At 39.7% G+C, this 230,686-nt stretch carries 208 protein-coding genes, 5 tRNA genes and 9 pseudogenes (1 of these 222 cut by a window edge); 119 read left to right on the top strand and 103 right to left on the bottom strand.

The annotated features are described in order from the left end of the window. Positions 1 to 604: 604 nt before the first annotated feature. A complete protein-coding gene (brnQ, locus tag HDEF_RS03090) occupies positions 605 to 1,924 on the top strand; it encodes a branched-chain amino acid transport system II carrier protein (RefSeq protein ID WP_015873200.1) in 1,320 nt (439 codons plus the stop codon). A gap of 35 nt (positions 1,925 to 1,959) precedes the next feature. Here brnQ and dapB read toward each other — a convergent pair whose 3' ends face one another. Next, positions 1,960 to 2,781 carry a 4-hydroxy-tetrahydrodipicolinate reductase gene (dapB, locus tag HDEF_RS03085; RefSeq protein ID WP_015873199.1) on the bottom strand — a complete coding sequence of 274 codons (822 nt, stop codon included), beginning with the start codon at positions 2,779 to 2,781 and terminating at the stop codon, positions 1,960 to 1,962. A 424-nt stretch (positions 2,782 to 3,205) separates the two neighbouring features. Here dapB and HDEF_RS03080 point away from each other — a divergent pair, with 424 nt between their 5' ends. Genes HDEF_RS03080 through HDEF_RS03060 form a run of 5 tightly spaced genes read left to right on the top strand, consistent with a single transcriptional unit; the run spans position 3,206 to position 5,953 of the window. Further along, positions 3,206 to 3,616, top strand: a complete 411-nt coding sequence (locus tag HDEF_RS03080; RefSeq protein WP_123875465.1) for a hypothetical protein — start codon at positions 3,206 to 3,208, stop codon at positions 3,614 to 3,616. Further along, on the top strand, positions 3,600 to 4,136 hold the full coding sequence (locus HDEF_RS03075; RefSeq protein ID WP_044612256.1) for a C80 family cysteine peptidase: 537 nt from the start codon (positions 3,600 to 3,602) through the stop codon (positions 4,134 to 4,136). The genes HDEF_RS03080 and HDEF_RS03075 overlap by 17 nt, the downstream gene beginning before the upstream one ends. Then, the gene (locus HDEF_RS03070) at positions 4,130 to 4,921 is read left to right on the top strand and encodes a hypothetical protein (protein ID WP_015873197.1); all 792 of its coding nucleotides are present in this window, start codon (positions 4,130 to 4,132) and stop codon (positions 4,919 to 4,921) included. The genes HDEF_RS03075 and HDEF_RS03070 overlap by 7 nt, the downstream gene beginning before the upstream one ends. Then, positions 4,908 to 5,549, top strand: coding sequence for a hypothetical protein (locus tag HDEF_RS03065; protein ID WP_015873196.1), 642 nt, complete (start codon positions 4,908 to 4,910; stop codon positions 5,547 to 5,549). Before HDEF_RS03070 ends, HDEF_RS03065 begins: the two co-directional genes overlap by 14 nt. Then, the gene (locus tag HDEF_RS03060) at positions 5,546 to 5,953 is read left to right on the top strand and encodes a hypothetical protein (protein WP_015873195.1); all 408 of its coding nucleotides are present in this window, start codon (positions 5,546 to 5,548) and stop codon (positions 5,951 to 5,953) included. The genes HDEF_RS03065 and HDEF_RS03060 overlap by 4 nt, the downstream gene beginning before the upstream one ends. A gap of 804 nt (positions 5,954 to 6,757) precedes the next feature. Here HDEF_RS03060 and HDEF_RS03055 read toward each other — a convergent pair. The 8 genes from HDEF_RS03055 to gmk all read right to left on the bottom strand — a co-directional run bounded on the left by HDEF_RS03055 (position 6,758) and on the right by gmk (position 15,805). After that, the gene (locus HDEF_RS03055; protein ID WP_015873193.1) at positions 6,758 to 7,408 is read right to left on the bottom strand and encodes a hypothetical protein; all 651 of its coding nucleotides are present in this window, start codon (positions 7,406 to 7,408) and stop codon (positions 6,758 to 6,760) included. 9 nt (positions 7,409 to 7,417) lie between these two features. Next, a complete protein-coding gene (locus HDEF_RS03050) occupies positions 7,418 to 7,663 on the bottom strand; it encodes a hypothetical protein (RefSeq protein ID WP_044612255.1) in 246 nt (81 codons plus the stop codon). A 593-nt stretch (positions 7,664 to 8,256) separates the two neighbouring features. After that, complete coding sequence (groL, locus tag HDEF_RS03045) at positions 8,257 to 9,915, bottom strand: chaperonin GroEL (RefSeq protein WP_015873191.1); 1,659 nt, start codon at positions 9,913 to 9,915, stop codon at positions 8,257 to 8,259. A gap of 59 nt (positions 9,916 to 9,974) precedes the next feature. Beyond that, positions 9,975 to 10,280 (bottom strand): co-chaperone GroES, encoded by a 306-nt coding sequence (locus tag HDEF_RS03040; protein ID WP_015873190.1) that lies wholly within the window; start codon positions 10,278 to 10,280, stop codon positions 9,975 to 9,977. A gap of 225 nt (positions 10,281 to 10,505) precedes the next feature. Then, the gene (recG, locus tag HDEF_RS03035; protein WP_044612254.1) at positions 10,506 to 12,587 is read right to left on the bottom strand and encodes an ATP-dependent DNA helicase RecG; all 2,082 of its coding nucleotides are present in this window, start codon (positions 12,585 to 12,587) and stop codon (positions 10,506 to 10,508) included. Positions 12,588 to 12,699: 112 nt separating this feature from the next. Beyond that, positions 12,700 to 14,802 carry a bifunctional GTP diphosphokinase/guanosine-3',5'-bis pyrophosphate 3'-pyrophosphohydrolase gene (spoT, locus tag HDEF_RS03030; protein ID WP_015873188.1) on the bottom strand — a complete coding sequence of 701 codons (2,103 nt, stop codon included), beginning with the start codon at positions 14,800 to 14,802 and terminating at the stop codon, positions 12,700 to 12,702. 8 nt (positions 14,803 to 14,810) lie between these two features. Next, positions 14,811 to 15,083 (bottom strand): DNA-directed RNA polymerase subunit omega, encoded by a 273-nt coding sequence (gene rpoZ, locus HDEF_RS03025; protein ID WP_015873187.1) that lies wholly within the window; start codon positions 15,081 to 15,083, stop codon positions 14,811 to 14,813. A gap of 86 nt (positions 15,084 to 15,169) precedes the next feature. After that, entirely contained in the window at positions 15,170 to 15,805 is a 636-nt protein-coding gene (gmk, locus tag HDEF_RS03020) for a guanylate kinase (protein WP_015873186.1), read from the bottom strand. A gap of 204 nt (positions 15,806 to 16,009) precedes the next feature. Here gmk and HDEF_RS03015 point away from each other — a divergent pair, with 204 nt between their 5' ends. Then, the gene (locus tag HDEF_RS03015) at positions 16,010 to 16,678 is read left to right on the top strand and encodes a riboflavin synthase (protein ID WP_015873185.1); all 669 of its coding nucleotides are present in this window, start codon (positions 16,010 to 16,012) and stop codon (positions 16,676 to 16,678) included. Between the two features lie 26 nt (positions 16,679 to 16,704). On the opposite strand, the gene HDEF_RS03010 is transcribed toward HDEF_RS03015, so the two are convergent. From HDEF_RS03010 to HDEF_RS10865, 5 genes are all read right to left on the bottom strand, one after another. Continuing rightward, positions 16,705 to 17,346 carry a calcium-binding protein gene (locus HDEF_RS03010; protein ID WP_015873184.1) on the bottom strand — a complete coding sequence of 214 codons (642 nt, stop codon included), beginning with the start codon at positions 17,344 to 17,346 and terminating at the stop codon, positions 16,705 to 16,707. After that, entirely contained in the window at positions 17,343 to 19,988 is a 2,646-nt protein-coding gene (locus HDEF_RS03005; RefSeq protein ID WP_171770465.1) for a calcium-binding protein, read from the bottom strand. The genes HDEF_RS03010 and HDEF_RS03005 overlap by 4 nt, the downstream gene beginning before the upstream one ends. Before the next feature lie 4 nt (positions 19,989 to 19,992). Next, a complete protein-coding gene (locus HDEF_RS03000) occupies positions 19,993 to 22,422 on the bottom strand; it encodes a hypothetical protein (protein WP_044612253.1) in 2,430 nt (809 codons plus the stop codon). A gap of 45 nt (positions 22,423 to 22,467) precedes the next feature. After that, the gene (gene ltrA, locus HDEF_RS02995; RefSeq protein WP_012738021.1) at positions 22,468 to 24,150 is read right to left on the bottom strand and encodes a group II intron reverse transcriptase/maturase; all 1,683 of its coding nucleotides are present in this window, start codon (positions 24,148 to 24,150) and stop codon (positions 22,468 to 22,470) included. A gap of 535 nt (positions 24,151 to 24,685) precedes the next feature. Beyond that, positions 24,686 to 30,712 carry a pertactin-like passenger domain-containing protein gene (locus HDEF_RS10865; protein WP_015873181.1) on the bottom strand — a complete coding sequence of 2,009 codons (6,027 nt, stop codon included), beginning with the start codon at positions 30,710 to 30,712 and terminating at the stop codon, positions 24,686 to 24,688. Positions 30,713 to 30,774: 62 nt separating this feature from the next. On the opposite strand from HDEF_RS10865, the gene HDEF_RS02985 reads away from it, so the two are divergent. Both HDEF_RS02985 and HDEF_RS02980 read left to right on the top strand, forming a co-directional pair. Next, positions 30,775 to 31,152, top strand: a complete 378-nt coding sequence (locus tag HDEF_RS02985) for an IS630 transposase-related protein (RefSeq protein ID WP_012737971.1) — start codon at positions 30,775 to 30,777, stop codon at positions 31,150 to 31,152. Continuing rightward, positions 31,064 to 31,597 carry an IS630 family transposase gene (locus HDEF_RS02980; protein WP_086934965.1) on the top strand — a complete coding sequence of 178 codons (534 nt, stop codon included), beginning with the start codon at positions 31,064 to 31,066 and terminating at the stop codon, positions 31,595 to 31,597. Before HDEF_RS02985 ends, HDEF_RS02980 begins: the two co-directional genes overlap by 89 nt. Before the next feature lie 19 nt (positions 31,598 to 31,616). Here HDEF_RS02980 and HDEF_RS02975 read toward each other — a convergent pair whose 3' ends face one another. The 4 genes from HDEF_RS02975 to glyQ all read right to left on the bottom strand — a co-directional run bounded on the left by HDEF_RS02975 (position 31,617) and on the right by glyQ (position 39,534). Continuing rightward, complete coding sequence (locus HDEF_RS02975) at positions 31,617 to 34,829, bottom strand: pertactin-like passenger domain-containing protein (protein ID WP_158533936.1); 3,213 nt, start codon at positions 34,827 to 34,829, stop codon at positions 31,617 to 31,619. A 145-nt stretch (positions 34,830 to 34,974) separates the two neighbouring features. After that, the gene (locus HDEF_RS02970) at positions 34,975 to 35,850 is read right to left on the bottom strand and encodes a hypothetical protein (protein WP_015873179.1); all 876 of its coding nucleotides are present in this window, start codon (positions 35,848 to 35,850) and stop codon (positions 34,975 to 34,977) included. A gap of 676 nt (positions 35,851 to 36,526) precedes the next feature. Further along, positions 36,527 to 38,596 (bottom strand): glycine--tRNA ligase subunit beta, encoded by a 2,070-nt coding sequence (glyS, locus tag HDEF_RS02965; RefSeq protein ID WP_015873177.1) that lies wholly within the window; start codon positions 38,594 to 38,596, stop codon positions 36,527 to 36,529. 23 nt (positions 38,597 to 38,619) lie between these two features. Then, a complete protein-coding gene (glyQ, locus tag HDEF_RS02960) occupies positions 38,620 to 39,534 on the bottom strand; it encodes a glycine--tRNA ligase subunit alpha (protein ID WP_015873176.1) in 915 nt (304 codons plus the stop codon). Between the two features lie 392 nt (positions 39,535 to 39,926). Here glyQ and ppdD point away from each other — a divergent pair, with 392 nt between their 5' ends. The 12 genes from ppdD to aguA all read left to right on the top strand — a co-directional run bounded on the left by ppdD (position 39,927) and on the right by aguA (position 51,416). After that, entirely contained in the window at positions 39,927 to 40,367 is a 441-nt protein-coding gene (gene ppdD, locus HDEF_RS02955) for a prepilin peptidase-dependent pilin (RefSeq protein WP_015873175.1), read from the top strand. Further along, positions 40,367 to 41,956, top strand: a complete 1,590-nt coding sequence (gspE, locus tag HDEF_RS02950; RefSeq protein WP_015873174.1) for a type II secretion system protein GspE — start codon at positions 40,367 to 40,369, stop codon at positions 41,954 to 41,956. The genes ppdD and gspE overlap by 1 nt, the downstream gene beginning before the upstream one ends. Before the next feature lie 14 nt (positions 41,957 to 41,970). After that, positions 41,971 to 43,188, top strand: coding sequence for a protein transport protein HofC (gene hofC, locus HDEF_RS02945; protein WP_015873173.1), 1,218 nt, complete (start codon positions 41,971 to 41,973; stop codon positions 43,186 to 43,188). 18 nt (positions 43,189 to 43,206) lie between these two features. Further along, on the top strand, positions 43,207 to 44,256 hold the full coding sequence (gene thiB / locus HDEF_RS02940) for a thiamine ABC transporter substrate binding subunit (protein WP_015873172.1): 1,050 nt from the start codon (positions 43,207 to 43,209) through the stop codon (positions 44,254 to 44,256). Beyond that, positions 44,232 to 45,860: a thiamine/thiamine pyrophosphate ABC transporter permease ThiP gene (gene thiP, locus HDEF_RS02935; protein WP_015873171.1), complete on the top strand. Its 1,629-nt coding sequence runs from the start codon at positions 44,232 to 44,234 to the stop codon at positions 45,858 to 45,860. Before thiB ends, thiP begins: the two co-directional genes overlap by 25 nt. Next, a complete protein-coding gene (thiQ, locus tag HDEF_RS02930; RefSeq protein WP_015873170.1) occupies positions 45,847 to 46,551 on the top strand; it encodes a thiamine ABC transporter ATP-binding protein ThiQ in 705 nt (234 codons plus the stop codon). The genes thiP and thiQ overlap by 14 nt, the downstream gene beginning before the upstream one ends. Positions 46,552 to 46,567: 16 nt before the next feature. Further along, positions 46,568 to 47,299, top strand: a complete 732-nt coding sequence (rsmE, locus tag HDEF_RS02925; RefSeq protein ID WP_015873169.1) for a 16S rRNA (uracil(1498)-N(3))-methyltransferase — start codon at positions 46,568 to 46,570, stop codon at positions 47,297 to 47,299. A gap of 16 nt (positions 47,300 to 47,315) precedes the next feature. Continuing rightward, the gene (gene gshB, locus HDEF_RS02920) at positions 47,316 to 48,299 is read left to right on the top strand and encodes a glutathione synthase (RefSeq protein ID WP_015873168.1); all 984 of its coding nucleotides are present in this window, start codon (positions 47,316 to 47,318) and stop codon (positions 48,297 to 48,299) included. A 100-nt stretch (positions 48,300 to 48,399) separates the two neighbouring features. Then, complete coding sequence (locus tag HDEF_RS02915; RefSeq protein WP_015873167.1) at positions 48,400 to 48,957, top strand: YqgE/AlgH family protein; 558 nt, start codon at positions 48,400 to 48,402, stop codon at positions 48,955 to 48,957. Beyond that, positions 48,957 to 49,394 carry a Holliday junction resolvase RuvX gene (gene ruvX, locus HDEF_RS02910; protein WP_015873166.1) on the top strand — a complete coding sequence of 146 codons (438 nt, stop codon included), beginning with the start codon at positions 48,957 to 48,959 and terminating at the stop codon, positions 49,392 to 49,394. Before HDEF_RS02915 ends, ruvX begins: the two co-directional genes overlap by 1 nt. 43 nt (positions 49,395 to 49,437) lie before the next feature. Next, positions 49,438 to 50,325, top strand: a complete 888-nt coding sequence (aguB, locus tag HDEF_RS02905; protein ID WP_015873165.1) for an N-carbamoylputrescine amidase — start codon at positions 49,438 to 49,440, stop codon at positions 50,323 to 50,325. Beyond that, positions 50,325 to 51,416, top strand: a complete 1,092-nt coding sequence (gene aguA, locus HDEF_RS02900) for an agmatine deiminase (protein WP_015873164.1) — start codon at positions 50,325 to 50,327, stop codon at positions 51,414 to 51,416. The genes aguB and aguA overlap by 1 nt, the downstream gene beginning before the upstream one ends. Positions 51,417 to 51,477: 61 nt before the next feature. On the opposite strand, the pseudogene HDEF_RS13855 reads toward aguA, so the two are convergent. Continuing rightward, a pseudogene (locus HDEF_RS13855) lies at positions 51,478 to 51,693 on the bottom strand (IS701 family transposase); the annotation flags it as partial. Positions 51,694 to 52,695: 1,002 nt separating this feature from the next. On the opposite strand from HDEF_RS13855, the gene uppS reads away from it, so the two are divergent. The 15 genes from uppS (at position 52,696) to HDEF_RS02820 (ending at position 67,164) form a co-directional block, all read left to right on the top strand. Next, a complete protein-coding gene (uppS, locus tag HDEF_RS02890) occupies positions 52,696 to 53,454 on the top strand; it encodes a polyprenyl diphosphate synthase (RefSeq protein ID WP_015873161.1) in 759 nt (252 codons plus the stop codon). 9 nt (positions 53,455 to 53,463) lie between these two features. After that, positions 53,464 to 54,318 (top strand): phosphatidate cytidylyltransferase, encoded by an 855-nt coding sequence (cdsA, locus tag HDEF_RS02885; protein ID WP_015873160.1) that lies wholly within the window; start codon positions 53,464 to 53,466, stop codon positions 54,316 to 54,318. Between the two features lie 56 nt (positions 54,319 to 54,374). Beyond that, complete coding sequence (gene rseP / locus HDEF_RS02880; RefSeq protein WP_015873159.1) at positions 54,375 to 55,751, top strand: sigma E protease regulator RseP; 1,377 nt, start codon at positions 54,375 to 54,377, stop codon at positions 55,749 to 55,751. 35 nt (positions 55,752 to 55,786) lie between these two features. Beyond that, on the top strand, positions 55,787 to 58,180 hold the full coding sequence (gene bamA, locus HDEF_RS02875) for an outer membrane protein assembly factor BamA (RefSeq protein WP_015873158.1): 2,394 nt from the start codon (positions 55,787 to 55,789) through the stop codon (positions 58,178 to 58,180). Between the two features lie 28 nt (positions 58,181 to 58,208). After that, positions 58,209 to 58,724, top strand: a complete 516-nt coding sequence (locus HDEF_RS02870) for an OmpH/Skp family outer membrane protein (protein ID WP_015873157.1) — start codon at positions 58,209 to 58,211, stop codon at positions 58,722 to 58,724. Positions 58,725 to 58,729: 5 nt separating this feature from the next. Then, the gene (gene lpxD / locus HDEF_RS02865; protein WP_015873156.1) at positions 58,730 to 59,767 is read left to right on the top strand and encodes a UDP-3-O-(3-hydroxymyristoyl)glucosamine N-acyltransferase; all 1,038 of its coding nucleotides are present in this window, start codon (positions 58,730 to 58,732) and stop codon (positions 59,765 to 59,767) included. 218 nt (positions 59,768 to 59,985) lie between these two features. Continuing rightward, positions 59,986 to 60,441, top strand: a complete 456-nt coding sequence (gene fabZ, locus HDEF_RS02860) for a 3-hydroxyacyl-ACP dehydratase FabZ (protein ID WP_040056059.1) — start codon at positions 59,986 to 59,988, stop codon at positions 60,439 to 60,441. Positions 60,442 to 60,444: 3 nt separating this feature from the next. Continuing rightward, positions 60,445 to 61,248 (top strand): acyl-ACP--UDP-N-acetylglucosamine O-acyltransferase, encoded by an 804-nt coding sequence (gene lpxA / locus HDEF_RS02855; RefSeq protein WP_015873154.1) that lies wholly within the window; start codon positions 60,445 to 60,447, stop codon positions 61,246 to 61,248. 1 nt (position 61,249) lies between these two features. Beyond that, positions 61,250 to 62,395, top strand: coding sequence for a lipid-A-disaccharide synthase (gene lpxB, locus HDEF_RS02850; RefSeq protein WP_015873153.1), 1,146 nt, complete (start codon positions 61,250 to 61,252; stop codon positions 62,393 to 62,395). Further along, a complete protein-coding gene (gene rnhB, locus HDEF_RS02845; protein ID WP_015873152.1) occupies positions 62,395 to 62,997 on the top strand; it encodes a ribonuclease HII in 603 nt (200 codons plus the stop codon). The genes lpxB and rnhB overlap by 1 nt, the downstream gene beginning before the upstream one ends. A gap of 172 nt (positions 62,998 to 63,169) precedes the next feature. Continuing rightward, complete coding sequence (rpsF, locus tag HDEF_RS02840) at positions 63,170 to 63,601, top strand: 30S ribosomal protein S6 (protein ID WP_015873151.1); 432 nt, start codon at positions 63,170 to 63,172, stop codon at positions 63,599 to 63,601. Positions 63,602 to 63,603: 2 nt separating this feature from the next. Continuing rightward, positions 63,604 to 63,915, top strand: a complete 312-nt coding sequence (gene priB / locus HDEF_RS02835) for a primosomal replication protein N (protein ID WP_234809443.1) — start codon at positions 63,604 to 63,606, stop codon at positions 63,913 to 63,915. Between the two features lie 4 nt (positions 63,916 to 63,919). Next, entirely contained in the window at positions 63,920 to 64,177 is a 258-nt protein-coding gene (gene rpsR, locus HDEF_RS02830) for a 30S ribosomal protein S18 (RefSeq protein ID WP_015873149.1), read from the top strand. Between the two features lie 545 nt (positions 64,178 to 64,722). Further along, entirely contained in the window at positions 64,723 to 66,405 is a 1,683-nt protein-coding gene (ltrA, locus tag HDEF_RS02825) for a group II intron reverse transcriptase/maturase (RefSeq protein ID WP_015873148.1), read from the top strand. Between the two features lie 45 nt (positions 66,406 to 66,450). Next, positions 66,451 to 67,164 carry an Rpn family recombination-promoting nuclease/putative transposase gene (locus HDEF_RS02820; protein ID WP_425475047.1) on the top strand — a complete coding sequence of 238 codons (714 nt, stop codon included), beginning with the start codon at positions 66,451 to 66,453 and terminating at the stop codon, positions 67,162 to 67,164. Between the two features lie 43 nt (positions 67,165 to 67,207). Here the strand turns inward: HDEF_RS02820 and HDEF_RS11290 are convergent, their stop codons facing one another. Then, positions 67,208 to 67,828, bottom strand: a complete 621-nt coding sequence (locus HDEF_RS11290) for a helix-turn-helix domain-containing protein (protein WP_015873146.1) — start codon at positions 67,826 to 67,828, stop codon at positions 67,208 to 67,210. A 211-nt stretch (positions 67,829 to 68,039) separates the two neighbouring features. On the opposite strand from HDEF_RS11290, the gene HDEF_RS11285 reads away from it, so the two are divergent. The 5 genes from HDEF_RS11285 to HDEF_RS02790 all read left to right on the top strand — a co-directional run bounded on the left by HDEF_RS11285 (position 68,040) and on the right by HDEF_RS02790 (position 70,120). Next, entirely contained in the window at positions 68,040 to 68,204 is a 165-nt protein-coding gene (locus tag HDEF_RS11285; RefSeq protein ID WP_086934975.1) for a Cox family DNA-binding protein, read from the top strand. Between the two features lie 326 nt (positions 68,205 to 68,530). Continuing rightward, positions 68,531 to 68,728, top strand: a complete 198-nt coding sequence (locus tag HDEF_RS02805) for a hypothetical protein (RefSeq protein ID WP_015873145.1) — start codon at positions 68,531 to 68,533, stop codon at positions 68,726 to 68,728. A 49-nt stretch (positions 68,729 to 68,777) separates the two neighbouring features. Beyond that, complete coding sequence (locus HDEF_RS02800; protein WP_015873144.1) at positions 68,778 to 69,065, top strand: hypothetical protein; 288 nt, start codon at positions 68,778 to 68,780, stop codon at positions 69,063 to 69,065. A 140-nt stretch (positions 69,066 to 69,205) separates the two neighbouring features. Then, on the top strand, positions 69,206 to 69,469 hold the full coding sequence (locus tag HDEF_RS13710; RefSeq protein WP_171770495.1) for a YqaJ viral recombinase family protein: 264 nt from the start codon (positions 69,206 to 69,208) through the stop codon (positions 69,467 to 69,469). A gap of 252 nt (positions 69,470 to 69,721) precedes the next feature. Beyond that, complete coding sequence (locus HDEF_RS02790) at positions 69,722 to 70,120, top strand: single-stranded DNA-binding protein (RefSeq protein WP_044612452.1); 399 nt, start codon at positions 69,722 to 69,724, stop codon at positions 70,118 to 70,120. 8 nt (positions 70,121 to 70,128) lie between these two features. Here HDEF_RS02790 and HDEF_RS02785 read toward each other — a convergent pair whose 3' ends face one another. Then, entirely contained in the window at positions 70,129 to 70,449 is a 321-nt protein-coding gene (locus HDEF_RS02785) for a CCDC90 family protein (protein WP_015873142.1), read from the bottom strand. 191 nt (positions 70,450 to 70,640) lie between these two features. On the opposite strand from HDEF_RS02785, the gene HDEF_RS02780 reads away from it, so the two are divergent. Continuing rightward, complete coding sequence (locus tag HDEF_RS02780; RefSeq protein ID WP_015873141.1) at positions 70,641 to 71,273, top strand: site-specific integrase; 633 nt, start codon at positions 70,641 to 70,643, stop codon at positions 71,271 to 71,273. 31 nt (positions 71,274 to 71,304) lie between these two features. On the opposite strand, the gene HDEF_RS02775 is transcribed toward HDEF_RS02780, so the two are convergent. The 3 genes from HDEF_RS02775 to HDEF_RS02765 form a co-directional block, all read right to left on the bottom strand. Continuing rightward, positions 71,305 to 71,380, bottom strand: a tRNA-Lys gene (locus tag HDEF_RS02775). A 15-nt stretch (positions 71,381 to 71,395) separates the two neighbouring features. Then, positions 71,396 to 71,471 (bottom strand) — tRNA-Val (locus tag HDEF_RS02770). 400 nt (positions 71,472 to 71,871) lie between these two features. Then, positions 71,872 to 72,471 carry a hypothetical protein gene (locus tag HDEF_RS02765; RefSeq protein ID WP_234809441.1) on the bottom strand — a complete coding sequence of 200 codons (600 nt, stop codon included), beginning with the start codon at positions 72,469 to 72,471 and terminating at the stop codon, positions 71,872 to 71,874. A gap of 923 nt (positions 72,472 to 73,394) precedes the next feature. On the opposite strand from HDEF_RS02765, the gene HDEF_RS02760 reads away from it, so the two are divergent. The 11 genes and pseudogenes from HDEF_RS02760 to pmbA all read left to right on the top strand — a co-directional run bounded on the left by HDEF_RS02760 (position 73,395) and on the right by pmbA (position 82,334). Continuing rightward, a complete protein-coding gene (locus tag HDEF_RS02760; RefSeq protein WP_015873138.1) occupies positions 73,395 to 73,907 on the top strand; it encodes a hypothetical protein in 513 nt (170 codons plus the stop codon). Between the two features lie 321 nt (positions 73,908 to 74,228). Then, positions 74,229 to 75,179 (top strand): TcfC E-set like domain-containing protein, encoded by a 951-nt coding sequence (locus HDEF_RS10860; RefSeq protein WP_425475046.1) that lies wholly within the window; start codon positions 74,229 to 74,231, stop codon positions 75,177 to 75,179. Beyond that, positions 75,094 to 76,377 carry a fimbria/pilus outer membrane usher protein gene (locus tag HDEF_RS10855; protein WP_171770462.1) on the top strand — a complete coding sequence of 428 codons (1,284 nt, stop codon included), beginning with the start codon at positions 75,094 to 75,096 and terminating at the stop codon, positions 76,375 to 76,377. The genes HDEF_RS10860 and HDEF_RS10855 overlap by 86 nt, the downstream gene beginning before the upstream one ends. Then, positions 76,374 to 77,054: a fimbria/pilus periplasmic chaperone gene (locus HDEF_RS02750; RefSeq protein ID WP_015873136.1), complete on the top strand. Its 681-nt coding sequence runs from the start codon at positions 76,374 to 76,376 to the stop codon at positions 77,052 to 77,054. The genes HDEF_RS10855 and HDEF_RS02750 overlap by 4 nt, the downstream gene beginning before the upstream one ends. Then, positions 77,032 to 77,730 (top strand): hypothetical protein, encoded by a 699-nt coding sequence (locus HDEF_RS02745; RefSeq protein WP_234809440.1) that lies wholly within the window; start codon positions 77,032 to 77,034, stop codon positions 77,728 to 77,730. The genes HDEF_RS02750 and HDEF_RS02745 overlap by 23 nt, the downstream gene beginning before the upstream one ends. Positions 77,731 to 77,764: 34 nt before the next feature. Beyond that, the gene (locus HDEF_RS02740; protein WP_100103949.1) at positions 77,765 to 78,229 is read left to right on the top strand and encodes a hypothetical protein; all 465 of its coding nucleotides are present in this window, start codon (positions 77,765 to 77,767) and stop codon (positions 78,227 to 78,229) included. A 20-nt stretch (positions 78,230 to 78,249) separates the two neighbouring features. Beyond that, the gene (locus tag HDEF_RS02735) at positions 78,250 to 79,317 is read left to right on the top strand and encodes a hypothetical protein (RefSeq protein ID WP_100103877.1); all 1,068 of its coding nucleotides are present in this window, start codon (positions 78,250 to 78,252) and stop codon (positions 79,315 to 79,317) included. A gap of 336 nt (positions 79,318 to 79,653) precedes the next feature. Beyond that, positions 79,654 to 79,986, top strand: a complete 333-nt coding sequence (zapB, locus tag HDEF_RS02730) for a cell division protein ZapB (protein WP_234809439.1) — start codon at positions 79,654 to 79,656, stop codon at positions 79,984 to 79,986. Between the two features lie 236 nt (positions 79,987 to 80,222). Continuing rightward, positions 80,223 to 80,489, top strand: a complete 267-nt coding sequence (sdhE, locus tag HDEF_RS02725; protein ID WP_015873131.1) for an FAD assembly factor SdhE — start codon at positions 80,223 to 80,225, stop codon at positions 80,487 to 80,489. Next, positions 80,470 to 80,901: a protein YgfX gene (locus HDEF_RS02720; protein ID WP_015873130.1), complete on the top strand. Its 432-nt coding sequence runs from the start codon at positions 80,470 to 80,472 to the stop codon at positions 80,899 to 80,901. The genes sdhE and HDEF_RS02720 overlap by 20 nt, the downstream gene beginning before the upstream one ends. A gap of 96 nt (positions 80,902 to 80,997) precedes the next feature. Next, positions 80,998 to 82,334 (top strand): annotated as a pseudogene (gene pmbA, locus HDEF_RS02715) (metalloprotease PmbA). Positions 82,335 to 82,505: 171 nt separating this feature from the next. Here the strand turns inward: pmbA and purB are convergent. From purB to bamD, 4 genes are all read right to left on the bottom strand, one after another. Continuing rightward, positions 82,506 to 83,882, bottom strand: coding sequence for an adenylosuccinate lyase (purB, locus tag HDEF_RS02710; RefSeq protein WP_015873129.1), 1,377 nt, complete (start codon positions 83,880 to 83,882; stop codon positions 82,506 to 82,508). Between the two features lie 111 nt (positions 83,883 to 83,993). After that, positions 83,994 to 85,088 (bottom strand): tRNA 2-thiouridine(34) synthase MnmA, encoded by a 1,095-nt coding sequence (gene mnmA, locus HDEF_RS02705; RefSeq protein WP_015873128.1) that lies wholly within the window; start codon positions 85,086 to 85,088, stop codon positions 83,994 to 83,996. Between the two features lie 55 nt (positions 85,089 to 85,143). Beyond that, entirely contained in the window at positions 85,144 to 85,497 is a 354-nt protein-coding gene (hpf, locus tag HDEF_RS02700) for a ribosome hibernation-promoting factor, HPF/YfiA family (RefSeq protein WP_015873127.1), read from the bottom strand. A 39-nt stretch (positions 85,498 to 85,536) separates the two neighbouring features. After that, positions 85,537 to 86,265 carry an outer membrane protein assembly factor BamD gene (bamD, locus tag HDEF_RS02695; protein WP_015873126.1) on the bottom strand — a complete coding sequence of 243 codons (729 nt, stop codon included), beginning with the start codon at positions 86,263 to 86,265 and terminating at the stop codon, positions 85,537 to 85,539. A 131-nt stretch (positions 86,266 to 86,396) separates the two neighbouring features. Here bamD and rluD point away from each other — a divergent pair, with 131 nt between their 5' ends. Together rluD and pgeF are read left to right on the top strand one after the other, a co-directional pair. Further along, positions 86,397 to 87,374 (top strand): 23S rRNA pseudouridine(1911/1915/1917) synthase RluD, encoded by a 978-nt coding sequence (gene rluD / locus HDEF_RS02690; protein WP_015873125.1) that lies wholly within the window; start codon positions 86,397 to 86,399, stop codon positions 87,372 to 87,374. A 5-nt stretch (positions 87,375 to 87,379) separates the two neighbouring features. Beyond that, a pseudogene (pgeF, locus tag HDEF_RS02685) lies at positions 87,380 to 88,116 on the top strand (peptidoglycan editing factor PgeF). Positions 88,117 to 88,128: 12 nt separating this feature from the next. On the opposite strand, the gene HDEF_RS02680 reads toward pgeF, so the two are convergent. The 4 genes from HDEF_RS02680 to bioH form a co-directional block, all read right to left on the bottom strand. After that, a tRNA-Pro gene (locus tag HDEF_RS02680) sits at positions 88,129 to 88,205 on the bottom strand. Between the two features lie 138 nt (positions 88,206 to 88,343). Then, positions 88,344 to 88,419, bottom strand: a tRNA-His gene (locus tag HDEF_RS02670). A gap of 8 nt (positions 88,420 to 88,427) precedes the next feature. Further along, positions 88,428 to 88,504, bottom strand: a tRNA-Arg gene (locus tag HDEF_RS02665). A gap of 193 nt (positions 88,505 to 88,697) precedes the next feature. Further along, positions 88,698 to 89,477 carry a pimeloyl-ACP methyl ester esterase BioH gene (gene bioH, locus HDEF_RS02660; protein ID WP_015873124.1) on the bottom strand — a complete coding sequence of 260 codons (780 nt, stop codon included), beginning with the start codon at positions 89,475 to 89,477 and terminating at the stop codon, positions 88,698 to 88,700. A gap of 42 nt (positions 89,478 to 89,519) precedes the next feature. On the opposite strand from bioH, the gene gntX reads away from it, so the two are divergent. The 9 genes from gntX (at position 89,520) to HDEF_RS02615 (ending at position 100,497) form a co-directional block, all read left to right on the top strand. Next, positions 89,520 to 90,215 carry a DNA utilization protein GntX gene (gntX, locus tag HDEF_RS02655; protein WP_015873123.1) on the top strand — a complete coding sequence of 232 codons (696 nt, stop codon included), beginning with the start codon at positions 89,520 to 89,522 and terminating at the stop codon, positions 90,213 to 90,215. A 53-nt stretch (positions 90,216 to 90,268) separates the two neighbouring features. Then, complete coding sequence (nfuA, locus tag HDEF_RS02650; RefSeq protein WP_015873122.1) at positions 90,269 to 90,844, top strand: Fe-S biogenesis protein NfuA; 576 nt, start codon at positions 90,269 to 90,271, stop codon at positions 90,842 to 90,844. Positions 90,845 to 91,069: 225 nt separating this feature from the next. After that, entirely contained in the window at positions 91,070 to 91,471 is a 402-nt protein-coding gene (gene mutT, locus HDEF_RS02645) for an 8-oxo-dGTP diphosphatase MutT (protein WP_015873120.1), read from the top strand. A 43-nt stretch (positions 91,472 to 91,514) separates the two neighbouring features. Further along, positions 91,515 to 92,675 (top strand): IscS subfamily cysteine desulfurase, encoded by a 1,161-nt coding sequence (locus tag HDEF_RS02640; RefSeq protein ID WP_015873119.1) that lies wholly within the window; start codon positions 91,515 to 91,517, stop codon positions 92,673 to 92,675. Between the two features lie 42 nt (positions 92,676 to 92,717). Further along, on the top strand, positions 92,718 to 93,854 hold the full coding sequence (gene macA, locus HDEF_RS02635; RefSeq protein ID WP_015873118.1) for a macrolide transporter subunit MacA: 1,137 nt from the start codon (positions 92,718 to 92,720) through the stop codon (positions 93,852 to 93,854). Between the two features lie 601 nt (positions 93,855 to 94,455). Further along, positions 94,456 to 96,138: a group II intron reverse transcriptase/maturase gene (ltrA, locus tag HDEF_RS02630; RefSeq protein WP_012738021.1), complete on the top strand. Its 1,683-nt coding sequence runs from the start codon at positions 94,456 to 94,458 to the stop codon at positions 96,136 to 96,138. An 18-nt stretch (positions 96,139 to 96,156) separates the two neighbouring features. After that, complete coding sequence (macB, locus tag HDEF_RS02625; protein WP_015873117.1) at positions 96,157 to 98,160, top strand: macrolide ABC transporter ATP-binding protein/permease MacB; 2,004 nt, start codon at positions 96,157 to 96,159, stop codon at positions 98,158 to 98,160. Positions 98,161 to 98,348: 188 nt separating this feature from the next. Next, a complete protein-coding gene (locus tag HDEF_RS02620; protein ID WP_015873116.1) occupies positions 98,349 to 99,515 on the top strand; it encodes a nucleotide sugar dehydrogenase in 1,167 nt (388 codons plus the stop codon). Between the two features lie 55 nt (positions 99,516 to 99,570). After that, positions 99,571 to 100,497 carry an LPS O-antigen length regulator gene (locus HDEF_RS02615; RefSeq protein ID WP_015873115.1) on the top strand — a complete coding sequence of 309 codons (927 nt, stop codon included), beginning with the start codon at positions 99,571 to 99,573 and terminating at the stop codon, positions 100,495 to 100,497. On the opposite strand, the pseudogene HDEF_RS02610 reads toward HDEF_RS02615, so the two are convergent. From HDEF_RS02610 to rpoE, 10 genes and pseudogenes are all read right to left on the bottom strand, one after another. Further along, positions 100,494 to 101,218 (bottom strand): annotated as a pseudogene (locus HDEF_RS02610) (oxidative stress defense protein). The gene HDEF_RS02615 and the pseudogene HDEF_RS02610 overlap by 4 nt on opposite strands. A gap of 41 nt (positions 101,219 to 101,259) precedes the next feature. After that, positions 101,260 to 102,111, bottom strand: a complete 852-nt coding sequence (gene mscS, locus HDEF_RS02605; protein ID WP_015873114.1) for a small-conductance mechanosensitive channel MscS — start codon at positions 102,109 to 102,111, stop codon at positions 101,260 to 101,262. A 97-nt stretch (positions 102,112 to 102,208) separates the two neighbouring features. Then, positions 102,209 to 102,913, bottom strand: a complete 705-nt coding sequence (gene recO / locus HDEF_RS02600; protein ID WP_015873113.1) for a DNA repair protein RecO — start codon at positions 102,911 to 102,913, stop codon at positions 102,209 to 102,211. Between the two features lie 12 nt (positions 102,914 to 102,925). Beyond that, on the bottom strand, positions 102,926 to 103,873 hold the full coding sequence (gene era / locus HDEF_RS02595) for a GTPase Era (protein ID WP_015873112.1): 948 nt from the start codon (positions 103,871 to 103,873) through the stop codon (positions 102,926 to 102,928). After that, positions 103,870 to 104,550: a ribonuclease III gene (rnc, locus tag HDEF_RS02590; RefSeq protein ID WP_015873111.1), complete on the bottom strand. Its 681-nt coding sequence runs from the start codon at positions 104,548 to 104,550 to the stop codon at positions 103,870 to 103,872. The genes era and rnc overlap by 4 nt, the downstream gene beginning before the upstream one ends. A gap of 79 nt (positions 104,551 to 104,629) precedes the next feature. Next, positions 104,630 to 105,580, bottom strand: coding sequence for a signal peptidase I (gene lepB, locus HDEF_RS02585; protein WP_015873110.1), 951 nt, complete (start codon positions 105,578 to 105,580; stop codon positions 104,630 to 104,632). A 41-nt stretch (positions 105,581 to 105,621) separates the two neighbouring features. Further along, positions 105,622 to 107,421 carry a translation elongation factor 4 gene (lepA, locus tag HDEF_RS02580; protein WP_015873109.1) on the bottom strand — a complete coding sequence of 600 codons (1,800 nt, stop codon included), beginning with the start codon at positions 107,419 to 107,421 and terminating at the stop codon, positions 105,622 to 105,624. Next, complete coding sequence (locus HDEF_RS02575) at positions 107,418 to 108,371, bottom strand: MucB/RseB C-terminal domain-containing protein (RefSeq protein ID WP_015873108.1); 954 nt, start codon at positions 108,369 to 108,371, stop codon at positions 107,418 to 107,420. The genes lepA and HDEF_RS02575 overlap by 4 nt, the downstream gene beginning before the upstream one ends. Positions 108,372 to 108,394: 23 nt before the next feature. Then, positions 108,395 to 109,000: an RseA family anti-sigma factor gene (locus tag HDEF_RS02570; RefSeq protein ID WP_012738239.1), complete on the bottom strand. Its 606-nt coding sequence runs from the start codon at positions 108,998 to 109,000 to the stop codon at positions 108,395 to 108,397. Between the two features lie 25 nt (positions 109,001 to 109,025). Continuing rightward, complete coding sequence (rpoE, locus tag HDEF_RS02565; RefSeq protein WP_012738238.1) at positions 109,026 to 109,601, bottom strand: RNA polymerase sigma factor RpoE; 576 nt, start codon at positions 109,599 to 109,601, stop codon at positions 109,026 to 109,028. Between the two features lie 164 nt (positions 109,602 to 109,765). Between rpoE and nadB the strand changes: the two genes are divergently transcribed. Beyond that, entirely contained in the window at positions 109,766 to 111,376 is a 1,611-nt protein-coding gene (gene nadB / locus HDEF_RS02560) for an L-aspartate oxidase (RefSeq protein WP_012738237.1), read from the top strand. Positions 111,377 to 111,457: 81 nt separating this feature from the next. Here nadB and bepA read toward each other — a convergent pair whose 3' ends face one another. After that, on the bottom strand, positions 111,458 to 112,921 hold the full coding sequence (bepA, locus tag HDEF_RS02555; RefSeq protein WP_012738236.1) for a beta-barrel assembly-enhancing protease: 1,464 nt from the start codon (positions 112,919 to 112,921) through the stop codon (positions 111,458 to 111,460). A 242-nt stretch (positions 112,922 to 113,163) separates the two neighbouring features. Between bepA and HDEF_RS02550 the strand changes: the two genes are divergently transcribed. Then, on the top strand, positions 113,164 to 114,534 hold the full coding sequence (locus tag HDEF_RS02550; RefSeq protein WP_044612448.1) for an MFS transporter: 1,371 nt from the start codon (positions 113,164 to 113,166) through the stop codon (positions 114,532 to 114,534). A 511-nt stretch (positions 114,535 to 115,045) separates the two neighbouring features. Next, positions 115,046 to 115,273, top strand: a complete 228-nt coding sequence (locus HDEF_RS02545) for a hypothetical protein (protein ID WP_044612250.1) — start codon at positions 115,046 to 115,048, stop codon at positions 115,271 to 115,273. A 373-nt stretch (positions 115,274 to 115,646) separates the two neighbouring features. On the opposite strand, the gene HDEF_RS02540 is transcribed toward HDEF_RS02545, so the two are convergent. The 4 genes from HDEF_RS02540 to tusA all read right to left on the bottom strand — a co-directional run bounded on the left by HDEF_RS02540 (position 115,647) and on the right by tusA (position 117,013). Next, a complete protein-coding gene (locus HDEF_RS02540; RefSeq protein ID WP_012738231.1) occupies positions 115,647 to 115,877 on the bottom strand; it encodes a hypothetical protein in 231 nt (76 codons plus the stop codon). A 257-nt stretch (positions 115,878 to 116,134) separates the two neighbouring features. Beyond that, positions 116,135 to 116,353 carry a hypothetical protein gene (locus HDEF_RS02535; RefSeq protein ID WP_012738230.1) on the bottom strand — a complete coding sequence of 73 codons (219 nt, stop codon included), beginning with the start codon at positions 116,351 to 116,353 and terminating at the stop codon, positions 116,135 to 116,137. A gap of 48 nt (positions 116,354 to 116,401) precedes the next feature. Beyond that, complete coding sequence (locus tag HDEF_RS12395; protein ID WP_012738229.1) at positions 116,402 to 116,575, bottom strand: hypothetical protein; 174 nt, start codon at positions 116,573 to 116,575, stop codon at positions 116,402 to 116,404. 186 nt (positions 116,576 to 116,761) lie between these two features. Continuing rightward, positions 116,762 to 117,013 (bottom strand): sulfurtransferase TusA, encoded by a 252-nt coding sequence (gene tusA, locus HDEF_RS02530; RefSeq protein ID WP_012738228.1) that lies wholly within the window; start codon positions 117,011 to 117,013, stop codon positions 116,762 to 116,764. Between the two features lie 102 nt (positions 117,014 to 117,115). Here tusA and rfaQ point away from each other — a divergent pair, with 102 nt between their 5' ends. Next, a complete protein-coding gene (rfaQ, locus tag HDEF_RS02525) occupies positions 117,116 to 118,204 on the top strand; it encodes a putative lipopolysaccharide heptosyltransferase III (RefSeq protein ID WP_012738227.1) in 1,089 nt (362 codons plus the stop codon). A 28-nt stretch (positions 118,205 to 118,232) separates the two neighbouring features. On the opposite strand, the gene rnd is transcribed toward rfaQ, so the two are convergent. The 3 genes from rnd to tsaB all read right to left on the bottom strand — a co-directional run bounded on the left by rnd (position 118,233) and on the right by tsaB (position 121,680). Then, positions 118,233 to 119,363 carry a ribonuclease D gene (gene rnd, locus HDEF_RS02520; RefSeq protein WP_044612447.1) on the bottom strand — a complete coding sequence of 377 codons (1,131 nt, stop codon included), beginning with the start codon at positions 119,361 to 119,363 and terminating at the stop codon, positions 118,233 to 118,235. A gap of 25 nt (positions 119,364 to 119,388) precedes the next feature. After that, the gene (locus tag HDEF_RS02515) at positions 119,389 to 120,918 is read right to left on the bottom strand and encodes a glycoside hydrolase family 10-like protein (RefSeq protein WP_234809437.1); all 1,530 of its coding nucleotides are present in this window, start codon (positions 120,916 to 120,918) and stop codon (positions 119,389 to 119,391) included. A gap of 72 nt (positions 120,919 to 120,990) precedes the next feature. Further along, on the bottom strand, positions 120,991 to 121,680 hold the full coding sequence (tsaB, locus tag HDEF_RS02510; RefSeq protein WP_012738224.1) for a tRNA (adenosine(37)-N6)-threonylcarbamoyltransferase complex dimerization subunit type 1 TsaB: 690 nt from the start codon (positions 121,678 to 121,680) through the stop codon (positions 120,991 to 120,993). Between the two features lie 164 nt (positions 121,681 to 121,844). Here tsaB and speE point away from each other — a divergent pair, with 164 nt between their 5' ends. Together speE and speD are read left to right on the top strand one after the other, a co-directional pair. Further along, positions 121,845 to 122,717 carry a polyamine aminopropyltransferase gene (gene speE / locus HDEF_RS02505; protein WP_012738223.1) on the top strand — a complete coding sequence of 291 codons (873 nt, stop codon included), beginning with the start codon at positions 121,845 to 121,847 and terminating at the stop codon, positions 122,715 to 122,717. 73 nt (positions 122,718 to 122,790) lie between these two features. Further along, positions 122,791 to 123,585, top strand: a complete 795-nt coding sequence (speD, locus tag HDEF_RS02500; protein ID WP_012738222.1) for an adenosylmethionine decarboxylase — start codon at positions 122,791 to 122,793, stop codon at positions 123,583 to 123,585. 93 nt (positions 123,586 to 123,678) lie between these two features. On the opposite strand, the gene HDEF_RS02495 is transcribed toward speD, so the two are convergent. Next, positions 123,679 to 124,542, bottom strand: a complete 864-nt coding sequence (locus HDEF_RS02495; RefSeq protein ID WP_012738221.1) for a YicC/YloC family endoribonuclease — start codon at positions 124,540 to 124,542, stop codon at positions 123,679 to 123,681. A 136-nt stretch (positions 124,543 to 124,678) separates the two neighbouring features. Here HDEF_RS02495 and rph point away from each other — a divergent pair, with 136 nt between their 5' ends. Next, the gene (gene rph / locus HDEF_RS02490; RefSeq protein ID WP_012738220.1) at positions 124,679 to 125,404 is read left to right on the top strand and encodes a ribonuclease PH; all 726 of its coding nucleotides are present in this window, start codon (positions 124,679 to 124,681) and stop codon (positions 125,402 to 125,404) included. A 34-nt stretch (positions 125,405 to 125,438) separates the two neighbouring features. Next, positions 125,439 to 126,095, top strand: coding sequence for an orotate phosphoribosyltransferase (gene pyrE / locus HDEF_RS02485; protein ID WP_012738219.1), 657 nt, complete (start codon positions 125,439 to 125,441; stop codon positions 126,093 to 126,095). 121 nt (positions 126,096 to 126,216) lie between these two features. On the opposite strand, the gene metK is transcribed toward pyrE, so the two are convergent. From metK to priA, 3 genes are all read right to left on the bottom strand, one after another. Continuing rightward, the gene (gene metK, locus HDEF_RS02480; RefSeq protein ID WP_012738217.1) at positions 126,217 to 127,374 is read right to left on the bottom strand and encodes a methionine adenosyltransferase; all 1,158 of its coding nucleotides are present in this window, start codon (positions 127,372 to 127,374) and stop codon (positions 126,217 to 126,219) included. Between the two features lie 486 nt (positions 127,375 to 127,860). After that, complete coding sequence (gene mscL / locus HDEF_RS02475; protein WP_012738216.1) at positions 127,861 to 128,313, bottom strand: large-conductance mechanosensitive channel protein MscL; 453 nt, start codon at positions 128,311 to 128,313, stop codon at positions 127,861 to 127,863. A 179-nt stretch (positions 128,314 to 128,492) separates the two neighbouring features. Next, a complete protein-coding gene (priA, locus tag HDEF_RS02470; RefSeq protein WP_012738215.1) occupies positions 128,493 to 130,697 on the bottom strand; it encodes a primosomal protein N' in 2,205 nt (734 codons plus the stop codon). 293 nt (positions 130,698 to 130,990) lie between these two features. Here priA and HDEF_RS02465 point away from each other — a divergent pair, with 293 nt between their 5' ends. After that, the gene (locus HDEF_RS02465) at positions 130,991 to 131,224 is read left to right on the top strand and encodes a hypothetical protein (RefSeq protein WP_012738214.1); all 234 of its coding nucleotides are present in this window, start codon (positions 130,991 to 130,993) and stop codon (positions 131,222 to 131,224) included. A 105-nt stretch (positions 131,225 to 131,329) separates the two neighbouring features. Here the strand turns inward: HDEF_RS02465 and nuoN are convergent, their stop codons facing one another. Then, on the bottom strand, positions 131,330 to 132,823 hold the full coding sequence (gene nuoN, locus HDEF_RS02460) for an NADH-quinone oxidoreductase subunit NuoN (RefSeq protein ID WP_012738213.1): 1,494 nt from the start codon (positions 132,821 to 132,823) through the stop codon (positions 131,330 to 131,332). 331 nt (positions 132,824 to 133,154) lie between these two features. Here nuoN and HDEF_RS02455 point away from each other — a divergent pair, with 331 nt between their 5' ends. Together HDEF_RS02455 and rimI are read left to right on the top strand one after the other, a co-directional pair. Further along, complete coding sequence (locus tag HDEF_RS02455; RefSeq protein ID WP_171770494.1) at positions 133,155 to 133,592, top strand: DNA polymerase III subunit psi; 438 nt, start codon at positions 133,155 to 133,157, stop codon at positions 133,590 to 133,592. Further along, positions 133,537 to 133,983 (top strand): ribosomal protein S18-alanine N-acetyltransferase, encoded by a 447-nt coding sequence (gene rimI, locus HDEF_RS02450; RefSeq protein ID WP_086934972.1) that lies wholly within the window; start codon positions 133,537 to 133,539, stop codon positions 133,981 to 133,983. The genes HDEF_RS02455 and rimI overlap by 56 nt, the downstream gene beginning before the upstream one ends. A 50-nt stretch (positions 133,984 to 134,033) precedes the next feature. On the opposite strand, the gene hflC is transcribed toward rimI, so the two are convergent. The 9 genes and pseudogenes from hflC to clpB all read right to left on the bottom strand — a co-directional run bounded on the left by hflC (position 134,034) and on the right by clpB (position 144,349). Continuing rightward, positions 134,034 to 135,023 (bottom strand): protease modulator HflC, encoded by a 990-nt coding sequence (hflC, locus tag HDEF_RS02445; protein ID WP_012738209.1) that lies wholly within the window; start codon positions 135,021 to 135,023, stop codon positions 134,034 to 134,036. A 5-nt stretch (positions 135,024 to 135,028) separates the two neighbouring features. Beyond that, entirely contained in the window at positions 135,029 to 136,261 is a 1,233-nt protein-coding gene (hflK, locus tag HDEF_RS02440) for an FtsH protease activity modulator HflK (RefSeq protein WP_012738208.1), read from the bottom strand. Positions 136,262 to 136,545: 284 nt separating this feature from the next. Beyond that, entirely contained in the window at positions 136,546 to 136,671 is a 126-nt protein-coding gene (locus HDEF_RS13470; protein WP_268802469.1) for a hypothetical protein, read from the bottom strand. Between the two features lie 135 nt (positions 136,672 to 136,806). After that, positions 136,807 to 137,088: an RNA chaperone Hfq gene (gene hfq / locus HDEF_RS02435; RefSeq protein ID WP_012738205.1), complete on the bottom strand. Its 282-nt coding sequence runs from the start codon at positions 137,086 to 137,088 to the stop codon at positions 136,807 to 136,809. A 152-nt stretch (positions 137,089 to 137,240) separates the two neighbouring features. Continuing rightward, the gene (gene miaA, locus HDEF_RS02430; RefSeq protein ID WP_012738204.1) at positions 137,241 to 138,182 is read right to left on the bottom strand and encodes a tRNA (adenosine(37)-N6)-dimethylallyltransferase MiaA; all 942 of its coding nucleotides are present in this window, start codon (positions 138,180 to 138,182) and stop codon (positions 137,241 to 137,243) included. Beyond that, positions 138,169 to 139,950, bottom strand: a complete 1,782-nt coding sequence (mutL, locus tag HDEF_RS02425; protein ID WP_012738203.1) for a DNA mismatch repair endonuclease MutL — start codon at positions 139,948 to 139,950, stop codon at positions 138,169 to 138,171. The genes miaA and mutL overlap by 14 nt, the downstream gene beginning before the upstream one ends. 68 nt (positions 139,951 to 140,018) lie before the next feature. Continuing rightward, positions 140,019 to 140,951: pseudogene (locus HDEF_RS02420) on the bottom strand (N-acetylmuramoyl-L-alanine amidase); the annotation flags it as partial. A 71-nt stretch (positions 140,952 to 141,022) separates the two neighbouring features. Continuing rightward, positions 141,023 to 141,526: a tRNA (adenosine(37)-N6)-threonylcarbamoyltransferase complex ATPase subunit type 1 TsaE gene (gene tsaE, locus HDEF_RS02415; protein ID WP_012738200.1), complete on the bottom strand. Its 504-nt coding sequence runs from the start codon at positions 141,524 to 141,526 to the stop codon at positions 141,023 to 141,025. A gap of 249 nt (positions 141,527 to 141,775) precedes the next feature. Then, positions 141,776 to 144,349 (bottom strand): ATP-dependent chaperone ClpB, encoded by a 2,574-nt coding sequence (gene clpB / locus HDEF_RS02410; RefSeq protein ID WP_012738199.1) that lies wholly within the window; start codon positions 144,347 to 144,349, stop codon positions 141,776 to 141,778. A 155-nt stretch (positions 144,350 to 144,504) separates the two neighbouring features. On the opposite strand from clpB, the gene manA reads away from it, so the two are divergent. The 3 genes from manA to ftnA all read left to right on the top strand — a co-directional run bounded on the left by manA (position 144,505) and on the right by ftnA (position 147,852). Further along, a complete protein-coding gene (gene manA, locus HDEF_RS02405; protein ID WP_012738198.1) occupies positions 144,505 to 145,686 on the top strand; it encodes a mannose-6-phosphate isomerase in 1,182 nt (393 codons plus the stop codon). A 35-nt stretch (positions 145,687 to 145,721) separates the two neighbouring features. Then, positions 145,722 to 147,221, top strand: coding sequence for a YdgA family protein (locus HDEF_RS02400; protein ID WP_048901547.1), 1,500 nt, complete (start codon positions 145,722 to 145,724; stop codon positions 147,219 to 147,221). Between the two features lie 118 nt (positions 147,222 to 147,339). Continuing rightward, on the top strand, positions 147,340 to 147,852 hold the full coding sequence (gene ftnA, locus HDEF_RS02395; RefSeq protein WP_012738195.1) for a non-heme ferritin: 513 nt from the start codon (positions 147,340 to 147,342) through the stop codon (positions 147,850 to 147,852). 421 nt (positions 147,853 to 148,273) lie between these two features. Here ftnA and proC read toward each other — a convergent pair whose 3' ends face one another. Beyond that, complete coding sequence (gene proC, locus HDEF_RS02390) at positions 148,274 to 149,101, bottom strand: pyrroline-5-carboxylate reductase (protein ID WP_012738194.1); 828 nt, start codon at positions 149,099 to 149,101, stop codon at positions 148,274 to 148,276. Beyond that, positions 149,088 to 149,807, bottom strand: a complete 720-nt coding sequence (locus tag HDEF_RS02385) for a YggS family pyridoxal phosphate-dependent enzyme (protein WP_012738193.1) — start codon at positions 149,805 to 149,807, stop codon at positions 149,088 to 149,090. Before HDEF_RS02385 ends, proC begins: the two co-directional genes overlap by 14 nt. A 20-nt stretch (positions 149,808 to 149,827) precedes the next feature. Between HDEF_RS02385 and HDEF_RS02380 the strand changes: the two genes are divergently transcribed. Both HDEF_RS02380 and epmA read left to right on the top strand, forming a co-directional pair. After that, the gene (locus tag HDEF_RS02380) at positions 149,828 to 150,829 is read left to right on the top strand and encodes a type IV pilus twitching motility protein PilT (RefSeq protein WP_012738192.1); all 1,002 of its coding nucleotides are present in this window, start codon (positions 149,828 to 149,830) and stop codon (positions 150,827 to 150,829) included. A 191-nt stretch (positions 150,830 to 151,020) separates the two neighbouring features. Beyond that, complete coding sequence (epmA, locus tag HDEF_RS02375; RefSeq protein WP_012738191.1) at positions 151,021 to 151,998, top strand: elongation factor P--(R)-beta-lysine ligase; 978 nt, start codon at positions 151,021 to 151,023, stop codon at positions 151,996 to 151,998. A 57-nt stretch (positions 151,999 to 152,055) separates the two neighbouring features. Here the strand turns inward: epmA and mscM are convergent, their stop codons facing one another. The 3 genes from mscM to rsgA all read right to left on the bottom strand — a co-directional run bounded on the left by mscM (position 152,056) and on the right by rsgA (position 157,619). After that, positions 152,056 to 155,385 (bottom strand): miniconductance mechanosensitive channel MscM, encoded by a 3,330-nt coding sequence (mscM, locus tag HDEF_RS02370; RefSeq protein WP_407078904.1) that lies wholly within the window; start codon positions 155,383 to 155,385, stop codon positions 152,056 to 152,058. 293 nt (positions 155,386 to 155,678) lie between these two features. Continuing rightward, positions 155,679 to 156,545, bottom strand: a complete 867-nt coding sequence (asd, locus tag HDEF_RS02365) for an archaetidylserine decarboxylase (protein WP_012738189.1) — start codon at positions 156,543 to 156,545, stop codon at positions 155,679 to 155,681. Positions 156,546 to 156,560: 15 nt separating this feature from the next. After that, positions 156,561 to 157,619, bottom strand: a complete 1,059-nt coding sequence (gene rsgA, locus HDEF_RS02360; protein ID WP_012738188.1) for a small ribosomal subunit biogenesis GTPase RsgA — start codon at positions 157,617 to 157,619, stop codon at positions 156,561 to 156,563. A gap of 109 nt (positions 157,620 to 157,728) precedes the next feature. Here rsgA and orn point away from each other — a divergent pair, with 109 nt between their 5' ends. From orn to uspA, 3 genes are all read left to right on the top strand, one after another. Continuing rightward, the gene (orn, locus tag HDEF_RS02355) at positions 157,729 to 158,286 is read left to right on the top strand and encodes an oligoribonuclease (protein WP_012738187.1); all 558 of its coding nucleotides are present in this window, start codon (positions 157,729 to 157,731) and stop codon (positions 158,284 to 158,286) included. A gap of 340 nt (positions 158,287 to 158,626) precedes the next feature. Next, positions 158,627 to 159,442 carry a glutamate racemase gene (gene murI, locus HDEF_RS02345; protein ID WP_012738185.1) on the top strand — a complete coding sequence of 272 codons (816 nt, stop codon included), beginning with the start codon at positions 158,627 to 158,629 and terminating at the stop codon, positions 159,440 to 159,442. A gap of 83 nt (positions 159,443 to 159,525) precedes the next feature. Continuing rightward, positions 159,526 to 159,975 carry a universal stress protein UspA gene (gene uspA / locus HDEF_RS02340; protein WP_012738184.1) on the top strand — a complete coding sequence of 150 codons (450 nt, stop codon included), beginning with the start codon at positions 159,526 to 159,528 and terminating at the stop codon, positions 159,973 to 159,975. 41 nt (positions 159,976 to 160,016) lie between these two features. Here the strand turns inward: uspA and HDEF_RS02335 are convergent, their stop codons facing one another. Beyond that, on the bottom strand, positions 160,017 to 161,150 hold the full coding sequence (locus tag HDEF_RS02335) for a multidrug effflux MFS transporter (protein WP_012738183.1): 1,134 nt from the start codon (positions 161,148 to 161,150) through the stop codon (positions 160,017 to 160,019). Positions 161,151 to 161,206: 56 nt separating this feature from the next. Here HDEF_RS02335 and HDEF_RS02330 point away from each other — a divergent pair, with 56 nt between their 5' ends. After that, positions 161,207 to 161,695 carry a hypothetical protein gene (locus HDEF_RS02330; protein WP_234809435.1) on the top strand — a complete coding sequence of 163 codons (489 nt, stop codon included), beginning with the start codon at positions 161,207 to 161,209 and terminating at the stop codon, positions 161,693 to 161,695. Here HDEF_RS02330 and HDEF_RS12390 read toward each other — a convergent pair. Both HDEF_RS12390 and HDEF_RS02325 read right to left on the bottom strand, forming a co-directional pair. Next, entirely contained in the window at positions 161,687 to 161,848 is a 162-nt protein-coding gene (locus HDEF_RS12390) for a hypothetical protein (protein ID WP_012738181.1), read from the bottom strand. The two genes, HDEF_RS02330 and HDEF_RS12390, sit on opposite strands and share 9 nt — an antisense overlap. Before the next feature lie 117 nt (positions 161,849 to 161,965). Beyond that, positions 161,966 to 163,315 carry a hypothetical protein gene (locus tag HDEF_RS02325; RefSeq protein ID WP_012738180.1) on the bottom strand — a complete coding sequence of 450 codons (1,350 nt, stop codon included), beginning with the start codon at positions 163,313 to 163,315 and terminating at the stop codon, positions 161,966 to 161,968. Between the two features lie 708 nt (positions 163,316 to 164,023). Between HDEF_RS02325 and folB the strand changes: the two genes are divergently transcribed. Further along, positions 164,024 to 164,422 (top strand): dihydroneopterin aldolase, encoded by a 399-nt coding sequence (gene folB / locus HDEF_RS02320; RefSeq protein WP_012738178.1) that lies wholly within the window; start codon positions 164,024 to 164,026, stop codon positions 164,420 to 164,422. On the opposite strand, the gene rplY is transcribed toward folB, so the two are convergent. Further along, a complete protein-coding gene (rplY, locus tag HDEF_RS02315; protein WP_012738177.1) occupies positions 164,384 to 164,683 on the bottom strand; it encodes a 50S ribosomal protein L25 in 300 nt (99 codons plus the stop codon). The two genes, folB and rplY, sit on opposite strands and share 39 nt — an antisense overlap. A 120-nt stretch (positions 164,684 to 164,803) precedes the next feature. Further along, positions 164,804 to 165,256 carry an SRPBCC family protein gene (locus HDEF_RS02310; protein WP_012738176.1) on the bottom strand — a complete coding sequence of 151 codons (453 nt, stop codon included), beginning with the start codon at positions 165,254 to 165,256 and terminating at the stop codon, positions 164,804 to 164,806. A 311-nt stretch (positions 165,257 to 165,567) separates the two neighbouring features. Here HDEF_RS02310 and infA point away from each other — a divergent pair, with 311 nt between their 5' ends. Beyond that, positions 165,568 to 165,786, top strand: coding sequence for a translation initiation factor IF-1 (infA, locus tag HDEF_RS02305; RefSeq protein WP_012738174.1), 219 nt, complete (start codon positions 165,568 to 165,570; stop codon positions 165,784 to 165,786). A 95-nt stretch (positions 165,787 to 165,881) separates the two neighbouring features. Here the strand turns inward: infA and clpA are convergent, their stop codons facing one another. The 3 genes from clpA to mdh form a co-directional block, all read right to left on the bottom strand. Then, positions 165,882 to 168,170 (bottom strand): ATP-dependent Clp protease ATP-binding subunit ClpA, encoded by a 2,289-nt coding sequence (clpA, locus tag HDEF_RS02300; RefSeq protein WP_012738173.1) that lies wholly within the window; start codon positions 168,168 to 168,170, stop codon positions 165,882 to 165,884. 27 nt (positions 168,171 to 168,197) lie between these two features. After that, positions 168,198 to 168,515, bottom strand: coding sequence for an ATP-dependent Clp protease adapter ClpS (gene clpS / locus HDEF_RS02295; RefSeq protein ID WP_012738172.1), 318 nt, complete (start codon positions 168,513 to 168,515; stop codon positions 168,198 to 168,200). 104 nt (positions 168,516 to 168,619) lie between these two features. Further along, complete coding sequence (gene mdh, locus HDEF_RS02290) at positions 168,620 to 169,558, bottom strand: malate dehydrogenase (RefSeq protein WP_012738171.1); 939 nt, start codon at positions 169,556 to 169,558, stop codon at positions 168,620 to 168,622. A 263-nt stretch (positions 169,559 to 169,821) separates the two neighbouring features. Here mdh and aroC point away from each other — a divergent pair, with 263 nt between their 5' ends. Then, positions 169,822 to 170,886: a chorismate synthase gene (gene aroC, locus HDEF_RS02285; protein ID WP_012738170.1), complete on the top strand. Its 1,065-nt coding sequence runs from the start codon at positions 169,822 to 169,824 to the stop codon at positions 170,884 to 170,886. Between the two features lie 76 nt (positions 170,887 to 170,962). Here the strand turns inward: aroC and tsaD are convergent, their stop codons facing one another. Continuing rightward, positions 170,963 to 171,964: a tRNA (adenosine(37)-N6)-threonylcarbamoyltransferase complex transferase subunit TsaD gene (gene tsaD / locus HDEF_RS02280; RefSeq protein WP_012738169.1), complete on the bottom strand. Its 1,002-nt coding sequence runs from the start codon at positions 171,962 to 171,964 to the stop codon at positions 170,963 to 170,965. 222 nt (positions 171,965 to 172,186) lie between these two features. Between tsaD and HDEF_RS02275 the strand changes: the two genes are divergently transcribed. From HDEF_RS02275 to ung, 3 genes are all read left to right on the top strand, one after another. After that, positions 172,187 to 172,897: a Bax inhibitor-1/YccA family protein gene (locus HDEF_RS02275; RefSeq protein ID WP_012738168.1), complete on the top strand. Its 711-nt coding sequence runs from the start codon at positions 172,187 to 172,189 to the stop codon at positions 172,895 to 172,897. Between the two features lie 302 nt (positions 172,898 to 173,199). Continuing rightward, complete coding sequence (srmB, locus tag HDEF_RS02270) at positions 173,200 to 174,564, top strand: ATP-dependent RNA helicase SrmB (RefSeq protein ID WP_012738167.1); 1,365 nt, start codon at positions 173,200 to 173,202, stop codon at positions 174,562 to 174,564. Then, positions 174,536 to 175,207, top strand: coding sequence for a uracil-DNA glycosylase (ung, locus tag HDEF_RS02265; protein ID WP_086934971.1), 672 nt, complete (start codon positions 174,536 to 174,538; stop codon positions 175,205 to 175,207). The genes srmB and ung overlap by 29 nt, the downstream gene beginning before the upstream one ends. Before the next feature lie 255 nt (positions 175,208 to 175,462). Here the strand turns inward: ung and ptsG are convergent, their stop codons facing one another. The 16 genes from ptsG to HDEF_RS02185 all read right to left on the bottom strand — a co-directional run bounded on the left by ptsG (position 175,463) and on the right by HDEF_RS02185 (position 195,542). Continuing rightward, complete coding sequence (gene ptsG / locus HDEF_RS02260; protein WP_012738165.1) at positions 175,463 to 176,896, bottom strand: PTS glucose transporter subunit IIBC; 1,434 nt, start codon at positions 176,894 to 176,896, stop codon at positions 175,463 to 175,465. Between the two features lie 238 nt (positions 176,897 to 177,134). Continuing rightward, positions 177,135 to 177,932, bottom strand: a complete 798-nt coding sequence (locus HDEF_RS02255) for a metal-dependent hydrolase (RefSeq protein ID WP_012738164.1) — start codon at positions 177,930 to 177,932, stop codon at positions 177,135 to 177,137. Positions 177,933 to 177,961: 29 nt separating this feature from the next. Next, the gene (gene holB / locus HDEF_RS02250; protein WP_012738163.1) at positions 177,962 to 178,945 is read right to left on the bottom strand and encodes a DNA polymerase III subunit delta'; all 984 of its coding nucleotides are present in this window, start codon (positions 178,943 to 178,945) and stop codon (positions 177,962 to 177,964) included. Between the two features lie 4 nt (positions 178,946 to 178,949). Next, complete coding sequence (gene tmk, locus HDEF_RS02245; RefSeq protein ID WP_012738162.1) at positions 178,950 to 179,582, bottom strand: dTMP kinase; 633 nt, start codon at positions 179,580 to 179,582, stop codon at positions 178,950 to 178,952. After that, positions 179,572 to 180,597 carry an endolytic transglycosylase MltG gene (gene mltG, locus HDEF_RS02240; RefSeq protein WP_012738161.1) on the bottom strand — a complete coding sequence of 342 codons (1,026 nt, stop codon included), beginning with the start codon at positions 180,595 to 180,597 and terminating at the stop codon, positions 179,572 to 179,574. The genes tmk and mltG overlap by 11 nt, the downstream gene beginning before the upstream one ends. Before the next feature lie 202 nt (positions 180,598 to 180,799). Beyond that, entirely contained in the window at positions 180,800 to 182,041 is a 1,242-nt protein-coding gene (fabF, locus tag HDEF_RS02235; RefSeq protein ID WP_012738160.1) for a beta-ketoacyl-ACP synthase II, read from the bottom strand. 64 nt (positions 182,042 to 182,105) lie between these two features. Continuing rightward, complete coding sequence (gene acpP / locus HDEF_RS02230; RefSeq protein WP_012738159.1) at positions 182,106 to 182,357, bottom strand: acyl carrier protein; 252 nt, start codon at positions 182,355 to 182,357, stop codon at positions 182,106 to 182,108. Between the two features lie 365 nt (positions 182,358 to 182,722). Continuing rightward, positions 182,723 to 183,460 (bottom strand): 3-oxoacyl-ACP reductase FabG, encoded by a 738-nt coding sequence (gene fabG / locus HDEF_RS02225; protein ID WP_012738158.1) that lies wholly within the window; start codon positions 183,458 to 183,460, stop codon positions 182,723 to 182,725. Then, on the bottom strand, positions 183,450 to 184,424 hold the full coding sequence (gene fabD / locus HDEF_RS02220) for an ACP S-malonyltransferase (RefSeq protein ID WP_012738157.1): 975 nt from the start codon (positions 184,422 to 184,424) through the stop codon (positions 183,450 to 183,452). The genes fabG and fabD overlap by 11 nt, the downstream gene beginning before the upstream one ends. A gap of 19 nt (positions 184,425 to 184,443) precedes the next feature. Then, complete coding sequence (locus tag HDEF_RS02215; protein ID WP_012738156.1) at positions 184,444 to 185,388, bottom strand: beta-ketoacyl-ACP synthase III; 945 nt, start codon at positions 185,386 to 185,388, stop codon at positions 184,444 to 184,446. A gap of 219 nt (positions 185,389 to 185,607) precedes the next feature. Then, positions 185,608 to 185,778, bottom strand: a complete 171-nt coding sequence (gene rpmF, locus HDEF_RS02210; protein ID WP_012738155.1) for a 50S ribosomal protein L32 — start codon at positions 185,776 to 185,778, stop codon at positions 185,608 to 185,610. Positions 185,779 to 185,794: 16 nt separating this feature from the next. Then, a complete protein-coding gene (locus HDEF_RS02205; RefSeq protein WP_012738154.1) occupies positions 185,795 to 186,325 on the bottom strand; it encodes a YceD family protein in 531 nt (176 codons plus the stop codon). 69 nt (positions 186,326 to 186,394) lie between these two features. Beyond that, on the bottom strand, positions 186,395 to 187,345 hold the full coding sequence (gene rluC / locus HDEF_RS02200; protein ID WP_086934970.1) for a 23S rRNA pseudouridine(955/2504/2580) synthase RluC: 951 nt from the start codon (positions 187,343 to 187,345) through the stop codon (positions 186,395 to 186,397). Between the two features lie 242 nt (positions 187,346 to 187,587). Then, positions 187,588 to 189,270 (bottom strand): group II intron reverse transcriptase/maturase, encoded by a 1,683-nt coding sequence (ltrA, locus tag HDEF_RS02195; protein ID WP_012738021.1) that lies wholly within the window; start codon positions 189,268 to 189,270, stop codon positions 187,588 to 187,590. A gap of 545 nt (positions 189,271 to 189,815) precedes the next feature. After that, complete coding sequence (locus HDEF_RS12385; RefSeq protein WP_012738152.1) at positions 189,816 to 190,031, bottom strand: hypothetical protein; 216 nt, start codon at positions 190,029 to 190,031, stop codon at positions 189,816 to 189,818. 135 nt (positions 190,032 to 190,166) lie between these two features. Further along, complete coding sequence (locus HDEF_RS02185) at positions 190,167 to 195,542, bottom strand: C80 family cysteine peptidase (protein WP_012738151.1); 5,376 nt, start codon at positions 195,540 to 195,542, stop codon at positions 190,167 to 190,169. Positions 195,543 to 195,781: 239 nt separating this feature from the next. Between HDEF_RS02185 and HDEF_RS02180 the strand changes: the two genes are divergently transcribed. The 10 genes and pseudogenes from HDEF_RS02180 to HDEF_RS02135 all read left to right on the top strand — a co-directional run bounded on the left by HDEF_RS02180 (position 195,782) and on the right by HDEF_RS02135 (position 207,162). Then, entirely contained in the window at positions 195,782 to 199,330 is a 3,549-nt protein-coding gene (locus tag HDEF_RS02180) for a YopT-type cysteine protease domain-containing protein (RefSeq protein ID WP_044612248.1), read from the top strand. 9 nt (positions 199,331 to 199,339) lie between these two features. Continuing rightward, positions 199,340 to 201,658, top strand: a complete 2,319-nt coding sequence (locus HDEF_RS02175) for a calcium-binding protein (protein ID WP_012738149.1) — start codon at positions 199,340 to 199,342, stop codon at positions 201,656 to 201,658. Between the two features lie 513 nt (positions 201,659 to 202,171). After that, positions 202,172 to 202,531, top strand: coding sequence for an IS630 transposase-related protein (locus HDEF_RS02170; RefSeq protein WP_012738147.1), 360 nt, complete (start codon positions 202,172 to 202,174; stop codon positions 202,529 to 202,531). An 81-nt stretch (positions 202,532 to 202,612) separates the two neighbouring features. Beyond that, positions 202,613 to 202,903: pseudogene (locus HDEF_RS12945) on the top strand (transposase); the annotation flags it as partial. Positions 202,904 to 203,317: 414 nt separating this feature from the next. Beyond that, positions 203,318 to 204,421, top strand: coding sequence for a VirB4 family type IV secretion system protein (locus HDEF_RS02160; protein WP_012738145.1), 1,104 nt, complete (start codon positions 203,318 to 203,320; stop codon positions 204,419 to 204,421). Then, entirely contained in the window at positions 204,418 to 205,104 is a 687-nt protein-coding gene (locus HDEF_RS02155) for a TrbJ/VirB5 family protein (RefSeq protein WP_012738144.1), read from the top strand. The genes HDEF_RS02160 and HDEF_RS02155 overlap by 4 nt, the downstream gene beginning before the upstream one ends. A gap of 73 nt (positions 205,105 to 205,177) precedes the next feature. Next, positions 205,178 to 205,408 (top strand): type II toxin-antitoxin system VapB family antitoxin, encoded by a 231-nt coding sequence (vapB, locus tag HDEF_RS02150; protein ID WP_012738143.1) that lies wholly within the window; start codon positions 205,178 to 205,180, stop codon positions 205,406 to 205,408. Then, positions 205,405 to 205,836 carry a type II toxin-antitoxin system VapC family toxin gene (locus HDEF_RS02145; protein ID WP_044612247.1) on the top strand — a complete coding sequence of 144 codons (432 nt, stop codon included), beginning with the start codon at positions 205,405 to 205,407 and terminating at the stop codon, positions 205,834 to 205,836. Before vapB ends, HDEF_RS02145 begins: the two co-directional genes overlap by 4 nt. Next, positions 205,833 to 206,189: a hypothetical protein gene (locus HDEF_RS02140; RefSeq protein WP_012738141.1), complete on the top strand. Its 357-nt coding sequence runs from the start codon at positions 205,833 to 205,835 to the stop codon at positions 206,187 to 206,189. The genes HDEF_RS02145 and HDEF_RS02140 overlap by 4 nt, the downstream gene beginning before the upstream one ends. Before the next feature lie 22 nt (positions 206,190 to 206,211). Next, the gene (locus HDEF_RS02135) at positions 206,212 to 207,162 is read left to right on the top strand and encodes a TrbL/VirB6 family protein (RefSeq protein WP_012738140.1); all 951 of its coding nucleotides are present in this window, start codon (positions 206,212 to 206,214) and stop codon (positions 207,160 to 207,162) included. On the opposite strand, the gene HDEF_RS02130 is transcribed toward HDEF_RS02135, so the two are convergent. The 5 genes from HDEF_RS02130 to HDEF_RS02110 all read right to left on the bottom strand — a co-directional run bounded on the left by HDEF_RS02130 (position 207,163) and on the right by HDEF_RS02110 (position 209,731). Next, positions 207,163 to 207,582 carry a type II toxin-antitoxin system VapC family toxin gene (locus tag HDEF_RS02130; protein WP_012738139.1) on the bottom strand — a complete coding sequence of 140 codons (420 nt, stop codon included), beginning with the start codon at positions 207,580 to 207,582 and terminating at the stop codon, positions 207,163 to 207,165. Beyond that, positions 207,582 to 207,833 (bottom strand): type II toxin-antitoxin system Phd/YefM family antitoxin, encoded by a 252-nt coding sequence (locus HDEF_RS02125; protein WP_012738138.1) that lies wholly within the window; start codon positions 207,831 to 207,833, stop codon positions 207,582 to 207,584. Before HDEF_RS02125 ends, HDEF_RS02130 begins: the two co-directional genes overlap by 1 nt. A gap of 163 nt (positions 207,834 to 207,996) precedes the next feature. Further along, positions 207,997 to 208,596 (bottom strand): hypothetical protein, encoded by a 600-nt coding sequence (locus HDEF_RS02120; protein WP_012738137.1) that lies wholly within the window; start codon positions 208,594 to 208,596, stop codon positions 207,997 to 207,999. Positions 208,597 to 208,608: 12 nt separating this feature from the next. Further along, positions 208,609 to 209,319, bottom strand: coding sequence for a StbB family protein (gene stbB / locus HDEF_RS02115; RefSeq protein ID WP_012738136.1), 711 nt, complete (start codon positions 209,317 to 209,319; stop codon positions 208,609 to 208,611). A 1-nt stretch (position 209,320) separates the two neighbouring features. Beyond that, positions 209,321 to 209,731, bottom strand: coding sequence for a hypothetical protein (locus HDEF_RS02110; RefSeq protein WP_012738135.1), 411 nt, complete (start codon positions 209,729 to 209,731; stop codon positions 209,321 to 209,323). Positions 209,732 to 210,050: 319 nt separating this feature from the next. Here HDEF_RS02110 and HDEF_RS02105 point away from each other — a divergent pair, with 319 nt between their 5' ends. Genes HDEF_RS02105 through HDEF_RS02070 form a run of 8 tightly spaced genes read left to right on the top strand, consistent with a single transcriptional unit; the run spans position 210,051 to position 217,690 of the window. Beyond that, positions 210,051 to 210,401, top strand: a complete 351-nt coding sequence (locus HDEF_RS02105) for a plasmid mobilization protein (protein WP_044612246.1) — start codon at positions 210,051 to 210,053, stop codon at positions 210,399 to 210,401. Continuing rightward, entirely contained in the window at positions 210,391 to 213,507 is a 3,117-nt protein-coding gene (locus HDEF_RS02100; RefSeq protein ID WP_012738132.1) for a VirB8/TrbF family protein, read from the top strand. Before HDEF_RS02105 ends, HDEF_RS02100 begins: the two co-directional genes overlap by 11 nt. A gap of 3 nt (positions 213,508 to 213,510) precedes the next feature. Further along, positions 213,511 to 214,311 carry a TrbG/VirB9 family P-type conjugative transfer protein gene (locus tag HDEF_RS02095; RefSeq protein WP_012738131.1) on the top strand — a complete coding sequence of 267 codons (801 nt, stop codon included), beginning with the start codon at positions 213,511 to 213,513 and terminating at the stop codon, positions 214,309 to 214,311. Continuing rightward, entirely contained in the window at positions 214,298 to 214,957 is a 660-nt protein-coding gene (locus HDEF_RS02090) for a hypothetical protein (RefSeq protein ID WP_012738130.1), read from the top strand. The genes HDEF_RS02095 and HDEF_RS02090 overlap by 14 nt, the downstream gene beginning before the upstream one ends. Continuing rightward, positions 214,954 to 215,619 carry a TrbI/VirB10 family protein gene (locus HDEF_RS02085; RefSeq protein WP_012738129.1) on the top strand — a complete coding sequence of 222 codons (666 nt, stop codon included), beginning with the start codon at positions 214,954 to 214,956 and terminating at the stop codon, positions 215,617 to 215,619. Before HDEF_RS02090 ends, HDEF_RS02085 begins: the two co-directional genes overlap by 4 nt. After that, the gene (gene virB11 / locus HDEF_RS02080; protein WP_012738128.1) at positions 215,609 to 216,634 is read left to right on the top strand and encodes a P-type DNA transfer ATPase VirB11; all 1,026 of its coding nucleotides are present in this window, start codon (positions 215,609 to 215,611) and stop codon (positions 216,632 to 216,634) included. The genes HDEF_RS02085 and virB11 overlap by 11 nt, the downstream gene beginning before the upstream one ends. Before the next feature lie 16 nt (positions 216,635 to 216,650). Beyond that, on the top strand, positions 216,651 to 216,995 hold the full coding sequence (locus tag HDEF_RS02075; protein WP_012738127.1) for a hypothetical protein: 345 nt from the start codon (positions 216,651 to 216,653) through the stop codon (positions 216,993 to 216,995). Further along, positions 216,992 to 217,690 carry a type IV secretory system conjugative DNA transfer family protein gene (locus HDEF_RS02070; protein WP_012738126.1) on the top strand — a complete coding sequence of 233 codons (699 nt, stop codon included), beginning with the start codon at positions 216,992 to 216,994 and terminating at the stop codon, positions 217,688 to 217,690. Before HDEF_RS02075 ends, HDEF_RS02070 begins: the two co-directional genes overlap by 4 nt. Positions 217,691 to 217,709: 19 nt before the next feature. Here HDEF_RS02070 and HDEF_RS02065 read toward each other — a convergent pair whose 3' ends face one another. After that, positions 217,710 to 218,231 (bottom strand): IS630 family transposase, encoded by a 522-nt coding sequence (locus HDEF_RS02065; RefSeq protein WP_302476659.1) that lies wholly within the window; start codon positions 218,229 to 218,231, stop codon positions 217,710 to 217,712. Next, on the bottom strand, positions 218,155 to 218,532 hold the full coding sequence (locus tag HDEF_RS02060; protein ID WP_012737971.1) for an IS630 transposase-related protein: 378 nt from the start codon (positions 218,530 to 218,532) through the stop codon (positions 218,155 to 218,157). The genes HDEF_RS02065 and HDEF_RS02060 overlap by 77 nt, the downstream gene beginning before the upstream one ends. 166 nt (positions 218,533 to 218,698) lie before the next feature. On the opposite strand from HDEF_RS02060, the gene HDEF_RS02055 reads away from it, so the two are divergent. From HDEF_RS02055 to HDEF_RS02025, 8 genes and pseudogenes are all read left to right on the top strand, one after another. Beyond that, positions 218,699 to 219,922 (top strand): metallophosphoesterase, encoded by a 1,224-nt coding sequence (locus HDEF_RS02055; RefSeq protein ID WP_012738125.1) that lies wholly within the window; start codon positions 218,699 to 218,701, stop codon positions 219,920 to 219,922. Positions 219,923 to 220,554: 632 nt separating this feature from the next. Continuing rightward, the gene (locus HDEF_RS02050) at positions 220,555 to 220,893 is read left to right on the top strand and encodes a phage holin family protein (RefSeq protein ID WP_012738124.1); all 339 of its coding nucleotides are present in this window, start codon (positions 220,555 to 220,557) and stop codon (positions 220,891 to 220,893) included. Between the two features lie 84 nt (positions 220,894 to 220,977). Beyond that, positions 220,978 to 221,343, top strand: a complete 366-nt coding sequence (locus tag HDEF_RS02045) for a lysozyme (protein ID WP_012738123.1) — start codon at positions 220,978 to 220,980, stop codon at positions 221,341 to 221,343. A gap of 329 nt (positions 221,344 to 221,672) precedes the next feature. After that, positions 221,673 to 222,359 (top strand): Rha family transcriptional regulator, encoded by a 687-nt coding sequence (locus HDEF_RS02040; protein WP_012738122.1) that lies wholly within the window; start codon positions 221,673 to 221,675, stop codon positions 222,357 to 222,359. Beyond that, positions 222,359 to 222,544: pseudogene (locus HDEF_RS13615) on the top strand (hypothetical protein); the annotation flags it as partial. The gene HDEF_RS02040 and the pseudogene HDEF_RS13615, both read left to right, overlap by 1 nt. Continuing rightward, a pseudogene (locus HDEF_RS13610) lies at positions 222,505 to 222,654 on the top strand (lysis system i-spanin subunit Rz); the annotation flags it as partial. The pseudogenes HDEF_RS13615 and HDEF_RS13610, both read left to right, overlap by 40 nt. A 79-nt stretch (positions 222,655 to 222,733) precedes the next feature. Beyond that, complete coding sequence (locus tag HDEF_RS02030) at positions 222,734 to 225,052, top strand: hypothetical protein (protein ID WP_012738120.1); 2,319 nt, start codon at positions 222,734 to 222,736, stop codon at positions 225,050 to 225,052. A 42-nt stretch (positions 225,053 to 225,094) separates the two neighbouring features. Beyond that, a complete protein-coding gene (locus HDEF_RS02025; protein ID WP_012738119.1) occupies positions 225,095 to 225,652 on the top strand; it encodes a hypothetical protein in 558 nt (185 codons plus the stop codon). Between the two features lie 50 nt (positions 225,653 to 225,702). Here the strand turns inward: HDEF_RS02025 and HDEF_RS13705 are convergent. Further along, positions 225,703 to 225,879 (bottom strand): annotated as a pseudogene (locus HDEF_RS13705) (transposase); the annotation flags it as partial. A gap of 114 nt (positions 225,880 to 225,993) precedes the next feature. On the opposite strand from HDEF_RS13705, the gene HDEF_RS02020 reads away from it, so the two are divergent. From HDEF_RS02020 to proY, 3 genes are all read left to right on the top strand, one after another. Then, positions 225,994 to 227,586 (top strand): ABC-F family ATPase, encoded by a 1,593-nt coding sequence (locus HDEF_RS02020; RefSeq protein ID WP_012738118.1) that lies wholly within the window; start codon positions 225,994 to 225,996, stop codon positions 227,584 to 227,586. Positions 227,587 to 227,666: 80 nt separating this feature from the next. Further along, positions 227,667 to 228,329 (top strand): GTP cyclohydrolase I FolE, encoded by a 663-nt coding sequence (gene folE, locus HDEF_RS02015; RefSeq protein ID WP_012738117.1) that lies wholly within the window; start codon positions 227,667 to 227,669, stop codon positions 228,327 to 228,329. Between the two features lie 6 nt (positions 228,330 to 228,335). Beyond that, complete coding sequence (gene proY / locus HDEF_RS02010; protein ID WP_012738116.1) at positions 228,336 to 229,700, top strand: proline-specific permease ProY; 1,365 nt, start codon at positions 228,336 to 228,338, stop codon at positions 229,698 to 229,700. A 66-nt stretch (positions 229,701 to 229,766) separates the two neighbouring features. On the opposite strand, the gene HDEF_RS02005 is transcribed toward proY, so the two are convergent. After that, positions 229,767 to 230,686, bottom strand: the 3' portion of a protein-coding gene (locus HDEF_RS02005) for a M10 family metallopeptidase C-terminal domain-containing protein (protein WP_425475045.1). It continues 736 nt past the right edge of the window; only the last 920 of its 1,656 coding nucleotides appear in the window; the start codon falls outside the window, past its right edge; its stop codon occupies positions 229,767 to 229,769.

Below are 230,686 nucleotides of genomic sequence, written 5' to 3'. Positions count from 1 at the left end.
AGCCTTAATACGAGGTTATTGAGTCGCCCTATTTTAACAAAAATACTTTACAAAATCATGAATGATATCCTGAACATTGACTTTTTATAAAATTGAGACTCACTTTTTTATGTTAATGAAAATTAATATGATTAAAATTTAAAAAAATAATATTAATATTATAAAATTTATTATCATTCAGAAATGAACATTCCATTTTATAAAATATGAATATATTTTTATTCTTTTAACTAAAACGATTAATTTATTTTTTCATTTAAGTTTGATCTAATGAATAAAAATATTTTACTGATTATTTATATTGATTAATATTTCATCATTTTAATAAAAAATGAGTATATTTTTATTGATTTTTTATTTTAAAATCTCTTTATGCTAAAAATGAATCATATTTATTTATCTGTTTTATTCATTTAAATTTAAATAGATAACAATAATCTATTTTATAAAAATAAAAAACTTTACATATCATAAAAATAATTATATTACTTAAAAAGTTGTTATAAATTTATATCATTTTCAATGAACTGGAAAAATGGCTAATGAAATTTTTCTACCGGATTAATTGACTAAATAACACAATAAATTAGGTGAAAAAATAAATATGAATAATCGCTTATCATTCAGAGATATTTTGGCATTGGGTTTTATGACTTTTGCCTTGTTTGTCGGAGCCGGTAATATCATCTATCCCCCTATAATAGGGTTACAATCCGGCGAACACTTATTGCTTGCAGCAGCAGGATTTTTAATAACATCTGTGGGTTTACCTGTCATTACTGTTGTGGCATTAGCACGTGTTGGAGGGGGAATTGATAGCCTCAGTGCCCCGATAGGTCGAAAAGCAGGTCTGATTTTGGCTACAGCGTGTTATTTATGTGTGGGGCCCTTGTTTGCCACTCCCCGTACTGCCACTGTTTCTTTTGAAGTTGGTATTGCTCCTCTCACCGGCGACGGCGCACTGCCCTTGCTGATTTATAGTATCATTTACTTCGGGTTGGTGGTTTTGATTTCATTATACCCTGGCCGTTTGTTAGACAGTGTTGGGCATATCCTGGCTCCGTTAAAAATCTTGGCTTTGAGCATTCTTGGCATCTCTGCCTGTTTGTGGTCTTCGGGTTCTACGATCCCTGCCAGTGAAATTTATCAGAAAATTCCCTTTTCAACGGGTTTTGTGAATGGCTATTTAACCATGGATACTCTTGGAGCTCTGGTATTTGGGATTGTGATTGTGAATACAGCTCGTTCTCGTGGCATTGTTTCTCCAGCGTTACTAACGCGCTATACCATTTATGCCGGTTTGATTTGTGGTATTGGGCTGACATTAATTTATATGAGTTTGTTTAAATTAGGCTCTGACAGCGGTGTTTTAATTCCAAATGCTCAAAATGGTGCCGTCATTTTACACGCTTATGTTCAACATACCTTTGGTGATTTAGGAAGTATTTTTTTGGCGGGGCTGATTTTCATTGCCTGTATGATCACTGCGATTGGTTTAACCTGCGCCTGTGCTGAATTTTTCAGTCAATTTTTGCCTTTTTCTTATCGCACTTTGATTTTTATATTAGGTCTTTTTTCAATGCTGGTTTCAAATTTGGGATTAAGCCATCTTATTTATTTTTCGGTTCCCGTACTGACAGCCATTTATCCTCCTTGCATTGTATTAGTATTATTAAGTTTCACCTTGAATTGGTGGCGTAATCAAACGATTATCGTTTCTTCAGTGATGCTGATGAGTTTGATTTTTGGTATTTTTGATGGCTTTAAAGCTTCAGTTTTCTCAGATCTCTTACCTTCCTGGATTAAATATTTTCCCTTAACAAAAGAAGGACTCGCTTGGTTACCGCCTTCTATCATCATTTTTCTTATCGTTGCAATCTATGATCGCATTTTTTCTAGAGAGCAAAAAATAGTTTCATCTTAAATATATTCTCCTCGCCTTTTAAAAGGCGAGGAGCTTTAAAATTCATTAAAATCAAGTACGTCATTCATATCAAAAACCCCTTTTTGATTTTTTTTAGCAAGCCAAAGCGCGGCTCTGACAGCCCCATTTGCAAAATTGATTCTACTGGTTGCTTTATGAGTCATTTCAAAACTTTCTCCTACACCGGCAAATAACACGGTATGTTCCCCAACAATATCACCCGCTCGAATAGTAGAAAAATGAATTTTACCTAATGCTCTCTCATTTAAGGAAGCGGTCAGATCAAAAATAGCCTCTTTTTGTAAATCTTTTCCTAACGCTTTTGCAATCTTTTCCCCCATTGCTAAGGCCGTACCAGAGGGAGCATCTTTTTTATAACGATGATGTGCTTCAATAATTTCAATATCTGAATGATCCCCTATCATGGCCGCCGTTTTTTCTAAAAGTTGTAGCATCAGATTGACTCCGATACTAAAGTTTGCTGAAAATACGATCCCTATCTTTTTTGCTGCTTTTTTGATCTCTTCTTTACCGAATTCATCAAAACCTGTCGTGCCAATAATCATGGATTTTTGGTGCTTGCAGCAAAAGGCTAAGTGAGACAGCGTCGCCTGTGGAGAGGTAAAATCAATCATAATGTCAAAAGCATCAGATATGGCTTCTAAATCATCACTAAACACAACCTTGATTGAACCGATACCCGCAAATTCGCCAGCGTCAGTGTTAATAAGTGGAGATTTCTTGCGTACTAAGGCGGCGACAAGGCGTGCTGTTTGAGATTGATGGACCGCCTGAATTAATTGCAAACCCATACGCCCTGAGGCACCCACAATAGCCATCCGCACTTTTTTTGTCATAAGGATCCTTTTTTATTTAAAAAATAAATTCATAACGAAATAGCGAAAAAATTTATGAAAGATATGACAGGATTTTACTTTTTTGTGAATGATTTTTTAAAATTTGAACTGTCAAAGTCTAGGCTTGAGCTGACGTTATGGATCAAATTTCTCAAAAAGCCCAGATAAATATAGTGCTCACATCTTTTAAAGCGCTTTTTCTAATTTGGTTAGAATAGAATAAGCTTCCTCAACATTTTAAAAATGAAGATTCATTAATAAAGAAAAATATTTATTCATTTTTAATCAAAATGAATGTGATTTATAGATTTACTTATAAAAAAGCACGGAGAGTACGAAAAAAATAGATTACACTAAAGACCACGATATTTGTGGCAATATCGAATAATATGTTCGGGCAGACGAACAACAGGTCAATAAATCTTTGCGTTCAGTGACATCCGGCAATATTGACATAAATTTAAAAACTAAATCTGAAACGAATTTTTCTGTTCATGGTTTTTTGAAAGAGATAAAGCAACAACCAGACGCCAGTGAGTTCATCGTATTTAGTACAATCACAGTAACATCATCAGGGTATGAACTACTATCTTCAAAGTGCAGTCGTGTTATCGACCTAGGTGTACAATCTGCTTCTGTTGCACGTAAACACGCCGAAGATTGGCTTTCTGGTTATTTAGAAGCAAACTCAGATATTAACGCTAGGCAAAAAGTCATACTTGTCTTCGATAAAACAGTGCCAAAGTATAACCTCTTTACTGGTCAGCTTCCCTCGCACGTTTTGGTCTCCCCCTCTACAGATCTCACTGTTGCTGGCTATGAAGACTCTGAATGAACGCCATCACCAAACGTTGGGCGACCACCAAGCGCAAGCCTTGTCGAATCACCTCAGCCTGTTGAATAAAAAACTCAAAGCAAGTCATGGCATCGATACGACACCGGACTATATCAGCTTGGTGGGGTGTTCGTTGGCAGACAAGGACGGCGAGGGCTCTAAGAGCTATGTCCAGCAGTTGGGAGAAGCCCTCCATCAGAAAGCAGGGTGGCGTCTGGAGATGGGGGCCCGTCAGCTCCCGGTGAGCGTGAATGAGGAAGGCAGAAAAATGTCGGTCGTGAAGGGAGCCAATCGCCCTGTTTCGGATAAGTCAGATAAAATCGTATTTAATTGGGCGCCTCAGAATGAATTCGTGCCCAAAAACAGTCTCACTGCCCGTGTGAATCGGGTATTGACCCTGATGGACAGTCTGGCCTTGGGTAAGCAAACGATTGGCCGTTCGATGAACAACAACGGCGTGATGCGGCTGATTTTTTCCATCATTCGGACGGTCAGTTCGATTTCATACGTTTCATGTTGACTGTGAAAATGCTCCGGCGCTATCGCGTATGGGCGAATGAGGCCCTTCAATTGCTACAATTGGGTGACGCCCATAGGCAATTAGAGCCCCTCAGTGGCCAGGAGGCGCTGATAAAGAGTCAAGGTGGCATGTCACGCAGTCTGACCTTGGCGAATTGGCAAAATTTGGGCCGCATCCTGCACAATCAACAGTTCAAAATCACATATCAATTCAGCCCCCAGTCGCTGTTTATCGATGATAACAGCGCGTACGCTTCGGAAATGGCGCAAGGCCTGGGTTTTTTTGCTTGGTTGCAAGCGCATCAGTCGAGTGAGGAGGGAACCGCGCGATTTTTTAAAGGGATCCTCACCCAGGCTGTGCTGAATGAAAATCAGGCCATGGGGCCGATATCCGAGCTGGACACCCAGCAGCTGCAGCAATTTCGGGAACATTTTCACAATATCATGATCTCAAACTCTGCCGAGCACCTCGACCTCTTTGAGCCTATCCTATTGATGGAACATTTTGAAGTGGTCGATTATATGATGAAAAAAGGGGGCAAGACATGGATGCTTTCTGTGTGTCAAGAGGCTTCGTCTAGGCAACCGACGGTATATTTGTATGAGCCGAATTTGGAAGAAATCCGTATCAGTGATGACAAGGTCAGGGCCATCAAACACTCTAATCTATCCATCATGTCTGCAGACGATCATTTATCAAGGGCAACGTACCGTATGATAAGCCTGTCAGATTTGTCGACTTCTATGGGCCATCCCCCCCAAGTTTTACCGAGTGAACCTCAGTAAGGCTCAAAACCAGCTTCCTGCGTTGGGGCAGTTTCAAAAATTATTGACAAATTTTGAGCCTGAGGTGGACCGGTTAGCGGCGGTCGGTGACATTCCGTTGGGCAAAGTGGCGCTACCTGCGAAGACATTACATAAGATGGGTGCCAGAGTCGAGGGCAAGCCCTTTTCTATGAAGCATCTTGCAAAAGGCAACTTAGCCCAAATTCTGCGGTTTGATGCCAGCAAATTAGCGCAATATATTCAGAAGGCTGATTACAGTGATGTCATCACGCAACAGGCGGTGCGCTTTTTGAAACAACAACCTGAGTTCAAACGCAATCGCGCTGATTTGCTAGCAGGCGGGGATACGGCGACGCAAAAAGCGGCGGTACATCAACTGAACGCGATTGACCAACATGTCCAACGGATTTCCCCCATGGAATCGACACTGGACATCCAGCCGGCCCTTTGGCGTGAGTTAAAAAGTGTGCCGGTGACAGACCGTTGGGCCGGTCTCAATCGGGTCGGCGGTCGAGTTGGTCTGGGCGGCATGCAAGGATACGTTTATCTTCGGGGTCTGCGTGATATCAAACGCGCTATCGAGCGTCTACAAAAACACGATTTAAGCCAAGAAGAGAAGAAAGAGTGAATGCTGAATTGGATTGGGCCATCGCCTCTTCTGCCTCGCACCTGGCGATTGATGCCGCCCAATATGGGTTAGGTCGATATGCCAGTCGTTTAGCGCAAAAAGGGATGAAAGTGAATTTTAAACTGATACGTTTGGGAGGGCCCTTATTAGGCGGATTATCTTCTGTTTTCGACATACGTCAAGTTTACCAAGCGTTGGTTGACAGTGAGTATGAATACTATCAATCCCATTTTGACAATGATAGAGACGACAAAACCGATGAGGATATCCTGATCACGGAGCCTAACCGACATCACGCTCGCCTGTTGGGTCAATTTGTGGACGAAAACGGAGCACCATTGACAAAGTTTTTTGATGAAGAAAGCCCCAAGCGGCCCTTCCCACAGGGCGCTGGGAGATTTTAACGGCGATGGCCGTCTGGATATCGATTACTTCAACCCAAAGGGATTATTTCTCTTATTGTCGGATGACGCCTTGGTCTGTCACCTTTCGATGAGGTTCAGCACCTACACATCACACATGAGGTTGTTCAGTCCTTTGGTACTCTACTATTGATGTAATATTTTCATCATTATATGTCACTATACTAATAGCTTTAGGAATACTAATGGCTTCATTAATAGAAGATTTCTGTTCATGAGTTTTACTATAAGTTAAGTCCCATTCAGAAAAAGATATTTTTTCTCCTAAATCTAAATAATAAAATGAGTAAACATTTAATTTATTGACACGATTCTCCTTCCAAAAAAGTTCAAACCATTCTTTTATTTTATTCTTCCCTTTTAAAGAAATTCCGTCGGGTTAAATAATGTGACACTCCTCATCTAACGCCGAAAGAAATTGTTCTAAATTATTTTTTTTAAAGCCTTCCATATAATCGTCAAGCAATTTTTTTGCGCCCGATTTATCCATAAAAAATCTCCTTATGACATGATTAAAAAATCAACTAATTGAAACTTGAAAAGTTTAGTAAAAAACTTTGTGATTCAATTAAAACCAAACTCTTTGGTCAGATTTTGTACATTAATTGTAATCAGGATAATAAAATTTAATGTTTGAGTGTAAGATACACAGAAACAATCACTCGCAAAAATGATTCTCTCCGATCATAACGATGACGGAGGTCCAAATCTTGTTTTTGAGTGGCTGCAAGAGAATTAAATTTCAGGGTGCTTTTTTAATTCATTTTTAACCGTTTTTCCAGTGTTTTAAATAGCCCATATAGAGCGAAAATCACTGAGGGTAATCATGTTATTTTCTATACAAAGTTTATCTATTTTTTGATTGATTTCATTATTATACAGTTTTAATAAGGTGGATATTTGAGCATCATTTTGAGGATTACTAATTTCTTCACTAAGTAAATTTTTCATTTTATTAACAAATTTGCCTCCCCTCTTCGAATCAAGAGCTGAATTAAAATCGAATTGAATTTCAATGTTTCTACATTTTTTTTCAATTTCTAAACAAAATTTTTCGCCGGCATTCCAATTGAAATCAGGTCCATTTTCGACATAATCCCTCTTTCCTTCAAAAAAAGTCGAAGCGAATATTGCAGAGACGAGTTCATTTCTAAGATTTACATCAGTTTCTGCTTTATTTATTTTAGAATTTATTTCAGAAAATAAACGACACGCTTGAAGACGGTTAATAATAGAATCTACCCTTCTTATGCTTTGTAAGTTATTTACATAACGAACAGTCGCACCAGTAACACAATTTTTAGAAGATTCTTTATTATTATAATTTTGACGAAATTCCTCGCTTTTCTGTATCGTTTCGTTTTCTGTCAGATTTTTTCTCTCTTTTGTCATATTCTCAAGCTCATGTTTTTCTGCTAATTTTAATAATTTTTTCAAACATTTCGCTTATTTTAAAATTTTCATCACTTGATCTTCAGTGTTTTTTGTTCCTTTACTTAAAAAATTCTCATCTAAAATATTAAATTTTTCTACTAATTTATTACATTGTTTATTAATTTTAGCTGTACTTTTGTTGTTTACTGAAATTAATTCCATATAATATGCTGTTGGTTTAGTAATTATATTTGTTATGTTTTTTATTTTTGTGTTTGTACGATTAATAAAGTTTATGCTGTGCGATAATATTGTCATAAGTATCCTATGTGTCATTCATTTTAAATAACTTCATTTAAATATTTCAAATAAAAATAATTTGATTTAAATCAAAAATTTTTATGACATAAATATATACTTTGTAAAAATAAAAAAATTCAAAAAAACGCTCATTAAATAGTTTTAAGAAACGAACAAATGAAATTTTCAAGACTAATAAAATATACACTACAGCCCTAATTAACTAGGTTGTATTAAATTAATAGGTAGCATCAGCTAAAATGGTGTTTTTTTTATCAAGATGACCGCTCTTTGAGTGGGCTAACTCAGGCAATGAGTGCATTACATCAGTTCATCAGATTTGAAGGGAGTTTAAGAAAGGGAAGTGATTGAAAAATTAAAAAAACACTGAATTTTCTAATTTTAAACAAAACAACAGGTCATAATAAAATTTAGCTGATTGTTAAATAAAATTAAAAATCATTTATATATTTGATATTAAATGAACTATTTTTTTAAACCTCATCTTTTTTTAAAAAATGCGGCTTTTTTCATAAGAAAGGTTATAGCTCAATGAGCTATAACCAAGGCATTCATGCAACAGATTGACTATGTATGTGATGCTTTTTGTATTACATCATACCATTCATTCCGCCCATTCCGCCCATTCCGCCAGAACCCATATCGGAGGCTTTTTCTTCTTTCGGTAAATCAGTGACCATGCATTCAGTCGTTATCATTAATCCTGCGATAGAAGCGGCATATTGCAATGCAGAACGTGTCACTTTGGTAGGATCTAAAATTCCCATCTCAATCATGTCACCATAAGCTTCTGTTTGTGCATTATAGCCGTAATTATCATTTCCTTTGTTTTCTTTGACTTTATTAGCAATCACAGAGGCTTCTTCGCCAGCATTGACCACAATCTGACGCAGAGGAGATTCCATGGCCCGAAGAGCAACACGAATACCCACATTTTGATCTTCGTTATCCCCTTTCAAGCTAGAATTTGCAATTTTAGAAGCGACGCGGATCAAAGCAACACCGCCGCCTGGAACAACCCCTTCTTCTACTGCTGCTCTTGTTGCTTGTAAGGCATCTTCCACACGAGCTTTTTTCTCTTTCATCGCAATTTCAGTCGGAGCGCCCACTTTTATAACAGCGACTCCCCCTGACAATTTAGCAACACGCTCTTGCAGTTTTTCTTTATCATAATCAGAAGTCGCATTTTCAATCTGTTTCCTGATATTTTGAACACGAGCCTCGATCCTGGATTTTTCACCTGCTCCATCAATAATAGTGGTTGCATCTTTAGTAATGACGACACGTTTTGCCTTGCCCAGATTTTCTTGGGTTGCTTTTTCTAAAGAATCCCCTGTTTCTTCTGAAATCACATGACCGTGAGTTAATACTGCAATATCCTGTAGCATCTCTTTGCGGCGATCTCCAAAACCGGGGGCTTTGACAGCAGCTACTTTGACGATGCCTCTCATCGTATTGACCACCAAGGTGGCCAGAGCTTCACCTTCAACGTCTTCTGCGATAATGAGTAATGGTTTTCCTTCTTTTGCCACCACTTCTAATATGGATAACATGTCTCTGATGTTAGAGATTTTTTTATCAACTAATAAGATGTAAGGGTTGTCAAATTCAATAGAGCTGCTTTCTTGCTTGTTAATAAAATAAGGAGAAAGATAACCGCGATCAAACTGCATTCCTTCCACAACGATGAGGCCGTCTTCCAGGCCAGAGGCTTCTTCAACAGTGATCACGCCTTCGTTAGTAACCCTCTTCATTGCGTCTGAAATTAATGTACCTACTTTTTCATCTGCATTGGCAGAGATGGTGCCTACCTGTGCAATTTCTTTAGAATCTTTGCAAGGTTTAGATAACTTTTTCAGTTCTTCAACAGCGGCGTCTACTGCTTTATCAATACCGCGCTTAAGATCCATAGGGTTCATCCCCGCTGCCACTGCTTTTAACCCTTCGGTCACAATAGATTGTGCTAATACGGTTGCTGTAGTGGTACCGTCTCCTGCCGCGTCGTTTGCTTTCGAAGCGACTTCTTTAAGCATTTGAGCACCCATGTTTTCAAATTTATCTTCTAGCTCAATGTCACGGGCTACAGAAACACCGTCTTTAGTAATAGAAGGGGCTCCATAAGATTTATCTAACACCACATTCCGACCTTTGGGGCCTAAAGTCACTTTTACTGCATTAGCGAGAATGTTGACACCCTTTAACATTTTTTTTCGGGCGTCATTACCAAATTTTAAGTCTTTAGCTGCCATTTTTACTTTCCTTAAATTTGTTGTGGTTCTAAAAATTTATTGACGGATGCGTCGGGCATTTATGCCCCAACAATTGCTAGAATGTCGGATTCGGAGAGGATCAAAACCTCTTCATTATCAATTTTTTCTGACTTCACGCCATAGCCATCGTTGAAAATAACAAGGTCGCCTACTTTAACATCCATAGGTTTTACCTGACCGTTCTCAAGGATGCGACCTTTACCCACTGCTATCACTTTGCCACGGCTAGATTTAGTCGCCGCAGAACCAGTTAAAACGATACCCCCAGCGGATTTAGATTCAGCCTCTTCACGTTTGAGAATAACACGGTCATGTAATGGACGAAGCTCTTTACTGTTTGACATTCATAGTTCTCCTGATTGAGACAATTATTATCATATTTAAGATTCATTCTGATCTATTTTAATCGATCAGTACCTCAGTCTAATAAATGGGGGTGTTTTCCTTTACCTTCAAGGGAATTGATAAAAAAATTTATTCAGCGTTGAGAAAACGTTTGTAAAAAATTTTTGGGGTGGGGCTCTTATCTTATTGTAAGAAATAATTCTTATATTTTTCTTATATTTAAATTAAGCATGTCGATAATGTTCTCCTTCAGGCAACCAACGCGCCATTAATACTTTTGCTTGTTTCGGATATTCTTTATGTAAAAAAAGCGCCCACTCACAAATTTGAGATAATAAATCTTGATCTCTGACGATGTCTGCCACTTTAAATTTTAAAGAACCGGTTTGACGGGTACCCAATAACTGACCTGGCCCTCGTATTTCTAAATCTTTTTGTGCTATCACAAAACCATCATGAGTTTCACGCATGATTTGCAAACGCTGCTGGGCGACTTGACTCAACGGGGTTTTATACAACAACACGCAATAGGAGGCGATAGAACCTCTGCCAATTCTCCCTCGTAGTTGATGTAATTGTGCCAATCCAAGACGTTCAGGATTTTCAATGATCATTAAACTGGCATTAGGCACATTGATTCCCACTTCGATGACAGTAGTCGCCACTAATAGCTGTACTTCTCCACGATGAAAAGCTTGCATGATGATGTCTTTTTCAGACTCTTTGACCCTCCCATGTAACAAACCCATTTGAATATCTGGAAGTGCTTTTCTTAGCTCTTCGTAAGTGACTTCAGCGGCCTGCGCTTCTAATAGTTCAGATTCATCAATCAGCGTACAGACCCAGTAAGCTTGTCGACCTTCTGATAAACAGATTTCTTTAATACGATCAATAATCTCAATACGACGAGTATCCGGTATGACCACCGTATGAATAGGAATGCGATCAGAGGGTAATTCATCAATGATAGAAGTATCCAAATTCGCATAGGCACTCATGGTGAGTGTTCGTGGAATAGGGGTCGCTGTCATGATGAGCTGATGTGGGTGAAAGCCTTGTTTTTCTGCTTTAGACCATAATGCTAAACGTTGATGAACACCAAAGCGGTGCTGTTCATCAATGATCACCAAGGCTAAAGCTGAAAATTTTACATGTGCCTGAAAAATGGCCTGTGTCCCTATCACCATCAAGATCTTTCCTGAAGCGATGGCGTTTTGCTGAGCTTGACGTAACTTACCTTTTTGTTTTCCCAAGAGGCATCCTGCAGACAATCCCAAAGGGGTAAACCATTGCTGAAATTGAGTCAGATGTTGCTCTGCCAATATTTCAGTCGGCGCCATCAGGGCGACTTGCTTGCCGTGAGCGATGACTTGCAATGCGGCCAAAGCGGCAACCAATGTTTTACCCGAACCCACATCTCCTTGAATCAGCCGCATCATTGGAGTCGATCTCGCCAGATCACGTTCAATCTCTGAAACCACTCTTTGTTGAGCCGAGGTCATTTTAAAAGTCAAAGAAGATAAAAAGCTTTTTTTTAACGCCTCTTTTTTAGAAAAAGGAAGCGCACGATGATGTTTTGCATTTTCGCGAGCGGTTAATAAACTCAGGTGATAGGCCATTAATTCTTCAAAAATCAGCCGTATACATGCCGGATGTCGCCATTGTGTTAACTTTTCCAGTGAAATATTTTTGGGCGGACGATGTAGTGTTTTGATGGCTTCTGGCAAGCTGATTAATGAAGTCATCAATTGAGAAGGTAAAATCTCAGCAATAGGCGTGGCTTCAAGCAAGGCAAGCGCCTGACCCACTAATTTATTTAAAGTGCTTTGAGAAAGACCTTCTGTTGTGGAATAAATCGGCGTCAGTACAGTGCTCAGAAGCGTTTCATTATTCTTTCCTTGTATTTTGAATTTTGGATGAATCATTTCCAGTCCATAATACCCTTCTTTCACTTCTCCGTAGACCATCACATCTTTACCCACAGATAACGCATTTTGGATGCCTTTATTAAAATGGAAAAAGCGCAGAATTAAGGCGCCTGTGCCATCCTCAATTTGACAAGTGAGTATCCGGCGCCGGCCTGAGCTCATCTCGGCCTGAACTATTCTCCCCTGAACAGCACCAAAAAGGCCATGCTCTAAATTTTCTATGGAATAGAGATGAGTACGATCTTCATAACGTAAAGGCAGGTGTAACAACAAGTCCTGTACATTGTATAAATTTATTCTGGAAAGCTTTGCCAGATGGTTACCACTAACACCAGAAAGGTCACTGAGGGGGATATGATGAAGCAGATCACCTTTCACTGAAGACTCCATTTTTTAATAGACCTATTCCAAAACCTAAGGACGGACTATGACTTCTTTCGTGCGTCTTGAATTTACACCTTCACTATCGCGTTTTATAAAAAGCCCAATATTAATTTCGGTTACGAATGACTTTAATCACATGTGGGATAATACGAATTTTACGCATAATACTGGCAAGGTGGCCGCGATCACGAGTCGTTAAACGAATAAAAGCACTGTAGATACGGCCATCTTTTTCTTCTGTATTTAAACTTTGAATATTAGATTTTGCAGCATTAATCGCCGCCGTTACATTGGCTAATAATCCTTGTTGATTAAACATCTCAACTCTAATCTCTACAATGAACTCTTGCACAATATTGAGATCCCACTCCACAGCCATAAATTTTTCGGGTTCTTTTTGATGACATCTAATATTGCGACAGGACTCATAATGAATCACAAATCCTTTGCCTGGGCTTATATGAGCGATGATGGGATCACCGGGAATAGGGCGACAACATTTTGCAAAGATGATCAATATTCCTTCTGCCCCTTTAATAGGGAGTTTACGGCCGTGACTGACCGTTAAATTTGTGGGATTCCCTTCCAGATTTTTAGCAACCACCACACTCATGATATTGCCCACGCCAATTTCCGCCAAGAGGCTTTCAACTGAAGTGAGTTTCATTCGTTCAAGCTCACGTTGAATATTTTTCTCTGGAATGTCAGACAATGTTTTTTCATTACTGAAAGAATGATTCAGTAAACGGCGACCGAAATTCACAGATTCATCTCTTTTGAAATTTTTCAAAAGCTGCCGAATTTTGGCTCGTGCCTTCGAGCTGACCACAAAATTAATCCAGGCGGCATTAGGTCTGGCACCAGGCGCAGTGATAATTTCAACCGTTTGACCATTCACAAGAGGCTGAGACAGTGGATAAGGAATGCGATCAACTCGCGCTCCAACACAAGCATGACCAATATCGGTGTGAACTTCATAAGCAAAATCAATCGAGGTTGCGCCTGCAGGCAGTTCTACAATACGCCCTTTGGGCGTGAAAACATAAATTTCATCAGGGAATAAATCAGATTTCACACTCTCTATGAATTCAAACGAATTAGCAGCACTTTGCTGTAATTCCAGCAAGCTTTGCATCCAGCGTTGAGCACGAATTTGCGTTGTAGTGCCCAACTCACCTTGTTGTTTATAACTCCAATGTGCTGCTACCCCCATTTCAGCCATTTGATCCATATCTTCCGTACGAATCTGGATTTCTACAGGCACACCATGAGGGCCAATTAATGAAGTATGTAAAGACTGATAACCGTTTGCTTTTGGTATGGCGATGTAATCCTTTACTCTGGAGGGGCGAGGTTTGTAGAGGCAATGAATTTGACCTAATACCCTATAACAGGTATCTACTTCTTTCACTATGACGCGGAAGGCATAAATATCCATGATGGAATCAAATTGCTGCTCTTTGCGGCGCATTTTACAATATATGGAATAAAGGTGTTTTTCTCGGCCACTGACTTTGCAGGAAATACGGGCTTCACGGAGCCTGCCTTTAATTTCAGAGAAGATTTTTTGGATCATTTCCTTGCGATTACCGCGGGCCGTTTTGATAACCTCTTTAATCACACGATAACGGTTAGGATAAAGTACCTGAAACCCCAATTCTTCTAATTCTATTTTTAAATGATGGATCCCTAAACGATGAGCCAGTGGGCTATAAATTTCAAGGGTTTCAAGAGCAATTCGCCGACGTTTGGCAGGATGTAACGACCCTAAAGTACGCATGTTATGGGTGCGGTCAGCCAATTTAATCAAAATAACGCGAATATCGTCGACCATCGCCATGATCATTTTCCGAAAATTTTCGGCTTGAGCTTCTTTTTTATCGCGAAAGTTAAGTTTATCGAGTTTTGAAAGCCCTTCGACTAATTCAGCAACCGTCTTCCCGAATAACAGCTCCATATCTTCATAAGTGGCCGGCGTATCTTCAAGGACATCATGTAATAACGCTGCTATTAAAGTTTCATAATCTAATCGCATTTTTGCCAAAATACAAGAAACAGCGACCGGATGAGTAATATATGGCTCACCGCTGGATCGTACCTGACCGTCGTGAGCATCACGAGCAACAAGATAAGCTTGTCTAAGACGCTTGATCTGCTCCTCTGGCAAGTACTCTTTAATTAACAGGTAAAGATTATCAAATAAATGCAAAATAGAGATTAATCAAAGTCTTGAGTTGAAGAAATGGTTTTCATTTGTACTTTTTTTTGTATCTGATCTTCGTGCTGATTATTTTCTTTTAGAATACTTTCTGTAATTAGACCCTGCTCAATCTCACGAAGGGCAATGACAGTGACTTTATCGTTTTCTTCAGGAACCAATGAATTTTCACGTCCCGATTGCAGCAGACGAGCTCGATGTACTGCCACTAAAATTAACTTAAAGCGATTACCCACTTTTTCTACTGCTGCTTGAACTGTGACACGTGCCATAATATTGCGCCTCATCAATGAAAAGGAATGAAAAAACATCATAAAACAATCATATTGAAACTGAAGTTAAGTCTAAAAATCATTTTCTAGACTTTATGGGGATGTTCTAAAAGAAGCTTGCTGATTAAATTATGATGGCGTTCTTGCTGTTTTTTGAGATGTAACCGTTCACCGTAAATGATATTTTTGATATCCAGCAAAGCCTGTTCAAAATCATCATTTACTATCAAATAATCATATTCTATAAAATGCGCCATTTCCATCACTGCCTGTGCCATACGCTGATCAATGAACTGTTGAGCATCTTGCTGGCGGCTTTGCAAACGATGCATCAATGCCTCTTTTGAAGGTGGCAAAATAAAAATACTGCGCGCTTTTGGCATTTTAGCTCTGATCTGTCGTGCTCCCTGCCAATCAATATCTAAAAAAACGTCACGTCCGTTTGATAAAATCGCTTCGATATATGAACGAGATGTTCCATAGTAATACCCAAAAACTTGTGCGTATTCTAAAAAGGCATCTTCTTTAATGAGTTGGCGAAATTCTTTATCAGAAACAAAAAAATAATGCTCCCCATGTTTTTCAGTTGAGCGTTTAGCACGAGTGGTATATGAAATAGAAACCTTTATCTCGCACGAAGGTGATGTTTTTAAAAAAGCCTGAATAAGGCTCGATTTTCCAGCCCCACTCGGGGCAGAAATAATATAAAGAGTGCCTTCCATATCAATAAAGAGTTCATTAATTAAAATAGATGGTGATGCAAATTTTCAGAATCATTCAAAATGCGCATCAAAAATCAATGATGAGAATCTTTCAAAATAGTAGGTTGTGAAAGGGTCTCACCAAATATCAAGGATAATCATACATCAACTCAACCAGGGATGCAGTAAAATGCGCTTCTGTATTTTTGTAAAAAGGGGGTATTTATGTTTACTGGGATTATTCAAGACAAAGCGACCGTGGTCGATATCCAGGAGGGGCAAAATTTTCGGACTATCACGCTGACATATTCAGAAAAACTCTTGTATCAGCTGAAACCAGGCGCTTCTGTGGCACATGACGGATGTTGTTTAACCGTCACAAAAATAGATGGGGATCAGGTGAGCTTTGACCTCATGCAAGAAACCTTGCGTGTGACTACACTCAATCAGCTTAAAATAGGTTCGAATGTTAATGTGGAGAAAGCGGCACGATTAGGCGATGAAATAGGCGGGCATTTAATGTCAGGACATATTATTTGCACTGCCTGTATTGACGAAATCTGTGTGGCTGAAAACAATCGTCAAATATGGTTTCGAATCACAGATCCGGAGATCATGAAATATATTTTTTATAAAGGATTTATTGGTGTTGATGGTATCAGCCTCACAGTAGGGGAGATGCAAAAAAATCGCTTTTGTAACTATTTAATTCCAGAAACGTTAGCTCGTACCACCTTAGGGCTGAAAAAATCAGGCGATAGAGTAAATATTGAAATTGATCCACAGACTCAAGCAGTAGTAGATACGCTAACGAAAACCTTAGAAAAAATCGCCGTAGACACCCGAAGCATAGGCACGGGTATGCACGTTTCAGAAAATGTCATTTTCGTTTAGAATGAGGTTAATAAATTACCAGTCGACTAACGAGAGGCCAGAGTTTCAGATATTAATTGATTCCGAGATTGAGCGACGCCTTGTGTTAACGGAATGCTCTCGCTTTCATTAAAACCAGACATCAGCATGGTCATTAAATCAGTCGTCATATTTTTATCGTTCGGCGTTTGAATTCTTTCTGATGCTTGTTGCGTCAATTCTTTTTGCTGATCAGCTGAGGTTGTTTGTTTTAATTTTAAATCTGAACGTGTTTGTATTTTTTCTATTTTTTGAGCCGTATTGAGTTTTGCGCCTTTTTTGAGGGTGACAGAAAATGCCTGTTCAAATCCAGGCTTTGACGTTTTCAGTATTCTATCTTCCCCTTCTTCTATTGTATAAACTTCGTCAGTCAGAATGTCATATAAAACCAAAGTATCGTTACCTCCGTTGTCTTCAATCACGGTATGACCATCTTTATAGCTGATTAAATAAATATCATCGCCCAGCCCACCTGAAAGGAAATCATTTCCAATGCCACCGACAATAAAGTTATTGCCTTCATAAACAAATATTTTATCGTTTCCTGAATCGCCATAGAGCACTTTATTGCCTGTACCCGTTGCAATAATGCGGTCATTTCCCTGACCTCCATGAAGAGTATTGTGATGATGGCTATGATCTATGATCACATCATCACCTGCCCCCGCATCGAATTTTTTTCAATAAAAACATCGGCGCCTGTTAAAACAAGGAGATCGTCTTTTTCTGTTGCAACTAACCGAGTCTCATCTTGACCTAAATAAATTTTTCCTGCCTCATCGACCTTTAAATGATAGAATTGCTGTCGGCTATCCATAATATTGATATGTCGATAAGATTGACTTTTCATAAATCCCTTAAAACGTATTTTTAATGGTGAAGTCTGATCTGACGATGTGGGGCCTAATATGAGGTCATCCTCTAACTGAGTGAGGATGTTTATTTGTTCAATCGCGACAGGCAAGATAAGCAGATCATCCTCAGGCTCGGCGGTGTGGTCATAATTATTAATCGATATGATACGTTCATGCTCATAGGGGAGTTCGATGTGATAAATGTCTTTTCCTGGTCCTCCTTCTAATTCATCATCGCCTCTGCGGCTGACGAATAAATTATGTTCAGCATTCCCGATTAATTGATCATTTAAAGGGGTGTCTATCATCATCAATTTAACGGTTTCAGGGAGAATGACTTTTTTGTCACCCACAACAAGGTAATCTTGTTGAGTATTTTTTTGAAATGAGACCTGCGTTTTTTCTTTTGAAAAAGAGGGGATATCAGAGTGATGTTCAATATCATTGAATATATTATATCGTGCATTAAATTGGGGAGAAAAAGGAAAAATCCCCTCAGCATTTTTTTCTATGATCTTGGGCCAATTAGGGAGTAATAAAAAGCCATCTAAAGTAGAAAACAGATATTCGTTATTTAATACTAAATATTTTTTTTCAATATCTCCGTCTTCAAACGAATAAATATCATGTATGACGAATGTGGTTTCTGTCTGATTTTGATTACGAAGCGTTATTTTTAGGGAATAAATCTGATTTTCTTGTTCTAAAATAACGGAGGTGATGTCATTGACTTGATGATGTAAACTGACCAATGAAAAATCATCTTTGGTATCATAAATATGGGCGACAACATTGTTATCGGTGGAATTTTGTAAAAGAATATAATGATCGTTTCCTTCACCGCCATGAATATGGCCTTGTTCAAAAGTGAGCACGTCATTGCCTGAATAGCCCCAAATGTGATCGTTTCCGCCTCTGCCATTAAGATAATTGTTGGCGTCATTGCCTTTGATTTCATCATCGGTGCTAGCATTGCCATAGGCATGTTCAATGTTATTAATATTGGCCCCTAATTTTTTATTTTCTATGGATCCATAGTGAATTTTTCCCTGCATCAAATCAATAAAATAACCGGTTTTGCCGGGCAAAACAGATTCAGCAATGATGATATCGTCCCCCCCTAAACCATTAAAATAACTTGCTTGTGCCAATAAATCGGGCTTTGATAAATAAAAAATATCGGCTTTATCGCCGCCTGTATATTGTTTAGAACCGGCGCTGATTTTAAAAATATTTCTTTTTTGAAGATACCCCACCGCAATATCATCTCCCTCACCGAGATCAAATAAAGCCATCGACTCCTCTTGAGCAATGTCTGAGTCATCCGAAGAGATTTTTTTAACCGTGACATTATTGTCATCATCCTCATTCACGTTAATATGATCATTTACTGCTTTTAAATGAGAGGGCTCAGGATAACGATATTCACTGTCTTTCATCTCTATTTGTTTAAACTGCTGAGCATGATCAGCAATAAATTTTTCTGCTTCTTTAGGCTCCAGTTTATCTTTTTCTATATCTACTAGAGAAAACGTACGGCCAAACATAGGATTGACCCATTTTTTATAAGATAACAATTTATAAGGTTTCATTTCTATCTTAAAATCTTGTTGACTATAAAAATAAACATTAATTTTTTGAGGGGATAAATGTTTTAATGTTTTTTGAGCGTTGTCTTTTAATATTTGATTAAATTGTTGACGAGCCGCATGTTCACTTTTTTGTTTTAACTCTTTATTTTGTAATGCAATAGTGGGTCCTAACCCTACAAATAGACGCGCATAATTTTTCCAAAATTCTTCTGTATTGAGTTCGACATGATTTTGAATTTCTTCTAACCGACGGAAGGCAGAATATAATTGCGAGGTGGCCAGAATGGCGATTCCGCCTATGACCCCTGTCATGCCGCTCATCATAACGAGTTTTGCCGCGGTGGCGCCGCCTAAAAGCGCACTTTTGTATCCAATGATAGCGCTTGCACTGGTCCCCACACCCAGCCCGCCACTGAATAGTGATAGAGAAGCATTGACCATCAAGTCTTGTCGAACTTTTGGATCAGCAGTGTCAGATATTTTTTGAAAATTAAAATAAGCCTGATAAAAATCATAAAAAGAAATCGACAAACCTAAGCCCATGTTGATAAAAGGAAGAAACTGGATCCCCTTGTTGAGACCTATTTGTATAGAAGGAGAATAAAGTTGTAATTGATGCTTGGGTATTCCTGTCAAATTCATGTGTAGTTTATAAAAACCATATTGACTCAGATCTAAGTTGGCACTAAAAAAAAGAGAGGAATAAAGGGCTTTTTGTTGTATTTCTATTATTTTTCTTTCTTGATTAGTTAATGATTTATTTTTTAAAAGATTTTTAATCTTAATGATTTCATATATACCATGAAAGTAATTAGAGATTTGCATAAAAGTATCGATACGATTCATTTTTTTATAAATATTCAAAAAATTTTTTTTTTAAATGAGAAGAAGACACCGGTTTGTCAGGAATAGATTGAATGAGATCGGTGGTCATTTTTTTATCTTCTTTTTCTCCTTCTAAAATAGCACTGATAGAAGGGGTTATTTTGATTTTTTCTTTTAAAAGTGTAATGGCTATTTCTACTTCATGCGCTTGGGTATTTTGATTTAACAAATAATCTTTTAATTTTCTCGCGTTAAAACGAAGACGTGATAATAATTTTTCTGGGGAAGAAAAATTCTCTACAGAAAGTCCTTGTTCACCAAACATGCCCCCCATTTTATAAATTAATGAAGGAGAGAAAGTCAGTTTATTTAAAATAATGTTGGGTAATTCAAAGATGCGTTCTTTATCGGAACGAAAATCAGAGATAAATGTCTCTATATTATTTAATTGATTAAAATCAGTTAACGCATCTTGATGTAATGTGGTGATATTAAAATAATAATGCCCTCGAAATTTTTCAAACCCATATAATTGACCTCGGGTTTGATGATCCAGCACTTTGGAATCAAGATAATCATTAAGAAATTGATCGAATTCGGTATTCTTTTCATCAGATGTCTTGATTTTGATATCTCCAATAATGGGGTCATACAATGTGATTGTATGACCTTGATCGTTTTGAGTGATATCTAAAACCAGGATATGTCCACGATTCGATTGAGTAGCACTTAAAAAATAACGCTTGGGTTTTTTAGGTAAAACGGAATAATGTGATGTGGTTATAAAAATGTTTTTCTGTTTTTGCTTTATGTTTTCTTTTAAAGATTCAAATAGATTCTGAAATTCTTTTAGTTTTTTATGATCAGGGGAATCAGCTTGATCAATATTGATCATAAAATGCGTTGTTAAGAATTTTAAAAAATTGTTATAAGATTCTCTTCCTTTTGTTTTTAAATTTACCCAAATAATGCCTAGTGTGAGGCTGTTATAAGCCTGATTTTCAATATTTGGAATATAAAGGGATTGTGGATAAATATTGGTACGAATTCCGGCGGAATTGTATTTTTTTTTAGAGGAGAGCACGATTAAATCTTTTAAATTTTTTTCTTGTATTACCCGTAAATAATACGCCTTTTCTAAGGCTTCTTGATCGCTGAGTGTATTTAATTCATTTTCAATATTTCCCATAATTAATAATTGCTTGGCTTTTAACATCCAGTTTTTTCTTTTCAACGGATCAAAACAAATTTTGACAAACTCTTTATAATTAAAAACGTGATTTTTATCTTCAAAAAACCCTTTTAATAAAGTCAACATCCCTTTATCTTTCTCAATAAATTCATAATCCAATTTTTTACTGGCAACATCATTAATAATTTTGATAACTTGTTTGACCCGCCCAATTCTATGCTGCGCAGGTTCTAAATTATCTAAAGGATTTTTTGAATATTCATTGATAATAAGATGTCCTTTTTTATCAATTCTGCGTAAGACAGATTCACGTATTTGATTAAAAGAATCATAAGGTAAGGTCACCAACAATTCATTGTTTTTATGATGAACTATTTTAATGGTGATTTGAGTCATTTTATTATCAGCATTTAAAGTGTAAGACACCAATTGACCTTTCACTTTTGGATGAAAATTCACTTGAATTTTTTTTTCAACTAAAGATTTGAGAAAATAGCTTTCTTCCTGTGATTGTGCTTCTTTCCAAACTCCATCGTAACTTGAATTATCGTTTGGCACTAAACGCGTATATTGTATTTTAGTTTTCTCTCCTGCTTCTGGATCTTGAAATTGATATAATTTCTCCCCATTTGAGCGAGTCGTATTAAGAAGACAATTCGTAGTAAATTCACGCCAGGCGGTATATTGATTAAAAGAGTAAGCGCCAAGATTAGCGTCGAAAAAGGTCCAATATCTTTGACCATTTTGATGAATGACGGTGACAGCCATCGCATGGTTTTCTGTATAAAATAAAAAATATTGATTTTGATAAGGGTTTTTTAAAAGATCAAAAAAACTCATCAATCTGGTTTCAGAGCTTGATTGAAAAGGCATGATATATCCAGAATTATTTTTTGTATCTACTTTTAAACTATTTCTTTCGATGGTCTCTGAGTATTCTTCATTAGCGGATGTAAATAAAGAAGAGACTATTGATTTTATCTGTTGAGAATGAGATTTTTTATAAAATAATAAATTTTCACCTGCAATTTCAGTGTTTTGACTACTATCTAATCTGAACATTTTTTCAAGTTCAGTTGAAAGGTATTGATGACGAAGTTGATTTTTTAAAATTTTTTCAATTTGATAGGCATCTTCATTTCCTTTTATTTTTAAATAATTTTTATCATCACTTTCTGTTAAGCTTTTTAACCAAAGCATATAACCTTTACCGCCTCCTGCAGAATGATTAGGTAAGCAGGCCGCAAGTGCCCACTCCCTCAAGAACCGTACGTGCGAGTTACCCCGCATACGGCTCACGCAACTTACTCACTTCAACATTTTTCCTTTTTTGCTATGTAATTGTCTGTGGCAATTAGCATGTAACAATCTTAGATTAGCCAGCTTGTTGTCACCCCCTTCAGCTTTAGGCTGAATATGATGAACATGCAATTGTTCACCATTGTCCAACTCTTGATCACAGAGAGGACAATAACCTTTCTGTCGCTTATAGAGGTTAACTTTGACACCGTAAATAAAAGGCTGTTTACGTGCCTGCCTATTACGCCAATAGTCACGCAATTCCGGATTGTCGGGGGAAGCATTTTTTGGAACTAGCCAATGACGCTGTATTTTTGTCCATGCATGCTTCCAAAGAAATCCACCGGTTGATTTATCCATAAATACTGAATAGTCTTCTCTACCTGGTATCTTGCCTAAGTAGTGTTTTCTTCGCCACCACCAGTGTTTATTGGGATGACGTCGATACAAATATCTACGTTGGCGGATCCACATCCATTGGTCTAATGCACTGAATGTTCTTTTTGAAGCACCAATACGATAGTAATTACACCATCCTATTATCTTGGCATTCAGTTGTCTTATTCCTTCTTGTGTCGGCATACCGATAATACCTTTCCAGGTCATTCTCATTTGCTGTTTGTACCTTTTCATCGACTCCTTTGAGGGCTTCGTTAACAATATATATCCCCGTTTTCTGTGGCGATTGTCATAATGTCGTATATTAAATCCCAGGAAGTCGAATCCTTCCTTCAAGTGTTTGATACTGGTTTTTTCTTCAGAAAGAGCTAACCCTCTCTGAGCTAACCAAATTTGCAACTTTATTTTGGCAGTTTCGCACTCTTCACGGGATTTACCGAATACGACAAAATCATCCGCATAACGAACTACTGCATAAGGTTGCCCTTGTTTTGGCGTGCCGTTTTTCCAGTATTGAATACCCAGTAAGGTCTCCATTCCGTGGAGTGCAATATTGGCCAGTAGTGGACTGATAATCCCGCCTTGCGGAGTACCTGCAACATTGGGTATATAGTTGCCATGTTCCAGCACACCGGCTTGTAACCATTGTTTAATCATGTTTCTTTCGGGGAATCCCCCGATTTTTTTTATGAGAAAATTATGGTCAATGTTGTCAAATGCGCCTTTAATATCTGCATCTAGTACCCAGTGCCGTGTCCCTCGTGCTCTGGCAATACAGAAAATTTTTTGTATTGCGTCATGGGCACTTCGCCCCGGTCTAAATCCGTAGCTGACTGGTTCAAATTTTGCTTCCCAATAAGGTTCCAGCGCCGATTTAACTATCGCTTGTCTACAGCGGTCGAGAATGGTTGGGATCCCAAGAGGGCGTTTTTTTCCATTCTTTTTTGCTATGTAAACTCGTTTTACTGGATAAACCTTTTCTGAAGTTGTTTGGCTTAATAACTTATAAAGATGTTCTCGTCCTTTATGGTCATTAATTACCTGATTATCTACTCCAGCCGTGTGTTTTCCCCGATTGACCTGAGTGACTTTCCTGATAGCCAGAAGATGGTTAGCTCTTGATTTCATCATGAGTTTTTGCAGATTTCTGACTTTCTTTAAGTCACCTGTTGCTGAAGCCCTATATATTCTTTGCCTTAGATTATTAATCATGGCTGTCACAACACGCCAGTTAATAGCATGCCATTCCAGTTGTTGTTCATAGTTTTGATTTATTACGTTTGCCATAGGCATCTAACTCTTCTAAATCAATTCATAACCTTGGTAAAGGATTATATGGGTAAGTCACCCGTTCCACGTCAGCCTCTTTTCAGAGTAAAGTAATTACCTCTATCAATCCTGTTATGATTTCCAGTTGCCTTTCGGCTGATTGCCTTCGCTTTTTGGAACGTCTTATGCCCACTGTCTCTTAGTATTTACATCAACACTAAAAGATTAATGGGGTTACCGTGTTTCACACCATGAAGATACATTGAGTGGGCTGCCTCCTCTATGCCGGGGAACGGGATCCGTCGTAAAGAACGAACACTCTTCTTTACCCGTTTCTAACTGTCGTTAAACTTCCCCATAACACGTCACATCTGATTTCGTGTTTTACTTGCTTACGACATTTTAATAACGGAGATTCACTTTATTCAACCCATTTCAGTTTTGCCTTGCCCCTATTTCTTATTCAGCTTAATACTTTAGTTAGGCTTTCATTCTCGCTTAGCACAAGAGAATTACTCCTCTTGCACCGAGTAAGTGGCAATAAGGTTTCGGATCAACCTTACCCTTTTTCAAGGGACTTCTGTGGTGCAACTTTCACGTCGCACGTATTCATCCAGAACATGCCTATACCGGTACTAGGACCAGTAAGAGTATGTATTGTTATTTTATTAAAACGCGTGTCGTCGATGTGAGACTGAAATTTAATATTTCCTTCATTAATCAAGCTCTTAAAAACAGAATTGCCCGTGGCAAACCAGGTACTTTGGGGGTTAATCAATAAACTTGTTGCGTTCATCACATTCCCGCTTAATTCACTCCCTTTTAACATGACATTGGCCCTGCTGAGCCCACTTTCCTTATAAATATGACCGGGCAGTTTTGTTTGATTGACCATTAAATTGACCTCTCCGGGATGACCCGAATCCGAATTCAGGATATTCAGGGCGTATCCGCTGCCGGGAGAAGAGATGGACACATTGTTGAGAACCACATCCATTTTTCCGCCTTTAGAGGCGATGAGGTCCCCTCTGGCGTCTAGCGACCCGCCTGTGATTTCAGCAAAACTCTTATTTCCTTCGTTTTCTGGGGTAAACCCATAAAGAATCGCTGAATCTGTCCCGGTGGTTTTGATATCAGAATCAGTGATTTTTAATGTGCTTTTTTCAGATAGCAGCGCCGCGTGAGACGATCCTCCGTGGGTTGTTATTTTGCTGCCGTTGTTGATATTGACCGTTGCCCCTCTGTAAGCGATGACACCTGCGCTGTCTTGAGCATTGACCTCGATATTCATGTTATTGCCTGACAGCTGTGACTTCTCTCCGGAAGCCAAAAGACCGACAGAATACTGCCCGTCACCGCTAATGGTGCTGTTGTTGATAGTGGCCGAGGCACCGCTTAAAGCGAGCACACCTATGGTGTCTTGAGCATTGATATTGATGTTATTGCCCGTCAGATTTGATTTCTCTTGAGAGACAAAGAAACTTCTCAAGGATTCTCCTTCGTTCGTAATGCTGCTGTCATCTATAGTGACGCTTGCTCCTTTTTGAGCTTTGACACCGATGGCATCTTCACCCTTTAAGACTATAGTCAGGTTATTGCCGGTCAGATTTGATTTTTTATCAGAGGCAAAAAGACCTCTAAACGCATTCCCTTCGCCGGTAATGCTGCTGTCGTCTACAGTGACGTTTGCCCCATGTTTAGCTGAGACACCTCTGCCTTCTTGACCCTTGACGTTTATATTCAGATTTTTGCCATTGAGAATAGTCTTATCTCCCACAGCCGAAAGGCCGTAAGCATTTTCGCCTGTGGTGACAATAGTGCTGAGACCGATACCGACCTTCGCACCGGCTTCAGATTTGACCCCTTCAGAGTTTTTACCCTTTGTGGTGAGATCAATGGCATTTGCCGTGATCTCGGTACCTGTATCAGAGGCATATAATCCAGGAGAGTGTGCTCCACCTGTTGCCACTGTGATCAATTTATCCTGGGCTCCTTTCAGAGTGACAGTAGACCCCTCAATCACTTTGACCGCAGGGCTGTTTTCACTACTACTGGTGACGGATAAAGCGCCTTGATGATGAACGGTCGTTTTGTTTTTGACTTCTATCCCTTTCTTGTAAAACCCGTTTTCGGTCAAAGTATGGCTTTCACCGTCATCAAAAATCCTTTTTATTGTTGAAAAAACAGCACCACTTTGCGTCACCGCGTTGACTGTGGTTGATGGTGACGGAGAATGAACACCGAATGGTTCATCAGGGTTTGATGCCGACTGAGCGACGAGATTTGTTTGCGGATTGGTGACGGCCGAGGAGGTATCGGGTTTTTCGATCACTGACACCGTTGATGGAGTCATCGCGATAGCTGGTTGGGATTCTGACACCTTCGAAGCGATGATGCCGGATTGAGGTCGCTGCTGATTTTCCTGAGGCAATATAGTTCCACCAGATAGGGGCCTTGAGGCCAAGACTGTCTCGGTTACAGACTCATTAACAGAGGATTGTCGGTGGGATTCCAATCCTGGTTGCGATTTTTCAGCGGGTTGAGGTTGATGAGACACCAGCGACCAGCCGCGCTGTCTGTCATCTAATACCCGATTTCTGTCATCCGGCACCTGCTGGCTGTCATCGGGTACCAGATAATACTGGTACGTCCCGACGTCCACCACGCCACCCTCGTTCGCCAGGGTGAATTTTGCATCACCGCCTCCGGTCTGAATGATTTTCAGGCTATCGTCTGCTCTTGGGCTTTGACCACTGTCCTTCACCATCACCCCAAACTCGCCCTCGGCTTTTCGTCTGACGTTAAGGAAATCCCCCTGGTGTCCCGCAATGTCCGTATTCATCCAGAACATCCCGGTTCCACTCAGATTCTCCAGAGACAAACTTTTATAACCCGGTATGCCTATCGAATTTAAGCTCGTCGCGCTGGGCGATTGAAATTGAATCTTCCCTTCATGATGGAGGTCTTTCAACATAGATGGCCCCGTGACCAACCACGTACTGGCAGGGTCAATCGACACATGGGTCGCATTATTAGCCCAACCGATCAACTCACTCCTGTTTAACGTCACGTTAGCCTTACTGCCTTCAGCAGCAGAAATATTCCCCCGAAGGGTTTGTTTTTTCTCTAGCTCTACCCCTGGCTCTTTGATGTCATTGAGCACCAAATTGACCTCTCCAGTCTGACCCGAGTTAGAATTGAGCACATTCAGGAGATAGCCACTCCCAAGAGAAGAGACAGACACCTGGTTGAGAACCACATCCATGGTTCCCCCTTGAGATAAAATGAGGTCCCCACTCGCTTCTAGCGACCCTCCTGTCATTTCAGCCACACTCTTTTGTTCGCTATTCCCTGGGGCAACATAAAAAGTCGCGGAATTTTTTCCAAGAGTTTTGATAGCAGAATCACTGACGTTTAACCGGCCTTTTTGGGTCAGCTGTATCGCGGGAGAGAAGGCGCCCTCCGTGGTAATCACGCTGCGATTCTGAATATTAACCTGTGCATCTTTGTCAACTTCCACTGTTTTGCTGTTTTTACCCTTCGCGTTCATGGTCAGGTTATTGACTGTCAAAATTGCATGCTCTCCGTAAGCCGAAAGACCGAAAAAATCCGGCCCTGTGCCAATAATTTTGCTGTCATTGAGGATCACATGAGCATTATTTCGAGCCGTAACCCCCCTGCCTCTTTGACCTTCTTTGAGATCTAAAGTGAGATTATTGCCTTCCAGATGAGTCTTATCTCCCGAGGCCCAGAGACCGTAAAAATTATCCCCTGTGCTGGTCATCATGCTGTCTTTAACAGTGACCTCTGCACCATTAACCGCTTTAAGACCTCTGCTGTTTTGACCGTTAGCCGTTATCGTTGTGTTATTGACCGTCAGCTTTGACTGGTCGTCGGAGGCCACAAAACCGACAAAAGCATCCGCATCACCGGTCATCCTGCTGTCCTTAAGACTGACCTGTGCGCCACCAGCAGCGCTAACACCCCCGCCATTTTTGCCCTTGATGTCTATGGTCAGGTTATTTGCTTCAAAATTGGTCTGATTTCCATAGGCCCAAAGACCGAGAAAATCCTTGCCGGTGCCGGTAATTTTGCTGTCATTGCTCAGCGTCACATGGGCATGATCTCGAGCAATAACGCCTCTGCCTTTTTGACCTTCTTTGACCTCTATAGTCACTTTTTTGCCGGTCAGCCTGGCTTTATCTGCCCAAAAACCGTAAGAATTATCCCCAGTGTTCGTAATGGTGCTGTCCTCAATCATCCCTTCTGCCCCAGCGAGAACTTGAAAACCTCTGCTGTTTTGACCGTTTGCTGTTATCGTCGTCTTGTTGACCTCGAGCTTTGACTGATCTGCCGAAGCCAGAAGAGCGTAAAAATTCTTTCCCTGACCGGTGATAGTGCTGTCTTGGAGATCGACTTTGGCCCCCTTTTCAGCTTTGATTCCTTTGCTGTCCTCACCGGTTGTGGTTATCTTCGTCTTATTGACCCTCAGCTTTGATTGATCTGCCGAGGCCAGAAGACCGTAAAAATTCTTTCCGTGACCGGTGATGGTGCTTTCCTGGATATCAACCTCTGCCCCCTTTTCAACTTTGACGCCTTTGCTGTCTTGGCCGTTTGTTGTTATCGTCGTCTTGTTAACGCTCAGCTTTGACTGGCCTTCCGAGGCCACAAGACCGACAAAATTCGCCCCGTCGCTGCTGATCGTGCTGCCTTGAATATTGACTTTCGAATCAAGCGTGGTCACTCCTTTGCTATTTTTACCCTTGACCTTTATCTCCAGGTTCTTGCCTTCCAGATCGGTATGTTCTGCCACGAGACCCAAAAAATCGTCACTTGTGCCCGTGATCGCGCTGTCCTCGATATCGACCTTTTGCGCTTTTCTGCCGGCAACCCCGATTCCTTCTTCACCATGGATGTTTATTTTCAGGTGATTCCCCACCAAATTTGTGTTTTCCCCTTCAGCCAAGAGACCGTAAGCATTCTCTCCGTTGCCCGTGATCGTGCTGTTTTGAATATTGACCGTGGCCCCTTCGTCCGTTTTGATACCTTGAGAACGGTCATCATTTGTGGTGATACCGATTTTATTGGCAGTGACCTGGGTGCCTTTACCTGAGGCATGTACCCCATGAGACTCGGTGCCACGGGTGGTCAATGTCGTCGATTTGTTTTCAGCCCCTTTCAGGGTGACCGTGGACCCTTCACTCACTTTAACCGCACTTTTTGAATCGTGATTGCTGGATACTAACAGCACGCCTTGATTCTGGAGATTCTCGACTGTCGTGCTGTTTTTGACTTCTATCCCCTGAAAGTAAAGACTATCGCGCAATATATGGCTTTTGCCGTCATCAAACAGGGTTTTTTGTGCAGAGGCAATGGCACCTTCAGTCACTTTGTCTACTGTGGGTGGCATTAACGGTGGAGGCGCTGACGTCGACGCAGGGGGAGCGTCTGGCTGGAGTGGCTGATTCATCCCCTCCGTCACAATTTTATCAGCCCCTGTTTCGCTAGAAGACGCAGTCACAGGCGTCGGTAGATTGAGTTCTGTTCCCTTCGTTGCTGTCTTTATTTGGGATTGATGAGACACCAGAGACCAGCCTCGCTTTCTGTCATCCAACACGCGCTTTCTGTCATCCAACACGCGCTGGCTGTCGTCCGGCACGCTATTGCTGTCATCTGCGACCAGATAATATTGGTACGTGCCGACATCGACCACCCCACCTTCGTTGGCCAGGGTAAATTTCGCATCACCGCCTCCCGTCTGAATGATTTTGAGGCTATCGTCTGCTGTCGGGCTTTTACCGCTGTCAGTGACTTTTACCCCAAATTTACCCTCTGCTTTTCCTGTGACGTTAAGAAAATCCCCTCGGTGCCCCGCGATGTCCGTATTCATCCAGAACATCCCTTTTCCACTGAGACTCGCCAGAGACAAGGTTTTATAAACCGGTGTGCCCATGGGATGTGAACTCGTGGCACTGGGCGCTTGAAATTCAATCTTGCCTTCATTTTTGAGCTGTTTCACTGTAGAAGGCCCTGTGATCGACCACTGACTCGTAGGGTCTATCGACATATTGGTCGCTTTGGCCCACCCGATTAAATGGCTGTTGTTTAACGTCACATCGGCTTTGCTGCCTTCGGCGGCAAAAATATTTCCCCGCAGTGTTTTTGTGGGATCTTTTTCTTCTATTGGATTGAACACCGACAAATTGACCTCTCCGGGATAACCTGAATCCGAATTCAGCACATTCAGGAGATAGCCGCTGCCTGGAGGAGAGACTGACACATCGTTAAGCACCACATCCATGGTGCCGCCTTGAGACAAAATCAGGTCCCCCCTCGCTTCTAATGACCCCCCTGTCATTTCAGCCAGGCTCTTTTGTTGGCTCTTCCCTGGAGCCGCATAAAAAATCGCGGAATTTTCCCCGGTGGTTTTGATATGAGAATCACTGATGTGTAATCTACCTTTTTGAGCCAGCTGCATGGCTGGAGAAGAGTCACCCTGAGTGGTAATCACACTGCGGTTCTTGATATTGACCCTTGCATCTTTATCCACTTTAACAGCCTTGCTGTTTTTGCCCTTCGCCTCCATCGTTATAGCTAAGCGATTTAATTTTAGTTACAATATAAAGAACTAATTAGCATGAGGTCACTATGAGTTATTCAGTGGATTTTCGTCAAAAAGTCCTGAGTATTCGAGAGAAAGAAGGACTGAGCATCAGAGCAACGGCGAAGCGTTTTCACGTAGGTACAGATACTCTCAGGCGTTGGCTCAAGCGAATAGAACCGAAACCCTCGGGTCCGCGTCGAGGCAAGATGGATAAAGAGGCGTTTATCAAAGATGTGGCAGAGTATCCAGATAGCTATCAACGGGAACGGGCGGCCCGTTTCGGGGTGTGCCCCAAAGCCATCTGGCAAGCATTGAAAAGATGGGGTCTGACCTATAAAAAAAACTCTGCGTCATCCCAAGGCAAACGAAGAGGCACGACAGGGGTTCCAGGAAAAAATCGCGGGGTATCAAAAGCAGGGTAAATCTCTGGTTTATCTCGATGAGAGCGGCTTTGCTCACGATATGCCCCGCCTCTACGGATACGCTACACGAGGTCAACGCTGTTTTGGGACTCACGATTGGCAGGCTAAGGGCCGCACTAACGTCATTGGTGCCTTATTAGGGGTCACTCTCATCGCGGTGGGCCTCTTTAACTGCTCCATTAACAGCGATGTTTTTTATGCCTGGGTCACTCAGCTGCTCCTACCCGCTCTTCCTCATCCGTGCGTGATGATGATGGATAACGCTTCTTTCCACAAGCGAAAAGATATTCAACACGCCATTCTCAACGCCGGTCATTCTATTGAATATTTGCCTCCTTATTCGCCCGAGTTCAACCCTATTGAGCACACATGGGCTCAAGCTAAAAGAAAAAGAAGAGAACTTCAATGCGACATCAATACCTTGTTTTCAGAACATATTATGTAACTATTCTTATGTCGTTTAGCTATAGATTATTGACTGTCAGGGTTGAATTTTCTCCGTAAGCCGAAAGACCGAGGAAATGCTCTCCTTCACTGCTCATGGTGCTGTTATCGATAATCACGTTTGCCCCATTTTGAACATCAACCGCGATTGCATTTTTATTTTTCAGCGTGAAGTTGATTTTATTGCCCATCAAATGGGTATTTTCTTGATAAGCCGCAAGACCCAAAAATTTTTCCCCTTCGCTGGTTATCGTGCTCTCATCAATACTGACCTGTGCACCGCTGGTCGCGGTGACCCCTTTGCCATTTTTAGCCTGTGACTCTATGGTTGTCTTATTCACCTCCAGCTGAGTATTGTCCTGGTGAGCCGAAAGACCGGTAAAATTCTCTTCTGTGCCAATAATGCTGCTGCCCTCAATAGAGATTTTTGCGTCTTTGTAAACGTTGACCCCTTTGCCGTCTGCACCCGTTACCTTGATATTCAGGTTTTTGCCCTCGAAATTTATGTCGTGATAGGCCAAAACACCCGAAAAATCACCCCCTGCGCCGGTAATGTTACTGTCATTGATGATCATCTTTGCACCACTGGCAATTTTGAGCCCGGTGCCACTTTTACCGTTTGATTCTATCTTCAGGTGATTACCCTCCAGATTTGTCTTTTCTCCCTCCGCTGAAAGACCCAAAAAGTCGCTCTCTGAACCGATTACCTTACTTTTCTCGATCTTGACCTGTGCGCCGCTGACTGCAGAGATCCCTTTGCCATTTGCCCGATTTAAATTTATCGTCAGATTCTTGCCCTCCAGATTTGTGTTCTCTTGGTGTGCTACAAGACCGAAAAAATTCTCTCCTTCGCCGGTAACTTTACTGTCATTAATAACGACTTTTGCCTCGTTTTGGGCTAAAACACCGGTGCCACCTTCAGCATTGACTTTTATCTTCATGTTATTGCCCGTCAGATTTGTTTTATCTCCTTCGGCCAAAATACCCAAAAAATCGTTGCCTGTACCGGTAATGGTACTGTGCTTAATGTCAATTTCTGCCCCATCGACCGCTTTGAGCCCTCTACTATTTTGATTGCTTATCTCTATTTCCACTTTATCGCCTGTCAGACTTGTGTTGTTCCCCTCGACTAACAGGCCCACAAAATCGTCCTCCTCGCCTTCGCCGATAATTTTACTTTCCTCGATAACGACCTCTGCCTGATTGGAGGCTTGAACCCCCCTGCCGTTTTTATCCTTAACCTTTATGGTTGTTTTATTGGTCTTCAGATGGCTTTGATCTCCCTCGGCCAAGAGACCCACAAAATTCTCTGCGTCGCCACTAATGGTATCCTCCTCGACAGTGACCTGCGCCCCGTTTGAAACTTGAACCCCCCTGCCGTTTTTATCCTTAACCTTTATGGTCGTTTTATTGGACTTCAGATTCGTTTTCTCTTTTTCGGCGAAAAGACCGATAAAATCTTCCCCTTCGCCGATAATACTACTACCGTCCTTGATCGTGATCTGTGCCCCTGTGCCAGTAGCGACCCCTCTGCCATTTTTACCCTTTGACTCTATGTGGATGTTAGAACCCGTCAAATTTGTTTTGTCTTGATAAGCTGACAAACCTAAAAAATTGTCTTCTTGACCGTTAATATGGCTGCCCGTCATATCGACCGTAGCGCCTCTGTACGCTTTGACCCCGGTGGCGTTTTTATCATTTAACGTGATCGTAATATTTTTGCCTTCCAAATGAGTTTTCTCTCCATGCGCCCAGATACCAGAGAAATGCTCACCCGTGCCGGTGACGGTACTGTCCTGGAGATTGACCTGTGCGCCTCTGGAAGCCTTAATCCCTCTGCCGTCTTTACCATTTGACTCTACCGTCAGGTTATTGCCCCGCAAATTTGCGTCTCCTTCGCTCAAAAGACCGGAAAAACCATCCCCTTTGCCGCTTATTTTGCTGCCGGTAACAATGACCGTTGCCCCATCTTCAGATTTGAGACCTTCAGAATCTCCCCCATTTGTGGTGACATGAATTTTATCTGCCGTCATTTCTGTGCCTGTACCCGAGGCAACTAAACCAGGAGAGGTATTTCCACTGGTTGTCACTGTAACGAGTTTATCTTGAGCGCCCTTCAAAATCAGCGTGGCTCCGTCACTCACTGTTACCGCAGGGCTGTTTTGATTGCGGGTGGTCACCGATAGAGCGCCTTTATTCTCGACTGCATTTTGACCTGTGACTTCTATCCCTTCATTGTAAATTTCTTTTTCTAAATTCTGTTTTTCTTTATGCTCAATCGCTTCTGTCAAAGCTTCTGCCACTGGAACTGGTTTCTCATCGAGGCTGTGTGGTTCAGGTTGTGGAGTCATCTCTCGTGTCAAAATTTCGCCGGATACTGGCGTACCTGTCGCGATCTCAGAGGCGGTTAACGTATTAGCGTTAACAAACAATGTTGAATTTGAATTGGGTTCTAATGATGATGAAGCAGGATGGGGAATATTAGGTTGGAGTTGTTCAGTGTTGACTGCTGCTGTTGGTGATAGTGTAGAACTGACGGGGGTTTGTGGATTGGGTTCTGATTCCGGTTGCGATTTTGGGGAGGGTTGAGGTTGATGAGATACCAGTGACCAGCTTCGCTGTCTGTCATCTAGCACCCGCTCCCTCTCATCCGGAACCTGATTGCGGTCATCGGGGATCAGATAATACTGGTACGTCCCCACATCAACCAACCCTCCTTCATTCGCCAGGGTGAATTTCGCATCACCTCCTCCAGTCTGAATGATTTTCAGGCTATCTTCTGGTTGGGGGCTTTTACCGCTGTCATTCACCCTCACTCCAAAATCGCCTTTGGCTTTTCCTGTGACGTCAATAAAATCCCCTTGGTGCCCCGCGATGTCGGTATTCATCCAGAACATCCCTGTTCCACTGAGACTCCCCAGAGACAAGGTGGTATAACCCGATGTGCCCGTTGCATTTGAGCTCGTGGCGCCAGGCGATTGAAATTCAACCTTCCCTTCATTTTTAAGGTGTTTCAACGTAGAAGGCCCGGTCACCGACCACGTACTGTCAGGGTCAACGGACAGATGGGTCGCGTTGGCCCAGCCGATTAACCCACTCTTGTTTAACGTCACGTTAGCCTTGTTTCCAGGGGCTGCAAAAATATTGCCCCGCAGTGTTTTTGCTTTTTTTGGCGCTTTTTCTTGATTGATCACCAAATTGACCTCTCCGGGATAAGCCACATCCGAATTCAAGACCTTAAGAAGGTACCCACTTCCGGGAGAATGCGTGAACACATTGTTAAGAAAAACGTCGGTGACCCCGCCGTCAGATAAAATAAGGTCTCCACTGGCTTCTAGAGAGCCCCCTGTGATTTCAACCCTGTTTTTCCTTTTTTTGTTATTTTTTGGGGGGGTCGATATAAAGAATGGCTGAATCGGCTCCCGTGGTTTTCAGATGAGAATCGCTGATGTTTAACGTGGCTTTATCGAACAACATCGCGGCATGAGAAAATGCCCCATGGGTTCTAATCACGCTGTTGTTCTGGATATTGACCGTTGCCTCTCTGTAAGCTCTGACACCGTGACCCTCTTGACCCTTGACCTCTACCGTCAGATTATTGCCCTCCACATTGGTATTTTTGTCAGAAGCCAAGATACCGTTCACATCCTCCCCTTCGCCGCGGATGACGCTGCCATTGATCATGACCGAGGCACCGCTTTGAGCGCTGACCCCTCTGGCCTCTTTACCCTTGACTTTGATTTTGAGATAATTGCCGATGAGATTTGACTGCTTTCCTGTGGCCCAAACACCTTTACTAAAACCTTCGCCTTCGCTGGTGATTTTACTCTCATTGATGATGATACCGGCATCGTATTCCGCTTTAACCCCGCCAGAACCTTCGCCTTTTGTGTTGATATCCATTTTATTGGCCGTGATCTCTGTGCCTGACCCAGAGGCAAGCAACCCAAAAGATTTTTTTTCACTTGTGGTCACGTTAATCCATTTATTGTCAGCCCCTTTCAAAGTCAGGGTTGACCCTTCATTCACTTTGATTGCAGGCGTTTTTTTACTTCTGGTGCTGACGGATAAAGCGCCCTGATTCTCGACTGTACTTTGGCCTTTGATGTCTATCCCTTCATTGTAAGTTTCCTTATCTAAAATATAATTTTTTTTATTTTCGATAGTCTCTATTGAAAAAACGGGTTCAGTTTGCATCAAAAAGGCAAGAGCAAAACGCCTAATGATTTGTTTTGCTATTTTTTGATATTGCATGGCTTTTAACTCCGTTTTATTGCTCGTTGTTTCCGCTCCGTATTCCGTATGTAGAGCAATGGGAGGGTGGCGAGCCTAAGATTTATTAAGGGATAACCACTTCATCAGATTGCGTGACGTTCCAGGTATGAGCTGAATTCCGGTTCAAACTGTCTGTAATAAACCAACCTCTGAATCGGTCGTCTTCGTCTTTTGATATTTGGGGTCTATTACTCGACTAGATTGTTCAAGTGCTTGAGGGCCATTTCCTCTGACGGAAAACTGCAGGCGTTAAGAATTTTTAAGATAATGAAATAAAAATTAAGAGATGTGTATGGAGGGAACCTCCGTTTTTGAAAAAATCACAAAAAAAATGCATAAGCCGCTTTATGATGATTAAACTTAAAATTAATCACAGTTCATGAGATTTAAAGAGGGTAGGTAGTTCAAAATCGGTGTTTTAGCTAGATCAAAGACTGGGTACAAAAAAAGGAGGGGACCTCCTAATGAGAAACGCATTAGCGCCCACGTTTTGGTTGGGAGAGATGGAATGGAATATAAAAGCAATAAGGAATATAGAACGAATAGAAAAAGGTAAATAAAAAGAGCATATTGCCAGGGCCCGATTTTTTCGCATGCCCTACCTACACTAGGAGATCATCGCTTTCAGTGATTTTAAAAAGCCAAATCAGACTTCTCACTGCAAAAAAGAAATATCCGCGACTCGTAAAAACAGAGCCCTAAGTTTGTTCAACAACGCTAACCGGTTTAAACGCAGATCTTGATCTGGCACCATCACCATCACTTGTTTAAAAAATATGTCTAAAGGTTCTCTTAAAGCAACAAGTTCTAATAAAGCGTCTTTATAAAGACCTGCAACAAAAAAAGGGGCTAATTTTTTTTCTAATTCTAAAATATTTTGAGCCAATTCTATTTCAGCAGGTTCTTTCAACAACCCTGTGTCGATAGAATTTTTTGGAATATCAAGCGATTGAGACAAAATATTAGAGACGCGTTTATTAGAAGCACAGAGCGCCCTGGCTTCATTCATGGTACGGAAATAGGTGACAGCCTGTATGCGTGCATTAAAATCAGCGGGTTTGGTAGGGCGGCGCGCGAGCACAGCTTGAATGCTGTCAATTCCATGGCCTGCTTCTTGATACCAAGAGCGAAAACGTCCTAACATGAATTCAATGATTTGATCGATCAGATTCGAATTTTTTAATTTATTGCCATATAAACGCACAGCCTCGCTGATTAAAGTCTGTAAATCCAACGGCAAATTTTTTTCAACAATAATACGCAAAACACCTAAGGCTGCTCGCCTTAATCCAAACGGATCTTTATCTCCCTTGGGCAATTGATTGATACCAAATATCCCTGTTAATGTATCCATTTTGTCCGCAATGGCCACTGAGCAGGCCACCAAAGTAGAAGGCAAATTGTCGCCAGAAAAACGAGGCTGATACTGTTCATAAATAGCGCGTGCAACTTCATCAGGTTCGTGATGATAACGAGCATAATGCATCCCCATAATGCCCTGTGTTTCAGGGAATTCGCATACCATGTTTGTCATCAGATCAGATTTTGATAATAACCCCGCTTTGATTGAATATTCAACATTCGCCCCTATTTGAGAGGCAATCCAGCCCGATAATGCTTGAACACGCTGAACCTTTTCATAAAGTGTTCCCAGTTCTTTCTGAAATAAAATTGTTTTTAAAGAAGGCAAACGTTCTTCTAACGATTGCTTAAGATCGGTTTCAAAGAAAAATTGCGCATCAGCAAAACGAGGGCGAATGACTTTTTCATTTCCAAAGATGAGCTGTGGCGGATCCTGAGAGAGAATGTTAGCGACAAAGATAAAATAAGGCATTAACTGCCCGCTTTTGTTGTACACCGGAAAATATTTCTGATCATTTTTCATGGTGTGAACCAGTGCTTCTGAAGGAACCTCTAAAAATTTCTTTTCAAATTGAGCTGTATGTACCACAGGCCATTCAACCAATGACGTGACCTCTTCTAGTAAATTGTCACTGATATCTGCGATGGCGCCTATCTTTTCAGCTGCTTTTTCAATATCTGTTTTAATCTGCGTCTTTCTTAGAAAGAAGTCGGCCATGACTTTGCCTTTTTCAAGCAAAATTTGAGGATATTGATCGGCATGTTCGATAATAAATGAAGGCTCGCCCATAAATCGGTGACCTAGTATCTTACGATTAGAATTCACCCCAAAAATAATTCCAGAAATTAATTCATCACCTAATAATAGAGTGACCGTATGCACAGGGCGGACAAATTTGGCTTCATGAATACCCCAGCTCATTAATTTTGAAATAGGTAATTGACTTAGTGCTATTTTGACTTTCTCTGCCAAAAGACTGCTGGCTGATTTTCCTGGTAGCACCCAAGAATAGAGTAGCCATTCGCCTTTATCCGTGACCAAAGACTTTGCTTGATCCAGGCTGATGCCACAAGATCGTGCCCAAGCTGTTGCCGCTTTCGTCGGATTCCCGTCAACGTCATAAGCCTGAGCTATAGCTGGCCCCCGTTTTTCTATTTTTTGATCTTTTTGAATGGTACTCAAGCAAGCGACTTTCACTGCCAAACGACGGGGTGTGGCAAACCAAGTCACTTCACCATGATCTAAATGAGCTTTATTGAGCTCCTGAGTTAAATAAAAGGCAAACGATTCAACCAGGGAACGAAGAGATTTAGGTGGCAGCTCTTCTGTCCCTATTTCCACTAAAAAAGTTTGATGTGTCATCAATGTCTACTTCCTTTCGTTTTTTATTTTTTATTCATTCGGATCATAGGAAATCCTAAGGCCTCACGAGAGGCATAATAAGCTTTGGCGACCATATGAGTGAGCGTGCGAATCCGTAAAATATAGTGTTGACGTTCAGTCACGGAAATGGCTTTACGGGCATCAAGTAGATTAAAAATGTGGCTCGCTTTTAGAATGCGTTCGTAGGCTGGTAAAGGTAACGGTTTTTTTAGGGACAATAACGTTTGGGCTTCTTTTTCATACTGTGAAAAACAGAAAAACAGAAAATCGACATCTGCATATTCAAAGTTATAGAACGATTGTTCTACTTCATTTTGATGGTAGATATCTGAATAGTATATTGGACCAAATAGACTTTTTGACCAAAGCACATCATATACAGTGTCGACACCTTGTAGATACATCGCAAGACGCTCTAGACCATAAGTTATCTCCCCCGTGACAGGTTTACATTCGAGCCCGCCTACCTGTTGAAAATAGGTGAATTGGGTAACTTCCATACCATTAAGCCAGACTTCCCAACCTAATCCCCAAGCACCTAATGTCGGATTTTCCCAATTATCCTCAACAAAGCGGATATCGTGGACACTAGAATCTAATCCCAGCTCTTGGAGAGAATTTAAATAAAGTTCCTGCATATTGTCAGGGGAAGGTTTGATGATCACCTGAAACTGGTAATAATGCTGAAGTCGGTTGGGATTTTCTCCATAACGGCCATCAGTCGGGCGCCGTGAAGGTTGGACGTACGCCGCCGCGATGGGCTCCGGGCCAATCGCTCTCAGAAAGGTCATGGGATGAGAGGTCCCTGCGCCGACTTCTATATCTAAAGGTTGAACAAGGGTGCATCCTTGATCTGCCCAGTAATTTTGCAATCTAAAAATAAGATTTTGAAAGGTATTATCTTTAAGTTTTTTCATATTAAATTGATACACAAAGCAGACGAATTAAAATGAAGGCACTAACTAACTATATCTATTATGAGATTAACAGACTGTATTTATCATTTCTTATCAGTAGGCCTTCTTTTGAAGTATGTTATCTACAGACCTTTTGGAATGCGAGCAAAAAAATTAAATTACTTCGTATATGCGATCTCCTTCACATAAATTTTGTCACTTTGTATCAAAAGAAAAATTTTTTGTGATACTCATCACAGATCTCGTCAATAGCCATTTCGATAACAAAAAAAAATGTGCATTCTACATTTCCTCTTTTTCATGATGCGTAAAATCAAAAAAACCGAAATTTATTTGATTGTATTCGGTTGAAATTGATTTCAAATATTTACAATTAAAAAGGGATATTAAGAATGAACCATCGACATGGTTTTACTTTGATTGAGTTAATGGTGACAGTGGCTATTATTGCCATCCTCAGTAGTATTGGTATACCTTCTTATCAAAAATATATTAAAAAAGCGGCCGTAACCGACATGCTGCAAGCAACAGTGCCCTATAAAATGGCAGTAGAGCTTTGTGTTTTAGAACAAGGGGATTTAACAAAATGTAATGCGGGGAGTCAAGGTGTGCCTACTGGCGAAAGCACACGCTATATTAAGAGCATCACGGTCGTCAAAGGAGTGATTACATTAGTTGGAGAGAAAACCTTAACAGGATTAACTGTAGTGATGACTGCCACAAAAAATAGCAACGGGCGCTTAAATTGGAATGGGGTATGTACCAGCGCTGATTTAAGCATTTCAGAATCCTGCAAAAGTCTTTTTGGATTTACTGATGTGGGAGATGGTTAATGAAACATCAACTCATTTCTTCTCAAAAAATAGATAAAAAATTGATTGATCAAAAACAAGGAGAAACTGAAACCGAAACACAAGAAATTATAAGCAATGAATTGCATCTTTTATGCCAACGACATCATGCAATTGCATTAAATATTGATTCAGAAACGCTTACAATTGCAATTGCTGAAAATTTATCACATCCGAGTGAAGAATTATTAATGAATTTACGTTTTTGTTGTGGACGCAAAATCAATGTAAAGCAATGGCCAAAAGCTAAAATTGAGAAAATACTTCATCAATTTTCTTTTGAAGATATTTCAAGTCGCGAAAATTTATCAAACACTTTCAATAATGACATCACATTAAGGCCAGCCGCAAATTCAACGTCCTTAGAAAGAATCACTTCAGTCGATCATCTTGAAATTCAAACATCAAATTTTAATGAAAAAAATGACGCACCTGTCATACAGTTTATTCACCAAACGTTAAGTGCCGCCATTGAAAAAAGAGCTTCTGATATTCATTTTGAACCCTACCAACACTGTTATCGTATTCGGATTCGAGTAGATGGCGTATTGCAAGAGATTAGCTCACCTGAGTTTGAATTAACACCTCGAATAAATGGGTGTTTGAAGGTCATGGCTCAATTAAATATTGCGGAAAAAAGATTGCCTCAAGATGGAAAATTTACATTGAGGTTAAATAATATCTGCTACTCAATGCGTATTGCTACCTTGCCTACTCAATATGGTGAAAAAATAGTATTGCGTATTTTACATGCCGAGCAGAAAGCGACATTAGATGAATTGGGGCTAGCTCAGCAGGCATTGGCGCAGTTTATCAAAACCCTATCTCTCCCTGAAGGGTTAATATTAGTGACAGGCCCAACAGGGAGTGGAAAAACAATGACCTTATACAGCAGTTTATTACACTTAAACCAACATCAAAAAAATATTTGTAGCATCGAAGATCCCGTCGAAATACCTATCAAAGGAATCAATCAAACTCAAATTAATCATAAAATTGGCCTGGATTTTTCTTCTGTTTTGCGAACATTACTGCGCCAAGATCCGGATATCATTATGGTTGGTGAAATTAGGGATAATGAGACTGCCGAAATTTCATTAAAAGCGGCACATACCGGCCATCTTGTTTTATCTACCTTGCATACAAACTCTACCACTGAGACTTTAGCACGCTTAACTCAAATGAATATTCCAGGCTATTTACTTGCATCCTGTTTAAAATTAATTATTGCTCAAAGATTAATGCGTAGACTTTGCTTACATTGTAAGAAGCCCGCGCTAGCCGCAATAAATTATCCTGAAGATATTTGGCCAAAACCTTTGCATCATTGGATTTCCGAAGGATGTGAACAATGTTGTGATGGATATTATGGTCGTATTGGCATTTATGAAATGCTGGTAATAAACACTGAAATAAAACAGGCTCTTATTGATAATGCTGACACATTAAAATTAGAGCAAATACTCAAAAAACAAGGGAATATTACATTATTAAAAGCAGGTTTATCACTGGTTGAACAAGGTATATCGAGCGTTGATGAGATTTATCGTGTTTTTGGTTGTGTAAATTAAAATGGAATGATTCCATGAAAGATCATCGACTATATAAATGGAAAGCAATTAATAAAAACGGTTCATTAGAAGAAGGTATTTCTTTAGAGACACAAACTCATCTCGTTTACGAAAATATTATCCAAAGTGGACTACAGCCTGTAAGTGTCAAATTATATAGAAGCATGACTCAAAGTTATCGGCAAAAAGAATATTTAATTAACTTTACGCGTCAGTTAGCCACTCTTTTACAAGCAGGTTTACCTTTAGTGAACAGTCTTCAGCTTTTGGCTAAAGATATGAATATTCCTATCTGGCGCTGCATTTTACAAAACATCAGCCAAGAAGTGAGTCGAGGTGAGCCTTTTTCTGATGCTATTCGCCACTACCCGAAAATATTTTCAAAACTTTATTGTGAATTAGTGGCAATAGGGGAATTAACCGGTCATTTAGATCACTCTTTTTTTCTATTAGCTCAACAACAAGAGCAGCAAAAACAATTACAAAAAAAAGTAGCTAAAGCGTTGAGATATCCTTTTCTGGTATGCATAGTCACCTTATTTGTCAGTCTTATCATGTTAATTCTAGTATTACCTGAATTTGCAAAAATATATGCTTCTTTTGATGCCACGTTACCTTGGTTCACCCGTGCACTTTTATTTTTATCGAATAAATTAATAAATTATGGACTATATATCGCTTCAATTCTGATTTTATTAGGGATTGTGTATTGTCAAATACTGAGAAAAAAAATGAATTGGCAACAGAGAGAACAGGCTTTTTTATTTCGATTACCTTTTTTTTCTAAATTAATTCGTGGTCATTGTTTGACTCAAATATTTCGTACACTTGCTATCACACAACTTGCAGGATTAAGTTTGGCTTCAGGACTGAAAGTCTCTGAACTATCATCTAATAATTTATTTTATCAAAAGGCCGTGAACAAAATTTATGAAAAAATAAAGCAAGGCCTTACTTTTTCTGATGCCTTATCGCAACAAAATGAATTATCTTCCTATCGATTATTCCCTGTTTTATGTCAACAGTTCATTCGAGTAGGAGAAGAATCTGGATCATTGGATATTTTATTGGAAAAACTAGCAACTTGGTATCAAAAACACACACAAGAATTAGCGGAGAATTTCACACAAATGATTGAGCCTATTTTAATGCTGGTGGTGGGTGTTATTGTTGGCATTCTTATTATCGCAATGTATTTACCTGTTTTTCAATTAAGTCATGTCATTAAATGATTATTTTTGGAGCTGTTTATGTTTTTTAATATTTTATTATTTTTCTTTTCTCCTTTTTTTAAATCTATTTTTGGTAGACCCCAAAAATTTCTACTTCTATTTTTATGTATTCCAAGCATAATTGAAGCTCAACCAAAAAAAACGGTTTTAGTTATTTATACTTATGATTCTTTTATAGCCGATTGGGGAGCTGGCCCAGGCATTAAAAAATCTTTTGAAAAAAATTGTGACTGTCAATTGAAATGGGTCTCTTTCAAAGATGGCGTTTCTTTATTAAATCGTTTAAGGATGGGAAACACGAATCATTCCGCAGATATAGTATTAGGGTTGGATAATAATCTACTCATCTCTGCTGAAAAAACAGGTTTATTTGTGGAAAGTAAAATAGACACTAGTCGCATGCATTTACCAAAAAATTGGGAGAGTAAAATTTTTATTCCTTATGATTTTGGTTATTTTTCTTTTGTATACAACAAAAATAAATTAAAAGATCCCCCGAAAAGTTTATATGAATTACTCAATAGTAATAAAACTTGGAAATTGATTTATCAGGATCCACGCACCAGTACTCCTGGTTTAGGTTTATTATTGTTTATACAAAAAGTATATGGTGCTGAGGCCCCGAAAATTTGGACAAAATTAGCCGCAAAAACAGTGACCGTCACCAAAAGCTGGGGTGAAGCCTACGGATTATTTTTGAAAGGGGAATCTGATTTTGTCTGGAGCTACACCACATCGCCCGCTTATCACATAATAGAAGAAAAAAATCATCAATACGCGGCCATGAACTTCAGCGAAGGTCATTATCTACAAATAGAAACTGTTGCTCAATTGGCTGCAAGTCAAAACCCCAAATTGGCGCAGCGTTTTATGGAATTTGTTTTAACCTCTGAGTTTCAAAAACATATAGCGACCGGGAATTGGATGTATCCGGTGATAAAAATTACCCTACCAAAAGGGTTTGATGAATTAATCCAGCCTCAAAAAGTACTGCATTATTCCTCTAAAGAGGCTGCAGAAAATCGCAATAAATGGATAAATTTATGGCAAACCACCGTCAGTCTTTGAATCTTCATTCATTAATTTCAGGTGTTGTAATAGCAGGTCTATTGATTCTTTTAAGTTTATCGGTTGTCCTTAGTATTTTACGTTATAGCTGTTTAACTGAAATAAAAACTCTATGGCAGGATCAGTATTTATGGCATGTGATTCGGTTCACCTTCTGGCAAGCGCTATTATCAACACTATTGTCTATATTACCCGCTATTTTTGTTGCAAGAGCTCTTTATCGAAGGCAATTTTTGGGAAAACAACTTTTTTTAAGGCTCTGTGCGATGACATTAGTCTTACCTGTTTTAGTCGCCGTGTTTGGAATACTAAGTGTTTATGGGCGAGAAGGTTGGCTATCCCAGCTATTTTCTATTTTAGGTATGAAATACACTTTTTCGCCTTATGGTTTAACAGGCATCCTCTTAGGACATATTTTTTTTAATTTGCCTTTAGCGACCCTGTTATTGCTACAGGCACTAAAGAACATTCCGATTGAACAAAAAAAGCTGTCGGCTCAACTTGGCATGAACGGTTTTCAGCATTTTCGTTGGGTTGAGTGGCCTTATTTAAGGCGTCAAATTTTGCCTACAGGGGCACTAATCTTCATGCTTTGCTTTGCCAGCTTTGCTATTGTTCTTTCTCTTGGTGGTGGACCAAAAGCAACAACGATAGAATTGGCTATCTATCAGGCATTACACTATGACTATAATTTAAGCCGAGCGGCTCTATTATCATTGATACAAATGGTGTTTTGTCTTGGACTGTTTTTTTTAAGTGAAAAACTAAACGGCGTCTTGGCGGTTAATAATCATTATGAATATTTATGGATCCAATCAAAAAATAATCTATGGGAATTAATAGTTGATATATTGATCATAAGTGGAGTATTGCTCTTGTTGTTACCACCATTACTGTCTGTCATTATTAATGGCTGCCATCACGGTTTATTGCAAGCACTAAAGCAAGACGCACTTTGGCAGGCCACCTTCACTTCATTAAAAGTGTCAATCAGTTCGGGAATACTTTGTCTTATACTCACCATGATGCTTTTATGGAGTCATCGTGAACTGAAAACCCACGGTTTTACAGGTTATGCCAATATACTTACAATGAGCGGAATGCTGATACTGGTTATTCCTAGCATTGTTCTGGCGACTGGAATTTTTTTATTGTTACAAGATAATACAGGGTTACCTGAATCTCCTTATGGATTAATTATTCTGACCAATGCCTTGATGGCGATGCCATATACATTAAAGGTGTTGGAAAATCCAATGCAAGATTTAGCTGAGCGTTATCATCAATTATGTTTATCTTTGAATGTAATAGGTATGAGACGATTACGGTGGATAGAATTACTCGCCTTAAAACACCCGTTAGCACAATCATTAGCTTTTGCATGCGTCTTATCTATGGGAGATTTTGGCATCGTCGCCGTATTTGGCGGGGGAAATTCACCAAACAATGATGAACCTTTTCGGACTCTTCCTTTTTATTTATATCAGCAAATAGGAGCCTATCGTATTAATGATGCAGCAGTGACAGCTTTACTTCTCTTATTATTGTGCTTTTTCATCTTTATTTTTATTGAAAAATTACCAGGGCGCCATGTTAATTCTTGAAGATGTGATCTATTTATATGATGGGTTGCATATGCATTTTAATTTTCAAATAAAGCAAAATGAAAGAGTCGCTATTCTTGGTCCCAGTGGTGCAGGTAAAAGCACTTTATTAAGCCTCATTTCTGGTTTTTTAACAGCAGATAAAGGGCTCATTTTTTTAAATAATCAAAACCACACATCCACCACCATAGATAAAAGACCAATATCCATATTATTTCAGGAAAATAATTTATTTTCTCATCTTACCATTGAGCAAAATATCGGATTAGGATTGAATCCGAGTTTAAAATTAACGCCAAGTCAAAAAATATCTCAGGTAGAAATCGCTAAAAAAATGGGAATAGAAAATTATTTACAGCGTCTTCCAGCACAGCTTTCCGGGGGGCAACGTCAACGAGCGGCGTTGGCTCGTTGTTTTTTACGAAGTCAACCTATTTTATTATTAGATGAGCCTTTTTCGTCATTAGATCCGGCACTACGCCATGAAATATTGCAATTACTAGATGAAATTTGTACAGAGCGCCAAATCACTTTGTTAATGGTGTCCCATAATTTAGCAGATGCTGCCCGTATTGCTAAACGTACATTATTAATTGTAGAGGGTAAAATTTATTACGATGGCTCTACTCACGATCTGCTGACAGGAAATACACCAGAAGCCAGTGTTCTTGGTATTCACCCCATTTTTTAAAATAGTTTAAAAGTATATGCGCATTCCTCGTATTTATCACCCATATCCTTTCTTTGCTCACACACAAATTGAGTTGAGCGAGGAAGCCGCTCATCATGTCATAAGGGTTTTACGTATGAAGCCAGGGCAGAGCTTGTATTTATTTCATGATAGTAATGATATTATTCAGGCAAATATTATTCGTATAGATAAAAAAAAAGTGTATGTTCAGCTGAAAGAAGCCATACTAAAAAATAATGAATCTCCGTTGTATTTACATTTAGGCCAAGTGATTTGTCGCTCTGAAAAAATGGAATACACACTTCAAAAATCGGTGGAATTAGGTGTGCATTCGGTCACTCCGTTGTTTTCGGAACGCTGTGGTGTCAAAATAGATGGAGAGCGTTTACAAAAAAAAATTCAGCAATGGAAAAAAATCGCGATTTCAGCGTGTGAACAATGCGGACGTAATAAAATTCCAAAAATCTATAATGCGCTTCCACTTCATAACTGGTGTGCACACCAGGATAATAGCTTAAAGTTAAATTTTGTTCCTAAAGCAAATAACCGCATTAACACTTTAATTCCTCCTGTCAGCCGTGTCCGAATTTTGATTGGTCCGGAAGGAGGGCTCTCCAACGACGAGATTGCAATGGCCGCCGATTATGAGTTTTTGCCCATTTCATTAGGTCCTCGGGTCTTACGTACGGAAACCACCGCTTTGACTGCAATCACAGCGCTACAAGTTCGTTTTGGTGATTTAGGCTAACGGGGAGGGACAAAAAATGATAAAAAAAATGGGTATCGTGATGGATCCAATATCTTCCATTAACATTAAAAAAGACACCAGTTTCGCTATTTTGTTAGAAGCGCAAAATAGGGGATGGGAATTACATTATATGGAAATGGGTGATCTTGCTTTACGAGATGGAGATGCTATGGCGAGGACCCGTTTGCTGAGTGTGAAGCAGGATGAAAAAAATTGGTATTATTTTACAGAACACGGGGAAACCGCAAATTTACCCTTAGAGCAACTTGATGTGATTTTGATGCGTAAAGATCCGCCATTTGACATGGCGTTTATCTATGCGACCTATATTCTAGAGCGAGCAGAAACCAAAGGTACACTGGTCGTTAATAAACCACAAAGTTTGCGAGATTGTAATGAAAAATTATTTACTTCTTGGTTTTCTGAATTCACACCAGCCACTTTGGTCAGCAGTAACATGGACAAGCTTCGTGGATTTCATAAAGAACAAAAAGATATTATTCTAAAACCTCTTGATGGTATGGGTGGTGAATCCATTTTCCGGATCACAAAAGAGGATACTAATCTTTCTGTTATTCTAGAAACGCTCACAAAAAATGGGCATCAATTATGTATGGCGCAAAAATTTTTACCGGAGATTACAGAAGGTGATAAGCGCGTTTTAGTCGTAGATGGTGATCCCGTTCCTTATTGCTTGGCACGCATTCCCGCCCAAGGCGAAACTCGGGGCAATTTAGCTGCTGGGGGTAAAGGTGAAGTGCGCCCTTTGACTAACAGTGATTGGAAGATTGCTAATAGTATTGGGCCAGTGTTAAAAGAAAGAGGATTATTATTTGTTGGCCTGGATATTATTGGCCACCATTTAACTGAAATTAATGTCACTAGCCCTACTTGTGCTCGTGAAATTGAAACAGAGTGCCATATTTCTATTACGGCTATGCTGATGAATGCCATTGAAAAAAATTTATTTCAAAATAAAGATCATTATAAACAAGAGTGATTTTTATTTTAATAGTTAGCTCTCATAATAATTTGAAATAGGTTAATCTACAACTCACCTAAATAATTTTTATCTTTATACATTAATTTTGAAAAATACAATGAATTTACAGCATCATTTTCTTATCGCTATGCCTCTACTCCAAAATACTTATTTTGAACGCAGTGTGATTTATGTCTGTGAACATAATGAAAATGGAGCGATGGGTTTGATGATCAATCAACCGGTTGCTCGTTTTACCTTGGAAAGGTTATTAAAAAAGTTAAATATCTCGTCGGTGCATGATGCAGGACATTTAAATAAACCTGTGATGAGCGGAGGCCCCCTGTCAGATGATCGAGGTTTTATTTTACATTCTCCACAATCAGGATTTAATTCTAGTATTCATGTTTCAGATGACACTATGATTACTACCTCAAAAGATATTTTGAAAACACTCGGTACAAAAAAACAACCTAAAAATATCATGGTCGCTGTAGGATATACCGGTTGGCAAAAAGGTCAGTTAGAGCAGGAATTAATAGACAATGTCTGGCTAACCACAAAAGCAGATACAGAAATTTTATTTAATACCCTAATACCTAATCGCTGGTATGAAGCTGCCAGTAAACTAGGAATTAATATTTTTCATATTGCGCAACAAGCAGGGCATGCTTAATGCGATGGACCAATATTATTGCTTTTGATTTTGGTACAAAAAGTATTGGTGTTGCTATCGGTCAAAATATCACAGAAACCGCCAGACCATTAACGGCCTGCAAATCAAAAAATGGCACTCCGGATTGGATCAAAATCGAAAGATTATTATCAGAATGGTATCCTGATTTAGTGGTGGTAGGATTTCCCTTAAATATGGATGGTACAGAACAACCGATCACTGAAAGTGCCCGTCAATTTGGTCATGCTTTATATCGACGTTTTGGTATCAAAGTCGTCTTTCACGATGAAAGACTCAGCACAGCAGAAGCTCGTGCTTACCTGTTTGATAAAGGGGGATATCAGGCACTCAACAAAAGTAGTGTCGATGCCACTTCTGCCGTCATCATCTTGGAAAGCTGGTTTTCTTCAAACAAAGCACAAGATCGTGCCTTATGAAACAAAAAAGAAAGCCGCCTACTTTTTACATTGAGAGTTTTTTATGACACAGGTCAAAGTGGCAGCAACTCAAATGTCTTGTTCTTGGAATTTGCCTAAAAATATTGAGAAAGCCGAAAAATTAATACGAAAAGCACATGCTCAAGGTGCTCAGATTATCTTAATTCAGGAGCTCTTCGCCACTCCTTATTTTTGTATTGATCAAAACCCCGCACATTATAGCTTGGCTGAAAATGTCGAAAGCAGTGTTCTGATTAAGTATTTTTCTGCTTTGGCCGCTGAATTAGCCGTTGTATTGCCGCTGAGTTTTTTTGAATCTGCCCACAATGTTTATTATAACTCTCTGGTGGTCATTAATGCAGATGGCACTGTATTAAATCTTTACCGAAAGACACATATTCCTAATGGCCCAGGGTATCAGGAAAAGCATTTTTTTACGCCCGGAGATACCGGGTTTCAAGTATGGGACACCTCGTATGCCAAAATAGGTGTGGGAATTTGTTGGGATCAATGGTTTCCAGAAACGGCCCGTTGCCTTGCGTTAAAAGGTGCGGAGATTATTTTTTATCCTACTGCTATTGGCTCTGAGCCAAATTTTCCTGAAATCAACAGCCAGCCCCATTGGACCTTTGTGCAACAAGGTCATGCTGCAGCAAATATGGTACCTATTGTCGTTTCCAATCGAATTGGCAAAGAACTCAGTCGATATGTTGAGGGATTAGAAATCACTTTTTATGGCTCTTCTTTTATTACAAACCATATCGGAGAGATAGTTGCTGAGGCCACTCAAACAGAAGAAGCAGTTTTAGTGTATGAATTTGATTTGAAAAAAATTGCTGTTCAACGGTCATCATGGGGTCTATTTCGCGACCGCAGACCCGAAATGTACGAAACCCTGAATACCAGTGATGCCCAAACAAGGAGGCGATAATGTCTTTTCCTTTATGTTACCTACCTAACACACCTCAAAAAGACGGATTTTATATGCCTGCGGAGTGGGCGGCTCATCAAGCTATATGGATGCTGTGGCCCTATCGCCACGATAACTGGCGTGATCATGCTCTTCCAGTACAAAAAACCTTTGCTCAGATTGCGGAAGCAATATCACAAACCACTCCTGTTTATATGGGTGTGCCGGCTATTTTTATGTCACAGGCAAAAAAAATCATGTCGTCTCAGATTAATTTGGTAGAAATGAACAGCGACGATGCCTGGGTGCGCGATACGGGTCCTACGATGGTTACAAATGGGTCAGAAATTCGGGCGGTTCATTGGAAATTCAACGCTTGGGGAGGGGCATTGGGAGGGCTGTATGATGACTGGCGGAAGGATGAAAAAGTAGCCCAAAAAATCAGTCAGTTCCATAATTATTCGCTTTATAAAGCGCCCATTATATTAGAAGGGGGCTCTATCCATACTGACGGAGAGGGCACTTTACTGACCACATCAGAATGCTTGCTTCACAAGAATCGTAATCCAGATTTAACACAATCAAACATTGAAAAAGTCCTTGTTGAATATTTAGGGGTTACTCATTTTATATGGTTGCCTGAGGGATTATGTAATGATGAAACAGATGGTCATATCGACAATATATGTTGTTTTGTTAGGCCAGGAGAGGTTGCCCTGCATTGGACAGAGGATGTAAAGGATACACAATACGCGCGGTCACTTTCGGCTTATGAAACGCTATCGCAAGCGAAAGATGCGCGAGGTCGATCCTTGAAAATATGGAAAATTCCAGCGCCATCGCCTCTTTATAGGAAGAAAAAGGAAAAAATCGGTATTCTTGCGAATGGTTCTTCTCGTCAACCAGGGGAACGATTGGCGGGATCTTACATCAATTTTTTAAATACTAATCAGCAAATTGTTTTTCCATTACTTAATGATCCTCATGATACAGAGGCCGGTGAGATATTTAAAAAAATATTTCCTGATTATCAAATCACAGGTATTCCTGCTCGAGAAGTCTTGCTGGGTGGAGGAAATATTCACTGTGTTACTCAGCAAGTTCCAAAATAAAAATGAGTTCTTTAATTAAGCGTCAATTGTGATTATATGATGTTAGGCAGCTCTAAAGATTTTAAAGTTCAGTAAGAGCTTGCTGAATCGGTTTAACGAACAATTTGGTAGGCAGTGCAAAGTGATAAAGCTTGTGCTTTATTTTCAAAAATTCCAGTTTGAATACAGAGTAGATGAACGTGAATACGTGGGTGCTTTGTGTTTGAATCCGGCGGGTAGGTTATTTCGCGAGTGAGGCATTTGATTTTAAGAATTGATGAAACCTTTCCACTGTCCACCAGATTGAATCAGCCCGCGCTGCCGTGTCTTTGTTTGTAAATACCCTGAAATCAGAAGAACTTCTTTTTTAAAGCCTTTAAGCCAGCCTCACTCATTCTTGTTGCTCTGATAATTTCAGTGAACCAATACGGACGAAATGCCCCTGCTTCCTATCTTCTTTCACTCAACACCCCAGACGGTTCTATTTCAGAGAAGCGATAAAATCCCTCTTTTTTGCACAATAAATTCGATATTTTCTTGATTTGAATTTTAACTGATTAATCACGCAGTTTTATATCATCACGTGCATTTGTTCATTCTCCCCCCCCCCTCACTGGCGGGTGGCAATATCACAAAATCAAATCGGTTTTTTTGACTACTTCAAATGCCACGGGTATGGATACGCAATCAGAATGATACAACGCATTGAGCAGATTCACTCCTTTAACAGAGAGATTTTTACTGGGGTCATAATGCCCCCCAGCACATGATGTCATTCTAATCTCTCCCCGCTTTTTCTATAATTGTATCGTCAAAAATAAGGCACCCCTCTTCACGTTTAATTTCATGAACACTGGCTTTGCCTCCTGCCATAACTCTTTCGATCTGTACTCTCGTTTGGATAAAAAACGGGTTATCTGCTCGTGACTCATCGCCTGCCCCAGGGCCTTAGACAACCCTGTCGCCCTTGTTTGCCCAGAGCTTGTTATAAAAAATCAGTGTAGAATTCAAATTCTTTAGATTTCATTGTGCAACTTTCTCTATTTCATGGCTGATGGATCATGTTCAGTATTATCTGATCCTTCAAGAACGCTTCGTAATATCGATGATGTAATCAATTCGTTTAATTTGTTCCTAAAAAATTAAAATGCTATAGTTTTAAAAATTTTAATACATTAAAAATTAAGGAATGAATAGATAATGAATACGAAAAACCACAATGACGTTTTTCAACATCATCACCACATATTCATTGTTCATATCAGAGAAAAATTTTTTTATCTAGAAGCTGCTTCACCTCATGCCATATAAAAAATTTCAGATGGATAGTTTGCGTTCTCATTGGCCTCGCCATGTTGCTATTATTATGGATGGCAATGGTCGATGGGCTGAAAAAAAAGGTAAATTAAGAATACTTGGACATAAAGAAGGTGCAAGATCCGTACGTAATGTGGTTAACTTTGCGGTGAATCATCGTTTACCTTCCCTCACGCTTTATGCGTTTAGCAGTGAGAATTGGCATCGCCCAGAAAAAGAAGTGACCGCCTTGATGAGGCTTTTTATGCAAACTTTGGGAAATGAAGTCAAAAATTTGCATAAAAATAATGTTTGCTTTCAAATTATTGGTGATATAAGCCGCTTTACTCCACGTTTACAAAACCGTATTCGTAGCGCCGAAGAGCTCACAGAAAATAATAATGGTTTAAAACTTAACATTGCTGCTAATTATGGTGGTCGTTGGGACATCATAAAAAGTGTGCAATCTTTAGCAGCACTCGTTAAAATAGGGCAACTGGAGCCTTCCCAAATTAATGAAGAATTAATGAATTCTTATCTTAGCCTTAAAGAACAACCTGATGTAGATTTGATGATCAGAACGGGCGGGGAATATCGTGTGAGTAATTTTTTATTGTGGCAAATCGCTTATACGGAATTTTATTTTACTGATGTGCTCTGGCCTGATTTTGATGAATTCATTTTTGAAAGTGCATTAAATGCGTTTGCCAAACGTGAGCGTCGTTTCGGCAGGACAGTACCTATTGATGTTGATATATCCTAAGGAAAACTTTTGCTAAAGCATCGTTTCATCACCGCTTTAATCTTACTTCCGATTGTTATCAGTGCAGTGTTTTTATCATCAACATTATGCTTTGCGATTGTGACCCTGGTGATTTGCCTTTTAGCAGCATGGGAGTGGGGAAGATTAGCGGGATTGACTGTGTTCTCTCAAAGGATTGGTTTAATAATTTTTTTTAGTATTTTTTTAATATCACTATTGTTAAATTTTTTAACTGATCAATCCTCCATTCATTTCTTACCCTTTGGCTTTAGTCTGCTTATTTGGTTATCTTTAGGATGGTGGATTATTGCGTTAATCCTAGTATTAACCTATCCGAATTCCGCGGTTTTTTGGCAGCACTCCTCTTTTTTACGTATCATTTTTGGAATATTAACGATTATCCCTTTTTTTTGTGGGATGTTGGCCCTGCGTCAATACGCCTATGAACAAGATCATAAAATTGGCATTGTCTGGCTTTTTTACCTAATGCTGTTGGTGTGGGGAGCTGATTCTGGAGCTTATATCTTTGGTAAAAGATTTGGTAAGCATCAATTAGCACCAAAAATATCACCAGGTAAAACTTGGGAAGGATTAATAGGCGGCCTGTTGGTCTCTACCCTCATATCTTTATTATTTGCTTATTATTTTCCCTTAGGGATCACGTATCAAAAGCTTTTCATTTGCTCAGTTATTTCTGTGTTTGCTTCGATCTTGGGTGACCTCACTGAAAGCATGTTCAAACGTCAAGTAAGGATCAAAGATAGTGGCTATTTGATTCCAGGCCATGGTGGGATATTGGATCGTATTGATAGTTTGACTGCAGCAGTACCTGTTTTTGCCTGTTTTATGTTATTCATATTTTAGTTTTTTAAAGAAAATATGAATAATATCCACATATGTAGGTGGGAATTATCATGATTATGATCGATCTACTTTGGAATATGCTCACCTTTATCATTTCACTGACTACTTTAGTTGCAGTGCATGAATTTGGCCATTTTTGGGTGGCGCGTCGTTGTGGGGTTTATGTAGAACGTTTTTCAATTGGTTTCGGAAAACGGCTGTGGTCAACTAAGGACGCTAAGGGTACTGAATACATCATTGCTCTCATTCCATTGGGCGGATACGTTAAAATGTTAGATGAACGTATTCAGACGGTTCCTTTACATCTAAAAAATCAAGCTTTCAATAATAAAACCATTCTACAGCGTACCGCTATTATCAGTGCAGGTCCACTGGCTAATTTTCTTTTTGCCTTGCTGGCCTGGATGTGCGCTTTTATGATAGGTGTAGGTGATGTACGTTCTTTAATCATTGACGTAATACCAAACTCTATTGCTGAAAAATCAGGGATGATCATAGGTATGGAGTTAAAATCGGTTGATGGTGTTAAAACTCCTTGTTGGAATTCAGCTCGTTTGGAGCTTCTCAAAAAAGTCGCGCAGCAGCAGGTTCCAGTAGAAGTAGTTATGACAAAATCTGGTCAATTAGAAAAAAAAATACTGGATCTAAGAGACTGGGATTTAGGGAATAAAAGTCAGGATCAACTATTTAATTTAGGCATCATGCCTTGTTGTTATCAATTTACCTCTGTATTATCTCACATTGCGCCGAATTCCCCTGCGGAAAAAGCAGGATTACGTATAGGTGATAAGATCGTTAGAGTGAATCATGATCTCCTGGATAGCTGGCTATCTTTTTTGACTCTGATACGAAAAAATCCAAATCAATCTTTGATATTAGAAATTGAAAGGCAAGGCGCACCGGTGACTTTAACATTAAAATTAGGTGAAAAATGGGTCAATATTGGTCGAAGTGGAAATAGGATCCAGGAAGGATTTGCTGGAATTATGCCAGAGATGCTTCCTCTCAAAGATATAGAAAGATACGAAGTTACTTGCCGATATAATCTATATTTGGCATTTTCTCATGCTGCCCAAAAAGTTTGGGAAACAATTTCTTTAACTGTGAGTACGTTAACAAAATTAATTTTGGGTAAAATACCCCTTAATTATCTAGGGGGTCCGATTTCTATTGCAATAGGTGCGGGCGCTTCAGCTAATAATGGCTTCGTTTATTACTTAATATTTCTAGCATTAATCAGTATCAACTTAGGTATAGTTAATTTACTTCCATTACCCATTTTAGACGGTGGGCATCTTCTTTTTTTAGCGATGGAAAAATGTAGAGGAAGGCCGATTTCTGAAAAAATACAGAATTTAAGTTATCGGATTGGGTTGATTTTTTTGCTGTTATTAATAGTTATTGCACTTTATAATGATTTTTCTCGCTTTTAACGGATCGAAGCTGACTAGGAAAACGTATAACGACGATGGTAATGAAAAAATTATTCATAGCATCGCTGCTTCTTGGCAGCGCCACAGTACATGGTTCAGATAAATTTAAGGTAGAATCTATTCATTTCGAAGGTTTGCAAAGAGTATCTCCTGGAGCAGCTCTTCTCAGTATTCCTTTTCACATTGGTGATGAAGTAAATGATGCTGATTCCGCTTCTGCTGAAATTATTCGTTCACTATTTGCGACTGAGAATTTTGAGAAGGTTGATGTTGCTCATGATGGCGGCAAATTGATCATCAAAGTCAAAGAACGCCCTACCATTGCTAATATTACGTTCTCTGGTAATAAATCAATGCAAGATGAGGTGCTTAAACAAAATCTTAAGTCATCTGGAATTAGAGTAGGTGAAGCATTAGATGCTACTACTTTATCTCACATTGAAAAAGGATTGGAAAATTTTTATTACAGTGTGGGTAAATATAGCGCTTCGGTGAAAGCGATTGCGACACGTCTGCCACGCAATCGTGTTGACTTGAAACTCGTTTTCATTGAAGGGGTCTCTGCAAAAATTCAGCAAATTAATATTATAGGTAACCATGCATTCAGCAGTGAGACTCTGCTTTCACGTTTTCAATTACGTGATGAGGTACCTTGGTGGAATTTAATGGGTGATCTTAAATACCAAAAACAAAAATTAGTAGGAGATCTTGAAACTCTACGGAGTTTTTATCTTGATCGTGGTTATGCAGGTTTTAAAATTGATTCCACTCAAGTCAGTTTAACTCCAAATAAAAAAAGTATTTATGTGACAATTAATATTACTGAAGGGAGCCAGTATAAACTTCAAGATATTACTGTTAGTGGAAATATGGCCGATTATATTTCTCAAGCAAAAAAAATAGCCAAAATTAAACCTGGTGAACTCTATAACTTCAGCAAAGTCACTCAAATTGCAGATAACATTAAAAAAATGTTGAGCAGTTATGGCTATGCTTATCCAGATTTACAGATTCACCCTAAAGTAAACGAAAAAGATAAAACAGTAAAATTAGAGATTGAAGTAGATTGTGGAAAGCGGTTTTACGTTCATCATGTTGTTTTTTCAGGTAACACCACGACAAAAGATATTGTTTTACGGCGTGAGTTACGTCAAATGGAAGGCGCATGGTTAAACAACGATCAAGTTCAACTAGGTAAAGACCGGCTCAATCGTTCGGGATATTTTGAAACTGTTGAAGTACAAACTCAACGTGTTCCCAATACTTATGACCAAGTAGATATCATCTATAAAGTTAAGGAACGTAACACCGGTATCATGAACTTTGGTGTTACCTATGGCACAGGGGGAGGGCTTGGATTTCAGGCAGGCGTTGATCAAGATAATTGGTTAGGTACAGGCAATAAGGTCAGTATTAACGGAACTAAGAACAGTTACCAAACTTATGCTGAATTTTCTTTAACCGATCCTTATTTTACTGTAGATGGCGTGAGCTTAGGTGGGCGAGTTTTTTACAATAATTTTAAGGCAGATAAAGCGCAACTTTCGAGTTATAAAAACAGCAGCTATGGTATCGAGAGTAATATCGGCTTACCCATCAATGAAAATAATTCATTCAGCCTGGGTTTAGGATATGTATATAATAGCCCTTCTGATATGTCACCTCAGCTTGCAATGTGGCGCTATCTTAAATCTTTAGGTAAAAATCTAAACTATACTGATCGTCTTAATTTTAAGACTCACGATTATATGTTCAATACAGGTTGGATTTTTGATAATCTGGATCGTGGATATTTTCCAACATCTGGAATAAAATCTTCCATCACTGGTAAAGTAACTATCCCAGGTTCAAACAATGAATTTTATAAACTTATCTTCGATACTTCTGCTTATTATCCATTAAACGAAAATCGCTCCTGGATCATGTTATTCAGGGGTCGTATCGGATACGGTAGTGGCTTCAGTCATAAAGAAATGCCATTTTATGAAAATTTTTATGCTGGAGGAGCAGGCAGCCTCAGAGGTTTTCAATCAAATAATATAGGCCCTAAAGCTGTATATTATATAGATAATGGCAATAAAATAAAAAATTCTACGGATGCTATTGGAGGAAACGCACTCGCCGTAGGTAGTCTAGAGTTAATTACTCCGACTCCTTTGATTAGTGAAAAATATACGAACTCTGTCCGCACTTCTGTTTTTATTGATTTCGGTACAGTATGGGACACAAATTGGGAAGATACAGAACAAACACGAGCAGCGGGGGTTTCAAATTATAGCAACATGGATAATATTCGTGTTTCAGCTGGCGTCGCTTTGCAATGGATATCACCATTAGGCCCATTAACATTTTCTTATGCTACTCCAATTAAAAAGTATGAAGGCGATCAATCAGAACAGTTTCAATTTAATATCGGCAAAACTTGGTAAATTATTTTTAAAAATATAGGAAATAAATATGAAAAAATTTTTAGTGATACTCAGTATTTTTTTAGGATTATCTCTTACACTGCTTGCTCAAGCTGCAAGTCATATTGCTGTTGTTGACATGCAAACCATTGTTCAAAACTCACCTGAAAAAAAAGAAGCAGATAAAAATTTCGAGATTAAATTTAAAGAACGCGAAACAAAGCTGAAAATAGAAAAAGTTGATTTAGAAGATAAAATAAAGAACTTTGAGAAAAATTCTCCAACAATGAAACAAACGGAACGTAAAAAACTTCAAAAAGAAATTGACGACAAACGTGACATCTTTATAAAAAATATGAAATCATTTCAAAATGATACTTCTAAATTTCAAGCAGAAGAAAGTACAAAAATTTTTCGCAATATTAAAAGTATTGTCAAGTCAGTTGCCTCTAAAAAGGGATATGAAACCGTGATTGACTTTAATACTGTGATTTATAATAAAAATGATAAAAGCGACATCACTAATGATGTTTTAAGAGAAATGCTTAATAAAGCTAAAAAATAAAACCGATGAGACCTCATTTTTTATTATCTGATTTAGCGAATCAATTAAATGCGAAATTGCAAGGGGACGGTAATATGATCATTACCAGTATTGCGCCTTTGCAATCTGCCCAAAAAAATCAAATCACCTTTTTAACCAGCAAACCTTACAAAAAGTACCTTTCTGATTCTCAAGCCGCTGCAATTATACTAACGGAATCTGATTTACCGTTTTGTAATACGTCCGCCTTAGTGGTGAAAGATCCTTATTTGGCCTATGCCCTTTTATCTAAGATAATGGATACTACCCCTGCACCAGCAGAAAATATTGAGCCACAGGCAGTGATTTCGCCGACGGCTCGTTTGGGGAAAAACGTCTGTATCGGAGCAAATACTGTTATTGAATCAGGTGTTGTTTTAGAAGATGGAGTAGTGATTGGTGCAGGCTGCTTTATTGGCAAAAATGTTCATATTGGGTCAGGTACTCGTTTATGGGCGAATGTGTCTATTTATCATGATGTTGAAATTGGAGAAAGATGCTTGGTTCAATCAGGAGCGGTCATTGGTTCGGATGGTTTCGGTTATGCAAACAACAAAGGGAAGTGGGTTAAAATAGCTCAACTTGGCTCAATAAAAATTGGTCACGAAGTAGAAATTGGTGCATCTACCAGTATTGATCGAGGAACACTTGGAGATACTATTATTGGGAATGGTGTTATCATCGACAATCAATGTCAAATTGCACATAACGTGACGATTGGAGACTACACCGCCATTGCTGGTGGTGTTGTGATGGCAGGGAGTCTTAAAATTGGGCGCTATTGCCAAATTGGAGGCGCCAGTGTCATCAATGGCCATATGGAAATTGCAGATAAAGTCGTGATTACCGGCATGGCAATGGTGATGAGGCCCATTACTGAGCCAGGCATTTATTCTTCAGGTATTCCATTACAATCTAATAAGGCTTGGCGCAAAACAGCGGCGTTGGTGATGCAGATTGATAGTATGAATAAACGCCTAAAATCTTTAAAGCGTAAAATAGATAGGCAATCTATAACAGATTAATCAATAAAGGTACATTGAGAGGATTTATCCTACCCTTGTAGTCATAACATAACTCGTTACCGATTGTGGTGGAGTGAATTTCAGACAAAATTAATATGTTTGTTTAATCTTTAATAAAAAATTATGAATTTTAAATTTGCGGCCTGCCTAAAATCTTTTTCATGATCATCTCGGGCTGTGTTGTTGATAATCTCAGTTTCCAGAGAAGGAAGAGTACTTTGACAACTGATACTGATATTTTAGATATTAGAGAAATTTTAGATTTATTGCCGCATCGTTACCCCTTTTTATTGGTAGATCGTGTGATAGATTTAAAAAAAAATAAATCCTTACGTGCCATAAAAAATATTTCTTTTAATGAGCCCTTTTTTCAAGGACATTTTCCCAAAAAACCTATTTTTCCTGGCGTGTTAATCTTAGAAGCCATGGCCCAAGCTACAGGAATTTTAGCCTTTAAAAGCAAAGGTAAATTGCAATCTGGTGAAATTTATTATTTTGCGTGCATTGAGAAGGCCCGCTTTAAACGTCCAGTGCACCCAGGAGATCAGATGATATTAGAAGTCAATTTTCTTAATGAGAGGCTAGGCTGTGCCCGCTTTACTGGTGTTGCTAAAGTGGATGAAGAGCTTGTCTGTGAGGCTACGATGATGTGCGCTCGCAGTCGAGAGGTATAATAAATGATTCAAAAAAAAACTTTTATTCATCCAACCAGTATTGTTGAAAAAGGTGCGATTGTTCATGAGGGCGCTCATATTGGTCCCTTCTGTTATATTGGATCACAGGTAGAAATCGGCTCTGGTACAGAATTAAAATCTCATATTGTGATTAATGGTATAACTAAAATAGGAAAAAACAATGTCATTTATCAATTTTGTTCTATTGGTGAAGTGAATCAAGACTTAAAATATAAAGGTGAATTCACAAGGGTTGAAATTGGTGACTCGAATTTAATTCGAGAAAGTGTATCTATTCATCGGGGCACTGAACAGGGAGAGGGTGTAACCTGTGTTGGCAATCATAATTTATTGATGTTTAACACGCATGTTGCGCACGACTGTCTCATTGGTCACCACTGTATTTTAGCTAATAGTACAACCTTGGGGGGGCACGTTGAAATACACGATCATGCGGTTATTGGTGGCCTTTCGGCTGTGCACCAATTTTGCAAGGTAGGCAGCTATGCAATGTTGGCGGGTTGCTCTGCGGTTGTAAAACACATTCCGCCTTTTATACTGGCTCAAGGTAATCATGCCTCTCTTGTTGGTCCTAACACTGTAGGACTAAAACGCCATTTTTCTGAAGCAAAATACAAAGCCATCCTTAGAGCCTATCAGCTGCTATATAAGCAGGGTAAAAGTTTAGAGGATGCAAAACTCGAACTCGCTAAGTTAGCGGAGTTACATCCTGTCGTTATATTACTTTTGAATTTTTTAAATCAAATCGATCTTAATTCTGATAAAAACCGTGGAATTGTTCGTTAAAATGCAAAATCGTTCATTCACGATTGGATTGGTTGCAGGTGAAGCTTCAGGCGATATTTTAGCAGCAGGATTGATACGAGCACTGAAAGCTCAGTTTCCCAATGTATCTTTTGTCGGGGTTGCTGGCCCCTTAATGCAGGCTGAGGGCTGTGAAGTATGGTATGAAATGGAAAAGCTTTCCGTCATGGGCATACTTGAGGTGTTGCATCACTTACCTCGTTTAATTCATATTCGAAGAGATTTAACTCGTCGTTTTATGATGCTTCGTCCCGATATATTTATTGGTATTGATGCCCCTGATTTTAATATCAGGCTTGAAAAAAAATTAAAACAAAAAGGGATTCGCACTCTTCATTATGTGAGTCCTTCTGTTTGGGCCTGGCGTCAAAATCGTCTCTTTAGTCTTGCTCAAGCGACCGACATGGTATTGGCGCTGTTTCCCTTTGAAAAACAATTTTACGATCGTTTTAATATCCCCTGTTATTTTGTTGGTCATATGATGGCCGATGAAATCCCTTTAATACCAGACAAATCAGCAGCAAGAATGGCTTTGGGAATTGATCAAAACAGCTTATGTTTGGCTTTGCTTCCCGGTAGTCGGCAGGCAGAGTTGGCTTTGCTGGGCGCTGATTTTATTCGCACGGCGATGCTTTTGCATCAACAACTGCCTCAATTAAAAGTGCTGGTGCCGCTTTCCAACAATCAACGGCGAAAACAGTTTGAACGTATTCAAGCGAAAATAGCTCCCCACTTTTCTATGCATCTTTTTAATGGCCAAGCCAGGTTAGTGCTAGAGGCCAGTAATGCAGCGCTATTGGCATCAGGGACAGTTACTCTGGAATCAATGTTGGCAAAATGCCCTATGGTTGTCAGTTACCGCTTAAAATATTTGACCTATTGGATTGCAAAACTGCTTGTCAAAACTCCTTATTTTTCACTACCCAATTTATTGGTGGGAGAAAGATTAGTGCCAGAATTATTACAAAAAAACTGTGATCCTCAAAAATTAAGCAATGAATTACTACCTTTACTGAAGGGAGGGAAAAACGTCCAAATGTTAAAAGAACGTTTTTTAGTTTTACATCAAAGTCTCCGTTGTGGAGCAAATCAAAAAGCGGCGCAAGCTGTTCTGGCTCTCATCAAATGATGACATCTGATTTTATTTATCCTGAAGCTCAATCGATTGCAGGTGTCGATGAAGTAGGCAGGGGTCCATTGGCGGGACCGGTTGTCACTGCAGCGGTCATCCTGGATCCTAAAAATCCGATTATCGGTTTGGCTGATTCAAAAACATTGAGTAAAAAAAAGCGGATGGCATTATATGAAGAGATCACGCACAAAGCTTTGGCTTGGAGTCTGGGTCGTGCTGAGTCAAAAGAAATTGATGAAATCAATATTTTTCATGCCACCTTACTGGCCATGCAAAGGGCAGTCAACGCTCTTGGCATCAAAACTGATCATGTATTAATTGATGGTCATATTTGCCCGATTTTGTCCATACCGTCATCCTCTATCGTTAAGGGAGACAGCAAGGTTCCAGAGATCAGCGCGGCTTCTATTTTAGCCAAAGTGACACGTGATAGAGAAATGGAGGCCTTAGATAAGGTGTTTCCTGGTTATGGATTTGCTCAACATAAAGGTTATCCCACGGCTTTTCATTTAGAAAAATTGGCGCTTCTTGGTCCAACAGAACAACATAGACGAAGTTTTCGTCCGGTCAGGCGTGCTCTTATTTCATTAACAGGTTAATAAAGCAAACATCGACTTCTTTTCAAATAAATTGATTCCATTCTTGAATTTATGCATACCGGCAAGTATAGTGGTGCGCTATTTTCAGCCACCCATCAACAAAGTTCCTTGCCTCTATGAACAGCGGTTGGTTTTTTAGCAAGAGGCTTAATAATCCAAAAGGGGCAACACCATGCGTCATTACGAAATTGTATTTATGGTTCATCCGGATCAAAGTGATCAAGTGCCCGGAATGATACAACGTTATAGTACAGTGATCACTCAATCAGGGGGGCAGATTCATCGTATTGAAGACTGGGGCCGGCGACAGTTAGCCTATGCGATTAATAAATTACATAAAGCACACTATGTTTTATTAAACGTTGAAGCCCCTCAAAACGCCATCAATGAATTGGAAACCAATTTTCGTTTCAATGATGCAGTGATGCGTAATCTTATAAAACGTATGAACCATGCGGTGACTGAAGAATCGCCTATCATAAAAATGAAAGACGAACGTCGTGAAGTCGTTGAGTTAACAACATCAGGATCTGAGGACAACCAAAAGGATCACCATAAAGAGGATCTTGATAAGAAAACAGATGAATTTTCTGAAGAAAATTGACCTTGTTGACGACAAACAAGTGGCTCTTGTCTGGTACTGTATGTAAAGCTCCGATACAAAAAGTCAGCCCTTCTGGCATTCCTCATTGTCAGTTTTTGCTTGAGCATCGTTCTCAACAAAAGGAAGCGGGATTATACCGACAAACATGGTGTCGTATTCCTGTTGTGGCGAGTGGTCATGAGTTAAAAAAACACACTCAGAACATCAGGTTTGGTACTCAACTAACTATAGAAGGCTTTGTCAGCTGCCATCAAATCCGTGATAAATTGGTGCTGCATGCTGAAAAAATAAAGTTCATAAATTTTGGAGAATAGCCTCATGGCACGTTATTTTCGCCGCAGAAAATTCTGTCGTTTTACCGCAGAAGGCGTAAAGCAAATTGATTATAAAGATATTATCATGTTGAAAAATTACATCACTGAAAGTGGCAAAATTGTTCCCAGTCGTATCACAGGTACTTGCTCTAAATATCAGCGCCAGCTTGCACAAGCCATCAAGGTTGCACGTTACCTATCTTTGTTGCCTTATACTGATGAACATGTGCGACGTGAAAGTTGCACCACAGAAGTCCCTTGAAAAAGGGTAAGGTTGATCCGAAACCTTATTGCCACTTACTCGGTGCAAGAGGAGTAATTCTCTTGTGCTAAGCGAGAATGAAAGCCTAACTAAAGTATTAAGCTGAATAAGAAATAGGGGCAAGGCAAAACTGAAATGGGTTGAATAAAGTGAATCTCCGTTATTAAAATGTCGTAAGCAAGTAAAACACGAAATCAGATGTGACGTGTTATGGGGAAGTTTAACGACAGTTAGAAACGGGTAAAGAAGAGTGTTCGTTCTTTACGACGGATCCCGTTCCCCGGCATAGAGGAGGCAGCCCACTCAATGTATCTTCATGGTGTGAAACACGGTAACCCCATTAATCTTTTAGTGTTGATGTAAATACTAAGAGACAGTGGGCATAAGACGTTCCAAAAAGCGAAGGCAATCAGCCGAAAGGCAACTGGAAATCATAACAGGATTGATAGAGGTAATTACTTTACTCTGAAAAGAGGCTGACGTGGAACGGGTGACTTACCCATATAATCCTTTACCAAGGTTATGAATTGATTTAGAAGAGTTAGATGCCTATGGCAAACGTAATAAATCAAAACTATGAACAACAACTGGAATGGCATGCTATTAACTGGCGTGTTGTGACAGCCATGATTAATAATCTAAGGCAAAGAATATATAGGGCTTCAGCAACAGGTGACTTAAAGAAAGTCAGAAATCTGCAAAAACTCATGATGAAATCAAGAGCTAACCATCTTCTGGCTATCAGGAAAGCCACTCAGGTCAATCGGGGAAAACACACGGCTGGAGTAGATAATCAGGTAATTAATGACCATAAAGGACGAGAACATCTTTATAAGTTATTAAGCCAAACAACTTCAGAAAAGGTTTATCCAGTAAAACGAGTTTACATAGCAAAAAAGAATGGAAAAAAACGCCCTCTTGGGATCCCAACCATTCTCGACCGCTGTAGACAAGCGATAGTTAAATCGGCGCTGGAACCTTATTGGGAAGCAAAATTTGAACCAGTCAGCTACGGATTTAGACCGGGGCGAAGTGCCCATGACGCAATACAAAAAATTTTCTGTATTGCCAGAGCACGAGGGACACGGCACTGGGTACTAGATGCAGATATTAAAGGCGCATTTGACAACATTGACCATAATTTTCTCATAAAAAAAATCGGGGGATTCCCCGAAAGAAACATGATTAAACAATGGTTACAAGCCGGTGTGCTGGAACATGGCAACTATATACCCAATGTTGCAGGTACTCCGCAAGGCGGGATTATCAGTCCACTACTGGCCAATATTGCACTCCACGGAATGGAGACCTTACTGGGTATTCAATACTGGAAAAACGGCACGCCAAAACAAGGGCAACCTTATGCAGTAGTTCGTTATGCGGATGATTTTGTCGTATTCGGTAAATCCCGTGAAGAGTGCGAAACTGCCAAAATAAAGTTGCAAATTTGGTTAGCTCAGAGAGGGTTAGCTCTTTCTGAAGAAAAAACCAGTATCAAACACTTGAAGGAAGGATTCGACTTCCTGGGATTTAATATACGACATTATGACAATCGCCACAGAAAACGGGGATATATATTGTTAACGAAGCCCTCAAAGGAGTCGATGAAAAGGTACAAACAGCAAATGAGAATGACCTGGAAAGGTATTATCGGTATGCCGACACAAGAAGGAATAAGACAACTGAATGCCAAGATAATAGGATGGTGTAATTACTATCGTATTGGTGCTTCAAAAAGAACATTCAGTGCATTAGACCAATGGATGTGGATCCGCCAACGTAGATATTTGTATCGACGTCATCCCAATAAACACTGGTGGTGGCGAAGAAAACACTACTTAGGCAAGATACCAGGTAGAGAAGACTATTCAGTATTTATGGATAAATCAACCGGTGGATTTCTTTGGAAGCATGCATGGACAAAAATACAGCGTCATTGGCTAGTTCCAAAAAATGCTTCCCCCGACAATCCGGAATTGCGTGACTATTGGCGTAATAGGCAGGCACGTAAACAGCCTTTTATTTACGGTGTCAAAGTTAACCTCTATAAGCGACAGAAAGGTTATTGTCCTCTCTGTGATCAAGAGTTGGACAATGGTGAACAATTGCATGTTCATCATATTCAGCCTAAAGCTGAAGGGGGTGACAACAAGCTGGCTAATCTAAGATTGTTACATGCTAATTGCCACAGACAATTACATAGCAAAAAAGGAAAAATGTTGAAGTGAGTAAGTTGCGTGAGCCGTATGCGGGGTAACTCGCACGTACGGTTCTTGAGGGAGTGGGCACTTGCGGCCTGCTTACCTAATCAGAGCAGACCAGAAAAGCTAATGGCCTTTCGTTTGATGCGTTATGCGGTGGCCGCCATGCAGCGCCATTTAGAGCAAGGTAACGACACATTGCCGGTAGTCATCCCCCTCCTGTTTTACCATGGCACAACGTCGCACTATCCTTATAGCACTAAATGGTTAGACTGTTTCTGTGAGCCAGAATTGGCAGCTACGGTATATCAGCAAGCATTCCCGCTGGTTGATATTACCACGATACCGGATGAGGAGATCCTGACACACCGCCGAGTAGCACTCCTGCAACTGGTACAAAAGCACATCCGAACGCGAGATATGTTGGAACTTGCCGTAGAATTAGCTAATCTAATAGAAAGATGGCAGTATTCTAAAGAACAATGCAAGAGTTTATTATATTATATAGCTCAGGTAGGAAATACGATTGACGGCGAGGGATTTATCCGAACCCTTGCGGAAAAGGCACCGACTTACCGGGAGGATTTTATGACGATTGCAGAACAGTTAGAAGCTAAGGGTGAAGCCAGAGGTGAGGCTAGAGGCTATCAGCTAGGCCGACAGGATGGCGTTAAAGAAGCTACTCGCCAACTGGCAAGACAGCTTCTATCTGATGGTGTAGCACGAGAAAATATTAAACGCTATACCTATCTTTCAGATAGTGAACTAGATAAACTATTAGCTTAATATAACTCCCATCTCCAGATAATTACCCGAAGATGGGGATATGTTAACCAGCTGTTTTTTTTGTAAATACATTTATCTCTTCTTGAGGTAAAGCTGTATTTCCCTCAATTTTGAATAAAATCTCTCTGAACTGCTCCTCGCCCATAGATTCTAGTCGCAGGGCTGCCCGCTTTTTCTTTTCTGGTAAATTCAAAAGTGATTGATTACCTGGGTCTAGTAACTCCAGCAAAAGCATAGATCCTCTTCGAGAAAGCACCTTGGCAAGTTGGTTTAGTTCATCATTATCAAGGTTTTCTATGCAACTTATTATTAGTTGCATATTAGGTTTTTGTGATGATATCTGGTCAACGACCTCTTCTGTTTGTCTTGATAGCTTGCCGTCTTTTTTTACTTTATCTGCTTTAATTTCTGGAAGATCTAGCGCAATTTGGCCGTATTCTACGGCTGTAGAGTTAGTCATTAGCCATAGCGTATATTTACTAAATTTTGGATGATTTGTTACTTTATCTAAAATAACCAAACCTACACCTCTTATACCTGACTCATAGTTTTTGATTGTCCCTAATCCAATGCCAAGTACATGAGCAAATTCAATTTGTGTCATACCCTCATTCAGTCTTACTGCTTTAAGTTTTTTACCGTGATCTATTGAAAAGGTATTCATTAGAAGTCTATTCTCTACTATAAGTCACTTATAAGTGACTTCTGGGTTCAGGGTTAACTATCGAATCAAGTAAGCCCTCTATAAAGATGATTAAAAATCCACGTGAAACTAGATAATTTTCAACAAATGCCACCATCAAGAAGAATACCAGATTTTATTCTTTAAGTGACTTAGAGCGACCTAGAAGCACTTTGAAGTAGATGGGGATCGGATGATTAAGAATGACTACGAAGTTAAATATCCGCTTGAAGCAGCTGCGACGCGTGTTGGTGAACGCTGGGTAGTCATCTCAGAATTCAACCGCATAGTACGAGAAGCCTACTTTAACCGTCCTGCAGAAGAGCGAGACGCTTGGCTTAAATGGCTTGGATTGTAAACCAGGCAAGAACTTTGAACACAAGTTCATAAACAAATTGAACTGGCGTACACCGATAAGGTGTGCAGGTAATTATTTTAACATAGTCGAACGGCGCGACTTTAAACCCTGCGTCGGGTGCTCGGCGGGCTAAGGATGGGCGGCAATGATGCACAATAAAATATTTATAACCAATGCACTTCGTACAGAGGTGCATTCATTACAAATGTTTTATACACCAATTCAAAGGTTCAATGATGGAAACATGAACAAAAAACCCGATATTTAATGCTGTAGATGAATTAACGGTAAAAGAAAAAGAAATCTGTATCGAAGATGCAAAAGATTTGTATGAATCTTTGTGTGACGGTGATGTTGCCAGGTGGCTTACTCAAAAAACCGCAGGCTGTCGATATCGAGCATGGAAATTGGCATTAGAAAAATACCCCCATCTTGCATTATTGCCATTCGACTTGGTGAATATGGCGGCCCAATACGAATATGTCATGCGAAATGAAGACATCAGCTACAAAGTAGCTGAATAAGGCATGTAACCCAGGATTAACAACCGCTATCGCCGAAGAAGGAAGCAGTATGGACATTCAAACTGAAAATGAAATTCTTCGCGCGATGAAACACTTAACAATCGAGGAAGTAGAGGCATGTATACCAGAGGGGGAATACTTATACGAGCGCTTGACTAATCCCTATATTGCTCAACTATTTTCTGGTTCAAAGTCAGGTGAAAAATATGATGCTTTACTGCTGGCACTGGAAACGACTGATAGCTTTAATGACGCGCTCTATGACGTTATGCAGACAGCGGCGCAAATTCTGTATCTGATGCGATGCCAGGATGCTGACAACGAGGGGCCAGAGTGATGATTTGGCATGACGTCGCGCAAAATACCGAGGTGTGGAACGAATTGAGAAGCGGAAAAGTGACGGCGTCTCAATTTGGCTGTGTTATGGCAAATAGGTGAAAAGCGTTTGGTGAACCGGCAAAGCGATATGCACTACAAATTGCCCTTGAGATTATCAAAGGTAAAAAATCCGAATTCAGTTTCACTAATGAGCACCTGCAGCGCGGTCATGAACAAGAGCCGATGGCTAGAATGCTCTATGAGATTGAGAGGAATGTTGATGTCACCCATTGCGAATTTTTCGACCTCGGTGATTATGGCGATAGTCCAGACGGCCTTGTAGAACGCGATGGTGTGATAGAAATCAAGTCAGTGACTGGCCCCCCCCGTGCATTTTGCTACTTTGCAACGTGGCTCTTTTGACCCGTCCTACAAATGGCAACTTATCGGACATCTTGACTGTACGGGTAGGAATTGGGTTGATTTTGTCAGCTATTGCAGCGACTTTCCTGAGCATCGGCAATTAATCTCGCATAGGTTGTATCGCAAAGATTACGAAGAAGAGACTAATCAACTTCGAGCAAGAAGAAAAGTGTTTCTTAACCTAGTTGCCACTACCTGTGATGTCATAGAAAAAAGTTGATTGACATCATCAATCATAAGCGAGACAACATAATGACAATAAACACCGTGATATTCTCCGGCAATCTTGGCGGCGACTGTACGACTCGTAGCACCGCAAACGGTAAACTGATTGCCACATTCTCTTTACCTGTCAAGCAAGGATACGGTGAGCATGAGAAAATCTCTTGGGTGCAGTGTCGGATGTTTGGTGTCAAAGCTGAAAAGTTGCCCATTTATCTGACTAGAGGAACCAAAGTGACCGTGATTGGGCAATTTTTGCTCGAAAGCTGGACTGGCAAAGACGGCATAGAAAAAACAACCGCTGTTGTTCTAGTTAACGAGATGGATTTTTCCAGTAAGCAGGAAAATAAACTTCAGCAAAATCAACCGTTAGCAAGTCAAACAGAAAGTGCGACATCACATCAATTGGACGATGACATCCCTTTTTGAGGGTTAATTTAGAGGACAAGTTTGAGAATAGCTGTAAGCGCACCTACTGCGAGTATTAACATACCACCTAATCTGACTGTTAATTGTAACCCCAGTTTGTCAAACCGATTTTCCATGTCCTTACGAACTTCTGCAATCTCAGCAGATAAATCCTTACGCATGTCTTCTAAATCGCGTTTTACCTCAGCGATATCGGTCTTCGTCGCTACATCCGCCACTTCGTGTGACTTGCGAACAGCGATAGAAATCGCTCTGGCCTGCTCTTTCGGCAACCCTGCGTTTTCAAGGGTTTCGACGAATTCTTGAGTATCAAATGCAACCTGGCCCATTGTTGCATCTCCTTTTTAAGTCGAGTTTAAACGCTTCAGGGTCAACAAGCAAAATTGTACCCCGTCAACACCTTTCAACAAAATTCATTTAATTTCTTTGCAATTCAACCTGCATCATACCTGGCTCACTATATGCTCACTTAGCTTTTATTCGTGCTTTACTGAAAATAGCTACAAATGAATGGAGATGGTTGAAAAATGCACCATATATAAAAGCGTTACCCCCTAGACAATCTAGAATTCAGTGGCTTACAAAAGAGCAAGCTCATGCCTTAATTGATAATGCAGCTGATTATCTCAAGCCAGTAATAACATTTGCTCTGGCTACTGGTTTGCGAAGATCCAACATTCTGGAATTAGAATGGTCACAGGTTGCTTTGGTTCGTAAGGTAGCTTGGATTAACCCTGACCAGTCAAAAAATTTTCGAGCAATTGGCGTTTCGCTCAATGATACAGCTTGTCAAATTATTCATGCTCAGATAGGTAGACATAGGCAGTATGTTTTTGTCAGAGAGCGAAAATTAAACGGCGTGATTGATATGATACCAATGAGAACTGATGCTAACAAAGCATTTAAGTCTGCCATGATGAAAGCAGGGATCGAAGGATTTCGATTTCATGATCTGAGGCATACTTGGGCAAGTTGGTTAATCCAGTCTGGTGTCCCTCTATCAGCATTGCAAGAAATGGGAGGATGGGAAAGCATACAAATGGTGAAAAGGTATGCTCATTTATCCCCTGCACACTTGCAAAAACACGCTAAAAACATTGATGGGATACTCGGGTTTGATGTCACTAATATGACACTTAAGAAAGTTACATAAGATGTAATCAACTGTAACTCATTGTTTTAATTGGTGGGTCGTGCTGGATTCGAACCAGCGACCAATTGATTAAAAGTCAACTGCTCTACCGACTGAGCTAACGACCCAAATAATTTAAGAAGTGGTGGGCGATACCAGATTCGAACTGATGACCCCCTCCTTGTAAGGGAGATGCTCTACCAGCTGAGCTAATCGCCCACTTTTTTGAGATAAAAATCGCAATTGAACATATTACAAAGGGATACTGCAGGCTTCTGAAGAATCAGATCAAGAACGCTGAATCTAACTTGCTCTAACGAAACACAAGAGTATATTTTCAGTAGATGAGATTGATACAATACTAGTATGCAAAGCACTGAGAAACCAAAACTCGCCTTTAGAGTCACTTTTTTAATATGTTTACTAAATCGATTCTGTGCCGCATTATATGTATACTTCTAAATGAGTCAACGCTTTTTCAAAAACCCGCCCTCAAACTCAACTCAATATTTCAAAGGTTAAGCTCGGTATTCAGCAGAGAAAGCACGATAAAGTGGTTCACCTTGCTGAAAGTTGGTCATTCATAAATGTGCTGATTTAGGTTGTTGGCTTACCAATGTTAGAGGTGTTTTTCAAAAAAAGGTCGAGCATCTGTCGCTTCCGATAAATTACGCTTTTCAATAATTTTATTTGCATAATAAGCCGAATAACGTCCACAATCATTACCATTAAATACGGATTGGTGACCATGATATTCGGTATTGATGGCAAAATTTTTTGTTAAACTGAGATTTTTATCTGCCAATAACTGTTTTTTTAAATGTTTTGCGCCACGATAAACCGTATCAAGTAAGCCACCTTTAGAATCATGGATTTTGGCCGATTGACACTTACCTTCCTGCATATCGACTTCAAGTAAGACAAAATGTCCTCTTTTTTCACTAAACCCAAATTTATTGCTTTGCGCAACAGGAATTAAGATTTTGACTTCATCATTGGGATAGGTATTTTTGATTTCACTGAGCATTTGTGCAGCATTGCGACCCCCTGATAAGACATGTTGCTGAGTGTCAGGGTTACTCAAATCATGGCATGGCGCAGAGACAATATAGATAACACCCTCTATTTGTTTGCTCCGGTAGCCAACTTGGTTAGTTCCACCATATTCAAAGTGACCTTTATGTACCCATCCATTTTCTGGGCTGAAAATATCATTCAAAGCAGAATTTAATTTTGAGCAACTCAATTTCTCACCGAAAGTTCCGGTTAAATAGTTAAGTAAATTACGTACCCATGAACAAAAACCAGACTCTTGAGGGGAAGGCGGTTGCCTACACCCAGTTGAGATGCTGGATTCAGTCGCTGACAAATCGCTCCAATCATTCATTGAAGGCATCTGTGTCGAACAGTGTGAAGTATTTATTGTCATAATTGTATGAATCTCTTAATTATAAAAAAACAATAATTTGATTGTTGTGCTATTTCAAAATATCAATGATTTTCTATTATTATCTGAAAAAAGTTTAAGTTCTGACATGATTTTCTCAGAAAAAGTGATTTATTGTTATCAGTATAAAACCTTATTATTTATATAGATTATATTTATGACACCGTTAAAAAAGACATTTTTCCGAAATCCGTAAAAGGAGGTTCGAGAACAACCCATTGTCGCGCCATATTTTAAAGCGCATGCCAATCGTACGTTAATGAACATAAAAATCAGGCACCATCACACCAGCCGGTTCTAAAAGCAGCTGATTTACAGAACAATCAACACATTAAATGCATGGTCTACAGTCATCGCACCCCATCGATTTTGAAAGAGATCTATTGAGTGTAAAAGTGTTTGCTCCTCAATTTTTTTGAAATACTTATTTCATACATTTTTATATTGCTAAAAATAAATTCATTGAGTGTACAAACTCATCTTTTATTTCAAATAAAATAAATTAAATTAATTGTTTTTTATATAACAAAAATCATTTTAAAAAATGAATTGGTTTTTTCAAATTCTACTTGAAATAAAAAATATTTATAATATAGTTTTCGATTATTAAAATATAAAAAATGGAGACGTGTGTTTTATATTTTAATTATTTCAATTAATCTATTTATTTATTAAATCATATTACAGGATCGAATGTGAAAAAATTAACGATGTTTTGCTTTGCATTAAATATTTTATTAAATACCACTTTTGTTCAAGCAACCGCTCTTCGAACTCAGGCTAAAGAACAAAAAATTACATTCAAGGCAAGTATTAAACCTGTGCTGGATATGAAAATAGCACGCGCCGGTTCATCTGCATTAATAGAAAATCTCAGTTTAACACCCAGCCTGGAAACTCCTCTTCTTTATGAAACTTCTCAAGCAGCCACCATATCCACCTTGGGTTACGATTCTGGCCATAGATTTAAAATTTCTCTTTCTAAAGAGTTAGTTTTAGAATTAACTAAAAAGGGACAAAAGGATGAAATTAGAGATGCGCGGGTTTTATTTAAAGGTCAAGATCTCACTGTAAATAATCCTATCGAATTCACACCTGATAATAATAAAATTGAAGGTTTATTAAAGATAATAGCTAAAGTCACTGAAAATCAAAAAGTAGGGGTTTATTCAGGTGAGTTGATCTTAAAAGTTGAAGAAGTGGCTTAATGATGTAAATCATTCTTATCTTGATTTTTATTTCATTAAATTTATATTACTACATTTTTTATCATTAAAAAAGCATCTAATATATAAAAGCAGGCGTTGGTATTGTCTGCTTTTTCAGTCATTATTTTTGAAAGCGAGTTATTCTGGAAATAAAAAAGGATGAATTCCTATAATAAAAAAAACAGGGAGAAGAATAAAAAAATTTTATATATTAAAAAAGCACTTTATATTTTTTTATTATTTATATTTTCGGAGCACACAAAATCAGAGATTAAAATTGAATATTTAGTCCCTAAAGGGTTTTCGCCTTTTGAACAAGAAATGAATATGGAATTTTTAGGCATTTTGAATGCCGAGATTTTGCCCGGTAAATTTTATTTTTCAAAAGCATCGCAAAAACTGATTTTTGATAAAAAACAATTTCAAGAAAATGGATTAAACGATTCAACCATCAAAATTTTAGAAAAGGTTCTATTTCAACTGCCCTATCACAAATGCGCTCATGGCTGTGAGACTCTATTGATGGGATATCGAGTCATCTTCGATAAATTGAATCAATCTTTAAGCATCACTCACCATCAAAAGACGGTGATGCCTGAAACAACTTGGGGGCTGGTGCATAACCAGTCGTTTGATATCAGTGCGGCCAGTAATCATTACCGGGCTCTTTCCGCTGAAGGCCAAGGATATTTTGGCTTGCCAGGCCAATCTTTTGGTTATATCAACTGGTTTTATCATCAATGGCACAGAAAAAACCATGCCGATAGCCATCAAGGTTTTGGGAGCTGGTATTTACAAAAAAATTTTCCGAAAACGTATTTACGTTTCGGGCAAAAAAATAATTTAGATGCCTCCGCTGGAAGTATTCAGACCCTTACCAATCCTTGGTTAGATCAATTTATGACTTTTGGAAGCCAGCATTATTTATCACACCAGATCGATTCAGAAGACTCTTTGGTTCTTTATGCCAGCAGCCCAGGGCATTATGAGATTTATAGGGATAATCGCTTGATTAGGCAAATTCCGGCGCAGATAGGCCGAAATAGCATTAGTTACAATCAATTGCCGTCAGGTTATTACAGTGCAGATGTTCGTTTGGTTGATAATACGGGGCGAGAAATCACTAAAGAGAAGGTGACCATCAGTAACATTGATTATCAGGCTGCAAAAGGCTGGTTTGTGACGCTTGGCAAAACAAAAAAATTTAGTGCAATTAAGCCTAAGTCAACCGAAATTTGGGTTTCAATTCAATGGAACCGTATTGGGAGATGATCACCACCAATGGGGTGCGGAAGGCAATATATCGCGTTCTACCCAGATGAACGGAATAAAGATCAACACCACATTAGGTGTTATGGGAGGAGAAAAAGGTTTTGGGCATTATACACGTCTGAATGTGGGTAACAGCGTCATCGGTTATATCAGCCTCTCTTATTATCAACATCCCTATATTTCCGTTTATGCGCCAAGGCAACAGAGCCAATATCTGTCATACAGCCGGCATTTGGGTGATGTACAAATCACCTATCATTGGCAAGGTTCAAGCAGACAGAGCCAGCATCAAATACAGAGTTATTGGCAATGGAATTGCCAAAAATTTAATATGAGTCTTGCTGTAGATGTTGAAAAATCTCGTTCCAATAAAAGATCAGCAGGACAGGCAGACAATCATATAAGCTTATTTATCAATACTGTTCTGACGTTGACTCAAAGTCATGCCAATATTGATATCGGCTATCGAGATCGAGAATGGATGTTGAGTGCTCACTATCAAAAGGAAATTGAGCATGCGTATGGAAAAAGTACCTTTGGGATCACAGGCACTCAGCTTGGAAAAAGACCGAATTTTTCCGGCTATGTCCAGCATCATGGTACTCGAGGCAACTCATCGCTCAGCGCGGGGATAGATGACAAAATATATCATGCTCGCTTTCATTATGACGGCATGTTTGCAATGAATCAGAGCGGCATCGCGTTTGGACAAAGAAGCACCAGTGGCGTTGCGCTCTTGGTTAAAGCCCCCTCTGTGCCAGACACACCTTATCGCTTAAAGGTCGAGGGTTCGCCTATTTGGGGAGGTCATCTTTATGCCATTCCCATCTCAAAATATCGAGACGCGCTCTTTGCTCGTGCACAAAATGAGAATACGGATATGGATATGGATATTCAATTACCTGTTCGTATTACGCGTGCTCATCCTGGTCAAGTTTTTTCAGCTGAAGCAAAGGTCAGATTAAGCTTGCTGTACAACGGTTTTTTGATCGATGAACAAAAAAAACCGATCAGCGGTACAATTAAAGAAACAGGAGATCTGGTTTATCCAAATGGGTTATTTTCTATTCACTCTGATGTATTTCTAAAAGATCTTCAGGTTCAAAGTCATGAATTTGATTATTTGTGTGATCTCAAAACTCATACAGAACATTATTACCAATGTCAGAAAACGACGAATCATAAGGAAAATTTATGAATATAAAATGGAAGCCGCTTATTTTTTTATCCTGTTTTATAAATGCTCATTCAAACGCACAATTGATAGCCATTCCGAGTAGAATCAACCTAGAAGCCTTAGAGAAAGGTCAAACCGTTAAAGTCTTTAATAAAGGTGATGCCTCACTTTATTTAGAAGCAAAACTGTATCGTGTAGAAAACCCGGGCCATACCCCTGAATCACAAACCCTTATCGGGGAAATACCCCATCCTCAAATGATGTTTAATCCTGCTCGCATGAGTTTGGGGCCCAAACAAGAGCGTGATATTCATTTGATCCCTTTAAAATCGCCAGAGCAAGAGACGCTATATCGACTTTATATTACTCCTGTGACACAAACTAGGATCACAGGCACCAGAGATGAAAAAAAAGAGATGGCATTGACTGTCGGGATTGCTTATGGCGTTTTAATCCATTATTTGCCTGAAAAATCACTACAGAAAAGAGGATGGGAATATCAATGCCTAAAAGGGAAAGGGATTCAATTGACCACAACCGGAACAGTACAAAGCCCATTTCGTCATTTAAAGTCTCATCATAAAGAGCATATTTCTGAGACACAAAACGTTTATCCAGGAACCCCGGTTACTTTGCCTCGGATTAAAAAATTGACAGGGAAAGTTTTTAATGAAGATGTTCAAATTGACTGCTCTTAAGTATCAATATCAAAGATTATTTTTTTTGATGACATTTTCTATCAATAGTGCAGCAGTAATAGAGTTACAACCTCATATTTTAGAAATAAAAAACGAGCAGAGTTTTTTTGAAGTCATTAATAAAAGCCCTCATGTCGAATATGTTTTGGTGGAACTTTATTATTTAAATAATCCAGGTGTATTAGAAGAATCTCTAACGCCAATAGGTTTAATAAATTCGCCTTTATTATATGCGGCGCCCTTAAAATTCACTTTAGGTCCGCAACAGGTTGGCAAAATTTATTTAAAAACATTAAAAGCACCAGAAAAAGAACAGCTTTATCGATTAGCTGTAATACCAAAAACCTCTATGAAATTGCGTAGTTCGGAAATGAATGCGGTACTCAGTGTGAAACTGAGTTATATGGGATTAATTCGGCATTTACCAAAAAAAATCAAGCCTGATTGGAAGCATCGTTGTACGACAAATGGCGTAGAATTAAAAAACACAGGTAATATTCGACTCAGTTGGACTGATATTCAAAATGGAAATCAAAAAGTCAGACTGAATAATATTCATTTATATCCTGATCAAATTCATTTCATATCAGCGAGCGATCAAAAAAATATTTCACTGAAAGGGAAAGTCAATCATGAAAATTTTTATTTATTTTGCAAAAATAAGGATTCACTTTAGTTTTATTTTTTTGATTTTATTTTTTTCTCAAACCTTGGCAATCGAAACTGTAGAATTAGGTGAAGTTCATTTATCATTACAGGTCACCACAAGCCCGAAAATTTTTATAAAAAAATTAAACAACCTTGTCAGTACTGATTTAGAACTTAAAAATCATCCTCAGAACATATTCGAATATCAAATCACAGAGCCTTTTTTAGTTAAATTGACAAACAGCTCTGAGTATCAATTAAAACTTAAAACACCTTTAATTTTGGAAAAGCAAATAATATCTGGTTCTTCATCTGCTCAAGATTTTCTTAAAGCTGAAGTTCGATGGGGGAAAAAAAGAGATCATTTAAAAACACTTACTCAAGATCCTTTATTTTTTAAACAAGAAAATTCGTTGAATAATATTTCTGAAGAAACTTATTTTTTAAATATATCAACACAAGCAAATAAATCGATTTATGGAAAATATCAAGGGTCATTAATATTAATTTTTGAGCCCATGGCATAATAATAAAAATGAGAGTAAAAATGAAAATCAAAAAATTATTTTGGTTAGGATTGATTTTTTCGTCTATAACTCAAGCACAAGAAGACTTTTCTTTTTTTCCTTTAAGTCAACACTATTCTTCTTGTCAAATGAGATTATTGGCCGATCAAAGTATTCAAATTTCTTTTTCTGTCAATTTTAAAAAAAATTTATTTGATTTAAAAAATATCGACACCCATCGTTTTATGAAGATATCTCCTTCTAAATTGTCGCTTTATCTTTTTTTTTATCATCTTGATGGAAGCCCTGATCATCATATTAATCTCAGTGGGATACAAAATATTTCTTTTAATGGAATGACAGAGTTTTATATAACGCCGTATATTAATAATATGTATCAAGTGATATTGAAAAAAAATCCGGAATTTTCAAGTGAACAATATCATGTTCAATTGACTTTATTACCCAATACTTTAAAAAGACTCTCCGTAGGAATTGCAATCGGTGCGATATTGAAAGATTCGCACCAAAAAAAATGGCATTTAATCGATCATCAAGGGATTTCTTTTGGTGCATCAGGTCAATCTTGCGAACCTTTTTATCCTAAAAATCCACAGGTCCCTGTTCCTTTAAAAATAGATCCTAAATTTAAATTAAGTTCCACTTTATGGAAATTAAAAAAAGTGAATCTCGATAAGCTGAGAGAAAAAACCGATTCAGGTACCGGGCTCAAAGCTGAATTCATGAATACGACTCAAAATAAATTTTGCGTAAATTATGTGTCTTTAGGAACGGTGGCGAGAAAATATAGGGTGAGCGCTCGAAACCAAAATGGCTTGGATATAACTGGGCAGTTTTTTCAGTTAAAAGAGGAGAAAGAAAATCAATTGATTCATTATAAAATGGATTTTTATCATGAAGGCCCCACAAAAAATGATTTCTCGTTACCTAACGGTCATCAACAGATTCATTTAAAAAAGAATGACGAAAATCCTATCACCCAAATGTGCTGGGCTCCCGATATCACTTTGTTTAGTAGCGAGAGTACCGATCAAGGAAATTACTCGGATGTGCTACATTTTGTTATTACGCCTTATCTTGAAGAATAAGGAGTTTTGAAGAGGAGTCAACAGAGCAGATTCCCATGAATGGAGGTACAATCATCGATGAAAATATATGTCGGCATTTTAATTACCTCCGTATCAAATGATAAGTATGGAGTGCATCATGTTTGGGAGCTAATAAAAAACCAAAATTCTTATTATATATTTGAAATATATTGATATTTAATTATTTCCGATTAAAAATAGGATTAAACTGTTTACTTTAAATGTATTCATATCCATGTAATACTATCGAATATGAATAAATTCATCAGAGTAGGTGACGCCTACGAAAGCAGTCTGTGTGTCACTCAATAGTATATAGACACTCGCAGAATGGTGATGAATATCATCAGCCATTTTTTATTAATAAAGTTAGAACTATTTCCTTTATTAATAAATTTCATGGGCCTTAATCATAAAAAGGGGAAAGATATGTCATTGGAAGCTTTGGACCAATTGCAAGAAAAAGTTCAGAAAATGCTTGAAGCAAATGCCTTGTTACAAATGGAAATAGAAGAATTTAAAGAAAAGAATATTGTCTTAGAAGAAAAAATAAATGCTATTTCAGCTCAACAAAAAGATTTAGTAGATCAAAATAATGAGCTAAAACAAGAAAAAACCGTTTGGCAAAATCGTTTGAATTCGCTTTTAGGTAAGATGGATGATATTTAATCATTTGTATCTATAGAAAAAGTAGATCGCCGCTGATTCAGCGATATGATAGATATCTGCAAATCTTTTCAATTTAATATCGAAATAAAAAAAACTTTTTTTGAGATCTTCTTCACAAAATAAAAGAAAATATCTAAAACCTTCACTAAAAAATGGACTAATAGGTTTAGTCGTATAAAACTACATCAAAAAGAAGAAGACATTCTTTATATATCTAGATAAAAACTGAGCAAAAAATGAGAATTAACGACAAAGCCCATATTCGATGGGCCTGCAGACGCGGTATTCTCGAGTTAGATATTTCTATCATGCCATTTTTTGAATATGAATATGACAGCTTAAGTGATAAAGAAAAAAATTTATTTATCCGTTTGTTGGTTTGTGATGATGCCGATTTGCTTGATTGGTTAATGAACAAAAAGAAGCCTCAAGATAAAGAGTTAAGAAAAATAGTCCAGATTATTAGAAGGAAAAATAAAATCCGTGGGGCAATTTCAGTGTAAATTACAGGTTTCGCCTTTTACAAAATTATTTTCTTTTATTGTCTATACTCTGCTTGCATTAATAACTTTACTTGCACCATCTGGGCCAAAAGACTTTATTCCTTTTTACCTGATCATCATCATTTTTTTGGTTTTTGAATGTGTTTTAAGCCAGAAAAAAATAAGATCATATCAGGGTAAAATCATTTTTATGGCAGATAATAGGCTTCACTGGCTTGAACAGAATTGGCTTTTGATTAAAAAGCCATGGGCGCTTAGCCGTTATGGCCTCTTGCTTTTTTTAAAGCAAGAAGACACCAATGCCCAAAAAAATTTATGGCTGCTCTATGACAATATGTCTGAACCAGAATGGCGGCAGTTGCATCAATTTGTTTTTTTATTCGATGCCCGCTCATCTTGTTTATCAATATGAATTGACTGATTTTTTATTCGAATGATATTCACAAGAGGATGAAGAATATGGTAGTGAAAATTTTTAATAAACCCCTCTATTTATTGCGGCGGATCCATGCAAGTGACTCAAATAATAGAACAGCGTGACATACTCGAAAAAGCAGTTTCACAAGCCTTAGAACGGGCAATAGCTAAAGGGGCTTCTGCGGAGGTCTCAGTAACAAAAACAACAGGGATCAGTATCAGTACTCGTTTTTGTGAAGTAGAAAACCTGGAATTTAATAGTGATGGTGCTTTAGCCATCACTGTTTATGATAAGCAACGTAAAGGTAGTGCTTCTACAACGGATTTAAATCCCAAGGCGATTGATCAAACAGTGCAAGCGGCCCTGGACATCGCACATTATACTTCCTCCGATCCTTATTCTGGAATAGCTGAGGCTTCTTTACTGGCTTATCAAATAAAAGATTTAGATTTATTGTACCCTTCTGATTTAGATCCCGAAGCCGCCATTGCTCTTGCCTCAAGAGCAGAACAGGCCGCGTTGGCAGTGGATAAGCGTGTTACTAATACAGAAGGAGCAAATTTTAATAGCCACTGTAGCATCAAGGTTTTTGGCAGCACTCATGGGATGTTGCAAAGTTATTGTGGGAGCCGTCATTCTCTTTCCACTAGTGTGATTGCAGAATGTGATGGCCGTATGGAAAGGGATTATGCTTATACGCTAAGCCGTCGGATACAGGATCTGGCTAGCCCTGAGTGGGTTGGCAAAGAATCTGCCCGAAGAGCCCTTGCACGTTTATCACCAAAAAAATTATCCACAATTGAAGCCCCGGTCCTATTCGCAGCAGAAGCTGCCATAGGGTTATTTAAAAATCTGGTATCTGCTATCAGCGGCGGAAATATTTATCGCAAATCCAGCTTTTTATTGAATAAATTGAATCAGCAAATTTTACCGAATTGGTTCAATATTCTAGAATGCCCCCATACTTTAGGAGGCCTTGCTTCTGCGCCCTTTGATTCGGAGGGAGTCTGTACTTCTGAAAGAGAGATTGTGACAAAAGGGCGATTAAACACGTATCTTTTAGCGAGTTATTCAGCTCGAAAATTAGGCTATCAAAGCACGGGGCATGCGGAGGCATTCATAACTGGTATATCGAAGGCCAAGGAGAGAACTTTACACAAATGCTTCAAAAAATGAGCAAAGGTTTAGTTGTCACGCAATTGATGGGTCAAGGTGTCAATATTGTAACGGGTGATTATTCACGTGGGGCCTCGGGCTTTTGGGTTGAAGATGGGGTGATTCAATATCCAGTGAGTGGTATTACCATCGCTGGAAATTTAAAAGAGATGTTTTTAAATATGGTTAGCATAGGGAGTGACATTGAAACCCGAAATACTATTCAATGCGGTTCAGTTCTTCTTTCTGACATGAAGATAGCAGGTGAATGATTTAGTGGTGAGAATAATAAAAAATTATTCAATACTCTGTAAAACTTGCTCTTAATCTGCGATCTGAATGCGACGTATCCAGATCAGCTTATTGTAAAAAAATAACATCGATATAAAAGCAAAACTGGACTTTATTCTGAAGACTTAAAGAAAAAAGCCAAACGTGGATTTTTAATGATCTAACATTTCTTTCGTCAATAAAAGCGCCAAGCCGAGATAGTTCTGTGGCGTCATGTTTTTTAAGCGTTTTTTTTCTTCTGCTGGTAAAGCTAGAGTATCAATAAAAGAATGTAACTTCGCCTCATCAATTTTTTTTCCGTGAGTCAATGCCTTAAGCCTTTCATAAGGTTCAGGAACACCATAACGACGCATCACAGTTTGAATAGGTTCTGCTAATACTTCCCAAGTATCTGATAATTCTTCTAACAAATGAATTTGGTTGATCTCTAGCTTACTGAGCCCTTTTAGGGTCGCATCATACGCAATCAGAGAATAGGCCAATCCGACGCCTAAATTACGCAACACAGTAGAATCTGTAAGATCTCTCTGCCAACGTGATATCGGTAATTTTCTAGCCAGATGATTTAATAACGCATTCGCTAAACCAAGGTTACCTTCGGAATTTTCAAAATTAATAGGATTCACTTTATGCGGCATGGTAGAAGAACCAATTTCTCCCTCCGCGGTTTTTTGTTTGAAATGACCTAAAGCAATATAACCCCAGATGTCACGGTCAAAATCAATTAAAATAATGTTAAATCGAGAGATACAATCAAAAAGTTCCGCAATATAATCATGCGGTTCAATTTGAGTCGTATAGGGATTCCAATCAATACCCAAAGATTTTACCAAGTCTTTGCTCAATGCTGGCCAATCTATTTTTGGATAAGCGGCAATATGGGCGTTGTAATTTCCTACTGCTCCATTTATTTTTCCTAAAATTTTTATTTGTGACAATTGTTGAAACTGTCGTTCCATCCGAAAAACCACATTCGCAAACTCCTTTCCCATAGTTGAGGGTGTCGCAGGCTGTCCATGTGTGCGTGACAGTAAGGGTATGCTTGAGTATTGGGCCGCTTTTTCTTTTATCGTGTCAATGATTTTTCGCCAAGCAGGTAAAATGCTTTGCTCTCGAGCGGTTTTTAACATTAATGCATGTGATAAATTGTTGATATCCTCAGAAGTACAGGCAAAATGAATGAATTCAGAAACCTCCTTTAGTGCTGGTATGACTCTCATTTTTTCTTTTAAAAAATATTCCACAGCTTTGACGTCATGTTGAGTTATCTTTTCTATTTCTTTGATGCAAAAAGCGTCTTTTTCATCAAATTCATCAACAATTTTATCCAAAAAAATTTGGGTCTCCTCGTTAAAAGGAGGCACTTCTTGTATCCCTTCAGCATCAGATAATGCTTTAAACCAAGCTATTTCAACTTGTACCCGACATTTTAAAAGACCAAATTCACTAAAAATATTTTCTAAATTTTTAATTTGATTTCGGTACCGCCCATCAATAGGTGATATTGCTGTTAAAACAGATAATTCCATTGTGACTCCTGAAGCGTCGATCATGAGACTATGATTTTTTTGCTTATGTTCATAAAGAGATGACAAAACAATATGAATTGTAAACGCTGTTCTGCCAAATAATGGTTCGTGTCAGAGACGCTTTTCAATAATGCCTCCACCAAGGCAAAGTTCATTTTGATAAAACACGACGGATTGACCAGGAGTTACGGATGAAACAGGATGTTCAAAACGCACAACAGATTGATCCTGCTCCACTATGATCTCGGCCCGGATGTCTTCTTGGCGATAACGTGTCTTGAGCACGCATCTATAAGGTGATTTAGTTGGAGGTGAATTGACCCAATGTAATTGTTGAGCTATCAGGCCTTTCGACATCAGTAGAGGGTGCAGAGGATTTTGAGCTACCAATAAAATATTGTTTTTAATATCTTTATCCACGACATACCAAGGGGCTTCACCTTCTCCTTTTGTTCCACCTATTCCTAGACCTTTACGCTGACCTAAAGTGTGATACATCAACCCCTGATGCTGGCCGATATGTTTTCCATCTACGGTCATGATAGAGCCTTTTTGACCAGATAAATATTGGCTAAGAAAATCACGAAATTTACGCTCTCCAACAAAACAAATCCCCGTGGAATCTTTTTTCTGTGCATTGACCAGATTCAGCTTTTTAGCGATATCTCGCACTTCGGATTTTTTTAATCCGCCGATAGGAAAAAGGCAATTAGCCAACTGTTGTTGACCAATCGTATAGAGAAAATAACTTTGATCTTTATTTTCGTCGATTCCCCGTAACAAAAAGTGCTGCCCGTTATTGCTTTGATGACGTACATAATGGCCTGTAGCAATATAATCCGCTCCCAGATCTTGTAAAGCGAATTCAAGAAAAGCTTTAAACTTGATTTCTTTATTACACAAAATGTCAGGATTAGGCGTCCTGCCTGCTCGATATTCCGCTAAAAAAAGCGTAAAAACCTGATTCCAATATTCAGCCGAAAAATTAACGGTATGTAATTCAATATTGAGTTTATCGCACACAGCTTGTGTATCTGACAAATCAACGGCAGCGGCACAATACAGTTCATTGTCATCTTCTTCCCAATTTTTCATAAACAAGCCACAAACCTGATAGCCTTGTTCTAAGAGCAAGTAGGCCGCCACGGAAGAATCTACGCCGCCAGACATTCCCACAACGACTTTTTTGCTATTTTTATTTGACATGATTTTTTGTTTTTTAATAAAAAATAAATCTGTTCTAAAGGGTAAAAACTTCTATTTATTCTTCTCCTTCTTCTTTTCCTCCCTCCCCTTCGTATTCAATATCTTTAACATTTTTAATGTTGCGACGGGATTCTTCTTTATGTTGTATTTTATTTAACTGACGTTCAAGCTTATTGAAAACCTCATTAATGGCAGCATACATATCGGGATCTTCGGCACTGGCAAATAAAGATCGATGAGGAACCCCTATTGTGACATCTACCTTAAAGCCATTTCGGGCTTTATTCATCACAACACGTGCATGAATCAGTTGCGCTTTCCATTTATCAAGTTTTTTAAAACGTTCATTAATACGTTCACTTATGGAAGGAGTAATATCGATATCTTTACCAGTAATGTTCACGATCATAAGGCTTAACCTCTTATTTTTTAGAAGGATATGAAAGAATTATGATTTAATATCAATGAGTTTAGCCACTTTATCGGCCTGTTCGTGAAGCTGTAATTTTCGATATGCCTGTTCCATCAAAGGCAGTGCCGTTCGAGTCGCTTGAGTATCGGGATAATTTTTAAGCATTTCTTCTACGCGATTGATGACTGCCACGTATGCTTCACGTTTAATGTAATATTGAACGACAGCTAATTCATGCGTGGCCAAACGATCTTTTAAAAAAATCAATCGTTTTTGAGCATCTGCTAAATATGTGCTGTTTGGATGATATTGAATTAACTGTTGGAAATCACGGAAAGCCCTTAGGGCGTGCTCTGGGTCTCGATCCGAACGGTCTACCCCAAAAAAATTCTGGAGTTGATTTTCGTCCAGACCCATTTCAGTTAAGCCTCTCAAATATAGTACGTAGTCAATATTGGGGCTAGTGGGATTAAGACGAATAAAACGGTCTATAGAAGCTTGAGCTAAGGCAAGTTGATCTGATTTATAATAAGCATAAATGAGATCAAGTTGTACTTGTTGCGAGTACCCGCCGAAAGGAAAGCGCGTATCCAATGCCTCGAGTTGCGTAATCGCTTCTCTAAAATTTCCTTCCGATAATGCTTTTTGAGCGACTGCATACAGCTCAGAGGCAGGTTGATCCGGCACAATCCGTTTATTTTTGCTACAAGCAGAGAGAGTCAAAGCAAAAATCGAGGGGATCACTAAATGTTTAATAAATTTCATGACGTTTTGATTATCCTCAAAATGTTATTTAGTAAAGGATCGATTAGGTTCCGGAAAGATATGTCATTAAAATGATAGGTTACATTAAACAGCCCAACCGTCACAACCCAAGGTGAACAAAGAAGCGATCTATGACACAAAAAATACAACTCAATACGACAGTGTGTGAATCACAACTGGGCCAACGATTAGATCGGGCTTTGGCTGAACTTTTCCCCACGTATTCACGATCTCGCATCAAAGAATGGATTTTGGCCCATCAGGTTACTGTCAATGGGATAACAAAGAGTATCCCTAAAGAAAAAGTATTAGGTGGAGAACACATCGAAATTCATACTTATATTGAGGAGAATAAACGATGGATGCCACAAAAAATCCCTTTAAATATTATTTATGAAGATACGGATATTTTAGTGATTAATAAACCCTCAGGCTTGGTGGTTCATCCAGGTGCAGGAAATCCTGATCACACCATATTGAATGCGCTTTTGGATTATTACCCTGATATTACTCATGTTCCAAGAGCCGGCATAGTTCATCGTTTAGATAAAGATACGACAGGCTTGATGGTGATAGCAAAAACACTTCGCGCGCAGACCAGTTTGGTCGATGCCTTGCAAGCGCGTTTAGTCACGCGTGAGTATGAAGCGATTGCAGTCGGTCATATCACAGCAGGGGGCAGCATTAATGAACCTATCGCTCGACATAAAAGTAAGCGTACTCATATGGCTGTCCATCCGCTAGGGAAATCTGCGGTCACACATTATCGTATTTTGCAACATTTTCGAGCTCATACCCGATTGCGGTTGCGTTTAGAAACAGGGCGTACGCATCAAATTCGGGTTCATTTTTCTTATATTCATCATCCTTTAGTCGGCGATCCGTTGTATGGCCGACGTTTGCGTCAGCCAAAAGGTGCTTTAGAGAAGCTCATTGAAACTTTAAGCGCTTTTAAGCGGCAAGCACTTCATGCCACTATGTTGCGTTTACATCACCCTATTACTCAGATTGAAATGGAGTGGCATGCTGATTTACCTCAAGATATGCTTGATTTGATCAGTGCTCTCAACGCAGATCAAGAGGCCTTTTGCCAAAAAGAGGAACAATAAAAAAGATGTTACTCATTCCTGATTGGCCCGCCTCCATTAACGTCAGATCCTACAGCACGACACGTCAGGGAGGTGTGAGTTTGCCACCTTATCATTCCTTCAATTTGTCAACTCATGTGGGTGATAATCGTGATCACGTAGAAAAAAATCGCCAGAAATTGTTTCTAGAGGCTGATCTACCTCACATGCCTATTTGGTTAAATCAGGTACACGGTCATACGGTTTTAAATCTAGAGGGAAGATCGCGAACTCAGGAAGTACAGGCAGACGCCGTTTATACGCGTCTGCCAGGTCAAGTGTGCTCCGTGATGACGGCTGATTGTTTGCCTGTACTCCTAACCAGTTTCGCATCAAATGAAGTCGCTGCGGTTCATGCGGGTTGGAGGGGTCTTGGCAGGGGTATCCTAGAAAAAACGGTGGCTCACAATTTTGTGCTCAGCCTTCTACCATTATGGCATGGCTCGGCCCGGCAATCGGGCCAAAAAATTTCATAGTAGGCGAGGAGGTGCGCACGCTTTTTATCCTTAAAGATAAAAAGTCCGCTTTCGCTTTTACAGCCTTGGATGATGGTCGTTATTTGGCAGATATTTATTGTCTGGCTCGGTTATGTTTGCGAGCGCTTGGGGTTGATGCCATTTATGGTGGGAATGATTGTACGGTCGAAAATCCAGAAAAATTTTTTTCTTATCGGGCTTCCCAAGGGGTGACTGGACGCATGGTGAGTTTAATTTGGTTCGGCTGAATATGATCAATTTGGTCGGCGAGAGAGGATTCGAACCTCCGACCCACTGGTCCCAAACCAGTTGCGCTACCAGGCTGCGCTACTCGCCGCTTTTTATTTTATTTTTTTGTGGTGCGAAGGGAGGGAGTTGAACCCTCACATCCTGAAGATACTAGCACCTGAAGCCAGCGCGTCTACCAATTCCGCCACCATCGAATCTTAATTTATTTATTTGGCATGAATTACTTTGGGGTGGCTAATGGGACTCGAACCCACGACAACTGGAATCACAATCCAGGGCTCTACCAACTGAGCTATAGCCACCATAAAAATGGTGCGCCCGACAGGATTCGAACCTGAGGCCTCTGCCTTCGGAGGGCAGCGCTCTATCCAGCTGAGCTACGGGCGCTCTCGCGCCTTTGCGGGGGGGGATACTACGGTTTTCAGGCACATATGTCTAGTTATTTTGAAAAGAAATAGCCGACCAGAAAATTTATAGTGGTGCTTCCGTTAGGTAAAGTAATTTGTAAAATTGAACGATTAACTGACAAAGAGTTTACTGATCACATAAAACCTGGGTATTCCAGTAAAATTATTGCAGCCTAATGAGAAAAATATTTCTGATAAAAATACAGTATCACTTCTAAAAAATCATCTGTATGAGAAATAAAAGGCACATGAGCAGACTGATGCATGATAACAGATTCAGTGTGAGGCCAAGCCTCATCCAATAATTCAGCTATCTTACAGGGCACTAACGCATCTAACTTACCATAAATACGCAAAAACGGCACAGAAATAGCATTTAGGCTGTCACGCATGTCGGTATACCGTAATATTTTCAAACCCGCTTTAAGTACTTCTTTTTTTGGTAAAGGTCGACTGAATAAAAAAGATTTTAAAGATGTTGTATCTCGCTGACTGTTGAGCGTGCCTAATGTTTGAAGCAATAAAAATTGCTCTAGCGTATTCTGTAAATGATCCTCTAATTTTTGTTCAAAACACGACAAAACCTGCCATGATATTCTAGGCCATTGATGTTGAGAAACAAAACAAGGAGAACTGCAAACCGTGATTAAAGCAAGAACACGTTCAGGATACCTCAGAGCAATCTCACTGGCGATGCATCCGCCCATTGACCAACCTAGCCATATTGCCTGTGGCGGCGCTTTTTTTAAAACCGTTTCTGATATTTCAGGAAGGGTAAAACTCTCTTCACTCTGACTGAAGCCATAGCCAGGGAGGTCAAATAAATGCAATCGGAAATGCGAACCGAATCTGTTTATAATGTAACGCCATGCATTCGAATTCATTCCCCATCCGTGCAACATCACAAAATCGAGTTTTCCTTCGCCGCAGCTGTATCTATATAGGTTTTTCATCCGTATATTATACAGATTATTGGTCAAAAAGATTTTATGCTTATGTTAAACCTTATTAGCCATTGTTGGATATGTCAGATGCCATTGTATTTATCTCATCATGGGCTTTGCTCTGTTTGTACGCGCCATTTGCCTAAGCTATGCTCCTGTTGTCTACAATGTGGTTTGCCTTCAACAAATCCTTCTTTAGCTTGCGGACGTTGCTTAATTGCACCTCCCTTGTGGAATAGCATTACCTTTGTCAGTTTTTACGAACCACCTTTAAGCGTGTTAATTCAAAAAATGAAATTTCAAGGCATGACATCCTTAGCGTTAGTGTTGGCTCGTTTATTATTACTACGATGGCGAGATCTCTGGCGTGATGGCAACATAAAAAAACCCAGTCGCATTATCAGCGTGCCTTTGCATGTCAGACGTTGCTGGCGGCGCGGATTTAATCAAAGCGATCTATTAGCCCGCCCGTTAGCTCGTTGGTTAAATTGTGATTATCAATCGGATTGTTTGACTCGTTTACGTCCCACTCCATCACAACGACATTTAAACGCATCCAAGAGAAAAAAAAATTTAAGAGGGGCATTTCAATCTCATTTATCTCTAAAAGGCCAGAGTGTCGCTTTAGTAGACGACGTCGTCACCACAGGTAGCACCATTAATGAAATCTCAGAGCTGCTTATAAAAGAAGGAGTGGCTTCATTACAAATTTTATGTATTTGCCGCACCTTGTCGTTCGGGCATTGATACGCGTATCATAAAAAAGAAAATGTAAAACAATTAAATTGAGTTCACATATGATGATTACCATAACAGAAGCTGCACAAAACCACTTTGTTAAACTTTTATCCAGCCAACCTGAAGGAACGCAAATTCGCGTTTTCGTTGCCAATCCTGGTAAGCCGACAGCCGAATGTGGCGTGTCTTATTGCCCGGCCGACAGCGTTGAAAGTGCTGACACTCATCTCAAATTCAACCTGTTTTCTGTTTTCGTTGATCCAATTAGTGCACCCTATTTAAATGAAGCGGCGATTGATTTTGTGACTGACGAGCTGGGTTCTCAACTCACTTTAAAGGCGCCGAATGCTAAAGTGCGTAAAGTGGCTGATGATGCTCCTTTAATCGAACGAGTCGATTATGTTCTGCAATCACAAATTAATCCCCAATTAGCAAATCATGGAGGTCGCGTGACCTTAATGGAAATTACAGATGATGCTTTTGCTGTTTTACAATTTGGAGGGGGTTGTAATGGTTGCTCAATGGTAGATGTCACTTTAAAAGAAGGAATTGAAAAGGAATTATTGCAACAATTCCCTGAGCTCAAAGGCGTCAAAGATCTGACAGAGCATCAGCGTGGGGAACATTCCTTTTATTAAATTATTCAGTCTCAGCAAATCAGATAGTCTCTCACGGTAATCGTATTTAATTGGTGAATCCGGGAGTCAAAAGCCGTAGAAAAGATAGAAAAGATAATCATTACTTTAACAACCGCGCTGAGCCGCCCAGTTTTTATCAACACTGAGTGAATTCTGTTTACTCAGACAGTGATGTTAAGTGATCACAAGATACCCCATTAATTTTACTGTTTTATAAGAGGGCCCATGAAAGAGGTAAAAAAGATTGATGTCGCGATAGGGATTATTCAGGATACACAAAAAAAAATATTTATTACTCAACGACATAAAAACGTACATTTTGCAGGTTTTTGGGAATTTCCCGGAGGGAAAATTGAAAAAAACGAAACCCCTGATATCGCATTAGCAAGGGAATTGTTTGAAGAAACTCGTATTACTGTACGAAGTGCTTCTCTGCTTCAAATGAAAAAAGAGATTCACGATGATCTCATCATCTGTCTTTATTTTTATTTAGTGGAAGAATGGGAAGGTGAGCCCTGTGGTTATGAAGGTCAGAAAGGCAAATGGGTCAATAAATCCGAACTATCAGCACTACGCTTCCCTCCTGCAAACGACTCCGTTATTACAACATTGTTATTGCAAAAATAATAAAATATCTGCGTTATTCTCGGTTAGAAATAAAGGTATTTTCATGAAACGCCCGATTTACCTGGATTATTGTGCGACGACACCGGTTGATAAACGAGTAGCCGATAAAATGATGTCGTTTTTAACCATAGAGGGCACCTTTGGAAATCCTGCTTCCAGATCTCATTTTTTTGGCTGGCAGGCAGAAGAGGCTGTGGATATTGCGCGTAACCAAATTGCTTCATTACTGGGTGCGGATGCGCGCGAAATTATTTTCACCTCTGGTGCAACAGAATCTAATAATCTTGCCATTAAAGGGACGGCACATTTTTATAAAAAAAAAGGGAAACATATTGTGACCTGCCAAACAGAACACAAATCTGTTTTGGATAGCTGTGCACAACTTGAAAGGGAAGGCTTTTCGGTGACTTATTTGTCACCCAAAAGTAATGGTTTAATCGATTTAGAAAAATTTGAATCCGCGCTCAAAAAAAATACGATTTTAGTGTCTGTTATGCACGTAAACAATGAAACTGGCGTGATACAAAATATTGCGCATATAGGTCGAATTTGTCGCGAAAAAGGGATCTTTTTTCATGTGGATGCGGCTCAAAGCGCAGGGAAATTGCCTATCAATTTATCTCAGTTATCTGTTGATTTCATGTCTATTTCGGCTCATAAAATGTATGGCCCTATGGGAATTGGTGCCCTATTTGTCCGTCGAAAACCCGCTGTGCATCTTGAGCCTCTTCAACATGGCGGTGGGCATGAGAGAGGCCTGAGATCAGGCACTTTACCTGTTCATCAAATTGTCGGGATGGGAGAAGCGTGCCGTATTGCTGAGGCAGAAATGTCCGCACAATCAGATAAAATGAACATTTTAGGTGATCAATTATGGTATGGCCTTCAGCATCTTGATCACATTTATCTGAATGGCGATCTCAAAAATAAAGTTCCTCACATTTTTAACATCAGCTTTGGAGGAATCAATGGAGAGGCTTTGATCCTTTCTTTAAAAGATTTGGCGGTTTCTTCTGGTTCCGCATGTATCTCAAGCACTGTAACGTCTTCTTATGTACTCCGTGCATTGGAGGTCAGTGATGAATTGGCCCAAAGTACCATTCGTTTTTCTTTTGGTCGATTTACCACCCAAAAAGAAATAGAATACGCTATTGAATTAATACCTCAATATGTTCTTGGCTTACGAAAAGTGTTAAGTCAATGATAAAAAGATATAAATAAACGACAGATAAAAAAAGAGAAACGAATGAATCTGATTTGGCTCAAAAAACTCAATAAAAAAGTGATAGTTATCCCTCTCATTTTACTGATGTCGGGTTTTTTTGTCATACGTTTTCAAATGAAACCGGCTGAAATTCAATATAAAACGGTCTCCGTGACCCAGGGTGATATCGTACAAAGCGTTCTCGCAACAGGTAAGCTCGATGCATTGCGAAAAGTTGACGTCGGTGCTCAGGTCAGTGGTCAACTTCAGCACCTGTATGTCAAAATTGGAGATAAGGTAAAGCAGGGGCAATTATTGGGAATGATAGATCCTCAAAAGGCAAAAAATCAAATCAAAGAAGTGGCTGCCGCTTTAGAGGATCTGAATGCACAATCGGCACAGGCGGAAGCAGAAAAAAAATTAACTCTATTAACTTTAAATCGTCAAAAAAATCTGGCCAGACTAAAGCTGATTTCACCGCAAGATATCGATCAAACCGAAACGGATTTAGCGGTGAGAAAGGCAAAAATAGAGATGATTAAAGCTCAAATTAATAGAACCAGAATCAGCCTGGATACTGCCAATTTAAATTTAGAATACACCAAAATCTCTGCGCCCATGAGCGGTGAAGTGGTGCAAATTACTACCCTGGAGGGGCAAACAGTCATTGCCACTCAGCAGGTTCCTAACATCCTGACTTTGGCTGATATGAGCACGATGTTAGTCAATACTCAAGTGTCTGAAGCCGATATCATTCATTTAAAACCTGGATTAAAAATCTCATTTACTATATTGGGGGATCCCAATAAACATTTTGAGGGGGTATTAAAAGATATTCAGCCGACCCCTGAAAGCATCAATGATGCCATTTTTTATTCTGCACGTTTTGAAGTCCCTAATTCTAAAGGTTTATTACGTTTAAAAATGACAGCTCAGGTATCTATTCAATTGGCGGAAGCTCGAAAGGCTATGCTGATGCCATTATCTGCGTTGGGCAATCAAATAGATGGTAACCGCTATCAGGTCTCTGTCTTAGTTAAGGATAAAGACAATAAAAATCAAGAAGAGACGCGTGAAGTCACGATTGGCATTCGTAATAATCTGAATGTACAAATCCTTTCTGGCCTAAAGCTGGGTGAAAAAGTGATCATCAGCCGTTTTAATTCTGAGGATATATAATGTCCTTATTACTTGAACTTGTGCGACGTGAAAGTTGCACCACAGAAGTCCCTTGAAAAAGGGTAAGGTTGATCCGAAACCTTATTGCCACTTACTCGGTGCAAGAGGAGTAATTCTCTTGTGCTAAGCGAGAATGAAAGCCTAACTAAAGTATTAAGCTGAATAAGAAATAGGGGCAAGGCAAAACTGAAATGGGTTGAATAAAGTGAATCTCCGTTATTAAAATGTCGTAAGCAAGTAAAACACGAAATCAGATGTGACGTGTTATGGGGAAGTTTAACGACAGTTAGAAACGGGTAAAGAAGAGTGTTCGTTCTTTACGACGGATCCCGTTCCCCGGCATAGAGGAGGCAGCCCACTCAATGTATCTTCATGGTGTGAAACACGGTAACCCCATTAATCTTTTAGTGTTGATGTAAATACTAAGAGACAGTGGGCATAAGACGTTCCAAAAAGCGAAGGCAATCAGCCGAAAGGCAACTGGAAATCATAACAGGATTGATAGAGGTAATTACTTTACTCTGAAAAGAGGCTGACGTGGAACGGGTGACTTACCCATATAATCCTTTACCAAGGTTATGAATTGATTTAGAAGAGTTAGATGCCTATGGCAAACGTAATAAATCAAAACTATGAACAACAACTGGAATGGCATGCTATTAACTGGCGTGTTGTGACAGCCATGATTAATAATCTAAGGCAAAGAATATATAGGGCTTCAGCAACAGGTGACTTAAAGAAAGTCAGAAATCTGCAAAAACTCATGATGAAATCAAGAGCTAACCATCTTCTGGCTATCAGGAAAGTCACTCAGGTCAATCGGGGAAAACACACGGCTGGAGTAGATAATCAGGTAATTAATGACCATAAAGGACGAGAACATCTTTATAAGTTATTAAGCCAAACAACTTCAGAAAAGGTTTATCCAGTAAAACGAGTTTACATAGCAAAAAAGAATGGAAAAAAACGCCCTCTTGGGATCCCAACCATTCTCGACCGCTGTAGACAAGCGATAGTTAAATCGGCGCTGGAACCTTATTGGGAAGCAAAATTTGAACCAGTCAGCTACGGATTTAGACCGGGGCGAAGTGCCCATGACGCAATACAAAAAATTTTCTGTATTGCCAGAGCACGAGGGACACGGCACTGGGTACTAGATGCAGATATTAAAGGCGCATTTGACAACATTGACCATAATTTTCTCATAAAAAAAATCGGGGGATTCCCCGAAAGAAACATGATTAAACAATGGTTACAAGCCGGTGTGCTGGAACATGGCAACTATATACCCAATGTTGCAGGTACTCCGCAAGGCGGGATTATCAGTCCACTACTGGCCAATATTGCACTCCACGGAATGGAGACCTTACTGGGTATTCAATACTGGAAAAACGGCACGCCAAAACAAGGGCAACCTTATGCAGTAGTTCGTTATGCGGATGATTTTGTCGTATTCGGTAAATCCCGTGAAGAGTGCGAAACTGCCAAAATAAAGTTGCAAATTTGGTTAGCTCAGAGAGGGTTAGCTCTTTCTGAAGAAAAAACCAGTATCAAACACTTGAAGGAAGGATTCGACTTCCTGGGATTTAATATACGACATTATGACAATCGCCACAGAAAACGGGGATATATATTGTTAACGAAGCCCTCAAAGGAGTCGATGAAAAGGTACAAACAGCAAATGAGAATGACCTGGAAAGGTATTATCGGTATGCCGACACAAGAAGGAATAAGACAACTGAATGCCAAGATAATAGGATGGTGTAATTACTATCGTATTGGTGCTTCAAAAAGAACATTCAGTGCATTAGACCAATGGATGTGGATCCGCCAACGTAGATATTTGTATCGACGTCATCCCAATAAACACTGGTGGTGGCGAAGAAAACACTACTTAGGCAAGATACCAGGTAGAGAAGACTATTCAGTATTTATGGATAAATCAACCGGTGGATTTCTTTGGAAGCATGCATGGACAAAAATACAGCGTCATTGGCTAGTTCCAAAAAATGCTTCCCCCGACAATCCGGAATTGCGTGACTATTGGCGTAATAGGCAGGCACGTAAACAGCCTTTTATTTACGGTGTCAAAGTTAACCTCTATAAGCGACAGAAAGGTTATTGTCCTCTCTGTGATCAAGAGTTGGACAATGGTGAACAATTGCATGTTCATCATATTCAGCCTAAAGCTGAAGGGGGTGACAACAAGCTGGCTAATCTAAGATTGTTACATGCTAATTGCCACAGACAATTACATAGCAAAAAAGGAAAAATGTTGAAGTGAGTAAGTTGCGTGAGCCGTATGCGGGGTAACTCGCACGTACGGTTCTTGAGGGAGTGGGCACTTGCGGCCTGCTTACCTAATCAATCTGTAAGACGAAGCTATCAGTCAGGAGAAGAAAGCCTTGATGTACTAAAAAATATTTCTTTAAAAATTTATTCAGGGGAACTGGTGGCGATCATAGGGGCTTCAGGCTGGGGTAAATCCACTTTAATGAACATATTAGGCTACCTGGATCAAGCCACTAGTGGGACCTACTATATTGCTGGGCAAAATGTTGTAGATCTCAACAATGATGATTTGGCAATATTACGGCGTGAATATTTTGGTTTTATTTTTCAGCGATATCATCTACTCCCGCATCTGAGTGCAGCCCATAACGTTGAAATACCCGCTATCTATGCAGGATCTCCTAAAAATGAGCGCAAAAAAAGAGCCGTCACGCTGCTGACCCGTCTTGGATTAGGCGAACGCATTAACTATCGACCAAATCAGCTTTATCAGCTTTCAGGAGGGCAACAACAACGAGTCAGTATCGCGCGAGCATTGATGAACGGCGGGCAAATTATCCTGGCTGATGAACCTACAGGCGCGCTTGACAGTCATTCCAGTGTTGAAGTCATGAATATTCTCAAACAGCTTCAACAAAAAGGTCATACCGTCATTGTGGTGACACATAACCCTGAAGTGGCAAATCAAGCTGATCGTACTATTGAAATTAAAGACGGCGAGATAATTTCCGATTCAGGATATCAACCCACACAAGAACTTAAAAAAGCACCTGAGCCCTCAAGCCCGTCAGTTGAACAGGCTTCCTGTCAGCAATGGGTAGGCCGCCTTCATGAAGCATTGCTGATGGCCTGGCGTGCCATGCTATCCAATAAAATGCGAACCGCATTAACCATGCTGGGGATCATTATTGGTATTGCGTCAGTGGTCTCAATTTTGGTGGTAGGGGATGCTGCTCAGCAAAAAGTTTTAGCGAATATCAGAGCGATAGGGACTAACACTATTAGTATTTACCCTGGTAGGGACTACGGAGATGATGATCCCAGTAATCGACAGGCATTAATTTATGAGGATATTGCAGCGCTACAGGCACAATCCTATATCAGTGCTATTTCTCCTATTATCTCAGGCAACATACGCCTTCGTTCAGGAAATATAGATGTTGCGAGCACAATTTTAGGGGTTGGAGGCCAATACTTTAAGGCTTACGGCATCAAGATCCAAAATGGAGAAAGGATTTTAGAAAGACAGGTGAGAGACCAAAGCCAGGTGGTGGTCATCGATAAAAATACTCAAAGGCGTTTATTTCCTCGGACGAAAGATGTGATAGGAAAAGAAATATTAGTGGGGAATATCCCAATGACCGTTGTTGGGATTGCTAAAGAAAAACAATCTATGTATGGAAACAACAATGCTTTAAGAATCTGGATACCTTACAGTACTATGACAAACCTCTTCACCGGCCGCTCTTATTTTGATGCGATTACAGTTCGTATCAAGGAGGGTTATAACAATAATGAAGCAGAGCAACAATTAATACGATTATTGACTTTACGCCATGGTAAAAAAGACATTTACACGTTTAACGTAAACACAGTATTGAAAACAGCTGAAAAAACTACCCGTACCATGCAACTCTTTTTGTCTTTAGTAGCAGCTATTTCTTTAGTCGTAGGGGGTATTGGTGTGATGAACATCATGTTGGTTTCGGTCACAGAGCGGACTCGTGAAATTGGCATCCGCATGGCAGTAGGCGCTCGATCGAGTGACGTGCTTCAACAATTTTTAATTGAAGCGGTTTTAGTCTGTTTAGTAGGGGGAACCATCGGTATTCTGCTCTCTTTCTGTATTGGGTTTGCGGTTGAATTTTTTTTACCGACCTGGTCATTGACCTTTTCTTCAATCGCTTTATTCATCGCCTTTTTCTGCTCTACTATGATTGGTATTGTATTTGGTTATCTACCTGCTCGTCACGCCTCTCGTCTCAATCCCATAGATGCCCTGGCACCTGAATAAATTTTAAACTACCCGTTGAAATGCCAAGAGCAAGCTGCCACACATTAAAGTGGGGAAACTTTTGCTCAAAAAGAAGTGAATGTCATGGATAATTTGATATGAACTTCTCATATGAAGATTGATTATAATTTGTATATAAATAATCAATATTATTAAATATATAGACTTAAAGAATTTAGGAAATTTGAATGAAAATTGCGGTCGTTGGCACAGGTTATGTTGGACTCTCTAATGCTATTTTATTGTCTCAACATAATGAAGTGGTAACGCTTGATCTCGTGCCAGAAAAGGTTGATTTGATTAATGCAAAACAATCACCCATCGCGGATGGGGATATTGAACACTTTCTGAAACATAAAACGCTCAATTTAAGGGCCACTTTGAATAAAGAAGAGGCTTACAAAGCGGCCGATTTTGTCATAATAGCCACCCCGACTGATTATGATGCAAAGACCTACTGCTTTAACACTGAGTCGGTGGAAGAGGTCATTGATGATGTGAGTCGTTGTTATCCTAAGGCAGTGATGGTGATTAAATCCACCGTTCCTGTTGGTTTCACATCTAAAATAAAAGCGCAATTTGCCTGCGATAATATTATTTTTTGTCCTGAATTTTTGCGTGAGGGAAAGGCCCTACATGATAATCTATACCCTTCACGGGTTATAGTGGGCGAGCGTTCTCGACGAGCTGAAATTTTTGCAAATTTACTCAAACAAGGGGCTGTCAAGAAAGACATTGAGACTCTCTTTACCGATGCCACTGAAGCTGAAGCGATTAAACTTTTTGCCAATACCTATTTGGCGATGAGGGTGGCGTATTTTAATGAGTTGGACACCTATGCGGCCAGCCATAGGCTAAATACGAGACAAATTATTGAAGGGGTGAGTTTAGATCCCCGTATTGGGCATCATTATAATAATCCCTCATTTGGTTATGGCGGATATTGCCTCCCTAAAGACACTAAACAGTTGCTAGCGAATTACCAGGACGTGCCTCAGCATTTAATTCAGGCCATCGTTGACTCGAATCGTACTCGTAAAGATTTTATTGCGGATGCCATTCTTCAAAAAAAGCCTAAAGTAGTGGGGATTTATCGTTTGATTATGAAAAGTGGCTCAGATAATTTCCGCACTTCTTCTGTTCAAGGGATTATGAAGCGCATTCATGCGAAAGGTATTGAGATCGTCGTTTATGAGCCAGTTTTAAAAGAAAAGACGTTTTTTGGGTGCCAAGTAATAGAGGACCTGGTCAGGTTTAAAAATAAATCAGATGTAATTATTGCAAATCGCCCTACATATCATTTGAACGATGTATCAAAAAAAGTGTTTACTCGTGATCTATTTGGGCACGATTAACCTTTTAAAAAGTTTTCTGTTAACAATAAATTCATCTTAAAATTCGGAGCGGTTAATGAGTGATCAAAAAATACAAAATGTTCTTTGTCATCAAAAAAAGCATTCTAATATGTCTGAAAACACATTAGATCTAAAACCTTCAACAGATGAAATTGATTTAATTGATTTGCTTGCAATTTTTTTTAAAAATAAAGTAAAAATTTTTTTCATCACTATTTTTTTTGTGATTGTGAGTGCTCTGATATGTTATAAATTGCCAGAAAAATGGACCAGTAAGGCTATAATTACTTATATCGATGACAATCAACTGCAACCTTTCGAACTGTTATCTTATAAATTAAAATTATTTGATATTTCTTTAAATTTTGATCAAAAAAATTTACTTTCCCTTTTTATTCAATTATTTAACTCAAATGTTCTTAAAGAGAAATATTTAGTTAATACGAGTTATTTTCAAAAATTAATAAAAGATCATCCAGAAAATAGAAATCAATTCATGCTTGATATTATTAAAAATATTCATATCGAATATTCAAAATCAAATAAAGAAAATGACTTTAAAGGTTACGTATTTTATACCTTATCCTATAGTGCTGATACTGCTAAAGATGCTCAAAATTTATTAAACGGATATATCAATTATATATCTGCTATTTTTGACGAAAAACTTAATAACAAGATTACAAATAAAATAAACATAAAAAAAAGTGTACTTTCCTTTATTATTGATAATAAAGGAATGTCAATTAATGATGATGTAAATTTACCTATGGCCAAATTACAGTTAGAGAAATTACAGTCCATAAAATTATCAGATATCAAAATCATCCCCTTCGAATATCTGCAAAAACCTAACGAACCCGTGAAAAAAGATTCACCTCAATCTGCCTTTATTATTTTGTTATCGGGTATGGCAGGCCTTATGGTTTCTATGTTTTATGTTTTAGTTCAACATTATTTATCGCAGCGAAACAAACCTTAATGTTTTTTTTCAAGCTCAAATACAACATCAACCTGATCTGTAAATTGAATCCTTTGTTTTTGATAAGTCAAAGCGGTATCAGATGAAATGCTGTTTTCTGTCTTGTAGGTGCTCAGAAGGGGCTTAGGCTGATAAGCAGCCTCTCCATGATATCGGACACTGTAAATGGGCCCCAATATAGACTGAAAACTTTGGGCTAAAAGTTGCGCCTGTTGTTTGGCGTTTTCGATGGCTTTTTGCTGTGCTTTTTTACGATAAAGATCTGGATCTGCGACACTGAATTTGAGTGCTCGAATTTCATTTAATCCCAATTTTAAGGCCTGATCGAGCAGTGTATTGAGTTATCCATTTGGCGTAATTGCACCTTTACTTCACGTATGGCTCGATAGCCTTTTAATAAAGTTTTCCCTTCTTTTTGATAATCGTATTCCGGCTCTGTGATCAGATTAGCCGCATGAATGTCTTTTTGATCTACTTGATTTTTTTCTAAAAAATCAAAGTACTGGTTAACACGATGATCGACCTGTTTTTTAGCATCAGCCGCATCTTTAGCCAATATATTCACGTTAATAATGAGGTTGGCGATATCAGGAATCGCCTCTACATTTGCGATCCCTGAAGTGGCAACATAAGGCCCAGAGGGCCATTGATCTGCTTTTGACATGATAGGAAAGAGACTAAATAAAACGATGAATGAATGAATAAGCTGATGTAATTTCATTTTGTTTCCTCAATATAAGCAGATTATTGTAATCGAAAAATTTATTTTTTGATTTGGTGAAGATGGACATCCATTTGTGGATAAGGAATACCGATCTGGTGTGTATCTAATGCTCGTTTAAAATTTTCCATTAAATCCCAGTAAACTGGCCAAGCATCAGCGTTGAGAGTCCAAACCCGAACCACAAAATTTAATGAAGACGCCGCCATTTCGTGTAAACGTACGATGACTTCTTTATCCGCTAAAATACGTTGATCAGCGGCAATAACCTCTCCCAGGACTTTTTTAACGACATCTATATCCGCATCGTAAGAGACACCAACGATGATTTCAGTCCGGCGTTCAGGTTCACGCGTGATGTTGATAATATTACCTGCGATAATTTTTCCGTTAGGAACGACGATGATTTTTGCATCAGGAGAACGTAAGGTCGTTGAAAACAGTTGCACGTGTAATACAGTGCCAGAAACGCTGCCTAGGTCAACGAATTCGCCTTCCCGGAAAGGAGGACGAAAAGCCACCAGTAATACGCCTGCAGCAAAGTTCGACAGAGAACCCTGTAGTGCCAAGCCCACTGCCAAGCCCGCAGCACCTATGACTGCAATGACGGAGGCAGTTTGTACCCCAAGCCGTCCTAGCACGGCAATAATGGTAAAGGCCAGAATGCTGTAACGCACCATGGTTGATAAAAAATCAGAGACCGTGGCGTCGATACTTCGATTTTTCATCATCTTGTTAAGCGTCTTCGAAACTACTCGCGCCACAATTGAGCCCGTTATCATGATCAGAACAACAGCCACTATATTGATGGCATATTCAATTAATAAATCACGATTATCGATCACCCAACTTCCGGCGTTATGAATGCGATTGACTACATCAAGTTCTTCCATTTTTTTATCCCAAATTGAAAAATTGAGGCACATAAATCTGTGGTTGATTTTTAAAAGTAAAGCGTAAAACGCAAATTTATTCTACGTGAATTTTTTTCTAAAGGTTAAATTTTCTAAATAATGAGCGGCTGTTTAAAGGCCGATGTCCAAGATGAGGTTTTAATGCGATTCGAGTAAAACGTTTGGCGGCTTTCAGTGTCTCTTGATCATAAAATGCACCTTTGGCTAGTGATTGTAATTGATGGCCGGTAAAACCAAGAGAGTCGTCCTCCGGGCTTCTGATAAAGCCGATTTCATGTTGATAACGATAAGTCATTTGAGCGACCACAGGTTCGCCCGTTTCTACACAATGAAGAAAATCAACACCGTAGCCTAGATGCGTTAATAGTGCTAATTCAAAACGGCGTAGTGCCCGTTCCGATGTATCTTGAGCACTGGCTAATGCCTCCAAACAGTCGAGATAATCAAAAAAAAGCGCACGATAATCAATATTTGGTAGCAACAGGCGAGATAAAAGCTCATTAACATATAAACCGCTGTACAGGAAAATGCCAGTTAAAGGCACGGCAATAGAAATGGGTTCCGCACCACATAAGGTTTTTATCGCTGATTTTCCGCTCCAACGCAAAAGTAAGGGCGTAAAAGGTTGTAAATAGCCTTTTAATGCAGATCGAGGGCGAAGTGCTCCTTTTGCGATCAGAGATATCCGCCCTTCGTTTTCAGTCAATAAATCCAGTATTAAACTGGTTTCACTATAAGAGCGGCGATGAAGAATAAACGATCGATGCCAGTGATGATGCATAAAATGAACGGGTTATCTTAGGTCGTCTCTGTAACCGAGGCTACGCAATGCACGTTCATCATCGGCCCAACCTGATTTTACTTTTACCCAGAGCTCAAGGTGAACTTTAGTGCCAAAGAGTTGTTGCATATTTTGGCGCGCCTCAATTCCCATCGTTTTGATTTTAGACCCTCGATGACCTATCACAATTTTTTTTTGTCCTTCTCGCTCGACAATAATAAGGCCATGAATGTGATAAGCCCCTCGAACATTCACTTCAAATTTTTCAATTTCAACCGTGACAGAATAAGGTAATTCTTCACCTAAAAATCGCATCAATTTTTCACGAATGATTTCTGACGCCATAAAACGTTCAGAGCGATCTGTGATGTGGTCTTCAGAAAAATGGTGAGGCGCTTCAGGGAGGTGTTGACGTACAATTTGCTCAATACGATCAATTTGTATTCGTTTTTTTGCAGAGATAGGGACCAAATCAAAAAAGCGGACGTCCAAAAAGCTCAGTTTTCGCTTTAAAAAAGCAATATGAGGCAATAATATTGATTTATCTGTGACATGATCGATTTTGTTGACCGCCAATAAAACGGGACATGTCACTCCTCTGAGCTTATTGACTATCATCTCATCGTCGGGAAACCAATGTGTCCCCTCCACCATAAAAATAATCAGCTCTACATTTCCAATCGCACTACGAGCGGCGCGATTCATAAAACGATTAATAGTCCGTTTTTCTTCAATATGTAATCCCGGCGTATCGATATAAATCGCTTGATAAGACCCTTGAGTATGAATACCCATGATGCGATGACGGGTAGTTTGAGCTTTAGAAGAGGTGATGGAAATTTTTTGCCCGAGAAGTTGATTAAGCAGTGTTGATTTTCCCACATTTGGACGACCTAAAATGGAAATAAATCCACAATAGGTGTTTTCTGTTTTTTTTTGTTCATCTTGTATTAACTTCATTCAAATTCCAGCTTTTTCAACGTTTTTTCTGCTGCTTCCTGTTCAGCTTTGCGGCGATTAGAGCCCTTTCCTACAACCAGTTCCTCTAATCCACTGACTTGGCAATGAATAGTAAACTCTTGATCATGTGCTTCACCACAAACCTGAGCGAGCAGATAAAAAGGCAACGGCAGTTGGTGGCTTTGCATATATTCCTGCAAACGTGTTTTTGGATCTTTTTGATGATGGGTTGGATTAATCTGTTCTAAACGTTTGTGGTACCAACGCAAAATGGTTTTTTCTACTGTTTGAATATCACTGTCTAAAAAAATAGCGCCAATAATGGCTTCGATGCTATCTGCTAAAATAGATTCACGTTGAGCCCCACCCGTTTTGAGTTCGCCTTGCCCGAGTTGTAAGTAGGCTCCAATATCAAACTCACGAGCGATTTCAGTTAAAGTATCCCCTCTGACTAAAGTGGCCCTCATGCGGCTCATATTCCCTTCATTAATTTCAGGAAAGCGATGATATAACTGATTTGCAATCACAAAGCTTAATATAGAATCCCCTAAAAATTCTAAACGTTCATTGTGTTGCGTGTGTAAACTACGATGAGTCAGAGCTTGTAGAAGAAGCGATCTTTCTTTAAAAGAATATCTCAATTTAAGTTCTAGACTGTTGATATTAATAGAATTCATTGTTATTTATAATCGGTTAATATACATAAAGACATTACGTTAAAATGCCTTTTTTCAATAGTCAGAAAGTCAAATAAGTTTAATCAATAGACCCAATCCTACTCAAACGTACTCCTGTCGGCCATTCATTTTCTTGTTTTTCAAAACTCATCCATATTGCAGTGGCTTTGCCAACCAGGTTACGTTCAGGGACAAACCCCCAAAAACGGCTGTCTGCACTATTATCACGGTTATCCCCCATCATAAAATATTCCCCATGAGGGACCACCCAAGAGCCAATAGGCTGCCCCTGTTGCCTATAATAGGAACGCATTTGATCTGCTGTGCCTGGCAGTATCAAAATAGGGTGACTTACAGAGCCCGCAGTCTCAATGCGCTCATTCTGGCGAATGCCATTGTCTGGTACAGATTGTTGAAGGGGTATCTGAAGGAAAGCAGTTGAGGTATTTTTATCTCGGTTGAAAACAAATGTTTGTACAAAATTACTCGGTTGAGCAGTGCTATAGGTCATCACCTGATGATCACAATCATTATCAGGTTGGCAAGAAGGCTGAACATGGACCTCTTTTCGTACAGGATCATAGCGGACATGATCACCCGGTAATCCAATCACGCGCTTAATAAAGTCTACCTTTTTATCTAAAGGATATTTAAATACAACGACATCCCCTCTTTTTGGGTGGCCTGTCGGTATCAGTGTTGTTTGAGTGATGGGATCTTTAATACCATAGGCATATTTTTCAACCAAAATAAAATCGCCTATCAGTAACGTTGGCATCATAGAACCAGAAGGGATTTGATAAGGCTCGTATACAAATGAGCGAACACAAAATACTATTAATAATACAGGGAAAATGGAGACAGCGGTTTCTATCCAACACGGTTGTTGAATGACGTCACTTGCTGTTTCAGTAGAAATGGCCACGTTTTTTTTTTGGCGCGCAGGGGCCCATATAAAGCGCTCGATACACCAGATGATACCAGTCAACAAGGTGGCAAGCGCTAGAATCAAGGTGAAGGTGTTGGCCATTGAGGTGAAAGTGTTAGGCATATTTATTGATTCCTGATTTTCTATTTACTCTCTTTTCCAATATGCAAAATAGCGAGAAAAGCGTCTTGTGGTAATTCAACATTACCGACTCGCTTCATGCGCTTTTTACCTTCTTTTTGTTTTTGCAAAAGCTTCTTTTTGCGGCTGACATCGCCGCCATAACATTTTGCTAACACATTTTTTCTTAATTGCTTTACCGTGGCCCGAGCAATAATGTGGTGACCAATTGCCGCCTGGATGGCGATGTCAAACTGCTGCCTTGGGATGAAGTCTTTCATTTTTTCTACCAGTTCTCGGCCACGAGAAGCGGCATTATCACGATGTGTGATTAAAGCCAGTGCATCGACTCGCTCAGTGTTGAGCAAGATATCCACTCGCACCATATCAGAAGCTTGAAAACGTTTAAAATTGTAATCCAAAGAAGCATAACCTCTGGAGGTGGATTTTAAACGATCAAAAAAATCCAGTACGACTTCTGCCATCGGAATGTGATAGGTCAAAGCCACTTGATGACCGTGATACACCATATTCACTTGAACCCCTCGTTTTGCCACACACAGGGTCATAACATTGCCTAAGTACTCTTGTGGTAGCAGAATGTGGCATTCTGCAATAGGTTCACGTAACTCTTCGATCTCACTTAATGCGGGTAACTTAGAGGGGCTATCCACATAGAGTATTTCTTTTTTTACAGTTTTTACTTCATAGACAACAGTAGGGGCCGTGGTAATCAGGTCTAGATGATATTCTCGCTCAAGACGTTCTTGAACAATTTCCATATGCAGTAAACCTAGAAAACCGCAGCGAAAACCAAAGCCCAAAGCGCCTGAATTTTCTGGCTCAAAAAACAAAGAGGCATCGTTCAGGCTTAACTTAGCTAAGGCATCACGGAAGGATTCATAATCATCAGAGCTGATGGGAAATAAGCCCGCATACACTTGGGGTTTGACTTTTTTAAAGCCAGGCAAAGGCTTTTCAGCGGGATGCCGGCTTAATGTTAAGGTGTCTCCCACTGGCGCGCCTAAAATATCTTTAATCGCACACACTAACCAACCTACTTCACCACAATTGAGTATGTCTGTATCAAAACGTTTCGGAGTAAAAATACCAAGGCGCTCTACATTATAAATTTGCCCCGTGCTCATGACTTTAACTTTATCACCTTTACGTAAAGTCCCATTTTTTAAGCGAATTAAAGAAACTACCCCTAAGTAGTTGTCAAACCATGAGTCAATAATCAGAGCCTGTAATGTGCCTTTGGGATCCCCTTTCGGAGCAGGGATGTCTCGCACTAAGCGTTCTAAAACATCGGCGATGCCTATACCTGTTTTGGCAGAGCAACGTACGGCATCTGTCGCATCAATACCGACAATGTCTTCAATTTCTTCTGCAATTCGATCTGGGTCTGATGCCGGTAAATCTATTTTATTGAGGACAGGAACCACTTCCAGATTCATCTCAAGGGCGGTATAGCAATTTGCCAAAGTTTGTGCTTCAACTCCTTGAGCTGCATCTACGACCAGTAAAGCGCCTTCACAGGCTGCCAGAGAACGCGACACTTCGTAAGAGAAATCGACATGGCCAGGAGTATCAATAAAGTTAAGTTGATAGGTATTACCGTCTTGAGCTTGATAATACAAAGTCACACTCTGGGCCTTGATAGTAATGCCGCGTTCACGCTCCAAATCCATAGAATCGAGCACTTGTGAAGCCATTTCACGTTCTGTTAATCCACCACAAAGCTGGATGATACGATCAGATAAAGTAGATTTTCCGTGATCAATATGGGCAATAATAGAAAAATTTCTTTTATAGTTCATTTATTTATTTTTAAAATTAAGTTATCTGCAATACGCTTAGCGGTCGAAAGAGGAATTTCGCCAACGACGGTCATCTGAATATGATCACGCACCTGAGTTTGAATTGTACGACGACTTTGTTGAAAATGACTTTCGGTATTATTTTTTTTATTCACAGGGGAGACAGTAATCAAAAAACTAAACAGGCCGTCCGTATAAAAACGAGAGGCCAAGAATTTTTTCTTATGCATCAGTTGATGTTCATTAGGAGGAATATCAACAAAGCCTGCAGGCAGCCACTTTGGAAACCAATCAAAATTGACGGTTTCTTCCTCAGGAAGCTTCATTAAAGGAGGCACAGGCGCTTTTAAATTTTGCACAAAAGAAGTCAGGTTATCGTCCATATTCAATGAAATAACCTTGAATTGCTCTAATGTTTGACCATTCAGATTCAGTAAATTGATTTGCATAGGCAATTTGGTGACTTCGTCTAACCAAATAAAGTAGCTGTATCTATTATTTTCTTTCGGAAGCACTCGAATGATTTGACATATACGATCAGCGATACGCATTTTCCCTACAAAAATATAGTGATAATACTGTGAAAGCATTGAAAAATCAGAAAAAACAACAGAAGGAAATGCATCTACTATGTGAGTGCCTAGCAATGTGAAAGGTGTTAAGTCAGATTGAAAATAACTGATTTGATCATTGTTTTGACGTACTTCAACTCGAAGTTGATCCATACGCAGTAACTGAGCGAATGTTTTTCCGTTTAAGATAACATGACGATAGCGTAAAGAATCAATATCTTGCTCATCAGCCTGAATGTAATTAAATTCATAGTTAAGTGATCGAATGGCGGTGCTCATTTCTTGCAACATCATACCGGCGTTCGGTTGCTCAGAACCCGCCGAATTAGGAGAAAGAGCAGCAATCAATAAAATCACGAAAAGCAAAAATGGATGCATTACGACTACTTTTTTTTTAAAGATCAATTGTATGACTCTGGCAAAGGAGGATGAGGCTCTAATGGCAAGGAGGTGCGCCGCTTTAATTCAAATTTGTGTAATAAATTAAACTCCTCAGAAGCGTTTTGCTCTTCTTCTGATGGTTTTTTCATATGATGACTTTTTCCTGCATGAGTCCCCACATTAGAATGAAGCCCAAAACTGACTGGAGCCGGTTTTAACTCTATCATAGGACTAATATTAAACGTGGGTAATTCAGATTGATCAGATGATTGATAGTGACCACTGAGAACGACCACCAGAGATACCGAAGCCGCAACGGCAATTTGAGTCAATTGACTGACCCAAGGCCGAATTTTTTGCCAAAAAGGAATATCATCAGTATCACGACTGGTTTCAATCGCAGGTGCAGATGTATTAATACATATAGGATCGTTTTTAATGACTTCTAAAATACGATCAGACATATCCAGGCAGAGAGGATTAGCTAAATCATGGCGTAAAGCGTCGCCAATCAAATGATAATTCTGCCAACTTTTCTGAAGCACTTTATCTTTTGATAAAAGATGTAATAGCTCATCATCTAAAATTTCATCATCGATTAAAGCGGAAAGTTTTTCTTTCTGCATATAAAATACCTTTTTTGATGGTTATTCATCGTTGAATCAGTGGCTGAATTTTATTATCAATCGCGTCCCTGGCTCGAAAGATACGTGAACGAACTGTACCTACAGGACAATTCATAATATTGGCTATTTCTTCATAACTCAAACCTTCTAGTTCACGCAAAGTAATTGTGACTCGTAAATCTTCGGGGAGTAGTTCTAAAGCATTAAAGATAGCCTGTCGCAGCTCTTCAGACAATAATAAGCTTTCAGGGTTCGATATTTCTTTTAGCGCAGTGATATTTTCGTCATTTTTGATATCATCGGCATCAACATCATTGGCTGGTGGGTGACGCCCTTGAGCAATGAGATGATTTTTTGCTGTATTAATCACAATACGATATAACCAGGTATAAAAAGCACTTTCACCACGAAATAATTTTAAAGCACGATAAGCTTTAATAAAAGATTCTTGTACCACATCCGGAACATCCGAAGAAGGGATATACCGAGATGCTATCTTTGCAACTTTATGCTGATAACGAATAACCAACAAGTTAAAAGATTGTTGATCTCCTGATTGAACTCGTTCAACCAACGCTTGATCTGTTAACCGTTCGGTCATTCAGGATACATTCTCCACAATTGATTTTATTAAAAAATGTCATACCCACTGCTTTATTTTGTTTATATTCTAGAAAAAAATCACAAAAACGAATAACCGCAGCTTTTGTTGAGCGGCATAAGCTACCATGAAATTCATTTTCATTCTTCAAACATCATATTTTTATGAAAAAATTATCTGAACAAATGACCGATGTATTAATCATTGGCAGTGGTGCTGCAGGTTTATCATTAGCGTTACGTCTTGCTCCACATTGTCGCATCACCCTTCTCAGTAAGGAATTATTAAACGAAGGGGCCACCTTTTATGCTCAGGGAGGTATCGCGGCAGTTTTTGATGAAGCAGATAGTATCAGCTCACATGTGCAGGATACCGTGATCAGCGGTTCAGGGCTGTGCGATCAAGAGATTGTCGAATTTGTCGCCAGTCATGCCTCTCAATGTATACAATGGCTGGTTCATCAGGGTGTTCTATTTGATACTGAAATAAATTCGATCGGCCAAGAGCGCTATCATTTAGCTCGTGAAGGAGGTCATACACATCGGCGTATTTTACACAGTGCCGATGCGACGGGCAAAGAAGTAGAAAATACTTTAATCAAAAAAGTCTTGGATCACCCCAATATTTGTATACGAGAACGCCATAACGCGGTGGATCTCATTACTTCAGGCAAAATGGGCAATACTGAAAATCAACGAATTGTTGGCGCTTATGTTTGGAATAGAGATAGCAAGCAGGTAGAAACCTTTCGCTCGAAAATAGTTGTACTAGCGACAGGGGGAGCCGCCAAGGTTTATCAATATACCACCAATCCTGAAATTTCTTCTGGTGATGGAATTGCCATGGCTTGGCGTGCAGGATGCAGAGTGGCTAATCTAGAATTTAATCAATTTCACCCTACCTGTTTGTTTCATCCTAAAGCCCCTAATTTTTTATTAACGGAAGCCTTGCGGGGTGAAGGGGCTTATTTAAAGCGACCTGATGGTAGTAGATTGATGCCTGATTTTGATGCGCGCCTTGAATTAGCCCCCAGGGATATTGTGGCTCGAGCCATTGATCATGAAATGAAAAGGCTTGGAGCAGATTGCATGTATCTCGATATCAGCCATAAATCTAGTGAATTTATTGTTCAACATTTTCCTATGATTTATCAAAAATTGCTTTCATTAGGAATTAATTTAACGAAAGAACCCATCCCGGTTGTGCCTGCTGCACATTATACTTGTGGAGGAGTTATGGTGAATCGCCAGGGACGTACAGATCTGGAAGGCTTATATGCCATCGGTGAAGTCAGTTATACGGGTTTGCATGGAGCCAACCGTATGGCCTCTAATTCGTTACTGGAATGTTTGGTGTATGCTTGGTCAGCCGCCGAGGATATTTTGGCTCATTTACCTCAATCACATCTGAGCGATGTACTACCTGATTGGGATGAAAGCAGGGTTCATAATTCTGATGAGCAAGTGGTCATCCAACATAACTGGCATGAATTACGCTTATTTATGTGGGATTATATGGGAATTGTTCGTACCACTAAAAGATTGGAACGGGCGTTGCGTCGTATTAATACTTTAAAGCAGGAAGTGAACGAATATTACACTCATTTCCGTATCTCTAATCATTTGCTGGAATTGCGTAATTTATTACAAACCGCAGAACTGATGGTTCGTTGTGCCATGATGCGAAAGGAGAGCAGAGGTTTACATTACACGTTGGACTACCCCAATCAACTACAAAAACCGCAATTGAGTATTCTTTCTCCTTTAAAAGGGTAGACATTTTTTGCTCATCTGGGAGTCAAAAAAATGCTCCAGCAGCATCCCGAAAACTGACTTAAGACACAAAATAAAAAACCTTTATTTTTGATATTTTTTAAAACGCTGCTCTAGTTGTCTGAGTTGATCAATACGAGCATCATAGCGCGCCTGTTGCAGGCTCCCCAGAGGAACCAGATTACTGGCATCACTTAGTAATCCTATGGCTTGAGAAAAATCTCCTTTCAAGGCGGCATTTTCTGCATGAGCCGCGAGGGCTTGATCCCGCCATCTTTTAGCCAGAGCGGCCTTAATCAGTAAATCCCAACCATTCATATCATTGGGATGTTCAAAGGTGTAACGGCGTAATAAAGAAACCGCCTGCGCAGACTCACCTGCCTTGATGTAGGCATTCGCCAGATTAAGCTGCCATATGAGCTGATGTTGCTTCGCCACCCTGGCTTTTTTTAATCGAGTGATCGCCTGAGCCGCTTTATTTTGAGATAAATCAATATCGGTCATTAAATCAAGAAACCAGATATTATCTGGGTACGTTACTGATAGTGTTTGTAAAATCTGGCGGGCTTTATCGTATTTTTTATTTTGATACCATAAAATCGCTTGCCCATATTCTGCCGCTAATCGTTCAGAAGCGGTGCCTTTTTTCAAGGGTTTGAGAAATTCGTTAAAATTTTTCTTTAATTCAAACAGGCCATGTAAACGCACTTTTGCGAAAAGATAATCCTGCGAAGAAACCACAGGGTGCCTGGATATTTGGTTGGCACGATTATAAATATCAACAAGCCGACTTTCTGGTAAAGGATGAGTTAATAACATTTCGGGAGGTTTACTGGTGTAACGTGATTCATCGGCCAGTTTTTCTAAAAAATCAGTCATGGCGTGCGCATTAAAACCCGATGCCTGTAATAATTTTAGCCCAATACGATCAGCTTCCTGTTCATTCGATTGACTGAGGCTGAGTATGTCTTGCTGTGCTAATGCCAAAGAAGAATTCCATGCCACCACACCGGCTTTTGGATTTGCCAAAAACAATAAAAGAGATCCCAATTTGCTGGTTAAGGTTAGTTGAGACAGACGTTGATTGTTTTCTATAGCACGAGCAAGGTGCCGCTGAGTAATATGCGAAATTTCATGGGCCAAAACAGAAGCCAGTTCGCTTTCATTATCGGTATAAAAAAATAATCCCGAATTCACCACCACATTTCCGCCCAAAAAAGCAGAAGCATTGATTTGATTATTGTTAAGTAAATAAAAATGGAAAGGTGTTTTAACAGACTGCGCATGATCCACCAATTTCTTACCCAGGGAATGGATGTACTGATTTAATAGAGGATCATAGATGAATGGTGCATGAGAATGCATTTCACGAAGATAAAAATCTCCTATTTCTATTTCTTGAGCAATACTGAGTGTCGCTCCAGCGGTTGTACCCATATCAGGGAGTGAATCTTCTGCTGTTGGCTTTGGACTGACTGACATAGGCCAAAAAAGCGCTCCTGCTAAAAAAATCACCGACATTTTAAAGGGGTATGTTGTGAATATCATGATGATCTGGCCTTGATTAAAATTCTGTTTTCAATTTTATTCGTCTTTTTTATTTTATTCATTATACAAACAAAGAAAGACTTGCTCTGGCATTTCTGCCCTCATTGAGATGATGGGCTTGTCGTTTTTTTATCAAAGAATGATATTCTTCTCAAAAGCAAGAAGCCACAGGAAAGCGTTAAAATCAGGCTTAATATTTCCTGACTGAAGGCCGATATTTAGGGCACACCGGAAAAAATATGATAAACGATAATAAAATGACCGCCTCTGAACTGAGAGGAACCTGGGGTCTAGGCACGGTTTTTTCACTGCGAATGCTCGGTATGTTTATGGTATTGCCCGTGATGACGACCTACGGTATGACACTGCCTGACGCTACTTCAACCCTGGTCGGGGTGGCCATCGGCATTTACGGCTTGACCCAAGCGTTTTTCCAAATTCCATTTGGACTGATTTCTGATCGCATCGGAAGAAAATTCATGATTGTCGGGGGATTGATTTTATTTTCTCTGGGCAGTCTGTTGGCCGCTTTCAGTCAGTCTATTTGGGGGATCATCATTGGGCGAGCTTTACAAGGCTCAGGCGCGATTGCGTCATCTATTATGGCGTTACTGTCTGATTTAACACGAGAGCAACACCGCACCAAAGCCATGGCCTGTATCGGTGTGAGTTTTGGAATAAGCTTTGCGATTGCGATGATACTGGGCCCGATGATCACTCATGCGTTTGGTCTACATTTTCTTTTTGGAATTATTGCATTTTTATCGTTATTAGGAATTGTGATTACATTGACGGTTGTTCCTTCTACGGACAGACATGTATTGAATAGGGAATCAGGAATGGTTAAAAGCAGTATCACTAAAGTGCTGAATAATCGCCGACTGCTAAAGCTCAATTTTGGGATTATGTGTTTACACATGTTATTAATGCTGACCTTTGTTGCGTTACCATCCGCTTTAGAACGCGCTGGATTACCAGCCGTAAATCATTGGATACTCTATCTGGTCACCATGTTAATTTCTTTTGCGGCAGTGCTACCTATCATCCTTTATGCTGAAATGAAACGTCGTATCAGATCGGTTCTGATTCTTTGTGTCACCGTTTTATTGATAGCAGAAGTTATTTTATGGAGCTCAAATAAACATTTATGGAGCATCATCTCGGGTGTTCAGTGCTTTTTTGTGGTGTTTAATGTCATGGAAGCACTTTTACCTTCGTTAATCAGCAAGGAAGCCCCAGCCGGTTATAAAGGGACCGCGATGGGTGTTTACGCTACCAGTCAGTTTATCGGTGTCGCTATAGGTGGGTGTCTGGGAGGCTGGCTGTTTGATATGAAGGGGACCAGTGCGGTCTTTGCTGCCTGTGCTCTGGTTGCTTTTATTTGGTTGATTGTCAGCACTACAATGCGGGAGCCCTCTTATGTCAGCAGTTTACGCATTCTTCTTTCCAGGAGGGTACTGGAAGATTCAGATTTACTTAATCGAATAAAAGCTCAAGCAGGAGTCACCGAGGTTTTACTGGTCAAAGAGGAACAAAGCGCTTACATCAAGGTGGACACCAAAAAAACCAATCGCCGGCAATTAGAAGAACTCATTCATTTAGGGAAGAGTTGACGTATGCCATCAAAATAAACCGCTTTAAACCCTTTGTGCCTAGGTTTCGGCACTTTCTCTAAAAAAACAAAAAATATTCCTGAAATGACCAATGGCTAACTCAACGCCAGTGGGGGGCCTCATTGTGTCTAAAGGCGCGGAAATCAAGGCGTTGTTTTGAACAATTTGGGGCCCTTCTTTTTCCCTGAAGTGAATACATCTTAAAGTGATTTAGCCATAAAACATCAAAGAAGAAGTCAATAAAATAAAAAAGTAATAACACTATTTATTACGCATATAATTGATATACTGCTAACTAAATAACATGTTTTCTGGAATCAAACTGATACAGTCAAACCCATAAAAATGTTACGAAAAAAGTCAATTCGTCATCCAAAATCAGGAAAGATTATCCACGATAGAAAAAGTTTTATCTTCTGCAGGTTAAAAAATCACTTCATCACTTTCGCTCAAATTTTTACCTTTAACACGCACAACAAATCGATATATACATTTTAGAAAGGAATTGTTGATGAAGAAGTTTTTACAATTTATTACACCGGGATTTTTTTTATGTCTGTCTTTTTCTATTCATGCCTCGTCTCTGGCGAGCCCAGAAAAAATCACTAGAGATGATCCACTGTTATGCGAAAAATGTTGCAAAGTCACAAAATATCCACAGACATTTCCGCTTTGCGTTGAAGACGTAGAAGACACTAAGAATTGGTGTGTCGATTTTTTGAATTATGAATTACCCTAAAATTAAAAATAAGCGTCATACCTCTTTAAGAGTGATGGCGACTTTGTTGAATAAATCAGACTGGGGAATCCGATCCACATTAAATGTGCTTAACGTTGGACATAAACACTGTTAGGAACCCCCAGTCACTCATTCTGGTTAAGATTCTTAACCGTTACCTGGGTTGTGTCGTGTTAAGGGTAAAAATTTGAGCGAAAGTGGCGGGAGTTTTCTCATCTTCCATGGAAATAACCCTTTTTTGTATGGCATTGTTGCATAAATGAATTAAGGTCTTAATTTTTCTGTTGGGTTAATTTTAAGTGATAAAATTATTTATAACCTGACTTGATTTGAGCGATATTATGTGTAAATAAAGAGTCAGTATGTTGGTTAATCAATTGTTTTTTTGATCAGCACTATCAAAAGAAGAGAGGGCTGTTTTAAGGAGGTCATCTAAAAAATATTTTTCCTCCCTGGTAAATATTTTTTCTTCAGGAGCCGCAACTCCCTTTTTCATTTTAATAGAAAAAGTTTGGCTAAAATGAGTATCGGTCAGAGTGAGATAAATGTCTTCCCGGACTTCCCTGAAAAGCAATTCATCAAAGCCAATATCATACAAAACCAAAATGTCTGTTCCACCGCTGTTTTCTATCGTTGTATGCCCGTCTAAGCGGAAGATCAGGCGCCAGCGTTAAATTATCGAAGGAGTTAGCCGTCTCCTTGTTAAGAACTCAATGTTCATTATCGTCGGTACGACGCAAAATGGCTGTCTGCAGTTCATCAAGACCACCAAAGGGGGTATCCAGGGTTATCGGATCAGAATAATTCTCTTTAATACCACGCGCATTGAAGTGATATTCCCTGCTGAATTTAAGGTATAGCTCAAAAAGCGCGCCGAGACGTTTTTATTGAGAAAGAACGCTCTTTTTTCTTCATTAAAGTATCAACAACAAAAACCTTTTCTCGCTGTCGAGAATTTTTCCATGTTTCCTCATAACCTTCCGTATCGACTTCAGAAAAACGCGTATATTCTATAGATTCGTTTTCTTTTATTTCAGACTCAAAAAAGTAGTTATCCATAAAAGATTTCAATTGATCCACAGGATCATCATTTTGAGAAAGAGATTTCAGCCATGAAATATAATTTGTTCATCCAAAAGGCCCATGTTGACGCTGTTCAATAAGATATTGGACAGATAAGCCTGGATTTAACTGATGATTTTGATCATGTTGAGTATGAATTTTTTTAACGTTTTTATAGAGCCGGTCGTTTAAGAGAAGATTTTGAGAAAAACTCATATGGCGAGTTTGAGGAGTTGTCATATCTTTACATCCATTTAATAGAAAGACGATTTTTATGTAGAAAAAAGTGACATTTTTAATCAGATGATGACGATAGCACGAGTGAAGCCTGTCTCCATAAATAAAACCGCTGGAAAAAGTTTTAAAATAAACTCAAACTAAATTCAGTTCAAACAATTTGGAACGACGGCATCGTGATGAGCAAGATTATTCGAGACAACCTATAACTATCAGGTATTGGTAAGGTATTCTGTCTGCTTTTTTTGCTGATAAATGATGACCCATAAAACGACAAAAAGCAGGGATGTCGCTCAGTGTGGAAGGATCGTCTGAAATCATCAGTAACGTTTGGCCGATTGTTAAATCCCGAGCCGTTTTTCGCAACATCATGAGCGGTTCAGGGCAGCGCAAACCTAAAGTATCCAGGAAGTGATCATAATGATTTAAAGGGTCTTTCATTTCTATATGGTAGATATCGTTATAAAAAGACAATAAATATCTTTATTTAAAAAATTCGACTAAAAACCCTCATTTTTAAAAAATGAGGGATGTTGATTTATTATGGTGAATATGGTGGTAAAAAAAAACAACTTTGAACGAATTTTAGTCATTAAATTGCGTCATTTCGGAGATGTTTTACTCATCACACCTTTACTGACAACCTTACAGCAACATGCGCCTAATGCAAAAATTGATGTGTTGTTGTATTCAGGAACAGAAAAGATTTTATCGAAATATAAAACCCTTCATCATATTTGGACAATCGATCGTCAATTGAAACATGCAGGGATCAAAGCTCAAATATTAGGGGAATGGGCTTTATTTCAATCGTTAAAAAAACAAAATTATTCTTTGATTCTTAATTTATCAGATCAATGGCGGTCTGCCTTTTATTGCCGCTTTTTAAAGCCTGAGCTCAGTATCGGTTTCCATTATGCAAAGCGTGATAATGCGCTTTGGTGCTCTTGTTATGATCATCTGGTGCCTGTTTCAAATCACGTCAAACAACATACTGTCATCAATAATTTATCTATATTAAATCCCTTAAAATTATCGAAAATCATTACCCAGGTCAGTATGTCCTATGGGTCTGATGATATTTTTTATGTAGAAAAAATTTTACATGAAAGATCATTGAGTGATTATATTTTGATTCATCCTTTTGCGCGTTGGCACTTTAAAACTTGGCAGGCATCTTGTTTTTCTAAATTAATAAATTATTTAACCGCACAAAAAGAGAAAATAGTGATCACAGGGGGGCCCGAAAAAACAGAGCAGGATTACGTTCTTAATGTGATCGAAGATTGCAGTCAAAAAGAGGATATCGTGAATCTTGTGGGCCTTCTGAGTTTCTCTCAGTTAGCGGTGTTGATTGAACGAGCTCAAATTTTTATTGGTGTCGATTCTGTTGCTATGCATATGGCTGCGGCTTTAAAAACACCTTCAGTCGTATTATTCGGACCGAGTAACTTGAAACAATGGTCCCCTTGGGAAGCACCTCATACTTTATTGTGGGCAGGAGACCATCGAAAGTTACCTCTTCCAGAAGAGGTAGATACCCGCACTTGCGATCGTTATCTGGATGCAATCCCATTGAAAAAAGTCATAGATGCGGTGGATTTTTGGCGAACTCAACGCAAGGTAAGGTAGCTTTTGAAAAAGCGCTATGGCTTATTTTTCAGATCATCATAGGATGACGATCAAGTATTTTGGTTAATTCTAGAGATAACACTTGAGCTCGCCATCCTGTCAATAATAAAGGGCGTTTTTCTTTTGGGATCAAACCGAAATGCCAGTTTAATAGCTGATTAATATGTTTTCGTGATCCGATCAACTCATGACTTAATCCAATAAGAGCACCTATAGACTGGATCAGATCTTTGATCTCTTTAAATATCTTTTTATAAACAGGCTCATGGTTTAAATAAGCTATCACAAGTGAAGGATCCTCTTTTGTTTTTTGACTTTCTGTCACTAATCCCAGAAGGGTTAAACCATGTTGACGAATGGTCCGACGGTCCAAGCCTAAATGGAACAACTCCGATAAAGAAGTCGGCTGATAACGCGCCACTTTCCATAAATAAGATTCTTGTATCACAAAATTGATCGCGACATTTTTTTTACGGGCGTAAACTAAACGCCAGGAAGCCAGCTTTTTTAAGCAAATGAGTTGTCCAGGGTTGAGTTGAGAAGCATTCCCGATATCACGGTAAGCCATTTCAGGATCTTGAATTTGGCTACGGCGTTGACAAAGCAATTCACATTCTTCTTTGACTGCCTCCATCCAACCGGAGGTCTCTATTTTTTTCATCAAAGCATTTGCCAGAGGCAAAAGATAAAACACATCCTCAGCCGCATAATCACATTGTTTTTGACTCAATGGACGAGCCAGCCAGTCTGTTCTGGATTCGGCTTTATTTAAAACAATCCCTTGAAATTCTTTCACTAAGATAGAAAAACCACAAGAAACAGGTCGGCCTGTGAATGCCGCTAAAATTTGGCTATCTATTAAAGGTTCAGGGAGTGTTTTAAAAAAATGAAAAAATATTTCAATATCCTCTCCTGCTGAATGCAAAAATTTGACGATTTTTTTATTTTTCAACAAGCAATAAAAAGGGGCCCATTCTGTTATCAAAAAAGGATCAATAAGGGATACACGATGACCGTCATACAGTTGAATTAAACCCAATTCGGCATAATAGGTTTTTGTTCTCACAAATTCAGTGTCTAATGCTACTGCTTTACGCAAAACAGCCAGCTCACAAATATGATGTAAGTCTTCATTGGTGGTAATCAAACGATAATTCAAGATATGGCTCTCGATAAGTTTTTTATTAGTCAAAAATTCGCCCTAAGCTTTCATTATGATTTCTGTTAAGCGCACTAATGATATAAACATCACTTTTATGACTGAAAGGCGATGGATCCAACCAGGTTTCATAGAGACCTGTTTTACGAACCGTTTTTAATAATTGATAGTGAGACAATAATCCCCAAGTATTTTTACTCCGTTTATAGATAGCATAATAAAGGGTTAAGTTTTGATGAGATTTATCTCCTGGCTTATCTCCTGCTTTCCAAGTCAGCTCAATACCTTTGCTCGTGATGATTTTTTTTATTTTTATGGGGCTTTCAGGAGGAACAGAAGAGCCTTTCCAAGGCATCGAAGGAATCAACACAGGCATTGACCAGAGCGGATTTTTTATCATGTTGGCGGCGTTTTTTTTCAGAGGATCGTTCAAAGATAAGTGTCGAAATAAAATGCTGCCTTTAATTCCAGACGTGTTTTCATTAAAATGCAATTGCCTTTCTATTTCAAGGGCACCGCCATTCTCAGCCCAACTGGGTTCTAATTCAGAAGGGACTCCGGCCTTATAAAAAGCGTTCCCTATATAAAGGTGAGTGTTTTTGTTTTCTAAAAGATAGGCCCACCATGATGCGATTACATCATACCTTGCAACCTTTCGGTCAAAACTCCAATAAACCTGTGGAACAATATAATCAATCAACTTTTCTTTTACCCAAAGAACCGTATCAGAAAAATTCTGATCATAATGAGTCGATAACACACCGGTTTCTGAACCTAAAGGATCTTGTTTTTTATTTCGCCAAACCCCAGTTGGGCTAATGCCAAATTTCACCTGGGGTTTAAGTCGATGAATTTCCTCTGAGAGGCTCTTGATTAAAAGATAAGTGTTCTTTCTACGCCAATCTGCTTTATTGTTAAAATTATTGAAATATTGTAGATAAGTTTCATGATCATTCAATTTTGACGTAGGTGTTTCATAATAAAAATAATCGTCTAAATGAATGGCATCAATATCATACCGAATCACAATTTCTTTAATAATATTTTTTATCCAGTCTCGTACTTCGGGTATGCCAGGATCTAATACAAAACGGTCGTAAGCGATACGAATCCATTCAGGGTGACTTTTATAAACACTTTTTTTTCTGTCAGGGAGAAGTCTATTTAATTGATCGATAGTATTTTTTGCTGTATTCATTGAGACGCGATAAGGATTAATCCAAGCATGTAACTCAAGGTTTCTTTTATGCGCTTCTTGTACTGCAAATGCCAGTGGATCGTAGCCAGGGTTTTTACCTAAGGTGCCGGTTAAATAAGAAGACCAAGGGAGAATATCTGAAGCATATAAGGCATCCGCTTCGGGCTTTACCTGAAGAATAATTGCATTCATTCTCATTTTGACGGCTTGATCAAGTATTTGAATCAATTCTTTTTTTTGAACCAGGATGCGCTCTTGTTCAGAAAAAATTTCCGTGGATGTTTTAGATGGCCAATCTAAATTTATGACACTGGCAACCCAACTGGCACGAAAATGACGATTTTTTTCACTTCCCACTTTTTTTAAATTTGAGCAAGCGGTGATCAAAAAGATAAAAACAAAAAGCCACCAGTGACACCATTTCATATTTTATCTCGCTTTTTGTGCCACATTATTACGTAAATAGACAGGCTCTGCCTGCTCAACAGGGACAGCCACCCCGGCTTGCCATAATTTTAATGCCAAAGGCAACATATCTTCTGCCTGTGGTAAAAGCAGATCAGCCTGTGTTAAAACCTCCGAATTCACTTTCAATAAATCAGGATAGATAGTCCAGGCATTCCCCGCATAGGCCCACTTCCCTTTTAACAACCGGATCTGGCGTTCGGCCTGTTTTGGTGTTTTCAACATTTCCTTTTCTACGCTTTGCCATTGACTGGCACTTTTTTGAATAAAAGCACCCCAATAAATCTCTCCCATCCGTGCATCCATCGCTACTAGTACTTGTTTTAGGCCGGTTTGACGACATGCTCCTTGCGCTAACATTTCTAAAGTGGAAATGCCAATCATCGGCAAATCAGCCCCTAATGCCAAACCTTGGCTGACACCAATCCCGAGCCGCACGCCCGTGAAACTCCCTGGGCCACGGGCAAACGCCAAAACATCCAATTGATGAAGGGAAAGAGAAGAGGCGCCCAAAATCTGTTGTACCATAGGTAAAATACGTTGAGTTTGATTTCTTGGGCAGATTTCAGATAAAGAAGAGATTTCCCCATGATTCAAAAGGGCCACAGAGCAGGCGTCTGTGGTTGTATCTATGGCTAATATTTTGGGGGGCATAAAAAACTCAAATCGCAGATGAATAAAAAATGATAAGGCGAGAATTCTAGCATAAGTATGATGAAGATTTTTTTAAAAAACACTTGACACTTTATGGTCGCAACCAAAGCTGGAGTTCGGTATGATACGCCCCATTTTTGTAGTGATAGCTCAGAAGGTAGGATATGTCACAAAAACAGCTTTGGTATGAGAAATTACATTCCTCTTTCGGCCAATATTTTTCCATCAAAGAAGTGTTGTACCGCGATAAAACGGATCATCAGGATTTGATTATCTTCGACACTGAAGAGTTTGGCCGGGTGATGGCCTTAAATCATGTGGTGCAAACAACAGAGCGTGATGAATTTATTTATCATGAGATGATGACACACGTCCCTTTACTGGCTCACGGTGATGCTAAAAAAGTCTTAATCATAGGGGGAGGAGACGGGGGGATTTTACGTGAAGTGTGCCGCCATGCCGGTGTTAAAGAAATTATCATGGTCGAAATTGATCAAGATGTGGTCAATTTATGCCAAGAATATTTTCCTCACCATCATGCAGGGGCTTATGATGATCCGCGATTTCAGTTGAAAATTGATGATGGCGCGCATTTTGTCGAGCAAACAAATCATCGCTTTGATCTGATCATTTCGGATAGCACCGATCCGATAGGGCCAGGTGAACATTTATTTAAGTCTTCGTTTTATCAAGCATGCCGTCGTATCTTGAATGCAGGGGGTCTCTTTGTAGCTCAAAATGGCGTGTGTTTTTTACAACAAACAGAAGTCATCAATACGTATCAACGCCTGATGCCTTATTTTTCTGATGTGAGTTTTTACCAAGCCGCTATTCCTACTTATTACGGGGGAATCATGACATTCGCCTGGGCTTCAGAAAATGCAAATTTACGTCGAATTGGGCTGAATGATTTAGAATCCCGCTTTGCTGATTCAGGCCTAAAAAGTTGTCGTTACTATAATCCTTTTGTACACTTTGCCAGTTTTGCCCTTCCTCAATATTTAATAGAAGCATTGGCGAAAAAAGCGCCTAAATGATAAAAATGGGTTTCATGAGCACAGAGGCCTTGTCACATTGCATTTGAATTTTTCTTTTTGAAGGTGAGATAAATTGAACAAACTGAAACTACATGGTTTCAATAATTTAACCAAAAGCCTGGGATTTTGTATTTATGATATTTGTTATGCTCAAACGTTTGCTGACCGTGATGGCTATATTGCTTATATCGATGACGAATATAATGCCGATCGTTTAACCGAAATATTAAGGGAGACCTGCTCCATTATAGGTGCAAATATTTTAAATATCGCTCGCCAGGATTACAATCCGCAAGGGGCCAGTGTCACTATTTTAATCAGCGAAGAAGCGATTGATCCACGTGATGTCGATACTTCCGAACACCCGGGGCCTTTGCCCGATTCTATTGTGGCTCATTTAGATAAAAGCCATATTTGTGTGCATACCTATCCAGAAAGTCATCCAACCGAGGGGTTATGTACCTTTCGGGCCGATATTGAAGTGTCGACCTGCGGGATTATTTCGCCTTTGAATGCATTAAATTATTTAATCCACCAGCTTGAATCAGATATTGTGACCATAGATTACCGTGTGAGGGGGTTTACTCGTGATGTGAATGGGGTCAAGCATTATATCGATCACCAAATTAACTCCATCCAGAATTTTATGTGTAAAGATATACAATCGCTTTACCATATGATGGATGTCAATGTTTATCAAGAAAACATATTTCACACAAAGATGATGTTGAAGGACTTTGATCTCAAGCATTATCTCTTTAATTCACATCCAGAGCAGCTGAGCGTTCAAGAAAAAGATCTCATCACAAAGAGGCTATATAAAGAAATGCAGGAAATTTACTATGGACGAAATGTGGTGGAAGTGTAGCAAGATGAAGTCGTTTTTTAAGGCAAGAATCAACGCTGATCATCATTGAAACTTAATCACAGCGTCAATCTTTGGCTCTCTAAATATGCAAAATTACTCAATATTTTGAACCTGCTCGCGTATTTGCTCGATTAACACTTTAAGCTCAACAGCAGAACTGGTAACTTCAATATTAATCGATTTAGAGGCCAGAGTATTGGATTCTCGGTGACATTCCTGCACCATAAAATCAAGGCGGCGCCCGACAACGTCTTGATGATTCAAAATATTTTCAATTTCTTTTATGTGTAGCTCTAAACGATCAAGTTCTTCTGTTGTATCCATTCGTTGGGCGACCAACATCAATTCTTGTTCTAATCGGTTAGGGTCGAGCTGAATTTTTAATTCTTCAAATTTATTTTGTAAGCGCTCACGTTCCGATTCTACAATAGAAGGCATATGGTCTCGTATTTTAACAATTTCAGCGCTCATTGCTTTTAAACGTTGTTTAATAAATTCTTTTAAACCCGCTCCTTCTTTTTCACGCGAAACCATAAAATCATTTAAAACATGTTCTAATCCTGCGAGTAATTCATAGCTGATGTCTTCTAAAGGAAGGTCTTCTGATATCATCACACCGGGCCATTGAAGAAGATCAAAAGCATTGAATGTGGTTATTTTAGACTGCTCTTTGACCCAAGAAAGCACATTGATGAGTTGTTTTGCGAGAGCACGATTGAGTCTGAGTTCATTTTGGGTGTTTTCATTAGCTTTAAAAGAGAGATGGCACTCTATTTTACCGCGGGTCACACGCGAGCGAATTTTTTCACGAAAAACCGATTCTAATCTTCGAAATGTGTCTGGCAAGCGAATATAGATGTCTAAATAACGATGATTAACCGCCCGTAGCTCCCAAACTAAATCACCATATTCACTTTTGTGATCATATCGAGCATAAGCCGTCATACTACGTATCATGAGCAGATTCCCTATGAGATTGTTATAAATTAAATAGATTTCAGTATACAGAGCGGCTGTCTTAATGACGATAGGCATGCACTGACTTAAGCTCTATAATGAAATTTTTTATATTGATTTTACAGGAGAAAAACAGATGCGACCTTCAGGCAGAACCGCGCAACAATTACGCCCTTTAACATTCACTCGACATTATACCAAGTATGCTGAAGGCGCAGTGTTGGTAGAATTTGGGGAAACCAGGGTTTTATGTACGGCCACAGTGGAAGAGGGGGTTCCTCGATTTCTCAAGGGCCAAAATAAAGGCTGGATCACCGCTGAATATAGTATGTTGCCCCGTTCGACTCATCAACGTCATGCACGTGAATCCGTTAAGGGAAAGCAAGGAGGGCGTACCTTGGAAATCCAGCGATTGATTGCACGCGCATTACGCGCGGCAGTTGATTTGACAAAATTGGGTGAGTTTACCATCAAACTCGATTGTGACGTGTTGCAGGCAGATGGGGGCACTCGCACTGCTGCTATTACGGGGGCCTGTGTGGCACTCCAAGATGCCTTACAAAAAATGAGGGTTGAGGGAAAATTAAAAAGCAATCCTATGAAAGGCTTGGTCGCCGCGGTATCGGTTGGGGTTGTTGGGGGTGAATCTATTTGTGACCTGGAATATATAGAAGATGCCATAGCCGAGACAGATATGAATGTCGTCATGATCGAAGAAGGCGCTGGGAGGAAAATTATTGAAATTCAAGGCACCGCAGAAGGCGCGCCTTTTAGCCATCAACAATTATTAGAATTATTAGCCTTAGCTGACGATGGAATAAAAACCATTTTTCAGGCACAAAAAAAAGTTTTAGAAAAATAGACTTTGGGTCGAATCAATAAAAGAAATGGAATCAATGAAAAAATATAAAGCTCAATTTATTGAATTTATGCTTGATAGAAAGATTTTAACCTTCGGTGAATTTATTCTGAAATCTGGGCGAGTCAGTCCCTATTTTTTTAATGCCGGGCTGTTTAACAAGGGGAGTGATTTAATCAAACTAGGGCGTTTTTATGCTGACGCTTTGATAGATTCTGGTATTGAATGCGATCTGTTATTTGGCCCCGCTTATAAAGGCATTCCGATTACCATCACAACCGCTATGGCGCTTTATGCGAATCATCATCTCGATCTGACTTACTGTTTTAATAGAAAAGAAATCAAAGATCATGGAGAGGGCGGCGGTTTGGTAGGGGGGGCATTACAAGGCAAAGTGCTTTTAGTGGATGACGTGATCACGGCGGGGACGGCTATTCGTGAATCTGTAGAAATAATCCATGCTCATTCGGCCTCTTTAGCAGGAATATTAGTTGCTTTAGATCGTCAAGAACGAGGTAATGGCACGCTTTCAGCCATTGAGGAAATTGAACAAAAATATCAGTCTAAGGTGATTTCAATCGTGACTTTAGAGGACATGATCCATTTTTTAAAAAATGAAAAAACTATGATTGAGGCTTTTTCAGCATTAAATAAATATGCCGAACAATATGGCGTCTTAAGAAAAAATTTATGACACACTTAAACTCACTGACTTTTCTGTTGTCGATAACTGCCCCAAACATAGGGCTTTTTCTGATGATTTATTTAATCGCTGAAAAATCAAAGCCTCAATCCGTGGTCAGTTTTGAATAAATCTATTGATTTAAACCCGCTTGTTCTCTAAGCAACTCAGCCTTATCGGTCGCTTCCCAAGGAAAAACATCACGCCCAAAGTGACCATATGCGGCAGTCGCACGATAAATAGGCTTTAGTAGATCTAACATTTTGATCAAACCATAGGGTCTGAGATCAAAATGTTGGTGTATTAAACTCATGATCTTTTGAATGGTTATTTTTTCGGTGCCAAAGGTTTCGAGCATAATAGAAGTAGGATTTGCGACACCAATCGCGTAAGAAATTTGAATTTCACAGCGATCGGCCAATCCTGCTGCGACGATATTTTTTGCAACATAACGTGCTGCATAAGCGGCAGAACGATCCACTTTAGAGGGATCTTTTCCAGAAAATGCACCGCCCCCATGGCGAGCCATGCCGCCATAAGTATCGACAATAATTTTGCGACCGGTTAAACCACAATCTCCCATAGGGCCCCCTATCACAAAACGACCGGTTGGATTAATAAAATATTTTGTACTGCTTGAAAGCCATTGAGTCGGTATCACGGGTTTAATGATTTCCTCCATCACAGCTTCTTCTAATTGTTTTTGAGTGACATCTTCCTCATGCTGAGTAGAGAACACAATAGTATCGATCGCTACAGCATAGCCTTTATCATATTTAAACGTGATCTGACTTTTTGCATCTGGACGCAACCAAGGCAACTGACCTATTTTTCGCATCTCAGATTGACGCTTCACCAAACGATGTGAATAAGTAATGGGCGCAGGCATTAAAACATCGGTTTCATTGGTCGCGTAGCCAAACATCATTCCTTGATCTCCTGCACCTTGATCCAGCGGATCTATACGGTCAACCCCTTGATTGATGTCGGGTGACTGTTTTCCAATGGCGCTGAGCACAGCACAAGAATGCGCATCAAAACCCATATCAGAATGAACATAACCAATTTCAGCAAGGGTACAACGCGTGATCTCTTCAATATCCACCCAGGCAGAAGTGGTTATTTCTCCACCTACAATGACCATACCGGTTTTAACATAGGTTTCACAGGCCACACGGGCTTTAGGATCTTGAATTAAAATAGCGTCTAATACGGCGTCAGAAATTTGATCCGCGATTTTGTCTGGGTGTCCTTCAGAAACAGATTCAGAAGTAAATAGCTGATGGGGCATTTTTTTACCTTAAATAACAAAAATAAGTATACAAAACAAAGACAAATAAAATTTCGACAATAGTAGAAATCCGTATTTAAAAAAATAATAAATGGGATGGATCAACATCTAGACGGCTATTTTAGATCGTATCTTATGCGAATGGCTATTCTTTTTTATTTTTATCATAAGCGGATTTTGAATGAACCTGTTTCAAGGCTCACTACGGACTACTGTCCATTCTGAGTTGTATATAGATTAATTAAATAAATTTAAAAAAATATTAAAAATAAGTATATTTTACTTTTATTTTTTGTTATGATCGAGGCTTCCCTGGTGTCAGCCATATATTGGCACCCCCTTTTCAAGTCACGCTTGCAAATGGGGGTTTTTTTATGAAGTGTAGGTAAGGCCAGACATTCATATTATATAGAATATAGAATATAGAATGGATATGTTGAGACATGAGGGGGAATGAAAGACAGTTTTAAATATAACGAATTCATATTATTTTTTAGTTGACTTTTTTAACAAATCACGAATTTCCATTAATAATATTTCTTGAGGTGCGGGCGGTTCTACCTGCGTACCAACTTCTGTTTTTTCTTTATTGATCTCCGCTCGAGATTCTAATATTCCTTCTAACTCACGACGGAGCTTATTCATAAATTTGATTACAGAAAAAATAGCGAGCGTGACAATAATACAATCAACCAAACTTTGTAAAAAAGAACCATAATTCATGATGACAGCAGGAACATCATTACGAGCTTCCCTTAGAACAAAACTAAACTGTTTCAAATCAACTCCTCCTATTAATAACCCTATTGGAGGCATGATAATATCAGCCACAAGTGAAGAAACCACTTTGCCAAATGCTGAACCAATAATAACTCCAATAGCCAAATCAGCCACATTGCCACGCATCGCAAACTCACGAAATTCTTTAATGAAACTCATGCTTTTCTCCTTTTTCAACGATTTTAAAAGCTGATCAAAAGTGGTTTTTGCTACGCTAAATGATGCAATATAAATATATATTTTAAATCATAAAAATGAATATAGAGATGCACCACTCAAACTATAGAATAGTTTTATGTATTTATGATTCGAATAAAAAATATTTTTGTTTTGATGATTCAACTTTCTGTTGGATCAACATCCAAAGACCATCTTATTTTTTGATTGAGTGCTAAAGAAAGCAGCAGTGGATTGCATCTGTTGACAAGCTGTTGTAATTGTTTCCGGGAAGGATGTTGCAATAATAATTGCCACTGAAAACGCCCATTGCGTTTAGAAAAAAGAGCAGGAACCGGCCCCATTACCCAAAGATCTGTGTCTTTTAATGAGTCTGATTCGAATATATCACGTACCCGTTGCAAAAAAATAGGCGCTTGCTCGTTATCATTGTCCTGACTTCGGATAATAATGTGATAAGTATAAGGAGGTAATAATGCTTTTTTTCTTTCTTCCAAGGCTTCTTTAGCGAACGCGTCGTAACCTTTTCCCAGTAACGTTTGCAGTAAAGGATGTTCAGGGTGATGCGTCTGTAAAAATATTTCCCCTGCTTTTTTAGCGCGCCCTGCGCGCCCTGCCACTTGAATATAAAGTTGAGAAAAACGTTCTGCTGCACGGAAGTCAGATGAAAATAAAGCCCCATCGACATCCAACAAACCCACCAATGTCACATCAGAAAAATGATGGCCCTTTGATAACATTTGAGTCCCAATCAGAATGCGAGCCCCTCCTTCATGAATATGGGACAAATATTTTTCCAATACGCCTTTTTTTCTCGTGGTATCACGATCAATCCGCGTAATCGGGACATTAGGAAAAAGAGAAAGCAATGTGCTCTCTAGCTGCTCCGTACCCACTCCGACAGGCATAAGATGCGTAGAATCACAGCGGGGACATTGTGATAACAACTGACTCTGCCTATTACAATGATGACAACGTAGCTTCTGTGAATTCTGATGTAGGGTATAATAATGATCACAGTGTAAACATTCAGCAATCCAGCCACATTCATGGCACAGTAAAACGGGGGCATAACCACGACGGTTTAAAAACAGCATCACCTGATTATTTGCCTGTAAATGTTGTTGCATCTTTTTTAGTAAAGGCTGACATAAACCCGAGGTCAGAGGTAATCCTTTGATATCAATGAATTTCTGTTTGACAAGTTGAGTCTGAACGGCTTTTTGAGATAAGACCAATTTTTGATATTTTCCAAGCTCAACATTACGCAGCGTTTCTAAAGCAGGCGTTGCCGATCCCATCACTATCGGGATATTTTCTTTCTTTGCACGAAATACCGCCAAATCACGAGCCTGATAACACCAACCTTCCTGTTGCTTATATGAACCGTCGTGCTCTTCATCAATAACAATGATGCCAAGCTGTGCAAAAGGTGTAAACAACGCGGAACGTGTCCCAATCACTATGGCGACTTCACCACTACGGGCCTTCAGCCAGACCGAGAGTCGTTGCTTATGATTCAAACCCGAATGTAGAACATCAATAGGGACATCAAAGCGTTCACGGAAACGGTCAACGATCTGCGGTGTTAAACCAATTTCTGGTACCAAAACAAGCGCTTGTCGGCCTTCAATCAGAAGATTTTCTAATACACGCAGATAGACTTCTGTTTTCCCTGACCCCGTCACTCCCGCTAAAAGCCATACCACAAATTGCTTATTTTGATGATGAATACGTTTTATCGCTTCAATTTGTTCAGAATTGAGTTGTAAACGATTTTCTCCCTTCATCTTTTTAATTTTGCTCCTCCAATCAGAAGATTGGATTTCTTGAGCACAAAGTAAACTCAATCCCTTCTTTTGCAAAGCTTGAAAAGTATTTTGAGTAAAACCTAAGGAATTCACTTCATGATGATAGATAGGGCCTTGTAATAATTGATTCATCGCTTTTTGTTGTTTGGGCGCTTTATGTAAAGCATCGATTGAAATAGTTTGGCCCTTTTCGGTCGCCACCCAATGTAATACAGGTTCAAATTTTGCTTGTTTTCCTTCCCTTAACAACAAAGGAATCGCATGAAAAAGAACTTCACCGATAGAATAATGGTAGTACTGAGATGCCCAATACAGCGTCTGCCAAAGGCTGTCTGAAAATAAACTTTGATCATCTAAAATTGCCTCAATATTTTTCAATTTTTCCAGAGAAACAGCGCTGCTTTGACTCAAACTGGTCACAATACCTATCGCTTTTCTATGACCGAAAGGCACTTTGACACGTGCACCTATGGCAGGATGAGGCATGTTCATCGCTAAACAATAATCAAATGTACGATTTAAAGGGATAGGAAGAGCAATTTTTACAATTAACATCAAAAAATGATTCCATCCTTAAGATATTGCTTGAAGTGAATATGTGCGTGATGAGTCTGAGCTTTTCAATTTAGAGAAAAGGCACATTTGAGAAGTGCTCTATGCTCAGCATGATATCGATTTTTATGCTACCATGCGCTTTTATAAATTTAATAAGTTATCCACAATACGCCAGATAAGGAAAATTTTTGAGCATTTTTTTATAATTCAAGATGTTATCTTTTCCCCCATTTTTGGTTCTGTTTTTAACTCATCAAAACATTTCATCAGCCCACTTCCAATAAGGATAAAAAATGAAAAAAGTGTCCGTCATTGCTCAATGTTTAATCAATGAAAAAAGTTTTAATGAAATGTCTGAGGCTGAGTCTCGGATAAAGCAAATTTTCGGTTTGCAGTATGCTGATCATTCATTTGATGAGTGGAATACAGAAGTCTCATTATTAAGTGCTAAAAGGTTTATTTCTGTTGTCGCCAACTCTTCTAAAGTTAGGATCAGGGCTCTCATTCAAGAATTATGGCATTATTAACCGTAAACGACTCGCCAGTAAATCAGTCAACTTTTAAGATAAAACTGTGGTGAAAAAGTCATCTGTCATTTTATCTGTTTTAAAAAACACTCGTTTGAGAAAACCTTAAGATAAGGCGTTGAAGCCTTTGATAAAAGAAATCAAAGGTTGAGGATAAATGCCAAATACCAACACCAATAGCGCCGATATCCATACCACAATCCCTCCGGCTGTGAATGCCCAATCTTTAGGGGTGTCTCGTTGCAATGTTTCTGGTGGACTTAAAAATAAACTGACCGTAATACGTAGGTAGTAATACAAAGCTATTGCACTTCCAATCACCACAGTCGCCGTCAATACCCATAAATGCGTATTGACCGCTGTGAGTAAAAGAAAAAATTTAGCGATAAACCCAAGCGTCATGGGGATTCCTGCCAGCGATAACAGCATGATAGTCATAACCGCTGCTAATATAGGCCGATGCCAAAATAAACCACGATAAGAGAATAAGGCTTCCGCATCTGCCCCCTTATAAGGACTAGACATTAAACTCACCACTCCGAGTACACCTAAGCTGCTGAATAGATAAGCCACGATATACACAGCCACTCTTTCTAATACCATGGGATCCTGATGCAAGGCGATCAACCCTATCATCAAGTATCCAAAATGCGCGATAGAAGAATATCCTAGTAAACGTTTGATGTTATTTTGAGTGAGTGCCATGAGGTTGCCAAAAAATATAGAAGCCACCGCCATAAATGATAATGCCGTGTTCAAACCCGGAACGTTAAACGTAGGCACATACAAAAAGAAGCGCATGACCCCGGCTAACAGGGCAATTTTACCAACGGTTCCCAAAAAAGTCGTCACAGGCGCAGGCGCACCTTGATAGACATCTGGGGTCCAGAGTTGAAAGGGCACCAGAGAGAGTTTGAAACCAAACCCTACAAGTATCATTCCCATCCCTGCCAAAATGAGCGGCTTAGAGAAGACATGTTCGTTGAATACATTGCCCAGAGAGGTAAAAGATAACCCGCCTGTTTGTGCATACAACATCGCCATGCCGAATAATAGAAAAGAAGAAGCGGCGGCCGAAAGTACAAAATATTTGATACTGGCTTCCAGCGAACGATTTTGCTGGTAAGCGTATCCCAATAGGCCAAAAAGCGGCAGTGCAATCAGTTCAATGCCTAAAAAGACTGCGGCTAAATGTTGAGCACTGACCAAGACTAAAGCGCCCAAGGTAGAGATGAGTAGCAAAAGATAAAACTCTTCACGGTTATCTGGATAGCCCTGTAACCAAGGATATGCAAAGGTGCAGGTTGCTAAGCTCGCCAATATCACCAAGCCACTGTAAAAAATCGAATAACCATTAATACGTAATAAAGGTGTGACGTTAATTGCATCATGTTGGGAAAAATGAAATAAACCCCAGACTGTATAAAGTGAAAATAAAGCACAATTGAGGCCAATGACGGTGAGGCTGCCGTTAAAAAAATGATGACGTCGCCAGGCAATCGAAAGCATGAGGAGAACGACCGTACCAGCGACGATCAATATCGGCAACATTGCCATTAACATTTCACCGGAAAGAGCAGATTGCGAACTTGTTATCATGGCAAAAGGTGACCTTATCAGTGTGAAGTTATTTTTTTGAAAAAATAATTAAAAAAATATATCAATTAAATTTAGATTAAAAATAGAGAAAAAAGACGATTTTTAAATGCTGATTGAATCACATGACCTGTTGGTGATGGCCTGTGATAACTTTTAAAATAAGAGGTAGTATCACACAATCCGTCTGTTTTTTATACTTGATTTATTGATCCTCAGACCCAAAAAAAACATGAATATTCAGCATAATTTGCTTGATGTGGTTTACTGATCTGTCTGAATTAAAAATACGAGTTATCATGAAATAATCAAGACTTTAATGAAAGGATCGGGCCTGATGTCAAACCGAGATCGATTATTACAACAGCTTGGAATCACACAATGGGTATTAAAACACCCCTCTGTGTTTCAAGGTGAAATGTTTCTTCAGTTAACGGAAAATATCCGTTTTATCATTGTAGGAGATCCTCTTCCTGCTTATGATAATGATTTAATCAAAGATGTATTGCAGGCGTTACGTTTAGAACCCAATCAAGTGTATTTTTTAATGCCTTTTCAGTTAAAAATGTTTCCTAAAAATACTCGTTGCCATAGCTGGCGATTAGGGGTAAGAGAATCTCTATCTTTGATAGGGGTTCAATTATACAGCCCAAAATGGGATGATTTTTATCAAAATGGGAAAGCCAAACACGCTCTTTGGAAGCAAATTTGTGATCATGAAACAGATTTCTATTTTAACTGCGGTAGATCTGCCGATGGCATATCAAATTGAGAAAAGAAGTCATACTTTTCCTTGGAGTGAACACATTTTTACCAGTAGCCAAGGTAAACTTTATTTCAATATTAAATTACATATTCAAAAAGAGATGCTGGGTTTTGCCATCACCCAAATTGTTTTGGATGAAGCCACTTTATTTAATCTGGCTGTCGATCCTTTTTATCAGCGCCAAGGCTGTGGTTCATTTTTAATGGAATATTTGATCGATTATTTAAGGGGATTTGAGGTAAAGAACCTTTGGCTTGAAGTCCGAATTTCTAATCTGAAAGCTATTCGATTATATGAAAAATTCGGCTTTAATGAAGTTTCAATCAAAAAAGAGTATTACCCCAAAAATAATGGAAGAGAAGATGCATTAATCATGGCCTTGCCACTCCTTTTATAAGATCAAAAAAGGCCCCAAGGGGGCCTTAAAAATAGCAGACATACTGTTTTTTAATTTTTTGGCGCTTTCATATAGCGGAAAAAGTCACTATCAGGGTTAAGGATCATGACATCCGTACTATTAAAGCTGTTTTCATAAGCCCTTAAGCTTCGGATGAAAGAGTAAAAATCAGGATCTTTACTAAACGCATCTGCAAAAAGCCTGGCAGCTGTAGCATCACCTTCACCGCGAGTAATGCGTGCTTGACGCTCAGCTTCAGCTAAAGTACGAGTGACCTCATAATCTGCTGTGGCTCGTAATTTTTCTGCTTCTTCTTGCCCTTGTGAACGATGACGTCGTGCCACCGCTTCACGCTCTGCGCGCATGCGCTGAAAAATCGCGTCAGAGACTTCTGTTGGTAAGTTAATTTGTTTAATACGAACATCCACCACAGCAATCCCTAATGCGGCCATACTATTGGGGTTTACAGTGACCTTTTGTTTCCCTTGGGTTTCTTTCTCAACCAGTGCTGCTGCAGAAGCAATCGCATCATCTGCACTGGTTTTAGCTGTTTCATCATCGGTTGTCCCTGTATTTAACGCATGACGTACATCAGAGGTCAGCTTACCACGCGAGTCGGTGACAATATCCTTGACATCTAAACGACCAATTTCAGAACGTAGCCGGTCACTAAATTTACGTTTTAATAAAACTTCCGCTTGAGAAACATCTCCGCCACCCGTCGCCAGGTAGTAACGGCTAAAATCACTGATACGCCATTTTAAATAAGAATCCACAATCAGATCTTTTTTCTCTTTAGTGACAAACCGATCCGCTTGGTTATCCATGGTTTGAATACGAGCATCGAGCGTTTTTACTTTTTCAATCAGTGGGATTTTGAGATGTAATCCTGGTACATAAACCAAAGGCTTTTTATCAGCATCACGTAGCACTTTACCAAAGCGGAGTACTATCCCACGCTGACCTTCCTGAACAACAAACACTGAGGCAAAAAACAGGATCAAGGCCCCAAAAATCATAAATAAAAAAGAGTTGCGCATTGGTATTATCTCCCTACCCGAACGGGGCTATAACGCTTGGCGTTTTCCATACGTTGCTCAGCCACATTCTCTGTACCAGAATTGGTACTGTTCTTTTTCAGACTATTTTTGCTAGAAGAGGATGAATGTAAATTATTCAAATTTCTGATTTGATTGATATTTTTTTTATCTGGTGTGATTTGCCCTTTTAATATTTGATCTAATGGCAATACCATCAAATGATTCCCTTTATCATTAACCAGAATTTTTTTGGTATGACTTAACACGTTTTCCATCGTATCAATGTATAAACGTTCACGTGTAATTTGAGGCGCAGATTTATATTCAGGTAGCAATTTTGCAAAACCCGCCACTTCACCTTGTGCTTCTAAAACCGTGCGATCTTTGTAAGCTTTTGCATCTTCTAAAAGACGCTGAGCCTTACCGTTAGCACGGGGCTGTACTTCGTTAGCATACGCCTCAGCTTCACGAATATACTGTTGTTCATTTTCACGGGCGGCGATAGCATCATCAAAAGCCGCTTTCACTTCTTCCGGTGGGCGAGCTGCCTGAAAGTTAACATCTAACAGGGTAATTCCCATTTTGTAGGGGCGAATGGTTTCTTCCAGTACACGCTGGGTATCGCTCCGTACTATGGTTCGACCTTCAGTCAAAATTTTATCCATAGTGTATTTTCCGATAACGCCTCTGACTGCGCTGTCCGTTGCTTGACGCAAGCTGTCATCCGGATGGGTAACACTAAAAAGATAAGCCGCAGGATCAGTGACACGATACTGAACGTTCATCTCTATCCGAACGACATTTTCATCAGAGGTTAACATTACACCAGAAGCCGCCAGTTCACGCACAGATTCGACATTAACCGGAGTAACCTTATCGATAAAAGTAGGGCTCCAGTTTAAACCTGGCTGTACAGTATGATTAAGTTTACCTAAACGGGTGACAACGCCTCGTTCTGCTTCTTTGACAGTATAAAAACCACTGGCAGACCAACCCACAATGACTGCAAGCAGCACGATAATAAAAAAGCGCGGATTAAGTTTTGAATTTTTTGACTCCTTATTGTTATTGCTGTTTCCTTTAGCTATTGTATTTAACTTTTGACTCAACTGACGCAACAGATCATTAAGATCGATTGAACTTTTGCCTCGCCCATTTTGTTTATTGCTACCTTTATCGCCGCCGCTCCCCCACGGGTCGCGGTCCTGTCCGTTATTTCCGGGCTGATTCCACGCCATGCTTTAACTCCGTTGCTGTAATGTAAATTTTTAAAAATCAAGATTGAGCTTCAAGACGCATTCAAAATCTCTCTATTGTTCTCTGATATCTCGCAAAAAAATGAACTGACAGTGAATTTACTCTGTAAATTCGATTTTTTCAGTTCTTTTTTTTGGTGTTTGAGCCGGGTTCAGAATCATTTTGAACAATTTCAAGAAGCCTGGTTTGGATGCTATAAAACCTAATCCAACATATTATCACTAGTGTCAGATAATACCACGAGTCGATCAGGCCCTGTTTATACTTACAAATGACGACGACATTCAATCATCAGCATTCGTGTCTTGTCATGATACCCGTGTTTCGTCTTTTCATGACCATTATTTTCAATCGCCTGCAGCGGATGCAAACGACATCGAAGACGGCCCATTAGGTCATGATCTTCAATTCATCACGATTAACAAAGGCTTAACCTCTTTAAATAAAAAAAGGTAATAAAAAAGGGCAATAGGGAAGATGATTTTTTAAAAAATTTGTTGTGCAAACCCTATATTATAAAAAACCATTAACTGCCATCATCTTCGGGTTTTTGAAGCGGGGGAGCGTGATGAGGTGAAGAAGATACAGCACGAGAAGGAACAACCGTCGAAACAGCATGTTTATAAATGACCTGACAGATCGTATTTTTTAAAGAAGGGGAGGTACTTTTTAATAAAATGACAAATTGATCAAACGACTCAATCTGGCCTTGCAATTTAATGCCATTGATTAAATATATAGAAACGGGGATCCTTTCTTTACGTAATGCATTTAAAAAAGGATCTTGCAAAGATTGCCCCTTAGCCATTTTTTTATTCCTTAATTTGTTTGTTGTTTTAAAAAAAATTACGAGGGAAAAACTGCGTCAATTGTACACAATCATGAAATCTATGCACTACTAATAGCTTAAATTATTCCTTTCGATAATTTCTGAAAATTAATTTCAACCACTTTTACTTTTTATCTCTTTAACAGCGTTTTAAATTTTTTTAAAAATGCTTCAGGCTGATCGCTGTCTAGCCAGTATAAATTTTTCCATTGACGTAACCAAGTCATTTGCCGTTTTGCTAATTGACGTGTTGCACAAACACCACGATAAATCATCTCGTTATAATCGATTTCCCCCGAAAGATAAGACCACATTTGTCGATAACCTACAGCACGAATCGAAGGTAAATCAGCAGATAGATCGTCCCGAATAAATAAGCTTGAGACTTCTTCAAGAAAACCTGCTGAAATCATTTTCTGAAAACGCCGCTCGATGCGGTGGTGTAACTGTGCTCTAGAACTTGGGATCAGACCAAAAGGATAGACTTTGTAAGGCAAGCGACTACCTGAAATCTTAGTGAGCTCCGTTAACGTTTTACCTGAAATGAAAAAAACTTCCAGTGCTCTGATCACTCTTTGTATGTCATTGAAATGAATACGTTCAGCCGCAACAGGATCGATCACAGATAATTGTTCATATAAAAAAGTATTTCCATATTTTAATGCTTGATTTTGAATGTCTTGACGAATGTTGGGATCAGAAGACGGTAAAGGGGATAACCCCTGTAAAAGCGCCTTGAAATAGAGCATTGTGCCCCCCACCAGCAATGGGATTCGCCCTGCCAGGGTGATTTCAGACATGAGTTTAAGTGCATCTTTCTGAAAACAAGCCGCTGAATAACTTTCAGAAGGATCACGTATGTCAATTAAATGATGTGGTGTTTTTCTGAGCTCTTCGTCAGTTGGCTTCGCCGTACCGATATCCATACCACGGTAAATTAACGCTGAATCAACACTGATTAGTTCGACAGGAAGGTATTGAGATAAATCCATCGCCAGAGCGGTTTTGCCTGCGGTCGTTGGCCCCATAATAAAAATAGCAGGGGGTAAGGTGATTGGTTCAGTTTTTTCCATGGGTTAACATAGCCAATGCAGGCTGCATATCTATCAATTGTAAAAGTTTTTCAGAGGGATCTTTAATCGATTCAACACAAAAACGTTCAAAATCTGTTAACAATTGGATTGCTTGTGAGACAGTCCATTCATGATGTAAAGCGTCAAATTGGGAAGCCAGCCAATCGGCAAGATGCTCCGGCAAGAGGGTTTCATGCTTCGACAAATAGGCCAATAATTCGGGAATGAGCTTTTGCAAATTATGAGTACGTAATTCTAAAGAAATACCCCGTAGCAGGGCTGAATTTTTTTCTATGACTAGCTCAACGCCCATTAAAGTCAGTAAATTTTGATGGCGCTCCCAAGCCATGATTTCTGTTTTCTCTAATTTAAATTTGAGAGGGATGAGCATAGGCTGTATTCGTGATCTTTCCGATGGGGGCGTCAAAAATGCTTTTTTTAGCAAGCGTTCCGCTTCAGGTAACGATAATAAAGCAATGTTATTGCGATATTCTATGAGTGCATAGCAGGATGAAAAAATACTAAGCACTCGCCCAAAATAATTCGGATTCTCATCCCTTACAATCTCTTTTTTAAAAGGGGTCTTCTCCTGCTCGGTTTGAGCAGCCTCATAAAATGACAAAGAAGCTTCACAAGCCTGTTTTGTTAAAATCCGATTTTTATTCAATGCCCTATCAGATTCAGCATAATGATTGCTCCCTGCTGCTGAACGATTTTGTTTGGGTATTGGGGCAATTTTTTCTATATCAGCAGGGGGGGCAAAAAATGAAGATGTTGAATGATTTAAAGCCGTTGTAATGGCTTGATAAATAAAATCATGAACTAGCCTCGTTTGATGAAAACGAACTTCCTGTTTTGCCGGATGAACATTCACATCGACTTGACGAGGATCCATATCGAGATAAAGAACGTAACTCGGGGTATTAGACCCTGTTGAAATCGTTTCATAGGCTTGACGAACGGCATGATTCACCACTCGATCACGAACAATACGACGATTGATATAAAAATACTGAATATCATTTATTTTAGGGCTGTGAGGATCCGCTATCCAGCCTTTTACACTTAAGCCGGTGCTTTCCAAAGAAAGCGTGAGCGCATGTTGTAAAAATGAAGCGCCACATAAACGGAGAAGACGCCGTTCCTTTTGTAATTCTGATTGGGCCACGCCGTATTGACGTAATAATTTTCCATTATGCGAAAGATCGATGGCCACATCAAACCTGGATAAAGCCAGGCGCCTGACCACCTCATCAATATGTTGCCATTCTGTTTTCTCTGTTCGCAAAAATTTTCGTCGAGCGGGCGTATTATAAAATAAATTTAAAACCTCGATTGTAGTGCCCACAGGGTGGGAAGCCGGCTTTATCGCGACATGCATTTCACGTCCCTCTGTATAGGCCTGCCAGGCTTCTTTTTGTTCCAATGTGCGTGAAGTTAACTTTAAACGAGAAACAGAGCTGATGCTCGCAAGGGCTTCTCCCCGAAACCCCATACTCAGAATGCTCTGTAAATCTTCCAGAGAAAAAATTTTATTGGTAGCATGTCGCGCCAGTGCTAAGGGGAGCTCATCTTTACTGATCCCGACGCCGTTATCATAGATCCGAATCCGTTCGATTCCTCCACGATGAATGTCAATCTCCATTTTTGTGGCACCGGCATCCAAACTGTTTTCAACCAATTCTTTCACTACAGATGAGGGACGTTCTACTACTTCACCTGCGGCGATTTGATTGGCTAGTTCACGCGATAAAATTTTAATAGGCATAGACAATTCTCTGTTTAATATCCCCTACTTGCTTATAAAACCAAGGCTTAGGGTGCCTTCGATAAAATAGGGATTTTCAGTGTTTTGCCGATGGGAATTACATCAAATTTCATCTGATTGGCCTTTTTTATGTCAGAAATAGACACTTTGTATTTTGAAGCAAGGCCAAACAAGGTCTCTCCTTTTTTGACTTTATGATGCATCACCGAATGTGATGCTTTATTCTGGGGAGCAATTTGTAGGGAATGGGTCAAAAAATAATGTCTTATCCCTTTGTAAAGGGCTTGAGCTATTTTTTTTTGATGTCTGGGTGTAGCCAGCAGTTTTTCCTCAGATAGGTGGCTAATAAAGCCCGTTTCTACTAAAAGTGACGGGATATCAGGCGACCTTAAAACGCCCAAACTGGCGTTTTCTGGCTTGGATTTATTTATAAACCCTATTTTCTTTAATTCTTTTAATAAATCTAACGCAACCTTGTAGCTTACTCTTTGTGAGTGAGAAAACTGTAAATCGAGCACTGTGGTACTCAAGTAAGGATTTACCTTTTTATTCGACAGCACACGGCCTGCGCCACCTAGCAATTCAGACTGTTTTTCATGTTGCTCAAGCCAACGGCCCATTTCAGTTTCAGCTCGGCGATAAGATAATAGCCAAACCGAGGCGCCTCTCACCTTACGATTAGGGGCGGCATCAGCATGTATGGAGATCAATAAATTGACTTTGTGTTCACGGGCAATATCCGAACGCGCCATCACCGAAATAAAATCATCTCCATTACGTGTCAAAATGGCTTTAAACATGGGATCTTTATTCAGCAAAAGCGCCAGCTGACGCGCTATGTTCAGAGTCACCTGTTTTTCCTGAAGACCATGCTGACCTGTAGCACCAGGATCTTGGCCTCCGTGTCCTGCATCAATAGCAATGACCACAGGATTAAATATTTTTGCAGCGGTTTTTTTTATTTTTGTCTTTGCACAAACAGAGTTAAATGAAAGTATGATGAAAATCAAAAAGATAGTCATATTGAATAAGACAGAAAAAAAAACAGATCTGAGCGTCTGAATGACTAATGTCATCTCAATATTCCGGTAACATCATTTTTAGGGTTTTGCAAGAGATCTATGAAATGCTTTAGTGAATCTACGCCTTGGTCAGAGAGGGCGACGAGCTGCACATCTCGTTTTTGCCCCTGATAAATAAAATGCAGTTCAAGATCGGCTTTAGGCAAAACAGAAATCCCTTTATCTGGCCATTCTATTAAGCAAATCGCTTGCTCGTTAAAATAATCGCGTATTCCTATCCATTCTAATTCTTGCGGATCCGAGACACGATAGAGATCAAAATGATGAATCGTTTTGGGAAATAATAAATAAGATTCCACTAAGGTATAAGTGGGGCTTTTGACTTTGCCTGTATAACCTGAAGCTTGAATAAATCCACGGCTAAAAGTTGTTTTTCCTGCCCCTAAATCTCCAGATAAAGCGATCACAATCGCGTGATGACAAGCAGCAGACAACGTAGCCCCTAATTTTATAGTGGCTCTCTCATCTCTTAAAGATAAAAAATGTTCTTTCATTTTGAGTCGTGACTCAGATTGGTTGATAATCGTAGAATATAAACTCAACAAACCGGGGTTGCCCCCAAAAATGCGTTTTCAGAATCAAAATACTCCGTGATTAAATCGTCACGAATTTGATATTTCCATGTTAAATCACCGAATTTTCTCGCTTATTCAAGATGATCTAAAGGCATACTATCCTATCCGATTTGTGCCTTCAAATTAACACTTTATCGAATATTTTGAACATATACCATTAAATCCCTTTTACTGCCTTGCAAGGATGTGTCCTTCATTCAGATCTAAAACAATAGGCATACCAGGTATTAACTGGCCTGATAATATTTGCTGTGCCAAAGGATTTTCAATTTCTTGTTGAATAGCACGTTTTAAAGGTCGGGCACCATAAACAGGGTCGTATCCTTCTTTTGTTAAAAAGCCCAAAGCGCTTGGAGTGATTCCCGCTGTGTAGCCTTTTTCTTCGAGGCGTTGATATAACTGCTTGAGCTGAATTTGCGCGATAGACTCAAGATGCTGTGCTTCTAATGGATGAAATACCACGACTTCATCAATCCTGTTAATAAATTCAGGACGAAAGTAACGCCGGACCACCTCCATCACCGATTTTTTCATGTCGCTATAATCGGCTTGAGAAAAGCGTTCCTGAATCAGATCGGAGCCTAGATTTGAAGTCATGATGATGACCGTGTTTCTAAAATCGACTGTTCTACCTTGACCATCTGTTAATCGTCCATCATCTAATACTTGTAATAAAATATTAAACACGTCCTGATGGGCTTTCTCTACTTCATCGAGCAATACTACAGAATAAGGGCGGCGACGAACGGCTTCGGTTAAATACCCCCCTTGTTCATATCCCACATATCCTGGGGGTGCACCCAACAAGCGCGATACCGTGTGTTTTTCCATAAATTCCGACATATCGATACGCACCATGGCGTCTTTGCTGGAAAATAAAAAATACGCTAACGCTTTGCATAGTTCTGTTTTCCCTACGCCCGTCGGGCCCAAAAATAAAAACGAACCGATCGGACGGTTAGGATCCGATAAACCCGCCCGACTACGTCGTAACGCATTCGACACCGCAATGACCGCTTCATTTTGGCCTATCACCTGTTGATGTAAATTTTCTTCCATCCTTAATAATTTTTCACGCTCGCTTTCTAACATTCGATCAACGGGGATCCCTGTCCAACGTGCCAGCACCTCGGCAATTTCAATATCGGTCACTCGATTGCGTAATAATTTCATGCTACTCATTTCTTTCTCGGTCGCCGCCTGCAACTGCTTCTCCAGGGCGGGGATTTTGCCATATTGCATCTCCGACATTTTTGCTAAATCTGACACCCGTCTCGCTTGCTCCAGTGTAATTTTTGCTTCTTCGAGTTGTGCCTTAATATTTTGAGTTCCCGTCAAAGAGGCTTTTTCAGCCTTCCATTCTTCTTCCAGTTCAGAATATTGTCGTTCTTTTTTTTCTAGTTCATCATTAAGCATTTTGAGTCGTTTTTTACTGGCTTCATCCTGCTCTTTATTTAGTGCTTGCTGTTCCAGTTTTAATTGAATAATACGACGCTCTAATTTATCCAATGCTTCAGGTTTTGAATCTATTTGCATACGAATGCTTGCCGCCGCTTCATCAATCAAATCGATGGCTTTATCCGGTAATTGACGATCTGCGATATAGCGTTGAGACAAGCTCGCAGCGGCCACAATCGCAGGATCGGTAATCTGGACATGATGATGTAATTCATAACGCTCTTTCAGACCTCGCAAAATGGCAATCGTGTCTTCTACCGTCGGCTCAGCCACATACACTTTTTGAAAGCGGCGCTCTAGGGCCGGATCTTTTTCGATATATTGCCGATATTCGTCTAAGGTTGTTGCCCCAACACAATGTAATTCTCCTCTTGCCAAAGCGGGTTTTAACATATTGCCTGCATCCATCGCGCCTTCTGCTTTACCCGCCCCAACCATAGTGTGCAATTCATCGATAAACAAAATCACGCTTCCCCCTTGTTTCGATAAATCTTTAAGCACACCCTTGAGCCGTTCTTCAAACTCCCCCCGATATTTCGCCCCTGCCAATAATGCCCCCATATCAAGCGACAATACTCGCTTTTTTTTGAGCCCTTCGGGCACTTCTCCATTGACGATCCTCTGGGCCAACCCTTCTACTATGGCGGTTTTCCCGACACCAGGCGCGCCTATCAACACGGGATTATTTTTTGTACGCCGTTGTAAAACCTGAATGGCCCGACGAATTTCTTCATCCCGACCAATCACCGGATCCAGCTTGCTTTGTTCTGCCCGCTCAGTGAGGTCAATCGTAAATTTTTTTAAAGCCTGGCGATGATCTTCGGCACCTTGATCATTGACGTTATCCCCTGAGCGTAAGCGCTCAATTTCTTGTTTCACGGGTTGTTCTGAAATCCCACAAGATTTCATAATTTCCTTTAAAGCCCCTCGCTCTTGGAGGGCAGCAAGAATAAACCATTCTGAGGAAATATATTTATCTCCTCTTTGTTGAGCCAACTTGTTACAAATATTCAAGATGCGTATAGAAGCATTCGATAATCGCACATCACCCCCGATGCCTTCGACAACAGGTAAATCGGATAAGGCTTTATCAAGCTCTGCATTTAACCGGTTGATATCAACACCTGTTGCGACCAGCAATGGCCGAACCGTTCCAGTGTCTTGATTTAGCAAGGCTTTCATCATGTGCACAGGCTCAATAAACTGCTGATTCTTACCCAGTGCTAAAGATTGCGCCTCCGAAAAAGCGGATTGAAACTGATTGGTAAAATTATCCAAATTCATAATATCCTCTCCATGATGATAAAAAGATGAGTGATAAATATCATGTATGATGAAGTAAAGCCAAGCTTTCAATTTTCAAGGTATATTAAAAAAATTTATTCTCTCCATGGACTTTTAATAGGTCAGTTTTTTAATTAAGAGCAGGACTCATCATCATGCAAAAAATGATCAATTCAGTACAAAATTATGCCTGGGGTAGCCGGGATGCTTTAACCCGTTTGTATGGTATTCCTAATAATCAGGGGCTGCCTATGGCGGAACTCTGGATGGGCGCGCATCCACAAAACAGTTCGCAATTAATCAATGATCAGAAAGAAAGACAGGCTTTGTGCGATTTAATTCAACAAAATCCCGCCGCTTATTTGGGGCCACAGGCTCAAAAGGGGGATCAATTACCTTTTCTTTTTAAAGTCCTTTGTGCGGCTCAACCGCTCTCACTTCAAGTACATCCTGATAAACAAGCAGCACAGAAAGGGTTTGCAAAAGAAAATGCCAGGAGGATCCCGATCACGGCCAAAGAGCGTCTCTATAAAGACGACAACCATAAACCTGAATTGCTTTATGCCTTAACGCCTTTTAAAGCGATGAATGGTTTTCGTACCATAGAAGATCTTCAAAGACTATTCACACCTCTTGTCGAAGCACATCCCGATATTCATTTATTTGTAGAAAAGCCCAGTCTAAAGCATTTATCAAACGTCTTTTTGAGTCTTCTGACTATGACAGACGAGACAAAAAAACGGGCGCTCGCCGTATTACAATCGGTAGTGGCGGGTAGATCAGACGAGCCCTGGAGTACCATTCAACATATCGCTTCATCTTATCCAGAAGATCCTGGCTTATTTGCGCCTGTATTCCTGAATGTGATCACGTTAAAACCAAGAGAAGCCATGTTTTTAGAAGCGCAGACGCCGCATGCTTATATCGAAGGGGTCGCATTAGAGGTCATGGCAAATTCGGATAATGTGTTGCGTGCCGGCTTAACAGAAAAATGGATTGACGTACCTGAGCTCATGGCTAACGTACGCTTTGTTCCTAAACCTGCTTCAAATTTATTGACCCTGCCCCTTCAAAGAGAAAATCGACAGATCTTTCCTGTCCCTGTCTCAGATTTTGCATTTTCTGTTTATCAGTTAAAATCCGATGGACAACTTTTAACACCGAATATAATCTCTATTATTTTTTGCATGGAAGGCAACGCTCGATTAGATCAAAAAGGCAAAAAACTGGAGCTTATCCCTGGTGAATCTTGTTTTTGCTCTGCTGGCGAATCCTCTATCAGGGTCTATGGGAAAGGCAAAATTGCTTATGTCTCTCATCCTCCCATTAATATATAAACCCGCTCATTTATAAAAAATAAAGGAATCATAAAATGATGAAAAAATCATCCCTCACCATCAGCATGTTCGCTCTATTAGGCGCTGCCTGGACAGGCGCTTCCTGGTATACAGGGAAAATAATAGAAGAAAAAATGCCGGCATTAACGGATAATATTAATCATAAAATTTCGAGTTATTTACCGAGACAAGATATCAAATTCACTTATCAAGATTATCACCGCGGTATTTTTAGTACTAAAGTACGCTATGTCTTGCAACTGAATCAAGATAAGACCGCCGAAAAAATTATTTTTATTGAAACCATCGACCATGGGCCTTTCCCAATATCGCAAATAAAAAAAGGCTATCTATTACCTGTTATGGCTTCAGTACATTCTACTTTAGAAAACACGCCCATTTTAGAAAAAATATTTACAGCCAACCAGGGAGAATCTCCTCTTAGTGCGGATTCACGCGTTTCTTATCTTGGTAATCACACATCTGTGATCCACTTTTCTCCTATAAATTATGAATATCAAGATACTCGCTTAACATTTTCTGGGGGCATGATGACAGCCCATCTTTCAAATGATATGAATAATGCGGATTTCACAGCGCAAAGTGATGCCTTCACTTTCATCACTCAAAACGACTTAAAACAAACTGAAACACTGAATTTAAAAGGTTTAACGCTCAGCAGCGTCAATCATATGGGGAAATTTGGTGTCTTTCTTGGTGAAGAAAAAATCGCTTTTAAAGAAATTCTTTTTAATGTGAATGATAAAAACAATATAAATCTCAATGGAATTGAGTTCTATCATAAAACGAATGAATTAGATCATGCGTTAAATACGGAATTAAATTATTCATTAGATGATCTCAACATTGACGGAAATGATTTTGGTTCCGGAAAATTATTTGTTTCTCTAGAGAGTATAGACGGCCAAACGATCAAACATTTTATGGAAATGATCAAAAATAAAACCATCAAAAGCTTGAAGGCTGAAAATAATGATGAGTTTTTAAATACAGATCAAAAAGATATCATAAAAAATATATGGCAAGCTGCATTGAAAGGAAATGCAGTTTTAAAAATTGAGCCTTTGAGTTGGAAAAACAGCCAAGGCGAAGGTACTTTTAATTTACAGGCGCAGATGAAAATACCTGAATCTACAACGACCGATCCTCAAAATCTTTCTTTGGCAAGCGGAATTAAAAAGATAGATGCTCGTTTAAATATACCGGTTGTGATGCTAAAAGAGCTGATGACACAGATTTCCATCTTACAGGGAAATAGTCAGGAAGAATCTCAAAAATTGGCAGATCAGCAAGTGCAAAGCTTGGCAAAATTGGGTAAACTGTTGAAGTTCACTACTCTGGAAAATGACATCATCGGTAGTCAATTTTATTTTGAAAATCATCAAATAGATTTAAATGGTCAAAAATTTTCATCACAATCGTTTTCTGAATTATTTAATATGGCCGGTTTATTGAATTCAGAACAACAAACGGCACCAGAAATCCCGTCAACAATCACACCTGCTAATCCATAAGAGGTGCTGTATGGTTGTTTTTCGCACAAATTTGAAATACCTCTCATGATATTAATTGTAAATGCTACTAATATCAGGGAGAGAGAAACAGTTGAAATAATGAGATGAGGAAAAAATAATGATCAAAGACAGCATGGTGAAAAAATTGAATCAACAAATGAACCTGGAATTTGATTCAGCCAGTCTTTATTTACAAATGAGTGCCTGGTGTAGTTACAAAGGTTTTGAAGGAGCCGCCATTTTTTTAAAACGACATTCTCAGGAAGAAATGCAACACATGCAGCGCATTTTTGACTATCTATGTGATATTGGTCAGCAACCTATTGTTGATTCTGTTAAAAAACCTCAAAATAACTTTGAATCATTGATCGACCTCTTTGAAAAAACCTATAACAATGAAAAAATTGTTAGCATGGAAATCAATAATTTATGCGACCTTGCATTGACTGAAAAAGATTTTCCTACCTTTGAGTTTTTGCAATGGTATGTTTCAGAACAACATGAAGAAGAGAAATTATTTAAATCTATCTTGGATAAACTGAATTTAGTAGGTAGTAGTGGTGAGGGGCTCTTTTTGGTTGATAAGGAACTCAAGGATATTAATGAAAAAATAGAACAACATCAGGTTTAGCTTTTTAAAGGGGCGAAAAACTGTCACTTTTCTGCTGTGCATGCCGTGTGTTTCAAATTTACTTCCGCTGTTAATAATTCGCAAAAAACCTCGCCAAACAATGGCGAGGTGCAATCAAGTTAAATTTGACAAATAAAACACCAGAAAATATATCTATATCTATCAACTACCTATTGTGTGTAGTTTTCATTGTATCTTTTGCAGCATTTTTCGTTATCTTCTCTGAAGACTTACCCTTTTGATGACCACTTTTTTGTTCCATTGTAGAAAGAGTTGATTTTAAAGTCATGTTAACCTCCAAGATAATAAATAAAATACCAGATTTAAAATTAAATACAAATTATTGATAATTTAATTACTTTAAATAATCAATATCTATACATTAGTCTATTTTTGAAAGTGTGCAAGTTTCAACATTTTTTTAAAAAGTGTTTTTTTCCAGGAACTCAGCTTGAGCAATAGCCGCTTTCATAGCACTGGAAACAATAGTAAATAACTGTTTTTTATTAAAAAATTCGATCGCGGCCTCGGTGGTGCCTCCTTTCGAAGTCACCTGCTGACGTAGCTCAGACAGAGAAAGAGCAGAACTTTTCTCTACCAGTGCACAAACCCCTCTCGCTGTCTGTTGTACTAATAAACGGGCCCTTTCCTGACTAAAACCGAGAAGTAAAGCTTCCCTCTCTATGGCTTCCATAAATAGAAAAAAATAAGCCGGCGCACTTGCAGAAACCGCGATTACTTTATTGATATCAGCTTCATTTTTTAACCAGCAAACCTTACCGACAGAGCACATTAACTCGGTGGTAAAATGGCGATCAGCCTCATTCACTTCTTCTGCGGCAAACAACGCGGTCATTCCTTCATGCACTCTAACCGGAGTATTTGGCATCATCCGGATCAGATTTAATTTTGTGTTTAGTAATTCACAAAAACGTGAAATTGAGATACCGGTCACTACAGATAAAATTAATTTATTTGAAAAATCTATCTTTGCATCGCATAAATCTTGACATAACTCCCTGATTTTTTGAGGTTTTACAGAAAATATGATGACATCGCCCTGACGAATCGCCGCCGCATTATCCGCACTACTGATAACCCCCCATTTCTTGGCAAGCACACCACGATGACCTTCAGAAGGAGCGCATACGGTAATTTTTTGAGAGGGATATCCGTTTTCGACTATCCCAGAAACGATGGCACTCGTTATATTGCCAGAGCCGATAAAAACGATCTTATGATGTTTCATTCATTTTTCCTTCGAAATGACTAAAAATACCCTCTCCAATTCGAACCAAAGTACTGCCCGCATGAATAGCAGCGGTCATATCATTTGTCATCCCTAAAGACAGAATATCCCATTCGGGATATTCTTTTTTTAATTCTAAAAATGCACTGTGCATCTCTTCAAATACCACCAATTGCTGGTGATAATCTTTTATTAGAGCGGGAATGGCCATTAAGCCGCAAAGTTTCAGTTTTGGAAGAGGGCTTATAAGACTGGCCAAATCAAACAATTCACTCAACATTACCCCTGATTTGGTTTTTTCCTTACTGATATTCACCTGAATTAACACGTTTAAATCAGGCAGATTAGAAGGTCTTTGAGCACTTAATCGCTCGGCGAGCTTAAAACGATCAACTGTGTGACACCAATCAAAATACTCTGCGACCGAGCGCGTTTTATTTGATTGTAACGGCCCGATAAAATGCCATTGCGGCTTTATATTGCCCATCCTATTTTTAGAAAAATAGTGAATTTTCTCTATTCCTTCCTGCACATAATTCTCACCAAAAGCATATTGCCCAGCTTGAATTGCTTCTGTGATCAGCTTCACAGATCTTGTTTTACTCACTGCAAGTAATTGAATTTCTTTTGGAGAACGCCCGCAATTTTGAGCATCCGATAAGATTCTTTCTTTGACATTCTGTATATTTTGCTTGATAGCATTCATTGAAATTTTGGGGCTAAGTTATGGATTTTGAAAAATGGATTGAACTTGGTGTAAAAAAGAAGGCTTCTGATTTACACCTTTGTAGTGCTCATTACCCGCGGCTACGTATTGATGGTGAGTTACAGGTTTTAGAAGGATATTCCAGAGTAGATGAGAAAGAAATTAAAATGTTGTCTCAAACACTATTGACAGAACCAAAATATCTACAATTAGCAGAAAAAGGACAACTAGATTTTGCTTTCACCCAAAATAAACAGCGACTTAGAGGGCATTTTTTTAAGCAACAATACGGAATATCAGCGGCTTTTCGTTTCATTCCAGAATCTTGCCCTGATTTTGATGTTTTGAATATACCAGCGATCGTTCAACAATTAATGCGACAAGAAAATGGCTTAATTTTAATCACTGGAGCAACGGGTAGTGGCAAATCAACCACTCTGAACGCGGTGATTTCAGCTATGAATCAGCGTTATGCCCGTCATATCATCATATTAGAGGATCCTATTGAATATCTTCACAGAGACGGCTTGGGATTGATTCAACAAAGAGATTTAAGTTTACATACCTGTTCGGCAAATGCTGCTTTAAGTGCTACGTTAAGGCAGGATCCTGATATTATTTTATTAAGCGAATTACGTGATTTAGAGAGCATTCGTCTTGCATTGACAGCGGCTGAAACAGGGCATTTAGTATTGGCAACGCTGCATACGCGTACTGCGGCTCAGGCGGTTGATAGACTGATCGACGTTTTTCCTGCAGAAGACAAGTCATGTGTCAGAGGTCAATTGGCTTCGAGTTTGATCGCGGTGCTTGCTCAAAAATTAGTGCTTAAAGAGGGAGGAGGACGTATTCCTTTATTTGAAGTATTGGTGCGTACCCCTGCTGTATCTCATTTAATTCGAGAAGGTAAAATCCATCAATTAGAAGATGTCATGCACAGAGGAAGCCAATGGGGAATGCAAACTTTTACGCAACATAAAGAACAGCTTCAACAAGAGGGATCCTTAGCAAAAAACGCGTAACATGTGTGGATTCGAAGGGAAAGCGGTTCAAAATAAATTTTGATCAAATAAAATATCAAAAAATTGATTAATTTAATGAATGAATAAGGTGAATACTCGATTTCAATCCATTTGTTTGGCGGGTATTCTACGAGTAGAATGTATTCCCCCCCCCTCTGAATTATCTGGAGTAAAGTCTTATTATGAGTGCTATGAGCGAAGCGGCTAACTGGCAGCCAAGTGCTCCTATTTCCAATTTATTAAAACGCGCCGACATGATCAAAAAAATTCGGCAATTTTTTACTGACCGGGGTGTGTTAGAGGTTGATACGCCCTGTATGAGCCAAGCGACGGTCACGGATGTACATTTGTCCACTTTTGAAACCCGCTTTTTAGCTCCAACGATGGCTAAAAGCTTGTCGTTATATATGACGACCAGTCCTGAATATCATATGAAACGCCTTCTTGCTGCAGGGAGCGGCCCAATTTATCAGATGGGGCGATGTTTTCGAAATGAAGAAATGGGGCGTTATCACAATCCTGAGTTTACTTTATTAGAATGGTACCGACCTCATTACGATATGTATCGTCTAATGGATGAAGTGGATGATTTACTGCAGCAAATATTAACCTGTCATTCTGCGGAGACACTTTCTTATCAGCAGGCATTTTTACGGCATTTGAATATAGATCCCCTTTCTGCTGATGAAACTCAGATTAAAGAGGCTGCTGTGAGGCTGAATCTTGCCTCTATTACTGATAACGAAAAAGATCGTGATACTTTTTTGCAATTGCTTTTTATGGCTGGAGTCGAGCCTTATATTGGGCGTGATAAACCTGTCTTTATTTATCATTTTCCTGCTTCTCAAGCCGCCCTGGCAAGCATCAGTACTGAAGATTATCGCGTTGCAGAGCGTTTTGAGGTGTATTTCAAAGGGATTGAATTAGCGAATGGTTTTTATGAATTAACAGATAGTGCCGAGCAACAACAGCGTTTTGAGCAGGATAATCGTCAGCGTGCTGCTTTAGGCTTGCCTAAACGTTCAATTGATGAGCGTTTTATCGCTGCTCTCAAGCACGGATTACCGCCTTGCTCAGGCGTTGCATTAGGGATTGACCGTCTTGTTATGTTGTCAGTGAATGCAGAAAATTTAAGCGAGGTCATGGCTTTTCCTGTTGAAAGAGCTTGATAATAAAACGGCGTTTTTATCTTCATCTGCATTATCTGAAACAACATTAGTGTCTCGTTATAAGCTCCCTGTTTTTCTTATATGGTTTTTATTCAAAAAAACAGCATGCTCATCGTGTTTAAAAGTATCGATTTTTGCCTGAAAAGGCGGAAAGGGCAGATCAATACCATGTTGTTGATAGCCCTCCAAAATTAACTGATGTATTGCGTGACGCAATGGCATCCGTTCCGTGATATCTGAAGCAAAAACCCGCAATTCGAAAATCTGTATGCCCTGCTCAAGATTGATTAAATAGGCCTCCGGTTCTGGATGAGTTAATGATAAAGGACAACATTTGCAGGCATTTAATAATATGGATTTGATGAGTTGGCTATTCACGTTTGCGGGGGCAGGAATATTTAATACCACACGAGTAATGGTATCTGACAGAGACCAATTAACAAATTGTTCAGTCACAAACGCTTTATTCGGCACAATGACTTCTTTTTTATCCCAATCAAAAATCGTTGTGGCTCGCGTATTAATTTTTGTCACAGTGCCGGTAAAATTACGTATGGTGACTGTATCGCCAATACGAATGGGTTTTTCAAATAAAATAATCAGACCAGAAATAAAATTAGCAAATATTTCCTGTAAACCGAATCCTAATCCCACGGTTAAAGCTGCAGCCATCCACTGCAATTTCCCCCATTCAATTCCCAAGAAAGAAAAGCCAATCATCCCCCCAGCAAGCATGATTAAATATTTAGTAATGGTAGAAATAGCGTAACCGGTGCCCGGTGTCAGATCTAAATGCTGTAGCAGCACCAGTTCTAATAGAGCAGGGAGATTACGTACCAGCTGAGCGGTCACAATAATAAAAAAAATACAGACCAGCAGCGAGCCCATAGTAATATTTTGTATATTATCTACACCATTAATGGTTGAAGCTACCTTCCAAAGGTGAATGTTTTCTAAAAAACCAAAAGCGGAGTGGATATCGGACCAAATCGTAATGACTGAAATTAACGCGATCATAGTGAGAATAAATCTCACCAAACGTAGAGATTGTGCACTGATCAGATCCAGATTGATCACGGGTTCCTCTATTTCTATGGCACTTTCGGAATTATTATAAAGATTTTCCTCTTCCCCTCGCGCCCGTTGCGCTAAAATATCAGCCCGCCGCTGTTTAGCACGTTCAAAAGCAATACGCCGTCTTTGAATCAACATCCAGCGACGAATGATGTGATAAACGATCAATAAAAAGAACCAGATGGTAACAGAGGTTTCTAAACGTGAGAGCAAAGCTTGAGCTGTTGCCAGATAACCTAATGTAGAAGCAAAGGCCGCGATCAAAGGAGCAAAAAACAACAATCGCCATAATGTGTGATTCAGTACATTGTCACAATGACCATTTTTATCTAAATAAAGAGGCACACCTGCCCGTTTCAGGCTGGTTGTCACCAGGCTAAGTGCAATACACAACAAAATAAAACAAAGGCGGCCCAAAGTACTTAAAAATTCTCTGTCATTATAATTTTGAAAAGTAATGATAGCCATCATAAGAGGCACGATAAGCCAAATGAGCATACGATAAAAACGCATGGCTCTTTTAACCTGGTCGGGGTGCCAGCGAAAATGAGAGATAAAAAGTCCATAAGGGCTGGCGAAAGTGGCGCTGATCATAAAAACCCATAACACAGGCACAGTTTCAGTCACAGCAGTACCAATACTGACCGCGATGGGATAAGACCAAGCATTTTGTAAACCATAACCCATGATTTTCCATAATATAGGTAAAGGGGATGCGATAAATATGGACCAAAATACTGTTCGGAGCGTTAAAGCAAATTGATCTTGATTGACTTTCCCGACACGGTTGTGGGTTCGTTCAAGAAAAGCATAATAGTGTCGACGCGAACCTATACTAAAAGCGACAAGGAGTAATGCACCAATAGTCTGGAGAAGCGTTTGCTGGTTGTTTAACATTGTCATTAAAGCGCCTGAAATTTGCGAGGCGGTATTTAATGATAATAATTGCATTAAATCTTTAACGGTTTTAATAGGGTAAGCAAAGGAAACTCGATTAATGTCGGGTACCCAAAAAAGATAACGGTGAACAGCTTCTTGCACTTCATTAAGTGCGTCGACCAGTTGATTACTTGCTAATCTGATTTTGGTCAATTCTAATATTTGTGAGTCATAACCTGAAATCAGTAAATTAAGTAATTCAGATTTATGACGCATCTGAGCATCAAAAATACAGCGTTGCTGAGATGCTAAAGAGGGGCCACCTTCCTGTATTGAGATCATTTTTTTTCGTTCTTGTTCCAATAACTCTTCATAGTTCAATCGTTTAAGCCGTAAGTCAGCCATATCCTGATCTAATTTTTGTAATTTTGGTTTCTCAGGTAATTTTTCTACTTGTGTGATTAAGGTTTCGCCTAATGCGGGTGAAACAGAAAGCCATTGTACCTGCTCACGGATCGCATTTAAGGTTTGCTTGACTTTTAAAATTTCAGAATCAATTTGACGTTTTTGGTAAGAAATTGCATTCATACGTTTTGCCTGCTCGTTTAATGTGTCAGTGAGCATGCGATTGGTTTCCATGTTTTTACTGATCGATACAGGCAAATCAGCACATTCTTTTGCCATTAATTCGGTACGTTTTAAGGCTTGCTCTGCATTTTTATATCGCTGATCATTAAGATTTTTTTGCAGTATTTCTAGCAATTTATCTTTGTGTTCATGGCGTTTTTGATACAGTTCGATACGCATACGTGATAACTCTTGCCGATTATTGGACGAAAGCTGTGCTAGTTCGAGTTGATTGAGCTTTGCTCTATGTGCTAACGCTTCAGCTTTCAATAAAGTCAATTGAGCTTGTTCAAGCGGCGTGAGGGGATTGCTTTTTAACTGTAACTGTTGAGTGATTTGGCTCAAAATACGTCGTATTTCGGATTGTTCCGCCGGTATTTTGAGAATCAAATCAAAAATTTGTTGGAATTCTTCTTGTTCGTGTTGTATCTGTCGAGTGAGCTCTATCAGTTGACTGTTGGTTTTTATCACCTCTTGTTCGAGTTCTTGAATTGTTAGGTTGGCTTCTATTGAAAGGGGTTTCTCATCTTCTTTTTCTATTTGTTTCTGTAAATTTTTTATGAGACTTTCAAAATTATTAATCACTATCTGATATTTCTTTGCTTCTTTTGCAGATATCTCAGTAGCATCTAGCCAGTCTATACTGGCCTCAAGCGTTTGAATGATTTCTTTTTGATGAGGTAATTTCTGATTTGATTTGACTTTTTTTAAAAAGCTTTCGATCTGAATTTTATTTAATCGAGGTGGATCGGGGAGTGCTGTTAGGGAATATAGTAAGCCTATCAGTAACAAAATAAACGGTAATATAATACTTTTTATATAGCCTGATACGAATTGTAATTTTTCCGTTACATGATGTTTCTCCTCCTCATCTATTCTAATGTGCTCCGGTACCTGCACCGAGAACGTTTTCAATTCACCGCGCTCTATAGGTTTTTTGAAGAGGTCTATTGAAAAAAAGCAGTTTCTCAAAGGATGCACTTGTCTTCATTCGCTCCAATAGATAATTTTCTGAAAAATATTCAACTCGTTTAGCATAAAACCGACTTTGTTCAAAATTGTAAAAAATAGATCAGCATTTTTTATACAACTTTTAAAAATTAGTGCGGGGCTTCCCCTAATATTTCTCCCAAGCGTGTGATTGAACCATTTTGTAAATGAGAGGCTAATTTTATTTTATTTGATACAAATAAGTTAATCACAGTAGAGCCTAATTTAAAAAGCCCCATTTCTTCACCTTTTTTCAAAATAATCGGGGCTTCACTACCTTCATCAGGATAAACCCAGCGTTGAATAATGCCCTTTCTCTGGGAATCAACAGGCCCTGACCACAAAGTTTCAATACTCCCCACAATCATTGCACCTACTAAAATCTGAGCCATGGTGCCAAAGGCTGTATTAAAAATACAAATCACGCGCTCGTTGCGGGCAAACAAATAAGGGACATTCTCTGCAAAAAAAGCATTCACTGAAAACAAAGAGCCTGGAACATAAATCATTTCGCGCAGAACCCCATCACAAGGCATATGCACTCGATGGTAATCACCCGGCGCAAGATAGGTTGTCACAAATTGCCCATTTTCAAATTCTTTTGCAAGCAAAGACTGGCCGGCCAGTAAGGCCTCTAAAGAATAGTCATGGCCTTTCGCTTGTAGAATTTTATCCTTATCAATTCGGCCTGATTCACTGATTGTGCCATCTGCTGGTTGAACGAGAATGTTATCTCCTGCTGCAATAGGGCGGACATCAGAACGTAAGGAACGAATAAAAAATTCATTAAAAGAAGAATACGCAGAAAATTCAGTATATTGTGCTTCTTTTATGTTAACGCGGTAATAGGAAGCAAATATCTTAATCACCTGCTGAGTAAGCCAGCCTGCTTTTTTATTGGCAGCCCAACCGGCGAGACGAGTCAAAGCGTGTTGAGGTAATAGATATTGTAATTTAATTTTTAATTTTTTTAGCATAAAATCCATGAATATTTAATCTTGATTAAAAAGTTTTTTGCCTTTCAAAGTGATTTCCGACAAAATTTGATGATAGTTATCAAAACGCTCTTTAGCGATATGGCCTTTTTGAACGGCATCACGCAGGGCACAACAGGGATCATCGATGTGTGCACAATCTCTGAATTTACAATGCCCAACATAATCACGAAATTCAATAAAACCCTGGATAATTTGCTCTTGGGTTAAATGCCAAAGACCAAATTCTCTGATCCCGGGTGAATCAATCAAATCTCCTCCTTGTTGAAAATGATACAAACGACTTGTTGTCGTAGTATGTTGACCCAGGGCGGATTTTTCTGAAAGGGCTTCAACCAGGATTTGCTGTTCAGTCGGGGGCAACAAAGTGTTCAATAAACTCGATTTTCCTACGCCCGATTGACCAGAAAAAATACTGACACGGTCTAATAAATTTGCTTGTAAATCAGCGATTCCTTCGCCTGTTTGAGCCGACACTTCAAGAACAGTGTAATGAATATTTCGATAAATATTCAGCCTGAGATTGATTTTTTTTCGTTCATTGGGTGTTAATAAATCAATTTTATTTAAAAGGAGGAGCGGCTTTATATTTAAACTTTCAGAGACCACCAAATAACGATCAATCATATTAAGTGATAAATCAGGGATCACTGCTGAGACTATGACGATCTGATCGATGTTCGCTGCCATCGGTTTAATACCGTCATAAAAATCGGGGCGTGTTAAGACAGATTTTCGTTCATGAACAGCTTCTACAATACCTTTTACGTTGCGGTTTTCTTGCCTTGGTATACCAGGTCTCCAGATCACTCTGTCACCTGTCACTAAAGAAAGCACGTTCCTTCGGATATGACAGCGTTGTTGTTGACCCTGATGACCTTCTACATCTGCGTGCTGACCAAAACGGCTAATGACGACCCCTTGTTGTGGTTCACCAAATTGAGCATCGTCTAATTGATTGTTTTTATCGTCCGTGAGAGATGTCGGATGGAGTCGATATTGATGATGAGCCTGAATACGGCGGTGTTGATTTTTTGAGAGTTTATTTTTTTTCACAATATCTTTATTTTTAAATTGAAATCGCCATTTGATTATAGGTTAAACTGTATCAATCATAATACATGATTATTTTTTTAATACTAAAAGTAAGGTAGTTAATATAAGTATGGTCAAAAAATCTATCAATCATCACCAAAATTTAATTTGGATTGATTTGGAAATGACAGGGTTAGATCCTGAGCGGGATAGTATTATTGAGATTGCCACTTTGGTGACCGATGCCGATCTCAATATTCTCGCAGAGGGGCCTGTGATACAAATTTATCAATCCGATCAACAGATAGCGTTAATGAACGATTGGAACATATGTGTTCATACAAAAACAGGGTTAATTGAGCGTGTCAAAAACAGTCTCTTTTCGACAGCGGATGCAGAATCCGCCACGCTTGAATTTTTAAGAAAATGGGTGCCTGAAGGTCAATCACCGATTTGTGGTAATAGTGTGGCTCAAGATAGACGTTTTCTTTATCGTTATATGCCAAAATTGGAGGCATATTTTCATTACCGCTATCTTGATGTGAGTACTTTAAAAGAATTAGCTGCCCGTTGGAAACCTGAAATATTGCCTGGATTTAAAAAGAAAAATACACATCAGGCTTTGGAAGATATAAGGGAGTCTGTTTCTGAATTAGCCTACTATCGCGAACATTTTATTCAGAGATAAACGGTCATCAATGAGAATGGGCTCTGTGAATTTGATGAAAAATTTATTAACAGACTTATCCACATTTTATTTTTTGATTCATTTTGGATGAATTATTTTTTCCGTATTGTTATTTTATTGATTTATATATTTAAAAAATTGATTTTTTTATTTTCCAAGAGGGAATTGATCAAAATATATTTATTTTATCCACAGAAAAAATTAACGTTGATTTTTATATCATTTATTCTTTTTACGAAAAGAAAAATTAATAGTAATCAATATTTTTAATAAATTGGAATTTTCGCACTAAAAAATCTGCTTACCTTTTTTAAAAACCAAGATTTTTGTATGGATTATGATGACTTCTCAAATGAATTTTTATGATCGTGTCAGTGTGTTGATTCTTGATTCTGGGATAGGTGGTTTATCCGTATATCAAGAAATGAAAAAATTATTGCCTCACATTCATTATATTTATTGTTTTGATAATGAAGGTTTTCCGTATGGCGAAAAATCTGAAATTTTCATTTTAGAGCAAATAGTCAGAATCATGACTGCTATACAAAAAAAGCATTTTTTAAATTGCGTTATTATTGCCTGTAATACAGCGAGTACTATTGTTTTACCTATTTTGCGTCAACGTTTTTCTTTTCCTATTATAGGTGCGGTTCCTGCGATCAAACCTGCTGCACATATCACCCGTAATGGTGTTTTGGGTTTGCTGGCAACGCCAGCAACGATAAAACGCCCTTATACTTTAGATTTAATAAAACGATTTGCTAAAAATTGCCAGGTGGAACTATTAGGATCATCTGAACTCGTTTATTTGGCAGAAAAAAAAGTGCTGGGAACAGAAATTTCTATCAATATGTTTAAAAAAATTTTACAGCCATGGCTGAATCTACAAAAAGTACCAGATACCATTGTACTTGGTTGTACCCATTTTCCCTTTATCATAAATGAATTACAGCAAATTTTTTTAAACGCGAGAATGATCCATTCAGGGGCAGCAATAGCCAAACGTGCTTTTTCTCTCATTGGATCACAACAAAATACCTCTGTGCATTCATTTAAAAATAAGGCTTATTGCGTTAAAAAAAATGGGGACACGGAAAGCTTATCTCCTATTTTAGAAAAATATGGATTTTCAGTTTTAGAAGAGTTGTCACTCTAGCATTCTGCTATAAATTTATTTATTAAAAATATCAATAAATTAAAATATAAAAATCACAATTTAATATAAAGGAGATTTTCATCATGGCCTATCAACATATTTTGATTGCAGTTGATCTTTCTGAGGAAAGTCAAATTTTGTTAGAAAAAGCAGTTTCCATGGCAAGACCCTATCATGCCAAAATTTCTCTCATACACGTGGATGTGAATTACACCGATCTTTATACAGGTTTAATAGATCCGCCTTTTGGGGATGTTCAAAAACATATTGCTGAGGAAACGAAAAAAAAATTAACTCAGTTATCCCAAAGTACCGATTATTTTATTACTGAAACCTTAATCGGAAATGGAGCATTCGCGGAAGTTTTGGTGGATGCCGTCAAAAAATATGAAGTGGATTTAGTGCTATGCGGACATCATCAGGATTTTTGGAGTAAGTTGATGTCCTCCACTCGTCAGCTGCTGAGTGTTGTCCATGTCGATATGCTGATCGTACCTCTAAGAAAAGCAGACATCACCGAGAATCAAAATTAAAACTTAATTTTGAGTGGAGGTAATCATACTATTTTTTTATTTCAATGACTGATTGAAGATGGCCGGTATAACCAGGCTATCATCGCACAAGCGGTAAGAACAAGGCCCAACTGCTGTACCACACCAGCCAGCCCTAGCATCAGAGCTAACAATAAATAGTAAACCAGCCCGAACAGCGCTCCTGCAGCGCCTGTCTGCTCACTATATTGACGCAAAGCATGGCTCAGTATATTGGGAATCGCGATTCCATAAGCAACAACCACCCCGACTACAGGCACCAAAATCCACGGAGAGCTCTGTAAACCCCATGCGGCAATGCCGGATAATAGTGCCAAACTGCAAGCATGACGCACCAGTTGTTCCGTGTGTTTGTTTGAAGCCAACAACTTGCGGTTTAGCAGGCTGCCAAAAAGGGATGAGAACATCAGTAAAAATCCAGTCCAACCAAAAGCTCTGGAATCCCAACCGAACTGTTCGAAAAGAAAAGGTGCAAGACTGTAATAACTGAATATCATTGTATTGAGCAATGAAATCAGCATAGCGTTTCGCCAAAATGAGCTGTCTCGCGCCATGCGTACAGCCAGACTGAGCATACTGTGCCCGATCGTATTTTCAGGCCGCGTTTCCGGCAGAGCAATAGCCGTCAGCACGAGCAGCAATATCGAGAACGATGACAGAGCAATAAACACCCCCATATGCCCGTAAAGACTCACCAGCCAGCCTCCGCTCAACAACCCAAACACCGGGCTCACTGCCAGCGCTGCGCCTATGATCGAAAATACGCGAGCCAATGCGGTTGACTTATAACTGTCTCTCAACATGGTTTGCACCAGGACCGAACCTGCAGCGGCACCCAAAGCTGCCACCATACGAGCCAGTAGCAACATGTTGAAATTGATAGCCACTATCGCGAGGGCTTCCCCTAAAGCATAGAAGGTGAGACCAATCATCATGGCGGGGCGTCTACCAATGCGATCGCTCAACCAGCCCCATAATACGACTCCGATGGCAAAGGAGACAAAGTAGACTGACAGTGTTTGAGCCGCTTGCTCACTGCTGACTCTGAACGAAGAAGCAATATCTGGTAGCGCCGGGCTGTAAATGGTTTGCACCAATTGTGGAAACATGATCAACAATATTAATAGCCACAGTGGAGGCTGATTTATGTTTTGCATGAAAAATCCTTAATCGTAGTGAAATGAGTGCCATGATAACGAAACCAAATATGTTAATGGAAATCACAAAGAGTAGACAGGTTGTTATAAAAAAGGATAATTCAAAAATTGAATGTTTTAATACCAGTTTGGAAGAAAAAAACTTTTTATTGCTTATTCGGGCAGAAAAAGCAGCGCAAAAAACAACAGATGCAAAAACTAAAGTAATGGCACTTGTTAATTCAGAAAAAAATCGCGGAATGGACAAGATGCAAGAAGGCGGGGTCTCCACATTGGCCTTTATTTGGGCCGTTATCGACAACAGAAAAGCCAGAGAATTTAAGGAAAGTTTTATTTTACCCTATCTGTTACAGGAAATGACCCAGGTCTTGAGCACTACCCTCTCCGCCGACCACCTGGCCCTCAAATATGGTTTGTCTCAACGGCAAGTCTTGAATGTGATTCGATGGGCTCAAACATCCTCTGATTTAACTCAGGCACACCCCCCTATACTCAATAAAACAGATAAGGCGCGTCATAATCTGATGTCTGTTAAATCAGGTTGAAGCTGCCGCTGCTTTCTTAATCTCAGACACAATAAATTTTTCAGGCGTTACATATTCAGAGTCAGCATATTTCAAGAAAAAGTCATTTAATTGATTGGAGTTTTCTTTTAGCCAAATTCTAAAGATACCGATGTTCGGTTCAGCAAAATACACGGCTTTTTCTTGCTTATCATTTTTTTCATCGCTAATGACAAAAGAAGTTGAATGACCATTTCCAGCTTTATAAAATAAACGGATGTCTAATGATTTGTTTTCAGTAGTAGCCCAAACCTAGTTTTGTAGAAAGGCAACGGTTGACTTTAAGTTTTCTGCTGCATCTTCAGCCTTAAAACGATTGAGTATTTTATACTCTATATTTCTTTCTTTAAGGTATTGTTTGACATTCCTCAATGTGCCTACCCTGCTTTGTAATTCATTTAACTCATGCACATATGGTAAATTAATTTTCCCTTTTCTCTGACCTTCTGAGGGATCCGGATAGAGCTTTTTTAGGAATCCTTCAACCCTCTCGTCTGCTAAAACACTCAGAGAAATTGCAGTGGAAATGCCAGAACAGATACCACTAGGGAGAGCTATAAAAAAACGACCTTTACTTTGACTGAACGGCATGATCAACTCAACGCCTGGGGCTGATTTAAGTAAGCCTTCCCTTTGTGCTCTTAATTCTGAACTAATCGATTTACAGTGTGAAGAAAAAACTTTTATCGACCTATCTTTGGACAACTTCACTGTATTTCCAACAAGCCTCTTATTCTGCTCGAAAATAGATGTCATCTTATCTCTGTATTCATCTGCTGTTACCGGTGTACCATCTAACTCAATGATGAACAAATGACTTGTGCTTAAGAGGCGAAATATGCCCACCGAATCTATTGGATTGATACCAGTCCTACTGATGTTCAGATGGGCTAATTTTGGAAGCAGCGTATCCATGTTGTGAGGCAACTGAGTCAGATTAGGATTGTCATTCAATTGTAATGAAGATATGTGATTAAAATCTTTTTCGAGCAATAATGTAGGAAAGCGTGTTAAATGGCACTCAGATAAATCGAGCGTACGGATGGGGAGACCCGCCTTACGAATTTTTCGTAAAGCTGAATGGATTAAACTTTCATCTGTAATACCTTTACAGTCCAGTTTTCCTGTTCGGGCTACCTCGTCGAGCTTATCTTGCAAAAACTTATTTTTAGTCCTTGTTCTTGGTGGCACTGGCGGTTTCTGTCGCTCTGGTGCCACTGACTTTGAGAGTAGGTTCGCTTCGTGTTTTTGTTTTAACTCTTTGTATTTTTGCTTTGTTTCTCCTGTTTTTTCTGGTACCGATGGGGGGATCTTTTTCCCTTCAGTGCTTGTTGCTCTTGGCAATACTGGCTTCTGTAGCTCTGGTGCCACTGACTTTGAGAGTAGGTTCGCTTCGTGTTTTTGTTTTAACCTGTCGTATTCTTTCTTTGTTTTTGCTGTTTTTGCTGTTTTTTCTGGTACCGCTGGGGGACGCTTTTTCCCTTCAGTACTTGTTGCTTTTGGCGATGGCCGTTTCGCTTCCGGTTCAGTGGTATTTGTGACAGACTGTAGGCTTTCAAATGCTTTTTCGGATGGTTTTTTTATTATAAGGCCTTCAAACATAGCCTTTATGTTAGAAAAATTGCTACTGTTAGGAATTTAGATTAGTTTTAGTCATAAATTTTTTCTTATATTTTATGTAAGTTAAATGAACAAAACTTACGCAAAATTGAGGATTCATATCCCATCGAACACACATGTAGTGCTTATTTAGATATTTTTTCTTAAAATATATGAGGCTTGCTTAAGTTCTAATGAAAATAAATTTCATAGGGAAATGTAATATTTTAAAAAAAAATTAAACTTTCAAAAACCGCTCATTTTCTTTTTTTTAATTTTTTTCCTTAAAATTCATTTCGTAAAACTAATAAGTGAATCACCCTGAGGTTTTTTGTTCTTAGGAGTCTTAATGTCTTTGCTCAGCACCCTGTCTCGATCTGCCACTATTAACAAAGTCAATCTTAGGATAATCTCTGTTTTTTTGAGGAGGATGATAAAAAATGAGAAACAGGCATTATCCATCAAAGATGTGTGATTTTATCAAAATTGAGCGTGATATGATTAAGTATCATAAGAGAACAGGCCTTTCCGTACGATATTTGGGCACCAAATACTAAACCAAAACAATCTCATTCAGGCAATAAGGTAATGACAAGACTGATGTCAGGTTTCAATAAAAGCAATAACCATCCATTAAAACAAGTAATGCATCAGCGTAGCCATCAACTCATCTCTCGAATGCTGGCGGCTTTAGAAAATTAAAAGGGAAAAATGGACATTTTATTTATCGAGGCCTTGCGCATATTCACACTGATAGGAGTTCATGATTGGGAAAAAACCCTACGACAAGAGCTGATATTTGACATCAAAATGGGGTATGAGAACAGAAAGCCTGCCAGCAGCGATCAGGTCGAAGATTGCTTAAATTACGTGGATATTTGTGATTCGGTGCAGCAACACGTCACAAGACAGCGTTTTGAATTAATTGAACGGGTGGCAGAAGAGGTCGCCGATCTTTTATTGCAGCGTTTTTCTTCCCCTTGGGTGTGGATCAAAGTCAGCAAACCCCGCGCAGTCTCCAGCGCGGGCAATGTGGGGGTTATTATTGAACGATCAAAATTGGCTACGTCATCAGACTTCATTCGCCCGTATGAAATCCATATGCGTTAATTTAGGCTTAAACGGATGTCTCTGAATAGCTTGAATCTTTACTTTCGTTTTTTCTTCTCCAACCTCAAGTGTCAGTATTTCATTATAAAACGCGGGATTGGCTTCAAGGTTTTTCACGACATCATGATCCAGGACAATAGACACAGGAGGAAGGCTACCTCCATAAACAGTGGCGGGGAATAGGCCGGCTTTACGGAAGCGACGACTGGCCGCCGTGCCTTTTTCTTCTTTTTGACGTAATTTAGCATTAATGACGATCATTTTTTTCTCTCTTTTTGAAGCGTGAATCAACTTTGATGATACTGAGGAAATTTTTATAAAAAAGTGGCGCATTCTAACGAATGCTTTGCCAGGCAGCAAACTTATTTGAAAAGATCTCTTTTAAAAGGCAATTCTTTCATCAACCCCGTAAATTACTTTGGCACGCTTGGTGAAGGCCTCCAGCATATTTTCACCCAAATCTTTAAATAGTCCTCCAAATGCTAATGCAAGTAATTTGTTAGTGAATTCAAAATCAAGATGAAAGTCAATTTGACAGGCCCTGGGGCTTAAGGCTGTCAATTTCCAACTTCCTGTCAGTGCTCGGAAAGGACCTTCAATCAATTCAATATTGATACTACGATTAGTCATTAAAGTATTACGGGTGATAAAAGTTTTATGTATACTCGCTTTAGCAATTTTTACTGCGGCTATCATTTCATTATCAGTGACATTGATGACTTTACTGCCTACACAGCCTGGTAAAAATTCAGGGTAAGCACACACATCATTAATCAGTTTATACATCTTATCAGCACTAAAAGGGATCAATGCAGAACGATGAATTCCTAGCATCATAATTTCCTAAAAAGATAACGTATGATAAATCAAAAACGAATCATACTATTTTCCGTGCTTCAATAAAAATGAAGCTACACTTCATGTCCGGTTTTTTAGAGGGCTGTAATGTCGTAATAGGCGTCACTGAAAACATTCAAAAACAATTCATAAATAAAAAACAAAATAAATCAATTTATTATTCGTATATCAAGGTTTTTTTAGATGCGATTGCCCTGGAATAATTCCACGATCCTTTACAAAATGGGCATTTTTCGGCATTATCTGCCCGCATTTTAGAATGAAGGTAATGATATTAAGAGGAGCTTATGGCGAAAGAAGACAATATTGAAATGCAAGGAACAGTGCGAGATGCCCTACCGAATGCGATGTTTAGGGTTGAATTAGAAAACGGCCACCATGTCACGGCGCACATTTCAGGCAAGATGCGTAAAAACTATATCCGTATATTGACTGGTGATAAAGTCACTTTAGAACTCACACCTTATGACCTCAGCAAAGCCCGCATTACTTTCCGTAGCCGGTAAAAAGTGTTTCGTGTTTCGCTTTTCGAAGATAGTTAGAAGATAGTTATAGGATAGGCTCTGTCTTTTTTATCTCACTATTAGTGAGTGATTTTCGGCTAATGAAGAACGTTTTCCTTTTTGGTTTTAAGTTCTTCGGTACTACAAAACTGACAAAGCAGCTGGTTTTTTTCTTTATCTAATACCACAGTGACCGATCCCCCTTCTACCAAGGCCCCAAATAAAAGTTCATTCGCAAGAGGCTTTTTGATGTGCTCCTGAATAGTTCTTGACATTGGCCTGGCTCCCATGGATTTATCGTAACCCTTCTCAGCCAGCCAATCACGAGCATCGTCACTGACTTCCAGTGAGACGCCTTTTGCATCAAGTTGTGCCTGCAATTCAACAATAAATTTATCCACTACTTGTTGGATCACGTTTATAGAAAGACCATTAAACCAGATGATATTATCAAGTCGATTACGAAATTCAGGGGAAAAAATTTTTTTCACTTCCAACATGGCATCAGGGCTGTGATCCTGCTCAGTAAACCCAATCGATTTTCGCTCTGTCTCTCTTACACCTGCATTGGTTGTCATCACAAGAATGATATTGCGAAAATCCGCTTTTCGCCCATTGTTATCAGTTAACGTACCGTTATCCATCACTTGTAAAAGCAGGTTAAAAATATCTGGGTGCGCTTTTTCAATTTCATCTAATAATAATACGGCATACGGATGCTTGATAACAGCATCAGTCATTAGGCCGCCTTGTTCGTAACCCACATAGCCTGGAGGCGCTCCAATTAAACGACTCACTGTGTGATGCTCAATATATTCCGACATGTCAAAACGTAATAATTCGATATCCAGCGCTTTAGATAGCTGTAAAGTGACTTCTGTTTTTCCTACCCCTGTAGGGCCAGCAAATAAAAAAGCACCCACAGGTTTGTTCTCATTGCCTAACCCTGCCCTGCTCATTTTAATGGCTTCTGTCAGCATAGAAATGGCTTCATCTTGACCAAAGACCAACATCTTTAAACGATCATTCAAATTTTTTAATACTTCTTTGTCATTGACTGAAACCGCTTGTTCGGGTATACGCGCGATACGAGCAACTACAGATTCAATATCTGATACATTGACCGTCTTTTTTCGCTTACTCAGTGGAAGCAATCGGCTAGAAGCTCCTGCTTCATCTATGACATCAATGGCCTTATCCGGTAAATGACGATCATTGATATATTTCGCAGATAGAATGACGGCCGCTCGCACTGCTTTTGAGGTATAACGGACATCGTGATGTGCTTCATATTTTGTTTTTAATCCATTAATAATCTGGATCGTTTCTTCTGTTGTGGGTTCAATAATATCAATTTTTTGGAAACGACGCGCTAAAGCCCTGTCTTTTTCAAAAATCTTACTAAATTCTTGATAAGTCGTTGAACCCATCACACGAATTTTTCCGTTAGAAAGAAATGGTTTTAATAAATTGGCGACATCTATTTGCCCCCCTGAAGCTGCACCTGCTCCAATAATGGTATGAATTTCATCAATAAATAAAATACTGTTTTCATCCTCTTGCAGGGTTTTTAACAAGGCTTTGAAACGCTTTTCAAAATCTCCTCTATATTTTGTGCCAGCTAATAAAGAGCCAATATCTAAAGAGTAAAGAACGCATTTTTTAATAATCTCAGGTACATTTTCTTGTACAATTTTCCACGCCAAGCCTTCTGCGATCGCGGTTTTACCTACCCCAGATTCCCCTACCAGCAAAGGATTATTTTTTCGACGACGACACAATACCTGTACAGTGCGTTGTAACTCTTTGGCTCGGCCAATTAAGGGATCAATATGACCAGATTGAGCCAGATGATTTAAATTAATGAGCGCGCTTTCAATATTCTCGCTGGATGATGAAGCGCCAGGATCTTTAATCACGGAATTTTCTGTGGTTTCTTTATTTTCTGAAAAATCTTTACGTATACCATGAGCAATAAAATTGACGACATCCAAACGAGTGACATCATGTTTACGCAGTAAATACACTGCTTGTGATTCCTTTTCGCTGAAAAGAGCGACTAAAACATTAGCACCTGATACTTCGCTGCGCCCAGAGGACTGAACATGAAAAACGGCACGTTGCAATACGCGTTGAAAGCCCAGGGTAGGCTGAACATCACATTCTTTATCGCTTAAAGGAAATACAGGTGTGGTTTTTTCAATAAAAATTTCGAGTTCTTTGTGTAAAACCAGCAAATCAACGTGACAGGCTTCTAAAGTTTCTTTTGCTGATGTATTCGTTAACAGAGCCTGTAATAAATGTTCCAGGGTCATGAATTCATGTCTATTCCTACGTGCCGTAGCAAAAGCAATATTCAAAGTCAGTTCAAGTTCTTGATTAAGCATATTCTTTCCTCTCAATAGATACGTTGCTCAGGCTTTTTCCAGGGTGCACAGAAATGGATGTTCGTTTTCTCTGGCATATTGATTTACAGATGCTACCTTCGTTTCCGCCACCTCTGCCGTAAAAGTGCCGCAAATCGCCTTTCCCTGATAATGAACTTTAAGCATCAATGCTGTTGCCTGTTCAAGGTTATAAGAAAAGAAGTTTTGGAGCACATCAACCACAAATTCCATCGGAGTATAATCGTCATTATTCAATATCACTTTATACATATCAGGTGGCTTGACAGCACTTATTTCCTGCTCATTTAATAGGTGTTCAAAATTCAACCCGCCGTTTTTATTCATTTTGTTACTCTTTAACTATGTTTGATATTTTAATAAAAAGGTTAGATTTTATCTCTCACAAAAAAACGAAAAAATTATTTGAAGCTCTTTTTTTAAAAAAATTTTTATTGATTAAATTGTTCAGCGAGCCCTATGTCTTTGTTTAACTCATCCAATATTTTTTCTAAATGCTTTTGTTCAAAAGCGCTTAACGCCCCTATTTCTTTATATTCGGCAATACCATTTTCATTTAAAAGAACAGGTTGTGCAAAAAAACGAGGATACTGTTTACGATCGCTTTCAACATAAGCGTATTCTACAATCCCTTTTTCACCATTTAATGCACGAACTAATGAAAAACAAAATAAGGCAGCTGCATAAGCCATGGACAAAGTAGCAGACCCTCCCCCTTCTTTTGCTTTTACGACCTCTGTACCTGCATTCTGGATACTCTGAGTCAGAGTCTTTATTTCGCTTTCAGTCAAACTGATATCAGGTATTTGGGATAATAAAGGTAAAATAGTGACACCTGAGTGCCCACCAATCACAGGCACTTTAATATTTTCTGATACCTTGTTTTTTAGTTTAGCAATGAAACTCCTTGCTCGAATAATATCTAATGTCGTGATACCAAATAATTTATTTTTGTTATAAACACCGGCTTTTTTAAAAGTTTCGGCCGAAATAACAACTGTGCTGTTCACTGGATTGGTGATAATCCCGACCAATGCTTTTGGACAAGTATGTGCAATGTCTTCTGTTAATTTTCGAACAATACCTGCATTTACGTCAAATAAATCTGAACGCGCCATTCCTGGCTTACGTGCTATACCCGCTGCAATTAAAACAATATCTGCACCTAAAAGTGCAAGCGTCGGATCTTTACCACTAAAACCATTCACCGTCACATCTGTTGGGATATGGCTAAGATCAACTGCAACCCCTGGGGTAATCGAATTAACATCATAAAGCGCAAGCTCTGAACCTACAGGAAGCTGGGCCTTTAGTAAAAGAGCAAGCCCTTGACCAATGCCTCCTGCTGCACCAAGAATAACTATCTTCATTTCACTGATTCCTCATTATTTAAAATAATATTAGACCTGTTTCAAAACTTATTGTAAACGTGCGACTGACTGTCGGAATTCCTATCTTATTTTTAGGTGAAAATTAAGTGAGTCCAAGGTAAAATAAAAATAATTTGAATGCCTTTTTGAGCGAAAAGATAAGGCGATTTATCTGACACAATTCATCTTCATAAAAATAAAAATTCATATCCTCCAGATTAAGTGTGAGTCACTACAAAATCAGCTTTAAAAAGGGAGCTTAAATGGCAGGCAATAGTATAGGGCAAATTTTTCGTGTGACTACATTTGGTGAATCTCATGGTGTCGCTTTAGGCTGTATTGTTGATGGTGTTCCTCCAGGATTATGGCTTTGTGAAAATGATTTACAGATAGATCTAAATCGCCGACGCCCAGGCATGTCACCCTATACCAGTTCGCGTCGCGAATCCGATCAGATTCGTATTCTTTCAGGCATTTTTGAAGGTAAAACCACAGGTTCTAGTATTGGATTGCTGATCGAAAATAAAGACGCTCGTCCACAAGATTATCAATCGATAAAGGATCTGTTTCGACCGGGTCATGCAGATTACACCTACCAAAAAAAATATGGCATACGGGATTATCGTGGCGGAGGGCGGGCCTCTGCACGTGAAACAGCAATGCGTGTTGCAGCAGGTGCGATTGCAAAAAAATATCTTTTTGAGCATTTCAGCATTGAAATACAGGGGTATTTATCTCAGATAGGTACGATTTGTTGTGAATTTAAAGAGAAAGAATGCATTGAAGCTAACCCTTTTTTTTGCCCCGATCCTCATAAGGTGGAGGAAATTGCCGAATTAATATGTGCTCTAAAAGAAAGAGGGGATTCCATCGGGGCTAAAATCACAATAATGGCTAAGAATTTGCCTGTCGGTTTAGGCGAGCCTGTGTTCGATCGCCTTGATGCAGATTTAGCTCATGCACTCATGAGCATTAATGCGGTTAAAGGGCTAGAAGTAGGTGAGGGGTTTTCTTTTGTGAACAAATTGGGGAGTGAAAGTCGTGATGAAATGACGTCTTCTGGTTTTTCAACGAATTATTCAGGAGGCATTTTGGGTGGGATCAGCAGTGGGCAACCTCTGCTGGTTCATCTGGCACTAAAACCCACTTCCAGCATTGCAATACCCGCCAAAACGATTAATCAACAAGGAGAAACAGTTGAAATGACTACTTCTGGCCGCCACGACCCCTGTGTGGGTATTAGAGCAGTGCCTATCGCTGAATCGATGCTCGCTATTGTATTGATGGATCATTTGTTACGTCATAGAGCTCAATGTGGTCATTTTTAAAGACCTAATTTATTGCTATTTGATTCTGATATCGACTCTAAAGTTGACAATAAAAAAATTACGTCCTCTTTTGGGGCTACTGTGAAAGTGCCCATTTTGGATGTACAGAAATACTCAAATCACTTCGGCTGCCTTCTTGAATACGCCGCCACCCTGCATAAGCTATCATGGCTCCATTGTCCGTACAAAATTGAGGCCTTGCATAAAATACCTTTCCTTGTCGTTCGTGCATGATGACGCTGAGTTTGCTTCGTAGTTTTTCGTTTGCACTCACCCCTCCTGCTAAGACTAATCTGGTTAAACCCGTTTGCTCTAATGCGCGTTCAGATTTGATCGCCAAAGTATCGATAACGGCTTTTTCAAAAGCGTAAGCAATATCACAGCGAGTTTGCTCGTCTTGGTGGTTCGCACGAATAGTAAGAGCTGCCGCAGTTTTTAAACCTGAAAAACTAAAATCAAGCCCAGGTCTATCGATCATCGGGCGTGGAAATATAAAACGATCAGGATCTCCCTGCTGGGCTAAATGTGCCAACATTGCGCCTCCTGGATATTCCAGGCCCAGCAATTTCGCCGTTTTATCAAAAGCTTCTCCGACTGCATCATCTAAAGATTCCCCTAAAAGCGCATATTTTCCTATCGCATTCACCTGGACCAACTGGGTATGACCTCCAGAAACGAGCAGTGCAATAAAAGGAAAATCTGGCACCTGATCCTCAAGCATTGGCGCCAATAAATGGGCTTCCATATGGTGTACCGGCACTGCGGGAACATTCCAAGCGAAAGCCAATGCGCGTCCAACACTTGCACCGACTAATAACGCGCCGATTAAGCCCGGCCCTGCCGTATAAGCTACGGCATCGATTTCTTGAGGAGAGACGCAAGCTTCCTTTAGCGTGGCTTGAATGAGAGGGACGATTTTACGAATATGATCTCGTGATGCCAATTCAGGCACAACCCCGCCATATTGCGCATGTAATTTCACTTGACTGTACAATTGATCGGCCAATAAGCCAGATTCTGAATCATAAATCGCAACGCCTGTTTCATCACAGGATGTTTCTATACCTAAAACACGCATCATTTTCCTATCTTGTTATTGAAAAAGAGGTTTAACATCCACATTATCTTACTTAAATAGGCAGAATATGATATTGATTCATAGAGACTCTCTGCCTTAAATGAAGAATTTCGCCTTAGCTGTGAAATTTCTATGGTATTCTTGGCATAAAGGTGAGTTTTGATTATAAAATTCTCCTCTTACTTCAAATCTTATTTATTCACATCATTAAAGGTAACCATCATGAATCGCTATTCAAAGTCTAATGGTTCTATTATCGAGGGCCGTAGCACAGGTATACAGGTGTATATGTCTCAAGTATACGGCTGGATGACCTGCGGTTTATTGTTGACCGCATTCGTTGCTTGGTATGCGGCTAACAACCCAGCCATCTTAAATTTGATCTTTTCGAGCCAAATCGTTTTTTTTGGTCTTATTATTGTGCAGCTAGGATTAGTTTTTGTGATTTCAGGTATGATCCACAAGCTCAGTGGGGCTATGGCCACCAGCCTTTTTATGTTGTATTCCGCATTAACAGGCTTGACGATATCCAGTATCTTTGTTGTTTACACCCAGTCGTCTATCGCCAGCACTTTTGTGATCACAGCAGGCATGTTTGGTGCGATGAGTTTTTATGGTTATGTCACAAAGAGGGATCTCACTGGTTTAGGTAATATGTTATTTATGGGTGTTATTGGTATTTTACTGGCTTCCATCGTTAACATCTGGCTTAAAAGCAGTGCACTGATGTGGGCTGTAACCTATATCGGCGTTGTTCTATTTGTAGGTTTAACGGCTTACGATACCCAAAAATTAAAAAATATGGGTGAACAATTAGACAGTAATGATAAAGAAGGGTTTCGTAAATATTCTATCGTAGGTGCTTTAACGCTTTACATTGATTTTATTAATTTATTCTTAATGTTAATACGGATTGTAGGTAATCGACGTTAATTCTTAAACCATCTTACTGGGCTGATCTGCAGCCCTATCAAGAAAACTCTTTCAAAGCATAAAAATGAATATTCTATATACAAATTTCCACCCACGTTACGGAGGTGGTGATGATATTTACATAAAAAATTTGGCTAGCATCACACAGGCGGACCTTTATTTTGCTTGCCCTGGATCTAGCAATCTCTATATGGATTTAAAACAAGCTGATAAATAACTTTATCCTAACCTCAAAGGTTATATCCAATTTTAGATGCCCTCAATTCCATAAAGACTTAAAAACACCACCAGGTAAAAAAGAGATGATGAGCCCGCCTTTTTGTGAATTTGATTTAGATCCCTGTTTACTGCGCGCGTTAGAGGATAAAGGTTACCTTTCCGCCACAGCGATTCAAACAACAGTGATCCCAAAAGCAATGGAAGGACGAGATCTATTAGGCTCAGCTCCAACGGGCACCGGCAAAACGATCGCTTTTTTGATTCCAGCACTTCAACATCTTATTGATTTTCCTAAAAAAAAACCAGGCCCCCCTCGTATTTTGATACTCGCCCCTACACGTGAATTAGCCATTCAAGTAGCAGATCAAGCGACTGAACTGGCAAAATACACCTCATTAAAGGTCGCCAAAATCACAGGAGGAGTGGCATATATGAACCATACGGAAATCTTCAGTACAAATCAGGACATTCTGGTGGCCACTACAGGGCGATTGCTGCAATACATCAAAGAGGAAAATTTTGATTGCCGGGCAGTGGAAATATTAATACTCGATGAAGCGGATCGCATGCTGGACATGGGTTTTGCTCAGGATATTGAAGTTATTTCTGCTGAAACTCGTTGGCGTAAACAAACTTTACTTTTTTCTGCCACGCTAGAGAGCGCCACGATTCGTGAATTTTCTGAGCGTGTGCTCCGTGATCCCATTTACTTAGAAGCGGCGCCTTCAGTACGAGAACGAAAAAAAATCCTTCAGAGTTATTATCGTTCAGACAATCTGCCGCATAAGATCGCTTTACTCTGTTACTTATTGAAAACTCCTTCTGTACAAAAATCCATCATTTTTGTACGTACTCGTGAAAAAGTACATGAACTTGTTCATCGTCTTCAATCAGAAGGCATTCACAGTGGATATTTGGAAGGGGAGATGGTGCAAACCAAACGTACCGAAGCTATTGCTCGTTTAAATAGTGGTCGCATTCAAGTTTTGGTTGCAACCGATGTTGCGTCTCGTGGCTTAGATATTGAGGATATCAGCCATGTCTTCAATTTTGATATGCCCTATACCGGAGATGTTTACTTACATCGAATCGGCCGAACGGCTCGTGCAGGTCGTAAAGGGACAGCTATTTCACTGATTGAAGCCCATGATCACTTATTATTAAAAAAAGTAGAGCGATATCTTAAAAAAACGATAAAACCAAGAGTAGTGGATGAATTACGGCCCACAACGAAAGCACCAAATGAAAAAAAAGCAGGGAAACCTTCTAAAAAAGTGTTAGCAAAACGTGAAGAACAAAAAAAAGCCAAAAAAGAAAAAACGAAAGTGAAAGTGAAAGTGAAAATACGTCATCGTGACAAGAAAAACCTCGGTAAGCGTCGAGAGCCTAAAAATTTAAAGAAAAATAAGGAAAATGGCAATGCCAGCTTCTCTTCTCACCTGGCGTGATGTCATAGGCGCAGAAAAAAAAGAATTTTATTTTAAGGATACTTTGGCCTCTGTAGCTGCCGAACGTCGTTCAAATAAAATGATTTATCCCTCTCCAGAAAATGTATTTAATGCCTTTCGTTTAACGGAATTTGGAGAGGTAAAAGTCGTGATTATTGGGCAAGATCCCTATCATGGGCCTAATCAGGCACATGGTTTATCTTTTTCTGTTTTACCAGGTATTGTTTTGCCGCCTTCCCTGGTGAATATCTATAAAGAGCTGCTCAATGACATTATAGGTTTTGTATACCCTAATCACGGTTGTTTAGAAAACTGGGCAAAACAAGGGGTTTTATTGCTGAATACTGTTCTGACAGTCGAAGCGGGGCGAGCGAACTCTCATGCGCATCTTGGCTGGGGTATTTTTACTGATCGTGTGATTGCAGCTCTGAATCAGCATAATCATCGGATTATTTTTTTACTCTGGGGTTCTCATGCACAAAAAAAAGGAGAAATCATTGATACTCAGCGTCATTTTATTTTAAAAGCGCCGCATCCATCGCCTCTATCTGCTCATCGAGGATTTTTTGGATGCAAGCATTTTTCAAAAACGAATCAACTGTTAGAACAGCAGGGATTAGCACCTATCAGTTGGCAACCCTAATACCAAAAGCACCGGTATTTCTGCTCTGAATCGGTTAGAGTTTATAAAACCATGACAATTAAATTTATAAGATAAATCATCAATCATTTTTTAAAATAAAATTAATTATCATACTGTATTTATTTTCAATTACTTAAATACAGTTGCCGCCCTCATGATAACTCCTAAATAAAAAAATTTTTATCTAATATTTCAATAACTAACATGTTATTCAAAGAATTCATCAAAAATTTAAAAATAATTTAATTTTTAAAATTAATTATTACGAATATATTCATCCATATCCGTTTTTAAATTATCAGATTGAGTTCCAAAGATAGCCTGAACCCCTGAGCCGGCGATCACTATTCCTGCAGCGCCCAGCTTTTTTAAGCCTGCTTGATCTACTTTAGAAACATCGGCCACACTGACACGTAAACGGGTAATACAAGCATCTAAATTGATGATGTTCTCTTTTCCTCCAAAGTTTTCAACTAAGGCCTCAGACATTTGCTTACCATTTTGAACATCTATTATGGTTGAGATCAGTTCTCGGCCAGGTGTTTTTAAATTCCATTTAGTAATCAAAAAACGGAAGCTCGCGTAATACACTAAGGCATAACAAGCACCAACCAGAGGAAATAGCACAGTTCGATGGCCATTACCGCTCAAAAGAATAAAATCAATTAAACCTTGAGAAAAACTAGTACCACTGGTCATACCGAGAGCAATACAAAGAGGAAAAGCCAATCCTGATAAAATCACATGAATAACATATAGGACAGGGGCTACAAACATAAATGAAAACTCTATTGGTTCCGTGATCCCTGTCAAAAATGAAGTCAATGCCGCAGAAATCATAATACCGCTGACCTTTATGCGATTTTCTGGCTTTGCTGAATGCCAAATTGCAATCGCAGCAGCAGGGAGGCCATACATTTTAAAAAGAAAAGCGCCTGCCAGTTTACCCGCTGTCGGATCACCGGCCATGTAACGAGGAATGTCGCCGTGAAAAATTTGTCCAGCAGAGTTCGTGTATTCTCCCACCTGCATCTGAAAAGGCACATTCCAGATATGATGTAGACCAAAGGGAATGATGGCACGCTCAACAAATCCATATATAGCAAAGGCAATACTCGGATTTTGATATGCCGCCCATTCTGAAAAAATCTGTATTTTCTTTCCAATAGGAGGCCAGATAAAAGCTAATAATACCCCAAGAAGAATAGCGAAAAATCCAGAAATAATGGGAACAAAACGCTTACCTGAAAAAAAACCAAGATATTCAGGTAATTTAATACGATAAAAATGATTAAACATATAGGCGGCAAGCCCACCTGCAATAATACCCCCCACGACACCAGTGTCATTTAAATGATGCTGATGTATCTGATCAGATGAAATATTTAATAACAGAGATTCAAGTACAGCGATTGTTTTCGCCATAATGGAGTAAGCAACGACAGCAGCTAATGCCGCAACACCATCGTTATTAGTAAAACCTAATGCCACCCCAATGGCAAAAATTAATGGCATATTGGCAAAAATGGCGCCGCCCGTTTCTGACATAACATCAGAAACCACATCAGGTAGAAAGCTGAAATGAATGGAGCCTAAACCTAGTAAAATACCCGCTATGGGCAATACTGACACTGGAAGCATAAGCGATTTACCCACTTTTTGCAGGTTTGCAAATGCATTTTTAAACATAATTCAAGAGGCTCCTAGTAATAAAAAAGAAAATCAATTTCTATATGTAAAAATGAAAATTCCTTTTTAATTATTTTAAAACAAATGAAAAATAATATTTTGAATATTTAATATAAATCATATTATTTTCATAAATAAAACATATCATATTAAAATAACTTAATTAAATATGTTATCGTTATATTAAATTAATTAAAAATTGATAATATCATTTTTATTGAAGCTTATACTAAAATATTTACATTATATTAAAAAATATTGATTCGCTTAAATGAAATAATTGAATAAAGTTACTTGTTGTCGTATCAGCTAATTTTTCTAAATTTACATTTTTTAATTCTGCAATATACTCAGCAATTTCTCGCACATAAGCGGGCTGATTTTCTTTTCCGCGATAAGGCACAGGGGCTAAATAAGGTGAATCAGTTTCAATTAACATTTTATCTAAAGGAATATAACGAACAACATCACGTAACACTGACGCATTGCGAAATGTCACAATACCTGAGAAAGAAATGTAAAATCCTAAATCTAATAGTTGCTGCGCAGCCATTTTATCTTCAGTAAAGCAATGCAAAACGCCACCACAATCCCGTGCATTTTCTTCTTTTAAGATGTTTATAGTATCTTTAAAAGCATCACGTGTGTGCACAATGACAGGCTTGTTTAATTGACACCCAACCATAATATGCTCTCGAAATACTTTTTTCTGTAGCGCGATTTGATCTGATGAGTAATGATAATCTAAACCTGTCTCCCCAAGCGCTATGACTTTTTTTAATTGACATAATTGTTTCAATTTTTGCATGTCATAATGTTGATCAAGATTCAGAGGATGTGCTCCACAAGAGAATGCGACATCATTGCGTTCGCCAATCACAGAAAAAAAATGCTCAAAACCCTCCAGAGTGGTCGCCACACAGAGCACAAATTTGACGTTACGTTCTCTTGCTTTTAGTAGTACGTCATCAACGCTTTGATGTAATTTTTTATAATCTAAACTATCCAAATGGCAGTGTGAGTCGACTAATAACATGATATGAATCCTAGATATTGACTTGCAGATCAGAGCTCATTCAAGGCATTTTCAAAATTTAAAAGTTGCTCTGTGAGCAATAATTCTTTATTTATCCCCACTATCGATAATAGTTGGTGACGGCAATAAATCGATTGGCGGAGTATTTTAAATAATCCGCTAATAGAAAATAAAGTTGCTAACTTTTCAACTAAAGGTTGTTGATCTTCATTAATCATAGAGAACGTTATTCCGTGGTGATATTTTAAAGCATCCAACAATAATGAAATCAACCAGTGAAGAGTATCCTCGATATTGTCATGGTTCAGTTGAGGTAACAACGCCAAAAAATTTTGGCGAGACAAGACATCACTTAATGTAAGACAAAAAAAAACTCTTTCATTCCAACGATCTTTTTGCAGAAGAGATAAAGCGGATAATGGAGCACCAGAACTTAATTTCAATGCTGTTGATACAAGGATTGGATCTGCGCCTGTTTTTTCTGCTAACCATGTTAAAGTTAAATTTGTTGGTGGATTAAACAAACGCCAACAAAAACAACGGCTTTTTAACGTTGGCATTAAAACTGAAGGGGTATGACAACCTAAAAGGAAATAGGTATTTTTTGGAGGTTCTTCTAACGTTTTTAATAACGCGTTCACTGCAGCAACAGTGAGATCGTGGACATTAGGGATAGAAATGACCCTGGCTCCTCCCTGTTGTGGATGGTGTGACAGTTTTTCGATCACCTGTCTGATGGAATCGATACCTAAATTTCTTTGGTTTTCTTTTATTTTAAACAGGTGACAGTCTGGATGATGTCCGGCCAACATTAAATGACAGCTATGGCACTGACCACAACTTTTTTTGCCTTGTCTTTTCTGGCAAAGCAACCAGCGGCTTAAACCGTAAATAAGGGCGTTTTTACCATTTCCTCGTAATGCATGAATCAGTAATGCATGATGCCCACGTCCTAAAATGTGCTGCTCTACTAATTGATGATAATGAGCATTGAGCCACGGATACCAATTCATTCAATTATTTTTCCAATAAAGATAGCAAAGCATTTTGAATATCCACTGTGACTTTTTTTATGGGTTTTGAGGCATCGATCATTTTAATACGAGGATCATCATATGTCAGTTCGAGATAACGTGCCCGAATGCGTTCGAAAAAAACCAACGATTGCTGTTCAATACGATCAAGATGGCCTCTTTTACGAGCGCGTTGTAGCCCTAATTCAGGCGGCAAATCTAAGTATAAGGTTAAGTCAGGACGAAAAGAAGAACCTAAAGTAAAATCAGCTAAAGATTTGATAAATTCAGATTTTATCCCTCGTCCGCCTCCTTGATACGCTTGAGATGAAAGATCATGACGGTCGCCTATTACCCAAGTTCCAGAAGATAAAGCCGGTTTGATGATATTTTCGAGCAATTGCACTCGAGCAGCATATAAAAGCAATAATTCCGCTTTATCGGTTAAAATCTCTTCATTTTGGCTCTTTTTTTTAATTAAATGACGTATTTCTTCACTTAATGCGGTCCCGCCTGGCTCACGAGTACAGATCACATCCTGAATTTTAAAATGCCTTAAGAACTGTTGTACAGTATTGACAGCAGTGCTTTTTCCTGCTCCCTCCAGACCTTCAATAACAATAAATTTACCTTTCATTTTTTTTCTTTAACGCCTCGCGATAAGCTCGTACAGCTCGATTATGGCCTACCAAATTAGTGCTAAATGTATGCCCGCCTTCACCATTTGCCACAAAATAGAGATAATCTGTTTCTTCAGGATGAGCCGCCGCGTTAAGTGATGCTAAACCTGGCATGGTAATGGGAGCAGGGGGCAAGCCAGGTATAATATAAGTGTTATAAGGCGTTACTGTGAGCAAGTCTTTATGCGTAATGGCCTCTGTATAATTTTTGCCTAAACCATACATCACTGTAGGATCTGATTGTAAACGCATCCCTAACCTTAGGCGATTAATAAATACTGATGCAATTATTTTTCTCTCTGCATTAATAGAGGTTTCTTTTTCAATGATGGAAGCCATAGTCACTAACTCATCGGGGGTTTTATAAGGCAGTGATTGATTTCTTTGCTCCCAAATTTGGTTTACTGTTTCGTTCATTTTTTGATGGGCGCGTTTGAGTATCAATAAATCTGAGTTTCCGAAGGAATAAAAATAAGTATCCGGATAAAAAGCGCCTTCTATATGCCCTTCACTTTGTAGCTTAAATAGCTGAGCAACCTCTGCATTCGTTTTATTTTGCAATAAGTGTTTGATGTTGTCTTTTTTGTCCATCTCATTCTTCCAAAGATGCCAATGAGTTCCTTCGATAAAACTAATAGCAAATTGTGCTTCTTTACCACTGGCAAATAATTCCAGCATCTCTTTGACACTCATGCCAGAAAGCAGGTAATAAGTGCCTGCTTTAAATTCAGCTAATTGAGGCTCAATAATCAGTAAACAACGCAATAACCAAGTTTTAACTAAAAGATGATTTTTTAATAAGATGGTTTCTAATGCTATTCTTCCCGTTCCTGGAGGAACCGTTAAGATAGTATCTTTTGTTATAGGTAATGGTGAATGAGCAAAATGTTGAATTTCATAGTAGACATAAAGGCTTATTAATAAACAGATTGGGATAAAAAATGTACATGCTCTAAAATAGATTTTTTTCATTTACGTTCATTAAGCTTTTTTAAAATTTTGGGCAGAGGAAACATAAATACTGTAAGAACGCAGCCAATCAGGCATATTATTGTATTGATTAGAGTTTTTTCAAAACTGTAGCGAGGTTGAAGTGAAATCGAACGGAGCATCCCGAATTTTGCAAAGTCTCACCAAGATAAATAAAGATTTCAAGCGAGTTTTGACTATAAAATCATATTTTTTTAAACACTACAGAGCCGTTTGTGCCACCAAAACCAAAGGAATTACAAAGAGTATATTCCATATTTTTTAATGAACGAGTTTCATTGGGAACAAAATCCAAGTCAAAGCCTTCGTCTGGATTGTCTAAATTAATAGTAGGGGGGGCAACCTGATCATGTAAGGCTAGAATTGAAAAAATAGATTCTATTGCACCTGCCGCACCTAACAAATGGCCTGTCATGGATTTGGTCGAACTTATCATCACGTTTTGTGCATCTTCAGAAAAAACGGTTTTGATAGCTTCAACTTCTGCCTTGTCTCCTGCAATAGTAGAGGTGCCATGCGCATTAATATAGTTAATTTTTGAAGCCGACACGCCCGCATCTTTTAATGCATTTTTCATCGCCAATGCTGCTCCATAACCATTTTCTAGTGGATTGGTAATATGATGAGCATCACTGCTCATACCAAAACCGACCAGTTCGGCGTAAATTTTAGCATTACGTTTTTTAGCATGTTCGTATTCTTCTAAAACAAGAACGCCTGCGCCATCACCCAAAACAAAACCATCACGATCTTTATCCCAAGGACGACTTGCTGCCTGAGGATCATGGTTTCGTTTTGATAAAGCTCGAGCAGCAGCAAAACCCGCAACACCCAATGGCGTAGTGCTTTTTTCCGCGCCTCCTGCCAGCATGACATCAGCATCACCATAAACAATGATTCTAGCGGCATGCCCAATATTATGAACACCGGATGTACAGGCTGTAGAAATTGCAATGTTAGGTCCTTGTAGACCATAAATAATACTAAGATGACCGGATATCATATTTACAATAGTAGAAGGCACAAAAAACGGGCTTATCTTTTTAGCCTCTTTATCAACTAAAAGAGAATAATTATCTTCAATCAGGCCTAATCCACCAATACCAGAGCCGATAGCCGCGCCGATACGGGATTGATTTTGTTCGGTGACGTCAAGCCCAGAATCACGCATTGCTTGAACGCCAGCCGCGACACCATATTGTATAAAAAGATCCATTCTTCGAATATCTTTAGGTGGAATGTAATCTTTAGCCTCAAAATTTTTGACTAAGCCAGCAAAACGCGTTTCATAGAGGCTGGTATCAAAATGATTTATTAAAAAGATGCCACTTTGACCTAAAAGGACTGCTTTCCATGCAGATTCTACTGTGTTACCGACAGGAGACAACATACCAAGTCCAGTGATTACCACTCGGCGTTTAAACAAATTTTTCTCCTAATATGGGAACGATAACGATGGTAAAAATAAGGCGATCATAGATCGCCTGAATTTATTTATTTTTTGCATGTTGATCATATATATAATCAATAGTTGCTTGAACAGTCGTAATTTTTTCTGCATCTTCATCCGGAATTTCAGTATCAAATTCTTCTTCTAATGCCATAACCAGTTCCACAGTGTCAAGAGAATCAGCACCAAGATCTTCTACAAAAGAAGCACTATTAGTAACCTCTTCTCTTTTGACGCTTAGTTGATCAACGATGATTTTTTTTACACGTTCTTCAATATCATTAGTGCTCATACTGTTAAATTTCCTATCAAAATTCGCTTACGCGAGAGTATCGGTAGTTTTGAAATTGCTTTAAAAACGAGGATTTTCCTGTTCGGATTAAACGTTGACTCGCTTCAGTGGGTATTCTGCTTCATCAAACAGCCTAACTGCAGCGCTCCTCCAGCAGGCCGTACAGCATTATCGTCATTGAAATCACGGAGCAAGTGCTGCTGGCGCGGCATTTTAACAAAGATATTCTGCAAAATCACGCCTTATATCCCTCATACTAAATGAAGAATTGCTGTTAAGACAAACAAAACAGATTTTATAAAATCAGTATTTTATTTAATTTTATAGTGGTGAGTACACAGAACAAGAAATTACTTTTTCTTTTATTAAATCATATACATGCCTCCATTAATATGTAAGGTTTCACCGGTAATATAACTGCTTTGATCAGAGGCTAAAAAAGCCACTGCATTCGCAATATCCTTAACATCACCCAATCGATTCATGGGAATTTTTTTTAAAATTTCAGTGCGTCGAGTTTCTGTTAACGCCTGTCGAGACATATCCGTTTCAATAAATCCAGGTGCGACCACATTAACCGTGATGCCTCTTTGAGCGACTTCTTGAGCAAGAGATTTACTAAAACCAATTAGGCCGGCTTTAGCAGCAGTGTAATTGGTTTGCCCTACATTTCCCGCACTGCCTACTACGGATCCTATATTGATAATACGACCAAAGCGCTTTTTCATCATGGGGCGTAAAGCGGCTCGTGAAAGATAAAATATGGATGTTAAATTTGTGCCCAAAACCTCATTCCAACTGTTTGTTTTCATACGCATCAGCAAACCATCACGTGTAATACCTGCATTATTGACCAAGATATCAGGGCCACAAAATTCCTCTTCAATGCTCTTTATTAATGCTTCAATGGATTCCTCGTCAATCACGTTTAAGGTGACGCCTTTACCATAGTCACCTAAATCATCGCTGACTTTTTTTGCACCCTCTTCAGTGGTCGCCGTGCCTATTACAAAAGCACCCTCTTCTGTTAATGATTGGGCTATAGCGCGACCAATCCCACGAGTTGCGCCAGTAATCAATGCAATTTTTCCTTTAAATCTCATATATATCCTCTTTTAAAATCTTGTTCACAGATTTTCCTGAAACATAATTAAGAGCATGAGCCAATGAATGAGCGTCATTGACTGAAAAAGCAGGTGCTTTATGCACAATGCGTTTATTCAGACCGGATAAAATGTTTCCCGCCCCCAACTCTAAAAAAGATCCCACACCTTTTTGAATCATAAATTGGATACTTTTAACCCAAGGTATTGGAGAATACAATTGACGTACTAATGCCTCTCGGATATGTTCAGGTGAATTTTCTACTTTGACATCCGCATTGTTGAGCACCGGAAATTTTGACGTTTTAAACACCATTTTATTCAGCTCAGCCAACAACTTATCCGCCGCCGGCTTCATCAAGGCACAATGAGAAGGCACACTCACCGATAAGGGGAAGACCTTTTTTGCTCCCGCTGCGATACAGGCAATATTAGCTCGTTCTACTGCTTCTTTATGGCCAGAAATCACGACTTGCCATTGAGAATTAAAATTTGCGGGTGAAACAACCTGATTTTGTGCTGTTTGTTTGCAAATTTTCACTATAGTTTCATCATCGAGTCCAATGATAGCAGACATGGCTCCCTCGCCTGCGGCGGCTTGCATTAATTTTCCTCTTAATTCAACCAGCTTTACTGTTTCTGTCAAATTCAAGACACCGGCACACACTAAGGCGGAATATTCTCCTAGACTATGGCCTGCCACCATAAATGGAGAGGGGCCGCCTTCTGCTTTCCAAACCCGCCAGATGGCCACAGAAGCCGTGAGTAAAGCGGGTTGTGTTTTCCATGTTTTATTTAATTCTGATACAGGCCCCTCTTGTGTGAGCGCCCAAAGATCGTAACCAAGAGCATCACTGGCTTGAGAAAAAGTTTTTATTATCAAAGGAAATGTTTTCGCCATACTCGAAAGCATCCCCAATGATTGAGAACCCTGACCTGGAAAAAGGATTGCAAATGTTGTCATGACTTTTTTCCTTTAAAAGCTAAAAACGAACTAACGCAGATCCCCAGACAAAACCACCCCCAAAGGCTTCCAAAAGAAGTAGTTGCCCTCGTTGGATCCGGCCATCGCGTACCGCTTCATCTAATGCGGATGGCACTGATGCAGCAGAAGTATTACCGTGCCGATCTAAAGTAATGACCACTTTTTCCATGCCTATATTCAACTTTTTAGCTGTGGCGTTAATAATACGGATGTTAGCTTGATGGGGTATCAACCAATCTAGTTCTGAAGCATCCAATTGATTGGACTTTAAGGCTTCATGAACAACGCTTGCTAATTCAAGTACGGCCACTTTAAATACTTCATTTCCAGCCATGCTGATAAAAGGCGAATTTTTTTCTCTGGGATAGAATAGAGTGAGTAGTTTTCCGTAGTGCCCATTTGCGTGTAAATGAGTTGAAATAATACCTGGTTGATCTGAGGCACCTAAAACGACTGCCCCTGCCGCATCCCCGAATAAAATAACAGTACTGCGATCTTTAAGATCAAGAGATTGTGTCAGCAAATCAGAACCGATCACCAATGCATAGGATATTGTGCCACTTTTAATATATTGATCAGCAACACTGAGAGCGTAAATAAAACCCGCACAGGCGGCAGCCAAGTCAAAAGAAATGCTGTCTTTAATGCCTAACATTTCTTGTATTTGACAGGCTGAACTTGGAAAAGCATGACTTGAAGAAGTGGTAGCCACAATAATTAAGCCAATGTCATTTTGGTCAATTTGAGCCATTTTTAAGGCTTCTGTTGCAGCATAAAAACCCATGCTGGCGACTGTTTCAGAAGAGGCAGCGATCCGCCTTTCTCGAATGCCTGTTCTGGTGAAAATCCATTCATCTGAAGTGTCTACCATTTTTTCTAAATCTGAATTGGTACGCACTGTTTCAGGTAGATAACTCCCTGTACCGAGTATGTTAGTCTGCATAATTACCTTCGATAAGACACTTTACTCTTTAGCATTAGCACTTTTTTCATTAGACTTTGTTTAAAACTGGCGTGAGTCTCACCCTACGTTTGTGCGCTAACCGTTTTTTATCAATCATTAAACGGTTTTCTCGCTTCCCGCGATTTAAAAAAAACTCAAGAAAAAACCGCGCATATGCGGCTTTGACAGGGGGTTTTAAAATTGAAGGATAAGCTGAAATCAGCGGTTGATCACCTTACGCCCGCGATAATAACCATCGGTAGTGATGTGATGGCGTAAATGATTTTCGCCGGAGGTTTTATCTACAGACAATAAAGCAGTTGTCAATGCATCATGTGAGCGACGCATACCACGCTTGGAGCGAGTGGGTTTATTTTTTTGTACGGCCATAAATTGGATTCCTTAATTACTTTTTCTTTAAACGGGATAACACTGAAAATGGATGAGATTTTTTTGCCTGTTCTTGTACAAGGCCCTCTCCCATTTTTGTGAAAAATAAATGACAATCTTTGTCTTCATGAACCGGAAAAGCAGGGATTGAAAGAATCAATTCGTCTTCAATCATAGACAGCAAATTTAATTCACCTGCTTCGTTCATTTCTATAAAGTCATACAATCCCCTGCAGGTTTCACTCAGCTTATCATAAGTACCACTGGTGACAGGGATAAAACAATATTCTGTCTTCAGATGATACAAAAAGGTGCTGCAGCAGCGCTGACAGGTTAATTTCAAATCGACATTCGCATGGCCTTTTATAAAGGCTCGCTGTTTTTCATCAATTCTAAATAAGAGAAAAACATCAATATCACTCTCTATAGAGTCTACAGATTCTGCGATTCGCACAAATTGATCAGATTCACAAAAACCCCTGTACTCTAGCCCTTTATCAGCGGCAAAAATCGGATCAATGGTCAAGGGTAATTTTATTTTTTGCATAGGGCCGGCATATTAGCTTTGTCATCAAAAAGAGTCAAAAAAAGAAAAAAGTCATCCTCAAAGAAGAGGTTATTTTTGATGACGTAAAAATTGGAGGCAATGCCGTAATGAATTGTCCAAAGGTGCTTTTATTTGTATGGTTTCTCCAGAATGAGGATGTACAAATTCGAGGGATAATGCATGTAAAAATAAGCGATTTAAATGGCACCCCTTTAATTTTTTCTCAAATTCAGGATCACCATAACGATCATCAAAAACAATCGGATGCCCCGCATGTAATGCGTGGACACGAATTTGATGGGTTCTTCCTGTTAATGGCCTTACTTTCATCAAAGTCGTATTGGTAAAACGTTCTTCAATTTCAAAATGGGTTTGTGATTCTTTGCCTTGATGGCTCACTTTCACGATTCTTTCACCGTTTTGCAAAATATTTTTTTGTAACGGAGCTTGTATCAGTTTGCAGGATAAAGGCCAGTCACCAGCAACCAAGGCCAAATATTCTTTTTTCATTGTTTTAAGACGCAATTGTTCATTCAGAGAACGTAATGCATAGGGTTTTTTGGCAACCATTAATATCCCTGAAGTCTCGCGATCCAATCGATGCACTAAATGTAAAAAACGTTGGTCTGGACGGAGCGCACGAAGTGCTTCTATCACACCAAAGCTCAGACCGCTTCCGCCATGAACAGCCGTACCTGAAGGCTTATTTAAAATCAATATATCAGGATCTTCAAACAAAATAGACTGAGCCAAAGCCACAACTTTATTGCATTTTATTGAGATTGGTTTGTTTTGAATGATTGCGGTTTTGATAGGAGGAATTCGGAGCATATCGCCGGTGAGAAGCTTATAACAAGGCTTGATGCGTTTTTTGTTCACTCGTACTTCACCTTTTCTTAAAATACGGTAAAGCATACTTTTCGGAACTCCTTTTAAAAAGCGAATTAAAAAGTTGTCAATTCTCTGACCTGCATTATCGTCAGAAATAGTAATGGATTGTACTGATGATGAAAATTCCAAAAGGGTTCTCTCTTAATGTTAATAATATTCTTAATATTAACATCATCCTTTAAGAGATATTAGACTTATCGTACAACAAAAAATGGCCACATAAAGAGTGGCTCAGCCCGTAGTGAGTTTTTCAACAGGGTTATTAGAGAAAGAGTGTCCTAATAAGGCTGATTAGGTAAGCAGGCCGCAAGTGCCCACTCCCTCAAGAACCGTACGTGCGAGTTACCCCGCATACGGCTCACGCAACTTACTCACTTCAACATTTTTCCTTTTTTGCTATGTAATTGTCTGTGGCAATTAGCATGTAACAATCTTAGATTAGCCAGCTTGTTGTCACCCCCTTCAGCTTTAGGCTGAATATGATGAACATGCAATTGTTCACCATTGTCCAACTCTTGATCACAGAGAGGACAATAACCTTTCTGTCGCTTATAGAGGTTAACTTTGACACCGTAAATAAAAGGCTGTTTACGTGCCTGCCTATTACGCCAATAGTCACGCAATTCCGGATTGTCGGGGGAAGCATTTTTTGGAACTAGCCAATGACGCTGTATTTTTGTCCATGCATGCTTCCAAAGAAATCCACCGGTTGATTTATCCATAAATACTGAATAGTCTTCTCTACCTGGTATCTTGCCTAAGTAGTGTTTTCTTCGCCACCACCAGTGTTTATTGGGATGACGTCGATACAAATATCTACGTTGGCGGATCCACATCCATTGGTCTAATGCACTGAATGTTCTTTTTGAAGCACCAATACGATAGTAATTACACCATCCTATTATCTTGGCATTCAGTTGTCTTATTCCTTCTTGTGTCGGCATACCGATAATACCTTTCCAGGTCATTCTCATTTGCTGTTTGTACCTTTTCATCGACTCCTTTGAGGGCTTCGTTAACAATATATATCCCCGTTTTCTGTGGCGATTGTCATAATGTCGTATATTAAATCCCAGGAAGTCGAATCCTTCCTTCAAGTGTTTGATACTGGTTTTTTCTTCAGAAAGAGCTAACCCTCTCTGAGCTAACCAAATTTGCAACTTTATTTTGGCAGTTTCGCACTCTTCACGGGATTTACCGAATACGACAAAATCATCCGCATAACGAACTACTGCATAAGGTTGCCCTTGTTTTGGCGTGCCGTTTTTCCAGTATTGAATACCCAGTAAGGTCTCCATTCCGTGGAGTGCAATATTGGCCAGTAGTGGACTGATAATCCCGCCTTGCGGAGTACCTGCAACATTGGGTATATAGTTGCCATGTTCCAGCACACCGGCTTGTAACCATTGTTTAATCATGTTTCTTTCGGGGAATCCCCCGATTTTTTTTATGAGAAAATTATGGTCAATGTTGTCAAATGCGCCTTTAATATCTGCATCTAGTACCCAGTGCCGTGTCCCTCGTGCTCTGGCAATACAGAAAATTTTTTGTATTGCGTCATGGGCACTTCGCCCCGGTCTAAATCCGTAGCTGACTGGTTCAAATTTTGCTTCCCAATAAGGTTCCAGCGCCGATTTAACTATCGCTTGTCTACAGCGGTCGAGAATGGTTGGGATCCCAAGAGGGCGTTTTTTTCCATTCTTTTTTGCTATGTAAACTCGTTTTACTGGATAAACCTTTTCTGAAGTTGTTTGGCTTAATAACTTATAAAGATGTTCTCGTCCTTTATGGTCATTAATTACCTGATTATCTACTCCAGCCGTGTGTTTTCCCCGATTGACCTGAGTGACTTTCCTGATAGCCAGAAGATGGTTAGCTCTTGATTTCATCATGAGTTTTTGCAGATTTCTGACTTTCTTTAAGTCACCTGTTGCTGAAGCCCTATATATTCTTTGCCTTAGATTATTAATCATGGCTGTCACAACACGCCAGTTAATAGCATGCCATTCCAGTTGTTGTTCATAGTTTTGATTTATTACGTTTGCCATAGGCATCTAACTCTTCTAAATCAATTCATAACCTTGGTAAAGGATTATATGGGTAAGTCACCCGTTCCACGTCAGCCTCTTTTCAGAGTAAAGTAATTACCTCTATCAATCCTGTTATGATTTCCAGTTGCCTTTCGGCTGATTGCCTTCGCTTTTTGGAACGTCTTATGCCCACTGTCTCTTAGTATTTACATCAACACTAAAAGATTAATGGGGTTACCGTGTTTCACACCATGAAGATACATTGAGTGGGCTGCCTCCTCTATGCCGGGGAACGGGATCCGTCGTAAAGAACGAACACTCTTCTTTACCCGTTTCTAACTGTCGTTAAACTTCCCCATAACACGTCACATCTGATTTCGTGTTTTACTTGCTTACGACATTTTAATAACGGAGATTCACTTTATTCAACCCATTTCAGTTTTGCCTTGCCCCTATTTCTTATTCAGCTTAATACTTTAGTTAGGCTTTCATTCTCGCTTAGCACAAGAGAATTACTCCTCTTGCACCGAGTAAGTGGCAATAAGGTTTCGGATCAACCTTACCCTTTTTCAAGGGACTTCTGTGGTGCAACTTTCACGTCGCACATGTTCCATCATGACTTGAACGTTTTCGGGAGACAAAGTGGCTCTCCAATGTAAGTTGTCTAGCAAATCCTTAAGATATTTTTGTACCGCTTCTGCTCGCTCTATCGAGTGAACAGTCACGAGCAATGCCTTGTCAACGAGAGATAACCTGCCGAGTATCGTGGGGGGGATTTTATCCATTAGACCTCTTGCATAACTTTAGTTGGCCGCTGTACCCTCATTCCGTCCGTAAGGTTGATAGTGTCATAACCCTTTGGGGAAGAGGAAGTAACAACTTAACACCTCTATGCACCAACGCCTTAGAAGCTTCAAGCCTTAAGATGAGATAACCGGTATCATTTTTGCCTGCAAAGTCTGCAAAATTTTGTCGCCAGGAATATTAAAGACTTGCTCTACCTCTGAAAATCCAGCATTGGTTTGTCTTAACTGGCTTAAGATATGATGGCCGTCGCTCACGGTAATATCCGGGATCAATTGATCTACAATCAGATCTGGTTCATCGCTGGAGTTGAGTCTCACTGTGTGTATTCGCCCTTCTTTATCCATGATGGAAAGATGTCTATAGCTTTTCTCTTCCATAAAATTCATCAGACGAATAGTGACATGTTCTGTGGGCGAATCGAGATGACTCAAAATCACATGCTTTTTTTCCTGTCTTATCTCAATATCATCCAGTAAAAAAGGCAGCAGTAAAATGTCTTGCTCGGGTTCGCCCGTTTCGGGTTGATCATAATTATTGATGCTCACTTCTGTTCCCATGGGTCTGTCTTCGATGATGTAGACATCTCTTTCGCCTTTGCCTTCCAGGATATCCTGACCTTTTTTACTGTGTAAGGTGTTTCTAAGTTCATCTCCCTGTAAATGATCATCAAACCCCGTTTCTTGGGGGAGCAATCTCAAAAAATCAGGCAATAGTTTTTTTTCGCCTCTGACATCGAGAACCCCAAGGTGTTTCTGATGTGGCATTTTTTGAATGATGACAGGGGCTTTTTCGCTGTCAGTTTTAGGGAAATGAAATGTTTGATCAAATTTCGGGGCATATTGTGCCATTAAAGTGAGCGGCTCAGGTTCTTCTTCATCAGGATTGACCGCGATTTCAGCAGGGAGGCCCGTAAAAATCACGCCATCCTGGGTATAAAAAATATATTGTTGGGTTAACTTTCTTGTTTTTGGCTCAACTGAGCAATAGAGATAAAATAATGTTAGGGTGGTGATGCTCTGATTGTCATTGCGTAATTCAATGACCACATGCTGTTTGATCCTTTTAATACTGATGATCTGCGTCACGGCATAATCTAAAAAAACATGACTGAATTCTTCTGGATCCTCTTCTTCTTCAATGATTAATATCGCTGGCTCGCTACGGGTATTTTGTAAAACACGGTAAGAATCTGTGCCCTTTCCTCCATCCAGCTTGCCGGACTGTGCCACTAAAATGTCATTACCATCAAACCCCATCAGTTTATCTTTCCCTCCCTTTCCATTAAGGATGTTGGCTTGAGCGTTGCCCAAAATCACATCGTCTGTGTCGGCACAGGTCTCTACATGATCAATATTTTTTAATTTGGCGATTTTTTGAGGTTCATGAGTGAAATGAAAAGAGGCTTCCTTTAGATTGACATAGTATCCACCTTGTGATGGCTTTTTGTTTGCTACTAAAAAATTAACCCCGTTCATACCATCGAATACGCAGGGTTGAGCGGGAGCCGAAGTGCCATTAAATATAAACATATCGGATTGATTTCCTCCCTTAAAGTTTTTGACCCCGGCACCGATGTCAAAAATATTTCTTTTTTCTGGATGACCGACCACTTCATCGTCTCCGTCTCCCAAAAAAAAATAAATCCTGGCAGGGTTTTTAAAATCAGCGGTATTGGATTTTACAACAGAAGCAGAGGGCGATGAGAAACTGGAAGGTTCGACCGGTCTTTTTAAAGATAAAATGCTCTCTGAATGTGCATCAGTGTCAAGGGATATCTGATCATCAGTCGGTGAAAGTCTTTCGATATCGTAAAATTTGTACTCACTGTTTTCTAAACGCAGATCAACATAAAGAGGTTGGTTCTGCCATTTTTGGGTTTGATAGTTTGATAAAATGCCCAGCGCTTGTGAGGGCAGTATTTTATCTTTGATGTTGTTGATGAATAAATATTCACACTGTGGTATTAATCGATTGCCCAGCATAGTCCATCTTTTGCCCGTTAATTTTTTATATCGATACTCTCCCAAAATGATTTTTCCTGAGCTGTAATACACTGCCTCTATTTGTTCATCTGAATCCAATAATGCTTGAAAAGTGTTTTGACACTGCCGATGAAGATTTTTTTTAGCTTCTATTTCTGCCTTGCCTTTGGTGACCTGATTGGTGATCTCAATGTCCACTTCTGCGCCCCAAAATTTCAACCAGCCTGTCCGTAATTTTTGTAACCCCGTTAAGGTAGTGTAGCGCTCGATTTCTTGCACTTGACGAACTGAGAAATAAATGCCTCCCACGACAGCGGTCAAAATCCCTAAGGCGATACCCATCGCGCCGGCGATTAATGCCATTTTTCCTGTTAAGGTTAATAATGCCAGACCGCTGGCAATACCGATCGAAGCGCCTAAAGAAGACAGGGCAAGACTGACCTGTAAATCCTGTCGAACATCAGGGTCCGTCTCCGTTGTCAGTTCAGTGGCGGCTTTTTGGGCTTGATAAATATCGAAACCGGTGCCCAGCATATTCAAGAAGGCGCCTCCATATCGAGCCAGTTTGAGTCCCGCCGCATATTGTAAACGCTGTATTCTAGAAGCAAATACCCGAACGGCCTGAGAAGAGAATTTTTGAATCAGATGAGAGCCCAGTTTCCTAAAACCTGATTCTAAAAGTGTACTCTCTACATCGTACAGAAGACCTGCGATGGCCAGTTGAGCTTCAAAGTCCAATGCCTGTTTTTGGGAGGGATTTAATTGCTCGGCAGAGCGACGGCGCCAGTAATGAGACAGGCATGTGACAGATCGTATCCAGGAGAGCCCTTGATGTGCCTGGCCTATCATACCGACTGTATGATAAGTTCTGGACATCGTTTGGCTGACTCTGTTTTTCTGAAGTTTAATGGGCTCATGGGTCGATGAAGACGATAACAGGTTGTTAGTATTGCTGATAAATTGTGTCAGTTTTTTAAAAGGAATGGAGGCGGACAGTTTATCTGCATTCAATTGATACACATCAAATACTACTGCCCTGTTGTCTTGTTGAGGCACATTTTTTAAACGGGTGAAATAGTCATGTAACAGTAATCTAATGGGAGTACTGGTTTTTTCAACATCAGGGATCGTTATTTGTATTTCGCCAAAATTGGCATCATAGAGATACCAGTTCGTTTGTTGATTTTTTCCCTGACGTTTCGCTATCGTTAAAATATGTCCCCCCATACGCAGCTGGTAATATCCTGCTGTTTGATTAGCCAGGATGTTAAAAAACTGGGAGAGGTTCCTGGGGCCTTTTTCCATAAAAACAGACGTGTCTTCCAACTGATGAATCAGATGCCCAAAAATTTTGGCGCCTTCATCATCGAGGGGAGCAAATATTTTTTGTTCGTTTATTTCAGCATGCGTTTGAAATGCGTTGAGTAATTTTAAACGTAAATTCTTATTGTCCAGAGTGAGCATGCTTAAATAAGCCAAACTGACTTTTTTTGCTTTTTGTTGCGCCAACTCACTGCCATCAATCATATAAATTGCTTGCATGGAAGGATGAATCTGAAAGTGCCATTCAGGCGTATGATTGTGCTTTTTGATCCGTTCGTTCCAATTCAACAGATTGTCGACGACAAAGGTATCCCAGTCAGCGGTTCTTCTTAAGGCAGACTGGCCTGTGACGCTCATGAATTGATCGTGAGTGTCACTCAATTGCATCAGGCTTTGTATTTGATTCATAAATTGAGAATACAGCAGCGGATCAGACAATGTCTGATATAATTTTCGCCAGTCGAGTTCTCCTGATGAGAGATGAAAAAACTCTGTTAACAGTTTGAGATCAGAGGGTTTAAATACTCTCCCTTTCCTTGAGGAAAGGTCGTTGATTAAGCTCGAAACTCGTTTTAAGTTCTCTATTAAAGAGGCCCCCAAATTTTTTTGATCAGGAGCCATATCTAAAGGCATGATCGATTTGTCTTGATTGATTTGTGGGGTGATATTTCTCTGATGCCCCTTTGGACCATCAGTGCCCGGGCGTATTTTGATGACTTTTAATTCAATGTTTAATTCTTGGGTAATGTCTCGAGCGGCTTCACGTAATAACTGAAAATTTTTTGATGTCAGTTGCTCTGACAAGGAAAAACCTTGTGCCTCTCCTGTATTTCCAGAAGTATCAAAACCTGTCAAAAACAGCCCGGTGATTTTAATCTCTCCTGTGACAGGATAATGAGGATAAATATTGATATCTGGTCGTCCCGTTACCAGCACGGTATTCCGCGTGATGGTTTTATGGATAATATCATCAGGCACAGAGACTCGTTGTGGGTAGGAAAATAATTGATTTAAAAGACCATTACGCGCTAATGAAGAAAGGGGAGTGCTGTTTGTTGGTGGTAATTGCTCGCCGTTAATCATCTGATTAATTTTTTGTAACCCATGTGTTTTGACTGCTGGGCGTTCATCATCGGATATTTTTATCACCCCGTCTAATTTAGGTTCAATAATGTTTTCATCCGGAGCGGCGGCCAAAATATTTTGTTCGGGGACCTCCAATATCACGCCCACCGTATGGCCTCTGAGGGTCTGATTTGACAAGATACTGGCAGACATCACATCAGATTGCCTCAGTTTATCTCTGATGTTTTTTGAAAAAATGCCCTTTCGAGACAGTAAATCTTTGATTGAAGAAGAATAAACGAGATACCTGAATTCCTTACTGTTTCTTTTAGGATCTGTAAAATGTTGGGGTGCCCAGGTCTCCAATACAGGAGATAATAACCGAAAGGCACTGCTGTGCTTTTTATGTATCAGCTCGCCATTTTTGTTCCAGCCTAAGAGTAACGTATTCCCTGCCGTCTGAGCAGGATTGGTTAATTTCGTTTTAGCGGTGAACTTTTTACCAGACCCCTGAGCCACAGCCACCAGTTCTGTTCTGGCCGATATGTCGGCCAGAATACCCACGCTTTTCATCTCATGAGCAAATTGAGTGGCAAAATTCGGGGAGGTGGGCCTGGCCAGTTCACATCCTACTAAACTGATCCGGTTTGGAGTACTGTCGATATCATATGTTGTACTAAAATGCTGGTTAAACTTTTTTAAAAGTTGAGCTAAATAAACCGGGTCCATACCAGAGAGAGTGCCAATAACAGCGGGTGTCTCAGATGTATGAACCCCACTGCCATGTCCTACTATTTGCCAACGCAATTTGCCTTCAAGCGTGTTTGGAAAACCCGATAACACACGATAAGTATTTTTTTGATCAACTTGCACTAAGACCGAGCCAGGGTGTTTTTCCGCCAGGCGCGTGGCCGCCCGTCGAATCATCGGATCATTTTCTAGCTGGATAATCAGTTGTCCCGCATATCGGGTAGAACCGCCATCAGACCTTGTGATGACAGATTGAACCTCCCATTGATCAACCGGTACAAAACCAGTAGGTGTACGTTTTTTTCGACGAACAGGCACGTCAGATTGATGATAAGTCATCAAAGAATCTGGAGATTTTTTTTGGGTCATGGTGATTTTTCATCCTTAAAAAATACAAAAGTTTTGATGGGGGGAGTCTATAAAATAAATGACTGATCATTAACTCTCTTCATTGTTTTCGGTTAACCAAAGAATACCAGTCGGCTAAAGAGAGTCAGAACCTGATTTTTTTATCACAACAAGCTAAAATTAGCCATAATTGATAATATTGCTTAAAGCGACATTCATTGATTTTTATTGACATTCACACATCACAAGGAAGTGACTTTATGCCTCAGAAGTATTCAACGACTTTCATTCCACCCTCTCATTTTTTTACATTTAATCAATACGATTATTTTGGCATCAAAACCAGAGACAGAATTGATCTGATCAAACAATTATCGCCCTATTATGAAAACAAGGGGCTATGTCTGGCCTTATCGATTCGTTATCTGATTGAAGAACGCCATCACCCTATGGTGGGCGGTAAAAATTATCTGTTTTGGTTAAAAAATCTGGTGAACAGTGAAACTGATGCCGCCCTCACCACAAAAGGTGTGGAAGATATTGATGCTGTCAAGAAAAAAATCCTCAATCACTATCGTCGTCAACATTTATCCACGGAACTTGAAAAGCTGGTCGCCCTCAACAGCAGTCAGGAGATGGAAATCGCCGCCAGAGAATTAAAAAAGGAGTTAAAAAGCCCTACAGATGCTACATCGTCTCAACATAAAAAAGATTTGAGAAATTACGCTCAACATCTCTTTATTCAAGCCCGAAAAGAGTACGCAGACAGTGTCGAGGCCAGTGGCTTAAAATTTGATATTCAGCAGACTAACCTGATCACGCATTTAAGTTCACGTATCCACATTTCCTATTTACATTTTCTTCATCAACTGAAAGATTTAAATGAAAATAAATATTATTTACTCTGTATTGGCCAACATGCCATGGCCGTCAGTTTTATTAAAAAGGACAACAAACATTACTGGACATTCTTTGATCCGAACATCGGGGCTTTCTCTTTTGAAGATTATGAACAATGGCATTATTTTATGAGTCACACTCTTTTTTACAGTGTGATCCCAGGGACTGAAAAAAGAAGATATGATTTTTCTGATTTAAAGAATATCAAAAATGCAACTATTGTTTACACCCCGTTCGTTTCCAGAAAAAATGATATTGACAAGACGCCCTGGAGAAAAATATTTGATTATCAAGAGGATTATTTAATACTTTCCTTGTTTAATTTATACAAACAGAATAAAAAATTCCGGCTGAGTGAGGACATTGAAGCGCAGATTACAGGCTACATACAGGATAGAAAAAGAAAAAAAATCCATAAAATTGAACTCAGGATTTTTTATCAAAATACAGAAAAAAGACTCATATTGCCCTTTCATTCATGGAATGAAATACGTCAGTTGATGAATAAACGAATCGACAGCCGCGGTCGATTGATACTCAATGATGACCTCATTCAGGGCCCCTTCACGGATGTGCAGCTGATCAGTGATTTAACCCCTGCTGACACTCTGTCTGGCAGAGTCAGACAGGCCATCACCCTCATCAGCAAAATTGCTGAGGGGAGGTTGGCGTATGATTTTATTGAGCAGGATGGAGGAATGCATCGGTTATTCAAAGGATTTTTTCAAAATGACCAGCAGGGTTTGGATAAATACGCCTTGATGTCGGTGATTTTCAATATCAGGGAAAATCAGCAATGGATGTCTCAAGCGAAAAAGTTATTAATGATGGACAGTCTTCACCATAAATTCACGCAGCTCACCGATCAGCAGGCACTGGAAATCTGTTCTCAAGCGAACATCCTTAAAAACAGACATACCCTGGATTTGATTTCTTTATTGTTCAAGGAAAATCCTCCCGATTTTTCTTTACATGCCATTGCCCAAACGGTGTATGTTTTTAATGGCTATCAAGATTCACATCGGGATACCCATGCCCTGGGCCTGTTATGGATGAAAAACCAAATGAGGGCTCAGGGAGAGGCCGACTTTTTTTCAAATGCCATCAGCACCCATACTTTCCTGAATCATCAAAAATCAGATATCCCCCTCAATCAGGAAGATGCCCATCGATTAAGCGCCTTCAACGAAAAATTTTCCTCCTTAAGACAGAAGATAGAAAAAAATGATCCCCATTTTTTTCAAACCAATGACGCTTTGACGGTGGAATTACCTCAAAAAAAGGGGTTCTACTGGATACTGTCTGATAAACACCTCCTGGGACTGGCCATCCAGGAAGAGAAGCTCACGCTCTATGATCCGAATTTTGGGGAAATCATTCAGCATAAAAAAACCAGCCCTCATCGATTGACCCGGTTTCTGAAAGCGTATCTGGACTGTAAAGTCGATGGTCATCAAACCCGGGGAGAGCTTTATGGTTTTGAACAGTTCGAAGGGCATTACCGCTTCACCATCAAGGAAGCCCATCTCGATCGTCTGACCCCATCAACAAAGACAGAGCTGGAGCACTTCAATACCTTGATGGCCGGTTATACCGCTGAAAAAAAGTGGATTGAAAAATTGCCTGAAGTCACGATGGAAGGACTGTCTTTTGCGCCTGCCCTGATGGATAAAATGGGGGTAATGAAAAAAAACAGAACCCTGTCATCCCGTGATTTTAAACAGACGGAATTTTCTTTCTCTGATCTGCAGTTTCATGCTCAAAAATTAACCTCTTATTTCTCTGAAACAGAGATTTCCGATCCCCATTTTAAAACCGCGATAGACATATTGAGAAAAAAATCACAGCAGGCTTCTCAAGGGAATTTCTTAATGGGTGGGAATATGGAAGACAAAATGGACGCCACTGCTTTAAAAGCATTACTCGCAAGAGAGTCCTTTCAGTCTTCTTCCGACGGCGTCAAAAAGACGAGCCTCCTGAAAACGTTATCCTCCCCTCATCATGCAAAAATCATGACCCGTCTCCATCATTCAATGCAATTTTATGCGTACTGGCTGGCGTTTCGTGAATGGATCACAGTCAGTGAACTTCTGCACAATATCCATTTAACCCAGGAACAGAGAACCCATTTCAACGGACAACTGACCCTGCTCAAAGCCGCTTTAAGTGCGAATATATTCACGGATTTGGCCGGGCTGGGGTTACATCAATGGGGAACGCATTTAAATAAAATGAGTCAGCATCTGATGTCGTATTCCCACATAAAAAAAATAAAATTTGACCTGGGGCGTCTCTTAACCCGATATGGCGTGCCGGTGTTACAAATCTTTAATGCCGGATTTGATATTTATGAGGGGGTGAATGCATTGAAGGCGTTATCTGATACAGCTGATCGTGACAGAAGACAGGATTTGATTGTGCAAGCGGCGCTTTCTTGGGCGGGTGCGCTGCTCTCCATTTCTGTGGCGATGGGGTATCTGATCGCCGCCACGACAGCGTCTGCCACCGCGGCGACCCTGGCCGCCTTCGCGGGCCCTGTCGGCCTGGGGGCGGGGGTCGTCTTGCTGGCCGCCAGTCAGCTCTATAAGGGATTTCGTCAGCTGGAAGATCTTCAAAAACACATTGAATTGACCACCACAGAAAAATGGCACAACCTGGGGCGGGCTCTTTTGGGACTGGATATCAGTACCCCCGTCAAGGAGCGATATGACCAGACCCGCACCCGGGTTCGGGCAGACTATGACGGGAAATTACACAAACAGGCAGAGGCCCTGTTTGATCAACCTGCCTGGTCGGATATCGCAGAGTACTACTACAGTGCAGGGGACTTTACACTCACAAAACGCTTTTTTAAAAAAATTATTCGCATAAAAAACCGTCTTCATGTCCCTATTCATAATCTGGGTTAATATGATGTCGTGACAACATTAGAAGAATATATTTATCCTGATGATGTAGAAAGTAGATTAAACGCATATTCTTCTGTTCAGAATATCCCCAAAAATGAACTTGAGAGTGTGGACAGTGAACATTATTATTTTGAACCCTCTCCTCTACATGGGGTAAACGACCTCATTGAGGCGACTTCTCACTCAGACAGGCCCGAGCCAACCTTAAAAAACGTCACCCTCTTCAAGATAGAGCGAGGAGTGAATCAGGGGCCACTGACCACCTTGTTTCATTTGGGCGATGGCAACGACAGGGCCAGAGGGCAAGGAGAGAGAAAGAATATTTTTAAAGGGGGAGACGGGACGAAACATTATACGGGAGGCAATCAAGCCGACGTCTTTTATTTGTTCACGGCGACTGTGCCTGAGACGCGAAGTTATTTTAACGGAGGTGAGGGAGAAGATCTGATCATCGCGGAGCGCGATTTAAAGGGCACCCCTTATCAAGGATATGGGATTAACTTACAGAAAAACGAAGTGCGTTTCCGTATCAATCAAACAGAAAATTTTTGGCCCTTAATAGGGAATTTAAAAGAGATTGAGCATATTCATGGGCATATGAACACCCCGGATTATCTGGTGGGGAATGAAAAAAACAATATTCTGAACGGATTGGGAGGAAGAGATGAAATCTGGGGACATGAGGGAAACGACACCTTAATCCTGGAACAGGGCATCACCAGCGGGGGCCCGGGGATTGATCACACTATTATCCTGAAAAATACCCAACCTCATCCGGTGACAGTCAGGATTGACGACGAGGGAGAAGAGGCCCTCTCTTTGATCACTTTTCAGTACAGATATGAGGAAATCAAAGACTTTACACTTCATCTCAATGATGATGAACAATATGATCTGCAAATTCTTTTAAAAGCAAAAGATAAGGCAGAAACGACTGTCATCATAAAAAATGCGTATCAATGCGAGGGGGCAGGGAAAAACCAATTGTTGTCAAGCAGTGCCTATATTTTCAATACATCGGATGGCATCTCCTTATTTGCCCAATTTCCTGAGTTGATTCAAAAAAATGCTCAAGGAGAGTTTCCCTTTATTCCCCGGTTCCAGACCCAGTACACGACCCTGCTCGATGCCCCCCATCAAGACTATTTTAAAATGCAAGAGCCAGACAACATCAGACTGAGCCTCAACAAAAGCCCTGACGGGGATTTTGTGAGTGTGGGTAAAGACACCCTTCGACTGAGCCTCAATACCCAGTTGGTCCTCAACGATACGCCTTTTGATGACATTTTAAATGGCGACAGGCAGGATAATGTGCTGATCAGCAGCAGAGGCAACGACAAGTTAAGGGGAGGAAAGGGGCAGGATATCTATCAGATTCAAATGAAAGACAGCGCTCAGACAGAGCGCACCGTCTCTATCGACAATAAGGATGATCAGGCTGAGCCTGAGGTCGATCTGCTGATGTTACCGTTCAAGATAGAGGACCTTCAGATCGAAACCAGCGGTCAGCATGTGATATTAAGCCCATCGAATGAGCCTCAAACAAACCTCAGGATAAAGCTGCTCGACTTTATTCGCGACAGGGCTTATCGACACCTCATGCTGATGGATGTTGAGCAGCAGTTATTTGAAATTTCCCTGAATCAGGAGAAAACCCCGTATTTTTCTCATCCACAGAGCCACGTGAATGAGACAGAAAACGCCGATTTTTTGCGGATTTATGGAGGAGATTTTTTGGCCGATAACACCCTGGATGCCAAGGAAGGCAATGACAATATTTTCGACGACAGTGCTCGTTTACATACCCTCAGAGGAGGGGAAGGTGACGACACCATTATTACCACGAAAGGCAATAAAAAGCTCTTTGGGGATGCTGGTCATGACCAGTTATTTTCAGGACAAGGGGATGATGAACTCAATGGCGGCCAAGGAAACGACCGTCTTTCAGGAGGGAAAGGAGATGACACTTATTGGATCGAACGTGATCATGGGCTGACCAATATCGAAGACAGTGGGGGAAACGATAAAATAGTGTTGACGGGAATGGCCCTGAACGATCTCAGAGTGGTCAAAAAGGATGAAGATATGTATTTATTTTCAGCGCAAGAGGACGCACAAAACCCTTTTTCTATCAAAATAAAAAAAGGAGCCAGTTCTTCTGAACATAAGATAGAACATTTATTTGTAAACGGACAACTCGCTTTAATAGAGGAAATCGCTTCGTGGGATGCGAATGAAAAACAGGCATTCATCGATCAGCATAATCACGCTTTCCTGTTTCAATGTGGGCCTTTCAGTGGATTAGGAGAGCTGTTTAATCGTCATTAATATTACACATTCACCGATAGAGGGGCAGAATATTCGATTAAAAGGCAAACCCATGTATGCAAAAAACATCGAACATCCGTGCCGAAAAGCCTACGGTTTAGAGCAAAATGGATCTGTATGAATATTTCAACTTTTACAGAAAAACGTCAATTGACTCCTTTATAAGGCGAAAATTCAAAAATGATGAAAAAGGAAGATGCACATGAAATAATCAATACTATTATTCATTACTTTATTCGTAGCTGGAGTCGACTCAGCATTTGCTTATATTGATCCGGGGTCTGGCAGTGCGATTATGAGTGGGATCATTGGTTTTTTTGTGGCCATAGGCGTTCTGGTGAAAACTTTTTGGTTTAAAATAAAGGGGTTTTTGGGGCTATCGAAAAGTAAAAAAAACGACTCTATGAAGCATAGTGACCTTCAAGATAAAGGTGAGGAAAGAAAATAGAGAGTATAGCTTAACGAAATAATTTCGGTTACGAAATAAATTTAATGATTTCAAAAGGGAGAGAGATGAGTCATTCAGTTGATTTTCGCCGTCACGTGCTGAATGTAAGAGAAAAAGAAAAGTGGAGCATAAGAGAAACGGCAAAACGCTTTCACATCGGTGCCACTTCGATTACCCGCTGGCTGAAGCGAATTGAAAAGAACCCCTCTTCTCCCCGGCAGCGTAAAATAGATAAAGCGGCTTTACTCAAGGATGTTGAGCGTTACCCGGATGCTTACCAGCATGAAAGGGCTAAACGTTTCGGGGTGTGTACCAAAGCCATTTGGTCCGCCCTGAAACGTTTGGGCGTCACCTATAAAAAAAACCCTCAATCATCCCAAGGCCAACGAAGATATGAGGCAAGCCTTCCAAAACAAGATAGCTGACTATGAAAAACAGGGGAAATCAGTGTTTACCTGGATGAAAGCGGCTTTGCCCATGATATGCCGCGTTGATATGGCTATGCCCCACGGGGTCAACGCTGTTTCGGTCAACATAATTGGCAGGCAAAGGGTCGAACCAATGTGATCGGTGCGTTACTGGGAAAAGCGCTGATGGCGGTGGGATTGTTCATGTGTTCTGTGAATAGTGATGTGTTTCACGCCTGGGTCATTCAGATACTTCTGCCGAGTTTGCCACCCGACTGTGTGGTGGTCATGGATAATGCGACCTTCCACAAACGTTTGGACACTCAAAAAGTGATCGATGACGCGGGGCATATCATTGAATATCTGCCTCCTTACTCGCCATCCTGTTGAGCATAAATGGGCAGAAGCAAAAAGCAAAAGAAGAGCGGTCAATTGCAGTATCGATGCTTTATTTTCTCATTACATGACGTAACCGAAATTATTTCGTTCAGCTATGGCACTGTTAACAAAGTAAATTAAAGACCTTAAGACAAGCGATAGCGAAGAAAGAAAAGGGTATTATGTGTAGTGGCATAGTTAATTTGGCCACCTGATAAAAACCAGGTGATAGACTTAAGTTATCAATACAGGTGTAAAAATGGATAAGAAACACAAACTCCCCTACAGCCCTGAATTTAAGCTAGAAGGGGCTCAATGAGTGACAAAACAAGGATATAGGGGGATAGAAGGAGCAAAAGCCACGATAGCCCCTTAGGGCATAACAATACCGGAGAAAAGCTGGCCGGTCATATCGCGATAACCGCCATGACCAACGCCGGAAAAACCACGCTTGAAGCCTGTATGCTCATTCACTTTAGCCGCTGGGATCCGATGATTTTTTCTATTGATTACAATCATTCACTGGAAAACGTGCTTCGGGCCTCGGGAACCCATTATTTTACCGTCTCACCGGGCGTCTATACGGGCATTCAGCCTTTTCAGTTCGAGGATTCGCCGTCTTTACGTCAGTTTCTGTTCGATACAGTGAAGCTGTGCGCGGGTAAAGCCGAGCCCGATGAGGAACGAGAAATTCAGGATGGTATAGAAGCAGTGATGCGGCACAGCGTGATAGAAAACCGCTCATTGTCGCTGATGTTGCAAGGGATACCGAAAAAGGGGGGGAACTGCCTGCACACCCGCCTGGCGAAGTGGTGTCGTAATGTAGACGGCCATCAGGGGCAGTATGCGTGGGTGCTGGATGCGCCGGTTAATTTGTTTGATCCCAAAATATTCCGTCGTTTGGCGTTCGACTGTACGAAAATCCTGAACAAGGCCTATTCTGGGAAGCATCCTGAGGCCATGGAAGTCATGCTCAATACCTTCTTCTATCTGAAACGGGCAATGCACGCGACGGAGCCAGGAAGCTTGTTGATCAACGTGATTGCAGAATATTGGGTTCCTCTCTCGTTTGAAAGTACCGCCGAGGCGATTAAGGAAATTTTAAAAGCGGGGCGGACTCGGGGTGAAATTTTGATGATGGATACCCAATCTCCAGAGGATGCGCTATCGACGCAATATGCCCCTGCGGTGATTCAGCAGGTGATCACGCAAATCTGGATGGCCAATAGCAAAGCAAAACGAGAGAGCTATCGGGAGTTCGGCATTGAAGGGAAAGAATTTGACAAAGTGGTTGAGCTCATTCCCTCCAGTCGTGAATTTATGGTCAAGCAGGGGCATCAGGCAGTGATGGTGAAATTTGTCCTGGATGAAAAATTGAAATACTGGTTGCCGCTGCTGTCATCAACGGATGAGAACCTTGCGGTGGCAGAGCGTATTCGCCGTGACCTGAATACGGAAGATCCGTCAGTCTGGGTTTGCGCCTTTCTTGCCGAAATGCAACAGCGTCATCAGCAGGAGAAAACGTCATGACCGACTTGGAAAATCTGAGAAAAAAGACGGCAGTGACTGTTCTGTTGGCGGGGATTTATCTATTTATGCCGGGGAGCAAGGCAGAGATACCGACCATCAGCCCTGCGGAATTGGCCCAGCAAGTGACCCATGCCAAGCAACAGTCGAGGGAAGCCGTAGCACAACTCAAAAAAGCCAAAGAGGCGATTGCGCAGACGAAAAGCCAGTATGATCATTATCAAAAATTGATTCAAGGGAACTCAAAATTGGGAGACTTTCTTAACGACCCTGTGGTCAATAACCTGATCCCGATGGGCGATTGGGAAGATATTTACAACGATATCGAGAGCCTACCCAATTTACGCCAGAGGTACGGTTTGACCTCCGTTGATCCTGAGGTACAAAAGGCGTTTGATCAACTCTTAATGAAGGCGGGCACGCTGGAAAAAGAAAAAAAAGCGAGTGATCAGCGGGTGTTGAATGCGCAAAAATTGCGGGCGAAACTGAATGTGGTGCAAACGCCGCAGGAGAAACAGGATTTGTCGTTGCGCTATCAGCAAGAAATGTTAGAACTTCAGATTCAACAGACTCGGTTACAGAACATGAGGGCATTAGCAGAAGAAAAAGAAAAACTGGCCGACCGAAAGCGAGCTCAGGACTTCACCGATTACATGCTCCGAAAGCGGCCCGATCTGCCAAAATAGGATGAGTGGGAGTTGCAGTTCGGCAAGATTAGGCATATGCTAAACATATGTTTATGAACTGAGGGATGATATGATGAGAAAGGTGGCCATTTTTAAAAATGGGAAGAACCGCGCCGTCAGGTTGCCTGTGGATATGGATTTTGCCGGTGTGAATGAACTGATGATTCAACGGGAAGGGGATACCTTGGTGCTGAAACCCGTTCGCCCCACTTGGACGACATTGCCAGACAACAGCGAGAAGGCAGATGCCGATTTTCTGGTAGAGCGAGAAACTGTGATTGAAGAAGGGCGGTTCTCCCTGTGAAAAAAATGTATATGCTAGATACCTGTATCTGTTCATTCATCATGAGGGAACAACCGTTGCATCTTCTACAACGCTTACATGCCTGTGTAGACAGTAAAAATCAGATCGTCGTTTCCGCTATCACTTATGCAGAAATGCAATACGGTGTGATTGGTAAAAAAGCATCACCAAAACATGCCGTTTTGGTTAACCAGTTTATTCAACGGTTGAATGCGGTTCTACCTTGGGACAAGGCAGCAGTAGACACTACGGTAGAATTGAAAAAACAGTTAAGTGCCGCCGGAACGCCGATAGGCGTGAATGATAGCGCTATTGCCGGTCATGCCCTATCTTGTGGGGCCATCCTGATTACCCATAATCTTGGAGAATTTAGCCGCGTTCCAGGACTGATAATTCAGGACTGGACACAACAAAAAGAGGACTCATGATGCAATATCAAAAAGCAGGACTGTTAGGAATGCTGTTGCTCTCGGTGGCACTGGTACTGGCTGGGTGCAAAGACAAGGGGGAAGCCTTTGTTGGGCATTGGGTACAGGTAGGCGATATAGAAAAACCCGCCTCACTTGATATTAAATTTGATGATGGTGTTTTTCATGTTAATTATTCATGGCATACGCCGTTTATCTTTAAGAAAGGAGATGAAACTTTAAGGGTTAAGAAGCTGGAAGCCAAGGCAGAGTCGGATAATGTACTGAGTCTCATTAACGGTTTTGGGCAAACGATGAGGCTAAATGAGGGTGTGATTAGCTTTTATAATAAGGAATTTAAAAAGCAGGATTAATTTTTTCTGAATAGGGGATGATATGGACGTGTATATTGCAAAAACGCTATATCAGGCCATAGACGAGGGGTTAAAAGGCACCATTGCCATAGGGACAGCCAATGTCATGACTCTGACCGGTGTGATATTCGGCACCTGCTGGCTTATTCATTTAACTCTAAAAAGTATTTACTGGCTTTTTCAGGGATTAGATGTGGCATTTCAGGATTTGCTTTTAACCCTCGGTAAAGCCTCATTTATTATTTATTTTGCTTTTAACGTTCGCTGGTATATCGATACGGTGGTACCCGTGGTTAACGGGTTGCCTAACTGGATGGCGCAGACGCTTTCTTCTTCAGGATTAGCGCAGTCTAATCAGGTAGATACTGTGATATCTAATTTTTTCACCGCATTAAACAATACGATAGGGGCTCTAGAGTTCAGTATTTGGAAAGAAGCCGCCGCTATGTGTCTTGGGTTTCTGGCTCTCCTGTTTTTTCTGTTGGGCGGGATACCCTTTATCATGGTTGTGGTGGGGACCCTGATTACCTTAAAAGCGGCCACCTCAATCATTCTGGTGGTGGGGCCCATTTTTATTGCTTTTTCTTTATTTGATCAGACGCGGCAATGGTTCTGGGGCTGGGTGTCAGTCATCGGTGGCTTTATGCTGACGCAAATATTATTTGGTGTGGTCTTGGCGATTGAATTGAATTTCATTCATAGTGTGATCATAAAGAATGGCAAAATAGAGACGGACATATTGAGTTGTTTCGCCCTACTGCTTTATTTTAGCGCCTTTACTCTGTTAGCGACTGAACTGCCTAATTATGCCGCCTCTATCATGGGAGGTACTCCTTCTGGGGGTGTGAGTGGCGTGGGTGGGATATTGGGACGAGGTACGGGATTAAGAGCGGCGGGGAACATGAGTCAAGCGGCGGGTAAAGGCATCATGAAAGGCGTCAATAAATTAAGGAATAGAAATAGAATTACTTAACTATTCTTCCCAAGGATTGATGAGGTTAACCCCCGTTGCTGAAAAATCCTTGATATTTCGGGTAACAATGGTAAATCCATGAACCAATGCTGTAGCGGCAATGAGAGTGTCACTTTCTGGTTTTGGATCAGGTACATGAAGACGGGCGCACTTACGTACAACAGCGACATCCAAAGGTAAAACACGGCCGGAAAAGAAGGGCAACACGCTACCATCAAGCCACCGACGTAAAACTTTGCCCTGAATATCATCCTTGCGCTCGATTCTCAGAACTCCGCGTTCAAGCTCCAGTAAGGTTATCACGGACAAATAAAGTTGCTGTGAATTAACGGAGGAAAGCCAGTTAGTAACACATTTATTGGCTTTGCCATCCCCCACTTTTCGGAGTTCAGAAATCACATTGGTGTCGAGAATAAACATCAAAAAATATCTTTGTCGTGTGTCAGAATAGTTAACCGAGTGGTTTCAAATGGTATCTCTGATAGATAGGGCATCGATAACGCTTCAACGATATTTTTGTGACTGTGCTGTGTCATTTTTCTGTATTCATCGATAGAAAGCAGGACGTGGGTAGGTTTACCTCTGTCTGTAATGAAAACAGCCCCCTGACAAGCGGCGCGTTTGGCTTTCCCTACTTCATGATTGAACTCTTTACTGGTTAGTGTCGTCATAAACCCCTCTCGAAATAAAGTGATGTCCCTATTTTAATATAATGAGGGTGAGCTTTCCAGGTTGCAACTTGACCTTTTGGTGATGAAAAAATAGCCTGTGGGCTTCTTCGAATTTTTTTATTCAATTTTTTGTCGTACTGCATGTCAATCTTTTTGAGGTATATCAATTCTTAGACCTGGCTTTTGTGATTTCGTCTCTGATTTGTTGTTGATACTTTTCAGGGAGTGTATTCAGGGCACTCCCAGCGATGCTTAAATTACGCTCCGCGTATCGAGCGGCCTCTCTGGCTTCATGAACTTCCCCCCAGAGATAGATAGTCGAGAAAAGCATTGTTACAATCATTGCGGTCATCATGATGGCCAAAACATAATTCATGATGGCCAGATTATGTTTCTTAATGCCGGCAGTGGCAGAGTCAATTCTGTCTTCAAGCGTCTGAATTTCGGCTTTAGCCCCTGATAATGATTTTTCTACTGCGGTATCGATGCTACTTTTAACCAGCTTGCCGATGTTCTCTTGTACCTGATGTAACTGAGCCTGAGATGAGGCGGCTAAGACAGCTTGTGTTTCTTCTTTGAGTTTTTCGGCCGTTTTTTCTGCCTCTTCTACGGCAGAAGCTATCATTTTTAATGATTCAGAAAGAGATACTTTAAGGAGGTTGGGGAGTTCTTTAATTTCGTCATGGATACTCCCTACATCGCCCAAAAGCTCAATAATAAGGGCATCACGAGCGGTTCTTGGAGAGATGTTTTCTTTATTCATAAACTCTTAACCTTATTTATTGAATAGCTCTAAATACACATCATCAAGATTTCGTTTGACGCTTTTTGATAAGGCTTTTAACCCAAACATATCAGCCCAATGGTGACGATCTTTTTCTGACGCTTTTGTTTTTGATTTTAATAAGGATTTATAATCAGTTTCATCTTTCATTAAAGCATCCACAGTCAGTCCTTTTACAGATAAGGCATCGAATAGCTCATTTTCCCAAATGGCACACTTAGTATTAGCAATGAATGATTTTTCTTTTTTACAAAAACCGATGATAAAAGGAAATTCTTCAAGCACATTGCTATCAACCCGGTTGAAAATCACTCTAATTTTATTAGGTGGTATGCCTATTGCTGATAAAGAATCTAACATGGATATGGACTCTTTTTGTTCTTTTGTTCCGGCCGTGACTGGTACAATAAAAAAGTCAATTTCTTCATGTGAATGATCGAACTTAATCATGTTGTTCATAAATTCTTCAATATTCGAAGCTCCAATATCAATAATGGCATTATCTTCTAACATGATTTTTTTAAAGAGATCTCTAAATTTATTTCCTTTCATTTTTTCAACATCGACACCTAATCCTTCTGCTGTCTCATTAATGGATTCAATAGCAAAGATCGGTGCATTATTCATACGAGGTGATAACAAATGAGCCGCAATAGTGGTTTTGCCTACAGTGCCAGTATAATTTAAGACTGCCACTTTCATATTAATCTCCGTTTTTTAATTCATCTAAGTCAATAGTGCGTGATCTGATTTTTCGTAGCTCATCAGGATTTGAAACATGTCTTTTTTGATTTTGATGAATTTTATTTTTGTTGATTTCAGTAGATACAAATTCATTATTTTCTATAGGATTAACCCCCTTAGGTTTTATAATTTTTTTTTTATTTAAATATTTTTTCTTTGTTCTGCCATACATATTTGCTGCCGTTTTTGCATCAAAAACCATTCCTGTTTCAATATTTATTATGGATACGATAGTTTCCCATGACGCTAATTTTTTCGCTTGCGTCAGTTGCTCAAAGCAGACATTGAAAGCCGCTTGTTTGCTTTTTATATTAGGGTCATTAAGCAGAGAGATGAGGTTATTTATCTGGTCTTTTATTGAATCATTCATTTTGTTTTTTTTCTATAGTGTGTGTATTAATTATGTTTGAAAAGTGTATGATTGTCAAGTTAAAAAACTTCACATATGCATATAAAGTGTATGAAAAATGTATTAAATTTAATATTTAAAGGTGATTTATGTGTGATTTATGTATGAATATCAAATCAGCCCCTATTTTTAATTTATTGAGAGAGGCACGTTGACGATGTTTACAAATTTCTGAGGGATTTTAAAAAAGGCGTGTGCCAAAAGGGAAACGGATTTGAAATTTTCTGTCGCTCAGATTGACTTGTCGGTGTGAGTTTTGATTTATTTTTTGGAGTCAACAGTGTCAGAGAAAAAGAAAAAAGACAAGGTGGTTTCTTTTCGATTATCCGAAAAAGATTTTTCTCAATTTGAAAAAAAATTAGCTTCTTCTTGCATGAATCAATCTGAATTTTTTCGAGAAGTTTTTTTACATTCCAATATTCAGCTCACTGTAAAATCCGCCCCTTCTAAAAATTTAGAACGGCTGACTTTTTTATTCAATAAATCGAGTCACCATTTAAATCAAATAGCCCATCAATTAAATCAAGCGCACTTAATGGGGAAAATCCCTTTGTCTTTTTATTCTTCTTTGAATAATGCGCTGATTTCTATAAGAGATCTTTTAATCACGGAAATCAAAGATGTTGATTAGAGTGAGGGGATACAATAAGGGAATTAAAGCCTATCTTGAAAAAGGCATTAAAAATGGCCGGGATTATGGCCGGGAAGAATTAGATGAACGGGTTATTCTAGATGGCGACCTGGACTTAACCGAAATCATCTATCAACAAATACCGGACAAAGGACAAGACAGATATCTGACGTTCACGCTGTCATTTCGTGAAAATGAGGTTTCAAAAGAAATATTAAATAATATCACTCAAGAATTTCGTGAATTTTTTATGTACGCTTATGAGGATGAAGAATATCACTTTTATGCAGAAGCGCATTTACCCAAAATAAAAGCAATGAAAGATAAAAAAACGGGAGAAATGATTGAACGTAAACCGCATATCCATATTGTGATTCCCAAAAAAAATGTATTGTCGGGCAAAATAGGTGATCCCCTCGGTTCTCATTTTTCTCAATCCGTCAAATATCTGGAAGCCTTCCAGGAATATATTAACCAAAAATATCAACTGGCCTCTCCGAGAGATTCTATTCGAGTTGACCCCACTCAGGCGGCTGATGTGCTCTCTCGCTATAAAGGGGATGATTTCAGGAGCCAGCATCAGTCTTTTAAAAGGCAGCTTATCTTTGATGTCATTGAGAAAAACATCAGGGATCGCGAGGCCTTTTATGGGCATGTTTCCTCTTTTGGTGAAACAAAACTCCGTCATAAAGGAAAGGAGAATGAATATATCGCAGTCAAACTGCCTGGTGAGGCAAAATGGACTCACTTGAAAGAAACGATATTTCAGGATGATTTTGTGGTTCGTCGAGAAGTCAAAAAGCCGCCTCTGGATAAAACGATTATCCGTGACCGATTGTGTGGGTGGCCTCAGCGGGCGAAAGAGATCAAATATGTGAGCAAAGCAACGCCTCAATTTAGGCATCGGTATCGATGGGCCTCCCCTGAAGAAAAAATTCAGCTCCTGACCCAACGTCAGACCGCTTTTTACGAAAAATACAGAGAGATTTATGACTTATACCCTGCCGAACGGAAAAGTGATCAGCAGCGAAGTTCTGCTCAAACTGAAAGAGAAAGAGCTGCCTGCGCTCCCCATGGCTTGCAAAGTGTGTCCTGCGGCGATGTGGCAACTGACAGGGACAGTGAATACGCCGAAAATACGGTGTTTTTGCCGGGTCATGCATACGTTCACTTGGGACAGTCAACATCAGGAAGAAGTGCTCGATTGCGATCTGATTTATCAGCAGGAGGAAGAAGAAGAGGAGCCTCAGGGCAACCCGACTTCGACCGGTTTACCGCCCTTTCTGGCGTCCCAACTGTTGAAGACATCGCCCGAAGACAGGGTTTCAGGATCAGAGATGGCCTGGGAGGAAGCCCCGCCGGAACATTGACCCTGCCGCCTTATGCGCGGGATCTGTATCGGGTAGCGACGCTGGAGGAGATAAAGCAGAGAGGAAAGCGACTTTTTGGTGCCTCTGAACGGCCCTTAAAGTCTAATACAGTGAGTTCTCTTCGTCGCCTGATGCCCAAGCCAGATAAAAACGCTTCTTTTTTGGCGGCTTATTTTCTGAGACAGCATGAACAGAACTCAATATTACCCGAGCACCGACAAGCAATACGCGCTGTAGACAGGCAGTTTTTTACTGCCCGTCGCACCATTTTGAGTGATAACAGATTGACCCGTGATGAAAAGACGCAGTCTGTCTCTGTATTCACTTTTGAACGTTTGAAAGCCCATGAGGCTATCAAACAGCTTGAGATTGCTTTTAAACAGGAGAGACCCGACATGGGGAGTGCCGATATTCGCCAGAAGATTAAAGCCACTCGAATTCCTAACCCCTCTTTCAGCGGTGATACGGTGGAAGGTGCCGAGATTCCTCCTGCCAGAGCGCGTTTCGCGCGTCTGATTCAACACTTGAGCGGACACTTCACTGAAAATCGACTTCGTGATCGTCAGCGGATGATGTCAGCCAGTGATCTTTACACGAAGCGGGCGAAACTCAGCAAAAATGTGCATTACCTGGATAAAAAGACGGACCGTACGCTGTTTGTTGATATCGGCCATGCCATTGCGGTGCGCAAAGGGGGCATGACCGATTCCGCGGTCGCCGTTGCCTTGTCCCTGGCAAAAGAGAAATTTGGGAGTACGCTCACCATCAAAGGAAGCGATGACTTCAAAAAACAGGTGATTGAGGTGGCGGTTAGGGATTACCTCGACGTGCATTTTACCGATAAAGTGATGAACCGGCAGTTTGAAGAGCGCAAGGAAGAACGGGCGATAGAGCGGGAGGGGCAGCGTGTTGAAGAGCCGACAAAGAGTCGTGACCCCGATCCTGAAAAAGCCTCCGTTGACGATGAGGATCCGTCATTAGAGAGGACTCATGATAACAATCTGGGGGAGCAAAAAAAGAAAAGTCATGTTGAACCGAGCCCCCCCGATGAAGAGACGGAGGGTCCCACCCTTAAAAACGTGGCGCAGGAATATCGCCGTCAAGCCCGTCACAGTCAGTATCTGTGTATTTTTTTTGGGGTGCTGGCGTTGATGTCCCTCGGCGCAGTGTTGGGACTGACTCCCCTGAAAACGGTAGAGCCGTATCTTGTCCGAGTGGATAATCATTCGGGTTATACCGATATTGTGGCGCCTCTGACGGCGGGGAAAAAAACCGATCAGGTGCAGGATGAATATTGGCTGTCGACCTATGTTCGTACCTATGAATCCTATAACTGGAGTTCACAAACCTCAAACTATGCGCTGATTAAGCTCTTTTCTTATAGTGACCCGTTCACGGAATACAAAAATTTTCAGCTGTCCAGTAAAGGCTATACCGAAATATTGGGTAAAAATCGGCAAATTCGGACAAAAATTAACCACATTGTGCCCATGAGGGCGGCCATCGGCAAGGAACTTCAAGCGGATAAAGAGATAAAAACCTATCAGGTGCGTTTCACCAAAACCATTCTTGATCGTCACGGAAATCCCGATCCGCAAAGCCAGGTCACCCATTGGCTGGCGACGGTCTCGTTTGATTATCACAATCCTTCGGTGACGCAGGAAGAGAGATGGCTCAATCCCCTGGAATTTGGCGTGCACGCCTACTCAAAAACGCAGGAAGTCAAAGGAGGGTAGTCCATGAAAAAATGGATGGCCGCTACGTTTATTTTCGCTGCCTTCGCGTATGAGGTGCCGGCAGAAACTCTGGGCCGGGGATCTTCCCTGGATAAACGTATTCGGACTGCGCTCTACAGCCCAGATAACGTCTACCGGTTAAATACCATGAAAAACCGGACGTCTACGATTCAATTCCCATCAGGAGAAACGGTCAATCTAGGGAGTGGGCTGATTGCCACAGGTCATCCCGGAGCCTGGGTGATTGGGGCGAATCAAGAGGGCAATATGGTGGTTGTCAAGCCGGAGATGAACGCCATTGAGCCTGACACCAATGTCATCATTAACACGAATAAACGTACCTACCTCATTGAGTTGAGATTAATCGATAATCCGGCGGCCATGACTTACCTGCTTCGTTTTAAGTATCCTGAACCGCCAAAACCGGCAAAAACGCGCTTTAAGGGGAGTCAACTGAACAAAAATCCCTGTGATGGCAGAATAAACCGGCATTATCAAAAGCGGGGAGACATGCCTTTGTCGCCTGATGAAATGTGGGATAACGGCACATTTACCTGTTTGCGTTTCCCGACGAATGCCCCGCGGCCGGTTATCTATCAGGTGCTCCCTGATGGCACGGAAACATTGGCGAACGTGCGTTCAGTGAACGATATCATGGTGGTTCATGGGGTCAGTCAACGGTTCAGGTTACGCCTGAACCGTCTGGTTCTTGAACTGCGTACTGAGCAAAACAATACCGGCGGGTACAACTATCACGGGACGACCACCGGTCAAATCAGGGAGGTCAAAGATGTCGGTCAATGAGGATGTATCAACGTCGCCAGAAGGGCAGACTTCGCCAAATCCGCCTCCCCGTTCTGAGGTCAATGCCCCTGGTGGGATCTCTCCCAGAGGGGATTTTGACGCGAGAGTCAAACGCAAAAAAAGGGGTATGACGCTAAAAACCCTTTTGATAGCAGGAGGGGTTGTTTTGACACTGTGCATTGCTGTGATGGTTATCTTCATGATTGCGGCCAGCCACATGAGTCAAAACAATAAAATCGATGAATCGAGGGTGAAAGCGGATGACGCGTTGCAAAGGGTCACTGGCAAAGATGACGACATGGATAAGTTTATGAGAAAAAAAGAAACCAAAGAAACCAAGGAAACCAATGTCGTTATGCCGCCGCAGGAAGAACAAAAAAAAGGCACCAGTTCATCAGTCACGCAAACCCCTTCGGGTAAGACCTTTCAGACAAAGCCCGCGCCTACGATTCAACCCGTACTCGATGGCGGTATTTTCCCTACCGTGCGACGGTTTCAGTCGAGTGGATTAAGTGCGGCGGATCCTATAGAGGGGTATCCTCACAGGAAAGAAGAGAAAAGTGAAGATGCCGATATTGAGCAAATCAACGCGTTTGTTCATGCACCGACCGCGGAGTTTCATAGTGGTCGAGTCAAGTGGGAATGAGTATAGGAGAGGGCCGCCGAGGGCGTTTATCGACCCTTTCAGGTACAGGGTTTGAATCGAGCAAAGCCTATGTGATGCCATCACGTCAATTTTTGGTGACCCATAACACCTATACCCGCTGTGCGCTCTATACCAGGATCATCACAGATCAACCCGGTTTAATCGAATGTCGTCTGACTGAACCGCTGTATTCGTCTGATGGTTCTGTGGTGATTGCGCAAGCGGGAGACAAATTGACCGGAGAACAAAAAGTGGAAGTTCGGGCGGGGCAAACGCGCGTATTTACATCCTGGACTGAACTGGAAACGGCCAGCGGTGTCAGGGCAAAGCTAGACAGCCTGGGAGCAGGTCCGATGGGGGCGAGCGGAACGGAAGCCTGGATAGACCATCATTACAGGCAGAGATTTGGCGGGGCCGTCATGTTGTCATTTATTCAGGATGCGTTGCACTCAGCGGCGAATGCGACCCAAAAAAGTAACCAGGGTTACACCGTCAATAACAGCGAGCAGAACGTAGAAAGCATGGCCAACCAGGCTCTGGAGAACAGCATCAACATTCCTCCTACCGCTTATATTTTGCCGGGTACCGTGATGACCGTCATTGTAGCGCGTGATATTGATTTTTCTTCTGTATTTACGCTGAGGGAACAGAATGGCCGATGATTTTAACTCGTTGCTCGCGCGGGATTTTTTGGCGCAAAGTGGGGTCACGCAGCGGTTAAGTCGTGACGGTGTGACGGAAGTGGCCATTAATCGGCCCTTTGAAATCTGGACGGAATCAGCCCTGGGTTGGGTACAAGAATCTGTCCCCGAACTCGATTATGACTTGTGCTGGAAGCTGGCCAACAGCCTTTCGACCTATAACCATCGGTTTTTATCGATTCAGTCACCGATAAAAACAGTGGAATTACCCGGAGGCGAGCGGGCGCAAATTGTGATCCCTCCTGCCTGTGAAGCCGGCACCATCTCAATGACCTTTCGTAAACCGTCACTGGAGCGATTCAGGCTGGAAGATTACCTCAGCAGTGGACGTTTTGATAAAGCGAAGAATATCAGTTGCCGACAAAAAACTCTTGAGTCTGTTGAAGTCAAATTAAAGCAACTTCATGCTGAGCAGGATTATGTGGCTTTTTTCAAAAAAGCCGTCCAGCACAAACTCAATATCATTATTTTTGGGGGGACGGGTTCCGGTAAAACCACCTTTGCCAAAGCAGTGGTTGACCTTTTCCCCCCCGACCGGCGAATGCTGACCATTGAAGAACTGAACGAATTAAAACTCCCGTATCACCCAAACCATGTTCATCTTTTATATGGAGACACGGTTTCATCCAAAGAACTGGTTTCCTGCTGCATGAGGATGAAAGGGGATCATATTTTCCTGGCGGAATTAACGGGGGATGAAGCCTGGGACTTCATGGAGCTACTGAACACAGGGCATCCAGGTACCATCACCACGGCACATGCTAACGACAGCTTATCGGGATATGCGCGGGTCTGTGGACTGATCAAGCAATCCCCCATAGGGCAGGGACTCGATTATGCGTATATCGAGCGGCGGGTCAGGACTTCGTTTGATGTGGTGATGTACATGGAAGGCACTCACATTCTGGAAGTGACCTATGAACCGGAGGTCAAGCAGGCTTTGCTTAACGGTGGTTCGTTTTGCTCCTCTTTTTAAAAAAAAGGTAACTTCAATGTGGTGGAAAATAGCGATGGCGAGCATTTTTATGATGATGGTTTTTTTTGTGATCGGTTTATTTGTCGGCGGGGGAGTGTATCTGTTGCTGATTGGGGGCAGTTTCGGTCAGGTCACGTTAACAACGTTGATAGAGTCAGGGGCGTTTTCACTGACCGATCGCCAAAAAATATTTTTACCTTGGGCATGGTGTGTGACAGTGGCATTGACTTTTCTCCCACTGGGGTTGACTTTGTTTGTTTTATTGCTGGGAAAGACCCCAAAAAAATCCTTGCATGGCGACGCCAGATTCGCCAATAAAAAAGAATTGAATGCCTTCAAATATAGAGGAAATTACCAGTGAGGAGAAAAGAAAAATCGCTCTATAGCCCGACAAAGCCGCAAAAACGAATAGAGAGATTTCCCCCTATCCTCATAGGAAAACATCCGACTGAGGATGATTTTCTGGCGTCCTATGGTCAAACGTTTGTGATGCTGGCGGCCCCTCCGGGTACAGGGAAAGGGGTGGGGATGGTGATCCCCAATGCGCTGACCTACCCTGATTCTATGGTGATTAACGATCCAAAATTCGAAAACTGGCATTTAACCGCGGGCTTTCGGGCTTCTTGTGGTCAGGAAGTCTTTCGTTTTTCGCCGGAAATGCTGGAAACGCACCGTTGGAATCCGTTATCCCGTTTAAACCGGGATCCCCTGTTTCGTCTCGGTGACATTAAATCGATGGCCAGTGTCCTGTTTGTCCCTGACAACCCGAAAAATGCCAGTTTTTTTAGCGCCTCTGCGGATATCTTCACCGCGTTAGTGTTGTATCTGATGGAAACGCCGTCATTGCCGTTGACGCTGCCTCAGATTTATGAAATTTCGGCGCAGGGCATGGTGTTGGGTGAGTGGGCAAAAAAGGAAATGGAAGCCCGTTCTCAGGGTGATCAGCCGCTGTCGTCAGAATGTCTGCGTGAGATGAACCGCATGGTTTCGTCTTCTCAGAGCAAAACAGGCTGGCCGATCACACAGGATATTTTAAACAAAAGGTTGTCGTTATAGCTAAACGACATAAGAATAGTTACATAATATGTTCTGAAAACAAGGTATTGATGTCGCATTGAAGTTCTCTTCTTTTTCTTTTAGCTTGAGCCCATGTGTGCTCAATAGGGTTGAACTCGGGCGAATAAGGAGGCAAATATTCAATAGAATGACCGGCGTTGAGAATGGCGTGTTGAATATCTTTTCGCTTGTGGAAAGAAGCGTTATCCATCATCATCACGCACGGATGAGGAAGAGCGGGTAGGAGCAGCTGAGTGACCCAGGCATAAAAAACATCGCTGTTAATGGAGCAGTTAAAGAGGCCCACCGCGATGAGAGTGACCCCTAATAAGGCACCAATGACGTTAGTGCGGCCCTTAGCCTGCCAATCGTGAGTCCCAAAACAGCGTTGACCTCGTGTAGCGTATCCGTAGAGGCGGGGCATATCGTGAGCAAAGCCGCTCTCATCGAGATAAACCAGAGATTTACCCTGCTTTTGATACCCCGCGATTTTTTCCTGGAACCCCTGTCGTGCCTCTTCGTTTGCCTTGGGATGACGCAGAGTTTTTTTTATAGGTCAGACCCCATCTTTTCAATGCTTGCCAGATGGCTTTGGGGCACACCCCGAAACGGGCCGCCCGTTCCCGTTGATAGCTATCTGGATACTCTGCCACATCTTTGATAAACGCCTCTTTATCCATCTTGCCTCGACGCGGACCCGAGGGTTTCGGTTCTATTCGCTTGAGCCAACGCCTGAGAGTATCTGTACCTACGTGAAAACGCTTCGCCGTTGCTCTGATGCTCAGTCCTTCTTTCTCTCGAATACTCAGGACTTTTTGACGAAAATCCACTGAATAACTCATAGTGACCTCATGCTAATTAGTTCTTTATATTGTAACTAAAATTAAATCGCTTATCTATAAAGTCAAATGACGTTGTGTTTGCATTTGAATTTGATAAATAAATTTACTTATTAGTCATTGCGTCATAATTGTGATATGTGCATGTTATATAAGGATTTTTCAAAAAATGAAACTTCAAACGCTAGTATCTATAGTTTTAGTCATATTTTCTCTTTTGATACCACAGGCTTTTTCTAAAAAAATCAAATTTTTGACGATCAGTGACATCCATCTTAATCATCAACAAACTCACAAGATGGAAATGGCTCCCTCTGGATACAATGCCACTAATGATATGGATAACCAAACATTTGGACAGCTATCATCACTTATTCGTCGGAACGTGGGTGCTCAAAAATTGATTTCTAAACCAGAATTTATACTTTATTTGGGTGATATTGTAGGCCATAAAAGAGCTTCTAATCCAACAAGATTTGTGCAAGATAATACAAAAAAAGCACTGGCAGGTTTACAGAGCATGTTTCCTGATACACCTATTATTAATGTTTTTGGTAATAATGATAGCTTTGAAAAAAATTATGGGGCTTTTTTCTCTGACGGGTTATCGCCTTATAAGGTTGCATTACAATCTGGTTTTAAAAATGGTTTTCTTTCAACAGGGATAAAATGTCATCTTAAAGGCAAATCCGACTTTCCGTGCATACAAAGCCAAAATGATAAACATGGATTCTTTACTATAAAACTCGCGGATACATTAATTCTGATTGGTTTAAATTCAGTCATGTTCTCGCCAAAGCATGTCGCTCCATTGGAACATATTCAGTTACAAATGGAATATCTGAAAAAACAGCTAAAGCACGCAAAAAAAGAAAATACCTCGGTATTAATAGCAATGCATATCCCTGTTGGTAATAATGTTTATGATGGTTCTGGTTTTTGGAATAAATCCTATCAAGAACAGTTTTTAAAAATCATGCATGACTATTATAAACAAATTAAAGGCATTTTAGCTGCTCATACACACATGGATGAGTTTAAAATCATACGTATGCCTGAAAACCAAAATATGGGTGAATATTTGACAGCTGGCTTATCAACAGCTCATGGAAATTTTCCTTCTATAAAAGTTTTTACAATGAATGATTCGGGCCAAAAATGGTCAATCAGCAACTATTCAACCTATCAGATACATCAAATAAAATCTCAATTACATATTGATAAATATTATGATTTTGTAGGTGCTTATTGCAAAAATAGACCCGATGTAATCGACATTAATACCTGCTTAAGTCATATTACATTTAACGATATTTTATCTCGCTACACGGTTAATAACCCAAACTACCCGCTTTATAAAGCTCAATCTCCTGAATCATTTTATGTAAACTAAATGGAAAACATTGATCTCCAAAGTCTAAGATTGCCTCCATACCCATTCAATTTAAAGGTATGGTTTTATCGTTTCAATAGAATCAAATTGGGACGGTAAGACGGCAAATAATGGAGTTCAATCTTCATTTCTGACGAGGTCAATGCTTTTTTAGATAGCGTCAACCCACCTCCTTTTTTAATATCAAGGGCCAATTATAGGCATTTTAATACCCGCCAAGGATGTTGAACCTTAGCCAGGATTTTCGCGATCAAACTTTGATGATGTGGGTGTTTCCCTCTCCTAACTAGAATCCCCCAAACACATTTGGTCAGTTCAAACCCACAGTGGGCATAAAGGTTTTTTCCTTATAAATCTAAATAAAAAACCAGTCAGTTAAATCAATTGACTCTGGTATTTTCATGAAGATGACCGGAGTTTTTAGTTGGAAATAAAATTTACAAAAGCCAAAAAAAGTACTTGACTGTGGCCCCGTTACCACAGATAATTAATTCAATCTACAACAAGCGCACACAAAACAAAAAGCCTCCACTTCGGCGGGGGCTTTTTTTGTCTCAAATATCTCTCTTCCTTGACGAAATCAATCAAAAAGTGTCGCCCTATTTCATGATTATCTCCCCCCCCTCCCCCCTGTGAGCCTACCTGAGAAAGAGCCTGGATTTTGGGTCGCCTTGCTGGCTTGGATCCGGAGCCAGCAAATCGATTTTAGCTACGCCAGTTTGGCTGCCTTGTTTTCGTTGTTACGTAATGCGTGGGGAAAATATTCCTGGAGCCGGAGATTACTCGATGCCTTCTCCTGCGGTACGTTGGCGTTTTTTGCACAGCCTCTGTTGTCGATCGTAGACAGCGCGTTTGATGTGTCTCTGTCTGCCTCTGTCCCTGGGGTGTTAGCGATTTATATCCGGTATGTCGGCACAGATTATATTTGGGCCTGTATCCAATCCTGGACTCAGAGAAAAAATGGGGAATAACATAAATATCAGTTCTAACGGGAGGTCTCAGATCAAGGCGTTTGAAGGCCTGAAACTCAGTGCCTACCCCTGCAGCTCAAACCAATGGAGCATATTAACTATGGTCATACCTCCGGGGTCCAGGCAGGGGACGTCATCACCCCTGAGCAGGCCGAGGCGTTCTTTCGTGAAGATATCCCAATCATCACAGCTCACCTCAATCAATTGATAAAAGTGCGCGTGAACCAAAATCAGTTCGATGCCTTAGTCTCTCTGATCTTTAAGATCGGCTCCAGGGTTTTTGCCGTCTCAACGCTGCTCAAAAAACTAAACTCAGGCGCAGCCGCAGAGTTCCCAAAAGATTGCCATGGCACAGTTCAAGGGAAAAAAATGCCCTTACCAGGACTCGTCGCACGGAGACAAAAAGAAAAAGTGCTGTTTGAATCTGAACTGAAAGCAATGAAAACCTAAAGGGAAAATCCTCGCGTGAAATCTGAACTCGCTTTGATTTAAGCTGACATTATGAACGCCTTATTCAGGCCGTTTTTGCTATGGGAAGGCCTTAATGCAAACGTGGGAGGATTTTAACGTCCTTATCAAAATCATGGCCGCATTCAAATCTCTGAAAAATTCATTGCCATTGAGCCTCAGCCTCGTCTGAGGCTTTTTTTCTGAGCGCCAAAGGCGCGACATTCACCCAATGAGACTTCTTCACAAAATGGACCTCAAAAAACACCCGTGATTGGATGTACTTAGAGGCGGGTTTATGTGATTGAAGTCTTTTTTTTGAAGGAAACACTATGCCATTAGTTGAAATTAAAAAATTTGATTTAGTCAGCAACTCTTCCGCTATTGCCCTCGGCGTAAAAAAAGAACACAAACCCGTTATTCAACTGGTGAGAAAATATCAATCGGATTTGGAAGAATTCGCCAGGGTGAAATTTGAAATGCGACCCTTTCAGACGAAAGGGGGGGCACAAAAGAAAGAAGTCGCTTTACTCAATGAACAGCAAACCACACTGCTCATCACTTACATGCGCAATAATCCAATCGTTCGGGCGTTTAAAAAACGCTTGGTGGCTGAATTTTTTCGTATGCGTGCCGCCTTGGAAAATAAGGAAAAGTCGCGCAACGTGGCACGACTTGAATACAAACCCATGACGGAGGCCATCGAGCAGGCGCACAGAGCGCAAGGTCAATCTCTTGCTCCTCATCACTTTAGAAGTGAGGCCGACCTCATCAACCATATTGCTGTGGGGATGACCGCCGCCCAATTCCGCGTTTATCACAATATTAGTCACAAAGAGTCTCTTCGCGATTACCTAACACCAGAGCAAATTTATTGCATCACCGAGTTACAGCGGGCCAACACGGTATTTCTCCGCATGGGATGGGATTTTAAATATCGCCAGACCAGACTGATGCAGATATTTGAGCAATATCATTGCCCATCGCTGATAAAAGAACAGCGCAGGCTACTTGCCTGATGCACTGGAAAATACCAGGGATTATGGCCGCCCTACTGCTCTCGTTGCTGAGTGCGGTTTTGTATTATCGCCATCAATATCAACAGGCCGAAAACGCTCGGCAACAAGTGTTTTTGGATATCGTTCAGCATCAAAAAGTATTTGAACAGTGGATGATGCACCCACCCCCCGACTTACTGACGCCACTCAACGGGATTATTTCACTCTCAGAGCGCCTATCGCCCTCGCAGAGCAGCAAATAACAGGCTTGCAAGCGTACGTTCAGAAAGTGTGTTTGAACCAAATTCAGAAATGATGCCGACGCATCATCAAAACAGATCACGGTCAGTTTGACTTCCAACAAAAACCAGATTTTTAAAAAAAGGATTTAAAAAATGAGCGACAATATCTATAAAATGATTAATTATGAATATATAGAAGAATATGCAAAATCAAATTTACTTATTGAAAATGGAGATATAGATGCGCGTTTAATAAAATTAATTAATAACCATAAAAAAAAGATCCAAAATATTTTGGAGGGGTATATAGATAAAGAATTTTTTAATAATTTTTTACATAAAATATTGATCGCAGCATATCAAAATGCTCATTTTAGACCCCATGATATTCTTAAAGAAGACTTTTTTTTAAAGCTGACCTGTGATGCGCTTTTTATATCACTCGATTATTATGATGAAGTGATTGAAAACAATGATAAAGACATTAAATCTTTTAATTTTATTAATCGAATTTTTTATTTTTGCAGTGTGATAAGCATGGCAGTCAAAGAGGCGCTTAAAATAGATTTAAAATCATTTAAATCCACTTGGGACAACGATTTTTTACATTATCAATATTCCAATGAATTTAATCAATTGGTCACCCAAGTGATTAATAATGATAATATTAAAGATATTAATTTTAATGACTTTAAAAATAAAATATTGACTAAACTTAAATCTGTGTGTTATCGAACTTTTACTCAGGTAGATTTTTCTGAAAAAGAAAAAAAGGCATTAAAAGGATTATTAAAAATAGCTTATAATTTGCATTATGATTTTAGTGAATCAAGACATAAGTTTATCAATCACAGTGCATTAACTGGTTTCGATCAACACGTCATTAATATTATCAATCATTTTCTTCAAGAGAAGGGAATTGAGTATTCAAATTTGACTAATAATTTTTTAATTATCAGTCAAATTCAAGATGAATATGTCAATGAAAATTTTTATTATCAATTTATTACAGATAAAGATTATTATAATAAAAACCTTTCTGAGGTTACTACAAATATAGGTATTGCATTAATTTTTTATATTTATGATGTTATTATTGATGAGTTGGCTTTTTTATATCGAACTGACCGACAAGGATATTTTAAAATATCATTCAAAATTTCTGAGCGTTTAACAAAATTTGAAGATAGCTTTGATTTTAGTTATTTTTATAATTTACAAATTTATAAAAAAGGAAAAGAAAATCAAAAAAATCTTTTAAAACAGATTTTGTATAAATTTGCGATTCCTGCTGTTGGTATTGTGTTCAATACATTTTTTGCAAAATTCATCGGTTTTATTACGCAACGTAGCAATTCAGTTACAGATGAAATAAGAATGAATGCCAGTATTATTATGGGCATCGTATCTTCTTTAGATTCTTTTATAATGTCTTATTTATTTAATTTCTTACTTAAAGATGAGGATAGTTTTTATCTGTATTCTGCGGACGGAAGCGTTATTGCTTTCGGTATAGGTAGTCTTACTCCGATACCTCAAAGAACAACCATAACCAGAACAATTTCGATGAATTCAATCAATGAAAATGGTTTATCTGATCCGTCTCTATTTCAAAATACACGAGCAGACACCATACTAGGAAGATTTCCAGATCCAGTGCCAATTCCAGGACATGTACATGATGGATTCAAGAGGCGTAAGAGAAGTACTGAAATCAATGATCATGTTGTGGATAATGAACATATATATATTCGTTATCTTGATTTTATCAAGAAAAAATCAGATAAAGAAAATTATGAATCTAATCCACTTTTAAAAAAGTGGATTGAGCAAAATCAATATAGAGTCATGAAACATAAACCGTTAACGGAAAAATATGATTATGATTATAAAAAAGTGCTTGATTCTTTGAATTTTATCCAGGATGAATTATTGAATTTTAGAAATATAGATTTAGCTAATGAATATTTAAAAGACAGAAGTTATTCTGTTCAAGATGATTTTACTATCAATATCAATCGTAATGATTTTAATGAAAAATATTTTTTTTTGCAGGTTTTTAATATCAATGTTGATTATTTTGATAAAAACGATATGGACAGGATTGACGAGAGAATATTCATTATCAGTAAAATAATGTGTGATGAAGAGTTTTATTCTCAAAGCAAGAACTTGAATCTTAACTTTGTTTTTTATGATTTCATGCAATATTCAAATATGTTTGTTGATCAGAAAAACCTGCATATTTCAAGAAGAATCTTATTAACCATTTTATTGATTTACCTTTACAAACAAGGTGATGACATACTTAAAACAATAAAAAATATTGAGGAAAAAATATTAGAAAACGAGTTGGCCCAACTGAAACCCAAAGCACCAGTAAGCGAAATTAATCGTAAATTTAACGCCATAATTTCAATACATAAAAAAACAATTCAAAATATCATATCTGTAATAAAATATTTTACATAAATCACCTGTTGCAATAATACTAGAATCATTTTACGGTCACTGATGAAATTACAAAATGATATTTACAGTATTACGAATAAAACAAGTAACGAAACGGTGATAAAAATCCCTATGGATGTGATCCCTATGCATGTAAAACATGATTTATATACAAGGAATGTAAAAGGTTTATATTATAAACAAAACCCAGAGGGTAAATATTCTTTAGGTGTTCATCATTCTACTGGATTAGAAGTGGCTAAAGTAAAGGCCATCCCTGCAAATTTACACGACACTATATTAGCAGGCATGCTGACAGAAAAAAATCTTGCGAATGACTTTTTTCTTTTTTCAAGAGATCATCACGGAAATATCATTGGATCATTATCAGATTCTCCCTCAGATGCGAATTTTATTGGAATTTCAAAGATGCTACTAATATATGAGGATTTACTACTGAGTCATAATAATACTGCTGTTATGGATAAATTTGATATCGATAGTTTTATGGAGAATTTGCAAAAAACAGTAAAATTTAAAGTGAATATTATTTTTAATAATGCTGATAGCATTTTATTTATTTTGAAAAAAATAAAAATGATAATAGAAGGTGAACATTAAATTGTATGAGCCCAGACCAGAGCGGTTTCTGTCTATTCTGGTTTATATCCTCAGCAACGAATGAGTTGTAATAGTCGTTGCAGGAAATGAGGTCGATAGCGTGAGCTATTCATAAAAATTTGAATGGTTCTTGTAGCCGCTTTCCTGAGTCAAGATTTCAACTGAGAAAATGCCATTTCTATCGGGTTAAAATCAGGGGAGTCAGGCGGAAGGTAAAGCAGCTTCGCTTCTTTTAAAAAAAATCTGCTCTCTCAGGCCCGCTATCAATTTTGGGTGTCATTACTTATAATCTTCCTTTCATATTATTCAATATCCCCTTTTCATAAATAGAGATCGATTCAGTGTTAAATACTCACAATATTACCATGCAGTTTGGCAGTCAGCCTTTATTCGAAAACATTTCCGTAAAATTTGGCAAAGGAAATCGCTACGGTTTAATTGGTGCTAATGGATGTGGTAAATCCACTTTTATGAAGATTTTAGGTAAAGATCTCACTGCGACAAACGGGCAGGTTTCACTTGATGTGAACGAACGGATTGGGAAACTTCGTCAAGATCAATTTGCTTTCGAAAAATACAGTGTTTTAGATACCGTGGTGATGGGACATAACGAACTATGGAAATTAAAGGAAGAGCGTGATCGCATTTATGCGTTGCCTGAAATGACAGAAGAAGACGGATATAGAGTCGCAGATCTGGAAGTCGCTTATGGGGAGATGGATGGTTATAGTGCAGAATCTCGTGCCGGTGAGTTGTTATTGGGTGTTGGTATACCTACTGAAAAACATAATGGCCCCATGAGCGATATTGCACCTGGCTGGAAGTTGAGGGTGTTGTTAGCACAAGCGTTGTTTTCCGATCCTGACATACTGCTGCTGGATGAACCCACCAATAATTTAGATATTGATACGATCCGCTGGTTGGAGCAAACACTAAACCAACGTAGCAGTACAATGATCATTATTTCCCACGATCGTCATTTTCTTAACATGGTTTGCACCCATATGGCGGATCTGGATTACGGCGAGTTGCGCATTTATCCCGGAAATTACGACCAATATATGTACGCCGCGACCCAGGCTCGTGAGCATTTACTCGCAGAAAATGCCAAGAAAAAGGCACAAATTTCTGAATTACAATCTTTTGTCAATCGTTTTAGTGCGAATGCATCCAAGTCTAAACAAGCGACTTCACGCGCTCGACAAATTGAAAAAATTCAATTTGATGAAGTTAAGGCCACGAGTCGTCAAAATCCATTTATTCGTTTTGAGCAAGAGAAAAAATTATTCAGAAATGCACTAGAAGTGAATAAATTAGCGAAAGGGTTTGATAGCACTCTTTTTAAAGGGCTCAACCTGATGATTGAAGTCGGCGAAAAGGTGGCCGTATTAGGCGCTAATGGAATTGGTAAAACCACATTACTGAAAACTTTAATTGGTGAGTTACCCCCAGATGAAGGCCATGTAAAATGGTCAGAAAATAGCAACATCGGTTATTACGCTCAGGATCATGCTCATGACTTTGAAATTGAAATGACGGTATTAGACTGGATGACGCAATGGAAGCAGGAAAAAGACGATGAACAAGCTGTAAGGAGCATATTAGGCCGTTTATTGTTTAATCAAGACGACATCAAAAAATCAGTTAAAGTGTTATCTGGAGGAGAAAAAGGGAGAATGCTCTTCGGCAAGCTGATGATGCAGTGCCCAAATATTCTCATTATGGACGAACCCACCAACCATTTGGATATGGAATCTATTGAATCGCTTAATCTTGCCTTGGAAAAATATGAAGGCACGCTGATATTCGTCTCTCATGATCGTGAATTTGTGAATTCACTGGCCACCCGAATTATTGAAATAATGCCTGACAAAGTGAAGAATTTCAGGGGAAATTATGAAGAATATTTACTGAGCCAAGGGATTCAACCTTAATGACGGCGCAACAACATGTCACATATATTTGCGGCGATGTAATGATTTTTTAAAAGCGCCCTCAGTTGATTGGAGAAAAAATGTCATCATTCAGTAAAGAAGCTCGTCAAGTTCATGAAGCGCTTGTCAAACATGGGCTTGAGAATCCTTTCAATATGGATCCTGAAAACGGGTTATTAGATGCTGCAACTCGTAGATCTCATATTGAAAAGCATATCACCCAGATCATGGAACTATTAAATCTTGATTTAAGAGATGACAGTCTCTCTAAAACGCCTTCTCGCATTGCATCAATGTATGTCGATGAAATTTTTTTAGGGTTGGATTATGCTCATTTTCCTGAAATTACTCTTATTCAAAATAAAATGCAGGTAGATGAAATGATCACAGTACATGACATCAGTCTGAGTAGTACTTGTGAACATCATTTTGCGAGCATTGATGGTAAAGCCACTGTAGCTTACATTCCTAAAGATTATATTATTGGTTTATCGAAGATAAATCGGGTGGTGCAATTTTTTTCTCAGCGGCCGCAGGTTCAGGAAAGATTAACCCAGCAAATTATTTTGGCATTACAAACGTTGTTAGCGACTGAAAATGTGGCGGTGTCAATTGATGCGACTCATTATTGTGTCAAGGCCCGTGGCATTTGTGATAGAAGCAGCGTGACGAGAACGACCTCTTTAAGGGGATTATTTAAATCCAGTCAAAATACCAGGCAAGAATTTTTGCATATCTGTTAGGAAACCATGGCTAAAAATACACTAAAACGCAGCTTAAATGCCCGCCATATCCGTTTTATGGCATTGGGATCAGCGATTGGAACGGGTTTATTTTATGGTTCAGCCGATGCGATCAAAATGGCAGGCCCTAGTGTTTTACTGGCTTATATGATGGGTGGCCTCGCTGCCTTCGTCATTATGCGAGCCTTGGGTGAAATGGCGGTGAATAACCCAAAATCAAGCTCTTTTTCTCTGTATGCAGAGCAATATTTAGGCCCTATGGCCGGTTATGTTATAGGCTGGACATACTGTTTTGAAATTTTGATTGTGGCCATTGCCGACGTAACGGCCTTTGGCGTTTATATGGGAGTCTGGTTCCCAGAAGTACCTCATTGGATTTGGGTATTAAGCATAGTGCTGATTATCGGTAGTATTAATTTGATGAGTGTCCATGTATTTGGCGAATTAGAATTCTGGTTTTCATTTTTTAAAGTGGCCACCATCATTTTAATGATACTGGTCGGCGTTGGTGTGATCGTTTGGGGGATTGGTAACGGCGGTAAACCGACGGGTATCCAGAATTTATGGGTTAACGGGGGCTTTTTTAGCCATGGTATTTTGGGGATGATTTTATCACTCCAGGTGGTGATGTTTGCTTATGGCGGCATTGAAATTATAGGGATCACTGCTGGTGAAGCGAAAGATCCTAAAAAATCTATTCCTAAAGCCATTAATTCCGTGCCATTACGTATTCTTGTTTTTTACGTGGGGACCTTGTTCGTGATTATGTCTATCTTTCCCTGGAATCAAATCGGCACGCAAGGTAGCCCCTTCGTATTGACCTTTCAACATATTGGCATCACGGTCGCTGCTGGTATTTTGAATTTTGTTGTGATAACTGCCTCTGTCTCTGCGATTAATAGCGATGTTTTTGGCGTTGGCCGAATGTTAAATGGCATGGCAGAGCAAGGGCATTCTCCCAAAATGTTGAATAAAATTTCTCAACGCGGTGCTCCTTGGGTGAGCGTGCTCTTTATGATGATGGCGATGTTGATTGCGGTGTATCTCAATTACATCATGCCCGATAAAGTATTTTTGGTGATTGCCTCACTTGCCACTTTTGCGACTGTATTCGTATGGATCATGATCTTGTTTTCTCAAATTTCTTTTCGTTGCTCTTTAACGAAAGAAGAAAAGAAAAAATTAGAATTTCCACTATTAGGAGGGGTTATTACCTCTGCTATTGGAATCGTATTTCTTGTTTTTATTATGGTATTAATCGGCTGCTTTCCCAGCACACGTATTTCCCTTTTTATGGGATGCGTCTGGTTAATATTATTAATATTGAGTTACTATTTAAAAATTTTTTATCAGAAAAAATCAAAAATATAAAATCTTCACGCATTAAAATTTTACCATGCGTGAAGTCACGTATAACGTATAAATACTATTTGATATTTATATAAAGCGAGAAAAAATAAAATCGTTGGCGGTGAGTTTTTTATTTCCAGTGAATTTGATCATCATATCGTTATTATTCAATGAATTTTTTTCAATAGAATCAGAAAAATCAATCATGAGATAAGTAATATTAAGAATACTATTATGACGTTGTTGAATTTCTGTTTGGCCTTTAAAGTGAAATCGATCTACAAACTGAATATTTTTGATATTATTCGTGATACGAGATAGGTCTATTTTGTCAATGCCCACTTCAAAATCACAAATGGTATCAGTAGATAGTGTCGAAGAGTCATCACAAGTTTGATAAACAAATATATCCCTTCCTGGGCCTCCTGTGAGTTTATCTGACCCTATTCCGCCTGAAAGCCAATCATCCCCCATCTCTCCCAGCAAAGTATCGTCTCCTTTTTCTCCCCAAAGTTGATCTCTTCCTCTTCCTCCTACCAGAGGATCGTTTCCTTGGCCTCCAAACAAAAAGTCCTGGTCTTCTCCACCCAAAAGATAGTCGTTATCTTTTCCTCCCCAAAGTTGATCGGAGCCCCTGCCCCCCACTAATTTATCAGCCCCTTCCCCACCGTATAAACGGTCGTTTCCTTCTTCTCCAAAAAGCCGATCACACCCTTGCTCACCGTAAATAAGGTCGGCACCTTTGCCTCCTCGTAAAACATTATCCACTTCATTGCCTATAATTTCGTCATCTCCAGAGCCGCTGATCGCATTTTCAATGATGACCCTGTATGCAATAGAGACATTGTTTTTTAATCCCCCGACATCAGAAAATTGGCTCGATTTTAAATTGATTCTTTGATTTTGACGATAACCAGAAAAATCGAAAGTATCGATGCCACCCGCGTCCCAAACACAAAAAATCAGGGGATCATCCGCATTTTCCGCACTAAGATAAGGCCGGCCAG

It is taken from the genome of Candidatus Hamiltonella defensa 5AT (Acyrthosiphon pisum), from assembly GCF_000021705.1.
Classification (GTDB): Bacteria; Pseudomonadota; Gammaproteobacteria; order Enterobacterales; family Enterobacteriaceae; genus Hamiltonella; species Hamiltonella defendens.
Note: the sequence above shows the minus strand (reverse complement) of the source record. Positions and strands in the feature narration are given on the sequence as shown.

Bases quoted from the DNA above. Each gene is read 5' to 3' on its own strand.
- ruvX (WP_015873166.1), top strand. From the start codon at position 48,957: ATGCGATGGACCAATATTATTGCTTTTGATTTTGGTACAAAAAGTATT.
- rpmF (WP_012738155.1), bottom strand. From the start codon at position 185,778: ATGGCCGTACAAAAAAATAAACCCACTCGCTCCAAGCGTGGTATGCGT.
- rfaQ (WP_012738227.1), top strand. From the start codon at position 117,116: ATGGTGAATATGGTGGTAAAAAAAAACAACTTTGAACGAATTTTAGTC.
- vapB (WP_012738143.1), top strand. From the start codon at position 205,178: ATGAGAAAGGTGGCCATTTTTAAAAATGGGAAGAACCGCGCCGTCAGG.
- infA (WP_012738174.1), top strand. From the start codon at position 165,568: ATGGCGAAAGAAGACAATATTGAAATGCAAGGAACAGTGCGAGATGCC.
- HDEF_RS02215 (WP_012738156.1), bottom strand. From the start codon at position 185,388: ATGCAGACTAACATACTCGGTACAGGGAGTTATCTACCTGAAACAGTG.
- HDEF_RS02170 (WP_012738147.1), top strand. From the start codon at position 202,172: ATGAGTCATTCAGTTGATTTTCGCCGTCACGTGCTGAATGTAAGAGAA.
- bamA (WP_015873158.1), top strand. From the start codon at position 55,787: ATGGTAATGAAAAAATTATTCATAGCATCGCTGCTTCTTGGCAGCGCC.
- HDEF_RS02570 (WP_012738239.1), bottom strand. From the start codon at position 109,000: ATGCAGAAAGAAAAACTTTCCGCTTTAATCGATGATGAAATTTTAGAT.
- HDEF_RS02275 (WP_012738168.1), top strand. From the start codon at position 172,187: ATGAATCGCTATTCAAAGTCTAATGGTTCTATTATCGAGGGCCGTAGC.
- HDEF_RS03050 (WP_044612255.1), bottom strand. From the start codon at position 7,663: ATGACAATATTATCGCACAGCATAAACTTTATTAATCGTACAAACACA.
- mscL (WP_012738216.1), bottom strand. From the start codon at position 128,313: ATGAGTTTCATTAAAGAATTTCGTGAGTTTGCGATGCGTGGCAATGTG.
- mltG (WP_012738161.1), bottom strand. From the start codon at position 180,597: ATGAAAAAAATCTATTTTAGAGCATGTACATTTTTTATCCCAATCTGT.
- HDEF_RS02735 (WP_100103877.1), top strand. From the start codon at position 78,250: ATGAAAATCAAAAAATTATTTTGGTTAGGATTGATTTTTTCGTCTATA.
- proC (WP_012738194.1), bottom strand. From the start codon at position 149,101: ATGAAACATCATAAGATCGTTTTTATCGGCTCTGGCAATATAACGAGT.
- manA (WP_012738198.1), top strand. From the start codon at position 144,505: ATGCAAAAAATGATCAATTCAGTACAAAATTATGCCTGGGGTAGCCGG.
- HDEF_RS02465 (WP_012738214.1), top strand. From the start codon at position 130,991: ATGAAAAAAGTGTCCGTCATTGCTCAATGTTTAATCAATGAAAAAAGT.
- macA (WP_015873118.1), top strand. From the start codon at position 92,718: ATGAATCTGATTTGGCTCAAAAAACTCAATAAAAAAGTGATAGTTATC.
- HDEF_RS02130 (WP_012738139.1), bottom strand. From the start codon at position 207,582: ATGTTTATTCTCGACACCAATGTGATTTCTGAACTCCGAAAAGTGGGG.
- HDEF_RS02100 (WP_012738132.1), top strand. From the start codon at position 210,391: ATGTTGATTAGAGTGAGGGGATACAATAAGGGAATTAAAGCCTATCTT.
- bioH (WP_015873124.1), bottom strand. From the start codon at position 89,477: ATGAAAAACCTATATAGATACAGCTGCGGCGAAGGAAAACTCGATTTT.
- HDEF_RS02120 (WP_012738137.1), bottom strand. From the start codon at position 208,596: ATGAATAAAGAAAACATCTCTCCAAGAACCGCTCGTGATGCCCTTATT.
- aroC (WP_012738170.1), top strand. From the start codon at position 169,822: ATGGCAGGCAATAGTATAGGGCAAATTTTTCGTGTGACTACATTTGGT.
- HDEF_RS02110 (WP_012738135.1), bottom strand. From the start codon at position 209,731: ATGAATGATTCAATAAAAGACCAGATAAATAACCTCATCTCTCTGCTT.
- HDEF_RS02055 (WP_012738125.1), top strand. From the start codon at position 218,699: ATGAAACTTCAAACGCTAGTATCTATAGTTTTAGTCATATTTTCTCTT.
- HDEF_RS02155 (WP_012738144.1), top strand. From the start codon at position 204,418: ATGACCGACTTGGAAAATCTGAGAAAAAAGACGGCAGTGACTGTTCTG.
- uppS (WP_015873161.1), top strand. From the start codon at position 52,696: ATGCCATATAAAAAATTTCAGATGGATAGTTTGCGTTCTCATTGGCCT.
- tusA (WP_012738228.1), bottom strand. From the start codon at position 117,013: ATGAAAGACCCTTTAAATCATTATGATCACTTCCTGGATACTTTAGGT.
- HDEF_RS02380 (WP_012738192.1), top strand. From the start codon at position 149,828: ATGGATTTTGAAAAATGGATTGAACTTGGTGTAAAAAAGAAGGCTTCT.
- gntX (WP_015873123.1), top strand. From the start codon at position 89,520: ATGTTAAACCTTATTAGCCATTGTTGGATATGTCAGATGCCATTGTAT.
- fabG (WP_012738158.1), bottom strand. From the start codon at position 183,460: ATGAGATTTAAAGGAAAAATTGCATTGATTACTGGCGCAACTCGTGGG.
- hflK (WP_012738208.1), bottom strand. From the start codon at position 136,261: ATGGCGTGGAATCAGCCCGGAAATAACGGACAGGACCGCGACCCGTGG.
- speE (WP_012738223.1), top strand. From the start codon at position 121,845: ATGTCACAAAAACAGCTTTGGTATGAGAAATTACATTCCTCTTTCGGC.
- HDEF_RS02085 (WP_012738129.1), top strand. From the start codon at position 214,954: ATGAGTATAGGAGAGGGCCGCCGAGGGCGTTTATCGACCCTTTCAGGT.
- HDEF_RS02140 (WP_012738141.1), top strand. From the start codon at position 205,833: ATGATGCAATATCAAAAAGCAGGACTGTTAGGAATGCTGTTGCTCTCG.
- srmB (WP_012738167.1), top strand. From the start codon at position 173,200: ATGATGAGCCCGCCTTTTTGTGAATTTGATTTAGATCCCTGTTTACTG.
- macB (WP_015873117.1), top strand. From the start codon at position 96,157: ATGCGGGGTAACTCGCACGTACGGTTCTTGAGGGAGTGGGCACTTGCG.
- gshB (WP_015873168.1), top strand. From the start codon at position 47,316: ATGATAAAAAAAATGGGTATCGTGATGGATCCAATATCTTCCATTAAC.
- dapB (WP_015873199.1), bottom strand. From the start codon at position 2,781: ATGACAAAAAAAGTGCGGATGGCTATTGTGGGTGCCTCAGGGCGTATG.
- lpxD (WP_015873156.1), top strand. From the start codon at position 58,730: ATGAGACCTCATTTTTTATTATCTGATTTAGCGAATCAATTAAATGCG.
- orn (WP_012738187.1), top strand. From the start codon at position 157,729: ATGGTCAAAAAATCTATCAATCATCACCAAAATTTAATTTGGATTGAT.
- ptsG (WP_012738165.1), bottom strand. From the start codon at position 176,896: ATGTTTAAAAATGCATTTGCAAACCTGCAAAAAGTGGGTAAATCGCTT.
- bepA (WP_012738236.1), bottom strand. From the start codon at position 112,921: ATGATATTCACAACATACCCCTTTAAAATGTCGGTGATTTTTTTAGCA.
- mutT (WP_015873120.1), top strand. From the start codon at position 91,070: ATGAAAGAGGTAAAAAAGATTGATGTCGCGATAGGGATTATTCAGGAT.
- HDEF_RS11290 (WP_015873146.1), bottom strand. From the start codon at position 67,828: ATGAATACCTTTTCAATAGATCACGGTAAAAAACTTAAAGCAGTAAGA.
- gspE (WP_015873174.1), top strand. From the start codon at position 40,367: ATGAAACATCAACTCATTTCTTCTCAAAAAATAGATAAAAAATTGATT.
- zapB (WP_234809439.1), top strand. From the start codon at position 79,654: ATGAATATCATCAGCCATTTTTTATTAATAAAGTTAGAACTATTTCCT.
- tsaE (WP_012738200.1), bottom strand. From the start codon at position 141,526: ATGAAAGAACATTTTTTATCTTTAAGAGATGAGAGAGCCACTATAAAA.
- thiB (WP_015873172.1), top strand. From the start codon at position 43,207: ATGTTTTTTAATATTTTATTATTTTTCTTTTCTCCTTTTTTTAAATCT.
- pyrE (WP_012738219.1), top strand. From the start codon at position 125,439: ATGAAAAAATATAAAGCTCAATTTATTGAATTTATGCTTGATAGAAAG.
- HDEF_RS11285 (WP_086934975.1), top strand. From the start codon at position 68,040: ATGATTAAGAATGACTACGAAGTTAAATATCCGCTTGAAGCAGCTGCG.
- thiQ (WP_015873170.1), top strand. From the start codon at position 45,847: ATGTTAATTCTTGAAGATGTGATCTATTTATATGATGGGTTGCATATG.
- hofC (WP_015873173.1), top strand. From the start codon at position 41,971: ATGAAAGATCATCGACTATATAAATGGAAAGCAATTAATAAAAACGGT.
- tsaB (WP_012738224.1), bottom strand. From the start codon at position 121,680: ATGCCCCCCAAAATATTAGCCATAGATACAACCACAGACGCCTGCTCT.
- holB (WP_012738163.1), bottom strand. From the start codon at position 178,945: ATGAATTGGTATCCGTGGCTCAATGCTCATTATCATCAATTAGTAGAG.
- gmk (WP_015873186.1), bottom strand. From the start codon at position 15,805: ATGGAAGGCACTCTTTATATTATTTCTGCCCCGAGTGGGGCTGGAAAA.
- HDEF_RS03015 (WP_015873185.1), top strand. From the start codon at position 16,010: ATGTTTACTGGGATTATTCAAGACAAAGCGACCGTGGTCGATATCCAG.
- HDEF_RS13470 (WP_268802469.1), bottom strand. From the start codon at position 136,671: ATGGGCCGTCTTCGATGTCGTTTGCATCCGCTGCAGGCGATTGAAAAT.
- hfq (WP_012738205.1), bottom strand. From the start codon at position 137,088: ATGGCTAAGGGGCAATCTTTGCAAGATCCTTTTTTAAATGCATTACGT.
- lepB (WP_015873110.1), bottom strand. From the start codon at position 105,580: ATGGCCAACACCTTCACCTTGATTCTAGCGCTTGCCACCTTGTTGACT.
- recO (WP_015873113.1), bottom strand. From the start codon at position 102,913: ATGCATCATCACTGGCATCGATCGTTTATTCTTCATCGCCGCTCTTAT.
- HDEF_RS03040 (WP_015873190.1), bottom strand. From the start codon at position 10,280: ATGTCAAACAGTAAAGAGCTTCGTCCATTACATGACCGTGTTATTCTC.
- lepA (WP_015873109.1), bottom strand. From the start codon at position 107,421: ATGAACTATAAAAGAAATTTTTCTATTATTGCCCATATTGATCACGGA.
- rseP (WP_015873159.1), top strand. From the start codon at position 54,375: ATGATCGATCTACTTTGGAATATGCTCACCTTTATCATTTCACTGACT.
- HDEF_RS02400 (WP_048901547.1), top strand. From the start codon at position 145,722: ATGATGAAAAAATCATCCCTCACCATCAGCATGTTCGCTCTATTAGGC.
- nuoN (WP_012738213.1), bottom strand. From the start codon at position 132,823: ATGATAACAAGTTCGCAATCTGCTCTTTCCGGTGAAATGTTAATGGCA.
- rnhB (WP_015873152.1), top strand. From the start codon at position 62,395: ATGACATCTGATTTTATTTATCCTGAAGCTCAATCGATTGCAGGTGTC.
- HDEF_RS02330 (WP_234809435.1), top strand. From the start codon at position 161,207: ATGGAAATCACAAAGAGTAGACAGGTTGTTATAAAAAAGGATAATTCA.
- ftnA (WP_012738195.1), top strand. From the start codon at position 147,340: ATGATCAAAGACAGCATGGTGAAAAAATTGAATCAACAAATGAACCTG.
- HDEF_RS02180 (WP_044612248.1), top strand. From the start codon at position 195,782: ATGCCTCAGAAGTATTCAACGACTTTCATTCCACCCTCTCATTTTTTT.
- purB (WP_015873129.1), bottom strand. From the start codon at position 83,882: ATGGAATTATCTGTTTTAACAGCAATATCACCTATTGATGGGCGGTAC.
- rimI (WP_086934972.1), top strand. From the start codon at position 133,537: ATGAAACAGATTTCTATTTTAACTGCGGTAGATCTGCCGATGGCATAT.
- HDEF_RS02025 (WP_012738119.1), top strand. From the start codon at position 225,095: ATGAAATTACAAAATGATATTTACAGTATTACGAATAAAACAAGTAAC.
- HDEF_RS02575 (WP_015873108.1), bottom strand. From the start codon at position 108,371: ATGCATCCATTTTTGCTTTTCGTGATTTTATTGATTGCTGCTCTTTCT.
- thiP (WP_015873171.1), top strand. From the start codon at position 44,232: ATGGCAAACCACCGTCAGTCTTTGAATCTTCATTCATTAATTTCAGGT.
- HDEF_RS02785 (WP_015873142.1), bottom strand. From the start codon at position 70,449: ATGGGCCAGGTTGCATTTGATACTCAAGAATTCGTCGAAACCCTTGAA.
- HDEF_RS02985 (WP_012737971.1), top strand. From the start codon at position 30,775: ATGAGTTATTCAGTGGATTTTCGTCAAAAAGTCCTGAGTATTCGAGAG.
- mutL (WP_012738203.1), bottom strand. From the start codon at position 139,950: ATGCCTATTAAAATTTTATCGCGTGAACTAGCCAATCAAATCGCCGCA.
- HDEF_RS02045 (WP_012738123.1), top strand. From the start codon at position 220,978: ATGGAGCATATTAACTATGGTCATACCTCCGGGGTCCAGGCAGGGGAC.
- miaA (WP_012738204.1), bottom strand. From the start codon at position 138,182: ATGGAAAAAACTGAACCAATCACCTTACCCCCTGCTATTTTTATTATG.
- HDEF_RS03070 (WP_015873197.1), top strand. From the start codon at position 4,130: ATGTTGACTGTGAAAATGCTCCGGCGCTATCGCGTATGGGCGAATGAG.
- HDEF_RS02060 (WP_012737971.1), bottom strand. From the start codon at position 218,532: ATGAGTTATTCAGTGGATTTTCGTCAAAAAGTCCTGAGTATTCGAGAG.
- HDEF_RS10865 (WP_015873181.1), bottom strand. From the start codon at position 30,712: ATGGAGGCGAAGGGCAAAAACAGCAAGGCTGTTAAAGTGGATAAAGAT.
- HDEF_RS02870 (WP_015873157.1), top strand. From the start codon at position 58,209: ATGAAAAAATTTTTAGTGATACTCAGTATTTTTTTAGGATTATCTCTT.
- stbB (WP_012738136.1), bottom strand. From the start codon at position 209,319: ATGAAAGTGGCAGTCTTAAATTATACTGGCACTGTAGGCAAAACCACT.
- tsaD (WP_012738169.1), bottom strand. From the start codon at position 171,964: ATGCGTGTTTTAGGTATAGAAACATCCTGTGATGAAACAGGCGTTGCG.
- proY (WP_012738116.1), top strand. From the start codon at position 228,336: ATGGCTAAAAATACACTAAAACGCAGCTTAAATGCCCGCCATATCCGT.
- ltrA (WP_012738021.1), bottom strand. From the start codon at position 24,150: ATGCCTATGGCAAACGTAATAAATCAAAACTATGAACAACAACTGGAA.
- acpP (WP_012738159.1), bottom strand. From the start codon at position 182,357: ATGAGCACTAATGATATTGAAGAACGTGTAAAAAAAATCATCGTTGAT.
- rluD (WP_015873125.1), top strand. From the start codon at position 86,397: ATGACACAAAAAATACAACTCAATACGACAGTGTGTGAATCACAACTG.
- mscS (WP_015873114.1), bottom strand. From the start codon at position 102,111: ATGGAAGAACTTGATGTAGTCAATCGCATTCATAACGCCGGAAGTTGG.
- HDEF_RS02640 (WP_015873119.1), top strand. From the start codon at position 91,515: ATGAAACGCCCGATTTACCTGGATTATTGTGCGACGACACCGGTTGAT.
- HDEF_RS02970 (WP_015873179.1), bottom strand. From the start codon at position 35,850: ATGCAATATCAAAAAATAGCAAAACAAATCATTAGGCGTTTTGCTCTT.
- rnc (WP_015873111.1), bottom strand. From the start codon at position 104,550: ATGAATTCTATTAATATCAACAGTCTAGAACTTAAATTGAGATATTCT.
- lpxB (WP_015873153.1), top strand. From the start codon at position 61,250: ATGCAAAATCGTTCATTCACGATTGGATTGGTTGCAGGTGAAGCTTCA.
- HDEF_RS03075 (WP_044612256.1), top strand. From the start codon at position 3,600: ATGAAGACTCTGAATGAACGCCATCACCAAACGTTGGGCGACCACCAA.
- hpf (WP_015873127.1), bottom strand. From the start codon at position 85,497: ATGATCGTGAACATTACTGGTAAAGATATCGATATTACTCCTTCCATA.
- HDEF_RS02750 (WP_015873136.1), top strand. From the start codon at position 76,374: ATGAATATAAAATGGAAGCCGCTTATTTTTTTATCCTGTTTTATAAAT.
- nadB (WP_012738237.1), top strand. From the start codon at position 109,766: ATGAAAAAATTATCTGAACAAATGACCGATGTATTAATCATTGGCAGT.
- rpsF (WP_015873151.1), top strand. From the start codon at position 63,170: ATGCGTCATTACGAAATTGTATTTATGGTTCATCCGGATCAAAGTGAT.
- glyQ (WP_015873176.1), bottom strand. From the start codon at position 39,534: ATGAAAAAACTTAAAGATAATACCTTTCAAAATCTTATTTTTAGATTG.
- HDEF_RS02090 (WP_012738130.1), top strand. From the start codon at position 214,298: ATGTCGGTCAATGAGGATGTATCAACGTCGCCAGAAGGGCAGACTTCG.
- HDEF_RS10860 (WP_425475046.1), top strand. From the start codon at position 74,229: ATGAATATGGAATTTTTAGGCATTTTGAATGCCGAGATTTTGCCCGGT.
- folB (WP_012738178.1), top strand. From the start codon at position 164,024: ATGGACATTTTATTTATCGAGGCCTTGCGCATATTCACACTGATAGGA.
- HDEF_RS02125 (WP_012738138.1), bottom strand. From the start codon at position 207,833: ATGACGACACTAACCAGTAAAGAGTTCAATCATGAAGTAGGGAAAGCC.
- aguA (WP_015873164.1), top strand. From the start codon at position 50,325: ATGTCTTTTCCTTTATGTTACCTACCTAACACACCTCAAAAAGACGGA.
- brnQ (WP_015873200.1), top strand. From the start codon at position 605: ATGAATAATCGCTTATCATTCAGAGATATTTTGGCATTGGGTTTTATG.
- tmk (WP_012738162.1), bottom strand. From the start codon at position 179,582: ATGAAAGGTAAATTTATTGTTATTGAAGGTCTGGAGGGAGCAGGAAAA.
- clpA (WP_012738173.1), bottom strand. From the start codon at position 168,170: ATGCTTAATCAAGAACTTGAACTGACTTTGAATATTGCTTTTGCTACG.
- epmA (WP_012738191.1), top strand. From the start codon at position 151,021: ATGAGCGAAGCGGCTAACTGGCAGCCAAGTGCTCCTATTTCCAATTTA.
- groL (WP_015873191.1), bottom strand. From the start codon at position 9,915: ATGGCAGCTAAAGACTTAAAATTTGGTAATGACGCCCGAAAAAAAATG.
- asd (WP_012738189.1), bottom strand. From the start codon at position 156,545: ATGCTAAAAAAATTAAAAATTAAATTACAATATCTATTACCTCAACAC.
- HDEF_RS02205 (WP_012738154.1), bottom strand. From the start codon at position 186,325: ATGCAAAAAATAAAATTACCCTTGACCATTGATCCGATTTTTGCCGCT.
- rph (WP_012738220.1), top strand. From the start codon at position 124,679: ATGCGACCTTCAGGCAGAACCGCGCAACAATTACGCCCTTTAACATTC.
- clpS (WP_012738172.1), bottom strand. From the start codon at position 168,515: ATGAATAAAAACGGCGGGTTGAATTTTGAACACCTATTAAATGAGCAG.
- ung (WP_086934971.1), top strand. From the start codon at position 174,536: ATGCCAGCTTCTCTTCTCACCTGGCGTGATGTCATAGGCGCAGAAAAA.
- ltrA (WP_012738021.1), bottom strand. From the start codon at position 189,270: ATGCCTATGGCAAACGTAATAAATCAAAACTATGAACAACAACTGGAA.
- sdhE (WP_015873131.1), top strand. From the start codon at position 80,223: ATGAGAATTAACGACAAAGCCCATATTCGATGGGCCTGCAGACGCGGT.
- rpoE (WP_012738238.1), bottom strand. From the start codon at position 109,601: ATGACCGAACGGTTAACAGATCAAGCGTTGGTTGAACGAGTTCAATCA.
- HDEF_RS12395 (WP_012738229.1), bottom strand. From the start codon at position 116,575: ATGACAACTCCTCAAACTCGCCATATGAGTTTTTCTCAAAATCTTCTC.
- HDEF_RS02745 (WP_234809440.1), top strand. From the start codon at position 77,032: ATGTTCAAATTGACTGCTCTTAAGTATCAATATCAAAGATTATTTTTT.
- murI (WP_012738185.1), top strand. From the start codon at position 158,627: ATGACTTCTCAAATGAATTTTTATGATCGTGTCAGTGTGTTGATTCTT.
- HDEF_RS02790 (WP_044612452.1), top strand. From the start codon at position 69,722: ATGACAATAAACACCGTGATATTCTCCGGCAATCTTGGCGGCGACTGT.
- HDEF_RS02545 (WP_044612250.1), top strand. From the start codon at position 115,046: ATGAAGAAGTTTTTACAATTTATTACACCGGGATTTTTTTTATGTCTG.
- rpoZ (WP_015873187.1), bottom strand. From the start codon at position 15,083: ATGGCACGTGTCACAGTTCAAGCAGCAGTAGAAAAAGTGGGTAATCGC.
- ltrA (WP_015873148.1), top strand. From the start codon at position 64,723: ATGCCTATGGCAAACGTAATAAATCAAAACTATGAACAACAACTGGAA.
- HDEF_RS02620 (WP_015873116.1), top strand. From the start codon at position 98,349: ATGAAAATTGCGGTCGTTGGCACAGGTTATGTTGGACTCTCTAATGCT.
- HDEF_RS02495 (WP_012738221.1), bottom strand. From the start codon at position 124,542: ATGATACGTAGTATGACGGCTTATGCTCGATATGATCACAAAAGTGAA.
- aguB (WP_015873165.1), top strand. From the start codon at position 49,438: ATGACACAGGTCAAAGTGGCAGCAACTCAAATGTCTTGTTCTTGGAAT.
- era (WP_015873112.1), bottom strand. From the start codon at position 103,873: ATGAAGTTAATACAAGATGAACAAAAAAAAACAGAAAACACCTATTGT.
- HDEF_RS02615 (WP_015873115.1), top strand. From the start codon at position 99,571: ATGAGTGATCAAAAAATACAAAATGTTCTTTGTCATCAAAAAAAGCAT.
- rsmE (WP_015873169.1), top strand. From the start codon at position 46,568: ATGCGCATTCCTCGTATTTATCACCCATATCCTTTCTTTGCTCACACA.
- HDEF_RS02915 (WP_015873167.1), top strand. From the start codon at position 48,400: ATGAATTTACAGCATCATTTTCTTATCGCTATGCCTCTACTCCAAAAT.
- HDEF_RS02185 (WP_012738151.1), bottom strand. From the start codon at position 195,542: ATGACCCAAAAAAAATCTCCAGATTCTTTGATGACTTATCATCAATCT.
- ltrA (WP_012738021.1), top strand. From the start codon at position 94,456: ATGCCTATGGCAAACGTAATAAATCAAAACTATGAACAACAACTGGAA.
- HDEF_RS02325 (WP_012738180.1), bottom strand. From the start codon at position 163,315: ATGTTTGAAGGCCTTATAATAAAAAAACCATCCGAAAAAGCATTTGAA.
- HDEF_RS02040 (WP_012738122.1), top strand. From the start codon at position 221,673: ATGCCATTAGTTGAAATTAAAAAATTTGATTTAGTCAGCAACTCTTCC.
- HDEF_RS02075 (WP_012738127.1), top strand. From the start codon at position 216,651: ATGTGGTGGAAAATAGCGATGGCGAGCATTTTTATGATGATGGTTTTT.
- HDEF_RS02800 (WP_015873144.1), top strand. From the start codon at position 68,778: ATGGACATTCAAACTGAAAATGAAATTCTTCGCGCGATGAAACACTTA.
- metK (WP_012738217.1), bottom strand. From the start codon at position 127,374: ATGCCCCATCAGCTATTTACTTCTGAATCTGTTTCTGAAGGACACCCA.
- uspA (WP_012738184.1), top strand. From the start codon at position 159,526: ATGGCCTATCAACATATTTTGATTGCAGTTGATCTTTCTGAGGAAAGT.
- HDEF_RS02255 (WP_012738164.1), bottom strand. From the start codon at position 177,932: ATGTTATTAGTCGACTCACACTGCCATTTGGATAGTTTAGATTATAAA.
- HDEF_RS02160 (WP_012738145.1), top strand. From the start codon at position 203,318: ATGACCAACGCCGGAAAAACCACGCTTGAAGCCTGTATGCTCATTCAC.
- HDEF_RS02135 (WP_012738140.1), top strand. From the start codon at position 206,212: ATGGACGTGTATATTGCAAAAACGCTATATCAGGCCATAGACGAGGGG.
- HDEF_RS03005 (WP_171770465.1), bottom strand. From the start codon at position 19,988: ATGAATCGTATCGATACTTTTATGCAAATCTCTAATTACTTTCATGGT.
- priA (WP_012738215.1), bottom strand. From the start codon at position 130,697: ATGTTAATTGTAAAAATTGCTCTTCCTATCCCTTTAAATCGTACATTT.
- HDEF_RS02310 (WP_012738176.1), bottom strand. From the start codon at position 165,256: ATGCTAGGAATTCATCGTTCTGCATTGATCCCTTTTAGTGCTGATAAG.
- HDEF_RS12385 (WP_012738152.1), bottom strand. From the start codon at position 190,031: ATGGATAAAATCCCCCCCACGATACTCGGCAGGTTATCTCTCGTTGAC.
- HDEF_RS02385 (WP_012738193.1), bottom strand. From the start codon at position 149,807: ATGAATGCTATCAAGCAAAATATACAGAATGTCAAAGAAAGAATCTTA.
- glyS (WP_015873177.1), bottom strand. From the start codon at position 38,596: ATGACACATCAAACTTTTTTAGTGGAAATAGGGACAGAAGAGCTGCCA.
- nfuA (WP_015873122.1), top strand. From the start codon at position 90,269: ATGATTACCATAACAGAAGCTGCACAAAACCACTTTGTTAAACTTTTA.
- folE (WP_012738117.1), top strand. From the start codon at position 227,667: ATGTCATCATTCAGTAAAGAAGCTCGTCAAGTTCATGAAGCGCTTGTC.
- bamD (WP_015873126.1), bottom strand. From the start codon at position 86,265: ATGAAATTTATTAAACATTTAGTGATCCCCTCGATTTTTGCTTTGACT.
- HDEF_RS02095 (WP_012738131.1), top strand. From the start codon at position 213,511: ATGAAAAAATGGATGGCCGCTACGTTTATTTTCGCTGCCTTCGCGTAT.
- virB11 (WP_012738128.1), top strand. From the start codon at position 215,609: ATGGCCGATGATTTTAACTCGTTGCTCGCGCGGGATTTTTTGGCGCAA.
- ppdD (WP_015873175.1), top strand. From the start codon at position 39,927: ATGAACCATCGACATGGTTTTACTTTGATTGAGTTAATGGTGACAGTG.
- rplY (WP_012738177.1), bottom strand. From the start codon at position 164,683: ATGATCGTCATTAATGCTAAATTACGTCAAAAAGAAGAAAAAGGCACG.
- clpB (WP_012738199.1), bottom strand. From the start codon at position 144,349: ATGAATTTGGATAATTTTACCAATCAGTTTCAATCCGCTTTTTCGGAG.
- fabD (WP_012738157.1), bottom strand. From the start codon at position 184,424: ATGACAACATTTGCAATCCTTTTTCCAGGTCAGGGTTCTCAATCATTG.
- lpxA (WP_015873154.1), top strand. From the start codon at position 60,445: ATGATTCAAAAAAAAACTTTTATTCATCCAACCAGTATTGTTGAAAAA.
- HDEF_RS02335 (WP_012738183.1), bottom strand. From the start codon at position 161,150: ATGCAAAACATAAATCAGCCTCCACTGTGGCTATTAATATTGTTGATC.
- mnmA (WP_015873128.1), bottom strand. From the start codon at position 85,088: ATGTCAAATAAAAATAGCAAAAAAGTCGTTGTGGGAATGTCTGGCGGC.
- hflC (WP_012738209.1), bottom strand. From the start codon at position 135,023: ATGCGCAACTCTTTTTTATTTATGATTTTTGGGGCCTTGATCCTGTTT.
- mdh (WP_012738171.1), bottom strand. From the start codon at position 169,558: ATGAAGATAGTTATTCTTGGTGCAGCAGGAGGCATTGGTCAAGGGCTT.
- rpsR (WP_015873149.1), top strand. From the start codon at position 63,920: ATGGCACGTTATTTTCGCCGCAGAAAATTCTGTCGTTTTACCGCAGAA.
- HDEF_RS02030 (WP_012738120.1), top strand. From the start codon at position 222,734: ATGAGCGACAATATCTATAAAATGATTAATTATGAATATATAGAAGAA.